Source organism: Shinella sp. (assembly GCF_052438155.1).
Classification (GTDB): Bacteria; Pseudomonadota; Alphaproteobacteria; order Rhizobiales; family Rhizobiaceae; genus Shinella.
Window position 1 is genome coordinate 686432 of the sequence record NZ_JBQVPI010000001.1, and the last position, 223984, is coordinate 910415.

Annotated in this window: 224 protein-coding genes, 1 tRNA gene, 1 pseudogene and 2 riboswitches (1 of these 228 only partly in view); of the genes and pseudogenes, 118 read left to right on the forward strand and 108 right to left on the reverse strand. The window is 61.1% G+C overall.

The window, feature by feature from the left end; translation table 11 throughout:
- Positions 1-79 precede the first annotated feature (79 nt).
- A complete protein-coding gene (locus ACT6VE_RS03155) occupies positions 80-1207 on the forward strand; it encodes an ATP-dependent DNA helicase (RefSeq protein WP_444797152.1) in 1128 nt (375 codons plus the stop codon).
- 78 nt (positions 1208-1285) lie between these two features.
- On the opposite strand, the gene ACT6VE_RS03160 is transcribed toward ACT6VE_RS03155, so the two are convergent.
- Together ACT6VE_RS03160 and ACT6VE_RS03165 are read right to left on the reverse strand one after the other, a co-directional pair.
- Positions 1286-1963 (reverse strand): MerR family transcriptional regulator, encoded by a 678-nt coding sequence (locus tag ACT6VE_RS03160; protein ID WP_444797447.1) that lies wholly within the window; start codon positions 1961-1963, stop codon positions 1286-1288.
- Between the two features lie 320 nt (positions 1964-2283).
- The gene (locus ACT6VE_RS03165) at positions 2284-3372 is read right to left on the reverse strand and encodes a hypothetical protein (RefSeq protein WP_444797153.1); all 1089 of its coding nucleotides are present in this window, start codon (positions 3370-3372) and stop codon (positions 2284-2286) included.
- Between the two features lie 234 nt (positions 3373-3606).
- Between ACT6VE_RS03165 and ACT6VE_RS03170 the strand changes: the two genes are divergently transcribed.
- A complete protein-coding gene (locus tag ACT6VE_RS03170; protein ID WP_444797154.1) occupies positions 3607-4359 on the forward strand; it encodes a pyridoxine 5'-phosphate synthase in 753 nt (250 codons plus the stop codon).
- Positions 4360-4397: 38 nt separating this feature from the next.
- On the opposite strand, the gene ACT6VE_RS03175 is transcribed toward ACT6VE_RS03170, so the two are convergent.
- Positions 4398-5285: an SDR family oxidoreductase gene (locus tag ACT6VE_RS03175; protein ID WP_444797155.1), complete on the reverse strand. Its 888-nt coding sequence runs from the start codon at positions 5283-5285 to the stop codon at positions 4398-4400.
- 173 nt (positions 5286-5458) lie between these two features.
- Between ACT6VE_RS03175 and ACT6VE_RS03180 the strand changes: the two genes are divergently transcribed.
- Together ACT6VE_RS03180 and ACT6VE_RS03185 are read left to right on the forward strand one after the other, a co-directional pair.
- Entirely contained in the window at positions 5459-5866 is a 408-nt protein-coding gene (locus ACT6VE_RS03180) for a winged helix-turn-helix transcriptional regulator (protein WP_444797156.1), read from the forward strand.
- 33 nt (positions 5867-5899) lie between these two features.
- Positions 5900-7144: an FAD-dependent oxidoreductase gene (locus ACT6VE_RS03185; RefSeq protein ID WP_444797157.1), complete on the forward strand. Its 1245-nt coding sequence runs from the start codon at positions 5900-5902 to the stop codon at positions 7142-7144.
- On the opposite strand, the gene ACT6VE_RS03190 is transcribed toward ACT6VE_RS03185, so the two are convergent.
- The gene (locus ACT6VE_RS03190) at positions 7086-8099 is read right to left on the reverse strand and encodes a bifunctional helix-turn-helix transcriptional regulator/GNAT family N-acetyltransferase (RefSeq protein WP_444797158.1); all 1014 of its coding nucleotides are present in this window, start codon (positions 8097-8099) and stop codon (positions 7086-7088) included. The genes ACT6VE_RS03185 and ACT6VE_RS03190 overlap by 59 nt on opposite strands.
- 53 nt (positions 8100-8152) lie before the next feature.
- Positions 8153-8866: an aspartate/glutamate racemase family protein gene (locus tag ACT6VE_RS03195; protein WP_444797159.1), complete on the reverse strand. Its 714-nt coding sequence runs from the start codon at positions 8864-8866 to the stop codon at positions 8153-8155.
- Between the two features lie 169 nt (positions 8867-9035).
- Between ACT6VE_RS03195 and ACT6VE_RS03200 the strand changes: the two genes are divergently transcribed.
- On the forward strand, positions 9036-9500 hold the full coding sequence (locus ACT6VE_RS03200; protein ID WP_444797160.1) for an Lrp/AsnC family transcriptional regulator: 465 nt from the start codon (positions 9036-9038) through the stop codon (positions 9498-9500).
- A gap of 76 nt (positions 9501-9576) precedes the next feature.
- On the opposite strand, the gene ACT6VE_RS03205 is transcribed toward ACT6VE_RS03200, so the two are convergent.
- The 5 genes from ACT6VE_RS03205 to ACT6VE_RS03225 form a co-directional block, all read right to left on the reverse strand.
- Positions 9577-9786, reverse strand: coding sequence for a cold-shock protein (locus tag ACT6VE_RS03205; protein ID WP_444797161.1), 210 nt, complete (start codon positions 9784-9786; stop codon positions 9577-9579).
- A 198-nt stretch (positions 9787-9984) separates the two neighbouring features.
- Entirely contained in the window at positions 9985-10341 is a 357-nt protein-coding gene (locus ACT6VE_RS03210) for a DUF4087 domain-containing protein (RefSeq protein WP_444797162.1), read from the reverse strand.
- 10 nt (positions 10342-10351) lie between these two features.
- Positions 10352-10648 (reverse strand): hypothetical protein, encoded by a 297-nt coding sequence (locus ACT6VE_RS03215; protein ID WP_444797163.1) that lies wholly within the window; start codon positions 10646-10648, stop codon positions 10352-10354.
- Between the two features lie 139 nt (positions 10649-10787).
- Positions 10788-11090: a hypothetical protein gene (locus ACT6VE_RS03220; RefSeq protein WP_444797164.1), complete on the reverse strand. Its 303-nt coding sequence runs from the start codon at positions 11088-11090 to the stop codon at positions 10788-10790.
- Between the two features lie 136 nt (positions 11091-11226).
- Entirely contained in the window at positions 11227-11607 is a 381-nt protein-coding gene (locus ACT6VE_RS03225) for a hypothetical protein (protein ID WP_444797165.1), read from the reverse strand.
- A gap of 402 nt (positions 11608-12009) precedes the next feature.
- On the opposite strand from ACT6VE_RS03225, the gene ACT6VE_RS03230 reads away from it, so the two are divergent.
- The 3 genes from ACT6VE_RS03230 to ACT6VE_RS03240 all read left to right on the forward strand — a co-directional run bounded on the left by ACT6VE_RS03230 (position 12010) and on the right by ACT6VE_RS03240 (position 15422).
- Positions 12010-12654 carry a TetR/AcrR family transcriptional regulator C-terminal domain-containing protein gene (locus ACT6VE_RS03230; protein WP_444797166.1) on the forward strand — a complete coding sequence of 215 codons (645 nt, stop codon included), beginning with the start codon at positions 12010-12012 and terminating at the stop codon, positions 12652-12654.
- Positions 12655-12711: 57 nt separating this feature from the next.
- Positions 12712-13731: a ketol-acid reductoisomerase gene (gene ilvC / locus ACT6VE_RS03235; RefSeq protein ID WP_444797167.1), complete on the forward strand. Its 1020-nt coding sequence runs from the start codon at positions 12712-12714 to the stop codon at positions 13729-13731.
- A 467-nt stretch (positions 13732-14198) separates the two neighbouring features.
- Entirely contained in the window at positions 14199-15422 is a 1224-nt protein-coding gene (locus tag ACT6VE_RS03240; protein ID WP_444797168.1) for an aminotransferase-like domain-containing protein, read from the forward strand.
- 158 nt (positions 15423-15580) lie between these two features.
- Here the strand turns inward: ACT6VE_RS03240 and ACT6VE_RS03245 are convergent, their stop codons facing one another.
- Positions 15581-17224: a M20/M25/M40 family metallo-hydrolase gene (locus tag ACT6VE_RS03245; protein WP_444797169.1), complete on the reverse strand. Its 1644-nt coding sequence runs from the start codon at positions 17222-17224 to the stop codon at positions 15581-15583.
- Between the two features lie 139 nt (positions 17225-17363).
- On the opposite strand from ACT6VE_RS03245, the gene ACT6VE_RS03250 reads away from it, so the two are divergent.
- Positions 17364-17780 carry an Lrp/AsnC family transcriptional regulator gene (locus ACT6VE_RS03250; protein ID WP_444797170.1) on the forward strand — a complete coding sequence of 139 codons (417 nt, stop codon included), beginning with the start codon at positions 17364-17366 and terminating at the stop codon, positions 17778-17780.
- 1 nt (position 17781) lies between these two features.
- Here ACT6VE_RS03250 and ACT6VE_RS03255 read toward each other — a convergent pair whose 3' ends face one another.
- Positions 17782-19395 (reverse strand): hypothetical protein, encoded by a 1614-nt coding sequence (locus ACT6VE_RS03255; RefSeq protein ID WP_444797171.1) that lies wholly within the window; start codon positions 19393-19395, stop codon positions 17782-17784.
- A gap of 158 nt (positions 19396-19553) precedes the next feature.
- Between ACT6VE_RS03255 and ACT6VE_RS03260 the strand changes: the two genes are divergently transcribed.
- The 8 genes from ACT6VE_RS03260 (at position 19554) to ACT6VE_RS03295 (ending at position 28025) form a co-directional block, all read left to right on the forward strand.
- A complete protein-coding gene (locus ACT6VE_RS03260; RefSeq protein ID WP_444797172.1) occupies positions 19554-20660 on the forward strand; it encodes an endonuclease/exonuclease/phosphatase family protein in 1107 nt (368 codons plus the stop codon).
- Between the two features lie 93 nt (positions 20661-20753).
- The gene (locus ACT6VE_RS03265; RefSeq protein WP_444797173.1) at positions 20754-21671 is read left to right on the forward strand and encodes a PhzF family phenazine biosynthesis protein; all 918 of its coding nucleotides are present in this window, start codon (positions 20754-20756) and stop codon (positions 21669-21671) included.
- A 119-nt stretch (positions 21672-21790) separates the two neighbouring features.
- Positions 21791-21866, forward strand: a tRNA-Lys gene (locus ACT6VE_RS03270).
- Between the two features lie 142 nt (positions 21867-22008).
- Positions 22009-22566 (forward strand): DUF924 family protein, encoded by a 558-nt coding sequence (locus ACT6VE_RS03275; RefSeq protein WP_444797174.1) that lies wholly within the window; start codon positions 22009-22011, stop codon positions 22564-22566.
- Between the two features lie 110 nt (positions 22567-22676).
- Complete coding sequence (locus ACT6VE_RS03280) at positions 22677-25163, forward strand: mechanosensitive ion channel domain-containing protein (RefSeq protein ID WP_444797448.1); 2487 nt, start codon at positions 22677-22679, stop codon at positions 25161-25163.
- Between the two features lie 132 nt (positions 25164-25295).
- A complete protein-coding gene (locus ACT6VE_RS03285) occupies positions 25296-25559 on the forward strand; it encodes a hypothetical protein (protein ID WP_069058423.1) in 264 nt (87 codons plus the stop codon).
- Between the two features lie 173 nt (positions 25560-25732).
- The gene (locus tag ACT6VE_RS03290) at positions 25733-26560 is read left to right on the forward strand and encodes a response regulator (protein ID WP_444797449.1); all 828 of its coding nucleotides are present in this window, start codon (positions 25733-25735) and stop codon (positions 26558-26560) included.
- A 220-nt stretch (positions 26561-26780) separates the two neighbouring features.
- Positions 26781-28025 carry a GGDEF domain-containing response regulator gene (locus ACT6VE_RS03295; RefSeq protein ID WP_444797175.1) on the forward strand — a complete coding sequence of 415 codons (1245 nt, stop codon included), beginning with the start codon at positions 26781-26783 and terminating at the stop codon, positions 28023-28025.
- 46 nt (positions 28026-28071) lie between these two features.
- Here the strand turns inward: ACT6VE_RS03295 and ACT6VE_RS03300 are convergent, their stop codons facing one another.
- Entirely contained in the window at positions 28072-29079 is a 1008-nt protein-coding gene (locus ACT6VE_RS03300; RefSeq protein WP_160856768.1) for a GlxA family transcriptional regulator, read from the reverse strand.
- Positions 29080-29376: 297 nt separating this feature from the next.
- Here ACT6VE_RS03300 and ACT6VE_RS03305 point away from each other — a divergent pair, with 297 nt between their 5' ends.
- Positions 29377-29985: a GNAT family N-acetyltransferase gene (locus tag ACT6VE_RS03305; RefSeq protein ID WP_444797176.1), complete on the forward strand. Its 609-nt coding sequence runs from the start codon at positions 29377-29379 to the stop codon at positions 29983-29985.
- An 88-nt stretch (positions 29986-30073) separates the two neighbouring features.
- Here ACT6VE_RS03305 and ACT6VE_RS03310 read toward each other — a convergent pair whose 3' ends face one another.
- Positions 30074-30277, reverse strand: a complete 204-nt coding sequence (locus ACT6VE_RS03310; RefSeq protein ID WP_444797177.1) for a hypothetical protein — start codon at positions 30275-30277, stop codon at positions 30074-30076.
- Positions 30278-30384: 107 nt separating this feature from the next.
- Entirely contained in the window at positions 30385-30603 is a 219-nt protein-coding gene (locus tag ACT6VE_RS03315) for a hypothetical protein (RefSeq protein WP_444797178.1), read from the reverse strand.
- A 116-nt stretch (positions 30604-30719) separates the two neighbouring features.
- Between ACT6VE_RS03315 and ACT6VE_RS03320 the strand changes: the two genes are divergently transcribed.
- A complete protein-coding gene (locus tag ACT6VE_RS03320) occupies positions 30720-31637 on the forward strand; it encodes a LysR family transcriptional regulator (protein WP_444797179.1) in 918 nt (305 codons plus the stop codon).
- A 103-nt stretch (positions 31638-31740) separates the two neighbouring features.
- Here ACT6VE_RS03320 and ACT6VE_RS03325 read toward each other — a convergent pair whose 3' ends face one another.
- The 10 genes from ACT6VE_RS03325 to ACT6VE_RS03370 all read right to left on the reverse strand — a co-directional run bounded on the left by ACT6VE_RS03325 (position 31741) and on the right by ACT6VE_RS03370 (position 39837).
- Complete coding sequence (locus ACT6VE_RS03325) at positions 31741-32139, reverse strand: hypothetical protein (RefSeq protein WP_444797180.1); 399 nt, start codon at positions 32137-32139, stop codon at positions 31741-31743.
- A gap of 28 nt (positions 32140-32167) precedes the next feature.
- The gene (locus tag ACT6VE_RS03330) at positions 32168-32476 is read right to left on the reverse strand and encodes a hypothetical protein (protein ID WP_444797181.1); all 309 of its coding nucleotides are present in this window, start codon (positions 32474-32476) and stop codon (positions 32168-32170) included.
- 168 nt (positions 32477-32644) lie between these two features.
- Positions 32645-34717: an ASKHA domain-containing protein gene (locus ACT6VE_RS03335; RefSeq protein WP_444797182.1), complete on the reverse strand. Its 2073-nt coding sequence runs from the start codon at positions 34715-34717 to the stop codon at positions 32645-32647.
- 34 nt (positions 34718-34751) lie between these two features.
- Complete coding sequence (locus ACT6VE_RS03340) at positions 34752-34985, reverse strand: hypothetical protein (protein ID WP_444797183.1); 234 nt, start codon at positions 34983-34985, stop codon at positions 34752-34754.
- Between the two features lie 91 nt (positions 34986-35076).
- Positions 35077-36045: a methyltetrahydrofolate cobalamin methyltransferase gene (locus tag ACT6VE_RS03345; RefSeq protein ID WP_444797184.1), complete on the reverse strand. Its 969-nt coding sequence runs from the start codon at positions 36043-36045 to the stop codon at positions 35077-35079.
- Positions 36046-36135: 90 nt separating this feature from the next.
- Positions 36136-37230 carry a methylenetetrahydrofolate reductase gene (locus ACT6VE_RS03350; RefSeq protein WP_444797185.1) on the reverse strand — a complete coding sequence of 365 codons (1095 nt, stop codon included), beginning with the start codon at positions 37228-37230 and terminating at the stop codon, positions 36136-36138.
- A gap of 3 nt (positions 37231-37233) precedes the next feature.
- Entirely contained in the window at positions 37234-37809 is a 576-nt protein-coding gene (locus ACT6VE_RS03355) for a methylenetetrahydrofolate reductase C-terminal domain-containing protein (RefSeq protein ID WP_444797186.1), read from the reverse strand.
- Complete coding sequence (locus tag ACT6VE_RS03360; RefSeq protein WP_444797187.1) at positions 37802-38104, reverse strand: virulence factor; 303 nt, start codon at positions 38102-38104, stop codon at positions 37802-37804. Before ACT6VE_RS03360 ends, ACT6VE_RS03355 begins: the two co-directional genes overlap by 8 nt.
- Positions 38105-38313: 209 nt before the next feature.
- Positions 38314-39096, reverse strand: a complete 783-nt coding sequence (locus tag ACT6VE_RS03365; RefSeq protein WP_444797188.1) for a formyl transferase — start codon at positions 39094-39096, stop codon at positions 38314-38316.
- A gap of 99 nt (positions 39097-39195) precedes the next feature.
- On the reverse strand, positions 39196-39837 hold the full coding sequence (locus ACT6VE_RS03370; RefSeq protein ID WP_444797189.1) for a DUF1638 domain-containing protein: 642 nt from the start codon (positions 39835-39837) through the stop codon (positions 39196-39198).
- Between the two features lie 17 nt (positions 39838-39854).
- On the opposite strand from ACT6VE_RS03370, the gene ACT6VE_RS03375 reads away from it, so the two are divergent.
- Positions 39855-40013 carry an entericidin gene (locus ACT6VE_RS03375; protein WP_444797190.1) on the forward strand — a complete coding sequence of 53 codons (159 nt, stop codon included), beginning with the start codon at positions 39855-39857 and terminating at the stop codon, positions 40011-40013.
- A 54-nt stretch (positions 40014-40067) separates the two neighbouring features.
- Here the strand turns inward: ACT6VE_RS03375 and ACT6VE_RS03380 are convergent, their stop codons facing one another.
- The gene (locus tag ACT6VE_RS03380; RefSeq protein WP_444797191.1) at positions 40068-40763 is read right to left on the reverse strand and encodes a corrinoid protein; all 696 of its coding nucleotides are present in this window, start codon (positions 40761-40763) and stop codon (positions 40068-40070) included.
- A 268-nt stretch (positions 40764-41031) separates the two neighbouring features.
- On the opposite strand from ACT6VE_RS03380, the gene ACT6VE_RS03385 reads away from it, so the two are divergent.
- The 7 genes from ACT6VE_RS03385 (at position 41032) to ACT6VE_RS03415 (ending at position 49542) form a co-directional block, all read left to right on the forward strand.
- On the forward strand, positions 41032-41508 hold the full coding sequence (locus ACT6VE_RS03385; RefSeq protein WP_444797192.1) for a hypothetical protein: 477 nt from the start codon (positions 41032-41034) through the stop codon (positions 41506-41508).
- A complete protein-coding gene (locus ACT6VE_RS03390; protein WP_444797193.1) occupies positions 41505-43487 on the forward strand; it encodes a putative bifunctional diguanylate cyclase/phosphodiesterase in 1983 nt (660 codons plus the stop codon). The genes ACT6VE_RS03385 and ACT6VE_RS03390 overlap by 4 nt, the downstream gene beginning before the upstream one ends.
- 177 nt (positions 43488-43664) lie before the next feature.
- A complete protein-coding gene (locus ACT6VE_RS03395) occupies positions 43665-45245 on the forward strand; it encodes a trimethylamine methyltransferase family protein (RefSeq protein ID WP_444797194.1) in 1581 nt (526 codons plus the stop codon).
- Positions 45246-45352: 107 nt separating this feature from the next.
- Positions 45353-46042 carry a ferredoxin gene (locus ACT6VE_RS03400; protein WP_444797195.1) on the forward strand — a complete coding sequence of 230 codons (690 nt, stop codon included), beginning with the start codon at positions 45353-45355 and terminating at the stop codon, positions 46040-46042.
- A 115-nt stretch (positions 46043-46157) separates the two neighbouring features.
- A complete protein-coding gene (locus tag ACT6VE_RS03405; protein ID WP_444797196.1) occupies positions 46158-46850 on the forward strand; it encodes a phosphodiester glycosidase family protein in 693 nt (230 codons plus the stop codon).
- An 80-nt stretch (positions 46851-46930) separates the two neighbouring features.
- Positions 46931-47452 (forward strand): RNA polymerase sigma factor, encoded by a 522-nt coding sequence (locus ACT6VE_RS03410; protein ID WP_444797197.1) that lies wholly within the window; start codon positions 46931-46933, stop codon positions 47450-47452.
- 14 nt (positions 47453-47466) lie between these two features.
- Entirely contained in the window at positions 47467-49542 is a 2076-nt protein-coding gene (locus ACT6VE_RS03415; RefSeq protein ID WP_444797198.1) for a vWA domain-containing protein, read from the forward strand.
- 13 nt (positions 49543-49555) lie between these two features.
- Here ACT6VE_RS03415 and ACT6VE_RS03420 read toward each other — a convergent pair whose 3' ends face one another.
- A complete protein-coding gene (locus ACT6VE_RS03420; protein ID WP_444797199.1) occupies positions 49556-49903 on the reverse strand; it encodes a hypothetical protein in 348 nt (115 codons plus the stop codon).
- A 99-nt stretch (positions 49904-50002) separates the two neighbouring features.
- Here ACT6VE_RS03420 and ACT6VE_RS03425 point away from each other — a divergent pair, with 99 nt between their 5' ends.
- Positions 50003-50887 carry a LysR family transcriptional regulator gene (locus ACT6VE_RS03425; RefSeq protein WP_444797450.1) on the forward strand — a complete coding sequence of 295 codons (885 nt, stop codon included), beginning with the start codon at positions 50003-50005 and terminating at the stop codon, positions 50885-50887.
- Here ACT6VE_RS03425 and ACT6VE_RS03430 read toward each other — a convergent pair.
- A complete protein-coding gene (locus tag ACT6VE_RS03430) occupies positions 50872-51219 on the reverse strand; it encodes a hypothetical protein (RefSeq protein WP_444797200.1) in 348 nt (115 codons plus the stop codon). The two genes, ACT6VE_RS03425 and ACT6VE_RS03430, sit on opposite strands and share 16 nt — an antisense overlap.
- Before the next feature lie 127 nt (positions 51220-51346).
- Between ACT6VE_RS03430 and ACT6VE_RS03435 the strand changes: the two genes are divergently transcribed.
- The 3 genes from ACT6VE_RS03435 (at position 51347) to ACT6VE_RS03445 (ending at position 53621) form a co-directional block, all read left to right on the forward strand.
- Positions 51347-51994, forward strand: a complete 648-nt coding sequence (locus ACT6VE_RS03435; protein WP_444797201.1) for a helix-turn-helix transcriptional regulator — start codon at positions 51347-51349, stop codon at positions 51992-51994.
- On the forward strand, positions 51991-53118 hold the full coding sequence (locus ACT6VE_RS03440; RefSeq protein WP_444797202.1) for an aminotransferase class I/II-fold pyridoxal phosphate-dependent enzyme: 1128 nt from the start codon (positions 51991-51993) through the stop codon (positions 53116-53118). Before ACT6VE_RS03435 ends, ACT6VE_RS03440 begins: the two co-directional genes overlap by 4 nt.
- 74 nt (positions 53119-53192) lie before the next feature.
- Complete coding sequence (locus ACT6VE_RS03445) at positions 53193-53621, forward strand: DUF1801 domain-containing protein (RefSeq protein ID WP_444797203.1); 429 nt, start codon at positions 53193-53195, stop codon at positions 53619-53621.
- A gap of 50 nt (positions 53622-53671) precedes the next feature.
- Here the strand turns inward: ACT6VE_RS03445 and bmt are convergent, their stop codons facing one another.
- The 5 genes from bmt to ACT6VE_RS03470 form a co-directional block, all read right to left on the reverse strand.
- The gene (gene bmt, locus ACT6VE_RS03450) at positions 53672-54688 is read right to left on the reverse strand and encodes a betaine--homocysteine S-methyltransferase (protein ID WP_444797204.1); all 1017 of its coding nucleotides are present in this window, start codon (positions 54686-54688) and stop codon (positions 53672-53674) included.
- Between the two features lie 121 nt (positions 54689-54809).
- Positions 54810-55853 (reverse strand): quaternary amine ABC transporter ATP-binding protein, encoded by a 1044-nt coding sequence (locus tag ACT6VE_RS03455; protein ID WP_444797205.1) that lies wholly within the window; start codon positions 55851-55853, stop codon positions 54810-54812.
- Entirely contained in the window at positions 55846-56757 is a 912-nt protein-coding gene (locus ACT6VE_RS03460) for an ABC transporter permease (protein ID WP_444797206.1), read from the reverse strand. Before ACT6VE_RS03460 ends, ACT6VE_RS03455 begins: the two co-directional genes overlap by 8 nt.
- Positions 56758-57017: 260 nt before the next feature.
- A complete protein-coding gene (locus ACT6VE_RS03465) occupies positions 57018-58016 on the reverse strand; it encodes an ABC transporter substrate-binding protein (protein ID WP_444797207.1) in 999 nt (332 codons plus the stop codon).
- Between the two features lie 760 nt (positions 58017-58776).
- A complete protein-coding gene (locus ACT6VE_RS03470) occupies positions 58777-58920 on the reverse strand; it encodes a hypothetical protein (protein ID WP_150129871.1) in 144 nt (47 codons plus the stop codon).
- Here ACT6VE_RS03470 and ACT6VE_RS03475 point away from each other — a divergent pair.
- The 9 genes from ACT6VE_RS03475 to cobO all read left to right on the forward strand — a co-directional run bounded on the left by ACT6VE_RS03475 (position 58910) and on the right by cobO (position 70612).
- A complete protein-coding gene (locus ACT6VE_RS03475) occupies positions 58910-59122 on the forward strand; it encodes a hypothetical protein (protein ID WP_444797208.1) in 213 nt (70 codons plus the stop codon). The genes ACT6VE_RS03470 and ACT6VE_RS03475 overlap by 11 nt on opposite strands.
- A 43-nt stretch (positions 59123-59165) precedes the next feature.
- Positions 59166-60629: a cobyric acid synthase gene (locus ACT6VE_RS03480; RefSeq protein WP_444797209.1), complete on the forward strand. Its 1464-nt coding sequence runs from the start codon at positions 59166-59168 to the stop codon at positions 60627-60629.
- Between the two features lie 147 nt (positions 60630-60776).
- The gene (locus ACT6VE_RS03485; RefSeq protein ID WP_444797210.1) at positions 60777-62915 is read left to right on the forward strand and encodes a peptidoglycan-binding domain-containing protein; all 2139 of its coding nucleotides are present in this window, start codon (positions 60777-60779) and stop codon (positions 62913-62915) included.
- 79 nt (positions 62916-62994) lie between these two features.
- Positions 62995-63359, forward strand: a riboswitch (cobalamin riboswitch).
- Positions 63360-63406: 47 nt separating this feature from the next.
- Complete coding sequence (locus ACT6VE_RS03490; RefSeq protein ID WP_444797211.1) at positions 63407-63583, forward strand: CbtB domain-containing protein; 177 nt, start codon at positions 63407-63409, stop codon at positions 63581-63583.
- Between the two features lie 12 nt (positions 63584-63595).
- The gene (locus ACT6VE_RS03495; RefSeq protein ID WP_444797212.1) at positions 63596-64387 is read left to right on the forward strand and encodes a CbtA family protein; all 792 of its coding nucleotides are present in this window, start codon (positions 63596-63598) and stop codon (positions 64385-64387) included.
- 1 nt (position 64388) lies between these two features.
- The gene (gene cobU, locus ACT6VE_RS03500; protein ID WP_444797213.1) at positions 64389-64913 is read left to right on the forward strand and encodes a bifunctional adenosylcobinamide kinase/adenosylcobinamide-phosphate guanylyltransferase; all 525 of its coding nucleotides are present in this window, start codon (positions 64389-64391) and stop codon (positions 64911-64913) included.
- 4 nt (positions 64914-64917) lie between these two features.
- Complete coding sequence (gene cobW / locus ACT6VE_RS03505) at positions 64918-65967, forward strand: cobalamin biosynthesis protein CobW (RefSeq protein WP_444797214.1); 1050 nt, start codon at positions 64918-64920, stop codon at positions 65965-65967.
- Positions 65968-66189: 222 nt separating this feature from the next.
- A complete protein-coding gene (cobN, locus tag ACT6VE_RS03510) occupies positions 66190-69951 on the forward strand; it encodes a cobaltochelatase subunit CobN (RefSeq protein ID WP_444797215.1) in 3762 nt (1253 codons plus the stop codon).
- Between the two features lie 19 nt (positions 69952-69970).
- Positions 69971-70612, forward strand: coding sequence for a cob(I)yrinic acid a,c-diamide adenosyltransferase (gene cobO, locus ACT6VE_RS03515; RefSeq protein WP_069058466.1), 642 nt, complete (start codon positions 69971-69973; stop codon positions 70610-70612).
- Positions 70613-70615: 3 nt separating this feature from the next.
- Here the strand turns inward: cobO and ACT6VE_RS03520 are convergent, their stop codons facing one another.
- Positions 70616-71401, reverse strand: coding sequence for a TSUP family transporter (locus ACT6VE_RS03520; RefSeq protein ID WP_444797216.1), 786 nt, complete (start codon positions 71399-71401; stop codon positions 70616-70618).
- A 170-nt stretch (positions 71402-71571) separates the two neighbouring features.
- Between ACT6VE_RS03520 and ACT6VE_RS03525 the strand changes: the two genes are divergently transcribed.
- From ACT6VE_RS03525 to ACT6VE_RS03555, 7 genes are all read left to right on the forward strand, one after another.
- A complete protein-coding gene (locus ACT6VE_RS03525; RefSeq protein WP_444797217.1) occupies positions 71572-72618 on the forward strand; it encodes a serine hydrolase domain-containing protein in 1047 nt (348 codons plus the stop codon).
- Positions 72619-72814: 196 nt separating this feature from the next.
- A complete protein-coding gene (locus tag ACT6VE_RS03530; protein ID WP_444797218.1) occupies positions 72815-73291 on the forward strand; it encodes a cobalamin biosynthesis protein in 477 nt (158 codons plus the stop codon).
- The gene (gene cobA / locus ACT6VE_RS03535) at positions 73291-74133 is read left to right on the forward strand and encodes a uroporphyrinogen-III C-methyltransferase (RefSeq protein ID WP_444797219.1); all 843 of its coding nucleotides are present in this window, start codon (positions 73291-73293) and stop codon (positions 74131-74133) included. Before ACT6VE_RS03530 ends, cobA begins: the two co-directional genes overlap by 1 nt.
- On the forward strand, positions 74130-75437 hold the full coding sequence (locus ACT6VE_RS03540; RefSeq protein ID WP_444797220.1) for a cobyrinate a,c-diamide synthase: 1308 nt from the start codon (positions 74130-74132) through the stop codon (positions 75435-75437). The genes cobA and ACT6VE_RS03540 overlap by 4 nt, the downstream gene beginning before the upstream one ends.
- A complete protein-coding gene (gene cobD, locus ACT6VE_RS03545; RefSeq protein ID WP_444797221.1) occupies positions 75434-76441 on the forward strand; it encodes a threonine-phosphate decarboxylase CobD in 1008 nt (335 codons plus the stop codon). Before ACT6VE_RS03540 ends, cobD begins: the two co-directional genes overlap by 4 nt.
- A gap of 3 nt (positions 76442-76444) precedes the next feature.
- Positions 76445-77425: an adenosylcobinamide-phosphate synthase CbiB gene (gene cbiB, locus ACT6VE_RS03550; protein WP_444797222.1), complete on the forward strand. Its 981-nt coding sequence runs from the start codon at positions 76445-76447 to the stop codon at positions 77423-77425.
- Positions 77426-77578: 153 nt separating this feature from the next.
- Entirely contained in the window at positions 77579-78007 is a 429-nt protein-coding gene (locus tag ACT6VE_RS03555) for a L,D-transpeptidase (RefSeq protein WP_444797223.1), read from the forward strand.
- 9 nt (positions 78008-78016) lie between these two features.
- On the opposite strand, the gene ACT6VE_RS03560 is transcribed toward ACT6VE_RS03555, so the two are convergent.
- On the reverse strand, positions 78017-78742 hold the full coding sequence (locus ACT6VE_RS03560; protein ID WP_069058473.1) for a Crp/Fnr family transcriptional regulator: 726 nt from the start codon (positions 78740-78742) through the stop codon (positions 78017-78019).
- Between the two features lie 211 nt (positions 78743-78953).
- On the opposite strand from ACT6VE_RS03560, the gene hemN reads away from it, so the two are divergent.
- The 8 genes from hemN (at position 78954) to ACT6VE_RS03600 (ending at position 86743) form a co-directional block, all read left to right on the forward strand.
- Complete coding sequence (hemN, locus tag ACT6VE_RS03565; protein WP_444797224.1) at positions 78954-80303, forward strand: oxygen-independent coproporphyrinogen III oxidase; 1350 nt, start codon at positions 78954-78956, stop codon at positions 80301-80303.
- Between the two features lie 124 nt (positions 80304-80427).
- Positions 80428-80712, forward strand: coding sequence for an acyl carrier protein (locus ACT6VE_RS03570; protein WP_444797225.1), 285 nt, complete (start codon positions 80428-80430; stop codon positions 80710-80712).
- Positions 80713-80829: 117 nt separating this feature from the next.
- Complete coding sequence (locus tag ACT6VE_RS03575; protein ID WP_444797226.1) at positions 80830-81312, forward strand: 3-hydroxyacyl-ACP dehydratase FabZ family protein; 483 nt, start codon at positions 80830-80832, stop codon at positions 81310-81312.
- 2 nt (positions 81313-81314) lie between these two features.
- Positions 81315-82514, forward strand: coding sequence for a beta-ketoacyl-ACP synthase (locus ACT6VE_RS03580; RefSeq protein WP_444797227.1), 1200 nt, complete (start codon positions 81315-81317; stop codon positions 82512-82514).
- A 10-nt stretch (positions 82515-82524) separates the two neighbouring features.
- On the forward strand, positions 82525-83811 hold the full coding sequence (locus ACT6VE_RS03585) for a beta-ketoacyl-ACP synthase (protein WP_444797228.1): 1287 nt from the start codon (positions 82525-82527) through the stop codon (positions 83809-83811).
- Between the two features lie 13 nt (positions 83812-83824).
- Positions 83825-84853 (forward strand): zinc-binding dehydrogenase, encoded by a 1029-nt coding sequence (locus ACT6VE_RS03590; RefSeq protein ID WP_444797229.1) that lies wholly within the window; start codon positions 83825-83827, stop codon positions 84851-84853.
- 11 nt (positions 84854-84864) lie between these two features.
- A complete protein-coding gene (locus ACT6VE_RS03595; RefSeq protein ID WP_444797451.1) occupies positions 84865-85794 on the forward strand; it encodes a lipid A biosynthesis lauroyl acyltransferase in 930 nt (309 codons plus the stop codon).
- A 238-nt stretch (positions 85795-86032) separates the two neighbouring features.
- The gene (locus ACT6VE_RS03600; RefSeq protein WP_444797230.1) at positions 86033-86743 is read left to right on the forward strand and encodes a PAS domain-containing protein; all 711 of its coding nucleotides are present in this window, start codon (positions 86033-86035) and stop codon (positions 86741-86743) included.
- Between the two features lie 4 nt (positions 86744-86747).
- On the opposite strand, the gene ACT6VE_RS03605 is transcribed toward ACT6VE_RS03600, so the two are convergent.
- Positions 86748-87230 carry a hemerythrin domain-containing protein gene (locus ACT6VE_RS03605; protein WP_444797231.1) on the reverse strand — a complete coding sequence of 161 codons (483 nt, stop codon included), beginning with the start codon at positions 87228-87230 and terminating at the stop codon, positions 86748-86750.
- 209 nt (positions 87231-87439) lie between these two features.
- Between ACT6VE_RS03605 and ccoN the strand changes: the two genes are divergently transcribed.
- From ccoN to ccoP, 4 genes are read left to right on the forward strand one after another with little or no spacing between them, the layout of a single operon-like run.
- A complete protein-coding gene (gene ccoN / locus ACT6VE_RS03610; protein ID WP_444797232.1) occupies positions 87440-89062 on the forward strand; it encodes a cytochrome-c oxidase, cbb3-type subunit I in 1623 nt (540 codons plus the stop codon).
- A gap of 11 nt (positions 89063-89073) precedes the next feature.
- Positions 89074-89805, forward strand: coding sequence for a cytochrome-c oxidase, cbb3-type subunit II (ccoO, locus tag ACT6VE_RS03615; protein ID WP_444797233.1), 732 nt, complete (start codon positions 89074-89076; stop codon positions 89803-89805).
- 10 nt (positions 89806-89815) lie between these two features.
- Positions 89816-89968 (forward strand): CcoQ/FixQ family Cbb3-type cytochrome c oxidase assembly chaperone, encoded by a 153-nt coding sequence (locus ACT6VE_RS03620; RefSeq protein WP_069058482.1) that lies wholly within the window; start codon positions 89816-89818, stop codon positions 89966-89968.
- Between the two features lie 2 nt (positions 89969-89970).
- Positions 89971-90834, forward strand: coding sequence for a cytochrome-c oxidase, cbb3-type subunit III (gene ccoP / locus ACT6VE_RS03625; RefSeq protein WP_444797234.1), 864 nt, complete (start codon positions 89971-89973; stop codon positions 90832-90834).
- Positions 90835-90881: 47 nt separating this feature from the next.
- On the opposite strand, the gene ACT6VE_RS03630 is transcribed toward ccoP, so the two are convergent.
- From ACT6VE_RS03630 to ACT6VE_RS03640, 3 genes are all read right to left on the reverse strand, one after another.
- Complete coding sequence (locus tag ACT6VE_RS03630) at positions 90882-91619, reverse strand: GGDEF domain-containing protein (protein ID WP_444797235.1); 738 nt, start codon at positions 91617-91619, stop codon at positions 90882-90884.
- A 116-nt stretch (positions 91620-91735) separates the two neighbouring features.
- Entirely contained in the window at positions 91736-92092 is a 357-nt protein-coding gene (locus ACT6VE_RS03635) for a VOC family protein (protein WP_444797236.1), read from the reverse strand.
- Positions 92089-92505, reverse strand: coding sequence for an SRPBCC family protein (locus ACT6VE_RS03640; protein WP_444797237.1), 417 nt, complete (start codon positions 92503-92505; stop codon positions 92089-92091). Before ACT6VE_RS03640 ends, ACT6VE_RS03635 begins: the two co-directional genes overlap by 4 nt.
- A gap of 215 nt (positions 92506-92720) precedes the next feature.
- On the opposite strand from ACT6VE_RS03640, the gene ccoG reads away from it, so the two are divergent.
- The 5 genes from ccoG (at position 92721) to gndA (ending at position 98867) form a co-directional block, all read left to right on the forward strand.
- Entirely contained in the window at positions 92721-94292 is a 1572-nt protein-coding gene (gene ccoG, locus ACT6VE_RS03645; protein ID WP_444797238.1) for a cytochrome c oxidase accessory protein CcoG, read from the forward strand.
- Positions 94289-94789 carry a FixH family protein gene (locus tag ACT6VE_RS03650; RefSeq protein ID WP_444797239.1) on the forward strand — a complete coding sequence of 167 codons (501 nt, stop codon included), beginning with the start codon at positions 94289-94291 and terminating at the stop codon, positions 94787-94789. The genes ccoG and ACT6VE_RS03650 overlap by 4 nt, the downstream gene beginning before the upstream one ends.
- Positions 94786-97080: a heavy metal translocating P-type ATPase gene (locus tag ACT6VE_RS03655; protein WP_444797240.1), complete on the forward strand. Its 2295-nt coding sequence runs from the start codon at positions 94786-94788 to the stop codon at positions 97078-97080. Before ACT6VE_RS03650 ends, ACT6VE_RS03655 begins: the two co-directional genes overlap by 4 nt.
- Positions 97077-97232 (forward strand): cbb3-type cytochrome oxidase assembly protein CcoS, encoded by a 156-nt coding sequence (gene ccoS, locus ACT6VE_RS03660; RefSeq protein ID WP_444797241.1) that lies wholly within the window; start codon positions 97077-97079, stop codon positions 97230-97232. Before ACT6VE_RS03655 ends, ccoS begins: the two co-directional genes overlap by 4 nt.
- 204 nt (positions 97233-97436) lie before the next feature.
- A complete protein-coding gene (gene gndA, locus ACT6VE_RS03665) occupies positions 97437-98867 on the forward strand; it encodes an NADP-dependent phosphogluconate dehydrogenase (protein ID WP_444797242.1) in 1431 nt (476 codons plus the stop codon).
- Positions 98868-98926: 59 nt separating this feature from the next.
- Here the strand turns inward: gndA and ACT6VE_RS03670 are convergent, their stop codons facing one another.
- Together ACT6VE_RS03670 and ACT6VE_RS03675 are read right to left on the reverse strand one after the other, a co-directional pair.
- Complete coding sequence (locus ACT6VE_RS03670) at positions 98927-100180, reverse strand: MFS transporter (protein ID WP_444797243.1); 1254 nt, start codon at positions 100178-100180, stop codon at positions 98927-98929.
- Between the two features lie 119 nt (positions 100181-100299).
- The gene (locus ACT6VE_RS03675) at positions 100300-101343 is read right to left on the reverse strand and encodes a LacI family transcriptional regulator (protein WP_444797244.1); all 1044 of its coding nucleotides are present in this window, start codon (positions 101341-101343) and stop codon (positions 100300-100302) included.
- A 414-nt stretch (positions 101344-101757) separates the two neighbouring features.
- Here ACT6VE_RS03675 and ACT6VE_RS03680 point away from each other — a divergent pair, with 414 nt between their 5' ends.
- The 8 genes from ACT6VE_RS03680 to mgrA all read left to right on the forward strand — a co-directional run bounded on the left by ACT6VE_RS03680 (position 101758) and on the right by mgrA (position 111706).
- A complete protein-coding gene (locus ACT6VE_RS03680) occupies positions 101758-102993 on the forward strand; it encodes an ABC transporter substrate-binding protein (protein WP_444797245.1) in 1236 nt (411 codons plus the stop codon).
- Positions 102994-103101: 108 nt separating this feature from the next.
- Positions 103102-104004 (forward strand): carbohydrate ABC transporter permease, encoded by a 903-nt coding sequence (locus ACT6VE_RS03685; RefSeq protein ID WP_444797246.1) that lies wholly within the window; start codon positions 103102-103104, stop codon positions 104002-104004.
- A 103-nt stretch (positions 104005-104107) separates the two neighbouring features.
- Positions 104108-104935, forward strand: coding sequence for a carbohydrate ABC transporter permease (locus tag ACT6VE_RS03690; RefSeq protein ID WP_444797452.1), 828 nt, complete (start codon positions 104108-104110; stop codon positions 104933-104935).
- Positions 104936-104938: 3 nt separating this feature from the next.
- Positions 104939-106027: an ABC transporter ATP-binding protein gene (locus ACT6VE_RS03695; protein ID WP_444797247.1), complete on the forward strand. Its 1089-nt coding sequence runs from the start codon at positions 104939-104941 to the stop codon at positions 106025-106027.
- Positions 106028-106176: 149 nt separating this feature from the next.
- The gene (locus ACT6VE_RS03700; RefSeq protein ID WP_444797248.1) at positions 106177-108636 is read left to right on the forward strand and encodes a beta-mannosidase; all 2460 of its coding nucleotides are present in this window, start codon (positions 106177-106179) and stop codon (positions 108634-108636) included.
- A gap of 15 nt (positions 108637-108651) precedes the next feature.
- A complete protein-coding gene (locus tag ACT6VE_RS03705; RefSeq protein WP_444797249.1) occupies positions 108652-109413 on the forward strand; it encodes a sugar phosphate isomerase/epimerase family protein in 762 nt (253 codons plus the stop codon).
- A 12-nt stretch (positions 109414-109425) separates the two neighbouring features.
- Positions 109426-110559, forward strand: coding sequence for a Gfo/Idh/MocA family protein (locus tag ACT6VE_RS03710; protein WP_444797250.1), 1134 nt, complete (start codon positions 109426-109428; stop codon positions 110557-110559).
- A 115-nt stretch (positions 110560-110674) separates the two neighbouring features.
- Positions 110675-111706: an L-glyceraldehyde 3-phosphate reductase gene (gene mgrA, locus ACT6VE_RS03715; RefSeq protein ID WP_444797251.1), complete on the forward strand. Its 1032-nt coding sequence runs from the start codon at positions 110675-110677 to the stop codon at positions 111704-111706.
- 135 nt (positions 111707-111841) lie between these two features.
- Here mgrA and ACT6VE_RS03720 read toward each other — a convergent pair whose 3' ends face one another.
- A complete protein-coding gene (locus tag ACT6VE_RS03720) occupies positions 111842-113047 on the reverse strand; it encodes a GTP-binding protein (protein WP_444797252.1) in 1206 nt (401 codons plus the stop codon).
- A 112-nt stretch (positions 113048-113159) separates the two neighbouring features.
- A complete protein-coding gene (gene znuA, locus ACT6VE_RS03725) occupies positions 113160-114161 on the reverse strand; it encodes a zinc ABC transporter substrate-binding protein ZnuA (protein ID WP_444797253.1) in 1002 nt (333 codons plus the stop codon).
- A 100-nt stretch (positions 114162-114261) separates the two neighbouring features.
- On the opposite strand from znuA, the gene ACT6VE_RS03730 reads away from it, so the two are divergent.
- The 3 genes from ACT6VE_RS03730 to ACT6VE_RS03740 are packed head-to-tail and all read left to right on the forward strand — an operon-like array spanning position 114262 to position 116412.
- Complete coding sequence (locus ACT6VE_RS03730; RefSeq protein WP_444797254.1) at positions 114262-115197, forward strand: ATP-binding cassette domain-containing protein; 936 nt, start codon at positions 114262-114264, stop codon at positions 115195-115197.
- Entirely contained in the window at positions 115190-116020 is an 831-nt protein-coding gene (gene znuB, locus ACT6VE_RS03735; RefSeq protein ID WP_444797255.1) for a zinc ABC transporter permease subunit ZnuB, read from the forward strand. Before ACT6VE_RS03730 ends, znuB begins: the two co-directional genes overlap by 8 nt.
- Entirely contained in the window at positions 116017-116412 is a 396-nt protein-coding gene (locus tag ACT6VE_RS03740; protein ID WP_444797256.1) for a Fur family transcriptional regulator, read from the forward strand. Before znuB ends, ACT6VE_RS03740 begins: the two co-directional genes overlap by 4 nt.
- 24 nt (positions 116413-116436) lie before the next feature.
- On the opposite strand, the gene ACT6VE_RS03745 is transcribed toward ACT6VE_RS03740, so the two are convergent.
- Positions 116437-116967: a gamma carbonic anhydrase family protein gene (locus ACT6VE_RS03745; protein ID WP_444797257.1), complete on the reverse strand. Its 531-nt coding sequence runs from the start codon at positions 116965-116967 to the stop codon at positions 116437-116439.
- A 109-nt stretch (positions 116968-117076) separates the two neighbouring features.
- On the opposite strand from ACT6VE_RS03745, the gene dusA reads away from it, so the two are divergent.
- Positions 117077-118159, forward strand: coding sequence for a tRNA dihydrouridine(20/20a) synthase DusA (dusA, locus tag ACT6VE_RS03750; RefSeq protein WP_444797258.1), 1083 nt, complete (start codon positions 117077-117079; stop codon positions 118157-118159).
- A gap of 192 nt (positions 118160-118351) precedes the next feature.
- Positions 118352-118945, forward strand: a complete 594-nt coding sequence (locus tag ACT6VE_RS03755) for a J domain-containing protein (protein ID WP_444797259.1) — start codon at positions 118352-118354, stop codon at positions 118943-118945.
- A 6-nt stretch (positions 118946-118951) separates the two neighbouring features.
- On the opposite strand, the gene ACT6VE_RS03760 is transcribed toward ACT6VE_RS03755, so the two are convergent.
- From ACT6VE_RS03760 to ACT6VE_RS03770, 3 genes are read right to left on the reverse strand one after another with little or no spacing between them, the layout of a single operon-like run.
- A complete protein-coding gene (locus ACT6VE_RS03760; RefSeq protein ID WP_444797260.1) occupies positions 118952-119650 on the reverse strand; it encodes a retropepsin-like aspartic protease family protein in 699 nt (232 codons plus the stop codon).
- Positions 119647-119868, reverse strand: coding sequence for a DUF1289 domain-containing protein (locus ACT6VE_RS03765; protein WP_444797261.1), 222 nt, complete (start codon positions 119866-119868; stop codon positions 119647-119649). Before ACT6VE_RS03765 ends, ACT6VE_RS03760 begins: the two co-directional genes overlap by 4 nt.
- 37 nt (positions 119869-119905) lie before the next feature.
- Positions 119906-120688, reverse strand: a complete 783-nt coding sequence (locus ACT6VE_RS03770) for an adenosylcobinamide-GDP ribazoletransferase (protein WP_444797262.1) — start codon at positions 120686-120688, stop codon at positions 119906-119908.
- Between the two features lie 135 nt (positions 120689-120823).
- Between ACT6VE_RS03770 and cobT the strand changes: the two genes are divergently transcribed.
- From cobT to ACT6VE_RS03790, 4 genes are all read left to right on the forward strand, one after another.
- Complete coding sequence (cobT, locus tag ACT6VE_RS03775) at positions 120824-121840, forward strand: nicotinate-nucleotide--dimethylbenzimidazole phosphoribosyltransferase (protein ID WP_444797263.1); 1017 nt, start codon at positions 120824-120826, stop codon at positions 121838-121840.
- 101 nt (positions 121841-121941) lie between these two features.
- The gene (locus ACT6VE_RS03780) at positions 121942-122319 is read left to right on the forward strand and encodes a diacylglycerol kinase (protein WP_069058511.1); all 378 of its coding nucleotides are present in this window, start codon (positions 121942-121944) and stop codon (positions 122317-122319) included.
- Positions 122320-122432: 113 nt separating this feature from the next.
- The gene (locus tag ACT6VE_RS03785; protein WP_444797453.1) at positions 122433-123323 is read left to right on the forward strand and encodes an NAD(P)-dependent oxidoreductase; all 891 of its coding nucleotides are present in this window, start codon (positions 122433-122435) and stop codon (positions 123321-123323) included.
- Complete coding sequence (locus tag ACT6VE_RS03790; protein WP_444797264.1) at positions 123320-124006, forward strand: DNA alkylation repair protein; 687 nt, start codon at positions 123320-123322, stop codon at positions 124004-124006. The genes ACT6VE_RS03785 and ACT6VE_RS03790 overlap by 4 nt, the downstream gene beginning before the upstream one ends.
- Here ACT6VE_RS03790 and ACT6VE_RS03795 read toward each other — a convergent pair whose 3' ends face one another.
- From ACT6VE_RS03795 to ACT6VE_RS03805, 3 genes are all read right to left on the reverse strand, one after another.
- Positions 124007-124495, reverse strand: coding sequence for an Lrp/AsnC family transcriptional regulator (locus ACT6VE_RS03795; RefSeq protein WP_444797265.1), 489 nt, complete (start codon positions 124493-124495; stop codon positions 124007-124009). It lies immediately after the preceding gene.
- Between the two features lie 66 nt (positions 124496-124561).
- The gene (locus tag ACT6VE_RS03800; RefSeq protein WP_444797266.1) at positions 124562-125200 is read right to left on the reverse strand and encodes a uracil-DNA glycosylase family protein; all 639 of its coding nucleotides are present in this window, start codon (positions 125198-125200) and stop codon (positions 124562-124564) included.
- A 12-nt stretch (positions 125201-125212) separates the two neighbouring features.
- Positions 125213-125779 (reverse strand): thermonuclease family protein, encoded by a 567-nt coding sequence (locus ACT6VE_RS03805; protein WP_444797267.1) that lies wholly within the window; start codon positions 125777-125779, stop codon positions 125213-125215.
- 169 nt (positions 125780-125948) lie between these two features.
- Between ACT6VE_RS03805 and ACT6VE_RS03810 the strand changes: the two genes are divergently transcribed.
- Positions 125949-127484 carry a sensor histidine kinase gene (locus ACT6VE_RS03810; protein ID WP_444797268.1) on the forward strand — a complete coding sequence of 512 codons (1536 nt, stop codon included), beginning with the start codon at positions 125949-125951 and terminating at the stop codon, positions 127482-127484.
- Between the two features lie 18 nt (positions 127485-127502).
- Here ACT6VE_RS03810 and ACT6VE_RS03815 read toward each other — a convergent pair whose 3' ends face one another.
- A complete protein-coding gene (locus ACT6VE_RS03815; RefSeq protein ID WP_444797269.1) occupies positions 127503-128318 on the reverse strand; it encodes a methyltransferase in 816 nt (271 codons plus the stop codon).
- A 94-nt stretch (positions 128319-128412) separates the two neighbouring features.
- Between ACT6VE_RS03815 and ACT6VE_RS03820 the strand changes: the two genes are divergently transcribed.
- Positions 128413-129141 carry a DUF2270 domain-containing protein gene (locus ACT6VE_RS03820; protein ID WP_444797270.1) on the forward strand — a complete coding sequence of 243 codons (729 nt, stop codon included), beginning with the start codon at positions 128413-128415 and terminating at the stop codon, positions 129139-129141.
- A 57-nt stretch (positions 129142-129198) separates the two neighbouring features.
- Positions 129199-129987, forward strand: coding sequence for a hypothetical protein (locus ACT6VE_RS03825; protein WP_444797271.1), 789 nt, complete (start codon positions 129199-129201; stop codon positions 129985-129987).
- A 105-nt stretch (positions 129988-130092) separates the two neighbouring features.
- On the opposite strand, the gene ACT6VE_RS03830 is transcribed toward ACT6VE_RS03825, so the two are convergent.
- The 4 genes from ACT6VE_RS03830 to ACT6VE_RS03845 form a co-directional block, all read right to left on the reverse strand.
- Positions 130093-130359 (reverse strand): usg protein, encoded by a 267-nt coding sequence (locus tag ACT6VE_RS03830; RefSeq protein ID WP_444797272.1) that lies wholly within the window; start codon positions 130357-130359, stop codon positions 130093-130095.
- A 144-nt stretch (positions 130360-130503) separates the two neighbouring features.
- Positions 130504-131334: an ABC transporter permease gene (locus ACT6VE_RS03835; protein WP_444797273.1), complete on the reverse strand. Its 831-nt coding sequence runs from the start codon at positions 131332-131334 to the stop codon at positions 130504-130506.
- Entirely contained in the window at positions 131331-132134 is an 804-nt protein-coding gene (locus ACT6VE_RS03840) for an ABC transporter permease (RefSeq protein WP_444797274.1), read from the reverse strand. Before ACT6VE_RS03840 ends, ACT6VE_RS03835 begins: the two co-directional genes overlap by 4 nt.
- Before the next feature lie 170 nt (positions 132135-132304).
- Positions 132305-133087: an ABC transporter substrate-binding protein gene (locus ACT6VE_RS03845; RefSeq protein WP_444797275.1), complete on the reverse strand. Its 783-nt coding sequence runs from the start codon at positions 133085-133087 to the stop codon at positions 132305-132307.
- A gap of 337 nt (positions 133088-133424) precedes the next feature.
- Here ACT6VE_RS03845 and ACT6VE_RS03850 point away from each other — a divergent pair, with 337 nt between their 5' ends.
- Positions 133425-135695 (forward strand): OmpA family protein, encoded by a 2271-nt coding sequence (locus ACT6VE_RS03850; RefSeq protein WP_444797276.1) that lies wholly within the window; start codon positions 133425-133427, stop codon positions 135693-135695.
- A 156-nt stretch (positions 135696-135851) separates the two neighbouring features.
- Positions 135852-138068: an OmpA family protein gene (locus tag ACT6VE_RS03855; protein WP_444797277.1), complete on the forward strand. Its 2217-nt coding sequence runs from the start codon at positions 135852-135854 to the stop codon at positions 138066-138068.
- 93 nt (positions 138069-138161) lie between these two features.
- On the opposite strand, the gene mobB is transcribed toward ACT6VE_RS03855, so the two are convergent.
- The 3 genes from mobB to ACT6VE_RS03870 all read right to left on the reverse strand — a co-directional run bounded on the left by mobB (position 138162) and on the right by ACT6VE_RS03870 (position 140295).
- A complete protein-coding gene (gene mobB, locus ACT6VE_RS03860) occupies positions 138162-138683 on the reverse strand; it encodes a molybdopterin-guanine dinucleotide biosynthesis protein B (protein ID WP_444797278.1) in 522 nt (173 codons plus the stop codon).
- The gene (mobA, locus tag ACT6VE_RS03865; RefSeq protein WP_444797279.1) at positions 138680-139315 is read right to left on the reverse strand and encodes a molybdenum cofactor guanylyltransferase MobA; all 636 of its coding nucleotides are present in this window, start codon (positions 139313-139315) and stop codon (positions 138680-138682) included. Before mobA ends, mobB begins: the two co-directional genes overlap by 4 nt.
- Before the next feature lie 74 nt (positions 139316-139389).
- Complete coding sequence (locus ACT6VE_RS03870; RefSeq protein WP_444797280.1) at positions 139390-140295, reverse strand: DMT family transporter; 906 nt, start codon at positions 140293-140295, stop codon at positions 139390-139392.
- A gap of 376 nt (positions 140296-140671) precedes the next feature.
- Between ACT6VE_RS03870 and ACT6VE_RS03875 the strand changes: the two genes are divergently transcribed.
- Positions 140672-143215: a methyl-accepting chemotaxis protein gene (locus tag ACT6VE_RS03875; RefSeq protein WP_444797281.1), complete on the forward strand. Its 2544-nt coding sequence runs from the start codon at positions 140672-140674 to the stop codon at positions 143213-143215.
- Positions 143216-143307: 92 nt separating this feature from the next.
- On the opposite strand, the gene ACT6VE_RS03880 is transcribed toward ACT6VE_RS03875, so the two are convergent.
- On the reverse strand, positions 143308-143646 hold the full coding sequence (locus tag ACT6VE_RS03880; RefSeq protein ID WP_444797282.1) for a hypothetical protein: 339 nt from the start codon (positions 143644-143646) through the stop codon (positions 143308-143310).
- Positions 143647-143840: 194 nt separating this feature from the next.
- Positions 143841-144164, reverse strand: a complete 324-nt coding sequence (locus tag ACT6VE_RS03885; RefSeq protein WP_444797283.1) for a hypothetical protein — start codon at positions 144162-144164, stop codon at positions 143841-143843.
- A gap of 181 nt (positions 144165-144345) precedes the next feature.
- Here ACT6VE_RS03885 and ACT6VE_RS03890 point away from each other — a divergent pair, with 181 nt between their 5' ends.
- Both ACT6VE_RS03890 and ACT6VE_RS03895 read left to right on the forward strand, forming a co-directional pair.
- Complete coding sequence (locus tag ACT6VE_RS03890; RefSeq protein WP_444797284.1) at positions 144346-144861, forward strand: hypothetical protein; 516 nt, start codon at positions 144346-144348, stop codon at positions 144859-144861.
- Positions 144862-145037: 176 nt separating this feature from the next.
- Positions 145038-145676, forward strand: a complete 639-nt coding sequence (locus tag ACT6VE_RS03895) for a hypothetical protein (protein WP_444797285.1) — start codon at positions 145038-145040, stop codon at positions 145674-145676.
- A gap of 121 nt (positions 145677-145797) precedes the next feature.
- Here ACT6VE_RS03895 and ACT6VE_RS03900 read toward each other — a convergent pair whose 3' ends face one another.
- The 21 genes from ACT6VE_RS03900 to ACT6VE_RS04000 form a co-directional block, all read right to left on the reverse strand.
- Positions 145798-146070, reverse strand: coding sequence for a hypothetical protein (locus tag ACT6VE_RS03900; protein ID WP_444797286.1), 273 nt, complete (start codon positions 146068-146070; stop codon positions 145798-145800).
- Between the two features lie 164 nt (positions 146071-146234).
- Positions 146235-146732: a hypothetical protein gene (locus tag ACT6VE_RS03905; RefSeq protein ID WP_444797287.1), complete on the reverse strand. Its 498-nt coding sequence runs from the start codon at positions 146730-146732 to the stop codon at positions 146235-146237.
- Positions 146732-149092 carry a beta strand repeat-containing protein gene (locus tag ACT6VE_RS03910; protein WP_444797288.1) on the reverse strand — a complete coding sequence of 787 codons (2361 nt, stop codon included), beginning with the start codon at positions 149090-149092 and terminating at the stop codon, positions 146732-146734. Before ACT6VE_RS03910 ends, ACT6VE_RS03905 begins: the two co-directional genes overlap by 1 nt.
- A 38-nt stretch (positions 149093-149130) precedes the next feature.
- Positions 149131-151245, reverse strand: coding sequence for a hypothetical protein (locus tag ACT6VE_RS03915; protein ID WP_444797289.1), 2115 nt, complete (start codon positions 151243-151245; stop codon positions 149131-149133).
- Positions 151245-152114 (reverse strand): hypothetical protein, encoded by an 870-nt coding sequence (locus ACT6VE_RS03920; protein WP_444797290.1) that lies wholly within the window; start codon positions 152112-152114, stop codon positions 151245-151247. The genes ACT6VE_RS03915 and ACT6VE_RS03920 overlap by 1 nt, the downstream gene beginning before the upstream one ends.
- Positions 152114-153505: a hypothetical protein gene (locus ACT6VE_RS03925; RefSeq protein WP_444797291.1), complete on the reverse strand. Its 1392-nt coding sequence runs from the start codon at positions 153503-153505 to the stop codon at positions 152114-152116. The genes ACT6VE_RS03920 and ACT6VE_RS03925 overlap by 1 nt, the downstream gene beginning before the upstream one ends.
- A complete protein-coding gene (locus ACT6VE_RS03930; RefSeq protein WP_444797292.1) occupies positions 153505-155901 on the reverse strand; it encodes a hypothetical protein in 2397 nt (798 codons plus the stop codon). The genes ACT6VE_RS03925 and ACT6VE_RS03930 overlap by 1 nt, the downstream gene beginning before the upstream one ends.
- Before the next feature lie 3 nt (positions 155902-155904).
- A complete protein-coding gene (locus ACT6VE_RS03935; RefSeq protein ID WP_444797293.1) occupies positions 155905-156291 on the reverse strand; it encodes a hypothetical protein in 387 nt (128 codons plus the stop codon).
- A complete protein-coding gene (locus tag ACT6VE_RS03940) occupies positions 156288-156581 on the reverse strand; it encodes a hypothetical protein (RefSeq protein WP_444797294.1) in 294 nt (97 codons plus the stop codon). The genes ACT6VE_RS03935 and ACT6VE_RS03940 overlap by 4 nt, the downstream gene beginning before the upstream one ends.
- 11 nt (positions 156582-156592) lie before the next feature.
- Positions 156593-158104: a hypothetical protein gene (locus ACT6VE_RS03945; protein ID WP_444797295.1), complete on the reverse strand. Its 1512-nt coding sequence runs from the start codon at positions 158102-158104 to the stop codon at positions 156593-156595.
- On the reverse strand, positions 158095-158655 hold the full coding sequence (locus tag ACT6VE_RS03950) for a phage adaptor protein (RefSeq protein WP_444797296.1): 561 nt from the start codon (positions 158653-158655) through the stop codon (positions 158095-158097). The genes ACT6VE_RS03945 and ACT6VE_RS03950 overlap by 10 nt, the downstream gene beginning before the upstream one ends.
- 3 nt (positions 158656-158658) lie before the next feature.
- Entirely contained in the window at positions 158659-158991 is a 333-nt protein-coding gene (locus ACT6VE_RS03955; protein ID WP_444797297.1) for a hypothetical protein, read from the reverse strand.
- A gap of 127 nt (positions 158992-159118) precedes the next feature.
- Complete coding sequence (locus ACT6VE_RS03960) at positions 159119-160045, reverse strand: SU10 major capsid protein (protein ID WP_444797298.1); 927 nt, start codon at positions 160043-160045, stop codon at positions 159119-159121.
- Between the two features lie 20 nt (positions 160046-160065).
- Complete coding sequence (locus ACT6VE_RS03965) at positions 160066-160965, reverse strand: hypothetical protein (protein ID WP_444797299.1); 900 nt, start codon at positions 160963-160965, stop codon at positions 160066-160068.
- 37 nt (positions 160966-161002) lie between these two features.
- Positions 161003-161242, reverse strand: a complete 240-nt coding sequence (locus ACT6VE_RS03970) for a hypothetical protein (protein ID WP_444797300.1) — start codon at positions 161240-161242, stop codon at positions 161003-161005.
- On the reverse strand, positions 161239-163389 hold the full coding sequence (locus tag ACT6VE_RS03975) for a portal protein (protein ID WP_444797301.1): 2151 nt from the start codon (positions 163387-163389) through the stop codon (positions 161239-161241). Before ACT6VE_RS03975 ends, ACT6VE_RS03970 begins: the two co-directional genes overlap by 4 nt.
- Positions 163390-163435: 46 nt before the next feature.
- Positions 163436-164860: a terminase large subunit domain-containing protein gene (locus ACT6VE_RS03980; protein WP_444797302.1), complete on the reverse strand. Its 1425-nt coding sequence runs from the start codon at positions 164858-164860 to the stop codon at positions 163436-163438.
- A gap of 7 nt (positions 164861-164867) precedes the next feature.
- Positions 164868-165542, reverse strand: coding sequence for a GIY-YIG nuclease family protein (locus ACT6VE_RS03985; protein WP_444797303.1), 675 nt, complete (start codon positions 165540-165542; stop codon positions 164868-164870).
- A 50-nt stretch (positions 165543-165592) separates the two neighbouring features.
- Positions 165593-165985 (reverse strand): hypothetical protein, encoded by a 393-nt coding sequence (locus ACT6VE_RS03990; RefSeq protein ID WP_444797304.1) that lies wholly within the window; start codon positions 165983-165985, stop codon positions 165593-165595.
- Positions 165982-166494, reverse strand: a complete 513-nt coding sequence (locus ACT6VE_RS03995; protein ID WP_444797305.1) for a hypothetical protein — start codon at positions 166492-166494, stop codon at positions 165982-165984. Before ACT6VE_RS03995 ends, ACT6VE_RS03990 begins: the two co-directional genes overlap by 4 nt.
- A complete protein-coding gene (locus ACT6VE_RS04000) occupies positions 166487-166717 on the reverse strand; it encodes a hypothetical protein (RefSeq protein WP_444797306.1) in 231 nt (76 codons plus the stop codon). Before ACT6VE_RS04000 ends, ACT6VE_RS03995 begins: the two co-directional genes overlap by 8 nt.
- A gap of 75 nt (positions 166718-166792) precedes the next feature.
- On the opposite strand from ACT6VE_RS04000, the gene ACT6VE_RS04005 reads away from it, so the two are divergent.
- Complete coding sequence (locus ACT6VE_RS04005; RefSeq protein WP_444797307.1) at positions 166793-167131, forward strand: hypothetical protein; 339 nt, start codon at positions 166793-166795, stop codon at positions 167129-167131.
- Between the two features lie 57 nt (positions 167132-167188).
- Here ACT6VE_RS04005 and ACT6VE_RS04010 read toward each other — a convergent pair whose 3' ends face one another.
- Complete coding sequence (locus ACT6VE_RS04010) at positions 167189-168232, reverse strand: DUF2806 domain-containing protein (protein ID WP_444797308.1); 1044 nt, start codon at positions 168230-168232, stop codon at positions 167189-167191.
- A complete protein-coding gene (locus tag ACT6VE_RS04015; RefSeq protein WP_444797309.1) occupies positions 168189-168896 on the reverse strand; it encodes a GIY-YIG nuclease family protein in 708 nt (235 codons plus the stop codon). Before ACT6VE_RS04015 ends, ACT6VE_RS04010 begins: the two co-directional genes overlap by 44 nt.
- A 39-nt stretch (positions 168897-168935) precedes the next feature.
- Here ACT6VE_RS04015 and ACT6VE_RS04020 point away from each other — a divergent pair, with 39 nt between their 5' ends.
- On the forward strand, positions 168936-169283 hold the full coding sequence (locus ACT6VE_RS04020) for a hypothetical protein (RefSeq protein ID WP_444797310.1): 348 nt from the start codon (positions 168936-168938) through the stop codon (positions 169281-169283).
- A gap of 244 nt (positions 169284-169527) precedes the next feature.
- Here ACT6VE_RS04020 and ACT6VE_RS04025 read toward each other — a convergent pair whose 3' ends face one another.
- Together ACT6VE_RS04025 and ACT6VE_RS04030 are read right to left on the reverse strand one after the other, a co-directional pair.
- On the reverse strand, positions 169528-170181 hold the full coding sequence (locus ACT6VE_RS04025; protein ID WP_444797311.1) for a recombinase family protein: 654 nt from the start codon (positions 170179-170181) through the stop codon (positions 169528-169530).
- Positions 170182-170419: 238 nt separating this feature from the next.
- A complete protein-coding gene (locus ACT6VE_RS04030; RefSeq protein WP_444797312.1) occupies positions 170420-170773 on the reverse strand; it encodes a hypothetical protein in 354 nt (117 codons plus the stop codon).
- Between the two features lie 720 nt (positions 170774-171493).
- On the opposite strand from ACT6VE_RS04030, the gene ACT6VE_RS04035 reads away from it, so the two are divergent.
- Complete coding sequence (locus ACT6VE_RS04035) at positions 171494-173911, forward strand: hypothetical protein (RefSeq protein ID WP_444797313.1); 2418 nt, start codon at positions 171494-171496, stop codon at positions 173909-173911.
- Between the two features lie 259 nt (positions 173912-174170).
- On the opposite strand, the gene ACT6VE_RS04040 is transcribed toward ACT6VE_RS04035, so the two are convergent.
- From ACT6VE_RS04040 to ACT6VE_RS04050, 3 genes are read right to left on the reverse strand one after another with little or no spacing between them, the layout of a single operon-like run.
- The gene (locus ACT6VE_RS04040) at positions 174171-174512 is read right to left on the reverse strand and encodes a hypothetical protein (protein ID WP_444797314.1); all 342 of its coding nucleotides are present in this window, start codon (positions 174510-174512) and stop codon (positions 174171-174173) included.
- Between the two features lie 16 nt (positions 174513-174528).
- The gene (locus tag ACT6VE_RS04045; protein ID WP_444797315.1) at positions 174529-174795 is read right to left on the reverse strand and encodes a hypothetical protein; all 267 of its coding nucleotides are present in this window, start codon (positions 174793-174795) and stop codon (positions 174529-174531) included.
- A 57-nt stretch (positions 174796-174852) separates the two neighbouring features.
- Positions 174853-174999 (reverse strand): hypothetical protein, encoded by a 147-nt coding sequence (locus tag ACT6VE_RS04050; RefSeq protein ID WP_444797316.1) that lies wholly within the window; start codon positions 174997-174999, stop codon positions 174853-174855.
- Between the two features lie 643 nt (positions 175000-175642).
- On the opposite strand from ACT6VE_RS04050, the gene ACT6VE_RS04055 reads away from it, so the two are divergent.
- On the forward strand, positions 175643-175879 hold the full coding sequence (locus ACT6VE_RS04055; protein ID WP_444797317.1) for a hypothetical protein: 237 nt from the start codon (positions 175643-175645) through the stop codon (positions 175877-175879).
- A gap of 593 nt (positions 175880-176472) precedes the next feature.
- Here ACT6VE_RS04055 and ACT6VE_RS04060 read toward each other — a convergent pair.
- From ACT6VE_RS04060 to moaA, 4 genes are all read right to left on the reverse strand, one after another.
- Entirely contained in the window at positions 176473-176643 is a 171-nt protein-coding gene (locus tag ACT6VE_RS04060) for a hypothetical protein (RefSeq protein WP_444797318.1), read from the reverse strand.
- 258 nt (positions 176644-176901) lie between these two features.
- Positions 176902-178287, reverse strand: a complete 1386-nt coding sequence (locus ACT6VE_RS04065) for a DUF6538 domain-containing protein (RefSeq protein WP_444797319.1) — start codon at positions 178285-178287, stop codon at positions 176902-176904.
- Positions 178288-178596: 309 nt separating this feature from the next.
- Positions 178597-178890, reverse strand: coding sequence for a hypothetical protein (locus tag ACT6VE_RS04070; RefSeq protein ID WP_444797320.1), 294 nt, complete (start codon positions 178888-178890; stop codon positions 178597-178599).
- Positions 178891-178912: 22 nt separating this feature from the next.
- Complete coding sequence (moaA, locus tag ACT6VE_RS04075) at positions 178913-179899, reverse strand: GTP 3',8-cyclase MoaA (RefSeq protein WP_444797454.1); 987 nt, start codon at positions 179897-179899, stop codon at positions 178913-178915.
- Between the two features lie 200 nt (positions 179900-180099).
- Here moaA and ACT6VE_RS04080 point away from each other — a divergent pair, with 200 nt between their 5' ends.
- The 3 genes from ACT6VE_RS04080 (at position 180100) to ACT6VE_RS04090 (ending at position 183738) form a co-directional block, all read left to right on the forward strand.
- Complete coding sequence (locus tag ACT6VE_RS04080) at positions 180100-180474, forward strand: gamma-butyrobetaine hydroxylase-like domain-containing protein (protein ID WP_444797321.1); 375 nt, start codon at positions 180100-180102, stop codon at positions 180472-180474.
- Positions 180475-180530: 56 nt separating this feature from the next.
- Positions 180531-182354, forward strand: a complete 1824-nt coding sequence (locus tag ACT6VE_RS04085) for a monovalent cation:proton antiporter-2 (CPA2) family protein (protein ID WP_444797322.1) — start codon at positions 180531-180533, stop codon at positions 182352-182354.
- A 172-nt stretch (positions 182355-182526) separates the two neighbouring features.
- Positions 182527-183738 carry a low temperature requirement protein A gene (locus tag ACT6VE_RS04090; protein ID WP_444797323.1) on the forward strand — a complete coding sequence of 404 codons (1212 nt, stop codon included), beginning with the start codon at positions 182527-182529 and terminating at the stop codon, positions 183736-183738.
- Here ACT6VE_RS04090 and ACT6VE_RS04095 read toward each other — a convergent pair.
- Positions 183735-184214 carry a MarR family winged helix-turn-helix transcriptional regulator gene (locus ACT6VE_RS04095; protein WP_444797324.1) on the reverse strand — a complete coding sequence of 160 codons (480 nt, stop codon included), beginning with the start codon at positions 184212-184214 and terminating at the stop codon, positions 183735-183737. The genes ACT6VE_RS04090 and ACT6VE_RS04095 overlap by 4 nt on opposite strands.
- Before the next feature lie 48 nt (positions 184215-184262).
- On the opposite strand from ACT6VE_RS04095, the gene ACT6VE_RS04100 reads away from it, so the two are divergent.
- From ACT6VE_RS04100 to ACT6VE_RS04115, 4 genes are all read left to right on the forward strand, one after another.
- Complete coding sequence (locus tag ACT6VE_RS04100; protein WP_444797325.1) at positions 184263-185171, forward strand: alpha/beta hydrolase; 909 nt, start codon at positions 184263-184265, stop codon at positions 185169-185171.
- Positions 185172-185242: 71 nt separating this feature from the next.
- On the forward strand, positions 185243-185851 hold the full coding sequence (locus ACT6VE_RS04105; RefSeq protein WP_444797326.1) for a pyridoxamine 5'-phosphate oxidase family protein: 609 nt from the start codon (positions 185243-185245) through the stop codon (positions 185849-185851).
- A gap of 77 nt (positions 185852-185928) precedes the next feature.
- Positions 185929-186315: a hypothetical protein gene (locus ACT6VE_RS04110; protein ID WP_444797327.1), complete on the forward strand. Its 387-nt coding sequence runs from the start codon at positions 185929-185931 to the stop codon at positions 186313-186315.
- A 4-nt stretch (positions 186316-186319) separates the two neighbouring features.
- Positions 186320-187099, forward strand: a complete 780-nt coding sequence (locus ACT6VE_RS04115) for a M15 family metallopeptidase (RefSeq protein ID WP_444797328.1) — start codon at positions 186320-186322, stop codon at positions 187097-187099.
- Positions 187100-187106: 7 nt separating this feature from the next.
- Here the strand turns inward: ACT6VE_RS04115 and ACT6VE_RS04120 are convergent, their stop codons facing one another.
- The 3 genes from ACT6VE_RS04120 to fumC form a co-directional block, all read right to left on the reverse strand.
- Complete coding sequence (locus tag ACT6VE_RS04120; protein ID WP_444797329.1) at positions 187107-187754, reverse strand: L,D-transpeptidase; 648 nt, start codon at positions 187752-187754, stop codon at positions 187107-187109.
- Between the two features lie 317 nt (positions 187755-188071).
- Positions 188072-189142: a GGDEF domain-containing protein gene (locus tag ACT6VE_RS04125; protein ID WP_444797330.1), complete on the reverse strand. Its 1071-nt coding sequence runs from the start codon at positions 189140-189142 to the stop codon at positions 188072-188074.
- Between the two features lie 167 nt (positions 189143-189309).
- A complete protein-coding gene (fumC, locus tag ACT6VE_RS04130) occupies positions 189310-190701 on the reverse strand; it encodes a class II fumarate hydratase (protein WP_444797331.1) in 1392 nt (463 codons plus the stop codon).
- Between the two features lie 528 nt (positions 190702-191229).
- On the opposite strand from fumC, the gene ACT6VE_RS04135 reads away from it, so the two are divergent.
- The gene (locus ACT6VE_RS04135) at positions 191230-193110 is read left to right on the forward strand and encodes a L,D-transpeptidase family protein (protein WP_444797332.1); all 1881 of its coding nucleotides are present in this window, start codon (positions 191230-191232) and stop codon (positions 193108-193110) included.
- Positions 193111-193114: 4 nt separating this feature from the next.
- On the opposite strand, the pseudogene ACT6VE_RS04140 reads toward ACT6VE_RS04135, so the two are convergent.
- Together ACT6VE_RS04140 and ACT6VE_RS04145 are read right to left on the reverse strand one after the other, a co-directional pair.
- Positions 193115-193235 (reverse strand): annotated as a pseudogene (locus tag ACT6VE_RS04140) (APH(3'') family aminoglycoside O-phosphotransferase); the annotation flags it as partial.
- Positions 193236-193253: 18 nt separating this feature from the next.
- Positions 193254-193928, reverse strand: coding sequence for an HAD family hydrolase (locus ACT6VE_RS04145; RefSeq protein WP_444797333.1), 675 nt, complete (start codon positions 193926-193928; stop codon positions 193254-193256).
- A 195-nt stretch (positions 193929-194123) separates the two neighbouring features.
- On the opposite strand from ACT6VE_RS04145, the gene rpiA reads away from it, so the two are divergent.
- Entirely contained in the window at positions 194124-194822 is a 699-nt protein-coding gene (gene rpiA, locus ACT6VE_RS04150) for a ribose-5-phosphate isomerase RpiA (protein ID WP_444797334.1), read from the forward strand.
- Between the two features lie 18 nt (positions 194823-194840).
- Positions 194841-195389 carry a DUF2059 domain-containing protein gene (locus ACT6VE_RS04155; protein WP_444797335.1) on the forward strand — a complete coding sequence of 183 codons (549 nt, stop codon included), beginning with the start codon at positions 194841-194843 and terminating at the stop codon, positions 195387-195389.
- 102 nt (positions 195390-195491) lie between these two features.
- Here the strand turns inward: ACT6VE_RS04155 and ACT6VE_RS04160 are convergent, their stop codons facing one another.
- Positions 195492-195827: a hypothetical protein gene (locus ACT6VE_RS04160; protein WP_444797336.1), complete on the reverse strand. Its 336-nt coding sequence runs from the start codon at positions 195825-195827 to the stop codon at positions 195492-195494.
- Positions 195828-196097: 270 nt separating this feature from the next.
- Between ACT6VE_RS04160 and gor the strand changes: the two genes are divergently transcribed.
- Positions 196098-197486 carry a glutathione-disulfide reductase gene (gor, locus tag ACT6VE_RS04165; RefSeq protein ID WP_444797337.1) on the forward strand — a complete coding sequence of 463 codons (1389 nt, stop codon included), beginning with the start codon at positions 196098-196100 and terminating at the stop codon, positions 197484-197486.
- Here gor and ACT6VE_RS04170 read toward each other — a convergent pair.
- A complete protein-coding gene (locus tag ACT6VE_RS04170) occupies positions 197464-198366 on the reverse strand; it encodes a LysR family transcriptional regulator (protein ID WP_444797338.1) in 903 nt (300 codons plus the stop codon). The two genes, gor and ACT6VE_RS04170, sit on opposite strands and share 23 nt — an antisense overlap.
- Positions 198367-198516: 150 nt before the next feature.
- On the opposite strand from ACT6VE_RS04170, the gene ACT6VE_RS04175 reads away from it, so the two are divergent.
- The 3 genes from ACT6VE_RS04175 (at position 198517) to ACT6VE_RS04185 (ending at position 200823) form a co-directional block, all read left to right on the forward strand.
- Entirely contained in the window at positions 198517-198747 is a 231-nt protein-coding gene (locus ACT6VE_RS04175; protein ID WP_444797339.1) for a hypothetical protein, read from the forward strand.
- Between the two features lie 184 nt (positions 198748-198931).
- On the forward strand, positions 198932-200305 hold the full coding sequence (locus ACT6VE_RS04180) for a class II 3-deoxy-7-phosphoheptulonate synthase (RefSeq protein ID WP_444797340.1): 1374 nt from the start codon (positions 198932-198934) through the stop codon (positions 200303-200305).
- 122 nt (positions 200306-200427) lie between these two features.
- Positions 200428-200823: a GFA family protein gene (locus tag ACT6VE_RS04185; RefSeq protein ID WP_444797341.1), complete on the forward strand. Its 396-nt coding sequence runs from the start codon at positions 200428-200430 to the stop codon at positions 200821-200823.
- Between the two features lie 15 nt (positions 200824-200838).
- Here ACT6VE_RS04185 and ACT6VE_RS04190 read toward each other — a convergent pair whose 3' ends face one another.
- The 4 genes from ACT6VE_RS04190 to ACT6VE_RS04205 all read right to left on the reverse strand — a co-directional run bounded on the left by ACT6VE_RS04190 (position 200839) and on the right by ACT6VE_RS04205 (position 205634).
- The gene (locus ACT6VE_RS04190) at positions 200839-202554 is read right to left on the reverse strand and encodes a pilus assembly protein TadG-related protein (RefSeq protein ID WP_444797342.1); all 1716 of its coding nucleotides are present in this window, start codon (positions 202552-202554) and stop codon (positions 200839-200841) included.
- Positions 202555-202556: 2 nt separating this feature from the next.
- A complete protein-coding gene (locus tag ACT6VE_RS04195) occupies positions 202557-202979 on the reverse strand; it encodes a TadE/TadG family type IV pilus assembly protein (RefSeq protein ID WP_444797343.1) in 423 nt (140 codons plus the stop codon).
- A 148-nt stretch (positions 202980-203127) separates the two neighbouring features.
- Positions 203128-203655, reverse strand: a complete 528-nt coding sequence (locus ACT6VE_RS04200) for a DUF1003 domain-containing protein (RefSeq protein ID WP_444797344.1) — start codon at positions 203653-203655, stop codon at positions 203128-203130.
- Between the two features lie 56 nt (positions 203656-203711).
- A complete protein-coding gene (locus ACT6VE_RS04205; RefSeq protein ID WP_444797455.1) occupies positions 203712-205634 on the reverse strand; it encodes an LTA synthase family protein in 1923 nt (640 codons plus the stop codon).
- Between the two features lie 402 nt (positions 205635-206036).
- On the opposite strand from ACT6VE_RS04205, the gene ACT6VE_RS04210 reads away from it, so the two are divergent.
- The 4 genes from ACT6VE_RS04210 (at position 206037) to bluB (ending at position 211204) form a co-directional block, all read left to right on the forward strand.
- Positions 206037-207716: an NAD+ synthase gene (locus ACT6VE_RS04210; protein WP_444797345.1), complete on the forward strand. Its 1680-nt coding sequence runs from the start codon at positions 206037-206039 to the stop codon at positions 207714-207716.
- 3 nt (positions 207717-207719) lie between these two features.
- On the forward strand, positions 207720-208547 hold the full coding sequence (locus ACT6VE_RS04215) for a TolB family protein (protein WP_444797346.1): 828 nt from the start codon (positions 207720-207722) through the stop codon (positions 208545-208547).
- Positions 208548-208670: 123 nt separating this feature from the next.
- Positions 208671-210182, forward strand: coding sequence for a diguanylate cyclase domain-containing protein (locus tag ACT6VE_RS04220; RefSeq protein WP_444797347.1), 1512 nt, complete (start codon positions 208671-208673; stop codon positions 210180-210182).
- Positions 210183-210243: 61 nt separating this feature from the next.
- Positions 210244-210466: riboswitch (cobalamin riboswitch) on the forward strand.
- A 45-nt stretch (positions 210467-210511) separates the two neighbouring features.
- Positions 210512-211204, forward strand: coding sequence for a 5,6-dimethylbenzimidazole synthase (gene bluB, locus ACT6VE_RS04225; protein WP_444797348.1), 693 nt, complete (start codon positions 210512-210514; stop codon positions 211202-211204).
- On the opposite strand, the gene ACT6VE_RS04230 is transcribed toward bluB, so the two are convergent.
- Entirely contained in the window at positions 211197-212291 is a 1095-nt protein-coding gene (locus tag ACT6VE_RS04230) for a DUF2865 domain-containing protein (RefSeq protein ID WP_444797349.1), read from the reverse strand. The two genes, bluB and ACT6VE_RS04230, sit on opposite strands and share 8 nt — an antisense overlap.
- 274 nt (positions 212292-212565) lie before the next feature.
- On the opposite strand from ACT6VE_RS04230, the gene ACT6VE_RS04235 reads away from it, so the two are divergent.
- Positions 212566-213630, forward strand: coding sequence for a phytanoyl-CoA dioxygenase family protein (locus ACT6VE_RS04235; protein ID WP_444797350.1), 1065 nt, complete (start codon positions 212566-212568; stop codon positions 213628-213630).
- A gap of 145 nt (positions 213631-213775) precedes the next feature.
- On the forward strand, positions 213776-215362 hold the full coding sequence (locus ACT6VE_RS04240; protein WP_444797351.1) for an ABC-F family ATP-binding cassette domain-containing protein: 1587 nt from the start codon (positions 213776-213778) through the stop codon (positions 215360-215362).
- Between the two features lie 34 nt (positions 215363-215396).
- Here ACT6VE_RS04240 and ACT6VE_RS04245 read toward each other — a convergent pair whose 3' ends face one another.
- Positions 215397-216104 (reverse strand): glutathione S-transferase family protein, encoded by a 708-nt coding sequence (locus ACT6VE_RS04245; protein WP_444797352.1) that lies wholly within the window; start codon positions 216102-216104, stop codon positions 215397-215399.
- A gap of 110 nt (positions 216105-216214) precedes the next feature.
- Here ACT6VE_RS04245 and ACT6VE_RS04250 point away from each other — a divergent pair, with 110 nt between their 5' ends.
- Positions 216215-216577: a winged helix-turn-helix transcriptional regulator gene (locus ACT6VE_RS04250; protein WP_444797353.1), complete on the forward strand. Its 363-nt coding sequence runs from the start codon at positions 216215-216217 to the stop codon at positions 216575-216577.
- Positions 216578-216592: 15 nt separating this feature from the next.
- Here the strand turns inward: ACT6VE_RS04250 and ACT6VE_RS04255 are convergent, their stop codons facing one another.
- Positions 216593-218914, reverse strand: coding sequence for an NADP-dependent malic enzyme (locus tag ACT6VE_RS04255; protein ID WP_444797354.1), 2322 nt, complete (start codon positions 218912-218914; stop codon positions 216593-216595).
- A 235-nt stretch (positions 218915-219149) separates the two neighbouring features.
- On the opposite strand from ACT6VE_RS04255, the gene ACT6VE_RS04260 reads away from it, so the two are divergent.
- Together ACT6VE_RS04260 and ACT6VE_RS04265 are read left to right on the forward strand one after the other, a co-directional pair.
- On the forward strand, positions 219150-219986 hold the full coding sequence (locus tag ACT6VE_RS04260) for a UDP-2,3-diacylglucosamine diphosphatase (protein WP_444797355.1): 837 nt from the start codon (positions 219150-219152) through the stop codon (positions 219984-219986).
- A 106-nt stretch (positions 219987-220092) separates the two neighbouring features.
- Positions 220093-221316, forward strand: coding sequence for an MFS transporter (locus ACT6VE_RS04265; protein ID WP_444797356.1), 1224 nt, complete (start codon positions 220093-220095; stop codon positions 221314-221316).
- Here ACT6VE_RS04265 and dgcA read toward each other — a convergent pair.
- Positions 221286-222269, reverse strand: a complete 984-nt coding sequence (dgcA, locus tag ACT6VE_RS04270) for an N-acetyl-D-Glu racemase DgcA (RefSeq protein ID WP_444797357.1) — start codon at positions 222267-222269, stop codon at positions 221286-221288. The genes ACT6VE_RS04265 and dgcA overlap by 31 nt on opposite strands.
- Positions 222270-222365: 96 nt before the next feature.
- Here dgcA and ACT6VE_RS04275 point away from each other — a divergent pair, with 96 nt between their 5' ends.
- Together ACT6VE_RS04275 and ACT6VE_RS04280 are read left to right on the forward strand one after the other, a co-directional pair.
- Complete coding sequence (locus tag ACT6VE_RS04275; protein ID WP_444797358.1) at positions 222366-223547, forward strand: MlaE family lipid ABC transporter permease subunit; 1182 nt, start codon at positions 222366-222368, stop codon at positions 223545-223547.
- A gap of 8 nt (positions 223548-223555) precedes the next feature.
- On the forward strand, positions 223556-223984 hold the 5' portion of the coding sequence (locus tag ACT6VE_RS04280; protein WP_444797359.1) for an ABC transporter ATP-binding protein. 357 nt of this gene lie beyond the right edge of the window; 429 of the gene's 786 nt are visible here — the first part of the coding sequence; the start codon lies at positions 223556-223558; its stop codon lies off the right edge, out of view.

Here is a 223984-nt window from a genome sequence, read left to right on the forward strand (position 1 = left end):
GAGGGCTGGTTCCGCGTCCGCCTGTGTACTCCTCACGCTGCCCCTTGCCTCTGCCGGGCGAATCCTGCCAAGTCCGGTCATGGAATTCGCACCCCAACAGGATGAAGCGCTGAAAGCCGTTTCAAAGTGGCTGAAGGCCGGGCGGGACCCGTTGTTCCGGCTGTTCGGTTATGCCGGCACCGGCAAGACGACGCTTGCGCGCCATTTCGCCGAGAATGTCGATGGCGATGTTCTCTTCGCGGCCTTCACCGGCAAGGCGGCACAGGTGCTGCGCTCGAAGGGGGCCTCGAACGCAAGAACCATCCATTCGCTGATCTATCGCCCGCGCGGCGAAGAGGAAGTGTCGGACGAGGAGACGGGGAAAACCTCGATCTCGCCGATGTTCTCCATCAACCGCCAGAGCCCGGTCGCCAAGGCGGCGCTCGTCGTCGTCGATGAATGCTCGATGGTGGACGAGGCGCTCGGCAAGGATCTGATGAGTTTCGGCACGCCCATCCTCGTGCTCGGCGATCCCGGTCAGCTCCCCCCGGTTTCCGGTGGCGGCTATTTTACAAACCAGGACCCGGATTACCTTCTGACGGACATCCACCGGCAGGCGCGCGACAACCCGATCATTCATCTTGCCATGCAGGTGCGCGAAGGCAAGGATATCGGCTATGGCGAGTACGGTGCGGCACGTGTCATCGGGCGCAACGAGGTGGATCAGACGCTCGTGCTCGAGGCCGACCAGGTGCTGGTCGGCACCAACCGTACGCGCCGGCGCTACAACCAGCGTCTGCGCGAACTGAAGGGTTTTTCCACCGATTATCCGCAATCCGGCGACAAGCTGGTGTGCCTGCGCAACGACCCCGCCAAGGGCCTGCTCAACGGTTCGCTCTGGCAGGTGATGAGTTCGTCCAAGGAAACGGTGAAGCCCGGCATCAACTTGATGATCCGGCCGGAAGACGACGACATGGACCGCGGCGCGGCCAAGATCAAACTGCTCAAGGCCGCCTTCGAGAATCTCGAAGAAGAGATCCCGTGGTCGACGCGCAAGCGTTATGACGAGTTCGATTTCGGCTATGCGCTGACCGTGCACAAGGCGCAGGGTTCGCAGTGGAACAATGTCGTGCTGTTCGATGAAAGTTTTGCTTTCCGCGACACGCGTGAACGCTGGCTTTACACTGCCATTACGCGCGCCGCGGAAACGCTCACCATCGTACGATAATCAGGACCCGTACGACGGACCGCTTCTCAGGAAGCGGATAGAAGGGCCGGTCATCATGTCCGGCCACTTACGACGGTCTTAATGACCGACGATCCCGAGCATGACCGCCTTTGCGACGGCCTGGAAACGGTTGTTGCTGTTGAACTTGGCGATGATGGTCTTTTCCATCACCTGCACTTCACCCGGCTCGACTTCGAGCGCGCGCGCGATGCGGCTTGTCGGGTAGCCTTCCGCCATCAAGGTGAGGCAGCGCAGTTCGACCTGCGAGAAGCTGGAATGCGGCGTGTTGTCGTTCGTTTCGATCTCGTGTGCGGCACTGAAATCCAAAAGTTCGTTGATCTGCTGCATCTGGCGGCGGATCGTTGATTGCTGGGCGGCGAGTTCCCGCTTGCGTGCGGTCATGGCGGTGCGGAAGATGATGTCGGCTTCATCCTGGCTGTCTGCAGCGGAAAGCTGATCCAGCAGTTCCTGGATCACCGCAACGGGCATGCCGGTCTCGCGGCAGGTGTTCACCACCGCCATCTGCTGGATCTCTTCCGGTCCATAGACGCGCATGGGGCCAACGCGGGCCGCCCGCAGCAGGCCTTTTTCCTCGTAGAAATGCAGGGTGCGGTGGGTCACGCCGAAAGCGTTCGCCATGTCCGCAATGGCAAGGCGCCCTTCGGGCAGGTTTTCCGGCAGCGGCGCCACGGGCAGGAACCGAATGGTCTTGCGTGCGCCGGTCCGGCCGTCTGCTTTCTTGGACTCATTGGTCATCATGAAAGTGGCCCGCAAAAAAGAAGAATGATCATGTGAATACCCCCAGTCACCGACGCAAAACCAGCTTCACCTCGAAGGCAGGAATTCGAATCGGTGGATAGTGCCCTGTCACCGTTTCGCCGGCTGTGCAGACCGAAGAAACTGTATGCAATCGTGCGAAGATTCTCGATCAAATTCTTGATGAAAATGTTCCGGATTTCGAACCGGGGCGGCACACACTACCGATCCGCCCAGGTTCATAAAGTAAACCGAAGGGGGGAGCGTGCCTATCGTTATATCTAGGGATGTATTTTCTGTGCTCGCCCGGCGTGCAGGGTTTAGCGTGTGGCCACCGCGCCGGCCTCGCCAAGCGCGGCCGCTTCGGCAAGGGCGGCGGATGAATGCACATTGCAGGTCACGCGCTGTCCAGTCCGGGGCGCGACCTGGTGCGGCTCGGTCTGCGTGAGGCAGTGCATGATGCGGCTTGCCGTGCCGATCTGCATCGCGTGGCGATAGAGCGGTCCACTGGCCGAAAGCGTACGGGCGGCAAAATTGACGGCTTCAAAGGCGATGCCGGCCTCGCTGCGAAGCTGTTCGCGGGAGAAGTGCCGCACATAGATCGTCGCGCCAGACTGTTCATGGATCAGCCGGGCGTAGATGCCGCGCCTGTCGGCGCGGTTCTCGATGCGGATTGCATAGGAGAGCGGATGCAGCGCGCGCGGCTTGCCAGAATCGGTGAGATGCACCGTCCTGTGATAGCCGGCGGAGTTGGTGACGGCGCGAGCGAATGCATTGCATTCACCGCCGGCCGGCCAGCATTGCTGGACATACAAGCTCGGCAAGGCTTGGGTCTGGGCTGCGAACCTGTTCTGTACCGTGAGGACGAGCTGGGCCTTGGCAATCGCCGCATTGGTCGTGTCCGGATAGACCGAGGGCGCCAGGAAGAACAGCGGCAGCAGCGAGAAGAGCGCGAGCGGCGAGGAGATCGGTGCAGGCAGCCATGAGCGGCGCGGTACAGGCGGTTCCCGAGCCTGATCGGGGGGCGGAGGCGGCCCCGCGTCGACGGTCGCTGCCGGTTGGGCTGCGGTGAACGAATATTCCGGAACATAGCTGCCCAGCGGAACGCGGATGCGCAGAGGATCCGATGCACCCTCCGTCTCGTAATATAGATCCAGCAGCTTTCTCAGCTTGCCGGCCTGCACGCGGACGAGCGGATCGTTGCCGCCATCAAAACCCGGCGGCCGGCCGAAAACATCGATGCCGATGCTATAGCCCTTCAGATGCGCCGCCTTGCCGGAAAGGTCACACTCGACGACATAGGAAAGAAATGAACGCAAGCGCTCGGAGCGGGCGAAGGCCTCGCTGGCGATGACAGCATGAAGGGCACGCCGCACGAGATCGCACGCCGGCCTGTCGGTCCTGCTCATGGTGTTGCCACAGAGGGGGCCATCGTCGCTGCCTGATTTCCTTCCGTTCCCGCAAGAAGTGCCGCATTCCAAAAATCAGGGGGAGTTTACCGGTGATTCTTGATCCTGAGCAAGGGGCGGGACGGGCGCGGCGGAGAAATAGCGAGCAGGCGTCGGGAGACGCGGCCGCACAGTGATTGCCCTTGTGGAAACAACAGGCTAGACCTGTATATAGCAAGAGGAGTGAGCTGCGTCATGCCTGCGAAACTGTCGGTCAATCTCAACGCCATCGCCATGTTGCGCAACCGTCGGGACCTGCCCTGGCCGAGCGTCACCGACCTTGGTCGGATCGCGCTCGAGGCCGGTGCCAGCGGGTTGACCGTGCATCCGCGGCCGGATCAGCGTCATGTGCGTTTCAGCGATCTGGCACCGATCCGCATGCTGATCGACACAGAGTTTTCCAGCACCGAATTCAATATTGAAGGTTTCCCGGAAGAAAGCTTCATGCGCCTCGTCGAGGAGCATCGCCCCGAACAGGTGACGCTCGTGCCGGACGATCCGGCGCAGGCGACCTCCGATCATGGCTGGGATTTCCGCAAGAGCCACAACCTGCTCGGAAACGTCGTCGGCCGGCTGAAGAAGCTCGGCCTGCGTGTCTCGGTCTTCGCCGACGGCGAGCCGGACCGCGCGGCGCTGGCCATCGCGAAGGACATCGGTGCGGACCGGATCGAGCTCTATACAGGCCCCTATGGCGGTTGTTACGACAATCCTGCGGAGGCTGCGCGCCTTGCCGATCTATTGGGCGAGACAGCGGACATCGCCCACGATCTCGGCCTTGAGGTGAATGCCGGCCATGACCTGACGGTTGCCAACCTGCCGGCACTCGTCGCGCGCATCCCGCGGCTTGCAGAAGTTTCGATCGGCCATGGCTTGACGTCGGATGCGCTGCAATACGGCATGGCGGAGACGGTGCGTCGCTTCTGCCGCGCCTGCGGCCAGGACGTTTGACGGTACGGCGCCGCGAAAGGAGCGCCGCGCCTTTTTCTTCAGCCCAGAAAGGCTGCCTTGTTGGCGGCAACGAAATCCTCGAACGCCGTCAGCGGGCGACCGGAGAGCGTTTCGGCGTCGCCGGTGACCATGGCGATCTTGCCGTCACGCGTGTTGGCGTCGAAGGAGACGATGGTCGGCACAAAGCCTTCCGGCAGGCCGGCCGCCTTCAGGCCCTCGGTCAACTGGGCATCCGTGACATGGACGACGGCGAGCGGCTTGCCGGTTGCGGCGGAAACGATCGCGGCGATCTCTTCGGCCGTGCGGCTGTTCGTGCCGGTCAGCGTGTAGGTCCTGCTCTCATTGCCGGCCTTCAGGACGGCGCCGGCAAGGGCGGCGGCTGTGTCGGCGCGCGTGATGTGGGCGATCTTGCCTTCGCCGGTCGAGGTGTACCATGAGCCGGTTGCAAGCGCGTGCGGCAGCGACATGAAGAGGTTTTCCGCATACCAGCCATCGCGCAGGATCGTATAGGGGATGCCGGTCGCCTTGATGGCTTCCTCGGTGCCGAGATGATCCGGCGCGAAGGTGACGCGCGAATCGTCCGGCTGCGGCATGGATGTGTAGAGGATGTGCTTAGCGCTGGCTTTTTCCGCGGCGGCTACGGCCGCCTTGTGCTGGGCGAGGCGTTTTCCGGGCGCATCGAGTGCGTCGGTTGAGATGATCAGCACCTTGCCGGCGCCGGCAAAGGCGGCATCGAGCGAGGCCGGGTCGTCGAAGTCGGCGGTGCGCACGGAGACGCCCTTGGCGGCATAGTCAGCGAGTTTGGCGGTATCGCGCGTGGTGGCGATGAGGTTTTCCGGTGCAACTTTGCCGGAGGCGAGAAGCGTATCGAGGACGAGGCGGCCAAGCTGGCCGGAGGCGCCGGTAACGAGAACTGTGTCGGTCATGTCTTTACCTTTGTGTGGGGCCGTTCTGAAGGGCCTTTCGGGCAGGCGTGGCGGGGAGGCGTCGTCCATCCTGCTGGTTGGTCTCTTATCGAGACTTGCTCTTATCTGGTAATCTGGTAGAGCCTGTAAAGGAGGCAGTTTTTTCTGCGGTGGTTACCTGGAGGGAACCGGCTATGAACAAGATGGTCGATCGGGCCGAAGGCGAGCGGGTGTTGATGATCGACGGCGTTGCCATGTCGATGGACGATTGTCCCGTGCGTGACGTGCTGAACAGCGTCGGCGGGAAGTGGACTTCGCTGATGATCCTCGGCCTTGCCGATGGACCGCGCCGTTTCTCGCAGCTGCGCCGCTTCATCCCGGATATTTCGCAGCGCATGCTGACACAGACCCTACGCGACCTGCAGCGCGATGGCTATATCACGCGCACCGTCTATCCGACCCAGCCGCCGAGCGTGGAGTACCGACTGACGCCGCTTGGCCAATCCTTCCTTGCGCTCCTGCGCTCCCTGGTGCACTGGTCTACCGAAAACCACGCTGCGATCCGGGCCGCCCGGTTGGTCTACGACGCAGAAGCGCACTGACAATCCGGCCTTCTGGCCGTTTCGGGGAAGGGCATGAAGCCACTGGATATCGGCATTGCCGGCGCGGGGCCTGCGGGGCTTGCTGCAGCATTGTTTCTTGCACGCGCCGGTCATCGGGTGGAGCTCATTGAGCGTTTCGACTGTCCATCGCCGGTCGGCTCTGGCCTGCTGATGCAGCCGACGGGGCTCACGGTGCTTGATGCGCTCGGTCTTTCCCCCACGATCCACGCCCTCGGCAACCGCATCGACCGGCTGCATGGTGCGGACGCGCGCAGTGGCCGCACCGTTCTCGATGTGCGCTACGACGCACTGGCCGGCGGTCGCTATGGGCTTGCGGTGCATCGCGCGGCGCTGTTTTCCACGCTGCATGATGCGGTGGTGGCGGAGGGATTGCCCATCCGCACCGGAATCACTTTGGCAAAAGCCGAAACCCGGCAGGCCCGCACGGCGCTGCATGACCCGGACGGCGAGATCGTCGGCGACTATGATCTTGTGATCGACGCGACCGGCGCGCGCTCACAACTCGTCGCGGCCTCCGTCGTCGCACCGAAGGTGACGGAGCTTCCCTGGGGCGCCTTCTGGGCGACACTGGATTGCGACGGCATTGCGCATGACGACCGGGCGCTCGCCCAGCGGTATGATGCCGCGAAAGTCATGATCGGCATCTTGCCGGTCGGCCGGGCGCATCCGGGCGAGGGCCGCAAGGCCGCCTTCTTCTGGAGCCTCAAGACGGCGGATGCCGACGCCGTGAAGCGCGCCGGGCTTGCGCAGTGGAAGGCCGGCATCACCAACCATTGGCCGGAGACGGCGCCCTTCCTCGCGCAGATTTCGGATTGGGACCAGCTGACGCTCGCCCGCTATGCCCACCGCACCACGCTTCCGCCCTTTGCGGATGGCATTGCCTTCATCGGTGACAGCGCCCATTCCACCAGCCCGCAGCTTGGGCAGGGGGCGAACATGGCGTTGCTTGATGCGGCGACGCTGGCGCATGCGCTTTCGTCGGCGGCCACCGTGGAGGAGGCGCTTGCCGCCTACGCCGCGGCGCGCCGCCGTCACGTACAGCTGTTCCAGCTGCTGTCCTATGTCTTCACGCCGTATTACCAGTCCGATTCCCGAGCGATCGCCTGGCTGCGCGACCGGCTGGTGGCGACCGTTGCGAAAATCCCGCCAGCCCCGCAGGTCCTCGCCGCCATCGTTTCCGGCACGCTTGCCGATCCCTTCACGCCGGCTGGGCTTCAGGAATGCCGCTGGCTGGAGACTGCGCTTCGGGAGGCCTGACCGGCGTCTGCCAGCCGTCAAGGTCCAGTGCCCAGATCTGGCCGACGAGATCCTGGCCGAAGCTGTGATGCGCTTCCTCTTTCTCCAGCCTGAAGCCAGCGGTCTGGTAGATACGGCGCGCGGCTGTCAGGATGTCGTTCGTCCAGAGTTCCAGCCGCTTGTAGCCCGCCTTTTGCGCGAAGCGAATGCACTCCGTCACAAGCCGCGTGCCGAGACCGTGGCCCCGAGCGGCGGCATCGACATGCAGCAGGCGCAGCTTCGCGGTGCTTTCGCCGCCCTTGACCAGAAAGATGCTGCCGACGAGGTCGCCGTTCTGTTCGGCGATCCAGCAGCGTTCGCGGGAGGCATCGAAGTTGCGCAGGAAGTTTGCACAGATTTCGGCGACGAGGGCCTCGTACTCTGTATTCCAGCCGTAGGTTTCGACATAGCTTTTCGCCTGGCTGGCGATCACCCGGCCCATGTCGCCGGCGCGGTGGTCGCGAAGAACGATCGGATCGCCGCTCTGGCCGCCGCCGAGCAGTCTGGTGGCCTTGCAGAGAGATGCGCCGAGGGCAACGCGTTCCGCTTCGTCGAGCGGCGCGATGAGGGTGGAAATGCTATCCCGGGAGCGGATAGCAAGATCCGCGGCGACGGAGCGACCGCTTTCAGTGAGGCTGAGAAGCCGCCCGCGACCATCCGCCGGATCTTTTCGGGCATCGACCATGCCCTTGCCGGCAAAGGCTTTCAGCATGCGGCTAAGATAGGCCGGATCCAGCGACAGTTCTTCGGTGAGCAGCGATGCGGAGGTGGAGCCGCGGACCGCCAGTTCGTAGATGACGCGCGCTTCGGTCAGCGTGTAGGGCGTGTCGAGATAGGCGCGGTCGAGCACGCCGATGCGATTGGTGTAGAAGCGGTTGAAGGCGCGGATGGTTTCGATCGTGTCCGCGCCACCATTTCCGGGAGGCGTTGCAATCATGGTGATCTCCTTCGATCACCATGATTGCAATTTATTGGACTGAGTCAACTATTTTAAGCAGCTTCGCTCACGACCATCGGGCCGAGGGCGAAATCGACGGCGGCCTTGGCGTGAATGGCGGTCGAATCGAAGCCGGGCAACGACAGTGCATCGGGATCGAGCAGCAGGCAGATTTCCGTGCAGCCGAGGATGACGCAGTCGGCACCGTCAGCGCGGGCAGAATCGATAAGGGCGAGAACGCGTTCGCGCGAGCTTTCCAGCACCTTGCCCTGGCAGAGTTCGTTGAAGATGACGTCGTGGATCAGCGTGCGGCCGTCTTCATCCGGCACCATGACGTCGAGGCCGGCCGTCTTCATGCGATCGGCGTAGAAGCCGTGCTCCATCGTGTAGCGCGTGGCGAGGAGGAGGGGCCGGCGTTTGCCAGCCGCGAAAATTTCGCGCGCGGTCTCGTCGATGATGTTGAGCAACGGTGCCTTGACGGCAGCCTGGACGTCGTCGGCAACGAGATGCATGGTGTTGGTGCAGATCAGAACGCATTCGGCGCCGCTCTTTTCGAGGCCTGCAGCAACGGCGCCGAGGCGCTCGCCGGCGGTATCCCAGCGGCCGGCCTTCTGAAGGTCGACGATGGACTGGAAATCGACCGAATGCACCAGAATCTCCGCCGAATGCAGGCCACCGAGCCGCGCACGCACCGCTTCGTTGATCATGCGGTAATAGACCGCCGTGCTTTCGAAGCTCATGCCGCCGATAAGGCCAATCGTCTTCATGGTTGTTTCCCCGTGGATTGTTTCGATGGCAATCAGAATGCCGCAAGAACGACGGTGATTGTTCGCAAAGTTTCGAGCATTTTTCCGATGTTGAGAGGATTACTCTTGCCTATCGACGAATGTGCGCGCTTTTCTTGCGTGTATACAAGAATGGAAGGGGAATCTCGGCGTGCTGGATGAACGGGACAGGAAATTGCTGGCGCTGCTCCAGGAGGACGCGGGTGCGCCCGTGGCCACGCTGGCGGACAAAGTGAATCTGTCGCTGTCTGCCTGCGCGCGACGTATCCAGAGGCTGGAGGAAAGCGGGTACATCGCCGGAAAGGTCGCGCTGCTCGACAGCAAGAAGATGGGCGTACCGACGACAGTCTTCGCGCTCATCAAGACGGCGCATCACAGCGACGACTGGATTGAACTGTTTGCGCGCGCCATTGCCGACATTCCCGAGGTCGTCGAGGCGCATAGACTGACTGGCAACTATGACTATATCCTGAAGATCGTCCTGCCGAGGGTCGAGCACTACGACGTGGTCTACAAGCGCATCGTGCGCAAGGTCGAGCTTTTCGACGTGTCCGCGTCCATCTCGATGGAGGTGTTGAAAAGCGGATCACGCCTGCCGGTCGAGCACGCGGAATAAGAAAATTCCCGCGTAAGCAGGCACAAAAAAGGCCGGTCGAAACCGGCCTTTCTCGTTCTTTGCCGAAAGCGGCGGATCAGGCTGCGACGAGCTGATCGGCCGACATCTTGCCGGACTTGCGGTCGTGGACCAGCTCGAAGCTGACCTTCTGACCTTCGTCCAGACCGGTGAGGCCGGCGCGCTGAACGGCGGAGACGTGGACGAATACGTCCGGCTCACCGCTGTCCTGCTGAATGAAGCCGTAGCCCTTGGTGGAGTTGAACCATTTTACGGTACCAGTTGCCATGACGAAACCTTTCCTAAGCCGTCAAATCAATCTTCGGCTGCCAACAGCGGCAACCATGGGAGGTCGAATTTGAAGGGTAGGTTCGTAACCACAGGCGTAGCCTGCAATTACGGAAGTCAACGTTCAAATCTCGATGCGGGAGAAATAATTGGTTCGTCATCTTCGGTCAAGATGGGGTCCCAGGGCGATCAAAGGACTTTATTCAGGGGCAGAGAGTGCCGGGTCGTTCTCGCACTGAGAGATTGGCAACTGGCGGAATGAGTGGATCGCGAGGATGCGTTCCTCGTCGGCATCGGTGTCCACCTTCATGCAAGCGCAGGCATAACCGTAGTTGCCGTTGGTGCGCACATAGTCACCTTCGGAGATGTCGGGGATGCTCTCGATGCCGTCCGGCTCATAGTCACCGCCCTGGGTCATGATCGTCCAGGTACCTTCGCTGTCGTCCAGCCACCAGTTGGCGGGCGTCGGATTCTGCAGCCAGCCGCAACGGGTTTCGGCAGCTTCGGCGCTCGTGGCCGCGAGGGCGAGAAGGGCACATACCAGCAGTTTTTTCATGGTCTTGCCCTCACATGCCGGTTTTCTTGCAGTGGAATGTGTCGCCGCTTGTTTCGGAGGCCCAGTCCATGTCCGTGTCGGTAATGTTGGCGAGGCCGATGCGGTAGTCGTCGGCAAAGGTCAGGATGTAAGCGCCGCCGTCCTTCTCGCTCTTGAGGATCGGCATCGGTCCTTCACCGGAATCGTATGCGTCGGCGGTGAAGGTGAAGGTCGCAACCTCGCAATCCCAGGTGCCGACATAGGGCGGTTCTTCGCTGGCGTGCGCGGGCAGGGTGGAGACGACGAGAGCGGCGAGGAGACGAAGCATGGCGGCGGATGTCCCGTGCTGGAGCGCGTAGATGACATGGAAATGTACCAGCAAAGAACGGTTGAGGGCGACGGCTTATTCTCGCGCAATGGTAAAAGGCCCGGCAAAGCGGCCGGGCCTTGTCTTGATCCTGGGCAGGCTATCTGACGTCGATCGGCAGGCGATCGTCGCAATGGCGGACCTTCGTCCGGTGGCCGCTCTTGTCGAAGAGCACGGCCCAGTTCGTCGAACAATAGGCGCCGCTATTCGCAAGGATGACCCTGTGCTTCTTGCGGACATGGGTGATCGGTTCGCGCTCGACAGTGCGGAAATACTCGCCGCGACCGTTCGAGCCTCTGTCACCTCCATTGTCGCCGCGGCCCGATTTCTGGGCCAGCGACGGAGTGGCGAAGGAAGCGACGGCCGTGGCGAGGGCAATGGAAACGAGAACAAACCTGCGCATGGACTTCTCCTTGAGTTGGCAGAGCGCCTGTTTCGCTCTTGGGAGGAGAGTCTCATGTCAGTTGGCGGGCCGCTGTCTCCGGGGAAACAGGGCACAAAAAAGGCCCCGGAAACCGGGGCCTTCTTATTATGAAGTGTCAGGCGGGGCGCCGTTTGTCCACACGGTGGTGGTCAAGGAAGGTCGCGATGGCCGATTCGCCGTAGAGGCGTCGTTGTTCAACAAGGGCCGTGGCAAGGCGGGCGGCATCACCGAAGGTGGCGATTTGCGCGGCCGCGGCTGCCGGATTGCGGGAAAGCGCATCGGCAACGAGATCCGCCATGGTGCGTGGCAGGAGATCGGTGCAGTCTCGCATGCTTTCGAAGACGATGCCGATGGGAACGATCTTGTCGTCGTAAATCACCATCGGTTCGGCGCGTTCGTCTTCCCAGGCATCAAAAGCTTCCAGGGCATCACCGAACGCTTGCTGCAGAGTGATGGGAGCATGTCCTTCGTGAAGGTCTGGCAGGAAATTCAACATTTTCTGTCTCCTTGGCGTAAGGGCGTTTCTCTTTCGTACTCCTGTACTCAGGCCTCGATGCCGGCTGCCGTTCGCAATGTGAGCGGCCCGCTGCACCGCAGGTCTCACAAATCTTAACAACAGGAAACGTCTTGGGAAGCGAAAAATTTTGTTCAGACCGCGCTGACTTGCGTGTTTCAAGCGACTTCTGTTTCAAATCAGCGAGATAGCGGAAAGAAATTTTCTTCAACGTTGTGCGTTGCGGTCATAATTGTGTGGCGCAGCAGGCTGCCGGGTCGAGATCTGACTGGGCAAATCACTTGATTTCACTGCTTTGCAAGAAGGGTGTTGACCCGAAAGCCATACATCGCTAGAAACTGCCGAACCGTACGGTACGGTACGCAAATTCAACAGGTGAACATCTTGCAGATCGTGGAGCAAGGCAGGGCAGGCGCAGCAGGCGGACTGACAGAACGTCAGGGCGCGGTGCTGGAGCGTGCGCTCGGCTTGCTCGTCGAGGGCGGCGAACGGGCGCTGACGACGGCCGGTGTGGCGCGCGCGGCGAACTGTTCGAAGGAAAGCCTCTATAAGTGGTTCGGCGATCGCGACGGGCTGATTTCGGCGATGATCACCTACCAGGCCGGCAAGGTGCGCACGGTCGAGGTTGCCGCCGGCGCGCTGACCACCGAGACGCTGCGCAAGCACCTTCTGGCTTTTGCGCGCGACTTGATCGACGTGCTTTCCGGCGACGTGTCGCTGGCGCTGAACCGTCTCGCCATCGGCCAGGCGAGCCGCGAGGGCGCAGGCCTTGGTCGCCTGTTGCAGGAGCGCGGCCGCCGACAGATCGGCAAGCGCGCTGCCGCACTGCTCGAAGCCGGCCGCAAGGCGAAGCTGCTTGCATTCGATAGTGCCGACGAGGCATACGGCACGCTCTACGGCCTGATCGTCTCCGACATGCATCTGCGGATGCTGCTTGGGGAAGATGCCGCAGCGCTGAAAAAGGAATTCTCGCCACGCGCGGAGAAGGCAGTGGATGCCTTCCTGACGCTTCACGGCGTGAAAGGGTAAGACCGGCGGGCAAACCGCCGGTTCAGGTTAAACAGACAGCAAGGGAAGGAACCATCGATGCGCGTCTATTACGATCGTGATGCCGATCTCAACCTCATCAAGGCGAAGAATGTCGCCATCGTCGGCTATGGCTCGCAGGGCCGTGCCCACGCCCTCAACCTCAAGGATTCCGGCGCCAAGGGCGTCGTGATCGCGCTCAAGGCCGGTTCGCCGACGGTCAAGAAGGCCGAAGCCGATGGCTTCAAGGTCATGACGGTTGCCGAAGCCGCCAAGTGGGCCGACCTCCTGATGATGGCGGCGCCGGACGAACTCCAGGCCGACATCTACAAGGCCGACATCGCCGGCAATATCCGCGACGGCGCTGCCATCGCGTTTGCCCACGGCCTCAACGTGCATTTCGGCCTCATCGAGCCGAAGGCTTCGCTCGACGTCGTCATGATCGCGCCGAAGGGCCCGGGCCACACGGTTCGCGGCGAATACCAGAAGGGCGGCGGCGTTCCCTGCCTCGTTGCTGTTCACCAGAACGCTTCGGGCAACGCCCTTGACCTCGCGCTCTCCTACGCCTGTGGCGTTGGCGGCGGCCGTTCGGGCATCATCGAGACCAATTTCAGGGAAGAGTGCGAAACCGACCTCTTCGGTGAGCAGGTCGTTCTGTGCGGCGGTCTCGTCGAGTTGATCCGCGCTGGCTTCGAAACGCTGGTCGAAGGCGGTTATGCGCCGGAAATGGCCTATTTCGAGTGCCTGCACGAAGTGAAGCTGATCGTCGACCTGATCTATGAAGGCGGCATCGCCAACATGAACTACTCGATCTCCAACACGGCCGAGTGGGGCGAATACGTCACGGGCCCGCGCATCATCACTGCCGAGACCAAGGCTGAAATGAAGCGCGTCCTCGCCGACATCCAAACCGGCAAGTTCACCTCCGAGTGGATGCAGGAATGGAAGGCCGGCGGCGCACGCTTCAAGGGCATCCGCCGCAACAACGACTCGCACCAGATCGAAGAAGTCGGTGCAAAGCTGCGTGGCATGATGCCGTGGATCGGCAAGAACAAGCTGGTCGACAAGGCCGTCAACTAAGCGCTTCTGCATTCCGTGCAGAGCGGCCGGCCGGGCGGTTTTCCGCCCGGCCTTTTATTTCAGAAAACCTGAAATAATGCAGTGCATCCTTCCGCGTCACTGCGGTGCAGCAAGTAATAAGCTTGCCTGAAGCGCCGAATGAGAACAAAATACGCAAGTGTTTCGTTCAGTTGTCGGGAGGATCGTGCAATGACCACCATTGTCCAATACTTCGCCTGGTTCGATCTTTTAATCCTGGGCAGTATCGCCATGCTTGTGCTGCTCAGCCTCTACGGCGACCGCACCACCTGAGTGTGAGTGCTGCCTGAAATGGCCGCCGGAGTGCACCCGCTCCGGCGAGAATAAAGCCGCGCGAAATCTTGGGTCGCGCGCTGTTTCTCTTGGTGCGAATATTTAGGTCAGCATTATTGACATAAAAACAGCGCCGTGATGAGGTGCGTTCAAACAACAAGCCCGAGGAAACCTCTATGTTCAAATGGGAACAGGCCTTCGCGACGCGTGCGTCGCGTATGAAGGCGTCCGAAATCCGTGAATTGCTGAAACTGCTGGAACGGCCCGACATCATCTCGTTCGCAGGCGGCATTCCCGATCCGGCGCTGTTCCCGAAGGAGGATTTTGCCGCCGCCTATGCCGATATCCTCGCCGGCGAGGGCGCTGCTGCCGGTCTGCAATATTCTGTCAGCGAGGGCTACAAGCCGCTGCGCGAATGGCTCGCCGGCGAAATGGCCAAGCTCGACATTCCCTGTTCGGCCGACAATGTCTTCATCGTCTCCGGCTCGCAGCAGGGCCTCGACTATCTCGGCAAGCTCTTCCTCTCGCCGAAGGATACGGCGCTCGTCACCTGGCCGACCTATCTCGGCGCGCTCCAGGCCTTCAATGCCTATGAGCCGACCTATGACCGGCTGAACCTTTCCGGCAACCGCACGCCGGACGCCTATCGCGCAACGGCGACGGAAGCCGGTGGCCGCGTCAAGTTCGCCTATCTCTCTGCCGATTTCGCCAACCCGACCGGTGAAACGGTTGATCGCGCCGGCCGCGAAAAGCTGCTTGAACTGGCGGAGGAGCTGGATATCCCGATCATCGAGGATGCCGCCTATCAGTCCCTGCGCTATGACGGCGAGGCCGTGCCGCCGATCCTGGCACTGGAAATCGCCGAGAAGGGCAGTATCGACGCCGCACGGACCATCTATTGCGGCAGCTTCTCCAAGACGCTCGCACCGGGCCTGCGCGTCGGCTATATCGTCGCGGCAGCCCCCGTCATCCGCAAGCTCGTACTGATGAAGCAGGCGGCGGACCTGCATTCCTCGACCATCAACCAGATGGTCATCGCCCACGTTGCCGAACGCGGCTTCGAGGCGCAGGTCGCAAAGATCCGCGCCGCCTACAGCGCCCGCCGCAACGCCATGCTGGCGGCGCTCCAGAAGTACATGCCGGACGGCGTTAGCTGGACGAAGCCGGAGGGCGGCATGTTCGTCTGGGTCACGCTGCCGGCCGGCATGGACGGTGCGACGCTGCTTGCCCGCTCCATCGAGACGGAAAAGGTCGCCTTCGTGCCCGGCCAGGCTTTTCACGCCGATGGCAGCGGCGCCAACACGCTGCGCCTCAGCTTCTCCTGCGCCGACGCGACAACGATCGAGGAGGGCATCTCCCGCCTCGGCCGGTTGCTCTCCAACGAGCGCCTTGCTGCCTGATCTGACGGGCGGCTAGTGCGCTTAATCCTCTCTCTCCCTGTAAGCAGGGAGAGAGACTTGCCCAGCGAAATGGCTGAGATACCAGGAAACGGAGCGGCCTGTCGCCTTCGCCCCGCTTGCGGAAAAGCTGGCCGGCAGGCCGGATGAGCGGCAAGCCCTTAGTGTGAGAGGCAGGCCATCGCCGACTCGAACACCAGATCCGGCAGGACTTCAAACGTATAAGGCGCGTGTACGCGCTCCCATTTCTGGTGATAGTCACGCCCCCACGGGCCGATATTGACCGTCGGGAAGGAGAACAATCCTTGCCCTGCGTCGTCGGTGAAGGCCGCTGAGGGCGTGTTGGCGGCGAGAAGGCCGGTTTCGCCGGCATCCGGACGGTGGCCGAAGAAGCTCATGTCGGAAATGCCGGCAAAGATCTGCTTGAACTTGATCGACGTGCCATGCCACGTTGCGGCGTCCTCCATTACCGCCTGAAGCCGGTCGCGCATCATGCGCCCCGTTTCGCCGGCGCGTTCCAGATGCACCAGCGGATAATGCAGGCTGCCGAAGCCGATGATGACGGCTGGGCCTTCGATGCCCGCTTCCGTCGCTGCGGCCGCGACGATCTCGCGGCTCACCTTCAAGGGATCGGTGCCGCCGGAGAGGGACCGGTCGAGCGCCGAGAGACGATCGAGCGCTTCGCCGCCTCGCGCTTTCAGCCGCTCCAGAAGTTCGGCATAGGTCAACACGCTGCCTTCCGTCCTTGCTGCCGGACGACCCCGGTAGCGGGCCTGGTGCGCGTCCTGCGTTTCGAGTGCAGTGTTCAGCGCGCCGGTCACCAGCGTGCGGAAGTCACCAAAAATGTCGGCGGCGCTGCGGCGGTGTGTCAGCCAGTTGAAGGAGAGCCAGACGCGATCGGGCGTCGTCACGTCGTAGCCGTCGCGGATGTCGCGCGCTTCCAGGCATACCGGCGGCGGGGAGCGCTCGCCAAAGGCCTCGTCGCTGAGTTCCGGCATGGTGTCCATGGCGCGGATGATTTCGGCGCTGATACGGTGGGCGCTCGTGCCATTGAACGGATAGCCGGCATGGGTCGGGCGGCCGATGACGAAGGCGAAGGGGGCGAACTTGCCGATCGAACCCAGATAGACTGCGCGGCCTTCTTCGCCATCGCGCTCGCAGCTCGATGCATCGAGGTTGATGCCGGCGACGATGTCGAGGTCGAAGCTGCGGGCGATCTCCGGCAATGCATTGCGCAGACTGCGCATGCCGCGTGAGCGGTTTTCCTCGTCGGGTGTCGCGACGAACAGGATATTGCCCTCCGGCGCCTCCAGTCCGGCGAAACGCTCCAGCGCCGCGATGCCGGCGGCAAGGCCGCTCTTCATGTCGAGCAGGCCGCGCCCGGCGATGAAATCGCCACTCTCGAAATCCTTGAGTGCCTTCGCTTCCGCGCCGTTCAGCGGGCGGCTTCGGAGTTCCTTGAGAAGGGCTTCCGTCAACGGCTCGGGATCGCAGGCGAGCGGCGCAAGCGTGCCGTAATTGGCAATGGAAACGGTATCGAAATGGCCGGCCAGCACCACCGTGCGTCGCCCGCTACCGCGCACCAGGGCCACGACGTTCTGCGTCATCGGCTCGCCGTGGCTGTCCACGGTAATAAGCTGCTGGGGATGGCGCTGGAAATAGGGTGTTTCGGCGAGATGCGCCCGCAGCTTTTCGGAGAAACCGGCCTCGTCCGGTGAACCGGTCACGCTCGGCCAGCGGGTCATCATCAGCGAGAGGTCTTTGGCGCGTGAGGCTGCGGCGTGGAGCGTGGTTTCGTCGGTCATGGGGATCGGCCTGTCGGAAGCGGTTGCGTCGAGAAGGTGCATAAGCTAGCCAAGGAGGCCGGCAAGCGAAATGGCAATATTTTGAGAAAATTGCTACGTGGATTGCCGTTTCGTCATCTTAAACTGGCATTTCGGTAGCATGGACACGATCGACCGGAAACTTCTCGCTTTCCTTCGCAAGGATGGCCGTGCCTCGCTCTCTGCGCTGGCCGCTGAACTAAATGTCTCGCGCGGCACGGTGCAGAACCGCATCGAGCGGCTGACGCGCGATGGCGTCATTGCCGGTTTTACCGTGCGGGTGACGGCGGCAGACGATCCGCATGCCGTTCGCGCCGTCATGATGATAGAGATCACCGGCCAGAAGACGCTCTCCGCCATAAAGGCCCTGCGCGGCATTCCCGAAATCCGCGCGCTGCACACGACGAACGGCGCCTGGGATCTCATCGCCGAAATTCAGACGGACAACCTTGTCGAGTTCGAGCGAGTGTTGCGCGGAATTCGTGCCATGGATGGGGTGTCGAAATCCGAAACCAGCCTGCTTCTGACGACGCTGTAGATTATGGCATCACGATATCTATTTCCTCGCCCGTCGAGGAATAGGTAACGCGGCCGCCCTTCCAGCCGTCCGGGCTTTCTAGACGAATTTCCAGCGTCACCTTGCCATCCGGCGAGGGCACCATGAAGCTGCCGTCCGGGGTCATCAACTGGCCGACCGAGAAGGTGTAGCGCGACAACGCCATCTCCGAACCGACCTGCAGTCGGGAAAATGTCCGCGCGGTCAGTTCGTTGAGTTTTTCGGCGGAGAAGAAGGCGAGATCGCTCATCCGGTAGAGCCGCTCCGGGCGGAACTCAGAATCCCAGGGCATCATCATCGTCATGGCGGTGATGCCGCGGTCGTTGGCGGTGTAGCTGCGCATCTTGCCGGGTGCATCCGGCACTTCGGCGAGGATCTGCATCGAATCGTGGCTGATGCTGAGTTCGGCGAAACGCGCGTTCTTGCCGAATTGCTCGTTGATCACGGCGAGCGTGTCGTGCGTCGTCTTCGGATCGAGCCAGTTGCGCCTCGGCTGGCGTGCAGCCGGTAGATTGGCGGCGCGCACCGTGCCGTCGGTCGTCAGCTCGATGGTTCCGCTGTTGGAAAACAACGCTATCTCCCCGGATTGCGTCCAGTCGGTGAAGTGGACGGTCCAGCGCAGCTCCGGTTTGCCGGGGCCGCCGGAGAAAAGCCGAAGCATCATGTAGTTCATCGTCGACTTGTCGTTGCCCCAGGCCTTTTTCGCGGCATCCCGGATTTTCCCCAATTGCCAGAGATCGACATCGGCAAGCGAAAAGCCCGGCTCCGCCGCCGTGCCGGGGAACATGGGCGAGGCGATCGGCGAGCGCGTCACGCCGGATATGTCCCACGAGTAGCCGACGGTGGTCTCCTTGAGCGACGGATGGTCGGCCTTCACCTGCACCGACTTCGGGTAGATCGTGATGTCCCGAATGATCGGCTTGCCGCTGATGACGCCGATCAGGCTTTCGATCGCCGCTTCCTTTGGCCAATCCTCGTCGTTGATGAAATGCATGGTCCGGGCGCGCGCGGTATTGGATAGGTCGCCGCCGATGATCGTGCCCTGCGCATCCGCATAGACCGTGGCACTTTCCCGCGGTGAGGCGACATAGATCGACCAGCGGATATCGCCGTAGGACGCCGTCGGCAGCAGGCTTACGCGCCTGGCGATTTCGATCGACTGAACGGTCCCGCCCCCCTCCAGCTTGGCATAGGCCACCGCGCGGCTTGCAACATCATCGGTCTTGCCAAGTGTGATCGCGTCGAGAGAGAACAGACCGCTGGCAACGTCGTCCACCATGGCCGGTGCCGGGCGTGCGGCGGGGCCGGCCACGACCTCGGTTTCGAAGAAGATGAGGCGAGACGCCTGCCGGACCTGCCATTCCTCCACGTCGCCCGGCCGCGACCCGCCGAGCAGCACCGTGACCGCCTTGTCGGTGATTCGAATCGTGTGCAGTTGCGGCGCCCGGCCGAGTTTTTCGACAATGCGCCCGACCGCCCGGGCGGCTTCGCCCGGCACGGTGATATAGCTCTCGGCAGCGCGGGCGGGCACGGCGAGGAGAAGAAGGGCCAGCCAGGCCGCCAGCAGTACCCGTACCGTGCTGGATAGACGTTCCATGAGCGTTGCCTCCGTCTGCCACCGGAATGCGCATCATCCGTGCTGGGTAACGGCGTTGCAAGTCGGTTTATTCCGGCAGGGCGGGTGTCACCGCGAAAAGGCGCTTTCCATTGCCGGGCAGCCGGTTACACTTCGGCCAGCATACCCGGAAGGACCTCATGTCGCTACGCCTCGCCACATTCAACATCGAAAACCTCATGACCCGTTTCGATTTCACGGGTTTCCGCAACCAGGTTCGCCAGGATCGTGTGCTTCGCCTGTTCGATATCCGCAGCGAGGCGGAATACCAGCGGCTGGAGGAGGCGCGCGCCATCGCCTATACCGACGATGCACGCCAGCATTCGGCGCTCGCCATTGCGGATGCGGATGCAGACATCCTCTGCCTGCAGGAAACCGACAACATGGCGGCGCTGCAGGCCTTCGAATACGGCTATCTCTTCCGCATGGTCGGCAACGGCTATCGCCAGAAATACCTGATCGAAGGCAATGACAGCCGCGGCATCGACGTCTCGGTGCTGATGCGCGAGGAGACGCGCGACGGCCAGCGAATCGAATGTGTCGATATCCGCAGCCATGCCGCCGTCACCTATCGCGACCTTGATCTCTACACACCGGACCTGGGGCAGGGGCTCAAGCCGGACGACAGGATTTTCAAACGCGATTGCCTGGAGATGGACCTGCGCATCGGCGGCCGGCCTCTGACGCTTTATGTCGTGCATTTCAAATCGATGGGGCCGGGACGGGAGGGCATGGATGGCCGCCAGTCCACCATGCCGGTGCGCATGGCGGAAGCCCGCGCGGTGCGGCGGATCATCGAGAACCGGTTTGGCGTTGGAAAGACGGCGGACAAGGCTTTCGCGATCTGTGGCGATATGAACGACTATCAGGCGAAGCTGGCGGTCGAAGGCGACCGGCGCACCGGCTACCGTTTCGTGCCGAAGGACGAGGCGGGCAGCGCGCTCGATGTCTTCAGCGCCGATGGGTTCGCGATCAATCCCGTGCTGCGCCGGCCGGTCGAGGATCGCTGGACGCTCTATCACAGCCGCGGGCCGGAGGAGCGCCATCTTTGCCAGCTCGACTATATCTGGCTGTCGCCGTCGCTGGCCGAACACAATGCGCAGCACGTTCCCGAAATCATTCGCGCCGGCCAACCCTTCCGCACGATCTTTCCACCGGGGCAGGAGGTGGACCGCTATCCGCGTGTCGGCTGGGACCGGCCGAAGGCGTCCGACCACTGCCCGGTGGTCATGACGCTCGATCTCTAGGCTTTCAGCGTGTCATTTCTACTTGCCCACGGAGGAGGGCTCGGGCACGTTTAGAAAAATGCCCGCGCGGCAAAACGGAATACGGAGAATGCCTTGTCCCGTCGCTACGCCATCTACGACGTCTTCACCGACACGCGGCTTGCCGGCAATCCGCTGGCCGTCGTCTTCGATGCCGACGATCTCGACGATAGCGCGATGCAGCGCATTGCCGGCGAGTTCAATCTCTCCGAAACCGTTTTCGTGAAGACGCCGGAGAACCGCGCACACAGCGCCCGCCTGCGCATCTTCACGCCTTGCCGCGAATTGCCCTTTGCCGGCCATCCGACAGTGGGCGCGGCGATCGCTATCGCCGAAGCGGCGGAGAGCGACAGGGCAGGGCCGCGCGACCTGGTGAGCGTGTTGGAGGAAAATGTCGGTCCGGTGCGCTGTGCCGTGAGGCTTGGCGACCGCGAAGCGGCCTTTGCTGAATTCGACGTGCCGCGGAAGTCCACCCGCCTCGATGGAGCCTTCGACAGGCAAGCGCTCGCCGATGCCTTCAGCCTGAAGCCGGGCCAGATCGGTTTCGAGAACCACGTGCCTTCGCTGTGGAGCGCCGGCGTCGCTTTCGTGATGGTCCCGGTGCATGACCTTGCGGCCGCAATCGCCGTGGAGTTCGATCCGACACTCTGGGAGCGCTGCGCACCCTTTGCCGAGGGGCGGCTTGCCTCTGCCTATCTCTATTGCCGCGGCGGCGTGAACCACAATGCCCGTTTCCACACCCGCATGTTCGCGCCCGACATGGGCATAGTCGAAGACCCGGCGACGGGTGCTGCGGTTGCCGCCCTTTCGGGTGCCATCCATTTTTTCGACAAGCTGGTGGATGGCCACCATCCGTATCTCATTGAACAGGGTGTCGAAATGGGCCGCCCGTCTCATATTCATCTGCATCTCGATGTGTCCGGGGGCGCGATCACCAGCGCGCGCATCGGCGGCGAGGCCGTGCGCATCGCCTCCGGAATGCTGGATTTGTGACACTTGTTTTGCGCTGCAAAAGAAAATCATGCGTCTGCGCATTTTTTTCCGGGTGCGGTATGGACAAGGTCTGCGAAGGCCTTTATACGCCCCTTCATACCGCTGAAACGGTTGTGTGTGGGTGATTAGCTCAGTTGGTAGAGCAGCTGACTCTTAATCAGCGGGTCCACGGTTCGAGCCCGTGATCACCCACCAAAACTTTCCTATTCCGCTGATTAAACAAAGATTTGCTCCCGGCCGGGGCAGCGCTGGTGCGTTGCCGGCCTCGATGCTTTTGGCCTCTTGTCATGGGCTTGCGCGCTTCCATATTGCCACTGGTGCACAAGGAGCGATCCACATGAACGACAATGCGGTCGAAACGCCGGACGAGGTGGTTGCCTATTGGTGCGAGACGCTGACGGCGAATGATTGGTGGCAATCGGCGCCCGATCTTGATGCACACGTCACCGAACGATTTGCCGCAACGCACCTGGCGCTTTCGCGCTACGTGACGGCGCCTTGGCGCGCAGGCCCCGAGGCGCGGCTGGCGGCCATTATCGTGCTCGACCAGTTTCCCCGCAACATGTACCGCGCGTCGCCCATGGCGTTTGCGACGGACTGGATCGCCCGGCGCGAGGCGCGGCTGGCGCTGGAGGCGGGTGCGGACAGGCTTGTGGGCTATGACCGCCGGCATTTCTTCTATATGCCGTTCGAGCACTCGGAGACGCTTGCCGATCAGGAACTCTCCGTCGAGCTTTTCAAGGCGCATGGCGACGAGATGTATCTCGGCTATGCGCTGCGCCACCACGAGGTGATTGCCCAATACGGCCGCTTCCCGCATCGTAACGCGTATCTGGGTCGTGTTTCGACACCGGAAGAAGAAGCCTATCTCGCCAAACCGGGCGCAGGATTCTAGCCGCGCAGGCGGCATGGTTTAAATTGGCCGCAATCATGGCTAGAAGGGTGCGGAATCGCATGGTTTCGCTGCGTCGTCTGTTTCTGTCCAACGAGGATGGCCTTTTGCCAATTTCCCGCCTTCTCTTCGTCCTGCTGACGGTTCTCTCGTTTACCGTAGCGCCCGTCGCCGCGCAGACCGCGGCGGCGCCTGCTGCCGATACGACGGCGACGCAGCTCCAGCAGGCGAGTGCCGATCTCGACCGCGCGGGCGGGCAGCTCAACGCCATTCGCGAGCGGGTCGAGCGGTACAAGGACGACGATGCGCACCTCGTCGAACTCAAGGTCGAGGCGGAAGCGCTCAACCGGTCTATTCTCGCAATGTCAGTCGCGACACGTCCCCGGCTGGAGGCGATCAAGGCCCGCCAGGCTGAACTCGGCGATCCGCCGGGCGCGGGGGCTCCGGCGGAAGCCGACGTCGTCGTCGAGGAGCGCAAGAAGCTTGCCGCTGAACGCAACGAAATCAATGCGCTGACGGGCGAGGCGGAAAATCTTTCGATCGAAGCCACGAAGCTTTCCAACCGCATTACGGAAATGCGCCGGCAGCTGTTCAGCGAGGCGATCCTCAAACGTACCGACGTGAACGCGGACCTGTTCACGGAGGCCTCCGGCGCGATTGCCGAGGAAACGCAGACATTCGGCCGCACCGTGACGGCGTGGATGCAGTTCGTCTGGAAGTTCAAGCGGATGCAGCTTTTTGGCGCTGTCGCGCTGTCGCTGCTGGCCGCACTCGTCCTGCTCTCCGGCAGCTATCGGCTGTTTGCGCCGCTCATCACCCGCGGGGTGCGGCAAGATAAGCCGCACTATATTACACGCCTGTCCGTCGCCTTCTGGTCGACGGTCCTGCCGACTATGGCTGCGGCCGCCTTTGCGGGGGCCAGTTACTTCTTCCTGGACGCGTTCAAGGTATTGCGCACCGACATCGCGCCGATCATTTCGATCGGGCTCGGTGTGGTCGTCGCTGTCTATTTCATGGCGCAGCTTGCCAATGCTGTGCTTTCGCCCAGGGATGGTCATTGGCGTCTGGTGCGGGTTTCCGATCGTGGCGCGCAGCTTCTGTGGCTGCTGATCTGCAGCATGGCGATCGTCAACGGTGCCGATTACTTCCTCGGCACGATCAGCGAAGTCCTCGGCTCGCCGGTGGTGCTGACCGTCGTGAAGAGCTTCTTTGCTTCGCTCATCATCGGCGCGCTGCTCCTCGTCACGGCCTTCATCAAGCCGGTATTGTCGAAGGGGGAAGCGCCGGATTCACAGGGTCGACCCTGGCCACGGTCGATTTTCGTCCTTCTGATCCTGACGGGTCTCGTTCTCATCTTCGCGCCCTTGCTAGGCTATGTCGGCATGGCGCGGTTTATCGCAACGCAGATCATCGTGACGGGCGCGGTGATCGTAACGATGTATATCGGCTTCCTTTCCGGGCGCGCCGTTTCGGCCCCAAGTGCCTTTGCCGAGACGGCGGTGGGCAAGCGGCTCGAGGAGCGCTTCGGGCTCGGCCAGGTCGCGCTCGATCAGGTGGGGCTTGCAGCGGGGCTCAGCATTTATCTGCTGGTCTTCGTGCTGTTCATTCCGCTGATCCTGCTGCAATGGGGCTTCCAGGTCGCCGACATCGAATCCTGGACCTATCGCTTCTTCACGGAAATCCGCATCGGCAGCATCACCATCTCCCTGATCGGCATCCTGGTCGGCATACTGCTCTTTGTCGTCGGCCTTGTCGTCACGCGCTGGTTTCAGAAGTGGGTGGACGGTAATGTGCTCGCCCGCAGCCAGGTGGATGTCGGTGTGCGCAACTCCGTGCGCACGGCGGTCAGCTATGCGGGCGTGGCGCTCGCGGGCCTTATCGGCCTGTCGGCGGCCGGCATCAATCTTTCCAGCCTTGCGGTCGTCGCCGGTGCCCTCTCGCTCGGTATCGGTTTCGGCCTGCAGAACATCGTGTCGAACTTCGTCTCCGGCCTCATCCTGCTCGCCGAGCGCCCGTTCAAGGTGGGCGACTGGGTGGTGGCTGGTACGACCGAGGGCTTCGTGCGCCGCATATCCGTGCGCGCAACGGAGATCGAGACGTTCCAGCGCCAGACCGTGATCGTGCCAAACTCCGTGCTGATCAACGGCCAGGTCGGCAACTGGACGCATCGCAACAAGCTCGGCCGCATCGAAGTGGCGCTCAGCGTTCACGCCGGCAATGATCCGCGCCGCGTGCAGGACATTCTGACGGAGGTTGTTCGGGCACAGCAGGGGCTTCTGCGCAATCCGGAACCCGTGGTGGTCTTCCAGGCGTTTTCATCGAGCACGCTGGACTTTGAGGTTCGTGCCTTCCTCGCGGACATCCTCAACGGCACCAGTGTGAAATCGGAACTGCGCGCAGCCATTCTGGAGCGGTTCCGCGCAGAGGAAATCCCCCTTAGCGGACCAGCGGCGGCGGAAGTGCCGATCAAAATATCGCCGGAGGGTGCTGAGCTTATTACGGCTCTCCTCGACCAGGCGGCGGAGAAACTGCGCGCGCCCGCCACCGGCCGGCGCCGCAAGCTGGCGAACGAGGATCCGGACGCCGAGCCCTCTGCCTGACTTCCGGCACATGAACGCCGCATTCACGCTGCATTCAGCCGTCCCCACATAAAACGTGATGCAAATCCGATTGAGGAGCGATAGTGTTCCTTCGGGCTTGTGAACAGGGGCGGCGCTTGGCGCCGGGCGAAAATGAAGCGAATGATCATGATGCTGGTGGTGTCGGCCGTTCTGTCCGCTCCGGCCGTTGCTGCCTCGGTAACCAACAAGGATGGCGATACGCAGGTTCTCGTCATCGTCGAGGACGGCAGCCGCGTGGAAGTCGCGCTGGAACCCGGCGCCACGGAGACCATCTGCCCATCCGGCTGTTTTGTTACGCTGCCGAATGGTGACCGCATCGCGCTGAATGGCGGCGAAGAGGTCGAAATCCAGGGCGGCTCCGCTTCGGTCAAGTAATTTTCCCATGATATTTGCAACGGCGCGGAAAGAAAACCGCGCCGTTTTTCATTCTTGACGCAACGTGGCAGCGTGCGCCCTATCGCGTTTTCATGCCTTCTAAATTTAACGTTTTCGCAAAGGGTTGCCGGTACCCATTACGCTGGGGAACATTTATTTTACGAAGGCATATCATGGCGTTTATCGGCATATCCGGGATGCAATATACCGGCGCGTCTCTCTCGCATCACCGTATTCTTGTTGCTGAGGACTCGAACGTCTTCACGTCCATGATCTCAAAGCGCCTGAAGGAGCTTTTCGACATCGATGTCGAGATCTGCCGCAGCTTCGAGGAGCTGGAGCTTGCCTATGACAAGTCCAGTGAAAAAGTCACACTTGCGATCTCGAATATTAATCTTCCAGGCGCCGAGAATGGCGAGGCCCTGAACTATCTGGTCGATCTCAGTATTCCAACGATCGTCTTCACGGGCACATTCCAGCAGAAGACGCGCGACCAGCTGCTCTCGAAGGAAATCGTCGATTACATCCTCAAGGATAATATCTTTGCCGTCGACATGCTGGCAGAGTCAGTCTGCCGCTTCCTGACCAATCATCAGCACCATGTGCTGATCGTCGATGACAGCGCGACGGCGAGGGCACTTCTTTCCACGCGCCTCAAGCGCTTCAATTTCCGTGTCAGCATCGCCGATAATGGCGCCAGCGCGTTGACGCTCCTGAAGGCCAATCCGGATATCGGCCTGATGATCACGGACTACAACATGCCGGATATCGATGGTTTCGAACTGACGCGGCGCATTCGCGGGTCCATCGGATCACACCAGTTGCGCATCATCGGCGTGTCCTCCTCTACGGATCGCCTGCTGTCCGCGCGCTTCCTCAAGGCCGGCGGCAACGACTTTATCATGCGGCCGTTCATCGACGAGGAATTCTACTGCCGCGTGAATCAGAATCTTGACACGCTGACCCAGATCAAGACGGCGCAGAAACGGCTATCAGCCTGAAATTCCTGGGCGTTGAGTGACTGGCCGACCATGTTCCTTACGTAGCGTGAGATATTTGTCCGCGTGTTAACCACTTGGTAAAACCAGTGGTTTGTAATGCTTGCAAGACGAAACTTCATCTAAGGTACTGGACGACGTGGGAGTGGATTTAAATCCGCAGCGAGGACCTGCATTTCTGCGCCATTCGGGGCAGCAGGTACTGCTTGTGGAAGATTCGCGCATGTTCTCCACGGCGCTCAAGTACCGGCTGGAGAAGGAGCTCGGCCTCTGCGTCACGCATTGCTCCAGTATGGCTGCATTGCGGGGGATCCTTCAAGGGGAGGCGCCTGAATTCGCGCTTGCCGTTCTCGATCTGAACCTGCCAGACGCGCCGAACTGCGAGGCGCTGGACTATGTGATTTCCAAGGGTATCGCACCGCTGGTCTTCACCGGCTCCTTCAGCGACGCCACCCGTGACCAGATCCTCGCCAAGAATGTGCTCGACTATGTCGTCAAGGACAATCCGGCCGCGATCCAGCAACTGGTTCTCGCCGTCGATCGCATCCTGACAAGCGGCAAGACCCAGGTGCTTGTCGTCGATTCCGATCCAGAGAGCTTGCAGCGGCAGGTGAGCCTGATCGCCAAGCAGCGCTTTCAGATCATCGCTGTCGAAAGTGGTGCTGCCGCCCTCGACGTGCTCGATACCCGCGGCGGCATCGATATGGTCATCACGGACCTCGACCTTGCCGACATGGATGGCTTTGTCCTGCTCGACGCGATCCGCCAGAGGCACGGCGACGATGCCGTCCGGGTGGTCGGCCTGTGCAAATCGGAAGACCGCATGGTTGCGGCGCGCTTCCTGCGGGCCGGCGGCGACGAATATATCCAGAAACCCTTCCTCGTCGAAGAGTTCAACAGCCGCGTCTTCCACGTTGCCGCCATCCAGAAACGCGTTCAGTCGCTGCATCGCATTGCTGCGCGGGACTACCTCACCGACATCTATAACCGCCGCTACTTCTTCGAGGCCGGCCCACGGCTTGTCGATCAGGCGCTTCGTCGCGGCGAGCCTGCGTCTATCGCGATCCTCGACATCGATCATTTCAAGCGGCTTAACGACACCTACGGCCATGAGGTTGGCGACATCGTCCTGAAGGCTGTCTCGCGCCGGCTCAAGCACCGGATCAACGACCGGCACCTGCTCGCCCGCCTTGGTGGCGAAGAATTTGGCATCATCTTCAGCGGCCTGGGGCTGGAAGAGGCGCTGGACTATTGCGAGCAACTGCGTCTGGAACTCGCAGCCCAGCCGATCGATGCGGACGGCGAGGCTGTGACGATCACGGTTTCGGCGGGGCTCGCAGCCATTTCCGGCCGTGAAACCTTCGACAACTACCTGAACGCCGCGGACCAGTTCCTCTACATGGCCAAGCATGCCGGCCGGAACCGGGTGTTTTCAGAGCTTTCGCTGATGAGCGCGCTCGCAAGCTAAAATCCCCGCCACAGGGACGGGGATTTCTCATCTTCTTTCTCTTCGATCAGCGGGCGATGGCCGAAAGCGTCAGCTTGCGCTCGGCACGCTCCTGCTGGGGCGAGCGGTTGTAGAGTTCGCGGTAACACTTGGAGAAGTGCGAGGCGGAGACGAAGCCGCAGGCGACGGCCACTTCCACCACCGGCATGGAGGACTGCACGAGCAGGTGGCGCGCGCGGTCGAGCCGGATTTCAAGATAGTAGCGTGCGGGTGAGCGGCCCATTTCCTGGCGGAACAGGCGCTCGATCTGGCGGCGCGAAAGATCGGCGTCGTCGGCTATTTCCAGCAGGGAAAGCGGCTCGGAGAGGTTTTTTTCCATCAGTTCGATAATCGACAGCACCTTGGCATTCTGCACGCCGAGGCGCGCGCGCAGCGGCAGGCGCTGGCGGTCATGCGGGCCGCGCACGCGGTCCGTCAAAGCTTGCTCGCAGACGCGGTTGACGAGGTTCTCGCCAAAATCCTGGTCGATCAGGTTCAGCATCATGTCGAGCGAGGCGGTGCCGCCGGCGCAGGTATAGATGTTGCCGTCGATCTCGTAGAGATCGGCGTAGACGTCGGCCTGCGGGAAGGCTTCGGCAAAGCCCGGCAGGTTTTCCCAGTGGATGGCGCAGCGTTTGCCCGAGAGCAGGCCCGCCTGGGCGAGCACATGGGCGCCGGTACAGAGCGAGCCGACCGCGAGGCCGCGATTGTACACCTCGCGCAGCCAGGCATTGACCGACTTGTTGGAGAAATCCTCGACATAGATGCCGGAACAGACCAGCACCATGGAGGGGCGGTTCTCGCCGCCGAGATATTTGCGCTCGTCGGCAAGCGACGAGTTCACTTCGATGCCGATGCCGCTGGAGGAGAGCACCTGCTGGCCGTCCGTCGACGAGAGGCGCCAAGTATAAGCCTCATAACCGAGCATGCGGTTGGCGATGCGCAAGGTCTCGATCGCCGCTGAGAAGGGCAGCATGGAGAAGTTGGGCACGAGGAAAAAAACGAGGGAGCGCTTCTTGACGTTCTGCTTGTTCATCGGAGTGTCCATGCTGGAGGCGCGATGTCGCAATGGTCGCAGGGAGAACGGCGGCAGTGCTAGCATTTTTGCGACACAGAAGAGGATGGTTACGACTGCATCGCGTCGTCTATCGTTGAAATGTCAGGGCGTTCCGGCGGAATTATGACATTTTGTTCGCACTTGCACATTTGCGACCCCATCATGATGCGTTGTCCGATTGCGACAGGTCAAATCCGGGTGCCGCCGCCGCCCGTTCCCGTTTGACAATGCGGAGCGCTCCGGCCAAATACGGGACGGATTTCATGGGGTGAAAAGATGCTACCAGACGGATATTCGGACGTGCCTGCGGGAAAGCTTGCCGCCGTGGTGACCTGCCTCGAAATGTGGGCGCCGCCGACCGGGCGCAGCGACACCGTGCAGCCCGGAATCACCCTGGATCGTGTCGAGCGGCCGGATGTCGCGTGGTATCGCGACCTCTACAGCCGTATCGGCACCGAATGGCTTTGGGCTTCGCGCCTTGCCATGGCCGAAGGCGATCTCGCCGCGATCCTCCATCATCCTGATGTCGAGGTCTATGCCGTGATGAAGGATGGGCGCAGCGAAGGGCTGCTGGAACTCGATTTCCGGGAGGAGGGGGCCTGCGAACTCGCCTTCTTCGGCCTGACGGCCGCGACGATCGGGAATGGCACGGGGCGGTGGCTGATGAACCGGGCAATCGCACGCGCCTGGTCGCGGGACGGACATGCGCCCATTCAGCGCTTCCTGGTGCATACCTGTACGCTCGATTCGACGCAGGCTTTGGGTTTCTATATCCGCTCGGGTTTCACGCCGGTGAAGCGCCAGATCGAAGTGTTCGATGATCCGCGGCTGACGGGCGTCCTGCCGGAAACCGCAGCACAGACCGTGCCGCTCATTCGCCCTTAAACGAAAACCGCCGGAGAGACTTTTGAGGGTCAGCTCCGGCGGTGTTTGGCGTCGTCTTCTTTCGGCGGGTTGCCGCAACAGTCATCCATCATCGTGTGGTCTTGTCCCACGAACGGTAGCCGATGTCCTTGCGAAGATCGTAGGGCATGCTTTCCTGCTCGCGCTCGACGCGACGACGCTGCCAGGCGGATACGATCCGCTCGATGAATTCACGCAGGAGATGTGACAGGCTGCCGGCATCGCGGGTGCTGGGTGCACGCCGTACCGGACGATGTTCCAATGCTATTGCCATTTTCAGGGTTTCTTTCGAGCTTGGGAGGTTTCGAAAGGTCGCGACCTTGATGGTGACTATGTCGCAACCTCATGCATCAATCAAACGAATATATTTGATTGGATAGATCAGCGTTCTTCATGGTTTGTAATGGCGGGCCAGTTGATATCCTGCTTCAGATAGTCTGGCAGCAGCGCCAGTTCCTCGGCGGTATGGCGTATCGCATTGCGTCTGCGGCGCGCCTCGACGACGTCGCCCACGAAGCGCCGTATTGCGTAATAGAATCCGTTTCCGCGGGCACGAACGGCGAGATCGGCGCCGTCTGCGTACGATTTTTGCGTTTTCATGGCGTTTTTCCTTTCCTTCGTTGTCTCTGTAGGTTGACTATCCGCCCATCTCGGTTTTCAATCAAACGAAATGAAGTGACGTTATGCTTCAGAAATTCTGATCCATGGAGGCAAGCATGAACCTGCTGATGCGCCAGACGCTCCCCCTGCTGGAGCTCGATATCCTGAAAACATTCGTGGCGATTGCCGAGACCGGCAATTTCACCACGGCTGCCGAGACGGTGCATCGCACGCCGTCCGCGGTCTCCATGCAGATCAAGAAGCTGGAAGAGCTGCTCGGCTGCTCGCTGTTCCGCCGGGATGCCCGCTCCGTCGTGCTGACCCATCACGGCGAGGTGCTGCTTTCCTATGCGCGCCGGCTGATCGCGCTGAGCAACGAGGCGGTGTCGCGCTTCATGATGCCGGAGATGAATGGCGTCGTGCGGCTCGGTGCACCGGATGATGTCGGTGAACTCATCCTACCGGAAGTGTTGCGGCGGTTTGCCGACACCTATCCGTCGATCGCGGTCAATGTGTCCATCGAGACGAGTAGTAGCCTGCGCCGCGCGGTTGCCGAACGCCGGCTCGACCTCGCCATCTTCAATGCAACCGACGGCACGATCCCGATTCCAGGCGAAATCCTATTAAAGGAACAGCTCGTCTGGGCCGGCAAGAATTGCGGTAACGCCCACCTCAAGAATCCATTGCCAGTGTCCGTCTGGGAAGAGGGCTGCATCTGGCGGGCACGGGCTCTCGAACAATTGGCCCGTTCCGGCCGTGACTTCCGTGTGGCTTACTTCTGCGCCCATCACATGGGCCAGCGTGCTGCCATTCGCGCCGACCTTGCCGTCGCGCCGCTTGCGCGCTTTCTTGTCGGCGACGACATGGTGGCGCTCGGCGAGAAGGATGGTTTGCCCGATCTTGGCCACTATCTGATCGGCCTCGTCGTCAACGAGGAGGCCGATACCCCGGCGCTGGCCGTTGCCGACTATATCCGCGCCGCCTTCGCCCGCATCGAGCGCCGGCCGATGGAAATGCTGCAGGTCGCCTGCTGAAATCGCTAGAGCATTTCCAGTCGAAGCGGCATCGTTTCGGCGTCGGATAATGCGGGAAAAACAAGAATTGCTTTGGGCCGGGCGTAAGCCCGGCCTTCGCACTTTATTCGTAGGAGTAGGACGCGCACATTTCAGCGTCGCTTTTGGGCACATCGTCCGTCGAAAACACGGCGACGGTCGTGGTGTCGGCGTCACCCCATGAGGCGACATAGGTCACAGGCGCGCCGCACAGCCGATTGCCGTTGAGAAGAACCGGGTCTTTCGGCTCGGCAATGCTGTAGACCGAGCCATTCACCCTTTCGCCACCCACCATGAAACTATTGCCGAGAAGTTCGTCGAAGGTGATCTGCTCGCCGTTTTCGAAGGTGATGCCGAAATCGTCGAACTCGATGTCGCCGGTGATCGACATCGCCGTGTTGCTGATCGCGGCATAGGTGTCGGCGAGGGCGGGGGAAGTGATGGCTAGGGAGAGAGCGAGGGCAAGCAGGCGGGCTTTCGTCATGGAAAAGTCTTTCGTTGTTTTCTGCGCTTCAATATCTGCGGCAGCTCATGGTCCGGTTGCTTTCGGACGAGGAAAAATCCAGCGTGTCCGGCGTGATCTCCGAAAGGGTGATGTAGACCTCGTCCGACAGGAACAAACTATAGGAGCCGTCCGACCCTTCCTGGACTTCCTGGATGTCGTAGCTGTCGTCCCCGATGCTGTAAACCGTCGAGGTGAAGACGAAGGGCGCGCCGTCGCATTCCCATTCGCCGGTGAAGGGATAGTCCTCCTGAGCCCTGACGCCACCGCTGGCGACAAGGAGAAAGAGGCCGGCTGCGGCAAGGCGGGCAAGGGACATGGGGCAGGCTTTCGTGCGCTGGAGGGATGGCGAGGGACATCATGTCAACGCGTGAGCGCCTCGCCTTATTCGCCTACCATGCCGGTAAACTGCCGAAAACAAAACGGAATTCGCTGGGTTGGTTTATGGGTATGGTAACCGCGACCGGGGCCGCGGCTCCGATCCGCGCTACTCGCGGCTGCGGCGCCTGCGACGCCCGCCGCCTTCTCCGCCACCATCGTCAGACGGCCCCTTGCGCGCTGGCAAGGTCACGACCTTTGCCAGTTCTGGGAAGGCGTCCACCTTGTTCGGCAATGCCATGGCATTGACGAAGAGCTGCTGGAAATTCGGCTCCAGCGCAGTCTCGATCTTTTCGATGTGATTAACCGCGGTTTCGATCTCGCGACGGTGATCGCGGTTGAGCAGCGCCATCAGCGCACCCGTGCCGGCGGCATTGCCGACAGCCTTCACCTCATTGAGATCGCAATCCGGGATGAGTCCGAGCACCATGGCGTATTTCGGATCGATGAACGAGCCGAAGGCGCCGGCGAAGCGGATCGTATCAACATGATCGACGCCCTGCTTTTCCATGAGCAGCTTGATGCCGGCATAGAGTGCGGATTTGGCGAGCTGGATGGCGCGGATGTCGTTCTGCGTCACGGTGATGCGCTGCTCGCCGTCGTGCAGCAGGTAGGAGAAGGTGCGGCCGTTCTGCAGGATGCGCGGGCTCTTCTCCGCCATCGCCCCATCGACCACGCCGTCCTCGGATATAATGCCGGAAAGGTACATTTCCGCGACGACCTCGATGATCGCCGAGCCGCAGATGCCGGTGACGCCGAAACTCGCCGCAGCTTCTGCAAAGCCCTCTTCGTCCGACCATTTTTCCACGCCGATGATGCGGAACTTAGGTTCAAGCGTCTCCGGATCAATGCGCACGCGCTCGATAGCACCGGGAGCGGCGCGCTGGCCGGAGGAGATCTCCGCACCCTCGAAGGCCGGACCGGTGGGTGAGGAGGCGGCGACGACGCGTTGGCGGTTGCCGAGCACGATTTCCGCATTGGTGCCGACATCGACGAGCAGCATCATGCGATCCTGCCGGTAGGGGCCTTCGGCGAGTGTTGCACCCGCCGCATCCGCGCCGACATGGCCGGCAATGCAGGGCAGCGTGTAGAGCCGCGCGCCGCGATTGACGTCGATCTCCAGCTCATGCGCCCAGTATTGCAGCGCACCGGAGACGGCGAGCGCGAAGGGCGCCTGGCCGAGTTCCGTCGGGTCGATGCCGAGGAACAGATGATGCATGATGGGGTTGGCGACAAACACCATGTCGAGAATGTCGTGCCGATCGACTTCGCCTTCGGCACAGACCTTGCCGATCAGGCCGTTGACGGCCTCGCGCACGGCTTTGGTCATGGCCTCGCGGCCATCCGGGTTCATCATGACGTAGGAGACGCGGCTCATCAGGTCTTCGCCGAAGCGGATCTGCGGGTTCGACGTGCCGGAGGAGGCGACGATACGGCCGGAGAGCAGCGAGACGAGATGCATGGCGATCGTCGTCGAGCCGATGTCGCAGGCGACGCCATAGGCCTCATTCTTCAGGCCCGGCCACAGGCCGACGATGAAGGGACGCGAACTATCCATGTCGCGGTGGATGGCAGCGGTGACGCCCCAGTTGCCCTTGCGGAGAACCGACTGCACCTGCGGGATGAGGTGCGGCGCGATCAGCAGGTTCTTCCAGCCCCAGTCCTTTTCGAGCATGACCTTCAGGCGATCGAGATCGCCGAGCGGCTTGTGCATGTCGGGCTCGTCTACCTCGACATAGCAGAGCTGGATCGCGGCGTTGCGCTCGATGACGCGGTCCGTCGCGGCCTTGCGCACGACCTGCGCGTTGATGACCGTATCCTGCGGCACATCCACGACGAGGTCGCCGAGGATGAGGGCGGAACAGGAGAGGCGGCGACCGTCAGGAAGGCCGCGGATTTTTTCGTAGCGCTCTTCCTTCGGACCCTTTTCCGATATGTGGTCTAGCGAGGAGACGATCTTGTGCTTGGCGAAATTGCCTTCCTGCACCTCGATCTGACAGCGCCCGCAAGTGGCGCGCCCGCCGCAGACGCTCTCGACATAGACGCCGAGTTTGCGCGCAGCCTCGAGAATGGGGGTGCCTAGCGGGAAGCGACCGCGCTTGCCCGAGGGCATGAAGAGGACCAGCGGTTCTTTTGCCGAAGCTTCGGTCATGTTGGTCTCGTTCTCACCTTCGTAGCGCATCGATCGTACTTTCCTGTGGGGCGTAAACCGCCCGTCAGCCCTTCTTGGCGGCGAGCCGCCGCACGTTCCGGCGCACGCGCTTGCCATAGGGTTTGATTGCGGCTTCTGACACGGCACGGGCCGTGGCGGAAGGCGATGCCGCCGTCATCACGGCCTTCGCGACAGCAAAATTGGCTGCCACGACACTCTCCGTCGCGGCAGCCATCTTTTCGGTGACCATTTTGGTCATCTCGGCGGTGTTTTGGGTCGAGCCGGTCAGCGCCGCCATCTGCATCTCATGGCAACGCATGGCGATGACAAGCGGCGCCTCCAGCCAGAGGCTGAAGGCATCGCGACGAAACTGCCGCCCGCCCGCCATCTTATTCTGGTGCCGCGCTGCTGCCCGTGCGCCCTGCACGGCCGCCGCGACGACCACCACCTGCTGCACCCGTGGACGGCGCCGCAACCGCAACATGGCCGCCTTCGGCCGGCTTGTGGTCGCGGTAGGTCATGATCCAGTTCGAGCAATTCGCGTCCGTGCCGTTCAAAACGTTAGCGGCGCGCACGGCTTCCATTTCCTGCGGGCGGCAGGGGTTCATGATGGCGGACGTCATGCCGGCGCCGATGACCATCGGGATGAAGCCGGCATTGATGCCATGGCGGTGCGGCAGGCCGAAGGAGATGTTGGAAAGGCCGCAGGTCGTGTTGACCTTCAGTTCGTTGCGCAGGCGATAGAGCAGGGCAAAGACCTGGCGGCCGGCATCTCCAAGCGCGCCGATCGGCATGACGAGTGGGTCGACGATGATGTCGTGCGGCTTGATGCCGTAATCCATCGCGCGCTCGACGATCTTCTTGGCGACGGCGAAGCGCACGTCTGGATCCATCGAGATGCCGGTCTCGTCGTTGGAGATCGCAACGACCGGAACATCGTATTTCTTGCAGAGCGGCAGGATGGCTTCGAGCTTTTCTTCCTCGCCGGTCACCGAGTTGACCAGCGGCCGGCCCTTGGCGACCTTCAGCGCAGCCTCGATGGCGGCGGTGACGGAGCTGTCGATCGACAGCGGTACATCAACGAGACCCTGCACGATTTCCATCGTCTTGACGAGCAGGCCCGGCTCGGTTTCGTTCGGGTTGACCGATGTAACGCCTGCGTTGACATCGAGCATGGTGGCGCCGGCGGCGACCTGTTCCAGCGCGTCCTTGATGACCGTATCGAAATTGCCCTCGATCATCTCGGCGGCCAGCTTCTTGCGGCCGGTCGGGTTGATGCGTTCGCCGATGACGCAGAAGGGCTGGTCGAAACCGATGATGATTTCGCGGGTGGCCGAGGCGACGATGGTGCGTGTCATTTAGGGTCCTCTAGGGCGGGGCGCTGGATCAGGTCTAGCGCGCGATTTCCGGTGTTACAAGCGGCGTGCCGGCTTGCAGCCGGCGCGCTATCAATGGGGTTGATGGGCGGCTTTTTCCGCCATCTGCTGCTGGTTCTGTTCGACGCCTTCGCGGGTTCTCTCGATGCGCTCGGCCACAAGCTGGTCGACAGGATTGGCCTCGCGCTTCCAGGGCTGACGGCCCTTCAGCACGCCGGAATCATGCACGATCTCCGCGACATATTCTTCCTGCCGGTAGGCCATGACATGCACGCCGGAAACGCCCTCGATCTCCTTCACCTCATTGATGATGTCGATGCAGAGCTGTTTGCCTTCCTTCTTCTGGTCCTGCGCGCCTTCGAGACGCGCAACGATGGAATCGGGGATATGGATGCCCGGCACGTTGGAGCGGATCCACTTGGCCGTCTTGGCGGAGGCCATCGGGCCGACGCCGACAAGGATAAAGCACTTTTCATGCAGGCCGAGGTCGCGCACCTTCTTCATGTATTCGCGGAACATCGGCACGTCGAAGCAATACTGGCTCTGCACGAACTGTGCGCCGGCCTCGATCTTCTTGCCAAGGCGGTAGGGGCGGAAATCGTAGGGCGGAGCGAAGGGGTTGATCGCGGCACCAAGGAAAACCTTCGGCGGCGTCGTCAGTTTGCGGCCCGACAGGAATTTTCCGTTGTCGCGCATGATGCGCACGGTCTCGAGCAGCGACATGCAGTCGAGGTCGAAGACGGGTTTTGCGCCCGGCTGGTCGCCGGCCTGCACGCCGTCGCCGGTCAGGCACATCATGTTCGTGACGCCCATGGCGGCACCACCGAGAACATCGCCCTGGATGGCGATGCGGTTCTTGTCGCGGCAGGCGATCTGCATGATCGGCGCATAGCCCATGCGGGTCAGCAGCGCGCAGATGCCGACGGAGGACATGTGGCAGTTGGCGCCTGATGCATCGACCGCGTTGATGCCGTCCACCCAGCCGTCGAAGATCGCGGCGCGCTCGTAGACGTCTTCGGGATTGGCGCTGTCCGGCGGGTTGAGCTCGGTCGTCACCGCGAATTCGCCACGGCGCAGCACGCGTTCAAGCCGGCCGAGCGAGGAATGGCCGGGCAGGGGATCGAGCGGCAGGTGGGGCCCAAGCGGGTTTTCGTCGATATGCGCCATGGATCAGGCGTCCTTTCCAGCTGCGGCTTCACGGGCCGCGGCGGCTTCGGCCGTCACGCGCAGCCAGGAAGACGTTTCGCGCAGCGACTGGTTCACCGGCTTCTGCACGTTCATGATGGCATTCCCCTCGGCCATGTTCTGCGAGCCCTTCCAGGCCTGGACCCAGACGCAGGGCATATCCGGCTCCACTTCGCAATTGCCATTGGCGCGAACACCGCCGCAGGGGCCGTTGCGAAGCTGCTTGGGACAGTTCATCGGGCAGGACATGCCCGTGGACGACAGTGCGCACTGTCCGCACATGCGACAGTCGAAGAGGAAACCCTTCACATGCTTCTCGACGAAGGTGATCGGACGCTCAACGCGCTGGTAGCCGAAGAGTTTCCAGACCGGGTGCAGCAGCAGGAAAACGTCGGCGAAGCGATGGTAGAACCATTCCAGGAAGCGGGAATTGCGCACAGCCCAGAGCCGGACCGTGTATTTGCGGCGCGCGCGGCGGCTCGGCGACACGCCAGCCGGCGTGAAGGCGCCGGTGGCGGCCTTCGTGGCAGGCGCGGCATTGCCGGGTTTCGGATCAGCCATTCTCGCGGCCTCCGGATTTGACCAGACTGACGAGGCGCTCGCGGTCATAGGCTTCCTCGAATTCGGCGGCCGCCTTGTCGGCTTCGGCCTCGAGGTCGTCGGAAACGGGCACCGGATCGGCCTTGCGCCATTCGGCGAGGTAATCGTCCGTCTCGGCGGCACCCGTGCGCATGGCGCACATGTCGATCGCCTCGGTGAAGCGCAGCGACAGTTCGCGCTTGGCGGCCGTGCGGCCCTTCTTGATGATGACCTGGGCGGGGATGTCGCGCCAGTAGACGATGATGCGGTCTGCCATGTCAAAATTCTCCCAGAGCGTTTCGGCGTTTCTCTCAATCGCGAAAGCGCTCTTCCTCTTATTTTTCGCAAGTCCTGACGGAAAACCGTTTCACACGTTTCCTGGAATTTCTCTAGCACTGACAATGCGGTCTGGCCGCGTCGCGGGCTTCACTCGCCACGACTGCCCCATGCTCAAAAACGACGCGGGATTTCCCTGTCCCCGAGGATTTACCAGATGCCGCGGGTCACGCCGTTCCAGAGCCAGGTCCAGATCGGCGGATGATACCATTGCCGCGACGGCGCGGCTATTTTCAAAGGCTTGAGGTTGCCGGTCACCGCATCGTGCAGCGCGTCGAGAATGATGCTGGTCGAGGCTGCCGTCTGCAGAGCCGGATAGGTGTGCATCGTGTCGCGTTTGGAAGGTTTCATCCGCTGCTGGTAGAGCACGCTGCCGGTGTCCACACCCGCATCGACAAGGTGCACCGTGGCACCGAAATTCGCCTCGTCCGACAAGATGCGCGACCAGTAGCCGCCCTGCAGGCCGCGATATTGTGGGTTGATGCCAGCATGGAAATTGAGCACGGGGCAGGCGATGGCGGCAAGGGTTTCGGCCTTCAGCATGCGGGTGCTGACCAGCAGCAGCGCTGCCGGCCGGATATCGTTGAGAGCCTCCAGAAATTCTGGGCTATTGGCGGAGGGAACGGCCACACGGCGGATTCGTGAATCCATGGCTGTGCTTGCGCCGAATTCTTCAAGGATTTCCGCAGCACGTGCGGTGGTAAAGCGCTTGCCGTATTTTGATACCACCATGGTGGCGAGTTGGCCGAGCGCCCGTATCCAGCCCAGCTTTTTAGCCCGTCGCGTGATGAAGCGTTTTTTGGATTCCGGCTGCTCTTCGATGACGACGAGGTTCTGGAAAACGGCCTTCACGGCATTGACGACGATTTCCGGGTTCGGGCCGGGCTGGATGAGCATCGCCACCGTTTCCGTCCTTGTGTCGCGTTCCGTCATACCCTGCCTCGCCCTGTCTTTTGGCGTGCATCATCGTCGCGAGGGCTTAGGAAGCGGTAACTGCCACGGGGGATTTTGCGGGGCAGGGCTAAGGATTGGTTAGCGGGCGCGCAGCAGTTCGTCCGTCAGGTCGCCATAGCCGGTGAAGCGGTATTCATAGGCAAGCCCGAGATAGTCCGCGGCCTCCTTTGCCTTCCGTTGCAAGGCCTCGTCCTCGATCTGCGAGAGATAGACGACCTTGGTGTAGTTGCCGAAATACATGTCTTTCAGTTGCGGATAACGATCGAGGCCGAGCGGCTCGATGACGAAGGCGCGGAACTGGCGGGCGAGAAAATCGGTGAGGAAGAACGCGGTGACGTCGTCCTCCGTCGCCGCAAAGGCCTCGTTGCCGGCGAAGAAGGAATAACAGTGCGGGCCGGCGATGCGCTCGACGCCGAGCCGTTCGCAGACCTTGTCTAGGAGACCGCCCGTGCCGCAATCGGCATAGCCGACGAAGACGCGGTCAAAACCTTCGGCGCGTGCCTCTTCGATGGCCTTTTCGACGCCGGGCGCGATCTTTTCCGGATGGGCATGCCAGATGGCGGGAAGACAGAGGAGATCGATATGATCGAGCCCGTTGGCATCGCAAATGGCCAAAATCTCGCGCGCGATCGCACCGCACGCGATCACGCGAACTTTTTCCGCGTTCGTGCGTTTCTGCGTCGGACTTCCGAGGTGAAGTTCTGCGTCAACCACATCCATCTAGAGGGACCCCGACCATGACTGGGACAAATCTGACCCGTATCAGCATCGTTCTCGCCGCACTTCTCGCACTCAGCGCCTGCGGTAACACCATTCGCGGCATGGGACGGGATACGGCCAATGCCGTGGATGCGACGCAGGATGCCGGCCGAAGCGTGGAAAGAGCCGCAAACTAAAGGTCGTCAGCGAACGGCGCCGTTTCAAGGGCGGCGCCGTCCGAATTTCAAAGCTTAGCCGGCAAGCATGTTGTGCTTGCGCTTCATGAATTCCTTGGCCGTTTCCACGGCCACGGCCGCGTCGCGGCAGTAGGCGTCGGCACCGACGGCCTTGCCGAACTCCTCATTCAGCGGCGCGCCGCCGACGAGAACGACGTAATCGTCGCGCAGGCCCTTTTCCTTCATCGTGTCGATGACGACCTTCATGTAGGGCATCGTCGTCGTGAGCAGGGCGGACATGCCGATGATGTCCGGCTGTTCGCGCTCGATGGCTTCAAGGTAATTCTCGACCGGGTTGTTGATACCGAGGTCGATGACGTCGAAGCCGGCACCTTCCATCATCATGCCGACGAGGTTCTTGCCGATGTCGTGGATGTCGCCCTTGACGGTGCCGATGACCATCTTGCCCTGCTTCGGCGCGCCGGTGGCAGCGAGCAGTGGACGCAGGATGAACATGCCGGCCTTCATGGCGTTCGCCGAAAGCAGGACCTCCGGCACGAACAGAATGCCGTCGCGGAAGTCGACGCCGACGATGCGCATGCCTTCGACGAGTGCCTGGGTGAGGACGTCGTAGGGGACCCATCCGCGCCCGAGAAGGATATTCGTGCCCTCTTCGATTTCCTCCTTCAGTCCGTCGTAGAGGTCGTCGTGCATCTGCTGCACAAGCTCTTCGTCGGAGAGGTCGGCGAGAATGATTTCGTCGTCAGACATGGCAGTCCTCACATGTTGAAAGCGACGCGCGTGCTTTCGGGGTTCTATCGCTGAATACAGTTAGCGTCATTGCATTGCAAAGCGTTTTCGATTGCGACGCCGTGCTGGGCGAATTGCGACGATGTCGCATTTTCGTCAGTCGGACAGGCGGTCGATTCAGGGGCTACCAACCCGGGACGCACACAGGCTTATGCCGCACTAGCAATTGTAATAACCGCTTTTTAAGGCTTCATGAATACTTGATGGGATGACACCGAGGGATCATCCTATGCGCTCCATCCTGAAACGCCTGTTCGTTCTTGCCACACTCCTCGTGAGCGCGACGTTCGCCCACGCGGACGATGTCCTGTTTACCGTTCGAAGCGCCAAAGGCGACTTTCAGGTGACCGAGGCGGTGGTCGAGAAACTTGGCACCGTCACCTACAAGGCGCTGGCGCCTGGCATGGACGATGCGTTGCATGAGGTGCGCGGGCCGCTGATGCGGGACGTCCTGAAGGCGGCGGGCGTTGAGGGAACGACCGCGGCCGCCGTGGCGCTCGACAAATATGAAGTCGAAATCCCGATGGCCGATTTCGCCACGCTCGACGTGATCGCCGCGATCGAGATCGATGGGGAGCGGCTCACCGTGCGCAGCAAAGGCCCCGCCTGGATCATCTATCCGACCGGCGAGCATACCGAGCTCCAGAAGGATCCGGTCTACGAGGCACGCAGCATCTGGCAGCTCAAGGATCTTGTCGTAAAATGAAAATTCCGCGGCTCAACACATCGAGCCTTCTCTGGATCCGCTTTCCGGCCATGCTTGGCCTCCTCGCCGTGATGCTCGTCGTTGGGCAGGACGGCGTGAAGAAGGTCGCGGACGGGATCAATCTCCGGCTTTTCAACTCGGCGCGCTTTGAAGAGGCGACGCGGTCGGAGATGGAGTTCAACGACCTCGTCAACAAGGCCTACCGCCTCGCCCAGGGCGATAGTACCGTCAGCCGTGAGGACGTGCGGTTCGCACTCGACATCTTCTGGTCGCGGATGGATACGCTGCGAACCGCGAGCTACACGGATGCGCTGGCCAGTGGTGAGGTGGTCGAGACCTCGGTGGTGTCGCGCATTTTCGCCAGCCTTCCCAGGCTGGAGGCGGCGGTTCTTGCCTTGAAAGCCGGCGATCCGGCGAGCTTCAAGCAGGTCGGCGACTTCGCCATGGAGTTTCAGGCACCGCTTCTGGAATACAGCGACCGTTCGTATACCGCGCGGCGCAACCAGCTTCGGGAACTGGTGGAAAAGGAAAGGCAAAGCCTGGACGACCTGCGGTCGATACAGATCGAGTTTGTCGGCCTTTCCTGTCTCGTCCTGATCTACGTTCTGGTGGAACTCTCGCTGTCCCGGCGTTTCAATCGCCGCCTGAAGGTGGCCCTTGAAGACAAGCGGCGCCTGCTGGCGTCCGATCACCTGACCGGCATCGCAAACCGCCGTCGTTTCGAGGCTGCGCTTGCCGAGCAATCCATGACGGAAAGCTTTGCCGTCGTGCTCGTCGATCTCGACGGCTTCAAGGGCGTCAATGATACGCTCGGCCATGCGGCTGGCGACCATGTGCTGAAGGCGGTCGCAGAGATACTTGATAGCTTGCGCCTGGAGGCGGATATCGTATCTCGCCTCGGCGGCGACGAGTTCGCCATTCTGCTCGACGGATCGCGGGAGCGGGCACGGGACTATGCGGAGGCAGCCGTGGCGCGCATCTCCGCCGGCTGTTTCTTCGACGGCAAACCCGTGCGTATTTCCGCCAGTCTCGGCATTGCCCATATCGATGATGCGCGTATCGGCGCCACGCCCCAGCAGATGATGAAGGACGCGGATGCCGCGCTCTATGTCGCCAAGGCGGCGGGTCGCAATTGCATCCGTTTTACCACGCCCGACATCATGGCGATGAGCCACCGCAAGCAGGCCCTTCAGGCGGATATCCGGTCCGCCATCGAGACGGGGCAAATCGATGTCGCATTCCAGCCGATCGTTTCGCTGGCCGATGGACGCCCCACGAGCCTCGAAGCGCTCGTTCGGTGGGAGCATCCGGATCTCGGCCTGATCGATCCCCAGGACGTCGTCGCCGCAGCGGAGCAGGCGGGCGAAATCCTGCCGCTGACATTGTTCGTCCTCGAGCGCGCCTGCAATATCCGCAGCACGCTCGCCGCCTGTGGCCGCAATCTGCAGGTTGCCGTCAACATTTCACCGCGCCTGCTCAATCTCGAACGGTTTTCTGACGCGGTGATCGAGGTCATGCGCCGGCAGGCCGTTGCCAGGGGTGGCCTGCTCCTGGAACTGACCGAAGATGCGATGATGGACGAAAGCGAGACGGTTCTGCGCAACATCGAACATTTGCGAGACAGCGGTACCGATTTTGCCGTGGACGATTTCGGCCGTGGCTACTCCAATCTCGGGCGCTTGGCTGGCCTGGAGTTCCGGCGCGTCAAACTCGACAAATCGTTGATCGACAACATTACGAGCTCGGCGCGTAGCGTCGACATCGTTCGCGGCATCGGCCGCATGGCCACGGATCTCGGCATGGACGTGGTTGCGGAGGGGGTGGAAACGGCAGAGCAGTTTACCGCTCTTCGCAGTCTCGGCATTCCGTTCGCGCAGGGTTATCATTTTGCCCGACCGATGAAGCCGCTCGTGCTGCTGCCGTTCTTGCTTGGCAAGCCGGTGCCGGCCGAGCAGCGCACATTGCGGGTCGCCGGCTGAACGCCACCGCCTATTCAGGACTGTTTTTGAACGTGCAGGCCTTTGGCCATTCCGCACCGAGCTGCTTTTCGTTATCAGGGACGCCCGTGGCGCTTTTAGGAATGTCCCTTTTGCGGCATTGTTTAGGATCGAAGCGGTTACAGGGCTGCCAGGGTGGCGCGCTTGAGAGGAAATGACATGGACGACACATCTGAACTGGCGGCCGGGCAGGCAGAAGGCGGCGGTCGCCGCTCGCGCGGCGAGGGTCGTGGTGCTGCTGCACGGCGTGCGTCGCGCACGGGCGGCGGTCCAGGCCCGTCGCTGCCTTACATCACCCGCAAGATCAAGGAATACGAGGTCCTCGACGAGGAAGGCCTGGCGCTGATCGAGGCGAATGCCGACCTTATTCTTGAAGAGATCGGTATCGAATTCCGCGAAGACCCGGAAGCGCTTCAGCTCTGGAAGGAAGCCGGCGCCGACGTGCGCGGCGAGCGCGTGCACTTCCCGAAGGGCCTCTGCCGCGAACTCCTGAAGACCGCGCCGTCCAGCTTTACCTGGCATGCGCGCAATCCCGAGCGTAGCGTGCAGATCGGCGGCAAGGCCACCGTCTTCGCGCCGGTCTACGGCCCTCCGTTCGTACGCGACCTCGAAGGCAACCGCCGCTATGCGACGATCGAGGATTTCCGCAATTTCGTGAAGCTCGCCTACATGGCGCCGTCGATGCATTCGTCCGGCGGCACTGTCTGCGAGCCGGTCGACGTTCCGGTGAACAAGCGTCACCTCGACATGGTCTACAGCCATATCAAATATTCCGACAAGCCGTTCATGGGCTCGGTCACGGCACCTGAGCGCGCCGAAGACACGATCGCCATGGCAAAGCTTGTTTTCGGCGATGAATTCGTCGAAAACAATTGCGTGACGCTGAACCTCATCAATGCCAACTCGCCGATGGTTTTCGACGAGACCATGGTGGGCGCGCTGAAGGTCTATGCCCGTCATAACCAGGCCTGTGTCGTCTCGCCGTTCATCCTGTCCGGTGCCATGAGCCCGGTCACTGTCGCCGGCACGCTGACGCAGATCCTCGCCGAGGTTTTGGCCGGTGCCGCCTTTACCCAGCTCATCCGCAAGGGTGCGCCGGTATTGTTCGGCACATTCGCGGCATCGATCTCGATGCAGTCGGGCGCGCCGACCTTCGGTTCGCCGGAGCCGTCGCTGGTCTCCTATGGCGCGGCGCAGCTTGCCCGCCGTCTCGGCATTCCGTTCCGCACTGGCGGCTCGCTCTGCGGCTCCAAGGTTCCGGATGCGCAGGCCGCCCACGAATCGGCCAACACGATCAACATGACGCTGCTGGCCGGCACGAATTTCGTGCTGCATGCCGCCGGCTGGCTCGAAGGCGGTCTCGTTTCGTCCTACGAAAAGTTCATGATCGACCAGGATCAGCTCGGCATGATGCAGAAGCTGGCCGAGGGCGTGGACCTTTCCGAAAACGCGCAGGCACTCGACGCCATTCGCGAAGTCGGCCCGGGCAGCCACTATCTCGGCTGTGCCCACACCCAGGCCAACTTCCAGACCGCCTTCTACCGCTCGCCACTCGCCGACAACAACTCGTTCGAGCAGTGGGAAATCGAAGGCCAGAAGCGCATCGAGGACCGCGCCAACGCGCTCTGCCGTTCGTGGCTGGAAAGCTACGAGGCGCCTTATCTCGATCCGGCAATCGACGACGCGCTGCTCGCCTATGTGGCGAGCCGCAAGGACTCGATGCCCGACGCCTTCACCTGAAAGGGTCCCGATCGCGCCAGGGAGCAAGGCGGAGCAACGCGGGTTGCCGACATGATCCAGAAGGACGTCTGGCGCCCGCACTATGAACTCAAGGGAGATGTGCCCAAGTGACACGTCGCCCCGATCTCGACACCATCCGTGCGGCTCTCGAGCCGCACGGTCTTTTTTTGCGCGGCACCGTCAATTTCTCCGAAAGTGAGCCCGCGCCAAAGCTTGCGGATGGCAGCCGTGCCGCAAGTATTGTGCTCATCGGCAATATCGGCAGTTCCCTCTGGCCCGCCTTTTCGCGCTGGCGGGGAGAGAGACCGGATCACGGCGGCCGCGACTCGCTCGACACATGGTCGACGGAGGTTATCCGGACCATCGCCGCATCGGCAGAGGCCACGGCCTGGTTCCCGTCCGATCCGCCCTGGCAACCCTTCCAGCAATGGGCCATGCGTGCGGAAGGCCTGAAAGCCTCGCCGCTTGGCATCCTCATTCATCCGGTCTACGGCCTCTGGCATGGCTATCGTGGTGCGCTCGGTTTTGCAGAACCGGTCGAGGATGTTCCGGCAGTCGCAGCACCGCATCCCTGTGACCACTGTCCGGACAAGCCATGCCTCACCACCTGTCCCGCTGGCGCGGTGCGTCCGGCCATTTTTGATGTATCCGCCTGTCGCGGACATTTGCGCTCGCCGGAAGGACAGGGGGGCTGCATGGGCTCCGGCTGCCTCGCCCGGGCCGCCTGTCCGGTCGGCGCTGCCTATCGCTACAATGACAGCCAGCTTCGTTTCCACATGGCGGCGCTTTCGCTTTGATCCTTCGTTGAGCGCCGTCGCTAAATTCGCCGCATTGGCAGTCAAGCCAAGGGACATGCGTTTTCTTCTGTTTTTCGCAATTCTGTTTGTCCCTTTAGCCTTGCGGAGCGCTGCCATGGCCGAACCGCCGAAATGTGCCGCGATCGAACACCTTTCCGGCCGCTACACTGTCTGCATTTTCGATCCAGCCACAGAGACGATCCGCCTTTACGGTGCGGCGACGTTGGGTGTGGGTGGCGCGAGCTATGACCAGCTCAACACGCATCTCCTGCGCAACCGGCAGCATATGAGCTTTGCCATGAACGCTGGCATGTATCATGCGGACTACGGGCCGGTTGGGCTGCTGGTGGAGCATGGCCGGGAAACGGGCGCGCTTAACAAGGGCGATGCGTTCGGCAACTTCTTCCTGAAACCGAACGGCGTGTTCTGGGTGGGTGACGGAAAAGCCGGCGTGATGGAGACGGAGGCTTTCGCGACAGCGGGGCTTTCGCCGCGCGAGGCGACGCAATCCGGGCCGATGCTGGTTATCGACGGCGAGATCCATCCGAGATTCCTGGCCGACGGCACGAGCCTGCAGATCCGCAACGGCGTCGGCATCCTGCCGGATGGCCGCGTCGCCTTTGTCATTTCGAACGATCCGGTGCGGTTCCACGATTTTGCGACGCTCTTCCGCGACCGGCTGCAATGCAAAAATGCACTGTTTCTCGATGGCAGCATTTCCAGCCTCTACTCCCCGGAAATCCGGCGTCATGACCGCGATGCGGTGATGGGCACGATCATCGCCGTCGTAAAAAATCTGCCCGGCTGAGAAAAAATCGGCGCCGCCACCCAAGGATTGCCGCCTGACGGACGTCGTAGAGGTTAGTGCACTGCAATCGGGATGGACCCGTGGAAACAGAACTCGTCGAAAAGGCGGCATTGGGAGATCGGCAGGCCTTCGCCGCGCTGATCGAAAGCCGCTATGATTTCATCCATGCCGTCGCCTGGCGATGGTGCGGCGACCGGCAGGATGCCGAGGATGTGGCGCAGGAGGTATGCATACGCCTCGCCAGTGCCATCCGCGGTTTCAAGGGTGCCAGTCGCTTCGGCACCTGGCTCTATACCGTCACGCTAAACGCCGCGCGCGACCAGATGCGCAAACGCCGCCGGGCCGAATGGCGCGATGCGGCTTATCTGCGCGAACAGGCGGTGCTGGACGGTGGCCCCGGCGAGGATGGCAGCGAGGAACTGTGGCAGGCCGTGCGACAGCTTCCCGACAAGCAGCGTGACGCCGTGCTGCTCATCTACGGCGAAGGCTTGAACCACGCCGCTGCGGCAGAAGTGCTGGGCTGCGCCGAAACGACGATTTCCTGGCATGTGCACGAGGCCCGCAAGCGCCTGAAGGTGCTTTTGCGCGATGCCGCCGCGTGACGGAAGGATAGACGATGACCGATCTCGACCTCGACAAACTCGCTCGCCGCACCCCGCCTGCCGCCGATTCCTCCGCGCGTGCCCAGGCGCTGGCCGCCGCCATGCAGGCTTTTGACGACGCGGAAAAAAATGCGACCGCCCCCCAAGGATCGACCGACGGCGGGCGTCGAAGCTCCATGTTCAACTGGATATGGAGCCCCATCATGAACCGCAAACTTCTCGCCGGCTCGGCCCTTGCCACGCTTCTCGTCGTGCCCGTCGCCGGCCTCGTGACCTATGAACTGGTGCGCAACGGCACCGTGCCGCTGACCGCCGAGACAGAGATTGCGGCGAAGCCGGTCGATCAGGATCTGCGTGGCCGTGTTCAAAAGCTTGAGGATACCGAATTCGACGCCAAGGAAGTCGCCACCGCCTTGGCCAACGGACAGGGTGGAGCGGCGAAGAGATCGGCCGATGCGGCGGTAGTTGCCACCGATAGCAGGAAGAATGCAGGTGCGGCTGAACCTGCACCGCTTGCAGAAACTCAGGACGAGGAAGCGGCTGTCATGTCGGAATCGCTTGCCGTCGGCGGCGCTGCCAATATGGACATGCTGAACCGATCGATCGTGCAGCCCTCCGCCGTGGCGGATGCAATTGCGATGCCTACACCGGAGGAGGACCGCGAACGTTTCGCCTCCGCCGATCCAAACCCGGTGAAGAATGTCGCGACCGACCCGGTCTCGACCTTCTCCGCCGATGTCGACACGGCGTCCTACTCTTATGTGCGCGGTTCGCTGCTCGGCGGTAGCCTGCCGGATGCCGAAGCCGTGCGTGTCGAGGAACTGGTCAACTACTTCCCCTATTACTGGAAGGGTCCGGAGACGGCTGAGAAGCCGTTCAATGCCACCGTCACCGTCATGCCGACGCCTTGGAACAATGATACGGAATTGCTCCATATCGGCATCAAGGGTTTCGAGACGGTGGCGACGGAGCAGCCATCGGCCAACCTCGTCTTCCTCATCGATGTCTCCGGCTCGATGGACGAGCCGGCCAAGCTGCCGCTGCTGAAAAGTGCCTTCCGCCTGCTGGTCGGCAAGCTGAAGGATACCGACACGGTGTCGATCGTCACCTATGCCGGCAATGCTGGCGTGGTGCTGGAACCGACGGAAGCGAAGGATCGGACCAAAATCCTTGCGGCCATCGACAATCTCCAGCCGGGCGGCTCGACGGCCGGCGCGGAAGGCATCGAGGCGGCGTATGCTTTGGCGCAGAAGGCCTTCAAGAAGGATGGCGTCAACCGCGTCATGCTGGCGACGGATGGCGATTTCAACGTCGGTCCGGCGAGCGACGAGGATCTGAAGCGCGTCATCGAGGAGCGGCGCAAGAGCGGCATCTTCCTTTCCGTGCTCGGCTTCGGCCGCGGCAACTACAATGACGGCATGATGCAGACGCTGGCGCAGAACGGCAACGGCACCGCCGCCTATATCGATACGCTGGCCGAAGCGCAGAAGACGCTGGTGGAGGAGGCGGGATCCTCGCTTTTTCCGATCGCCAAGGACGTCAAGTTCCAGATCGAGTTCAATCCGGATCGTATCGCCGAATACCGCCTGGTCGGCTACGAAACCCGCGTGCTCAACCGCGAGGATTTCAACAATGACAAGGTGGATGCCGGCGACATCGGCTCCGGCCACCGTGTCACCGCCATCTACGAGGTGACGCCGAAGGGCAGCCCGGCCGTGCTGAACGATCCCCTGCGTTACGGCAAGGAGCAGGCGGCGGCAACTCCCGCCACAGGCAGTTCCGAACTCGCCTTCCTGAAGATGCGCTGGAAGAAGCCGAATAGCGACACGAGCGAACTTGTCACCCTGCCGGTGACGGACGCCAATGCGGTCGCCGATGTGAATGCAGCCTCGGCGGACGTCCGTTTCTCCGTCGCGGTCGCCGCCTTCGGGCAGAAGCTAAAGGGTGTTTCCGCCCTTCAGGACTATGCCTACGGCTCGATCCTGGGCCTCGCGGAAGCTGCCAGGGGCAACGATCCTTTCGGCTACCGGGCGGAGTTCATCAAGCTCGTCCAGCTTGCCGGCGGTCTTTCCGGTGAGAAGGCGGAGTAAAGCACGCGGCCTCTCATCCGGCCTGCCGGTCCCTTTCTCCCCGCCTGCGGGGAGAAGGAAACAAGCCGAGATGTCTTCCGTGCTTGAGTGGCTTCTGGTTTGAGGAGGCCGGCGTAGCATCCCCTTCACCCCGGTTGCGGGGAGACGGGGACGGCAGCCGGAAGAGAGGCGCCGTCCAGCGCCTCTCCTTCGTTTGTGGCAGCGGCGTGCAGCGGGGCTCGCCGTCTTCGGGTAGCGCCAGCCCGGCATCGCGCAGCAAGCGTCCATCCTTGCGCGCGACGAGCAGCCGCAAAGCCTGCCGTTCCGCCCGCGCCTGACGGTAGCGTTCCACCATTTCCATCAGTTTTCCGAAAATTCCCATGGCCTATGCCTTCCTTTGCTGCGGAAGAGCCAAGCAAAGCCGTAGACATTTCACAAACGAATAGCGATTATGGCAGGCATCAGAAAAAGCGATGGCGCCATGTATCCCCCTCTCGAAAGCGATCTGCTCAGAATTTTCGTCACCGTCTCTGACGCCGGTAATGTCACGCATGCGGCCGACAGGCTCGGGCGCACCCAGTCCGCCGTCAGCATGCAGGTGCGCAAGCTCGAGGAATCGGTCGGCGTGATGCTGTTCGAGCGTGGTCCGCGTGGGGTCGCGCTGACCGTGGAGGGCAGGCGGCTGCTGCCCTATGCCAAGCGCATCGTCGGGCTGGTCGACGAGACGACGGCGGCGATGCGCACCTTGCCGCTGGACGGGCCGGTGCGGGTCGGCATTCCGGAGGAATACAACCAGACGGTCCTGCCGAACGCGCTTGCCGCCTTTGCGGAGACCCATCCGGGCGCCGACGTGACGGTGTTTTGCGGTTACACGGCCCAGCAGATGGAAGCACTGGAGGCGGACGAACTCGACCTTGCCGTCATCTTCGAGTGGGACGGCGGGATTTCCGGTGAGCTTCTGGCAATCGACCCGACCGTCTGGGTGGCCTCCATTGCGCACAACCTGCATCTGGAGCGTCCGGTGCCGGTCGCCTTTTACCGGCGGTCGGTCTGGTGTCGGGAATTCGCTCAACGCTCGCTGGAGCGGCATGCGATCCCGTACCGCGTCGCCTATACCAGTGATACGAGCAGCGGCCTGCGCTCGGCGGTTGCGAGCGGGCTTGCCATTGCGCCGCTGGCCCGCAGCAACATCCCGCCGGGCGCGCGAGAACTCACCCTTGCGGACGGATTTCCAACGGTCGATTCTTCGCGGGTCGTGCTGAAGCGCAGTCCGCGGCGCGGCGGGCCGGCGATCGACGGGATGGCGGACCTCATCCGCAAATCCTTCGGGCCGCTGGCGGCGATGACGGATCAGGCTTTCGGATAGGCGCGTTCGAGGCCGCCGGACCGCGTCAACCCGGCGCGGAAAGCGGCGAAGGCGGCGTGCTGGCTGGAGCGAGCGGTTTCGACAAGCCGCATCTGCAGGCGGGCGGGCGCCGTGTTGCCCAACCATTCGCCGAGCTTTTCCAGTTTCAGCGAATTGAGGAACTGGGCCGCCGCGGCCCGGTTGAGATAGAGGTCGAGACCTTCCAGCAGGTTCTCGTCCTGCTTGGCATTTTCCATCAGCAGGCGGAGATAGGCCTGCTCGGCCTCGCCAAGCGCGGCGAGTTTGTCGGACACGGTGTCCCGGTCCGGAAAGGCTGCAAGATCGGCACTCATAATCGTTCCCCACAGAATCGTCGTGCCTTTGGATAGGGCGCGGGAAATGACCTCGCAAGCCCGCGAGGAATGTTTGGACTGAAAATCCAATATTGACAAAAAGTCTATTATTGGATTGTGTGCCGCCATGTTCGACTCATCAAACGCCGATCTGCTGCTTCGCCAGCATGCCGCGACGGCCGCGGCCATCTCCACCCTGTTCTATCCCCATGCCGAGGTCGTGCTGCACGATCTCGAAACGGGGCTGATTGCCGGCATCTGGAATGCTTTTTCCGGCCGCAAGGCGGGCATGGACTCGCTCGTCGAAAACGCACTGGAGGCGGCGGGGGAGGCAGGCATTTACGGCCCCTATGAAAAGACCGGCGAGGACGGTCGGCGGCTGAAATCGGTGACTGCCGTGCTGAAGGACGACCACGACCAGGCGCTCGGCCTGCTCTGCATCAACATGGATGTCTCGCATTTCGAGGCGGCGGCCAGGCTGCTCGCCGCCTTCACCGGTGTTGCGGCACCACGGCCGCCATCGCTTTTTGCCGGTGACTGGCGGGAGGAAATCAACACTGCGCTGCACGATTGGCTGCGTACCCGTGGCCTGGCGCTGACGGCTCTCAGGAAAGGTGATCGGGTGGCGCTCGTTGCCGCCCTCGACGAACGCGGTCTGTTCCAGACGCGCAACGCCGTCGACCACCTGGCTTCCCTCATCGGCGCCTCGCGCGCCTCGATCTACAATTATCTCGCCGATGCCCGGCGCCAGAACCAGAAGGACAGGCCATCGTGAGCACGCTTCCGGATTTCCGTCTCGAAACCCATTTTTCGCGCTGGGAGTTCAAGGCGCGGCACCACATGACGGCGAGCGATGCCGAGACCATGACCATGTCCGATCTTCTGGCCCTTGCCGGCCCGGAGGATCGCGAAGCCTGGGAGCGCGTCTCGCTCGGTTACACGGAGACCTGGGGCGCGCCGGCGCTGCGCGAAACCATCGCCTCGACCTATGACACGCTCTCCGGCGCCGATATCCTGACCTTTGCCGGCGCGGAGGAGGGGCTGTATTGCGCTATGCTGGCTTTGCTTGCGCCGGGCGATCATGCCATCGTCACCGTGCCGAACTATCAGTCGATGGAAACCATGCCGGTCACCATCACCGGCAATGTCACGGGGATCGCGCTTCGCCCGGAGAATCGCTGGCAACTCGATCTCGATGATGTGCGAGCAGCCCTTCGGCCGGAAACCAAGCTCATCGCCGTCAATTTCCCGAACAACCCGACCGGTGCTATCGCCGATAAGGAGACCTTCCGCGGCCTCGTCGATCTCTGCGCCGAACGCGGCATCCATCTGTTCTCCGACGAAGTCTATCGCGGGCTGGAGATCGACGGCGCCAAACGCCTGCCGCAGGCGGCCGACCTGTTTGACAGAGGCATCTCCCTCAACGTGATGTCCAAGGCCTACGGCCTGCCGGGCCTGCGCATCGGCTGGATCGCCAGCCGCGACCACGCGCTGCTCGAACGCATGGAGAAGATGAAGCACTATCTCTCCATCTGCAACGCACGCCCTTCGGAGGTGCTGGCAGGCATCGCGTTCAAGGCGCGCGAGACAATTTTTGTCCGCAATCGTGCACTTTGCGCGGAGAACCTGGCAAAGTTGGGTGCATTCTTCGCCGCCTATCCGCTTCTCTATGAATGGGTCGAGCCGGACGGCGGCTGCGTCGCTTTCCCACGTTATCTGGGCAGGGACGGCGTGGAAGAACATTGCCGCCGGCTGGTGGAGGAGAGGGGCGTTCTCCTGCTGCCCTCCAGCCTTTACGTTTCAGATCTGCTACCGGTACCGAAAGATCGGTTCCGCGTGGGTTTCGGCCGCCGTAACATCGATGCCGGGCTCGCGGCATGGCGAGGCTATCTCTCCTGAACGGCTCTCGACGATCCTGACGAGATGCCGCAAAGTGGGCTGCACCGGTTGCTATCTGGTGCGGAGGGGGAGCGATGACGACGCCTGCGATACCGGTCCTGGTGGCCGAGGCGTTTGCGCGTTATCCGGAGCCTGTCCGAGCGCGGCTGTTCGTCATCCGCGCCATGATCTTTGCGGTTGCGGTGGAGACGGACGGTGTCGGCCCGCTCACCGAGACGCTTAAGTGGGGCGAGCCTGCCTATCTCACCGAGCAAAGCCGGTCGGGCACGACTATCCGGCTCGGCATGTCGCGGCTGGCACCAAATTGCGGCGCGGTGTTCTTCAACTGCCAGACCACGCTCGTCGCGACCTTTCGCGAACATTTTGACGGCGCGTTCGATTTCGAGGGCAGCCGGGCGATCCTGATCCCGACCGATGCCCCGCTGGCGGAAGAGCCGTTGGCTTTCTGCCTGCATGCGGCACTGACCTATCACCGGCGGAAAAACCCGCCTTACGGCATATGAAAAGGGCGCCCATCGGGCGCCCTGAACAGTCGATATGTGTTGGTGGGCAATCAGCCGCGGCGGCGGCTGCTGCGTTCGCGGGTCGGCTGGGCAGCGCTTTCGTCGGCGGTCTTGTTGCGCAGCGGGCCGATCTTTTCGATGATTTCGGCAAGGGCCGGGCGTTCGCGCGGCTCGTGTGCATCGAGTGCCACGCGCATGGCGGCAAGGTGCTCGCAGGACGTGCCGCAGCAGCCGCCGATGATGCGGGCGCCGGCATCGCGGGCAAGGCGGGCATATTCGGCCATCAGCGGCGGCGTGCCGGAATAGTAGATTTCCGAGCCGCGAAATTCCGGAATGCCGCAATTGCCCTTGACGACGACGGTGGCGGACGGGTCGGCGCCGGTGATGTCGAGCAGCGAGGAGAGAATGTCGGACGCGCCGACGCCGCAGTTTGCGCCCACCGCGAGCGGGCCGGCGCCGATATCGCCGGCGACAGCGTGCATGTCCCGCGGATGCAGGCCCATCATGGTCTTGCCGGCCGTATCGAACGAGCCGGTATAGACGAAGGGCATGCCGACCTTGGTGGCGGCTTCCGCAGCCGCACGGATTTCCTCCGGCGACGACATGGTTTCGATCCAGGCGACGTCCGCGCCGCCGGCCTTGAGGCCCTCGATCTGCTCGGCGAAGGCGGCGACGGCTTCGTCATAGGTCAGTGCGCCGAGCGGGATGAGCAACTCGCCCGTCGGGCCGACGGAGCCGGCGACGATGACCTTGCGTTCGGCCTTGTCGGCGACAGCGCGGGCGATCTCGGCGGCCACCTTGTTCAGCTCGTGAACGCGGTCCTGGGCGTGATGCAGCTTCAGGCGATGACGGGTGCCGCCGAAGGTGTTGGTGAGGATGATGTCCGCGCCGGCATCGACGAAATCCTGGTGCAGCTTGGTGATGTTTTCGGGCTTGGCTTCGTTCCACAATTCCGGCGCTTCGCCTGCCTCCAGGCCCATGGCGAAGAGCGAGGTCCCGGTTGCACCATCGGCAAGCAGGAAGGGCTTTTCGGCAAGAAGCTCGGCAAGCGGGTTCGTCGCGGTCATGGAGGTATCCTTCTGTTTGTCACATCATATAAAGATTTCTTTATGTGATTGCAACGCTGCTTTGGCGGCAAATGAAAAGGGCGCCCCAAAGGGCGCCCTCGTTACATGGTCTGGGCGGCTGTCAGGCAGCCTTTGCCTCGTGGCTTGTCGGCGTCACCATGCTGGAGATGATGGCGCTCAAGCTGATCGCGCCGACCGGCTTGCCCGTCTCGTCCACGACATGGGCGAGCGTCTGGTTCACCGAGGTCATGGCGCGAGCGGCCACTTCCAGCACGGTGCCCTTGACGATCGGCATGCCTTCCGGATTGCCGGAGAGCGGCGCCATGATCGTCTCGACATTGACGACGCGGCCGCGGTTCACTTCCTTGACGAAGGCCGTGATGTATTCGTCCGCCGGGTTCAGCACGATTTCCTGGCCGGTGCCCTGCTGCACGACCATGCCGTCGCGCAGGATGGCGATCTTGTCGCCGAGGCGGAGCGCCTCGTCGAGATCGTGCGTGATGAAGACGACGGTCTTCTTGAGTTCCTTCTGGAGATCGAGAAGCACGGTCTGCATGTCGACGCGGATCAGCGGATCGAGCGCCGAATAGGCTTCGTCCATCAGCAGGATGTCGGCATCGTTGGTCAGCGCCCGGGCGAGGCCGACGCGCTGCTGCATGCCGCCCGAAAGCTGGTTCGGATAGTGGTTCTCGAAGCCGGAAAGGCCGACGCGGGCGATCCACTGCCTTGCGCGCTTTTCCCGATCTTCTTGGCCAACGCCCTGGATTTCCAGGCCGTAGACGGTGTTTTCCAGAACCGTGCGGTGCGGCAGCAGCGCGAATTTCTGAAACACCATCGCCGTCTTGTGGCGGCGGAATTCCCGCAGGTCGTTCTCGTTCATCTTGCAGACGTCGACGCCGTCATAGAGCACTTCGCCCGCAGTCGGGTCGATCAGCCGGTTGATATGGCGGATCAGCGTCGATTTGCCTGAACCGGAGAGGCCCATCACCACCATGATGCCGCCGGCTGGCATCGAGATGTTGATATCGCGAAGGCCGAGAACGTGGCCGTATTTCTCGTTCAGCTCCGCCTTGCCGAGGCCCTTCTTGACTGCATCGACATAGTCGCCGCCGCGGGGTCCGAAGATCTTGTAGAGATTGCGGACCTCGATTGCATGACTAACCATGAATTACCTCCGAATGCTTCTGCAGCCGTCTGCCGTAGGCCTGGCTTGTACGGTCGAAAATGATGGCGATGGCCACGAGCGCGAACCCGTTAAGGAACCCGACCGTGAAGAACTGGTTGTTGATGGCCTGCAGCACGTTTTTGCCGAGACCACCGACGCCGACCATCGAGGCGACGACGACCATGGCGAGTGACATCATGATGGTCTGGTTGATACCGGCCATGATGGTGGGCAGCGCCAACGGCATCTGCACGTTCTTGAGCTTCTGCCAGCCGGAGGAACCGAAGGCGTCGGCTGCTTCCAGCACTTCCTTGTCGACGAGCCGGATACCGAGATTGGTGAGGCGGATCATCGGCGGCACGGCGTAGATGACGACTGCGATAAGCCCCGGCACCTTGCCGATACCGAAGATCATGACGACGGGGATGAGATAGACGAAGCTCGGCATCGTCTGCATCACGTCGAGGATCGGGTTGATGATGCCCTGGACGCGATCAGAGCGTGCCATCACAATGCCAATCGGGATGCCGACGATGATCGCGATCATGGTACAGACCGTCACCATGGCCAGCGTCACCATCGTGTCGGTCCACAGGCCCAGAAGGCCGATGGCGAACATGGAGAGCGCAGTGCCGATGGTGATCTTGATGTTGCGGCTGCCGTAGTAGACGATCGCCACCATGATGATCAGGATGATCGGCCAAGGTGAACTGACGAACAGCCGCTCGAGATAGTTCAGGAACCACTGCAATGGCTGCACCATTGCATCGATAATGTTCACATACTCTCTGACGAGGCCCTTGAAACCATCGTCGATGACTTTTCGTGCGCCGCGGACGCTGGCGTCACTGAAGGCCGGAAACTTGCATAGAAAGCCTGGCAACAATTCGCATATGCCTGCCATCCTTTTCCCCTCTTTCTACCGGAAGTTATTGTTCCGCATCGCAATGAAACGAGTTTGCAATTGCGAACGGAACGGCGCGCACAGGGATATTCTTGTTCTGGTTCCCGGCTTGCAGCCCGTATTCGCACGAACTGCTGCTTGATACTGTGCTGTTTGCGACCTCTGCCGTTTCTTGATGCGCGTCAGGCCTGTGCCTGCGTGCTTTGTATGAGGTCGCCATAAGGGCCGGCAGCCGGGGAAGGCTGCCGGCGATCGGTGTGTCAGAGGGCGGCCTTGACCTTCTCTGCGACATCCGGGGCGACCCACTTGGTCCACATGTCCGGATAGTTTTCCAGGAAGTACTTTGCTGCGTCCTCGTTGGTGCCCTGGTTGTCGGTCATCCAGGCGAGAACCTTGCCGACCGTGCCGTTGTCCCACTGGCGGGTCTTCATGTAGTCCATGGCGACGCCGGCCTTTTCGGAGAAAGACTTGGTCACGACGGTGAAGACGTCCGAGGTCGGATAGGAGTTGACCTTCGGATCCGGGCAGTCCGGCACGGCGGTGCAGGCATCCCAGTCGGCCTTGTTGTGCTCGACGCCGAAGGACAGGCGCGTCATCTCGTACTTGCCGAGGATGGCGGTCGGTGCCCAGTAGTAGCCGAGCCAGCCGGCCTTCTTCTCGAAGGCGTTGGCGATCGAGCCATCGAGGCCCGCGGCCGATCCCGTGTCGACGAGCGTGAAGTTCATGTCGTCGGCCTTGAGCGCCTTGTAGAGGTTGGCGGTCGAGACCTGGCAGTTCCAGCCCGACGGGCAATTGTGCACAGCGCCCTTGGAGGCGTCTTCCGGTGCGGGGAAGAGGTCCGGATGTTTCAGTGCATCCTGCACTGTCTTGATGTCCGGATGTGCGTCGGCGAAGAATTTTGGAACCCACCAGCCTTCGACGCCGCCTTCCGAGAGGAGGGGGGCGAGCTGGATCAGGCGGCCTTCGCCAATGGCCGCGTCAAGCGGCGTGCGCACGGCGTTCACCCACATTTCGGGCGCGACGTCCGGCTCGCCCTTTTCGTTCATGGAGGTGAAGGTCGGCATGGTGTCGCCGGTCACCAGCGTGACGGTGCAGCCATAGCCGTTTTCGAGGATGAGTTTGTCGACATACGCGGCAACGCCGGCAGAGGCCCAGTTCATTTCGGCAATCGAGACTTCACCGCAGTCTGCCGCCTGGGCAGAACCGGCAAAGCCATAAAGGCCGGCAGCGAGGATAGTGGAAGCAAGGAGCTTCTTCATGGATTAAGACCTCCCAGTCTTAGATGCAGCGATCAACCCGGAAGGCAGCGCAGGTTACTGCGTTGTCCCGTCTGCCCGAAAGTTTACGGCAGCCATGAGGATTCGATGCCAGGTGAGGCGAGCCAATCCCCCTGCTGCAACGACGCCGAGCCTTTTTCTGATCCGCCGGCGGAACCCTGTCACCGGCGATGTGTCTTCGTGCGTCACAGGAAGCAGCCTACGGGTTCTCATTGAGAAATCAACCTCCTGCGCGGCAATAGGCGGCAAGTGGCCCTTCGATGGACGGGCGAAATGCTGGAAACCCGGCAACCATACGGTGGAAATTTTGGGCGTTTGCTCGCTTGAGGGCAAATGTCCGTGCGGCCGGTTGAGCGAGGAGAGGGGATGGTCGCTGAAAGCGGACACATCCTGTTTTGAATGCGCCGCTTTTGCCGCCAAAAGTTTTTTCTGAAATTTTTCAAAAAAAATCGCGATTCATCTTTGTTTAAGGTCCCGATAACGGTCCGGTAAGGATGTGCCGCTATTGGTTTTGTCACGGCGGGGGACACCGCCGCCCGCTCCGGAAAGGTATTGCGTACCGGAGTGCCTGGGTTCCGATGTGTATTGTCGGAAACCGCCATGCGTATTTTGGCAAGCCGTGTATCACCGAAAGGGATGCACGGCTTTCGCCGTTTCAGGCCCATGGAACAGCAATAAAAAACGCCGCCTCCCGGAGAGAGGCGACGCTGCATGCGAGCGGACCTGACGTCGCGCTCGAAAGTCAGCCGACGGAGCGCGTACGGATGAAGCCCAGCGGGCCGAGCGGCGCGTCCATGACGACGTTGCGCACGCGGGACTGGTTCTGCGGGGCTACGCCGTTCCAGGCGATCTGTACGAAGTTCGGCTTGCTGAAGATGAACAGCATTGTCTTTGTCCTTGAAACCCGAAGCCACATGCCCCGGCTGTTTGATGAGGTGGATATAGGCGTGCCCGAGGGGAAAGTCACGATCGTTCACGGCGCAGAATGTCGCAAAATGAATAGCAAATCTGCCATGCCTGCATTGCATGGCGCGCTGTTGCGAAAATGCACCTGCCGGCAGCGTCAGATTGGGGCGGAATTGCGGTAAATCAGGGCTTTTCGGCGGCAACCGGGAATGCTAGTTGGGGCACATGACAAGAACGATCATGCTCCAGGGCACCGGCTCGGATGTCGGAAAAACGGTATTGGTGGCAGGGCTCTGCCGTATCGCCGCAAATCGCGGATTGAAGGTCCGTCCCTTCAAGCCGCAGAACATGTCGAACAACGCTGCCGTCTCGGCCGATGGCGGCGAAATCGGCCGGGCGCAGTGGCTGCAATCGCTCGCCGCCCGTGTGCCATCCTCCGTGCACATGAATCCCGTGCTGCTGAAGCCGCAATCCGATGTCGGTAGCCAGATTATCGTGCAGGGCAAGGTGTTCGGGCAGGCGAAGGGGCGGGACTACCAGGCACTGAAACCCAAGCTGATGAGCGCCGTGCTGGAAAGTTTCGAGACGATCTCGGCGGGTGCCGATCTCGTCGTCGTCGAGGGCGCGGGCTCGCCGGCGGAAATCAATCTCCGCGCAGGGGACATCGCCAATATGGGGTTTGCGACGCGCGCCGACGTGCCCGTCGTGCTCGTTGGCGACATCGATCGTGGCGGCGTGATTGCCTCGCTCGTCGGCACCCATGCCATCCTGCCGGACGAAGACTGCCGCATGGTCACCGGCTACATCATCAACAAGTTTCGCGGTGACGTCTCGCTGTTCGACAGCGGGATCACGGAGATTGGCCGCTTTACCGGCTGGCCATGTTTCGGTGTCGTGCCCTGGCTGAAACAGGCGGCGCGCCTGCCGGCGGAAGATTCCGTCGTGCTGGAGCGGCTTGCCAAGGGGGGCGAGGGCGCGCTGAAAGTGGCGGTGCCTGTCCTGCCGCGCATCGCCAATTTCGATGATCTGGATCCGCTCGAGGCCGAGCCGCAGGTGGACCTTGTCTTCGTGCGCCCCGGGGAGCGCATTCCAAACGATGCCGGTTTGGTCGTCCTGCCGGGATCGAAATCCACCATCGCGGATCTGCGCGATTTCCGGGCAGCGGGCTGGGACAAGGATCTCGCCCAGCATATGCGCCGCGGCGGCCGCGTCATCGGCATTTGCGGCGGCTATCAGATGCTGGGCCACCGCGTCACGGACCCGCTCGGCATCGAGGGGAACGAGCGGGAGGTTGAAGGCCTTGGCCTGCTCGCGGTCGAAACGGAGATGGCGCCGGAAAAGACCGTGCGCAACAGCACGGCGCACTCCCTGCAATATGATGTGCCGTTGGATGGCTACGAAATTCATCTCGGCAAGACCACGGGGCCGGATACGATGCGTCCCTCCGTCAGCATCGACGGGCGTGCTGATGGTGCCGTTTCGGCCGATGGCCGGGTGATGGGCACCTACCTGCACGGCCTTCTGTCCAGTGACGCCTACCGGGCAAAGCTGCTTGCCGATTTCGGCATCGAGGGCGGCGGTTTCGATTATCGAAAGAGCGTCGACGAGGCGCTGGATGGTGTCGCGGCGGAACTGGAGGCTGTTCTCGATCCGGTCTGGCTCGATGGCCTTTTGGGCGTCGCTGATTAAACTGCCCTTCTGAAACGTACAGCCATCGGGTTCCTTCGCCACCGGTCTGCCGCACCAAAGTTGCGCCAGAATTCGGTGCGAGGAGTGACGGAAATCCGCCCGGTCATCGGGCTTTAAGCCTTTGCGCGCTCCGAAAGGGTGAGACATATGGGTTCTGGACCTCTCGCACGATCCGTTCTGGTGAGATGCGGCCTTGCAAGCCTCGTCGGGCTGTCGCTTTGCGGCCTGCCGGTGGTCGCCTTTGCCCAGACGACGGGCAAGGAAGCGACGAGTGCGGGAAAACGCTGGGAGGAGGAATTCGCCCTCTGGCAGAAGGTTTCCGGCGGCAGCGACGTCACGCAGTACGAAGGCTACCTGAAGACATATCCGAACGGCACCTTCGCCTCGATGGCGCGCCTGCGCATTGCCGAATTGCAGGCCAGCACCAAGGCCAAGCCGGTAACCGGGAGCTCCGAGCAGGCCGGTGCCAAGGCGAAGGCGGACGAGGCTGCGGCTGCCGAAAAGGCGAAGGCCGAGGAAGCCGAACGTGCAGCCGCCGACGCCAAAAAGGCTGAAGAGGATGCCCAGAAAGCTGCGGAAGCGGAAAAGGCCAAGGTCGATGCGGAAGCGGCACGCCTGAAGGCCGAGGCCGAGGCGAAGCAGGCCGAAGAGGAAGCCCGGAAGGTCGCCGAAGCGGAAAAGGCGAAAGCCGATGCGGAAGCAGCACGCCTGAAGGCGGAGGCCGAGGCGAAGCAGGCCGAAGAGGAAGCCCGCAAGGTTGCCGAAGCGGAGAAGGCGAAAGCCGATGCGGAAGCGGCACGCCTGAAGGCCGAGGCTGAAGCGAAACAGGCCGAAGAGGAAGCGCGTAAGGTCGCCGAAGCGGAGAAAGCAAAGGCTGATGCGGAAGCGGCACGCCTGAAGGCCGAGGCCGAAGCGAAGCAGGCCGAAGAGGAAGCGCGCAAGGTCGCCGAGGCGGAAAAGGCCAAGGCCGAGGCGGAAGCAGCGCGCTTGCAGGCGGAAGCTGAGGCGAAGAAGGCGGAAGAAGAAGCCGTTGCCCGCCAGCTCGCCGAGGAAAAGGCGGCTGCGGAGGAGAAGGCACGGGTGGAGGCTGCCGCTGCTGAGAAGGCACGCGCCGAAGAGGCTGCCCGCCTGAAGGCCGAAGCGGATGAGAGGGAAGCCGCCGCCCGCAAACTCGCCGATGAAAAGTCTGCCGAGGCCGAGCGTCTGAAGGCAGAGGCGGAGGCTGCGGCTGACAAGGCCAAGACGGAAGAGGCTGCCCGGCTGAAGGCTGAGGCTGCGCGTGCGAAAGCCGAAGAGGCTGCCGCTGCGGAAAAGGCGCGTGCCGAAGAGGAGGCCGCCGCCCGTCGCGAGGCCGATGCCAAGCGTGTCGAGGTTGAGAAGGTGGCTGCTGCCGAAAAGGCGCGGATCGAAGAAGAGGCCGCTGCTGCCCGCAAGCTTGCGGAAGAGAAGGCGGCCGAAGTGGAGAAACTGAAGGCCGAAGCCGCCAAGGCTGCGGCGGATGCCGAGGCGAAGGCCACCGAAGCAGCCCGCCTTGCCGACGAGGCGGAAAAACGCGCCGAAGAGGCTGCGGCCGCAAAGAAGCAGGTTGAGGCTGAAGACGCCGTAGCTGCGGCCCGCAAAAATGAAGCGCAGGGTGCCGAGACGAAGGACCGGGGCCTCGCCGTGGAACAGGCCGATGCGGCGAAGCGCGAGGAGGAAACCTTCCGGAAAGCCGTGCTCGACGGTTCGGCAGATGCTTTCCGCGACTATCTCAGGGCATATCCGAATGGCCGGTTCCTCGCGGATGCCCGCGAACGGCTTTCGACGCTTGCCGATGCCGCGCGCCAGGAAACACAGGAAACCAAGCCGAAGCAGGAGACGGCGACCACGGAAACCGAGCGCAAGATTGTCGAGGAGCCGGTCATCGATTCGCGCGAAGCCTATATGGAGCGCTCGACCCGTGTGCAGGCGCAGCGCTGGTTGAGCGTTCTGGGCTTCAATACCTATGGCGCGGACGGCGTGTTCGGTCCGCGTACCCGCTCGGCGATCGCGTCATGGCAGGGCACGTCCGGCTATCGCGCTGACGGCTACCTGTCGCGTGCGCAGTTTCGTGAACTCCGGCAGGCCGCGCAATATGCTCAGGCTCGTCAGAATCGCCAGCGCCAGCAGCGCCAATATCAGCAGCGTCAGTATCAGCAGGACTATGACGTGCTGGAAGGCCCGGTCGATGGCTACTATGAGCGCTATAATGGCGACGACGGCTATTACAACAATGGCGGTGGCATGGTGATCATCCCCGGCTATTGAGTTTGCGACGACCGGACGGCGGTTTCAGCACAGGTGATGCCGCTGCCGGTCGATTGACTTCACGGGACGGGAAGCATAATCATCCGCAGTATTGGATGGTTCCCGGATCCGGAAACGGATCGGGGAGTAAATGGGAATGTGACGCGGTGGACCCAATTAGGGCGCTGCAATCACGGCCGACCCCGCGACTGTAGAGTGGCGAGGAACGTTCATCCGGTGGGAGGGATTTGTGTGGAATGAGGCAATCGTGCTTCGCGCCACACCGAGAAAACCAACCGGAAAAGCCACTGGGTGGCATTGCGATAAGCAAAGGCTCGGACGCCTCTTTTTCTACGAATCGTCCACCTTTCGTGATGCTGATACCCGGGAAGGTGAGAGCGATCCGCAGGCGTGAAAACGCCGGACGCCACGAGCCAGGAGACCTGCCAGCCGATGAGGGCATATCGCCCGACCTGGGGAGGGGCTTCCCCAACGCCTGCACGGAGGTTGTCATGGCTGTTTCCGCTACGTCTACTGTTACCCTTTCCGCAAACGACCGCCTTGTCGCGGGCGTTTTCGCATTGCTGCTCGGTGCCTTCCTCGTTTTCAGCGCCGGCCTGGCCAATTCGGCCGTGCTGCACGATACGGCGCACGACACCCGTCACTCCTACGGCTTTCCCTGCCACTAAGGAGTTTTTGACATGATCGTTCGTTATCTCCTGGCCGCCCTGGTGGCCGGGCTGTTCTCTGGCGTGCTGATGACAGCCGCCCAGGAGGCGCGAGTCGTGCCGCTCATTCTTCACGCAGAAGAATTCGAAGGCGGCGCCGAAGAAACCGCACCGGCAACCGACGGCACGACACCCACCACGGGTGGTGCCGCCACGACGCAGGAGCATTCCTCGCTCGGCGCTGCCATTCTGGACGTCGCGTCGTACCTGTCGCCGGTTTCCGTCGCCTATGCCCATGAGGGCGAGGAGCACGAGGAAGGCGGCATCATGTTCGGCATGAGCCGTTTCTCCGGCACACTTTTGGCCAACCTCGTCACCGGCACCGGTTTTGCGCTTCTGCTGGCGGGCTTCAGCCTGGTTTCAGGACACCCGATCACCGTTGCGAATGGTGCGCTTTGGGGTGCCGCCGGCTGGCTTGCGGTGCATATGCTGCCCGCCATTGGCCTGCCGCCGGAACTTCCGGGTTTCCCGGCCGCGGATCTCGGTCAGCGCCAGACCTGGTGGATTGCGACCGTCCTGCTCTCGGCCGGGGGGCTCTATCTCCTGTTCCTGAAGCAGGGCATCGTCGCCAAGATCGCCGGTATCGTGCTTATCGCGGCGCCGCAGGTCTACGGCGCGCCGCAGCCGAGCGACATTTCCAGCAACGTTCCGGCTGTTCTCGGTGCCGAGTTCGCGGTTGCGGCACTCGCCACGACGCTGTTCTTCTGGATCGTGCTCGGTCTCGCGTTGGGCTTTGCCAACGAGAAAGTCGCCAAGGCTGCCTGATATGACGCAAAAATCGCCCGGGGCCGTCCTGGTTCTGGGCGGTGCGCGTTCCGGAAAATCCGCTTTTGCCGAAAGGCTGGTCGCCGAGACCGGCCTTTCGCGTCACTATATCGCCACCGGCCGCGCCTGGGATGATGAGATGCGGGAGCGCATCGCCAGACACCGGGAAGATCGCGGAAAGGGGTGGGAAACCCACGAAGAGCCGCTTGCACTCGCCGCGCGCATAAAAGATGTGGCGCGTGAGGATCGGGCGGTGCTCATCGATTGCCTGACGCTTTGGGTCACCAACCTGATGCTGGAGGAACGCGACATCGCCGCCGAATTTGCCGGCCTCATCGAGGCCATCGCGGCGGCGCCGGGTCAACTGGTCTTCGTGTCGAATGAGGTCGGTCTCGGCATCGTACCGGAAAACCGCATGGCGCGTGACTTCCGCGACCATGCCGGGCGGCTGCACCAGCTGGTCGCCGCCCTCGTGCCAAATGTTTATTTCGTTGCGGCCGGACTGCCGCTGAAAATGAAGGGTTGAGCCTATGCTGCAACAGAAAATCCCCGCCACCGTCATCACCGGCTTCCTTGGTGCCGGCAAGACGACGCTGATCCGCAACCTGCTGCAGAATGCCGGCGGAAAACGCATCGCGCTGATCATCAACGAGTTCGGCGATCTCGGCGTCGATGGCGACGTGCTGAAGGGCTGCGGCGCGGAAGCCTGCACCGAGGACGACATCATCGAACTCACCAATGGCTGCATCTGCTGCACCGTCGCCGATGATTTCATCCCGACCATGACGAAGCTGCTGGAGCGCGAAAACCGCCCGGACCATATCGTCATCGAGACGTCTGGCCTCGCTTTGCCGCAGCCGCTCATCGCCGCCTTCAACTGGCCGGAAATCAAGACGCAGGTGACGGTCGATGGCGTCATCACAGTGGTCGACAGCGCTGCCGTCGCCGCCGGCCGCTTTGCCGATGACCATGACAAGGTCGATGCGCTGCGTGTCGAGGACGACAACCTCGACCACGAAAGCCCGCTGGAAGAGCTGTTCGAAGACCAGTTGACCGCCGCCGACCTGATCATCCTCAACAAGACGGACCTGATCGATGCCGCCGGCCTTCAGGCCGTGCGTGACGAGGTCACCTCCCGTATCGCCCGCAAACCCACGATGATCGAGGCGAAGAACGGTGAAGTCGCCGCCGCCGTGCTGCTCGGCCTCGGCGTCGGCACGGAAGACGATATCGCCAACCGCAAGTCGCACCACGAACTGGAACATGAGAACGGCGAGGAGCACGACCACGACGAATTCGATAGTTTCGTCGTGGAACTCGGCGCCATCGCCGATCCGGCCGCCTTCACCGAGCGCCTCAAGGGCGTGATCGGCGAACACGACGTGCTACGCGTCAAGGGTTTTGCCGACGTGCCCGGCAAGCCGCTACGCCTGCTCATCCAGGCCGTCGGCAGCCGCATCGATACCTATTTCGAGCGCGCCTGGAGCCCGAGCGAAACCCGCGGCACGCGCCTCGTCGTCATCGGCCTGCACGACATGGACGAGCAAGCCGTGCGCGCCGCCATCGCTGCGGCGGTGTGATTTCGGCATGAGCATGCGTCGATACCCCCCTCTGGCCTGCCGGCCATCTCCCCCACAAGGAGGGAGATCGGCGAAGGGCGAGGCCTGTGCTCGATCAGCATCGTCAGGAATGGGTAAGGCTTCGCGCCATCTGATCTCCCCCCTTGTGGGGGAGATGTCACGAAGTGACAGAGGGGGGTATTCCCTTGTCGCCGCGGTACGCCAGCAAACAGGAGGCGCCGCATGCATCTCCTGCTAGCCCAGAAAGGCACCATCGCCGACGGTAAGGAAGCAATCGACCTAGGCCAGACACCGGGCGATATCCTTTTTCTCTCCGCCGCCGATACCGAACTCGCCTCCATCGCCGCCGCCCACCGGGCGCGTAGTACCGAGACGCGGTTGCGCCTTGCCAGCCTCGCGGCGCTCTCGCATCCGATGTCGGTCGATACCTATATCGAGCGCACGGCCCGTCACGCCAAGCTCATCGTTATCCGTGCCCTCGGCGGCGCCAGCTATTTCCGTTATGTGCTGGAAGCGTTGCTGGCGACGGCGGTTGCCAATGGCATCAAGCTCGTAGCGCTGCCCGGCGACGATCGGCCGGATGAGGGGCTGGCTCCCTTCAATCGCATCGATGACGGGGATCGTCAGAGCCTCTGGACCTATCTGAACGAGGGCGGAGCCGACAATGCGGAGCGCTTCCTCGCCTATGCGGATGCACTGGTCTTCGGCAGAGAGACGCCGGAACCGGCGATGCCGCTGGAAAAGGCTGGCATCTGGTGGCCGGGGAAGGGTGTCGTTGATCTGAAAACGTGGCGAGCGCTGTCCGGAAATGTTGCGATCCCTGCAGGGCTCGAACCCCCGACCGCAGCCATCAGCTTCTACCGCGCGTATGTCCAAAGTGGCGAAACCCGCCCCGTGGAAATGCTGATCGAAGCGCTTGCCGCCGAGGGCGTTCGCGCTTTGCCGATCTTCGTCTCCAGCCTGAAAGAGCCCGTTTCCATGGAAACGGTGCGTGCGGCCTTTGCCGACATTCGGCCCGAGGTCGTGCTGAATGCCACGAGCTTTGCAGTCTCTGCGCCGGGCGCAGGCCGGAAACCCACCGTGCTTGACGAGACGGGCGCGCCTGTCCTGCAAGCGATTTTTTCCGGCTCGTCGCGCGAGGCGTGGGAGGCATCGGGGCAGGGGCTGACGGCGCGGGATCTCGGCATGAACGTTTCGCTGCCGGAGGTGGATGGCCGGGTGCTGTCCCGCGCCGTCTCCTTCAAGGCGGCGGCGCGCTACGACGAGCGCGTCGAGACGAACATCGTCAGCCTCGATCCGGTCGAGGACCGCATCCGCTTCGTCGCAAAACTTGCCGCCGGCTGGGCGCGGCTGCGGCGCGCGATGCCGGCTGACCGCCGCATCGCGATCGTCATGGCGAATTACCCGAACCGTGACGGTCGTCTCGGCAACGGCGTTGGCCTCGACACGCCGGCCGGCACGATTGAAGTGCTGCGTGCCATGGCAGCGGAGGGCTACGCGGTGGCCGACCTGCCGGCCGATGGTGATGCGCTGATCGCGCATCTAATGGCCGGGCCGACCAATGCGGCAAACGACGGTCGTGAAATCCGCGAAACACTTTCCCTGAATCATTACAAAGTGTTCTTCGCCGGGCTTCCCAAGTCGATTCAAGCCGAGATGACAGCCCGCTGGGGTGCGCCGGAAGAAGATCCGTTCGTCACGGGCGACGTATTCGCGCTGCCGCTTGCCCGCTTCGGCGAGACGCTCGTCGGCATCCAGCCGGCGCGTGGCTACAATATCGATCCGAAGGACACCTACCATTCGTCGGATCTCGTGCCGCCGCACGGTTATCTCGCCTTCTACGCCTTCGTGAGGCAGCATTACGGTGCCCATGCCATCGTTCACATGGGCAAACACGGCAATCTCGAATGGCTGCCGGGCAAGGCGCTGGCGCTTTCCGAAGCGTGTTATCCCGAAGCCGTGCTAGGCCCCGTGCCGCATCTCTACCCCTTCATCGTCAATGATCCGGGCGAAGGCACGCAGGCGAAACGCCGCTCTGCCGCCGTCATCATCGACCACCTGACGCCGCCGCTGACGCGGGCCGATACCTATGGGCCGCTGAAGGACCTGGAAGCGCTGGTCGACGAATATTACGAGGCTTCCGGCGGCGACCCGCGGCGCATCAAGCTGCTCACGAGACAAATCCTCGAACTGGTGCGCGACATCGGTCTCGATCGCGATGCCGGCATTGCCAAATCCGATGGCGAGGAGGCGGCGCTGCAGAAGCTCGACGCCTATCTCTGCGATCTTAAGGAAATGCAGATCCGCGACGGCCTGCACGTCTTCGGCGTGTCGCCGGAGGGACGGCTGCTGACCGATCTGACGGTCGCGCTCGCTCGTGTGCCGCGCGGCCTTGGCGAGGGCGGCGAGGCGAGCTTGCAGCGGGCGATTGCGGCGGATGCGTTGGCCGGGACGATGTTCGACCCGCTCGATTGTGTCGCCTCCGATCCATGGAACGGTCCGCGCCCGGAAATCCTTGCCCACCAAACCGACGCCCCGTGGCGCAGCAACGGCGATACGGTGGAGCGCATCGAACTTCTCGCAGCCCGTTTGGTGGACGGCACGCTTGCTTGTCCAGACGTCTGGCATGCCACAAGCACCGTGCTCGACGTGATCGACAGCACCATCCGTCCCGCCATTGCCGCCTGTGGTCCGGCAGAGATTGCAGCCTTGATGCGCGGCCTTGACGGGCGCTTCATCGAGCCCGGCCCTTCCGGCGCACCGACGCGTGGCCGGCCGGACGTGCTGCCGACGGGGCGTAATTTCTACTCCGTCGACAGCCGTGCCGTGCCGACGCCGGCCGCCTGGGAACTGGGCAAAAAATCCGCCGAACTGCTCGTCACCCGGTACGCGCAGGATCACGGCGAATGGCCGACATCCTTCGGCATCACGGCCTGGGGCACATCCAACATGCGCACCGGTGGCGACGACATCGCGCAGGCAATGGCGCTGATCGGCGTCAAGCCGACCTGGGACATGGCATCACGCCGTGTCACCGGCTTTGAGATCATTCCGCCGGCGGTTCTTCGCCATCCGCGCGTCGACGTGACGCTGCGCATCTCCGGCTTCTTCCGCGATGCCTTCCCCGAACAGATTGCGCTCTTCGACCGCGCCGTGCGCGCCGTCGGGGCGCTTGAGGAGGACGATTCGGACAACCCGATCGCCGCCCGTATGCGGGCCGAGGCTGCGGCGCTGGCTGCTGAAGGCGTATCCGAGGGGGATGCGATGAAGCAGGCCGGTTTCCGCATCTTCGGCGCGAAATCCGGTGGCTATGGCGCTGGTCTGCAAACCATGATGGACGAAGGCCTCTGGACCGAGCGCGGCGACCTTGCCGAAGCCTGGCTTGCCTGGGGCGCGCACGCCTATGACGGCAATGGCGACAGCGTGCCGATGCGCGAGCGGCTCGAGGCACGCATGAAGAGCCTGCAAGCCGTGGTCCAGAACCAGGACAGCCGCGAGCATGACCTGCTCGACAGCGACGAATATTACCAGTTCGAAGGCGGCATGGCCGCGGCGGTGGAGCATCTTTCCGGCCAGCAGCCCGTCATCTACCACAACGACCTGTCGCGCCCGGAAAAACCGGTGGTGCGCACGCTGGAGGACGAGATCGGCCGCGTCGTGCGTGCCCGTGTGGTCAATCCGAAATGGATCGACGGCGTCATGCGTCACGGCTACAAGGGCGCCTTCGAGATCGCCGCGACGGTGGATTTCATGTTCGCCTTCGCCGCGACCACCGGGGCCGTGAAGGATCATCACTTCGAGGCCGCCTATCAGGCCTATGTGCTGGACGAACGCGTGCGCGATTTCCTGATGCAGAAGAATCCGGCGGCACTCGCCGAAATGGCGGCGCGCTTTGCCGAGGCGATCGACCGGAAGCTCTGGACGCCCCGCTCGAATTCGGCGCGCTTTGAACTCGATATGCTAGGCGCCCGCAAGGCGTCCTGAGACGGAAGGGAAGACTGACATGACCGAGAACCACGACGAAACCGCCGGCATGACCGAAGCCGAGCTTGCCCGCCACTCGGAGAAGATGGCGAAGAAGAAGCAAGCGCGTGAGAAGATCATGGCGACGAAGACCGACGAGAAGGGCCTCGTCATCGTCCATACCGGCAAGGGCAAGGGCAAGTCGACCGCTGGCTTCGGCATGATCTTCCGCCATATCGCGCACAAGAAGCCGTGCGCCGTCGTGCAGTTCATCAAGGGCGCGATGGTGACGGGTGAGCGCGAGCTGATCGAGGCCCACTTCTCCGATATCTGCCAGTTCTACACGCTCGGCGAAGGCTTTACCTGGGAAACACAGGACCGCGCCCGGGACGTGGCGATGGCTGAAAAGGCCTGGGAGAAGGCGAAAGAACTGATCCGCGACGAGCGCAATTCCATGGTGCTGCTCGATGAGATCAACATCGCGCTGCGCTATGACTATCTCGACGTCAACGAGGTGATCGCGTTCCTGCAGGCAGAGAAGCCGCACATGACCCATGTCGTGCTGACGGGCCGCAACGCCAAGGAAGAGCTGATCGAGATTGCCGACCTTGCGACCGAGATGGAGCTTTTGAAGCACCCGTTCCGCTCGGGCATCAAGGCGCAGCAGGGCGTCGAGTACTGAACCTTACCAGCCGAGCCAGACGCGGATCGGATGGCTCGGATCGGCCATCAGCCGGATGGCAAGCGCAACAGAAGTGACGACGAGGAGCGGCTTGATGATCTTTGCGCCGCTCTTCATCGCCACGCGCGAGCCTGCCTGTGCGCCGAGGAACTGGCCGGCTCCCATGACGAGGCCAACCTTCCACAGCACGACGCCGTAGAGAATGAAGACGACGAAGGCACCAAGATTGGAGCCGAAGTTCAATAGCTTCGTATGCGCCGTCGCCTTCAGGATGCCGAAGCCTGCGAGCATGACGAAGGCGAGCATGAAGAACGAGCCGGTGCCCGGGCCGAACACGCCGTCATAAAAGCCGATCAGCGGCACGATGGTGACGGTGAACAGGAAGACGCTCATGCGGCGGTGCTTGTCGATATCGCCGATATTCGGCTTCAGCCCGAAATAGACGGCGATCGCCACCAGCAGGAAGGGCAGCACAATCTTCAGCACATCGCCGGGCACCACGGTCGCCAGCAGGGCACCGAACACCGAGCCGAACGCCGCGACTGCGGCCATCGGCAATTGTTCGCTGAGTTTAACATGGCCGGCGCGGGCATAGGCGAGTGTCGCAGAACCCGAACCGAACAACGATTGCAGTTTGTTGGTGCCCAGCGTTTCCAGTGGAGGAATGCCGGCGAGCAGCATGGCTGGAATGGTGATCATGCCGCCGCCGCCGGCGATGGAATCGATGAAGCCGGCTAGGAAGGCGGCAAGGAACAGGAAGAAAAGAACGTGAAGGGCGATGTCGGCCAAGGCGGGACTCGGAGATCGATGAGGAGATTTGGCTGACCTTCTGTCAGACTGCAGGGTGAAAAGCAAAGCCCGCGACGGCAGCGCGCGGAAAGCTCTTGTGTGATGTACGCAACGCGGATCAAACAGCAAGGCAGACGGCGTGTAGGCTGCGGCGGCGAAAGAGGTGGGCGATGACGGCAATGGGTGACGAAAAGCGATCGGCGGATATGGGCTTTGACCCTGGAATGAAGCGCAAGCTTCTCGCCGGCATCGAAGCGGGCCTCTTACGCGACCTGCATGCGGTGCTTGTCAGCCGCGGCGGAAAGCTGGTGCTGGAGCATTATCATGACGCGCCCGATGAGAGCTGGGGCATGCCGCTCGGCACCGTCGCCTTCGATGCCGGAACGCTGCACGATCTGCGCTCCGTGACGAAAAGTGTCGTCAGCCTGCTCTACGGCATCGCGCTCGATCGTGGTCTCGTCCCGCCGCCGGAGGCGCCGCTGCTGGCGCAGTTTCCGGAATATCCGGACCTTCTCGCCGACCCGGCGCGGGCGGGCATGACCATTGGCCATGCGCTGACCATGACGCTGGGTCTCGAATGGGACGAGTACCGCTCCTATGCCGATCCGCTGAACAGCGAGATCGCCATGGAGAACGCGCCGGATCGCTATCGTTTCGTGCTGGAGCAGAAGGTCGTTCACCAACCCGGCACCCGCTGGGTGTATTCCGGCGGTGCGACGGCGCTCGTCGGCGCGATCATCGAGCGCGGCACCGGCCGCCGCATCGAGGACTTTGCCCGCGAGGCCTTGTTCGAGCCGCTCGGGATCACACATTTCGAGTGGATGAGCGGTCGGGATGGAGTTGCCTCGCCTGCGTCCGGCCTCCGGCTCAGTTCGCGGGATCTCCTGCGGATCGGCCACCTCGTGCTGGATGGCGGCCTCGTGGGTGACCGGCCTATCGTTTCGCAGCGCTGGATCGAGACGTCGCTCAAGCCGTTGGTCACGACGGGCGAAGGGCTCAGCTACGGCTATTTCTGGTTTCTCGACGAAGCGCCGGTCCTTGGTACGCCGAAGCCTTGGGTTGCCGGCTTCGGCAATGGCGGCCAGCGGCTCTGGCTGATGCCGGAGCTGGGGATTGCCTGTGTCATCTATTCCGGCAGTTACAATGCATCCGATGCCTGGGTGTCGCCGACACGCATCTGGCGGGAGATCGTGCTGGCCAATCTGCGTTCGGCCTGACGCATGCCGCATCCGGCGTGCTCGGTGCCGCAAACCGGTTTGACCGGCTTGCCGCCCTCCGGTACTAAGGAGGGGCGACGGTGCCCGCAAGCGGGCCGAGCGGTGTCCGGTGCGGCTGACCCAGAGGGGCCTCATCCGGAACTGTCGGATGACGGCAATGCCGGGCCTTTCGCGTGGAATTTTGCGAGAGACTGTCATGCGCCCTGAGGCCTCACCACCGGATACTGGACGACGATCGCTCGTCCTCGGCCTTGGCTGTGAACGCGGGACACCGCCCGCCGAACTTGTCGATCTCGTCGTATCCGTCGTTCGTTGCCCGGAGCACATCACTGCCGTCGCCACCTTGGACGTGCGCGCCGAAGAACCGGCCATGCTCGCGGTCGCCCGGCATTTTTCCGTGCCGCTCGTGACCTTTCCGGCGGTGCGCCTTGAAGCCGAGACGCCGCGCCTTGCCAATCCTTCCGATCTCGTTTTCGCCCATACGGGTTGCCACGGCGTTGCCGAGGCTGCCGCGCTGGCGCAGGCAGGGCCGGATGGGCGACTTGTCGTGGAGAAGACGAAATCCGCCCATGCCACTGTCGCTGTCGCCGAATCGTTTCAAGGCTTTGCGGCGGCTTTTTCAGAGACCGAATCCGCTCCCTCGCATTTTGATTCCAACCGGGAGTTTGCGTGATGCACGCCCTGTTCTCAGCTCTCCCAACGATGGAGAAAGGCAGCGTCTGGCTCGTCGGTGCTGGTCCCGGCGATCCGGGTCTTTTGACCCTACATGCTGCCAATGCGCTCCAGCAGGCCGATGTCATCGTGCATGATGCGCTGGTTAACGCCGACTGCCTCTCGCTCGCGCATCCTGGAGCGCAATTGGAGTTTGCCGGAAAACGCGGTGGAAAGCCGTCGCACAAGCAGCGGGACATTTCGCTCAGGCTCGTCGAACTCGCTCGCGCAGGCCACCGCGTGCTGCGGCTGAAAGGCGGCGATCCCTTCGTCTTCGGCCGTGGGGGCGAGGAGGCGCTGACGCTGATCGAGCACGGCATTCCCTTCCGCATCGTGCCGGGAATCACGGCGGGTATCGGTGGGCTTGCCTATGCTGGCATTCCGGTGACGCATCGCGAGGTCAATCACGCGGTGACGTTCCTCACCGGCCACGACTCCTCCGGCCTCGTGCCGGACCGCATCAATTGGGATGGCATCGCCAAGGGGTCGCCGGTCATCGTCATGTACATGGCGATGAAACATATCGGCCAGATAGCCGCCAACCTCATCGCCGGCGGCCGCTCGCCGGATGAGCCGGTCGCCTTCGTCTGCAATGCCGCGACCGCCGAACAGCAGGTGCTGGAAACGTCGCTTGCCCGCGCCGAAGCCGATGTCTTGGCCGCCGGCATCGAGCCGCCTGCGATCGTCGTCGTCGGTGAAGTCGTGCGCTTGCGCGCCTCGCTCGATTGGCTCGGCGCGTTGACGCAGGGCCGCAAGCTTTCGTCCGATCCGTTCGGCTCCCGCGGGCTCAAGGATCCGGCATGAGCGGCTTGCTCATCGCCGCGCCCGCCTCCGGATCCGGCAAGACGACGGTGACACTCGGTCTGGCGCGCGCGCTCGCCGATGCCGGCGTGCGTCTCGTTTCCGGCAAGGCGGGGCCGGACTATATCGACCCGGCCTTCCACGCCGCCGCCAGCCGAAAACCCTGCCTTAACTACGACCCCTGGGCCATGCGCCCCGACCTCATCCGCGCCAATGCCGCCCTTCAGGCCGGCGAGGGTGATTTCCTGCTCGTCGAGGCGATGATGGGCCTCTTCGATGGCGCCGCCGACGGCACGGGTGCGCCGGCCGACCTGGCAGCGACGCTCGACCTGCCCGTCGTGCTCGTCGCCGATTGCAGCCGCATGTCGCAGTCCGTTGCCGCCATGGTGAAGGGCTACCAGGATTTTCGCAGCGACATCCACGTAGCGGGCGTCATTCTCAACAAGGTCGGCAGTGCCCGGCATGAAGCGATGCTGCGCGGTGCTCTCGAGGCGAGCGGTGTCGATATCTTCGGCGTGCTTGAACGTGACTCGGCACTCGCTTTGCCGGAACGCCATCTCGGCCTCGTGCAGGCGGGCGAACACGGCACACTGGAAACCTTCATCGCCCATGCGGCGGAGGTCGTCTCACGGTGCTGCGATCTCGACCGTCTCGTCGCGCTCGCGGCGACGCGGGCCGCCCGGCCATCAGCGCTGTCCGTCTCGCACTTGCCGCCCTTCGGTCAGCGCATCGCCATTGCCCGCGACACCGCCTTCGCCTTCACCTACGAGCACCTCATGTTGGGTTGGCGGCAGGCGGGGGCGAGCCTTTCGTTCTTCTCGCCGTTGGCGGATGAGGCGCCGGCCGACGATGCCGATGCCGTCTATCTGCCCGGCGGCTATCCCGAACTCCATGCCGCGACCCTTGCCAATGCCGGGCGTTTCCGCCTAGGCATGCAGGATGCAGCGCGCCGGGGGGCGCGCATCTATGGTGAATGCGGGGGCTACATGACTCTGGGGGAGGCACTGGTTGCGGCGGATGGCTCACGCCACGGCATGCTGGGCCTGTTACCGCTCGTCACCAGCTTTGCCGAACGTCGACGCCATCTCGGCTATCGCCGTGTCACGCCGCTTGCGGGGTCGGGCTTCGACGCAGTGATGACCGCCCATGAATTCCACTATTCGACCGTGCAGCAGGAGGGGGAGGCGGATCGTCTCTTCGCCGTTACGGATGCGATGGGCGAGGATCTCGGGCAGGCCGGTCTGCGCCGCGGCAATGTGAGCGGTTCCTACATGCATCTCGTCGATCTGGCGCCGGAGGCTTCATGACCGTGCCGCGCATCATTCATGGCGGCGGCATTGCCGCGGCTGCCGCGCGCTTCGGTGGCCGGCCAGAGGACTGGCTCGACCTCTCGACTGGAATCAACCCCATCCCCGCCGTCCTGCCGGATGTGGACATTGCGGCTTGGCACCGCCTGCCGGACCGGCAACGGCAGGATGCGGCACGCACTGCTGCTGCCCGATACTATGCCACGCCGAACGCGCTGCCATTGCCCGTGCCCGGCACGCAGTCCGTCATCCAGTTGCTTCCTCGATTCGTCGTGGCCGGGCGCCGGGCCGCCGTGCTCTCGCCGACCTATGGCGAATATGCGCGCGTCCTGGAAAATGCCGGCCTGCCGGTGGACCGTATCGCCGGCCTCGATGCCGTTTCCGACGCGCATGGCCTCGTTGTCGTCGTCAACCCGAACAATCCGGACGGCCGCCTGTTTTCGCGCGGGGTTCTGCTTGATCTCCATGCCCGTATTGCGCGTGCAGGTGGGCTGCTGGTCGTCGATGAGGCCTTCGGGGACATGGGGCCGGAGACCTGCCTCGCGCCGCTGGCGGGCGACGGCATGCCCGGTCTGCTCGTCTTCCGCTCCTTCGGAAAATTCTTCGGTCTGGCGGGCCTGCGTCTCGGTTTCGTCATTGGCGAGACGGCGGTCCTCGACCGCATCGAGGATGGGCTCGGGCCCTGGGCCGTGTCGGGGCCGGCCCTGACGATTGCGACAAAACTCATGGTCTCCGACACATCCGCCATCCACCGCAGCATCGATGCGCGCAAAGCCGCACTTGACGCAACGCTCTCTGGTGCCGGCCTCAATATCGTCGGCGGCACGGGTCTTTTTTCCCTGGTGGACCATGCGGATGCCGGAGCGCTCCACGAGGGGCTTTGCCGGCATCATATCCTTGTTCGTCCGTTCGACTACAATCCGCGCTGGCTTCGCTTCGGTTTGACACCGGACGGCGTGGCGGATGCCCGCCTTGCCGCGGCGCTGGCAGATGTGGTCGGCTGAACGATGACGGAGACCCTGCTCATCCTGCTCCTCGCGCTCGTGCTGGACCGCCTCGTCGGCGATCCGGACCGGATCTGGCGCCGCGTGCCGCACCCGGTCGTGCTCTTCGGCCGTGCGATCGGCGTGGTGGACAAGCTTTTCAACGGCAAGCGCCTTTCCGCCGAGACGAAGCGTTTCAATGGCGCGGCCGGGATCGCCGCCCTGCTTGCCGCCAGCCTTTTCCTTGGTTTCCTGATGCATCGGCTGCTGGCACCGCTTGGCGTTTTTGGTGTCGCCATCGAGATCGTCATCGTCGCGATCTTCCTTGCCCAGAAAAGCCTGCACGACCATGTCCGCGCCGTTTCGACCGGTCTCAAGCGCGGCGGCCTCGAAGGGGGCCGGCACGCGGTGTCGATGATTGTCGGGCGTGATCCGGCAACGCTCGACGAGCCAGCGGTTTGTCGTGCCGGCATCGAGAGCCTGGCGGAGAATTTTTCCGACGGCGTCGTAGCACCAGCCCTGTGGTACGCGCTTCTCGGCCTGCCGGGCCTGTTCGCCTACAAGATGCTGAACACGGCCGATTCGATGATCGGTCACAAGAATGCGAAATATCTCGATTTCGGCTGGGCCTCCGCGCGGCTGGACGACCTCGCCAACTGGCCGGCTGCGCGGCTCTCGATCTTTTTCATCGCCGCCGGGGCCTTCGTGGCGAAGGGCAGGCGCGCCGCGCGCGCGGCAATCGGAACGGCACTGCGGGACGCCGGACTGCACCGTTCGCCCAACTCCGGTTGGCCGGAAGCGGCAATGGCAGGTGCACTCGGCATTGGCCTCGCCGGACCGCGTATCTATGGCGGCACGCGCGTTGACGAGCCGATGATGAATGCCAGTGGCCGCACCGTGGCGACGGTTGCGGATATTGATCTTTCCTTGCGGATTTTCTCCCTGGCCTGCGCTGCACTTGCCGGGGCCGTCGCGCTTGCACTGTTTCTGTCTATTTTGATTTGAGCGCAGCGACCTGCGTTCGGTAAAATTTTACGCCTTAACTTCGTTTTCTTTTCGTTACCCCTGTCAATATTGCGGAAGGCTGAAACGTCTATATTCTGTCTCGCTGTGAGACATGGCGTTGAAGCCGTGCCCAAATCGTGTAGAGGGGAAGTCATGCGTACCTTGTCTGCGATTGCCGTCGCATTCTGTCTTGTACTGTTTCAAACCCAAGCTGCTCTTTCCGCCAATCTTGTCGCCCAGGTCAGCCTTGCTTCGCAGACCATGGTTGTTACTCAAAACGGTGTCGTAAAATATCGCTGGCGGGTGTCGACCGGCCGCAAGGGCTTTGGCACGCCGACGGGCGCCTGGTCGGCGAAGTGGACATCGCGAAACCACCGCTCGCGCAAGTACAACAACGCGCCGATGCCCTATGCCGTGTTCTTCAAGGGTGGCTATGCGGTGCATGCGACCTACGAGACGAAGCGTCTCGGACGCCCTGCCTCGCATGGCTGCGTGCGCCTGCATCCGAACAATGCCGCGACATTCTTCCAGATGGCGAAGAGCAACGGGCTGTCCAAAACCCGCATCGTGATCACGCGCTAACGGTTGAGCTCAGTCGGCGCTGGCGTAGCGCATCAGGCGGTCCATGTCGGGAACGATCACGTGCCGGTTGTTCTCGATGCGGATGACGTTTTCCTTGCGCAGCTTGGTGAACTGCCGGCTCACCGTCTCGATGGTCAGCCCGAGGAAGTCGGCGATGTCGGCGCGCGACAGCGGCAGGTCGAAGGTCGACATATCGACGCTTTCGGGATCGATATGGGTGGCGATGAGATAGAGGAAGCTCGCGACCTTCTCCTGCGCCGTCTTGCGACCGAGCGTCAGCATCCAGTCGCGTGCCTCGTCCAGTTCCTTCAAGGCCTGCCGGTGCAGCTTGTGCTCCAGCTCCGGCGTCTTCTTCATCAGCCGGTCGAGCACGGGGCGCGGGAAGTTGCAGACTTCGCTTTCGGTCGCCGCCTCCGCGGTGATCGCGCTTTCCTCCAGGAAGGGGCGGCCGAGGAAATCGGGCGCGAACTGCAGGCCGACGATCTGCTGGCGGCCGTCGGCCATCACCTTGGTCAGCTTCACCACGCCGCGCATGATGTTGGAATAGTTCACGATGGTCTCGCCCTGACCGATAACCTCGGCGCCCGTGTCGAGGCGATGGCGGGTGGAGTGCTTGTTGAGTTCGGTCAGCTGTTCAGGGGTAAGCGTGCCGCAGACGCCGCCGTGGCGTGCCTCGCAGGCGCGGCACACAATGGGGATATCGGAATTATGGATATCTCGGCGGCGAACTTCCATTTCGGTTTTTCCTTTCGCCCGGCGGTCGAGCGGCACAACGCTGCCGTGCTACCGCACACAGACCCGAACATAAAGCGTGCCGCCCAGCGGCAAAAGAGCGCTTCCTGACTATTGTCAAATCCTAGCCCAGTCCTTCCGGCTTTCACTTGATCAAAATCAAATGGCGGCAGCTCTTTCCGGTTTATTTCCTTCGCGAGCAAGGAGATTGACCATGCAAGACGCCCTCGTGGAACGCCTTTCGGCGCCGGTGCCGCGCTATACGAGCTATCCGACCGCACCGCATTTCAACGAATGCATCGATGCGGACGTCTATGCGCGCTGGCTTCGCACGCTGGATGCGAAAAATCGCCTCTCGCTCTACGCGCATATTCCCTATTGCGACCGGCTCTGCTGGTTCTGTGCCTGTCATACGAAGCAGACGCTGCGCTACGAGCCTGTCGAAGCCTATTTGAAAGGCCTCCATGCGGAGATCGCGACCATCGGCGGTCGTGTGTCTCGGGACGTGCCGGTGACGGCCCTGCATTTCGGAGGCGGTTCGCCGACCCTGCTGCGACCTGATGACATGGTTGCCCTGAAAGCCTGTCTTGCCGAAAATTTTTCCTTCTCCGCCGATGCTGAAATCTCCGTCGAGATGGACCCCAACGACCTCGACGAGGCCAGGCACGATGCTCTTGCCGAGATCGGCATGACGCGCGCCAGCCTCGGCATCCAGGATTTTGATCCGACGGTGCAGAAGGCCATCAACCGCATCCAGACATTCGAGCAGACCCGCGGCGTGGTGGAAGCGGCTCGGGCAAGGGGCGTGCGTTCCGTCAACTGCGATATCCTCTATGGCCTGCCGCACCAGACGATCGAAACGCTTGCCGAGACCGTCCGCGCCGTCATCTCGCTTGCACCGGATCGTATCGCGCTTTTTGGCTATGCCCATGTGCCGTGGATGAAGAAGCACCAGACGATGATCGACGAAGCGGCTTTGCCCGGCGTCGTCGCGCGCTTCGGCCAGATGCAGATGGCGGCGGAAATGCTGGTCGCTGCCGGCTACGAGGCGATCGGCATCGATCATTTCGCCCTGCCGGCCGACCGGCTGGCGATCGCGGCCCGGAACGGCACGCTACGCCGCAATTTCCAGGGTTATACCGACGACGCGGCGGATGCGCTGATCGGGCTGGGGGCATCGTCCATCGGACAGTTGCCGCAGGGCTACATCCAGAACATGCCCGCGACGGGCGACTATCTGCGGCGGGTGGGTGAGGGCGGCCTGGCCGTGGTTCGCGGCTATTCCTTTACGGCGGAGGACCGTGCCCGCGCCTGGGTCATCGAGCGGGTCATGTGTGATTTCGGCTTTTCCTTTGCCGCTCTCGCCGCGCGGTATCCGGATCTGGCGGGCGCTATCCGTTCGGAGGCCCTCCGGTTTGTAGCCTCGGACAAGGATGGCCTTTGCCGCATCGAAGGGGATCGTTTCGTGCTGACGGTCACAGGTCGACCCTTCGCCCGCATGGTCGCCGCCGTCTTCGACGCGCATCTTTCCAGCGGTCGCGGCCGGCATTCCATCGCGGTCTGACCGGCCATTTTGGGCATGTCGTTTGCGCAACACAGCTTTGCCGGCTATGCAGGGCCCTCATCAAGCCCATTGGCAATTGCCTTCGATTTCCATATAGGATCGCCCAACTATAGATTCATGAGGTATGGGCGTGACTGCTACATTCGACAAGGTTGCCGACATCATTGCTGAGACGAGCGAAATCGATCGCGAGACGATCACGCCGGACAGCCACACTATCGACGATCTCGGGATCGACAGCCTGGACTTCCTCGACATCGTGTTTGCGATCGACAAGGAATTCGGCATCAAGATCCCGCTGGAAAAGTGGACGCAGGACGTCAACGAGGGCAAGGCTGCGACGGAAGAGTATTTCGTCCTGAAGAACCTCTGCGCCAAGATCGACGAATTGCGGGCTGCCAAGGCCTGAGGCCGCGGCGACCGGCTGCGTTTAGCGGCTTTGCGCCGGATCCCCGGCGCCTTTGGCTTGCGGCCTGCCGTCCTCGGCAGGCCTTTCGATTTCCGGAACCTGCCGGAGGCATAAGCGATGTTGTTAGAATATTTTCAGATGATTGACCGGGTAGAGGCCGTTGACGGTGCGCGTCGCGTGCTGAAGGCCCGTTCGGTCGTGCCGTCGAAGAGCCCGGTTTTCGAGGGCCATTTCCCCGGCATGCCGCTCGTTCCGGGTGTACTGCTGATCGAGACCATGGCGCAGGCGTCCGGCTTTCTCGTGCTGGCAGCGACGGATTTTGCCGCCATGCCTTTCCTGATGACCGTCGATGGCGCCAAGATGCGCACCTTCGTCGCGCCCGATGCGGTGCTCGACATCGAGGCGGTGCTGGAGCATGACGGGTCGGGTTATGCCGTAACCAAGGCGAAGATCTCATCCGCCGGCAAGAAGGTTTGTGATGCGCAGCTCAAGCTGCGCACCATGCCGTTTGCCGAAGTGCCGCTCGCGGATATTGTGCGCAAGCGTGCGGAAGAGGTGGGTTTGTTCGAGGCGCTCGCGGCGTCTGCGGAAGGGAAGTGAGCATGGCCAAGGCGAACAACGATGTGGTGATCACCGGCGTCGGCATCGTCACCTGTCACGGTGTCGGGGCTGAGGCCCATGTGGAAATCCTCGGCGGTACGACGGCGCCGGAGCTGAAGATCGAGACGGAGCGCTTTGCGCCCTATCCGGTCCATCCGATGCCGGAGATCGACTGGAACCAGCAGATCGCCAAGCGCGGCGACCAGCGCCAGATGGAAAACTGGCAGCGCCTCGGCGTTTTCACCGCCGGTCTCGCGCTGGATGATGCCGGACTGAAGGACAATGCGGAAGCCTGCGGCACGATGGACATGATCGTGGCGGCCGGTGGCGGCGAGCGCGACATCACGGTGGATTCGCTGATCGTCGACGAGGGCCTGAAGCGCAACGACCGCGAACAGCTTTTGAACGAGAAACTGACGACGGAACTGCGCCCGACGCTCTTCCTCGCCCAGCTTTCCAACCTGCTCGCCGGCAACATCTCCATCGTGCACAAGGTCACCGGTTCCTCCCGCACCTTCATGGGCGAGGAAGCCGCGGGCATCAGCGCCGTCGAAACGGCGTTCCACCGCATTCGCGCCGGCCAGTCGACGCATACGCTGGTTGGCAGTGCGCTGGTTGCGGAGCGTCAGGACGTCATCCTGCTTTACGAGGCCATCGGCGCGCATGCGACCGGCGGCTGGACGCCGTTGTGGTCGCGTGACGAAGACGCCGGTGGCGGTATCATCACCGGTTCGGCTGCTGCGTTCCTCATCCTCGAATCCCGTGCGCATGCGGAAGCCCGTGGCGCGCGCATCTATGCAACGATCGACGCGATCGGCGGCGACCGCGGTTCACGCGACGAGGGCCGGCTGGAAGCCCGGCTTGAGCGCCTCGCTGAAGGCGCGCTCTCAGGTGGCGAGACCGTGGTCTTTTCTGGCGCATCCGGTGCGCATGATGCGACGGCACGCGAGAAGAGCTGGCTCGACAAGCGTTTTTCCGGCAGTGCTCTGCGCGGCTACAGTGCCGTGATCGGCCAGTCGCTCGAAGCGCAGTTCCCGCTCGGCCTGGCGCTTGCCGCGCTGACGCTCGGCGGCGGCGTTACGGTCGCCCCGTTCGACACGGCGGTGGAAACAGCCATGACCGCGCCTGCCGCGACCGCCGTCGTGACGACGGTTGGCCATTCGCGCGGCGAAGGTGTCGCAATCCTTTCGGCAGAGAAGTGAGGTTCCGGCCATGACGAACGCCGCTTACAGGGATCATCTCGGTCGCCCGATCGTCGCCGTTACCGGCATGGGTGTCATCACCTCGCTGGGGCAGGGGCTCAAGGACAACTGGACCGCGCTCACCGGCGGCGTGTCCGGCATTCATGATATTACCCGCTTTCCGGTCGATGGCCTGAATACCCGTATTTCCGGCACGGTCGACTTCATCGACCTGCCGGTCGAAAATCCGGTCGAGCGCTCCTACGCCTATGCGCGCGCGACGACGGACGAGGCACTGGCGCAGGCCGGCCTTTCCGGCGAGTTCGGCGGACCGCTCTTCCTTGCTGCCCCGCCGATAGAGCCCGACTGGCGCGACCGGTTTGCGCTCGCCGACCGCGCGCCGCCATCGCAACGTCCGGGCGATGCCTATGACCGTTTCCTTGCCGTGCTGCGGGGCAAGCCCGAGCCGGCGTTGCATGAGGCCTGGGCGTTCGGCGCGATCTCCGAGCGTCTTGCCGACCGCTACGGCACGCGTGGTCTGCCGGTAACGCTGTCGACCGCCTGCGCTTCGGGCGCCACGGCGATCCAGCTCGGCGTTGAGGCGATCCGCCAGGGCCGCACCGACCGGGCGCTCACTGTCGGGACCGATGGCTCGGTGACGGCTGAGGCTTTGATCCGCTTCGCGCTGCTCTCGGCGCTCTCGACCCAGAACGATCCGCCGACCAAGGCATCAAAACCGTTCAGCAAGGACCGCGACGGTTTCGTCATCGCCGAAGGTGCTGCGACGCTCGTGCTGGAATCGCTCGAATCCGCCATCGCTCGCGGTGCGAAGGTACTCGGCATCCTCAAGGGCTGCGGCGAGAAGGCGGACCATTTCCACCGCACGCGGTCTTCGCCGGATGGTGCCCCGGCTATTGCAACGATCCGCGCAGCACTGGAAGATGCCGGCATCGACGAGAGCGGCATTGGCTATATCAACGCCCATGGCACCTCGACGCCGGAAAACGACAAAATGGAATATCTTTCCATGTCGACCGTCTTCGGAGAAAAGCTGGCGGGCATCCCGGTTTCGTCGAACAAGTCGATGATCGGCCACACGCTGACGGCCGCCGGTGCGGTCGAGGCGGTGTTCTCGATCCAGACCATGCTGACCGGCACCCTGCCGCCCACCATCAACTACCAGAATCCCGACCCGGCAATCGTGCTCGACGTCGTGCCGAACGTGAAGCGCGACAAGCAGGTGACTGCCGTGCTTTCGAACTCCTTCGGTTTCGGCGGCCAGAACGCCAGCCTCGTCATGACGGCCGAACCGGCCTGATAGGAACAAGACCATGCGCGCCCTCCAGCTTCTCGACGACCGCAAGCTCGAACTGACCGACATCCCGGAACCGGACGCTCCCGGCCCGGGCGAGGTGACGTTGCGCGTGAAGGCCGTAGCTCTCAACCATATCGACGTCTGGGGCTGGCGCGGCATGGCGTTCGCCAAGCGCAAGATGCCACTCGTCATCGGCGCGGAAGCGGCCGGCGTCGTCGAGACGCTCGGCCCGGGCGTTTCCAATGTTCTGCCCGGACAGCTCGTCTCCATCTACGGCGCGCGCACCTGCGGCCTCTGCAAGCCCTGCCGTGAAGGCCGCGACAATCTCTGCGAACATGTCGGCGGCGTGCATGGCTTCCATCTCGACGGCTTTGCGCAGGAGAAGGTAAACCTTCCCGCCCGTCTGCTTGTGCCGGCACCGCCCGGTATCGACGCGGTTGCCGCCGCGCTCGCACCCGTCACCTTCGGCACGGTCGAGCACATGCTGTTCGACAATGCCAAGCTTGAGCCCGGCGAGACGATCCTCGTTCACGCCGGCGGTTCCGGCATTGGTTCGGCGGCCATCCAGCTCGCCAAGAAGACCGGCTGCACCGTCATCACCACCGTCGGCTCGAACGACAAGATCGAGAAGGCCAAGGCGCTCGGTGCCGATCATGTCATCAACTATCGCGAAGACCGCTTCGAAGGCGTGGTCCGCAAGCTGACCAAGAAGAAGGGCGTCGACGTCGTCTTCGAACATGTCGGCAAGGACACATGGGCGGGCTCGATGCTGTGCATGAAGCGCGGCGGCCGTCTCGTCACCTGCGGCTCGACATCCGGTGTGTCGACCGACCTGAACCTGATGATGCTCTTCCAGCAGCAGTTGAAGCTGCTCGGCTCGTTTGGCTGCCGCATGGAGAACATGGCGAATGCCATGCAGAAGATGGCGCGCGGCGTCGTCCAGCCGGTCATCGATACGGAAGTCACCTTCGACGGTATCGCAACGGCACTTGAACGCATGGAATCGCGCCAGATCTTCGGCAAGATCGTCCTGAGACTGGACTGACACGCGTGAAGATGATCGTCACACGCCTTGTCCTGGCGCTCCGGAACACACAGCAATGGCTGGTGGCGCAGTTCGCCTTCGGCCTGCTCAATCTCCTGAAGCTGCTGCCGGCCGACCGGGCGATCCATTTTGCCGACCGCGTGGCGCGCTGGATTGGCCCCAAGACGAGCCGGCACAAGCTGACGCTGACAAATCTGCGCAACGCTTTTCCGGAAAAGCCTGAGGCGGAGATCGAGGCGATCGCGCTCGACGCCTGGGGCAATATGGGCCGGCTTGCCGCCGAATACGTCTTTCTCGACCGGTTGTTCGATTTCGATCCTGAGCGTTCAACACCGGGCCGGATCGAGGTGTCGGGCATACCGCTGTTCCTCGATCTGCGCGAAAATCCGCGGCCCTTCATCGTCTTTACGGCGCATACCGGCAATTTCGAACTGCTGCCGGTGGCCGGCGCGTCCTTCGGGCTTGATGTGACCGTGCTTTTCCGGCCACCGAACAATCCCTACGTTGCCGACAAGGTGTTCGAATTCCGGCGCGCCCGCATGGGCAATCTGGTGCCGTCCCATGCCGGCTCCTCCTTCACGCTTGCCCGCAAGCTGGAGGCTGGCGGTCCGGTCGGTGTTCTGGTCGATCAGAAGTTCAACAGGGGACTGCACACGAAATTCTTCGGGCGCGACGTGCAGACCAATCCGCTGCTCGCCAAGCTCGTGCGCCAGTTCGACTGCGAGGTCTATCCGGCCCGTTGCATTCGCCTGCCCGGCAATCGCTACCGGCTGGAGCTGGAGCCGGCAATGCAGGTTCCCCGCAAGGAGAACGGCGCCGTCGATGTCGATGCGACCGCCCAGATGCTCAACGACAAGGTGGAGCAATGGGCGCGGGAATATCCCGGCCAATGGCTTTGGTACCACGATCGGTGGAATATCAAGCGCGGCCTTATTACTTGAGTGCTCACTATTTTTTCTTTTCATTTCAATTTTGAATACGTTCAGTTTTCCGAATTATGCGACTTTTGGCTAATTCGGGTTTGACATCCTCCCGTTCGCTGTTACCATTTTGCTAATGTAAGCGCTTTGGATAGCATATTTGGGGAGTAAGGATCAAAGCTGCATATCGCTTCCGGACAGTTTAAATAATGTAGTGATGCAATTGCTGTAGATTTCTCAGCAATTCAGGGAGCATGAATTGAAAGCTCTTGTAGAGTTGTTCTGGTTTAAGTATTCGCAACTCCAGCACGCGGTGAAGACGGGAAATGAACGTCTCGTTTCCATGCTGGACAAGGAAATCGAACCCGCTCTGGCGGCTGTGCTGAACAGGGAAGCCAACGACGCCTTCGAGCTGCGGTCCCAGTTCCAGTTCGTGGTGGATCTTCTCAGGGAAGAATCGGATGACCGGGCCTGCGTGCTCCGGCAGGCGCATAATCTCAAGATTTTGCTGGATCGACATTTTGGCACCGAGGAAACCGCAACGCCGTTCGCGTTGAAGCTGCCGGAGGTCGTGCGCCCTGTCACAGCGCCGCGTCTGGTGGAGGACGGGCTGCTAAACGAGGCTATCCTCGACAGTCTGCCGGACCGCGTTGCCGTCATCGCGACGGACTATCGCTATATCTATTCCAACCCGCTCAATGCCGAACGCCTTCGCGAAAAGCCCATCGACCTCGTGGGGCGCCATGTCGTGGAGTTTCTCGGCAAGAAGCGCTTCGAGAGCCGCGCGAAGCGGCAACTGGATCGCTGCTTTGCCGGCGAGGTGATCGAATACGATTACATTTCTGCACGCCGCGGCAATGCGCTCACGCGCTGCCGTATGACGCCCTGCCTGTCGGCGGCTGGAAACGTGCTCGGCGCCATCCTCGTGCTGCAGGACGTGGTGGAGACGCGCGGGCCGATCGCGGCCTGAGTGTTCAGGACGCCAGACCGGCGCCGCGCAGCATGAACTGCTGTTCGAAGGCGATATGGCGCCGGATCGATTCGAAGAAGCCGCGGAGCATGTAGCCCGCGGCTTCTGCGTTTACGGTGTCATCGCCACTGCCGAGGCGCGTCAGTGTGTCGGTCAGTTCCTCCGCGAAGCATTCGTCCTCGACATGCTCGAATTTCAGCCGGGCGATGGACACTGTCAGTTCGAGGTCGCCGGCGCCCTTGCTTTCCAGCAGCGGGAACAGCGCTTCCTCCTCATAGCGATGCACGCCGTTGACCAGCGGAATCAGCGATTTGGCAGCATAGATGCATTTTTGGCGATTGACGCTCGCCGGCAGGCTGTCGGCGATTTCCTCCAGTGCCGTGCAGAGCGTCAGCTGCGTGTCGTGGGCTTTTTTCAGCCAGTCGAGTGAAACGGCATCTGTCGGACGATCCGAAAGCAGCCGGGCGATATCTGCATAGTCTGTCATGTCATGCTTCCTCGTTTGGAGGGGCCGCGGGTGTCACGACGCGCGGCTGCGTCAACCTGTCCCTTTGATGCCGTCCGCTTCCGCTCCCTGCCTTGATCCATGTCAAGGATGCTTCCGTGCGCATCTGCGAAGCGTCAATCGAGCGCAAAGGCCGATTCCGTGCGGGAGCCGGCCGGAGCGAGAAATTGACCAGTTGGGGGATGCCAACGATGAAATATGTAACGGAAACGATCGTCCTGGCCGTCGGCGCGTTCATCGCGCTGCTCGGTGCGGCATTCGCCCAGGACAGGCTCTTCGAGGCCCATATGTGGGTCCTCTTCTTCGTGCTGCTTGCCAGCACGCTCTTCATGATCCGGCGCATCTCCTTTGCGCCGGCCACCGCCGCCAAGTCGTCCCAGGATGACGACGGCTATTTCGACGAGGTGATCCGCTACGGCGTCATCGCGACGGTGTTCTGGGGCGTCGTCGGCTTCCTGGTCGGCGTCGTCGTCGCTGCGCAGCTTGCCTTCCCCGACCTCAATATCGAGCCGTGGTTCAATTTCGGCCGCGTGCGCCCGCTGCACACTTCGGCGGTCATCTTCGCCTTCTGCGGCAACGCGTTGATCGCGACTTCGTTCTATGTCGTGCAGCGCACCTCGCGCGCCCGCCTTTTCGGCGGCAATCTCGGCTGGTTCGTGTTCTGGGGCTATCAGCTCTTCATCATCATGGCCGCCACCGGCTATCTGCTCGGCATCACGCAGGGCAGGGAATATGCCGAGCCGGAATGGTATGTCGACATCTGGCTGACCATCGTCTGGGTCGCCTATCTGATCGTCTTCCTCGGCACGATCATGACCCGCAAGGAACCCCACATCTATGTGGCTAACTGGTTCTTTCTCGCCTTCATCGTCACCGTCGCGATGCTGCATATCGTCAACAACCTGGCCGTCCCGGTCTCGTTCCTTGGCGTGAAGAGCTACTCGGCTTTTTCCGGCGTGCAGGACGCGCTGACCCAGTGGTGGTACGGCCACAATGCCGTCGGCTTCTTCCTGACGGCTGGCTTCCTCGGCATGATGTACTATTTCGTGCCCAAGCAGGTGAACCGGCCGGTCTATTCCTACCGCCTGTCGATCATCCACTTCTGGGCCCTGATCTTCATGTACATCTGGGCCGGCCCGCACCACCTGCACTATACGGCGCTGCCGGACTGGGCGCAGACGCTCGGCATGGTCTTCTCGATTATGCTCTGGATGCCCTCGTGGGGCGGTATGATCAACGGCCTGATGACGCTCCAGGGCGCCTGGGACAAGATCCGTACCGACCCGATCGTGCGCATGATGGTCATGGCGATCGCCTTCTACGGCATGGCGACCTTCGAAGGCCCGATGATGTCGATCAAGTCGGTCAATTCGCTCAGCCACTACACGGACTGGACGATCGGCCACGTACATTCGGGCGCGCTCGGATGGAACGGCCTCATCACCTTCGGCGCGATCTATTTCCTCGTGCCAAAACTGTGGAAGCGTGAGCGGCTCTACTCGATCCGCATGGTCAACTGGCACTTCTGGCTCGCCACCCTCGGTATCGTCGTCTACGCGGCCGTCATGTGGGTTGCCGGCATCCAGCAGGGCCTGATGTGGCGCGAATACGACGAGCAGGGCTTCCTGGTCTACTCGTTCGCCGAAACGATCGCCGCCATGTTCCCCTACTACGTGCTGCGTGCCGTCGGCGGTGGGCTGTTCCTGCTGGGTGCGCTCATCATGGCCTACAACGTGACCATGACAATCCTCGGCTACCAGCGTGACGAGGCCCCGATCCCGGGTGCCACGCCCGCGCTCCAGCCGGCCGAATAGGAGGGGACGCGATGTCCATTCTTGATAAACACGCCATCCTTGAACGCAACGCGACGCTTCTCCTCGTCGGCTCGCTGCTCGTCGTCTCCATCGGCGGCATCGTCGAGATCGCCCCGCTGTTCTACCTCGAAAACACGATCGAGAAGGTGGAGGGCATGCGGCCTTACTCGCCGCTGGAGCTTGCCGGTCGCGACATCTACGTCCGCGAGGGCTGCTACACCTGTCATAGCCAGATGATCCGGCCGTTCCGCGACGAGGTGGAGCGCTACGGGCACTACTCACTGGCGGCGGAGTCGATGTACGACCATCCGTTTCAATGGGGCTCGAAGCGCACGGGGCCGGATCTCGCCCGCGTCGGCGACCGCTACTCGAACGAGTGGCACGTCCAGCACCTGATCGAGCCGCGCTCGGTCGTGCCGGAATCGGTGATGCCGAGCTACTCCTTCCTCAAGGAGACGCCGGTCGATGTGAAGGCCATCACGATGCACCTGTCGGCCAACCGCGCCGTCGGCGTGCCCTATACGGACGAGATGCTGGAAAACGCCGCAGCCGACATGAAAGCACAGGCCGATCCGAACGCCGACACATCCGGCATCGAGGCGCGCTATCCGAAGGCCAAGCTCGGCGACTTCGACGGCGACCCAGCAAAGCTGACCGAAATGGACGCGCTCGTCGCCTATCTGCAGATGCTCGGCACGCTGGTGGACTTCTCCACCTATGACGACGCCGCCGGTTACCGCTGAGGAGGGACCCATGGAAACCTATACCGCCATGCGCCACTTCGCCGACAGCTGGGCGCTTCTCGCCATGACGCTGTTCTTCCTGGCCGTCGTCGCCTTCGTCTTCCGCCCCGGCGCCCGCAAGGCCGCCGAACGGGCCGCTGAAATCCCTCTCAAGGAGGACTGATCATGGCCGAGAAACATATTGACGAAATCTCGGGCGTCGAAACCACCGGCCACGAATGGGACGGTATCCGGGAACTCAACAACCCGATGCCGCGCTGGTGGGTCTGGACGTTCTACGCCACGATCCTCTGGGCGATCGGTTACACGATCGCGTTTCCGGCCTGGCCGCTGATCTCCGATGCGACGACCGGCATGCTTGGATGGTCGAGCCGCGCCAACATCGCAACCGAGCTTGCCAGCGCCAAGCAAGCGCAGGCCATCATGGTCGATCGCATCGCCAAGTCCTCCCTGCAGGAGATCATGGCCGATCCGCAGCTTTCGCAATTCGCGATCGCCGGTGGCGCCTCGGCCTTCAAGGTCAACTGTGCGCAGTGCCATGGCTCGGGTGCTGCGGGCTTCGTCGGCTTCCCGAACCTCAACGACGACGACTGGGTCTGGGGCGGCACGGTGGACAACATCTACCAGACGATCGCCCATGGCATCCGTCATCCGGGTGACGACGAGACCCGCGTCTCCGAGATGCCCGCCTATGGCGATATTCTCCAGCCCGAGGAAATCAAGCAGGTCGCGGCTTTCGTCGTCAACCTGACGGGCACGCCTGCGGATGCCGGCATGGTCGAACCCGGCAAGCAGATCTTTGTTGACAACTGCGCCGCCTGCCACGGCGAGGACGCCAGGGGCAACCACGAGATGGGCGCCCCGAACCTTGCCGATGCGATCTGGCTGAAGGGCGAGGGGGAGGCTGCCATCGCCGCGCAGATCAAGTCGCCGAAGCATGGTGTCATGCCCGCCTGGCTGCCGCGTCTCGGAGACCCGGCGGTCAAGCAGCTCGCCGTCTTCGTGCATTCGCTGGGCGGCGGCGAGTAAGCACTGGACACTTTCAAGCAAGAAGGCCGCGGTTTCCGCGGCCTTTTTCATGCCACGACGGTGTTGCGGCCCGCCGATTTTGCCCGGTAGAGATTGCGGTCGGAGGCCGCAAGCGCCTCCGCCGGGTCGAAGCGCGGCGCGCAGTGGAAGGCGCCGATGCTGATGCCGAGCGGGATACGTTGGCCGGAGGGTGCAATGAGGTCGATCGCCTCCACGGCCTCACGTATGGTCTGGGCGTGGTCGAGCATGCGCTCGGTCGAGGCTGCATGCAGGAAGATCGCAAACTCCTCGCCGCCCAGCCGGCCAACGAGATCGTCCTCCAGCGGGAGTTCGGAAAGCAGGCCACCGACACGCGCGAGTGCTTCATCGCCTGCCGCATGACCAAAGCGGTCGTTGACCGACTTGAAATGATCGAGATCGAGGAACAGCAGGCCGCCATGTATGCCAGCGTCGCTCCGGGCCGCCAACTCGGCCATGAAGGTCGCGCGATTGAGGAGGCCGGTGAGTGCATCGCGCTGCGCCTGGTGCTGGAGGCGGGCATAGGCGACCGAAAGCTCGTCCTTTGCCGCAGCGAGCGCGGTATTGGCCGAGCGCAGCTTCTCGGCCAGATAGAAATGCACGAACGAGGCGGGGATGGAGATGACGATGGGACAGACGATCGTCATGACGAGACCTGCGCCGGCAACCTCGCCGCCCATCAGCGGCACGAAGGCGAAGCTGATGAGAAGGGATGCCAGCGTGGAGAGCACGGCGACCAACAGTGTCTTGCCGAGGATTTTGTACATAAACGGGCCCGCGTTCGTTTGATCGCAGGCCCTGCCTAGGAGCGTCTGATTGAAAAAGCCTGAATTCCTTCGCTAAAAATCGCCAGGGCAATCATATTGACGCTGCGAAAGGCCGATTACCGGTCGGACCAGACCGCAAGCTCGTAGCCGTCGGGGTCCGCGAACTGGAAACGCCGCCCGCCGGGGAAGGCGAAGATGGGTTTCACGATCGTTCCGCCCGCCTTTTCCACCCGGCCGAGCGCGTCTTCGAGATCGTCGGCAAAGAGGATGACGAGCGGTCCGCCCTTGGTGGAGACCGGTGCGAGCGTCGTGAAGCCGCCGGTGAGACGGCCGTCCTGAAATTCACAGTATTGAGGGCCGAAGTCCGTGAACGTCCAGCCGAAGGCGCCGCCGTAGAAGGCCTTGCTCCGGGCAATGTCGGTGACGTTGAATTCGATATAGTCGATCTTGCGATCGGCACCCTTGCCACTCATCGCGGGTTCTCCTTGTCTTCCATCAATCTTTTCAGTGTCTCGAGGTCGCGGGCGATGTGCGCCGCATCCGACTCGAAGGCTGCATCGTCCATACCCGGTTGGCGCAGCAGCGTGAACATCACCTCCGCACCATCGCCATTCGGCACGACGCGCAGCGCATTGTCGACGACGACGCCGTTTGGCAGCGTTACCCTATGGTCGATGACACCAAACGCGTTCGGCGGCGCAAAGCGCACGCGCACATCACCGATCGGCCCGCCATCGGCGATCCAGTCCTCGCCGTCGCGTGTCAGGCCCGCGGCAAGGCCTGAGGCCCAGAGCGGCATGTTTTCCGGCTGGGCGGCAAAGGCATAAACCGCGCGCCAGTCGCGCGCGATGGATCGGTGGACGATGCGGGCGGGAACGGTGGTCATCGCTGTCTCCTCTTTCCGGAGAATAGAGGAAATGGTGGGCAAATGTCGAACGAAAAGTGAACATCTTGTCGCGCGTGCGTGCGAAGCTGACTTGCGTGGGACCCTGATGCGGCAACCCGCCACGTCCGCCTATGTCCGAAACTTGACGTAGATCAACGATGGCGGGGCTTGTTGTCGTCATTGTGGTGGCACAACGACAGGTGCGGCCGAGTCCCATGCAACAGAATACCACCACGATCTACAATTCCATCGAGCGACACGAGGCGGAGCCGGTCAATTCGGCGAAGGTTCGCAAACCGCTCTACGAAAAGCGCAAGAAGATCTTTCCAAAGCGCGCGGAGGGGCGTTTCCGCCAGTTCAAATGGCTGGTCATGCTGGTGACGCTCGGCATCTACTACCTGACGCCGTGGATCCGCTGGGACCGGGGCCCGCATGCGCCGGACCAGGCGGTTCTCGTCGATCTCGCCGGCCGTCGCTTTTATTTCTTCTTCATCGAGATCTGGCCGCAGGAATTCTTCTTCGTCGCGGGCCTGCTCGTCATGGCGGGTTTCGGGCTGTTTCTCGTGACTTCGGCGGTCGGCCGGGCCTGGTGCGGCTATGCCTGTCCGCAGACCGTCTGGGTCGATCTCTTCCTCGTCGTGGAACGGGCGATCGAGGGCGACCGCAATGCGCGCATCAAGCTCGATACCGGCCCGTGGACGCTCGACAAGGTCTGGAAGCGCGTCAGCAAACATGCCGTCTGGCTGGTGATCGCGGTTGCGACCGGCGGTGCGTGGATCTTCTATTTCGCCGATGCGCCGACGCTGCTCGTCAATTTCGCGACTTTGCAGGCCCCGCCTGTCGCCTACATCACCGTCGCGATCCTGACGACGACGACCTACATCTTCGGCGGGCTGATGCGCGAGCAGGTCTGCACCTATATGTGCCCGTGGCCGCGCATCCAGGCGGCGATGCTCGATGAAAGCTCGCTTGTCGTCACCTACAACGACTGGCGCGGCGAGCCGCGCTCGCGCCATGCCAAGAAGGTGGCCGCTGCCGGCGAGAGCGTTGGCGATTGCGTCGATTGCAACGCCTGCGTCGTCGTCTGTCCCATGGGCATCGATATCCGCGATGGCCAGCAGATGGAGTGCATCACCTGCGCGCTGTGCATCGACGCCTGCGACAACGTGATGGACAAGATCGGCAAGGAGCGAGGCCTCATCGCCTATGCCACCCTATCGGACTATGCGGCCAACATGGCGCTCGCCACGGCAGGTGGCGCGGTGCCGGTCGATCCCAAGCGCGTGCGTGATGCCGATGGCCGCTTCGACGAGAAGGTCCGTCACTTCAACTGGCGCATCATTTTTCGCCCGCGCACGCTGCTCTATTTCGGTATCTGGTCGCTGGCCGGGCTGGCGCTGCTTTATGCACTCCTGTCGCGCGACCGGCTGGACATGAATGTCATCCATGACCGTAACCCCCAGTTCGTGGTCGAATCCGACGGGTCGATCCGCAATGGCTATGCCGTAAAACTGCTCAACATGATCCCGGAACCGCGCGTCATCACGGTGTCGATCGAGGGCATGCCTGGCGCCACCATGAAGATTGCCGGCCATGCCGGCGCGGTCGGCCGTAGCGTCGATGTGCCGGTCGACCCGGACAAGGTGACGGCGCTGCGCGTCTTCGTCACCCTGCCGAAGGATCGCCTTACCGAAGCGGCCGAAGGCTTCCAGATCATCGCCGAAGACCGCCAGGGCCACGAGCGCGACGTCTACTCCGCCAACTTCAACACGCCGGGAGCAAAATGATGGCTATGCAAAACAAGGAGCAGGGTTTCGTCTTCACCGGCTGGCACATGCTCGGCATCATGGTGCTGTTTTTCGGCACCATCATCACCGTCAACATGATCATGGCCTGGAATGCCTCCAACAGCTGGAGCGGCCTTGTCGTGCAGAACACCTACGTCGCCAGCCAGCAATTCAACGGCAAGGTGGCCGAGGCCAAGGCGCATGCTGCGAGCGGCATCGAGGGCAGTCTGGTGATCGAGAACGGACGCATCGCCTATCGTGTCGTCGACGCCAAAGGTGCGCCGGTTGTCGCCAACGAGGTTGCCGCCACCTTCAAGCGCCCGGTCGATGAGCGCGAAGATTTCACGCTCGCGTTGGAGCCGGCCGGGTCGGGGCTGTTCGTTGCGGAAAGAGACGTTCCCGTCGGCCAGTGGATCGTTGATATCAGCACGAAACAGGACGGCGCAAAGGTGTTCCACCAGACCCTCCGGACCATTGTCGCGGGAGGGGCGAAATGAGCTGCTGCGCACCCGGCACGGAAGGCGCCGCCGAGGTGGCGCGTCTATCGCACGCCTTGCCGTCGTCGGAAGAGTTGCTGCTTGCGAGCCGTCCGGTGGGCGAGGGGCTGCGACAGAGCGAGCTGAGCGTGCCGGGCGTGCATTGCGGCACCTGCATCACCACCATCGAGGCTGCATTGAACGCCTTGCCGGCAGTGGTTCGTGCGCGCGTCAACCTTTCCACCCGCCGGGTCTCGGTGGTCTGGATGGAGGATATGGACGGTCTGCGCACCGATCCGCAGGCCTTTGCTGCCGCCATCCGGGATACCGGCTACGACACGCATCTCTTTTCGTTCGCAGCAGAGGGTGATGATGCGCTGCGCAACCAGTTGATCCGCGCCGTCGCCGTCGCAGGCTTTGCCGCGACGAACATCATGCTGCTCTCGGTTTCGGTGTGGTCCGGGGCCGAGGCCGCGACGCGTGACCTGTTCCACTGGATCTCCGCCTTCATCGCCGGTCCGACGCTGATCTATGCCGGCCGCTTTTTCTACCAGTCGGCCTGGAATGCGTTGCGTCACGGCCGCACCAACATGGACGTGCCGATCGCGCTCGCCATCACGCTGTCCTACACGGTCTCGCTCTGGGAAACCGTGCACAGCGCCGAACATGTGTGGTTCGATGCGACGGTGAGCCTGCTGTTCTTCCTGCTCATCGGGCGCACGCTGGACCATGTCATGCGTGACCGTGCGCGCTCCGCAATAACCGGTCTTGCGCGCCTTTCGCCGCGTGGCGCCATGGTGGTGCGGCCGGACGGTACACGCGACTACCGTCCGGTGGAGGAGATCGCGGTCGGAGAGCATCTCTCCATTTCCGCCGGCGAACGCATCCCCGTCGATTGCCGTGTGCTGTCAGGTGCCAGCGATGTCGATCGCTCGATTGTCAACGGCGAGAGCGATCCGCTGGCTGCTGCACCCGGCACGCAACTGGAAGCAGGGGCGATGAACCTCACCGGTTCGCTGCTGGTGGAAGCCGTCGCGACCGCGCGCAATTCGTTCCTTTCGGAGGTCATCGGCCTCATGGAAGCCGCCGAAGGTGGCCGGGCGCGCTATCGCCGCATCGCCGACCGCGCCGCGCAGATCTATTCGCCGGCCGTGCATCTCCTGGCGCTCGTCTCCTTTCTCGGCTGGGGTTTTTATGATGGTGACTGGAAGCATGCCATGCTCGTCGCCATCGCGGTCCTGATCATCACCTGCCCCTGCGCGCTCGGCCTTGCCGTCCCGGTCGTGCAGGTCGTGGCGGCGGGCCGGCTTTTTGCCGGTGGCGTCATGGTCAAGGACGGATCCGCCATGGAGCGCCTTGCCGAAATCGACACAGCTGTCTTCGACAAGACCGGTACGCTGACGCTCGGCAAGCCGCGCCTTGTCGACAGGGAGACGGCGAACCGTTCCCATCTTGCCCTCGCGGCGGCGCTGGCTTCCCATTCGCGACATCCACTCTCGTTGGCGCTGGCGGCAGCCAATGCCGGCCCCATGCCGGTCATCGAAGCGGTGAGCGAGATTGCCGGGGGTGGTCTGGAGGCCGTGACCTCGCAAGGCGTGCTTCGTCTTGGCAGCCGTGCCTTCGCCTGCGGCAAGTCCTTGGTGGGTGAGGAGGCGCATGGGCTTTCCGAGGTGGTGCTGTCGCGTGACGGCTCGGTGCTGGAAACCTTCCGTTTCGAAGATGCGGTGCGCACCGGCGCGGCGGAGGCCATAAGGGCTCTCAAGCGCGAGCGGGTCGAGATGGCGATCCTCTCCGGCGACCGTGCGCCGGCCGTTTCGCGCGTTGCCGGCATGCTCGGTATCGGCCATTGGCGCGCTGCCCTGTCGCCGCGCGAAAAGACGGAAGCGGTTGCCGAGCGTGCCGCGGCCGGGCGCCATGTGCTGATGGTCGGCGACGGCATCAACGATGCGCCGGCGCTTGCGGCAGCCCACGTCTCGATCGCTCCAGCGACGGCGGCGGATGTCGGCCGGCAGGCGGCGGATTTCGTGTTCCTGCATGAAAGCCTCGAAGCCATACCCTTCGCTTTCGAGACCGTGCGGCGTGCCGACCGGCTGATCCGGCAGAATTTCGCGCTTGCCGTCGGCTACAACGTCATCGCCGTGCCCGTCGCAATTCTCGGCCACGCGACGCCGCTGATCGCCGCCATTGCCATGTCCACGTCATCGATCATCGTGGTGGTGAACTCGCTCCGCCTGCGCGGAAAATTGCCGGCCTTCGCAGCGCGTGCGACGGACGACGCCCGCCCGGCAGCATCTGTGGTGCAAGCCGCATGAACACGCTGATCTTCCTCATTCCCATCGCGCTCTTCCTCGGCGGACTGGGGCTTGCCGCCTTCGTCTGGTCGCTGAAGAGTGGCCAATATGACGATGTCGAAGGGGCGGCCTGGCGCGTGCTCGATGACGGCGATGACAAGCCCGGGCGGTAGAGTACGGTGCTCATTTATGGGGCCATGGAAAGCATGCAAGCGGCGGCTAAAATCCTCCCAAAGCCAAACAATCCCTTGTCGTAAATCGATTTGAATGCCAAAACACCACGGCTGGAGCCAAGGCTCCAAACTCTCTTTTTGCGCGGCGTTTCCGGCATGAGTCCGGACAAATCCCACGCCGCGCCATCCTACGGAGGTATGAACGTGGCACAGGCGGAAATCGGGCTTATCGGTCTCGGTGTTATGGGGTCGAATCTCGCGCTCAACATTGCCGAGAAGGGTAACAAGATCGCGGTCTTCAACCGCACGGTAGCGCGCACGAAGGAATTCTACGAGGAAGCTGGCGACCTCAAGAGCCAGATCGTGCCATGCGATACCATTGAGGAATTTGTTGCCGCCATCCGGCCGCCACGGCCGATCATCATCATGATCCAGGCGGGGGCTGCGGTCGACCAGCAGATGGAATTGCTGCGTCCGTACCTCGAGAAAAACGACATCATGATCGATGCCGGCAACGCGAACTTCCGTGACACGATGCGTCGCTTCGATGCGCTGAAGGATTCCGGCCTGACCTTCATCGGCATGGGCGTTTCCGGCGGTGAAGAGGGCGCGCGCCACGGCCCGTCCATCATGGTCGGCGGCAAGGAAGACTCCTGGAAGCGCGTCGAGACCGTGCTGACCTCGATTGCCGCCAAGTACAATGACGATCCGTGTGTCGCGTGGCTCGGCGAAAACGGTGCCGGTCACTTCGTCAAGACCATCCACAACGGCATCGAATATGCCGACATGCAGATGATCGCCGAAATCTACGGCATCCTGCGCGATGGCCTGAAGATGAGCGCCTCCGAGATTGCCGACGTCTTCGCCGAGTGGAACAAGGGCCGCCTCGAATCCTACCTGATCGAGATTTCGGCAACGGTGCTCGCCGCCAAGGACCCGATCGGTGGTGGCCCGATGGTCGACATGATCCTCGACAAAGCCGGCCAGAAGGGCACGGGCAAATGGTCCGCCATCGAGGCGCAGAACATGGGCGTGCCCGCGACCGGCATCGAAGCCGCCGTTGCCGCCCGTTCCATCTCTTCGTTCAAGACCGAGCGTGAGGCCGCTGAAAAGATTCTCGGCCTGCCGGATGTTCCGGCCCTTCAGGTGTCCGACAAGGCTGCCTTCATCAAGGACCTCGAAAGCGCGCTGCTCGCCGGCAAGATCGGCGCCTATGCACAGGGTTTCGCGGTGATGTCCGCCGCCTCCAAGGAGTATAACTGGAACCTGCCGATGCCGACGATCGCCAAGATCTGGCGCGCTGGCTGCATCATCCGCTCGCAGTTCCTCGACGAGATCACAAGCGCGTTTACCAAGGCGCCGGATGCCGCAAACCTCATCGTCACCCCGGCCTTCGCCACGATGGTGAAGGGCACCGATGGCGCCCTGCGTCGTGTCGTCTCCGCAGCAGCGCTTCATGGCCTGCCGGTTCCGGCACTCGCCTCGGCGCTCGGCTACTTCGACAGCTACCGTCGCGCGCGCGGCACGGCCAACGTCATCCAGGCGCAGCGCGACTTCTTCGGCGCGCATGGCTTTGACCGCGTCGATGGTGCCGACAGCCACCATGGCCCGTGGGGCTCCGGCCTTAACGGCTGAGAATAACAAAGGCCCGGTCGAGAGACCGGGCCTTTTGCTTATGGGCGTTTGCGGCGACGTTAGGCGTAGAGGCCACGAAGATGCGGGCCGGCCACACCTTCCGATGCGGCAGCCGGGATAAGTTCGACCGATGCCCTGGGTGGCGGCATTCTCGTGCCGATGGCAAAAAGGATTGCGCTGCCGACGGCAAAGGCGGCAAAGAGCAGGAACATGCCGGGGCCGCCGAATGCACCCAGCATGAGGCCGCCGAAGGTAGGGCCGACAAAGTTGCCGACGGTCGAGAAGGAGTGGGCGCCGAAATAACTGCCCCGGTTGCGGTCGTTCGCGATGCCATCGACCAGCATGTATTCCGACGGCACGACGAGGATTTCCCCGATCGTGAAAATCACCATCGAGATCGCGAGGCTCCAGAAGCCGCTGGAGGCCAGGAAACCGAGTTCGCCCGCCAGAAACAGCAGGCAGCCGATCACCAGCGCGTTGAGGGCGTCGGCGCGCTCGATGAAGCGGCGGGCAAACGGGTTCCCCAGCAGGACGACGGCACCATTGATGGAGACGATGTAAGCAAAGATTTCCACGCCACCGGAGATGTTGCCGGCGAGATAGGGAGCGAGCGTTGCCGACCATTGGCCATAGACGGCGACCAGCAAGGTGCCGCCACCGACGAAGAAGGCCAGGCGTGGGTCTCGGATCGCGGTTTTGATGCTCTGAAGTATCGAGATTTTGGGCGCGGCGGCGGTTTCCCCACTATCCTGATACGCCGGGACTTTCAGCAGGTGCAGGGCAAGCGCAAACAGCGCATAGACGATGCCCGCGATGACGAAAAGCATGGTGGATGCAGCACCCGCGGCGATGCCGATCAGCGGACCGACGGCAAAGCCGAAATTGATCGCCGTATAGCGCCAGGAGAAATATTTGAGGCGCATCGGCTCGGGGCAAACGTCGCTCATCAGGGCGCGCGAAATCGGCTCGTTGATCGCGATGGCAACGGCCGCGACGATCTGGGCAAGGCAGAAGGCGAGAACCGTTTTGGCAATCCCCATCCCGGCCATAGCGATCGCCATGGAAAGGAGGGTAAGCGTCAGGACACTCTTGCGCCCGACCTTGTCGGACAGGGAGCCTGCAAACGGCGCCGCGACCGCCCCGACCAGAGGGCCGATCCCCAAGAGCACGCCGATCATGGCTGGGCCGAGCCCGAATGATTGCTGCAGCTTGATGGCGAGGAACGACAGCGTCATCGCCCTCGCGACATTCACGAAGCCTGCCCCGGCGACGAGGAACAGCACATAGTTCAATCTCTGCTTTTCGTGTCCCACTACTGGCCGCTCCGTCGCATTTCGCTTGCTCGTCGCGAACCACTTGATTCACGCGATCGCACTGCGATGCCGCAAAAATGGGCAGCCTGCAACAGCCACAAATCGCCACGCCGGATGCGTCAGCTCTCGTCCGTCGGAATCGGGTAGCTCAGCGTTTGCAGTTCTTCCGGCGGCTTGCCCTCGATGCGGGCGATCACGGCTTTCGCCAGTTCCCGGCCGGCAAGGCGAATGTCTTCCCGCATGATCACGACTTCCGGGCGAAGCCACTGCAGGAGCATGTGCGATTCCTTGGAGGCCAGGTCGATATCCTGCCCGAGCTTGCGGCCGGCCGCTTCAAGGGCGGCAATCAGTGCCACGGCACCGGAGCCGCTGCCGCAGACAATCCCGTCTGGCGCATCGGCGGCCGTGAGCATGGCTTCCCCGGCTCTACGGATATCGACGAGACTGGAATCAAGGTTGACCTGGCTGAACGGAACCGCCGTTGCGCCAAAATCGCGGATACCTTTTTCGAAACCGGCCTGCATGTGCAGGTGGAAGGTCAGGTAAGGCGGCGGCTGGAGCAGTGCTATACGCTTGCGGCCGCGCTCGACGAGCTTGCGCACACCCTCATAAGCGAAGCGTTCGTTGTCGAAATCGTGGTAGGGGTGAGTGAGCCCCATTTCCGTCCGCCCGTGGGTGGAGAAGGGGAAATTGCGCTCCATCATCAGCGCGACACGCGGATCCTTGGGCTCCGTGCGCGAAATGATCACGCCATCGGCTGCCCCGGTTTCCAGAACGTAGCGCACGGGGTCGAGCGCGTTGCCCTGCGTGCGGTAGGGCGTCACCACCAGGTGATACTGCGTCGAGGCAAGGATTTCGGATATGCCGACGACCATCGGGCTCGTCAGGCCCATGATCTCTTCCTCGAGGCTGAGGATCAGGCAGATGACATTCGTCTTGCCGGTGCGCAGGCGCACGCCGGCGCGATTGGGCTGGTAGCCGATCTGCCGGGCGACGAGGCGCACGCGCTCCTTCGTCTCGCTGCTGATGTCAGGCGCATCCTTCAGCGCGCGTGACACCGTGGTAATGCCAAGACCGGTCATGAAGGCGATCGTCTTCAGCGTCGGCCGTTCGCTGTTCGGCGAAAGCGTCGCTGTCTGGCCCTCGCTTGTCTTCTTGCTCATCCCCTGCCTGCCACCTCTCCGTATTAGCGCCCGGTTATACATTTTTTAACCTCGGCCGCTACTCCCCGCTGAAATTCCGATAAATCTGTAACGATGCAGCTCCTTTGTCGAGAGGAAAACAAGAGGATTTTCGTTCTCTGGCGCGAGAAATCCGGCATTGCACCGCAAAGTCATAAATTATGCGCTTGCGAAGTTTCACTCGCAGTTTGGGCTGATGATTTCGTGAAATAGTAAATTAAAACAATATGTTGCCCGCTATGTCGCGCTGCGTTGTGCCGTGCGCGATGTGGCCCTTCCCGGTAGCTGGCAACGCGTTCTTGGGTCGGAAGCCGATATTTGTGCGCCGAGCCTGTTGCGCGATTAAATCGATTGGGCTAGCTTTTTACTGCAACGTTTCAGTGAGGGAGGAAACTCATGAAAAATCGCTCTATGGCTGCTATCTTGGCAGCGACAGTGGTTCTGCCGTTCGCCGCAGCCAATGCGACCGATCTGGAAGTAACCCATTGGTGGACGTCCGGCGGGGAGGCCGCGGCGGTCGCTGAACTGGCAAAGGCTTTCGACGCGACGGGCAACAAGTGGGTCGACGGCGCCATCGCCGGCGCTGGCGGCACGGCGCGGCCGATCATGGTCAGCCGCATCACCGGCGGCGATCCGATGGCCGCCACGCAGTTCAACCACGGCCGCCAGGCCGAGGAACTGGTCGAGGCCGGGCTGATGCGCGACCTGACGGATGTCGCGACGCGCGAAAACTGGAAGGACATCATCAAGCCGGCAAGCCTGCTCGACGGCTGCACGATCGACGGCAAGATCTATTGCGCGCCGGTCAATATCCATTCCTGGCAGTGGTTGTGGCTCTCCAACGAAGCTTTTGAAAAGGCCGGCGTCGCCGTTCCGAAGAACTGGGACGAATTCGTCGCCGCAGCTCCGGCACTCGAAAAAGTCGGCATCGTTCCGCTCGCCGTCGGCGGTCAGCCGTGGCAGGCATCCGGTGCCTTCGACGTGCTGTTGCTGGCAATCGGCGGGAAGGACACCTTCTACAAGGTCTACAAGGACAAGGACGCCGACGTGGCTGCCGGTCCTGATATCGCCAAGATATTCAAGGCTGCCGAAGATGCCCGGCGCATGTCCAAGGGCACGAACGTGCAGGATTGGAATCAGGCGACCAACATGGTCATCACGGGCAAGGCCGGTGGCCAGATCATGGGCGACTGGGCACAGGGTGAATTCGCGCTCGCCGGCAAGGTTGCGGGCAAGGATTATACCTGCCTTCCGGGCCTTGGCGTGACCGACATGATTGCGACGGGTGGAGACGCCTTCTATTTCCCGATGCTTCAGGACGAGGAGAAGTCGAAGGCGCAGGAAGTGCTCGCCTCTACGCTGGTAAGTCCGGCAGCGCAGGTCGCTTTCAATCTGAAGAAGGGCTCGCTGCCGGTGCGTGGTGATGTCGATCTCGCCGCCGCCAACGACTGCATGAAAAAGGGTCTCGACATCCTCGCCAAGGGGAACGTGGTCGAATGGACGGACCAACTGCTTTCTGCCGACAGCCAGAAGCAGAAGGAGGATCTGTTCTCCGAGTTCTTCGCCAACGCATCGATGACGGCGGAGGACGCCCAGAAGCGTTTTGCCGACATCATCGCCTCGGCGGACTGACCAGCGATATGAGATCGCGGCCGGCGGCGTCCTGCTGTCGGCCGGTTCCGGCGACTGCTTCATGTAGGCGTCGTCCCATCGCTGACCAAGACCAAGGAGGAGTGACCCATGACGGGCCAGGCACACACCGGTCGCCCCAGTAAATTGCTGCGCAATCTCAGTTCCAAGATTGCCTCCATTCCCATGATGCTCACCGCCGTCGTCATCTTTCTCGGCGGCACGGTCTGGACGGTCGTCTATTCGTTCACCAATTCGAAACTGCTGCCGCGGGCGAACTTCGTCGGCTTCGACCAGTACGAGCGCCTCTGGGACGCGCCGCGCTGGATCATGTCGATCCAGAACCTTGCGATCTACGGCATCTTCACGCTCGTCTTCAGCCTGGTGGTCGGTTTCCTGCTGGCCGCGCTGATGGACCAGAAGATCCGTTTCGAGAATACGTTTCGCACGATCTTTCTCTATCCTTTCGCACTGTCGTTCATCGTTACCGGCCTCGTCTGGCAGTGGATTCTCAATCCGGAATTCGGCGTCCAGTCGGTGGTGCGCTCGCTCGGCTGGACGAGTTTCACCTTCGATCCGCTCTACAATGCCGACATCGTCATCTACGGCGTGCTGATCGCCGGGCTCTGGCAGGGCACGGGTCTTGTCATGTGCCTGTTGCTCGCGGGGCTGCGCGGTATCGACGAGGACATCTGGAAGGCGTCGCGTGTCGACGGCATCCCGATGTGGAAGACCTATCTCTTCATCGTCATCCCCATGATGCGGCCGGTCTTCATCACGACGCTCGTCATCATCGCGAGCGGCATCGTCAAGGTCTACGACCTCGTGGTGGCGCAGACCAGCGGCGGGCCGGGCATCGCGTCCGAGGTGCCGGCAAAATACGTCTACGACTACATGTTCCAGGCGCAGAACCTGGGGCAGGGCTTTGCCGCCTCCACCATGATGCTCGTCACCGTCGCCATCATCATCGTGCCATGGGCCTATCTCGAGTTTGGAGGGCGCAAGCGTGTCTGACAGCATTACTCTCAAAGCCGGCCCCGCACTTGCCGCAGCCACCAAAGCCGGTGTCGAACCGCGCGGCGCAAAACCGCGCCGTGCGCTCTCCGGCCGCAACATCATGCTCTACGGTACGCTCACCGTCGCGGCGCTCTATTACCTGCTGCCGCTCTACGTGATGGTCGTCACGTCCATGAAGGGCATGCCGGAAATCCGCCTCGGCAACATTTTTTCGCCGCCGCTGGAAGTGACCTTTGAACCTTGGGTGAAAGCTTGGGCGCAGGCCTGCACGGGGCTGAACTGCGATGGTCTTTCGCGCGGCTTCTGGAATTCCGTGCGGATCACCGTTCCCTCGACGCTGATCTCGATCCTCGTGGCATCGGTCAACGGCTATGCGCTGGCCAACTGGAAGTTCAAGGGTGCCGACCTGTTCTTCACCATCCTCATCGTCGGCGCCTTCATTCCCTATCAGGTGATGATCTACCCGATCGTCATCGTGCTGCGCGAAATGGGCATCTACGGCACGCTGACCGGCCTTGTCATCGTGCACACCATCTTCGGCATGCCGATCCTGACGCTGCTCTTCCGCAACTACTTCTCGTCGCTGCCGGAAGAGCTGTTCAAGGCGGCGCGCATCGATGGCGCCGGCTTCTGGCAGATCTATTTCCGCATCATGCTGCCCATGTCGCTGCCGATCTTCGTCGTCGCGATGATCCTTCAGATCACCGGCATCTGGAACGACTTCCTGTTCGGCGTCGTGTTCACGCGGCCGGAATATTACCCCATGACGGTGCAGCTCAACAACATCGTCAACTCTGTCCAGGGGGTGAAGGAATACAACGTCAACATGGCCGCGACCCTGCTCACCGGCGCGGTCCCGCTCATCGTCTATTTCGTGTCGGGACGGCTGTTCGTCCGCGGCATCGCCGCCGGCGCAGTCAAGGGTTAAGCCATGCAGAACTCTGTATCCATCAAGGACCTGTCTTTGAGTTTCGGCGCGGTTAACGTGCTGGAAAACCTCAATCTCGATATCGGTAATGGCGAGTTCCTCGTGCTGCTCGGCTCGTCCGGCTGCGGGAAGTCGACGCTGCTCAACTGCATCGCCGGCCTCTTGGAGCCAACCGGTGGGCAGATCTTCATCAAGGACAAGAACGTCACCTGGGAAGAGCCCAAGGATCGCGGCATCGGCATGGTGTTCCAGTCCTACGCGCTCTATCCGCAGATGACGGTGGAGAAGAACCTCTCCTTCGGCCTCCAGGTCGCCAAGATGCCGAAGCCGGAGATCGAGAAGCGCATCGCCCGCGCCGCCGAGATCTTGCAGATCGGTCCGCTGCTAAAGCGTAAGCCTTCTGAACTTTCCGGCGGTCAGCGCCAGCGTGTGGCGATCGGCCGGGCGCTGGTGCGCGACGTGGATGTCTTCCTGTTCGACGAGCCGCTCTCCAACCTCGACGCGAAACTGCGCTCGGAACTGCGCGTGGAAATCAAGCGGCTGCATCAGTCGCTGAAGAACACGATGATCTACGTCACCCACGACCAGATCGAGGCGCTGACGCTCGCCGACCGCATCGCCATCATGAAGAGCGGCGTCATCCAACAGCTTGCCGATCCGAATACGATCTACAACGCGCCGCGCAACATGTTCGTCGCAGGCTTCATCGGCTCGCCGTCGATGACCTTTTTGCGCGGCGAAATCGTGGAGAAGGGTGGAAAGCCGGCTTTCCATACGAACGGCGTGGATTTTTCGCTCGACGGCTACAATGCTATCGAACCGCTGCAGGCCGGCCGGAAGGTCGTGCTGGGTGTTCGGCCGGAGCATGTGAAAGTCAACGAGGATGGTGCCGGGTCGGAGATCCATCAGGCGACGGTCGACATCGAGGAACCGATGGGGGCCGACAATCTGCTTTGGTTGAAACACGCCGGCCATACCATGTCCGTTCGCGTCGCGGGCGCGCGGCGTTTCGCGCCGGGCACGGCGGTGCGGCTTTCCTTCGACATGGGGCTCGCCTCGCTATTCGATGCGGGGACGGAGGAGCGGATCTAGAGGGCCGTTCCTCTCTCCGCTAACACCGTCTCCCCGCAGGCGGAAGGACGGCCGTTCGGCCGAGACTTTGCTATTCCCTCTCCCTGCTTACGGGGCGAGGGCCAGGGTGAGGGGCAGATGCCCCAAACACGAAGTTCAGAGATAATATTATGACCAAAACATCCGACATCACCGCCATAGACCTTTCGGGCATCTGGACCGTCACAAGCACCGACGCGGAAAAGACCGCTCCCATGCGTGTTCCCGGCGACGTGCACAGCGCGTTGCTTGCCGCCGGCCTCATCCCCGATCCCTATGCCGGCCGCAACGAGCGTGACGTACAATGGGTTGCACAGAAGGACTGGGCGATCAAGCGCACCTTCACGGTGACGCCGGAAATGCTGGAGGGCGACTGGTATCTCGATATCGGCAGCGTCGACACCATCGCCTCCGTCTATGTCAACGGCGTGCTTGTTCTCGACACGGACAATTGCTTCCGCCGCTATCGGCCCGATGTCACGGATGCTCTGAAGGCTGGTGAGAACACGCTGAAGGTGCTGATCCACTCGAGTATCGCTGCCGGTGCCGCGCGTCAGGCGGACCAGCCGTTCTTCATTCCCTGGTCCACGGGCAATTCGCCGATCCCGAACGGCAACATGCTGCGCAAGCCGCAATGCCATTTCGGCTGGGACTGGAACATCGCCATCGCGCCGCTTGGCATCTACGGCGAGATCGCCCTGCGCAAGCTGGAGGCCGCGCGCATCGAGCATGTCACGACCCGGCAGTTTCATCACGCGAACGGTGCCGTCGATCTCTACGTCACCGTCACCTTCCACGCCGAGGCGCCGGGCATCCTGCCGGTGCATTTCGCGCTTGACGACGAACGGGTGCGGCTCGATATCGGCGTCAGTGCCGGCGAGACCCAACTGACGCACATGTTCCGCATCGAGAAGCCGGCGTTGTGGTGGCCGGCGGGGCATGGCGAGCAGGCGATCTATGTCGTGCGCGTGGAGACACCGACCGAGACCGTCGTACGTCGCGTCGGGCTCCGGCAAGTCGAGCTGGTGACGGACAAGGACGAGGCCGGGAGCCGTTTCGCGCTGAAGGTCAACGGCCGGGAAATCTTCTGCCGCGGCGCCAACTGGATCCCCGCCGACGCATTGCCGTCCCGCATCAATCCCGCCGGCGTGCGCGACCTGCTGCAATCTGCTGCCGACGCCAACATGAACATGATCCGCGTCTGGGGCGGCGGTTTCTACGAGCCGGACTGGTTCTACGATCTCTGTGACGAACTCGGCCTGATGGTCTGGCAGGACTTCATGTTCGCCTGCAACCTTTATCCCTCGACCGTCGATTTCCTCGACAATGTCGCCGCCGAGGTGGATTACCAGGTCAAGCGTCTCGCCTCGCATCCCTCCATCGTGCTGTGGTGCGGCGACAACGAGCTTGTCGGCGCTCTGACGTGGTTCGAGGCGAGCCGCGAGAACCGCGACCGCTACCTCGTCTCCTACGACCGCCTCAACCGCACCATCGAAGTCGCGATGAAGAGGGCGGCGCCGGGCGCGATCTGGTGGCCGTCGAGCCCGGCCTCCGGCTATCTCGACTTCGGCGATGCGTGGCATGCCGACGGCTCCGGCGACATGCACTACTGGTCCGTCTGGCACGAGAACAAGTCCTTCGACAATTACCGCACCGTGCGTCCGCGCTTCTGCTCGGAATTCGGCTTCCAGTCCTACACGTCCATGCCGGTCATGAAGACCTTTGCGGGCCTGAAGGACATGAACATCGCGTCGCCCGTGATGGAGAGCCACCAGAAGAATGCCGGTGGCAACGAGCGGATCGCGGGCACGATGTTCCGCTATTTCCGCTTCCCGAAGGATTTCGCGAGCTTCGTCTATCTGAGCCAGATCCAGCAGGGGCTCGCCATCCGCACCGCCGTCGAATACTGGCGCTCGCTGAAGCCCCATTGCATGGGCACGCTCTACTGGCAGCTCAACGACACCTGGCCGGTCGCCTCCTGGTCAAGCCTCGACTATGGCGGCAGCTGGAAGGCCATGCACTACATGGTGCGCCGCTTCTTCCAACCCGTGGCCGTCGCGGCGATCCCGTCCAAGGACGGCGAGGCCATCGGCTTCTCTGTCGTCAACGACACGGCCGAACCGGTGACGGTAAAGCTCGAAACCTGGCTCGTCTCGCTCGCCGGCGAGCGCCGACCCTATCGCAGCGCGGAAGGGCGGTGCGGGCCGGACAAGGCCGAAATGCTGTTCTCCGTCCTCGCCGCTGAGCTGCCGGAAGACACGCTGCTCTTCTGGTCCTTCGAGGCCTCGAACGGCATGACGGGCGAGGGGCATCATGTCTCCGGCACCTACAAGGCACTCGATCTCGAAGCGTCCGGCCTGACACTCGACGTTGAACCGCGCGAGGATGGTCGTTTCGCTGTCACCGCCACGGCAAGCAGCCTTGCGCTGCATGTCATGCTGGAGGCCGATGTCGCCGGCCGCTGGTCCGACAATGCCTTCGACCTCACCGCCGGAGAGCGAAAGACCGTGATCTTCACACCTGCCGAAAGCGGCACGGTACCCCAATTCCATTGGCTCGATCTTCATTCCTGCCAGACTTCCCAAGACTGATACGAGGAGACTTCCATGCAGACCGTCAGCTTCCAGCTTTACAGCGCCCGCAACTTCCAGCCCTTCGCCGAAATCTTTCGCATCCTCGCTGATGCCGGCTACAAGCAGGTCGAAGGTTACGGCGCGCTCCACGCCGCGCTCGACGATGCCGCCATCCAGCAGGTGAAGGCCGATCTCGACCGAAACGGCCTTGCCATGCCGACCGCCCATTTCGGCCTCGATATGCTGGAGGCGGAGCCGGAGCGCGTGCTCGAGATTTGCCGCACGCTCGGCATCGAGGCGGTTTACTGCCCCTACCTGTTGCCGGAGCACCGCCCGGCTGATGCTGCCGGCTGGCGCGCCTTCGGCGAACGCCTGCAGAAGGCCGGCGCGCCGCTCCGCAAGGCAGGCCTTACCTTCGGATGGCACAACCATGATTTCGAGTTCTTCACGCTTGAGGACGGCTCCGTGCCGCAGGATCACATCTTTGCCGGCGGGCCGGATCTCGCCTGGGAAGCGGATATCGCCTGGATCATCCGTGGCGGGGCCGATCCTTTCGCCTGGATCCAGAAATACGGCAACCGCATCACCGCCGTGCACATCAAGGACATCGCCCCGAAGGGCGAGAATGCCGACGAGGACGGCTGGGCGGATGTCGGCCACGGCACGGTTGCCTGGGGCGATCTTGCCAAGGTGCTCGCCGGCACGCCGGTCAAGCATTTCATCGTCGAGCACGACAATCCGAAGGACATCACCCGGCTCGCCACCCGCTCGATCGAAACCATCAAGGCATTCTGAGGACGGACCATCATGACAAAGGAATACGGAGTCGGCATCATTGGCTGCGGCAACATTTCGGGCGCTTACTTCAAGCTGATCCCGATGTTCAGGAACCTGAAGCTTGTCTCTTGCGCCGATATCAACCCCGCCGCGTCCAAGGCCCGTTCGGAAGAATTTGGTGTCCCGGCGCAGGATATCGACGCGTTGCTCGCCAATCCGGCGGTCGACGTGGTCGTCAACCTGACGGTACCTGAAGCGCATTATCCGGTCTCCAGGAAGGCGCTGGAAGCCGGAAAGCATGTCTATTCGGAAAAGCCGTTCGTGCTCTCGCTCGAACAGGGCGAGGATCTTCGCCGCATCGCCGACGCGAGCGGCCTCAAGGTGGGGTCGGCGCCGGATACCTATCTTGGCGGCTCCCATCAATTTGTCCGCCATCTGATCGATAGCGGTAAGGTGGGAACGATCATGTCCGGCACGGCCCATGTGCTCGGGCCGGGCATGGAGAGCTGGCATCCCAACCCGGATTTCTTCTTCGCACCGGGCGGCGGGCCCATCCTCGATATGGGGCCGTACTACGTCAACAACCTCGTCAACCTTGTCGGCCCGGTGAGGCGCGTGGTGGCGCTTGCCAACAAGGCGCATGAGGAACGCACCATCGGCAATGGCCCGCGTCTGGGTGAAAAAGTACCGGTGGCCGTGGCAACCAACATCCATGCCATTCTGGAATTCGCCAGCGGCGCGCAGGTCTCACTCATGTCGAGCTGGGACGTCTGGGCGCACCGCCATCAGAACATGGAGCTATATGGCACCGACGGCGCAGTCTTCGTGCCCGATCCGAATTTCTTCGGTGGCAAGGTGGAAGTCGCCGGTAGTGACCGCGAGCCGAAGGAAGTGGAGGTCTGGGATCATCCGCTGAGCGCCCACAACTACGAGTTCGAATGGGGCACGCAGGCCAACTATCGCGGCATCGGCCTCGCCGACATGATGGACGCCGTCACGACCGGCCGCGACTATCGCTGCTCGCTCGACCGTTCGCTGCACACGATCGACGTTTTGACGGCGATCCTGCGCTCGGCGGATGAGGGGCGGGCGATCGACATCGTGACGACCTGCACCCAGCCCGAGGCGCTCGGCATCGAGGAGGCGCGGGGGCTGCTGCGCTAAGTGTGCCGCTTTGCGAAAATGCGAACAAGCCGCCGGCAAAGGACGGATGTCCCTTGCCGGCTGGCGCGAGAGGGCTGTACGAAACAGTCCTCGATTCAAGCAAAGGAATTTGACCATGGCCTGGCAGCCGGCGGAAAACCGCTACGACACGATGACCTACAACCGCGTGGGACGCTCCGGCCTGAAGCTGCCGGCGATCTCGCTCGGGCTGTGGCACAATTTCGGCGACGACACGCCGCATGACCGCAAGGTCGACATGTGCCGCACCGCCTTCGACCTCGGCATCACGCATTTCGATCTCGCCAACAATTACGGCCCACCGGCGGGCACGGCGGAAACCGCCTTTGGCGAGATTCTCCGCACCGATTTTGCGCATCTGCGCGACGAGCTGATCATTTCCTCCAAGGCCGGCTACGACATGTGGCCGGGTCCCTACGGCGAGTGGGGCAGCCGCAAATACCTCATCGCCTCCTGCGACCAGAGCCTGAAGCGCATGGGTCTCGACTATGTCGACATCTTCTATTCGCACCGCTTCGATCCGGATACGCCACTGGAGGAAACCTGCGGCGCGCTCGATCATATCGTGCGCTCTGGCCGCGCGCTCTATGTCGGCATCTCCTCCTACAATTCGCAGCGCACCCGCGAGGCGGCGGCGATCTTGAAGGCGCTCGGCACGCCCTGCATCATCCACCAGCCGAGCTATTCCATGCTCAACCGCTGGATCGAGGACGACGGCCTCGTCGATACGCTGGAAGACCTTGGGATCGGCTCGATCGTCTTCTCGCCGCTGGCGCAGGGCATGCTTACCACGAAATATCTCGGCGGCATTCCGGGCGACAGCCGTGCGGCGCTGAACCACTTCCTCAAGACGGATTTCATCCGTCCCGAAATCCTCGACAATATCCGCAAGCTGAATGGCATCGCCGAGCAGCGCGGCCAGACATTGGCGCAGATGGCGCTTTCCTGGGTTCTGCGCGGCGGGCGCATCACCTCGGCACTGATCGGCGCCAGCCGTTCCTCGCAGATCGTCGATTGCGTCAAGGCGCTGGAAAATCGCGACTTCACGGCAGAAGAACTGGCCGAGATCGATATCTATGCCAAGGAGGCCGACATCAACCTGTGGACCAGCTCCGCCGAACTCGATTGAGCTGGAGGCCGCCCGGGCGAAGGTTCGGGCGGCTTTTTTCGAGAGTGAGATGACGTTCGAGCGTCAAGAAGGCTGGAGGCGAGAACTCCGGTGCCGGCGGATTTCGAGCGGTTCACCCACAAGGCTCAGTCCTGATCAGCTTGCCTCGCGGATCCAGAGCGGGAAGGGGTCCGGCAGGTTCGCCCAGCGCGCCGGCTCGAATATCTCGGCATCGACGAGACAGGCGTCGAGCCGGCGGCGGATATCGGCTTCATCCATAGGGTCCGCACCGATGAAGACGAGTTCCTGCCGCCGGTCACCCCAGACGGGATCGGAATAGCGGGCGATGGCGTCGAGCGCCGCCTTGTCCTGCGGCCAGTGCTGGCGTGGCACGGAGGCCCACCAGAGGCCGAGCCGGCCGCTCCTGACCAGGGCGCCCGCCTGGCTCATCTCGCCGACATGGTGGGGGCGGGTGGCCAGCCAGAAAAAGCCCTTGGCCCGGATGACGCCCGGCCAGCTCTCATTGAAAAAGGCCTTGAGGCGGACGGGGTGGAACGGTTTTTGCGCCCGATAGACAAAGGAGCGGATGCCGTATTCCTCCGTCTCCGGCACATGGTCCTTGAAGCCGTAAAGTTCCTTGAACCACAGCGGGTGCTCGCTCGCCTTCTCGAAATCGAAACGGCCGGTGCCGAGGATGTCGGTAAGTGCGACGCGGCCGAAGTCGGTTTCGATGATCTGCGCCGAGGCATTGAGGCTGCCGACGATCTGGCGGGCGGCGATGAGGTTTTCGAGCGGCGTCATGCCCGTCTTGTTGAGCACGACCACGTCGGCGAACTCGATCTGCTCGACCAGCAATTCCACCAGCGTGCGCGTATCGCCTTCACCGGCCGTCGTGCCGCGTTCGGCCAGAAAATCCTGGGAGCCGTAGTCTTTCAGGAGATTGGCGGCGTCGACCACCGTCACCATCGTGTCGAGCCGGGCAACGTCCGACAGGCTCCAGCCGGCCTCGTCGCGGAAGTCGAACGTCGTGGCGACGGGAAGCGGTTCTGAAATGCCACTCGATTCGATCAGCAGATAGTCGAAACGGTCCATCTCCGCGAGGCGGCGCACTTCGGCGAGCAGGTCGTCGCGCAACGTGCAACAGATGCAGCCGTTCGTCATCTCGACGAGCTGTTCGTCCGTGCGCGACAGGTCCGCACCGCCATCGCGAATGAGGGCGGCATCAATGTTGACCTCGCTCATGTCGTTGACGATGACGGCGACGCGCAGGCCGCTGCGGTTGTTCAAGATGTGATTGAGCAGCGTCGTCTTGCCGGCGCCGAGGAACCCGGAAAGCACGGTGACGGGGAGGCGGTTGTCCATGCGAATTGCCTTTTATGTTATACCATTACATAAGCTGTGCCGAAAAAGGCGGGACTGTCCCGCCTCGTTCTTTGCGATGTCGTTCGGCCTCAAGCCGGAATGCCGTCGCTGGTCAGCTTGGCTGGCCAAGGCAATCGCGCAGCGACGTGGCGATGCTCTTCATTAGGGTGAAGTAGAGGCCCGGACCTGGCTCCAGCGTGGCGGCTTCCGGATCGAGCGTGCCGGATTTGGCCGAGGTGCCCTCGATCACCACATTCACCAGCTTTGGTTCAAACTGCGGTTCGGCGAAGACGCAGGTTGCGCCCAGCGTCTTCACCTTGTCGCGGATCTGCGTCAGGCGCTCGGCACCGGGCAGGGTTTCCGGGCTGACGGTGATGGAACCGGCAGCGTGCACGCCGTAGTGATGTTCAAAATACTGGTAGGCGTCGTGGAAGACGATGAAGGGCTTTTCCTTCACTGGTGCAATGGTGTCGGCGACTTCCTTGTCGAGAGCGGTAATCTTGTCGTTCAGTGCGGCGAGGTTCTTGTTGTAGGTCTGCGCATTGGCCGGGTCCTTTTCCGCGAGCACCTTCGCCGCTTCCGCGGCAATGGCGCGCGCATTGTCCGGGCTCAGCCAGAGATGCATGTCGAATTCGCCGTGCTCGTGGCCCTCATGACCGTCTTCGGCCTTCTTAGCATGATTGTGACCGTCCTCGTCGTGGGAGTGGCCTTCGTGAGCCTCTTCGCCCTCGTCGCTATGCGCCTCGAACGGACCGCCCTCGCGGAACTGCAGTTTTTCGAGGCCGGGCGCGTCGTCAAGTTCGACGACGGTTGCGTTGCTGCTCAACGATTCCAGCGGTTTTTCCAGGAATGCCTCCAGCCCGTGGCCGACCCAGAAGACGACGTCGGCATCCTGCAGGGCTGCGGCATTCGACGGCTTGAGGGAATAGGTATGCGGCGAGGCGGCGCCCTCCACGATCAGGCTGGGTTCACCGATCCCCTGCATGATCGCGGAAACGAGCGAGTGGATCGGCTTGATCGATACGACCACGCTCGGGGTTTCAGCCCGCGCGGCAGAGGCGCCAACGGCAAGGAGAGCGGTGGAGAGGAGGAGGGCGTGTACGGCCTTTTGCATGGAAAACTCCGTCTTGAATTCAAGTGTAATGTTATTACATCAATTGCGTTATGCTATAACGTGTGCCATATCCGGTGGCAACAGGCTTTTTGGAAAAATGATGCTGCAAACCCCGACCAAGACCGTACAGCCGCTCGTCTCGCTTGCGGGGGTCGGCGTGCGCCGCCAGGGCCGCTGGCTCGTGCGCGGCGTGGAGTTTTCCATCGCGCCGGGCGAGATCGTCACGCTGATCGGCCCGAACGGCTCAGGCAAATCGACGACCGCCAAGGCGGCGATCGGCGTGCTGAAGGCGGATGAGGGCAGGGTGGAGCGCAAGGCTGGCCTGAAGGTCGGCTATGTCCCACAGAAACTCGCCGTCGACTGGACCATGCCGCTCACCGTCGACCGACTGATGACGCTGACCTCGCCGCTCAAAGGTGCGGAGATCGACGCGGCATTGGAGGCGACGGGCATTCGTCATCTCGCGCGTGCGGAGGTGCAGCATCTTTCCGGCGGTGAATTCCAGCGCGCGCTTCTCGCCCGCGCGATTGCCCGCAAGCCCGACCTGCTGGTGCTCGACGAGCCGGTGCAGGGCGTCGATTTTTCCGGGGAGATCGCGCTCTACGATCTCATCAAGACCATCCGCAACACGACGGGCTGCGGCATCCTGCTGATCTCGCACGACCTGCATGTCGTGATGGCCGAGACGGATACCGTGATCTGCCTCAACGGCCACGTCTGTTGCCGCGGCACGCCGGAAATCGTCAGCCAGAGCCCGGAATATCTCAAGCTTTTTGGCGCACGGGCCGGCCAGACGCTCGCCTTCTACAACCACAATCACGACCATACGCATCTGCCGGATGGCCGTGTGCAGCATTCCGACGGCTCGATCACCGACGATTGCCGGCCGGACGACGGCCATCACGTCGAAATCCTGCCGACCGGCGGAAAAGCCGGACCGATGCGCATCGTGCACACGCACGGGCCGAACTGCGGCTGCGGCCATGATCACAGCCCGGCACCGGCCGGCAGCAGAGGGGCGCGGCGCGATGCTTGACGATTTCTTCATGCGCGCGCTCGTCGCCGGCGTGGGGCTCGCCATCACCGCCGGGCCGCTCGGCTGCTTCGTCGTCTGGCGGCGCATGGCCTATTTCGGCGATACGATGGCCCATTCCGCGCTGCTTGGCGTCGCGCTGTCGCTGCTGATGGATTTCAACCTGCTGATCAGCGTCTTCATCGTCGCTGCGGCCATTTCCATGCTGCTTCTACTGCTGCAGAAGCGCGGCACGCTGTCCACGGATGCGCTGCTCGGCATTCTCTCGCATGCCACACTGGCGATCGGGCTCGTCATGGTGTCGTTCATGACCTGGGTGCGCATCGACCTCGTCGGCTTCCTGTTCGGCGACATTCTCGCGGTTTCGCGTGCCGATGTGGATCTCGTCTGGGGCGGCGGTATTCTCGTCACCTTCGCCATCGTTTGGATGTGGCGCCCGCTCATCGCCTCGACGGTGAACCCGGAACTGGCGGAGGCCGAAGGCCTGCAGCCTGAAAGGGCACGGCTTGTCTTCATGCTGCTGATGGCGCTGGTCATTGCCATTGCCATGAAGATCGTCGGTATCCTGTTGATCACCTCGTTGCTGATCATCCCGGCGGCGACCGCACGGCGCTTTTCCACCAGCCCGGAGGTCATGGCCGTGCTCGCCTCGGTCATTGGAGCACTGGCCGTTGTGGGCGGGCTTTTCGGTTCCTTGAAATTCGATACACCCTCCGGTCCTTCGATCGTCGTGGCAGCACTTGGCCTGTTCGTTCTGAGCCTGCTGACGAAGCAGAGGACGGGCGAAGTGGATCATTCGGCGACAAGCCAGGGAGGTCAGGCATGACCACGCAACAACTGACGCGCAACCAGGGCCTCGTCTTTGGCGTGCTATCGCATTCCGGCAGCCCGCTCAGCGCCTATTCCATCCTCGATAAGCTGCGCGACGATGGTTTTCGCGCGCCTTTGCAGGTCTATCGGGCGCTCGACAAGCTTTTGGAATTCGGCCTCGTGCACCGGCTCGAAAGCATCAATGCCTTCGTCGCCTGCGCGCATCCGGATGAGGGCTGTCACGCCCATGGCCTCACGGCCTTCACGATCTGCGAGACCTGCGGCCAGGTGACGGAGTTCCACGATCACATGATCGAGGACCGGCTGAAAGGTTTTGCCAAGGACCGCAACTTCAAGACCGGCAAGACGACGATCGAAATCCGCGGCACCTGTGCGGGCTGCGCGTAAGCGATTCCAGCGTAGAACCAACGCTCAACCGATCAGCTTTAGCCCCTTCTTGAAGCGCTGCCAGTTGCGCACGTAGCTTTCGGCCGAACGTTTCAGGCCTTCGATGGCAGCGTCGTCCAGCGTGCGGGCAACCTTGGCGGGGGAGCCGACGATCAGCGAATTGTCCGGAAACACTTTGCCTTCCGTCACCAGCGCATTGGCGCCGACGAGGCAGTTATTGCCGATCACGGCGCCATTCAGCACGGTCGCGCCCATGCCGATCAGGGAATTGTTGCCGATGGTGCAGCCATGGATGATGGCGCCGTGGCCGATCGTGCAGCCTTCGCCGATGACGACCGGCTTCGCGGGGTCCGTGTGCACGACGACACCTTCCTGGATATTCGTGCGCGCGCCGACGATGATCGGTTCGTTGTCGCCGCGCAGTGTCGCGCCGAACCAGATGCCCACATCCTCGCCGAGGATCACCTTGCCGATGACGTTCGCATCCGGTGCCACCCAGTAGCGATCCGCGGCGGGTAGCGTGGGCGTCCGGTCGTCAAGGGAATAGAGCGGCATGGGGTCCTCCGGCGGTTTGATTCCTCGGCGCCACTCTAGCATCGGCCCGCCGGGTCGCGAAAAGGCCGAAGGGTGGTTTTTCTGCCGTGCATGGAGTATGAGGCCGATCATGACGAATACAGGCACATTCTACCAGCAGGCCGTGCGCTCGGGGACGAAGATTTTCGCAACCGCCCCCATGATCGACTGGTCGGACCGTCACTACCGCGCGTTCGCGCGGCAGATGACGAAGAACGCGCTGCTCTTCACGGAAATGATCGTTGCGGACGCGATCCTGCGCGGCAACCGGGAGCGACTGCTCGATTTCGATGCGGCGGAACATCCAGTCGCCCTTCAGCTTGGCGGCAATGATCCGCACAAGCTCGCGGAGGCGGCGCGGATCGGCGAGGGGTTCGGCTATGCCGAAATCAACCTCAATGTCGGCTGTCCGTCGGACCGCGTGCAATCCGGTACGTTCGGCGCCTGCCTGATGCGCGAGCCGCAGCTTGTGGCGGATTGCGTGGCGGCGATGAAGGCGGCGGTTGCCATTCCCGTGACCGTCAAGTGCCGCATCGGTGTCGATGACCAGGATCCCGAGGTGGCTTTGCGCGACCTCGTCGCGCGCATCAAGGCCGCCGGCACGGATGCCGTCTGGGTCCATGCGCGCAAGGCCTGGCTGCAGGGCCTGTCGCCGAAGGAGAACCGCGATATCCCGCCGCTCGATTACGGGTTGGTGCGCCGGCTGAAGGTGGAAAACCCGAATCTTTTCATTGGTCTGAACGGCGGGCTTCACACATTGAGTCAGGCCGTGGAGGAAATCGACGGTCTCGATGGCGCCATGCTTGGACGGGCGGCGTATCAGGATAGCGGTGTCCTGACGGGCGTGGACGATCGTTTCCCGCATCCGTTTTCGCAGGAGGCCTGGCTTTCCTCTGGAGCGGCTATTCCCCCGCAGGATCTTCCCGTGGACTATTGGGAAACCGTCCGGGACGCGATGATGGAGTATGCCGCCGGCGTTGTGGCGCGCGGCGGACGGGTGGCGCATGTGACGCGCCACATGGTCGGGCTGTTCCAGGGCTTTCCGGGCGTGCGACGCTACCGCCAGATTCTGTCGACGGATGCGACGAAGCCGGGGGCGGGGCCGGAGGTGATCGAGGGGGCCTTTGCGGCAGTGCTTTCCGTCCGGGCGCAAGCGGGCGCGGCGGCGGAATAGAGCTTTCTGTGCATCGCCGCGCGGCGACCACAATTTCGTCCTCTCGGAGTTGGAAACTTCGCTTGCTTCGCCCTTGATGGCAAGGCGCCACGGGGCTAGGTGTGAACGCGACATGGCAATACCGACAACAGTGCGCAGCGGTTTTGCTTGCCGAGAATTGCGTAAAAAAGACAGAGACGAACAGGTGGCCGCGTGATCGATCCATACGCCATGCTCGGAATAGAGCGCGATGCCGACGACAACGCGGTGAAGGCTGCCTATCGCAAGGCCGCCAAGGGCATGCACCCCGATTCGGGTGGCGACGCGGACCAATTTTCCCGCCTTCAGACCTGCTACGACCTTCTGCGCAACCCCATTCGCCGCAAGGTCTTTGACGATACCGGCTTCGATCCGCAGCTTGCCGATCCACGCGACCTCAAGGGCCTGATGCTGCTGGAGCCGCTGGTCAACGACGTCATTCTCGACGAGCGCGAGCCCGGCAGCTTCGATCCGCTGGCGGCGATGCGGCGAAAACTTTCCGACGACATCGTCAAAAGCCGCTTCCACATCCTCGAACTGGAGCGCCACCGCAATCGCGTGCGCCAGCACATCGACCGGCTGGGCCGCAAGGCCGGTACGGATTTTCTCGGCTCCATGCTGCGCGCCCGTTCGCAGTCAATCGCAGAGGCGATCCGCAATGCGGAGAGCCAGATCGCGGTCATCGAGCAGGCCTATGCCATGCTGGAAGGCTACTCGTATGAGCTTGCCGCGGCTGTGGAAGTGATCAAGGGCGAGGCGGCGGAGTAGGGAGGATTAATCCTTCAGCCGCAGTTCGTCCCGCGTGATCTCGATCGAGCCGAGCGTTTCCAGAAAACTCATGCCGAGCAGGCTCTGGTCGAGGCGTCCCTCTTCGGTGACCATGCCGCGGATCGCGCCGCGCAGGATGGGGCCGATCACGACTTCCCTGAGCGTTACGGGGGCTGCGCGCGCACGGCCGTTGGCGGTGGAGACGTCGATGGAGAAGACAAGGTTGTCCGGGTTGATACCGAGACGCATGGCGTCTTCGTAGGAAAGCACGACGGAGCTTGCCCCGGTATCGACCAGCATGCGCAGCGGCGTGCCGTCGATCGTCACATCCGCTTCGAAATGGCCGGAAATGCCCTTGTTGATCACCAGAATCTGTTCGCCGCTGGCGCTGGTCGTCACGACCGCGCGGCCGGGAATGAGGCCGGCGGTCAGGCGATTGCCGAAATCCTGCAGGTCGAAACGATAGAGATAACCGGTGACCAGCACGAGGATGAGCAGCAGCCAGATGCCGGCCTGGCGCACGCTTTCGCCGAACTGCCGTCTGCCGGCCAGTACACCGGCCGCCATCATCGTGGCGATGGCCGAGAGCGTGACGAGACGGCCGAAGTCGTTGTTGTCCATGCCCATCGTGCGGCCGCTGTCGTGGTTGAGGATCAGGAAGGCAAGGCCGACGGCGAGGATGCCGAGAAGAATGTAGAGCCTCATGCTTCACCGCGCTCCCGCGCCATGCGCGTGCGGCGGGTCTCGCGCCGCGGCTTGTGTTCGACGGTATCAAGGCGGGCCGGCAGATCGGCCATGATCGCGCGGCGCTGGTCGGATGTGTAGAGCGTCCAGGCGCCGATTTCATCGCGGGTGCGGCCGCAGCCGAAACAGTAGCCGGTCACCATGTCGATCGAACAGACGAGAATACAGGGCGATTCCATCGCGGCTCCAGCGTACTTTTCCTCCTATATCGTCAGCTCAGAGCGCCAAGGCAAGGGCGAACAGCACTGACATTTCCGAGAGCTGCTGTGTTGCGCCGATCGTGTCGCCGGTATGCCCGCCGATCTTGTGCATCGCGGTTCGATTGAAGGCGAGGACGGAGAGGGCCGCCGCCGCAAACATCAGGACGAGTGAAAGCACGCTGCCGTGCGGGAGGAGCAGCAGCGCGGTGATGAGCACGCCGCTCACCAGCGCGAAGATGGTGGCGCTGCTGTCCGGCTCACCGACCGAGGCGGCGACACCATCACGCCGGGCCGGTGGCAGCAGCGACCAGTGCCAGACCATGGCCGTCCGGCTGGCGGCGGCGACGGCAAGCAGGACCATGCCGAGGCCGGAGGGTGTGAGGGCCGTGGCAAGGGCCGCGATCGCCGCGGTGCGCAACCCGAAGGACAGGATGAGCGCCACCGCACCGTAGGAGCCGATCCGGCTGTCCTTCATGATGGCGAGCGCGCTTTCCCGGTCCTTTCCACCGCCGATGCCGTCGGCGCTGTCGGAAAGGCCGTCCTCGTGCAGCGCGCCGGTAACCAGAACCTGCAAGGCAAGCGTGGCGAAGGCGTTGAGAAGCGGCGGGGCGCCTAGGGCGGAAAGGACGGCGGCGAGGGCTGCGGCGGGAAGCACGATCAGCACGCCGGCGACCGGAAAGGCGCGGACGGCGCGCGAAAGCCGCCCGTCATGGCCGATGAAGTGGCGCTGCGGTACGGGCACGCGCGACAGGAAGGCGACCGAGCGGGCGATGTCGTCGATATAGTCCTGGATGGTCACGAAGGAGCCCCTGCTGTTAAGGCCGCAAAAGGAAACGACGGTTGCTGCAAATGCGGTTGTCGGATTCGCGCCCGGCCTCTATTAGGAGACACCAAACACCTGCCTTTGAAAGCCCCAAGCAAGGAATTCCCCAAGATGAGTGCCAGCGGCCTGCCGTTCGATGATTTTCGTGAATTGCTGCGCAATCTGCCCGGCCCGGATTCGGCAGCGCTCGTGGCTGCGCGCGAACGCGATGCGCAGCTGACCAAGCCGCCTGGCGCGCTCGGCCGGCTGGAGGAAATCGCCTTCTGGCTCGCCGCCTGGACCGGCCGTCCGCCGGCCGTGACGCGCCCGCTCGTCGCCATCTTCGCCGGCAACCACGGCGTCACCAAGCAGGGGATCACGCCTTACCCGTCCTCGGTCACGGCGCAGATGGTGGAGAATTTCGCGGCCGGCGGCGCGGCGATCAACCAGATCTGCGTAACGCATGATCTCGGCCTGAAGGTCTTCGACCTCGCGCTCGACTATCCGACCGCCGACATCACGGAGGAAGCCGCCCTTTCCGAGCGCGACTGCGCGGCCACCATGGCCTTCGGCATGGAGGCGGTCGCTGGTGGCACGGACCTGCTGTGCGTCGGCGAAATGGGCATCGGCAACACGACGATCGCCGCCGCCATTAACCTCGCGCTCTATGGCGGCACGGCGGAAGAGTGGGTCGGTCCGGGCACTGGCTCGGAGGGTGAGGTCCTGCAGCGCAAGATCGCCGCCGTGAAGAAGGCGGTCGACCTGCACCGTCCGCATCTGTCCGATCCGCTCGAGGTGCTGCGCCGCCTTGGCGGCCGTGAGGTCGCCGCGATGGCCGGCGCGATCCTCGCCGCACGCATGCAGAAGATTCCGGTCATCCTCGATGGTTATGTCGCAACGGTCGCGGGTGCGGTCCTTCGCGCCGCCAACCCGGCGGCACTCGACCATTGCCTCATCGGGCACGTCTCTGCGGAGCCGGCGCATATGAAGGCGATCGAGAAGCTTGGCAAGACGCCGCTTCTCGCGCTCGGGATGCGGCTCGGTGAGGGTACTGGCGCGGCGCTGGCCGCCGGCATCGTCAAGGCGGCCGCGGCCTGCCATTCCGGCATGGCGACCTTCGTTCAGGCGGGTGTCAGCAACCGCACCTAACTCGGCGGTCGGCAAAAAGCCCCAAATGGTGTGAATTGAGACCCAAGGCATTCCCGTCATGCGGGCATGCTTTATGGGCGCGGCAGAATCAGGATTTTGGAATGGGTCAGGCACCAATCGAGAAAAAGACAGGCTTCAGCCACCTGATTGCGGCAGCAACCTATTCGGCTGCCGGCGCGCGCCGGCTGCTCGGCGAATCGGCCTTTCGGCACGAGTTGATCGCCTTCGGCGTCGCGATGGTGTTGTTCACCGTCGTCGGTGCGTCCTTCTTCCAATACGTGGCGATGGCGATCCTGTTCCTGCTGATGGTCGCCTTCGAGGCGCTCAATACGGCGATCGAGGAGATCGTCGACCGGGTCTCGCCGGAAATCTCCGAAATGGGCAAGCACTCGAAGGACCTCGGCTCGTTCGCCGTGTTCTGCCTGATCATCTCGAATGCCGTCTATGCCGGTTACGTGGTGATTTCCCAGTTCGTTTGATGCGGTCGGGTCCTGTCGCTGCGGTCGCGCGTGACGGATCTCTCCGCCTTTCTATCCCCTGAGCGAGAAACACTTTCACCAAAACCGATCATCCGCTAAACCTCCTGCCAAAGATTGCAGGAGGTTACGGCATGGCAAAGGTTGCGTTCATCGGTCTCGGCGTCATGGGCTATCCCATGGCAGGCCACCTGAAGGTCAAGGGCGGCCATGAGGTGTCGGTGTACAACCGCACCTTCGCCAAGGCGGAAAAGTGGGCTGCTGAATTCGGCGGCACGGCGTTTCGCACGCCCGCGGAAGCGGTAAAGGACGTCGATCTCGTCTTCACCTGCGTCGGTAACGATGACGACCTGCGCTCCGTCACGATCGCCACGGACGGCGTGCTGGACGGTATGAAGCCAGGCGCAATCCTCGTTGATCACACCACGGCCTCGGCCGAGGTCGCCCGCGAACTCGACATTGCCGCCAGAAACAAGGGTTTTGGCTTCATCGACGCACCCGTTTCCGGCGGCCAGGCGGGCGCAGAGAATGGTGTACTCACCATCATGTGTGGCGGCGATGCGGCGAGCTTCGAGAAGGCGAAGCCTGTCATGGAGGCCTATGCAAGGATGGTCGGCCTGATGGGATCGACCGGCGCGGGCCAATTGGCCAAGATGGTCAACCAGATCTGCGTTGCCGGCGTCGTGCAGGGCCTGGCCGAAGCCATTCATTTCGGCACCAAGGCCGGCCTCGACATGGAGGCGGTCATCGAGGTCATCTCGAAGGGTGCTGCCGGCTCCTGGCAGATGGACAATCGGCACAAGACGATGATCGCCGGCAAATACGATTTCGGTTTCGCCGTCGACTGGATGCGCAAGGACCTCGACATCGTCCTGTCGGAAGCCCGCCGCAACGGCGCAAAACTCCCCGTCACCGCCCTCATCGACCAGTTCTACGGCGATGTTCAGGAGATGGGCGGCAACCGTTGGGACACCTCCGCGCTGCTCGCCCGGCTCGAGAAAAAATGATCGGCAAAACCGCCTCGGCCGCTGATCTGTTGGAGCACCTCCACACGCTGCGATCCGAGGAAAACCTTGCCGGGATTGCCCGCTACGGCATCGTCACCGATGCGGCGCTCGGCATTTCCAATCCCGATCTCAGGAAAATTGCGCGGGCGTCCGGAAAGGACCACGCCCGCGCTTTTGCCCTGTGGGAAAGCGGCATCCGGGAAGCCCGTTTGCTCGCGCTCTTCACGATGGAGCCGAAGACGCTGACGGTGGCGGAGGCTCGCCGCCTGGCCGAGGATTTCGCATCCTGGGAAATCGTCGATGCCGCAGCCGATCTCTTTGTCGAGGCTGGGCTTCTTGCGCTCATCGAGGAATTTGCCGACGAGGAGCGGGAATTCGTGCGCCGCGCCGCCTTTGCCATGATTGCCGGCGCGGCTGTTCATCTGAAGCGAGAGCCGGACGCGACGGTCATCGCCTGGCTCGGCCTCATTGAAAACCACGCAGCCGACCCGCGCAATTTCGTGAAGAAGGCGGTCAATTGGGCATTGCGCAACATCGGCAAGCGAAGCCATGCCTGCCATGGGCCGGCGCTTACACTTGCGCAAAAACTCGCGGCAAGTGCCGATCGCACGGAACGTTGGAACGGCAAGGATTGCGTGCGCGAACTGACAGCGGAAAAAACGCTCGCCCGGATCAAGCGCTGATCAATCGTCGCCATTTTTCTGGTTGTCGACCGTCATGTAGTCGAGCGGCATCTCGGTCGTGTACTTGATCTGCTCCATCGCGAAGGCGGAGGAAACGTCGCGAATCTCGATGCGGGCGATCATGCGCTTGTAGAAGGCATCGTAGGCGGCGATGTCCGGCACGACGACGCGCAGGAGATAATCCACGTCACCGCTCATGCGATAGAACTCGACGACTTCCGGGAACTCTACGATCACTTCGGAGAAACGCTTCAGCCATTCCGTGGAATGCGAATTGGTGCGGATCGAGACGAAGACGGTGACCTTGGTGTTGATCTTGACGGGATCGAGCAGCGCAACGCGCTTGCGGATCACGCCGTCCTCTTCCATCTTCTGGATGCGCCGCCAGCAAGGGGTGGTGGAGAGCCCGACCTTCTTGGCGAGGTCGGCCACTGCGAGCGTGGAATCTTCCTGCAAGAGGCGCAGAATTTTGCGGTCCAGACGATCCATTGTATTCTCCTGCGAAATTTAATTCCCTCATATACCGGGATATCGGTAAATTGAAAGAATGTCATTTCATTCCGTAAGGGTTTTCACCCGCTTTCGCAATTCCGGCAAAATGTCTGCCTCGAACCAGGGATTGCGCTTCAGCCAGCCAGTATTGCGCCAGCTGGGATGGGGCAGCGGTAACACGGCGGGCTTTTCGTTGCGGCCCAGATGCCGGCGCCAGTCGCGGACCGTTTCCGTCATGCTCGAAGCCTTTGCTGCACCGAGATGCCAGGCCTGTGCATATTGCCCGATCGCCAGCACGAGTTCGACCTGCGGCATGGCCGCAATCACGTCGGCGCGCCAGAGCGGTGCGCATTCCCGCCGTGGCGGCAAGTCGCTGCCATGGGCATCGTAGCCGGGAAAGCAGAACCCCATTGGCACGATCGCGAATTTTGCGGGATCGTAGAACGCATCGCGCGTCACGCCGAGCCAGTCCCGCAACCGGTCGCCGGAGGCATCATTGAACGGCAGGCCGCTTTCATGCACACGCAGCCCGGGTGCCTGCCCGGCGATGAGGATGCGGGCGCTATCGGAAATGACGGCGACGGGACGCGGCACGTGCGGTAGGGGATTATCCACCTTTGCCGGGGTGTCGCGGCAGAGCCGACAGGCCGCGATCGCCGCGCGGAGCGCAGCTATGTCGCCGGCAGGTCTTTCGTCAGCCATCGCGCCGTCCGTTCAGTTCAAGCCGAATGTTGCCAGAATGCCGCCGAGCATACCGGGTTCCGCGTCGTGCGCCTCCTCCTGCGGCCGGCCATTCATCCGGCGCCATTGCTGCGGCATGTCGAACTCTGTTCCCCACAGCCCCTTGCGCTCGGCCTTGGCGAACTGCTCCTCGTCCTCATAGTTGCCATAGGCGACCGCCAGGCCCTCCCGGACCATGCGTGCGCCGAGGTCACCATCGGCGGTTTCGCAGCGCGCGAGCCAGCGGGCGTATTTGTCCGTACCCTGGGTGTGGCAGGTGACGGCGCCCGCCCGCAAAAATTCGGCAAGCCGCGAACGCGCGGCCACGCCGCAGCGCCAATCCTCGCCGTCGCGCTTGCAGATCTGCATCATCTCCGGCGTATCCATGCCGACAAGACGAATGCGGTGCCCGTCGAGCGTCAGCGTGTCGCCGTCCGCGGCCCGCGCCGTGCCGATGATCGTCTCGCCGCTTTCGCCGCTGATGCGCGCCACGACCAGCGCCGTCAGCGCCAGGATCGCCACCGCAACGCCGAGATCGCGCACCCGCCTGGAAAGCCCCATGCAACCCGTTCCTTAAACCAGAGTCTTGATGTGCCGTCATATGCCGGAATGCCGTCGAATTCACGTTACGGAAAATGTCGGAATGGTTCGCAAATGGTTTATGCGCGGCAGCATCTTCTTAAGGATTCCACCCTAGAATTCAACGCTGTCCGCAACAGTTGCATTTGTGATGAGTACCGGCGTCAGCACATCGACCGACAAGATTATCGTCGACAAGTCGCGCAGCCACCGAAACAAGGCTGTTTCGCGGGCCGTCCGCACGACTCGCGAACGGTTGCAGACGGCGACGGGCCTCTCTCCGGGCTTCGAGCGCGAAATGCTGCAGCTCCACATCGCTTCGACCGTGCAGAGCGCACTCGCTGTACCCATGGTCATCGTGCTGATTGCAGCCGGCGGGATCTATCTGACCGAGGAAATCGGCCTCATCGCCTGGGCGGTGCTGGCCTTGAGCATGCATGCGCTGGGCATGATCGTCGCGCGGCGTGCGCGTGGGCGAGAAATCACTGCCGACACCGTTCGACGCTGGCAACGCCGGTTTCTCATCGCGCAGGTTTGTATGGGATTTGCCTGGGCGGCCTTTGCCTTGCAGACCTGTGGTCAGTGCAGCGGCGCGACATTCGACTTTTACAAGGGATCGGCGCTGCTCGTGGCCCTCGCGGTGACGGCGATGAGCACGCTCATGCTGCGCCATGCGGTTCTCTATGCTTTCACGCCGACAGTTGTCGCCCTGGCTATCTCTGCGACCCTGCGTCCGGATTCGGCAACTATCGGCACGGCTGCGATCATCGCGGCGGCCCTGGTTTTCCTGGTGTTCATGACGCATCGTCTGCGCCACACCAGCGCACAATTGCTTTCCTCCCAGTCGGAAAAGGATGACCTGATCGCCGAGCTGGAAGTGGCAAAATCCATGTCGGACGAAGCGCGCCGCCGGGCGGAAGAGGCCAACCTCGCCAAATCCCGCTTCCTGGCCTCTATGTCGCATGAACTGCGCACGCCGCTGAACGCCATTCTCGGCTTTTCCGAGGTCATGTCGACGGAGGTGCTGGGGCCGCTCAACAACCCCGTCTACAAGGAATACACCTCCGACATCCATCGCTCCGGGCAGCACCTGCTGAACCTCATCAACGAGATTCTCGACCTGTCACGCATCGAGGCGGGCAAATACGACCTCTCCGAGGATTCCGTGCATCTGGTCGACATCGCGGAAGACTGCATCGGCATGGTGCAGTTGCGTGCGCGCGCCAAGAACATCACCATTGCCGAACAGGTCGAAGGCGGCATGCCGGCGGTCTGGGCGGATGAAAAGGCGCTGCGCCAAGTCATCCTGAACCTGCTGTCGAACGCGGTGAAGTTCACGCCGCAGGGCGGAGAGGTCATCGTCAAGGCCGGGTGGACCGCCGGCGGCGGCCAGTATGTCTCGATCAAGGATAACGGTCCCGGCATTCCCGAAGAGGAAATCCCGATCGTGCTCTCCGCCTTCGGCCAGGGCTCCATCGCCATCAAGAGCGCCGAGCAGGGCACCGGTCTCGGCCTGCCGATCGTTCAGGCCATCCTCGCCAAGCACAATGGCGAATTCATCCTGAAATCCAAGCTGCGCGAAGGCACCGAGGCGATTGCCATCCTGCCGGCCAAGCGCGTGCTCCAGAGCCTGCCTGCCGTCACCGGCACGCAGGCCGTCGCCCCTCGCAAGAAAAGTTTCGCCTGAGCGAGGTAGAGCTGCCCGTCAGCCGCGATATTTCGCGAGCACCAGATGGCCGGCGATCGGCTCGCCTTCTTCCATGCGCACGGTGATGTCGGTGATCTCGACGATGTCGAAGCCCGTTTCATCGAGGCGCTGGCGGACGTAATCCGCAGCATGGGCGAAGCGCTGGTGCGGGCCGACCATGAAAGGCCGGCCGGCGAAGGTTTCTTCCAGCAAGGTTTCGGAGGAGAAGATGAAGTGCCCGCCGGCCACGAGATTTTCCGCAGCGCCGAAGAACAGCGGTTCGAGCGCGCCGAGATAGGGTAGCACGTCCGTTGCGGTGATGAGGTCGAAGGACTCGTCGTCGTTGTCATCGAGGAAATCGACGGCTTCGGCGACGTAGAGGGTCTCGTAAAGATCCTTCTCGTGGGCGATCTCGACCATGTTTTCCGAAAGGTCGATGCCGGTGATGTCTTCTGCCATGTCGCGCAGCGCGCCGCCGGTCAGCCCGGTGCCGCAGCCCAGATCGAGCACGCGCTTGAACGGACCCATGTCGAGCGCCTGGAACCGCTGGCGCACCAGCAGCGGCACGCAATAGCCGAGTTGCTCGACGAGCACGTTGTCAAAAACCTCGGCGTGCTGGTCGAAGAGGGTGGTGACATAGGCGTCCGGCGCCTTTTCCGGCGTCTCGCCGCGGCCCATCGAGGCGAGGCGCACGGCAGCGCCGCCGTGGTCTTCGGGATCGAGCGCCAGCACTTCGGCATAGGCCTTGGCGGCAGCATCGAAATCGCCGGACTTTTCCAGCGAAAGGGCGCGGTTATAGGCTTCCGCGAGCGCATCTTCGTCGATCTTGGTCATGGGGGCGTCTCATAGGCCGCAAATAGCCGTTTATCAATCGCCGAAAGAGGCGCATGATCCTCCCAAGAGCAAAAAGACCATTCGGAGGAATGACATGCCTGGCGATATGGCTCCCTTGTCGCTTTCGGCGGAAGCCAAGCAGACCGGCAGTCCCGCCCTGCCAGTGACGTCGATGGAGACGATCAACACGGTGGTGCACTACTATCGCGGCGAGCTCGGGCGCATGGCCGGCTGGCGCAACCGGATCGACCAGACGTCGAACTGGGCGATCACCGTGGTGGCGGCGCTGCTCTCCGTCTCGCTGTCGACGCCGACGTCGCACCACGGCGTGCTGCTTTTCGCCATGCTGCTGGTGACGTTGATGTTGATGATCGAGGCGCGGCGCTACCGCTTCTTCGATGTCTACCGGGCACGTGTGCGGCAGCTAGAGCGGTTCTATTTTGCCGAAATCCTCAATCCCCGCGGGCAGCTCGCCTTCGATTGGGCGGCTCCGATCGCCAAAAGCCTGCGAAAGCCGGAATTCCTGATCAGCTATCGCGACGCGGCCTGTCGGCGGCTGCGGCGGAACTATTGCTGGATGTATCTCATCCTGCTTCTCGCCTGGGCGCTGAAGATTTCATCCTCCATGATGCAGAAGCCCGCGACGGCCGGCCGCGACATGGCGCTCGCGATCGAGCATGTCGTGGCGAATGCTGCACTTGGGCCGGTTCCGGGTCTGGCGGTCATCGGCCTCGTCGCGGTGTTCTACGTCGTCATCGCCTATTTTTCACTGAAGGTGGATATGTCCGATACCGAACTGGCGCATGGCTCTGTGCACGTGTAAGCTGCATCGATAAGGCGGCGGCCTATTCTCCATACAGAAATTTCAGAGCTTCTGATCATGCGTTTTTCTGACTATCGACCACGTCACGTCCTATGCATCTTGGGTAAAAAGGGTGATTTTTTAGAACTCGTTCGTTCGATGGAGTTGGCAATCGATGATTTCGCTGACGGCTTCGAGGTTGATACGGAATTCTCTCAGGACGTACCCGATGAACGCATGGCCGATGCCTTCAACGCCTCGTGGGATCGTGTTCACGAAAATGCATGGAACGATGCCGATCGCATTGCGGTGCGTGGCCATGGTTGCGTGATCTATGTGCTTGGTCCGCATATGGATCCGGAAGATGCCGTTAGAATATCCGCAGTAGCTCTCCGATTGGTCATTCATGCTCTCAATCATGGGGCTACGGCTGTGAAGGGAGAAAGTGCCGGTGTCGCACACGGTGTCACGCGATGGAAGCAAATCGGCCGCGATGCGGAATCCCTTTCGGAAGGGCGTGTTCTGGCCCGCCTTTGTCGTCAGGCTTTCAGCCGGCGGCCGTTGTGCGACGATGATTCATTTCTCAGCGTCGGGTTTCATCTGATAGGGCTACCTGAGGTCTTCGTGTCGAGAGCTCTAGCTGAGGACGAGTTGGAGCTCACAACAATAATCGACGATATTGCGGAGGAGCTTTATATCCATGGCGTCGATAAGACGCTGGCGATTCATGGCGCGATCTTGCTACCAATCGATGGTTATGACGAAGACGAACTAAAACATAATCCCTATGGAGCTGTTCACGTTAAATCCTTTGATAAAGTTGCACTGCAAGATTGGTCGAGCGAGCACCCAACATTCCATTCTTAGGTTTTGGGACACAGCGATGCACTTGATGTGATCCCGCCGCACGTCGAAGCTTCGATAGCTGGCGCACTCTCGGTTGTTTCGAGTCCGACGGTGATTGAGCGTTGTTCAGTTGAGGATGAACTCACCCTTGAGTGCTCGCCATTCCGTCGCAGAGATCAGTCGGCGGTGGACGTAGCTCACCGAGTGGATCGGGCCGTCCAGCTTCTCCTGCCAGAATTTCAGAAAACTCTTCATCTCGGGGAAGTCGGGGGCGAGATCGTAGTGCTGCCAGATATAGGCTTGCAGGAATTGCTGATGATCCGGCATGCGGTAGAGGATCTGGGCCGTGGTCACGCCGTAGCCCTTGAGCTGCATTGCCATGTCGTTCGTCATAGCGACCTCATTGCGTGGTGAATGATGGTCCCTATAATTGAGCGCTTGCAGGGTTAATGAAACGTTAATTTCTGATCCACGATGAGAATATTTCTGTGAAATCAGGTATTTGGCAGCACCCATGTATGAGTGCTGCCAGGGAGTTCAGCGCTTCAGGTGGCGCGTCAGGCGGGTTTCCAGCCAGGCCCAGAGATTGCGCAGCAGTTCTACCATGAGCAGATACATCAGCGCGGCCCACAGATAGGCCTGCGGGTCGAAGGTGCGCGAGAAGGCGAGGCGGGTTTGACCCATCAAGTCGAGGACCGTGACGATGGCGACGATGGCGGAGCCCTTGATCATCAGGATGATCTCGTTGCCGTAAGGGCGCAACGCCACGATCAGCGCCTGCGGCAGAATAACCTTGAAGAAGGCGACCTTCTTCGGCAGGCCGAGAGCAGCCGCACCCTCATGCTGGCCGCGCCCAACGCTCTCGATCGCGCCGCGCAGGATTTCGGCCTGGTAGGCGGCGGTGTTGAGCGTGAAGGTCAAAAGCGCGCAATTCCATGCATCGCGGAAAAACCACCACAGGCCCCAGGCCTTGAGTTCGGCGGAGAAACTGCCGAGGCCGTAATAGATGAGAAACAACTGCATCAGCAGCGGCGTGCCGCGGAAGAAATAGACATAGCCGTAGGAAAACCAGGAGAGGACCGGGTTCTTCGACATGCGCGCGAAGGCGAGCGGCAACGAGATGAGGCCGCCGAGCACGACCGAGAGGCTCACCAAAAGCAGCGTGACGCCAAGGCCGGACAGGTAGTTCGGCCCGTATTTCGCGAACTTTTCAGTGTCCCAGCCGCCGGTGATCATCAGGAAGATGCCGACGGCGAGCGCCAGCCACACACCCATGAAGATATTGCCGAAGAAACGGCTGGCGGTGAAGCGCTTCAGCGGAGCCGGCGGCGGGGCTTGCGGCGGGATGAGGGTGGTGACGTAGCTCATCGCGCGACCTCCGAGCGCTTGGCCCAGCTCTCGATGCTGGAGAAGACCAGCGACGAGAGGAAAGCAAGGATGAGGAAGAGCGCGCAGGCGACGGTGTAGAACTCGAAGGCTTCTTTGGTGACGCGCGCCGCGATGCCCGTCTGGCGCAGGATGTCCGGCAGGCCGATCACGGAGACGAGCGCGGTGTCCTTCAGGAGCGCCATCCACAGGTTTCCGAGGCCGGGCAGGGCAACGCGGATCAACTGCGGCAGTACGATGAGCTGCATGGTGCGGCCCTCGTGGAGGCCGAGCGCGTAACCCGCCTCGTACTGGCCGCGCGGAATGGCCTTGAACGCGGAAAGCAGAACTTCCGAACAATAGGCGGAGAAGACCAGGCCGAGTGCGAACATGCCGGCGAAGAAGGCATTGATCTCGATCGTGCCGTCATACCCCATCGCGGCAACGAGGTTCTGCACGAGGATCTGCAGGCCGTAATAGACGATGAAGAGCGTCAGCAGTTCCGGCAGGCCGCGGAACAGCGTGGTGTAGATATTGGCCGAAAGCCTCAGCGACTTTTCTTCCGACTGCTTTGCCAGCGCGATGAAGAAGCCCATCAGCAAGCCGACGGGAAGGGTCGCGATGGCGAGGCTTGCCGTTACCAGGAAACCGAAGGCGATCTCGTCGCCCCAGCCGGCGGCGCCACACGCCAGGAGCGTATTGCCCAGGAAAAGATTGAAGATGCCGATCGGCCCGCAAAAGGGATCGATGATCCCGATAAATGCGGTTACCGCCTCGACGATGGCGGTGAAAAACCCGCTCATGCCAGAAGAACCCCCGATGCGCTTTGCGCTTGTTGTTCAAGCGCTTCGTGCGCCTGTCTTTTCTTATATGCAAGTTCTCAAACAAAAGGAGCGGGAGAGCAAGCCCTCCCGCCCGTGCATTCTGGTGATGGGGTCAGAAAAAACCCGCATGACGCAGATACGGCCGTGTATCAGTCGCCATAGACGTCGAACGGGAAGTACTTGGCGTTGATTTCCTGGTACTTGCCGCTGGCGCGGATAGCTGCGATCGCCGCCGTGAACTTGTCGGCGAGCGCGGTTTCGCCCTTGCGGACCGCGATGCCGGCGCCTTCGCCGTTGATGACCGGGTCGATCGGCAGCGTGCCGAGCAGCTTGCAGCAGGCGCCGGCATCGGTCTTCAGCCATTCGGACAGCACCACCACGTCGTCGATGGCGGCGTCAATGCGGCCGTTGGCGATGTCGAGCTTGTACTCGTCAGCCGTCGGATACATCTTGACGTCGGCGTCCTTCATATGCGCCTGCGCATAGTTGGAGTGGGTCGTTGAGCCCTGTGCGCCGAGTGCCTTGCCGGCGAGCGCTTCGGGGGTTGCTTCCTTGATCTCGGAATCCTTCGGCACGATGATGGCCGGCGGCGTGTTGTAATACTTCTTGGAGAAGTCGACCTTCTCCTTGCGCTCCGCGGTGATCGACATGGAGGCGACGATCGCGTCGAACTTCTTGGCGATGAGCGCCGGGATGATGCCGTCCCAATCCTGCGTGACGAAAGTGCACTCTGCCTTCATTTCCTCGCAGAGCGCCTTGGCGATGTCGACGTCGAAGCCGGTCAGCGTGCCGTCGGATTCGAGGTTGTTGAAGGGCGGGTACGCGCCTTCCGTGCCAATCACGATCTTCTCGCCTTCAGCCATCGCGGACGACGCGAAGAGGGCGATGACCGCAGCCGAGGCTGCGAGCGTGAAACGTTTGGAAATACGCATTGTGATCCTCTCTGTTAAAGGCTCTCCGGTTTTTCTTATTGTCCGGGCCTTGATGTGAAGCGGGCAGGCCTGCCCGCTTGGGCCGGATAATCGACCGTTTTTTGCCAAAAAATCAACTGGTTTCGCGCCGCTTTTCCGCCCGGTTTCCCCGACAATTTCAAGCCCCGCCTCTGGCCGGGCTGAGGAAGAGGCCTATCTGGTGCCTCATCCAAGGTCATTCAGGTGAGGTTAATATGCTCCTGGCTAGGCCTTGAGTGGATTGTGACGGGTTCGCGCACCGGCCGGAAGAGCCGCGTGGGCCGCAAATGAAAAGACGGGACACCGTGAGGATAAAACGATGACTTTCCGCTCCAGACTTTTTGCAACCGTTGCGCTGCCTGTCCTGTCGACGGTGCTGATCGCGACGCCGACGCTCGCAGACGCCCTGATGAAACCGTTAGAGGTTGCGCAGGAGAACACCGGCGAAGGGCAGCCGAGCGAGGAAGAATTGCTCCTGCAACAGCAGCAGCAACAACAGGATGATGCTCAGCCCGCCGCCGAGGAAGAGCAGCAGCGCCAGGCTGACGAACAGAAAGCCGTGGAAGACGCTGAGAAAGCCGCCGCCGAGCAGAAGGCTGCCGAAGAGGAAGCCCAGCGTGCTGCCGGTGAAGAGCAACAACGTCAGGCCGACGAACAGAAGGCTGCGGAGGACGCGGAAAAAGCTGCTTCCGAGCAGAAGGCTGCCGAAGAGGAAGCCCAACGTGCTGCCGGTGAAGAGCAGCAGCGTCAGGCCGAAGAACAGAAGGCCGCTGAAGACGCTGAGAAAGCCGCGGCCGAACAGAGGGCTGCCGAAGAGGAAGCCCAACGTGCTGCCGGTGAAGAGCAGCAGCGTCAGGCCGACGAACAGAAGGCCGCTGAAGACGCCGAGAAAGCCGCGGCCGAGCAGAAGGCTGCGGAAGAGGAAGCCCAGCGCGCTGCCGGTGAAGAGCAGCAGCGTCAGGCTGACGAACAGAAAGCCGCCGAGGACGCCGAGAAAGCCGCTTCCGAGCAGAAAGCTGCGGAAGACGAGGCGAAGCGCGCTGCTGAGGGCGAACAGCAGCGACAGGCCGACGAGCAGAAGGCTGCCGAAGAACAGAAGCCGGCTGAGGATCAGCAGGCCGAGCAGCCTGTAAAGCAGCAGGACGGTAGTGCTGAGGAGACCACGACCGGCGAACAACCACCGACCGAAGAGCGTGAGAAGCCGGCCGTTGCCGGTGAGGAAACGCCGACTGAAACAGGTACGGATCAGCCTGCGACCGCCGAGACCGGCGAAACGGCCATCGATGCGCCGGTGCCGGAGGTCGTGGAGACGCTGACGGAAGAGCAGAAGCAGGAAATCGCCGAAGACCCGTCAAAGACGGATGAGACGGTCGTGCTGCCGGTTGAAAACGGTGCCGCGGTGCTAGACAGCGACAAGGATGCCGACAAGACCGGTGGCCGGAAGGGCCGCGAGGACCGCCGCAAGCAGCGCGAGGAATTGCGTGCGCAGGACGAGGCAATGCCGGTGCCGGAATCGGATGATTCCGCCCAGGCCGAAATCTCCGAGGAGGTTCGCGAGGCCGTTCCCGGCAAGATCGAGGCGGCCATCAACGAGGAGGGCGAGCGGGTCGAGAAGGCACCGGATTTCGCCGTGCCCGAGACGACGAACATCATCAACAACACGGTGATCAACAATACGATCGTCAACAACAACACCGTCAACAACACGACGATCGACAACAGCGCCACCGAGGTCAATGTGATCGAGCGGATCGAAAACCGCACGGTCCTTGAGGTCGGCGACCAGTTGATTGTGCGCGGCGACGACCGGCCGCGCCTGCGCCGCGATTCGGAAGAGGTTTTCTACGATAACCTTGCCCGCGGACGCATGCGCGAAACGATCACGCGTCCCGGCGGCGTGCGGATCGTGACGATCTACAATCGCTACGGCGACATCATCCAGCGCTCGCGCGTCGGCCGGGACGGCAGGGAGTATATCCTCGTCTATGCGCCGGAACTTGAAGGCGATGCGCCGCGCCCCGGTCTCGTCGATGTGGGATACGAGTTGCCGCCGATGCGTCTGCGCATACCGGTCAGCGACTACATTATCGACACGTCGAGCGAGCCGGATCGCGACTACTACGAATTCCTCTCCGAGCCGCCGGTCGAGCGCGTTGAGCGTGTCTATTCGATCGATGAGGTGAAACACTCGGCCCGTCTGCGCGACAAGGTGCGCCGTATCGACCTCGATACGATCACCTTCGCCACCGGCAGCGCCGAAGTGCCGATGTCGCAGGCGCGCACACTGCGCAGCGTGGCGGAGGCGATGCAGAAGGTGCTCGACAAGGATCCGGGTGAGACCTTCCTTATCGAGGGCCATACTGACGCGGTCGGCGCCGACAAGCCGAACCTCGTGCTGTCCGACGAGCGCGCCGAATCGGTCGCGAGCCTGCTGACCGAGGTTTACGGCGTCCCGCCAGAAAACCTCCAGACGCAGGGTTACGGCGAGCGCTTCCTGAAAGTGCGCACCGACGTGGCCGAACAGCAGAACCGCCGCGTCACCATTCGCCGCGTCACGACGCTGGTGCGTCCGATGGCGAAAGCGAACTGATCGCGTCTTCGTGCGTTTCACCATGGCCGTCGGCACGACCGGCGGCCATGTCCTGTTCAGCGCGGATTCATCTGCGATGGATTAGCGTCGCAACAACACAAATTCGCCTGCAAATCTTGATTCAACGCCGGCATAACCGGCAACGAGGAAACGCCAATGGGTAAGAGAACAACACTTCTGGCAACGGTGGCTTTGCCGCTCGTGTCGCTGGTTTGGCAACCGGTGAACGCGGCGGTGATGCGCCCCGCGTTCGTTTCCGAGGGCGTGCCGCACGTCATTACCGTTCAAAGCGAGGGCGATCTTTCCGAGGAAGAACTGCGCCGTCAGCGCCGCGAACGCAAGCAGGCGCGTGAGCAGCAGCAGGGCGACGAGGGGCAACAGCAGGATCGTCAGAAGGCGCGCGAGGAGCGCCGCCAGAAGCAGAGTGAGGCTGAGGGCGAACAACAACAACAGGGCGATCGCCAGAAGGCGCGCGAGGAACGTCGCCAGAAGCAGCGTGAGGCTGAGGGCGAACAACAACAACAGGGCGATCGCCAGAAGGCCCGCGAGGAACGTCGCCAGAAGCAGCGTGAGGCTGAGGCCGAACAGCAGCAGCAGGGCGACCAGCAGAAGGCCCGTGAAGAACGCCGCCAGAAGCAGCGTGAGGCTGAGGCCGAACAGCAGCAGCAGGGCGACAAGCAGAAGGCGCGGGAAGAACGCCGCCAGAAGCAGCGTGAGGCTGAGGCCGAACAGCAGCAGCAGGGCGACCAGCAGAAGGCCCGTGAAGAACGACGCAAGAAGCAGCGTGAAGCTGAGGGCGAACAGCAGCAGGGTGACCAGCAGAAGGCCCGCGAGGAACGCCGCAAGAAGCAGCGCGAAGCGGAGGCCGAACAGCAGCAGCAGGGCGACCAGCAGAAGGCCCGTGAAGAACGACGCAAGAAGCAGCGTGAGGCTGAAGCCGACCAGCAACAGCAGGGCGACCAGCAGAAGGCCCGTGAAGAACGACGCAAGAAACAGCGTGAGGCGGAGGCCGAACAGCAACAGCAAGGCGACCAGCAGAAGGCCCGCGAAGAACGCCGCAAGAAGCAGCGCGAGGCGGAAGGCGAGGAACAGCAACAGGAAGAGCGGCTGAAGGCGCGGGAAGAACGCCGCAAGAAGCAGGGTGATGCCGAGGTCGATCAGCAACAGCAGGAGGCGCGGGAGAAGGTCCGCGAAGAACGGCGCCGCAAGCGCGACGAGGGCCGTGAACGGATTGCCAGGGATCCCTCCAAGACGACTGAAACGATCGAGCTGCCGTTCATCGATGGTGCGGCTGTGCTCGATAGCGACAAGGAATCGGACAATCGTCGGGATTCGTCGCGCGAAGAACGCCGCCGCAAGCGCGCGGAAGAACGACGCAATGCTGATGTCCGCGTTCCTGAATCCGACCGGGATGCGCAGATCGGCTGGAAGGACCGCGATCGCGTCGAATACGAGCCGGCCGAGCGCGAGCGGGGCGAACGCCGTGACCGTCGTCCGCGTTATGCCGATCGTGATGGCTGGCGCGTCGAGCGCGAAGTGGAAGACCGCTTCGTGATCAACTTCGGCGACCGTGTCATCGTGCGTTCGGACGATGGCGGTCGTCTGTCACGCCGTGCGGCGGAAACCTATTTCGAGGACCTGCCGAACGGCCGCGTTCGCGAAGTCATCATACGGCCGAACGGCGACCGGGTCGTTACGATCCGCAACCGCTACGGTGAGGTCATCCAGCGCTCGCGCATCAACAGTGCCGGCCGTGAATATGTGATGTTCTATGCGCCGGAAATCGATCGTGACAGCCGGCCGACCTTCGTCGATCCCGGCGAGCGGCTGCCGCCGATGCGCCTGACCATTCCCGTCGACGACTATATCATCGATACGTCGGCCGAGGATCGTCACGATTATCGCGAGTTCCTCGACCGGCCGCCGGTGGAACCGGTTGAAAGGGTCTACACGCTGGATGAAGTCAAGTATTCCGCGCGTATCCGCGACAAGGTGCGCCGTATCGACCTCGATACGATCACGTTTGCGACCGGCTCTTCGGAAATTTCGATGAACCAGGCGTCGTCGCTGCGCAAGGTGGCGGATGCGATCAACGAGATCCTCGATAAGGATCCCGGCGAGACCTTCCTCATCGAGGGGCATACGGATGCCGTCGGTTCGGACGAATCGAACCTCGTGCTCTCCGACGAGCGCGCCGAGGCAGTCGCCAACGTCCTGACGGATGTCTACGACATCGCGCCGGAGAACCTTGCGACGCAGGGCTATGGCGAACGCTACCTGAAGATCGAGACGGAGAGTGCGGAACAGCTCAACCGCCGCGTCACCATTCGCCGCGTTACCCCGTTGGTAAAGCCGGTCGCAATGGCCGAGTGAGGAACGACGTTTTCGACAAACGAGGCCGCGGGAGAAATCCCGCGGCCCTTTTTTATGACTGGCAATGCCGTCACACGCGCCCGTGCGGAACGCTCAGCCTTGCCTCATCTCGAGACCCGTGACCGTGACGACGAAGTCGGCGATGGTTTTTGTATCGTCGAGATCGAAGACGGGGAGCGTCGTGTCCGTCACCGGGTGATCGGCGGCGATGGCGGCGATATGCGGGTCTTCGGGGGCGAGCGGCGTGCGGTTGGCGGCTTCTAGGCGCCGGGCCTCGATCTTCGGGATCGGTTCGCGCTTGTAGCCTTCGATCAGCACGAGGTCGCAGGGTGCGATGCGGGCGAGGATTTCCTCGAAGGAGGGTTCGGCAGCACCGCGCAGTTCGTGCATGATGGCATAGCGGGTGCCGGAGACGATGGTCACTTCATAGGCGCCGGCCTGGCGATGGCGGTAGCTGTCGGCGCCGACCTTGTCGATGTCGAAGTCGTGATGGGCGTGCTTGATGGTGGAGACGCGGTAGCCGCGGGCGACCAGTTCCGTCACGAGGCGGACGGCAAGGCCGGTCTTGCCAGAATTCTTCCATCCGGCAATGCCGAAAATTTTCGGTCGCGTCATCGTTCCAGCACCCAGAGCCAGTTTTCCGCCTCGTCGAGATCGTCCGGCGTGTTGATGTTGAAGAAGGGGTCGAAATCGCCGCGCGCCGTCTCGATCAGCGGGAAGGTGACTTCACGCGCCTGGTGGCGTTCGAGATAGCTGCGCACGCGCAGGGCGCCGCCGCTGGAGAGCCAGTCGGCAAGATCGGCGGCAAGCGCCACCGGCCACAAGGCGAAGACGGGATGCAGCCCGCTTGCCGAGCGCGCGACGGCGATGCGGTCCGGTGCGTCGATGACGCGGGAAAACCGGGCGACCAGATCGGACGGGAAGAAGGGGCTGTCCGTTGGAACGGTCGCGACGTGGCTGGCATCCGGGTGATCGCGGCGTGCGTAGTCAAGTGCGGCGAGCACGCCGCCGAGTGGTCCGGCGCGGGCTGCATCGAGGTCGGCGAAGACCGGAAGTTCCCCGCCGCGCTCGAAGAGCACGGGGCCATTGGCATTGACGGCGACGGCGGAGACCTGCGGGCGCAGCCGCCGGGCGGCGCGGTCGATGAGTGCTGCGCCGCCGAGGCGGATGCGTGACTTGTCCTGCCCCATGCGGGAGGAGAGGCCTCCGGCAAGAATTACGCCCGGTATCGCATGCGCCAGTGCCATCTCATTCCTATTGGCCGGTATCCCTCGCCATCCGGTCTAGTCGGTGAAGGCCCCGGTCGCAACCCTTTCCGATGTCAGGGCGATTCCGGCTTGGACTCCTGGGCGACTGCCGCCGCGCTGCGGCGGTTTTCGCGGTAGAAGGTGTAGAGACCCGAAGCGACGATGATCGCGACCCCGACGGTCATCCAGAGGTCCGGCAACTCGCCGAAGAACAGGAACCCGATGGCGATCGCCCAGAGGAGGCTCGTATAGCGGAAGGGGGCGATGAAGGAGATTTCGCCGGAGCGCATGGCGCTGACGATTCCCTGATAGCCGACGAGAAGCAATGCGCTCGCCACGGCGAGCCGGCCGAATGTCTCGGCAGACATAGGCTGCCAGCCACCCAGCGGCTCGATCAGGACGGCGCCGGTGAGCGTGATGGTGGCGGAAGTAACGGCGCTGACGAAAAGCGAGGGCACGTCGCTGCTGATCTGCCGCGTCGCAAGATCCCGCGCCGCCGCACCGACAACGGACGCGATCACATAGGTGGCCGCCAGCGAAAACCCTTCCGGCCCCGGGCGAATGACGATGAGCACGCCGGCGAAACCCGCAGTAATGGCGAGCCAGCGCCGCCAGCCGACTTTTTCGCCGAGAAACAGCGCAGCACCCAGCGTGACGGCGAGCGGCAGGGCCTGGAGGATCGCCGCGGTGTTGGCGAGCGGCATGGCTCCCAGCGCGGAAACATAGGCGATCGACGCGAAGATTTCGGCCACAAGCCGCAGCATCACCGCCGGTTGCAGGATCACCCGCCAGGAGCGCAGCGCGCCCATCCAATGGGCAATGACGACGACGAGCACCGTCGTCATCAGCCCGCGCACGAAGAGGATCTGGCCGGTATTCATCGTCGCGGTGACGGATTTGACGAGGGCATCGTTGCAGGTGAAGCCCGCCATGGCGACGGCCATGAAGAGCGCGCCTCTGGCGTTTCCGGTGAGATTCATGCGGGTGATTCCAAGCTTGTATGCACTCTAATAGGCTGATTGTGTGCCGTATGCCATTGGAACAAACAGGGTCGTTGCCGAAGGAAGCAGCGGATGGGCGAATATTGGGCAGGAAGCCCTGCCAGCTGGGCGCAACACGCTGAGTTTCTGCCGTTTTCCCGAAGGACTTCCTTAAGTTTCCCCACCTATCGTTGCGGCATCCCAATGAACGATCGCATGATGCGACGGGTGAGGGCAGGCCGCCCGGTGTGGGATCGGCCGAAGCCCCGACATGCTACCTGCCGGCCGCGCTCGCCTTGGCGAGCCTCAGCGGCCGCTTCGGCTTTGAGGAACACCCGCAGGGATCTTGGTCGTTAAAAAAAACGTCGGGGAACCCATGTCCTTCATTGATCGCCTGCTCCAGCAGCGCCGCATCGTCACCAAGGTGCTGCTGTTCGTCATCCCTCTCGTCGTGCTGATTGCCGGCATCGGCCTTGTCGGCTATTTCACCGCGAGTACGCTGAATGGCCACATGACGGTCACCCGCGAGACGATCAACAGCCTGTCGCACTTCCAAAACCTGCGCACCGGATTGCAGGATTTTGCCGACCGGCCGGGCCAGGACACCCGCGATGCGCTGGGCGCCCGGATCGACGAGCAGGAGGCGGGGATCCAGGATCTCGACGCGCTGCTGCCGGATGCCGGCGAAAAGGCCAAGATCGCTTCGGTCGTGGCACTTGCCGGCACGATGCGCAGCCAGGCCGAAACGCTCTGGGCGATCGACCAGGAACGCAATGCCGTGACGGCAGCGCTGGAAGGCGCGCTGGCGGCGATGGCCAAGGACGGCGCGTTTGCCGAAAAGCAGATCGGTGTCATCCGCAGTGAATCGGGCGAGAAGGAAGCCTTTGCCAAGGCGTTGCTTTTCGATGCCGCCGCCTATCAGGGCCTTGCCGAACGCATCGGCAAGTTCCGCAAGCCGGTCGCGCTGGCGATGAAGTCGGAGGACAAGGTGAAGGCGGCCGAAACCTATCTGCCGCAGCTTCTGAAGCAACTCGATGAATCCAAGGCGATCGCCTCGACGAAGGCCCTGGGGCAGATCAAGCCGTTCGAGGTGGAAGTCGCCAAGATCAAGGAGATCCTTGCCGGCACCGACGATGCGGAAAGCAAGAAGACGAAATTCATGTCGGTACTCTCCAAGCTCACGAAGTTCGATGCCGACTTCCTGAAGGAAGCGGGCAAGAACTCCGATACCGCCGCCAAGCGCTTTGTCGGCATGGATGCAGAGATTGGTCTCCTGAAGACGCTGATCACCCTGATGGGCGATACGTTCAAGGGCATCGATGAGACCCGCCTGCATATCAGCGAACTGCACCGCAAGCTCGACCAGGGCAGCCGCGATGCGGTGCTGGCTGACGTCAAGGCCGTTGCGACCAGCGCTGCCGAACTTGCCAAGCTCGGCACAAAGAATGCTGCGCTGCGCGACCTTTCGGAAAAGCTCGCGCCATCGCTTGCCAGCATCGAGAAGGGCACGCAGGACCTCATCACCGTCGGAGAGAAATGGCAGGCCGCGCGCGCTGCCGCCTATGTCTCGGTCGCGGATGCCAGCACCACGCTCGAACAGTTCGTTTCCACGGCGCAGGAGGCCGGTAAGGCGGACAGCCAGCGGTCGGCAAACGTCTCGCTCATCGCCATGGTTGCCGGCACGCTGCTTGCCATCATCGGTGGCCTGATGCTGGTCGAGACGCTGCGCGGTCCGCTGAAACGCGTGACCGAGGCGATGTCGCGGCTTGCCAGCGGTGACCTCGACATCAGCATCGACGGCCGCAACCGTGGTGACGAAATCGGCGACATGGTGCGCTCGGTTGCCGTCTTCCGCGACGCCGCTCGGGAAAACGTGCGGCTGGAGCACGAGGCAGAGGCCCAGCGCCAACTGACGGCAGAAGAGCAGGCCCGCCGCACCAGCGAACGCGCCCGCATCGAGGCGGAGCAGACCGAGGCGCTCACTGCGCTCTCCGACGTGCTCGGACAACTCGCGGCCGGCAATCTCGAAGAAAGCATGACGGAGGCACTCGCCGCCGAATATGTCGCCATGGCCCGTACCTACAACAATGCCGTCGAAGCGCTGCGCCTGACCCTTTCGGACGTCCGCGCCACGACGATGGAGATCAACGGCGGCACGGACAATCTGGCCGCATCGGCTGACGACCTAGCCCGTCGCACGGAGCAGCAGGCGGCGGCGCTGGAGGAAAGCTCCCGGGCGCTCCGCCAACTGACCGATATCGTCCGCTCGACGGCCGAGAGCGCGCAAAAGACGGCGGTTTCCGTCGATGAGACGCACAGCTATGCCAAGCGGTCCAGCGAGGTCGTGGCGAAGGCGGTTGATGCCATGGGCGAGATCAACCGCTCGTCGGAAAAGATCAGCACGATCATCGGCGTCATCGACGAGATCGCCTTCCAGACCAACCTGCTCGCACTGAATGCCGGTGTCGAGGCAGCGCGTGCCGGTGAGGCGGGTCGCGGTTTCGCGGTTGTTGCGCAGGAAGTCCGCGAGCTTGCCCAGCGCTGCGCAGGTGCCGCCCGTGAGATCAAGGGCCTGATCTCCGCCAGCTCGACGCAGGTGCGCAACGGCGTGGCGCTCGTCACCGAGACCGGCGAGGCGCTTTCGGTGATCAACGAGCACATTTCGTCGATCCATGGGCTGGTTGGCAAGATCGAGGCCGCCGCCGCCGCCCAGTACGAGGGCATCAACGAGGTGAACCAGGCGGTGCACCAGGTCGAACTCATCACGCAGCAGAATGCCGCGATGGTGGAGGAGAACACCGCCGAAATCCACGGCCTGCGTCGTCGGGTGCAAAGCCTCAACCAGAAGATCGACCACTTCAAGACCCGCGATCTCGATATGCGGCAGAGCGGCTCCTACGGTCAGCACTACGCGGCTTAGGTTGGAAGGTTCCTCTGACAACAAAAAGGCCGGGTTTTTACCCGGCCTTTTTTCTTGTTCGCTGCCGCTTTTCCGTCATTCCGGAGACACCGCTATTTGGCGACCTCGTAGACGACGTAACTTTCCGCCGCCGGATCCGGGTCACCATAGGTTGGATCGACCTCGAAGCGGGTCAGGATGAAGTCGCCGTTGCGAAAAAGCCATTCGCCGCTGTCCCAGGCATCGCCGATGCCGCGCCAGGCGGTGTGGCTGGTGATCGTGCGTTTTTCCAGGTCGAAAGTGGCGTTCACCAGCAGGCCGGTGGCGCGAAAGCCACGCACCTTCGGATCGGCCTTGAGCTTGCTCATTTCCTCGTCGCCGTAGCTGTAGTCGAGGTCGGGCGTGGCGAAGGCGGTGAGTTTTGGGGATTCGTCGTCGCTCTTCTTCAGCACGAAGGCGTGGCGGATGTTGTATCCACCCCCGGGAAAAAATCACTGTTATTACTCTTGTAAAACCAATGACTTAGGGAGTCAAGGATTTTTCAAAAGATACCCGTGTGCAGCAATATGTGCGCATTTTGTGCAGCACTTTGGGTCTGTCCGCGACCGCTAAAACGGAAAAAACCCCGGGCAATGCCGGGGCGGTTCTATTGGTCTCGTTGTCGGGCGATCTGCATCCGAACAAGCTCGCTCAGCGGATGTCCGAACCATCCTTTGATGAAGCCCGGGACACAGTCCGGTTCTTCCTTCACCTTCTCGCTCATACCCATCGGCGCGACGTGCACGACGTTGCCTTCATCGTCCTTCATGCGAACAACCTTCTTCCATAGGCCTTCGACTTCAGCGGGCGTGAAGACGCGCGGTTCGGCGTCGTAATAGCAGCCCTTCAGGTCATGTTTGATCATTACGCGCACGCATTCAAGCAACGTGGCGTCGGGCTGGTCCTCATTCAATATTACAAACTCAATCATAGCGGTGTCTCCTTTTCCGTTATGTAGAGAAATCCGCTCTTTCGAAAAATAAATTAACAGAAATGCATTTTTTATTCGAATATCGCTCGTTTAAGCGAATTCAGAAATTCATAAAATACTAGATAGGTATGAGACGATAAAAGAAAGGCGTCTCACTTGTTTTAAAAAGGAGATTTCAACCATGCAGGCTAACACTAACTATTTTTCCATCACCACTTCCGTTGCCAAGCTCGACAAGACCACGACCAAGCTTGAAAAGGCGACAAACGAACTTGCCGACACGCTGGCGAATTCGGCGTACCGCGCTGAACTTCAGCAAAAGCTTATCGATGAGGTGAATGACATCTTTGACGAGATGCATGCTCGAAACGGCGTCTACCACAAGTTTTCCAGCAACAAGGATGCGCGCAAGCGGTCGCTGTTCGTCGCCTACGCCAATATCAAGGCCCGCTGCACGAACCCGGATCATCCAGCCTACAAGAACTACGGCAAGCGCGGGATTACCTGTGCGTTCGCTGATTTCGAGGCCTTCTCTCGCCACGTCGGCTTCCGACCGCATCCGAGCTATACGATTGACAGAATTGATAACTCACGCGGATATGAGCCGGGAAATTTGAGGTGGGCAAGCTGGACTGAACAAGCTGCAAACCGCCGTCCTTGCGGGAAGCGTGGGCCTTATAAGAAGACGCTCCACTAAAACCATTCGAAGGGCGGGATCATCCTGAAGTACGGTCTGATCACCATGATTTCCATCACGACGGCGAATATCCCGAAGACAAGCAGCCCCGCGAACACCAACCAACCCTTTTCGCGCTCGCTTATTTTCAACGGCTTCTCCTCATAAGATCGGTCATCCGGTTCGATAAATATCGGATGACCACTATCTCTCTACCGACATTTTACAACCATGTCCGCGCGTCCCTTTTCGACGGCAAGCTTTCCGCCGATCAGGTGCGCGGTATGGACGCAATCATTTACGGCACTGAACAGATTGATAGCCGCGGGCTGGCTTACGCGCTTGCCACGGCTCATCACGAGACCGGGCGTAAGTTCGTCCCGGTAGTTGAAAACCTGAATTACAGCGCATCGGGCCTTCTCAACACCTTCTCCAAATACTTCAGCAAGGCGGATGCCGCCAAGTACGCCCGCAATCCAGTCGCTATCGCAAACCGTGCCTATGCAAACCGTATGGGCAATGGCGATGAAGCTTCGGGCGATGGTTGGCTCTATCGGAGCAGGGGCGCTGTTATGATCACGGGGCGCGCGAACTATGCGAAGTTCGGGCTCGTAAAGAAGCCGGAAGCCGCCCTTGAGCTAGACCGGTCAGTGACCATCCTGCTTGACGGCATGATCAAGGGCAAATTCACCGGACTGAAGCTGTCCGACTATTTCAACGAAAAGACGACGGACTGGCGGAATGCGCGGCGCATCATCAACGGATTGGACCGTGCCGACGATGTCGCGGATTACGCCAAGAAATTTCACGCGGCTCTTGAAGCTGCATGCACTTAAAGAGGAATTCCCATGAAATATAAGAAGAATGAGCGCGGCTCTTACGAAATCGAGCCGCACACTTCAGACGAAGCAGCATTTCTTGAGAAGCTGTTTGAAAAGCTTGTCGGAAGAAACGAAGTTACGAGGGTATATGCTGATCAAGCCAACTATTCACGTCCACCGGACCCGATCCACTGTAGGGCCTGCTCAGTGAAATGATATAGAGTTGGTCGTTGTCGTCCAGATACTTTTCGAGGCGCTTATAAAGCTGGTCAGGCGTTTCATCGGTCGAAACCGCATATGAGGATTCCGAAAGCTTGGCGTACCCATCCGACTTCTTAATTTCGGTCAAAATGTCGGGGCGCGCCGTCTCTTTGTTCAGGTCGTATGTGACAACGTAGGCTACAGCCATATTTTTCTCCAAAGTTGTATTTCTGTAATCGAAGCACAATTTATGATGTTGATCTAGCGCATTTGCCAATTTTACCCAAGAAAAAAAGCCGCTAACTCACTGAAGAGATGGCGGCTTTCTAGCGTCGAAAAAGGAGATTAAACGACGCTTCTATTTAGCGGTCTTCAAGCCGCCAATGCTTCATTCCACATCGTATCGACCGTTTCCGGCGACAATTCGAGCGCGGAAGCAATGGTCAACAGCGTCGGATTAAGACGGTCAAACGTGGTTGCGTCGTCCCATTCGATTTGCGCTTCGTCCTTGGCTTGACCGTTCGGAAGACCGGCAATGATGCCGACAATCGAATCCAGCGAGAAGCCATTTCGTACCAGCGTCAAACGCAATTGACGGCGCGTAATCGGCTGCAATCCAGCGCGAATTTGTTCGGCGGTTGGCGGTACATACGGCAGAACTTCATACTCGCCTTCGTTGTCAGTTAGCCATTGGCGAATGGTCGGATTGAGCCCGAATGTGTCGTCTGGGCGGCTATTGTAGATGCACCGGTAACGTTCATTGTTCAGATCGGTGATGTCGATATCCAAAACATAAACGTCGGGCTCTGGCGTATTTCCAACCGAAAAAACTTCATGAAGGACAATGCTGATTGAGTTTTCTATAGTCATTATGCGGTTCTCTGCATGAGGGTGTAGTCGTTCATACGACCGCGAGCACGCCAAGTTCCTCCCAAGGCAGTTCCGGTAGCGGTCATAGTGTATGTATTGGTTGCCGCCGAAAGATAGACACTAGCCGTATCGTTACGATCAGTCGCAATACCAAGCGCTGAAACGGTATGACCAACACCGAAAGTCAGTGCGCCCGCTGAAGTGCCGGTATAGACTTCAGCCGCCGTGAAGCCGAGCGCGTGCGTGTGTGTCGTGGTCGTAACCGAGTTCGTAGTGCTGTTCGTGATGCTCGACGGCGTACCGAGCGAGATATTGCGGTCGGCGGACAGATCGCCGCCACCAAGCAGACCAAGGTTCGCATTGATCGAACGAGAAGTCGGAACAGCACCAACATCGGCAGCGCTGAGATTGATCGCGTGCGTATGCGAAGTAGTCGTTACCGAATTCGTCGTGCTGTTCGTGAGCGTACCCGGCGTGCCAAGCGTCACGGTACGGTCGGCGGTCAATGTGCCACCACCACTCAAACCGTTACCAGCCGTGATCGTGCGCGACCGGTCAGCCGGTGTGTAACCAAGCGCGTTTGTGATGTCTGCGATTATCAGTTGCAGTTCATGCGTGTGGGATGTGGTCGTTACCGCGTTGGTTGAGGTGCCGGAAATGGCACCGGGCGTACCGAGCGTGAGCGTGCGAGTTGCCGCAAGAGTGCCGCCACCAGTCAAGCCGTTGCCGGGGCTGATGCTGATCGCATTGCTGGCTGGCGTGTATCCGATAATCCCGTTGATTTTGGCAGTGGTCGCATATGCATCAGTCCAGAGTCGCGAACCATTCGCATAACCTGCTTTCGTATCCAGTTCGAAACGGAAAACCTCGCCGAACGTGATGTCATCCGTGGAACTGTCAAAAGACACGTTGTTGCTGTTGACGCGAATGCGACCCGAATACGAACCCGCCGTGGTATCGATCAGTTTGATTTCAGGCGCGGCGTTCGTGATGGTGAATACGCCAGACATCCCCAAAGTCGTGATGCCGTCGTAAGCACCGGAAATACGGGCGTTAGGCAATGTACCGGTCGAGTTAGTCAGATCGCGGTAATAAGCGCCGTGTTGACCATCCAGCAAGTCAGCATCAAGCGTAGAGCCCGAACCATCGTTACCAGCCGTCCAAACAATATCGCCATTGAAGCCGATGTTGCCAGAACCCGACAAAGGAACTGTCAAGATATTAGCTTCATACGAACCATCCGCGCCCGGGTCACTAAGGACGCGCCAAACGTTCGCGGAAACGCCTGTAAGCGCGCCGATTTGACCAGCCGTTGTTGGTCGATACCAAATGTTAGGTGCCGCACCTTCGACTTTCAAACCAGTTGCCGGATTTGTGGTTGACCAGTTCGAACCGGTGATATCCACGCTAGTGGTTGAGAGTGTAAAGCCGCTATACGCGCCACTCAGGCGAGCGTTAGGGACCGTACCGGCGTTCAGGTTGGATGCGCTGCGATAGAATGCGCTGTCCTGCCCATCCAGCAAATCGGCATCCAAGCCAGAGCCCGCACCGTCGTTCGCAGCCGTCCAAACAGGACTACCGGCAACGGTCAGCGCATTAGCGTTCCATACATGGCTGTTTTCGCCGATGATGTTGATGACGTTGTTGTTCGCGAAACCGAGGTATCCGGCACGAACGCCGTCGCCATTACGAAATTCGAGCAAGCCAGAGCGATCAACGGTGCCAGCGCGAAGCGACGAATAGCCAGTGTTTGCGGCTGTTGCCCGGACAAGCACGGTATCCGTTGTCGTCGTTGGTGTGGTGAACGTGGCGATGCTGGCGGCATTGGCGGTCAGCGTCGTAAACGTCCCGGTGTTCGCGGTCAGTGCGCCTGAAATGTTGGCGGAGTTTGCGGAGATTGAGCCGTTAACGGACAGATTGCCGATGAATTTCGGGTCCTGAACGTCGGCGGACAGAAGTTCGAAGCTCGTGCCGTTGTAGACGAGTTCCACGACCTTGTTCGCACGGATTTGACCAGCGGTAAGTGCCGTGCCGTGCGTGCTCAGAATGGACTTTGCGCCAAGGGAATTGGCGTTCAGCGTGCATGCGCCCGTGTTGTTGATGTGCGACCAGAAGCGAAGGACCATGCCTTTGTAATAGGCGGTCGGTGCCTGAACGAAGGTTAGGACATAGGCTGCACCCGTGCCGGTGGTCGTGAAAATCGGGTTCGTGCGGACGAATTCACGTTTGATCGCGCCGCGAATGTTTCGGATGATAGGTCCGATGGTCGAAGGCGCATATCCGCCCTGCACGCCGTTCGGCGAGGGGTTGGTGTTGTTTGCGTCCTGTTCGGTCCAGTCGGCGGCGTTAATGTCTGTCATGGAAGCTTAGCGCCCCTCTTGTTTGTGCCTTTCGATATTTATTGGTTTTCGTCGTAGCCAAGGTCGATCAGGAATTCATCGATTGCTACAGCAAGAGCCTGATTGCCGCTGCGATTGCGAAGCGTTACCAAGTTCTTCATGTGCTGTTTGATGCCGCCCTTACGCATTTCCGCCTGACCGATATTCGCCAGCCAGTTCACGGTTGCCGGATCGGTCAACAGCTTCACGCGAGATGCCCGCGCAATGCCACGAGACGCGCTCTTGGCAGCACCGGTTGCCGCACCTACCGCCAAACCACCAACCGCTGTACCGCCCGAAGCCATTATTGTAGCCGTGCCAAGAGCCGTGCCGAGCACATTGTCCTTGCTCAATGGATCAACGGAATCGAGGGAAGAGCGGTGTGCTTGCGTGTTCGAATGGTTGGCGTTCTTGCGATACTTGGTGAAGTTTTCTGCAATGCCGCTAAGTCGGTCTAGGTCAGCCCGGTATTGAGCGTTCGCGGTGCCCTTGAACATCGCGTCCTTGGCTTCCTTGGAAGTCTTGTTCCAGTTCCGCATAAATGTGCCGGGATCGAAATCGTCGGCGCTGTTCCTGCCGAGCCTATCGACATAACCGCCGATAACGCCGTTCCACGCCTCTTTGCCGCCCTCAGATTTTTCGACAAGGCGGCGAGACTGCGCAATGCGATTGCCGCCGTTTTTGGCGTTTGCCGTCGCCCAATTGAAAATTTTATCGGTATCGGCGGCGGATACAATCTTGTCCGCGACCGAGCCTTTGCCAAAGCCGGTTTCTTCATCGACAAGGCGGCGATAGTGGTTGTTCGCTTTGTTAAAGGCCTGTCGAGCGTCGGGACCGCTGGCAAGCGCCGTATTCTGCATGTCGTCGGAAAGCGAGCGATACAAACCGTCCAGATGACGTTTCATAACCGCGTCGGTTTCGCCAGCGGCACGCTTGCCAATATCGGTTCGGAATCCTTTGATGGTGTCGAACGAAACGCCGTTTTGCGCGTCGGCAACGATGGCTTTTGCTTGCTCGATGATCTGATCTGTCTGCGATCCGCGCGTAAGTTTGTCGAATTCGCCGAAACCGGCGCGGTCGGCTTCCAACTTCTGAAGGAAACCAGTGGTGCTATCCACAACGGCAGGCGATGCGATCTTTTCACCAGCTTTGGCATACAGGTCATTCGAGCGAGCGAAACCAGCCTTCTTCGCCAGTTCGGCTTGGTCTCGAAGAGCTTCACCAGCTTCAGCAATTGATTTCGGCTGATCGGTAAGACCGCCGATGATGCGCGAGAATTCGTTATCCTGCGCTTGAAAGGCCTGCTGAATCCGGTCTTCGATTACGTGACCGCTACGGGTCGGAATAAGCGCATGTTCAAGTTTGGCTGCACGATCTGAGCCGGTAGCCATACCAACGGTCGGCTCGACGCCAATCGCACGGTAATCGGCAGCACGAGCCGCAATTTCTGGCGTTTCATCCATTTCGCCGATGATACGACGGTTCCATGCGTTCTTACCGGCTTTGAGACCATGACCAATTAGACGACCAGCGCCTTCGCCAGCCGCGCCCATGGCAATGTTCGTACCGGTATCGCGGAGATATTCGCCGTTCGTGCGGGTGTCTTCGTTGCCGAACCACCAATTCAAGCCGCGTTGCGTGAGGTCACGCGCACCAGCCGCACCAACACCAGCACCGGCAACCGCGCCACCGACGCCGCCCGTAGCCGTACCGACGACGGGGACAGCCGAACCGGCAATTGCACCGCCAACACCACCAACGGCAGCGCCGCCGATACCGCCAACGGTCTCAGCCGCTTCGGGAACAATGCTGGCGAAATCGGAGAAGGACGGAATCCAGCCCTCTTGGTTGTACTTGTTCGTGCGCCCGGTTTCGGGATTGGTGTAAATGAAGTTCTGATCGCCGTTCGGTACGGCATCGGGGAAGAACTTGCGCAGTGCGTTCAGGCGGTCTTCGTCCTTGTCGAGCGCACCAACCGCCATGCGGACCATGGCAGGGGCTTCGGCAGAATCGTCAATGTTCGTGGCGTCTGGACCTGTTACCGTGCCGAAAATGTCGCTGCCTTCGATAGCGCGGCGCTTCCAATCCGGCAGAACGGTTGAACCTGCAATGGCTCGCTGTTTCCAATCTGACATTAAAGCAGAAAACCCCCAATTCCGCCGAGTCCGCCCCGGCGCTTACGTTTATTCAGCCCCGGCACTTCGGTGCCCATGAGCGAAATTTCAATCGGCGAAGCGACACGACTACGCGCGGCATTCGCCTGTATTTGGCTATTTAGCTGATTGTCCTGCGCTGACATGGCTTGTGCCAGACCGCCAAGGCCTGAGAATGCGCCCATGACTTTGTCTGTACCGACGCCGCCGATGGTGGACGGAACCTGTACGTTCTTGCCCGTGATCTTATTGAAAGCCTGTACGAGCGGACCATTCAGCGATTTCGGCTTTTCGGCTTCGGCAACGGGCATGGTGGTAGCGCTGGCTTTTGCTGCCATTACATCGGCAATCGGGTCGTACGTCTTGTTCTTTACGGACTCGGCGATAACCGTCGAGGAAACGACCGGATCGGCGGAACCCTTGGAACCGTTGTAGGCATCGCGCAGCCAACCGGGAGCATTGTCGCCCTTTCCGGCAGCGCCCCATACCCCGGGCTTGCCCATACCGACATGCATGGTGCCTTCGCCCATATAGCCGGGACCAGCGCCGAAACCGGTAATACCAGCCTCTTTGCCCTTGCGGACGATGTCTTCGAATATAGGGCGGTCTTCAGGATTTGCCCAATTGAGGCGTCGGTCTCCTTGGTAAAACCGCATGTCGCCAGCGCCACCGTGGTCATGGCGGACTGAGCCGGTACGCTGAGAACCTTCGCCAATGCCGTCCTGCCCGCCCGAAAAGACTTCGGCGGTGATGCCCATCTGTTCAAGGTAGGCGAGCCGCTTCAGAAGATCGTCCGAAAGCGGCTTGTTACGGGTTGCGCCTTGGTTGGCGTACCGAATGTAGTTCGCCATTAGCGCTTCACCCGCTTTGTGCCCGGTGGATCGTCGTCAAAGCTGAAGGTGGTGCCAGATGGCAGGGCTTCGAACTGCTCTTGTGTCGAGACAACGACGCCAGCCGGATTGGCGGACGAACCGCCATCACCGATAGATGAGGTGAATTCCTTGAAGCCCGAATAAGGGTTCGGGAGGTTACGGATTTCCGCTTCGGCTTCCTGCCATGTGATTTCATTGCGCTGCGCTTTGGATGCGATTTCGGCAGCGGAAATCTTGTTCTCGGCAATGCCCTTCATCGTTTGCGCGATGATCGCGTTACCCTGCGGATTTCGACTCAGCGACGGGATAGAAGCCAAATATTGCTTTGCGTCGAAATCTGAGGTTGCACCGGCGCCGGCAGGGCGCAAGTTTGGCGCGATACGCGATGTGATCGATTGAAACGCCTGCGCTTCCGCCATGCCGTCGATATTGATGCCGAGCGCTTCCGCATACGGACCAGCGGACAGCTTGAATTCGGCAACCTTACCCGTGCCGATCTTGCTGCCAAGGTCCATGAGCATTTCCATGTCGCTGACCATTTGCGGTGCTGCACTGCCAGCTTCGACAATGGTCGCGAGGCGTTTCGCGGCTTCTTCGTCGGACTTCTCAGCGAACTTGTTTGAGTTCTGACCAACCGTGACCGTCGTCGCACCGGCTTTTTTGCCCGCACGCATCCATGTTGTGAAATCTTCCGGCTGTCCGCCCGCTGCGGTTGTCTGCTCGACATACAGGTTGTATTCGCGGATATCGTCGGTCTGGCGGAAGGCTTCTTCACCAGATACGCGACCGCCAGCTTTGAAGCGTTCGGTTGCGCCAAGACCCTCGTTATAGCCGGGTGCGGCTTCGAAACCATCAGCACCAACGGTGAGACCGGCTTTCGCGCCTGTCTGCTGAAGCTGCTGGATCATACCGAGAGTGTCACGGGCACCAGCATCGTCGCCAACGGAAACCTGATACTGAAGGTACTGCTTAAGCTGGTCGATGGAATAGCCCATGTCGCCATTGTCACCACCGGCAAACAGGCCTTCGCGAAGCTTTGCAGCTTGTTCGGCTTGCTGAAGTTTCTGTTCCGATTCCTGTGCGGCGGCGCGCTGTTTGGCGAATGTGGCGTCTGCAACAAGGCTTTCGTCATATCCAGCAACACCAGTGCCAACGCCCGCACCGAGCGCGGACAGGAAGTTGGTAGGCTTCATCGAAGGACCACCAGCAATCATCATGCCAGCACCGCCTTGCATAAGAGCACGGGCGAGGGCGCGTTTCTTGTCCTCATCTTCGGGCAAAAATTGCGAAAGGAAGTTCTGGCGGTCAGGCGAAACGACCTGCTTTAGATCGTTTCCGCCGCTCTTTTTGAAGAAATCAAATACGCCCATTATGCTGCCCTCGCCATGAACGAAGCAACGTCAATGTGCTTCCTACCGTCAATCTCAACGACCGCTTCCGGGTGCTCTTCTTCAAGCTCTTCGGCAATCGGACCAATCCAGATTTTCTGTTCTGGATCGTCTATGTATGAGAACGAATAGATTGGCAGTTCCAAGCCATTCGTGAGCGGCATGTGACCAACAACCGAGTGCACAATTTTTGCAGCACGCGTGCACAAAGCGAACAGACCGGCAAGCGATGATAAGCCGCCAAGAACCTGCGCACCAGTGTTCGAATAGACTGGCGTAGTTTGGTTCTGATATCCACCGCCTTGCAGCATGTTAAGGAAGTTCTGCACGTTCTGAACCGGCAACTGTTCTTTCCTATCCCACTTGTTGATATCAGCCTGAAGTTCAAGCGTCGAACGGTCGTCCCTCTGCTGACCAACACCGGCAAGTTGCTGATACGGAAGGAACTGGTTGTTGTACGCATCAGCCGACTGACCAGCCGCCTGAAGACGCTGGTTGTTCAGGTTCGATTGATAGCTATTCTGTGCGTTAGCCGCGTTCATGCGCTGGTCATTCGACGCAAGCATGTTCTGGATATTCGACTGATAGTTGTTGTTCATCATGTTCAAACCTTGCATCTGATATGCACGGTCTTGATTGAACTGATCGTTCATCGAATTGGCTGCATTCATGCGCTGAGTCTGCTGAGAATCGTTCAGGTTCCCATAAAGCTGTGCGCCCTGCATGCGTGTGTTTTGCTGCTGATTGAGCAAGTCGCCGTATGCGGTCGTGGCATTCAAACGCTGTTGATTCTGATCACTCGAAAGCTGCCCATACTGCTGATTTCCGGCAAGGCGCTGGCTCTGCTGGCTGTCATTGACGTTTGCCCAATTCTGGTTGCCAGCGAGGCGTTGAGCTTGCTGTTGGCTATGCGCATCAGTGAGCGCATTCGCTGAATTCAAACGCTGTTGATTTTGGTCGGATGCAAGCTGTCCGTACTGCTGGTTGGCGTTCAGACGCGCGTTCTGCTGGCTATCATTGAGCGCACCGAGCGAGTTCGCGGCATTCAACTGTTGCTGTTGCTGCTGACCATACATGTCGCCGTACATTTGCGTTCCGGCGTTGCGCATCTGCTGTTGCGAGTTCTGAAGGTCGCCGTACATTTGCGTACCCTGCATACGGTTCTGCTGTTGAGCATTGCTCGTCTGCGAGAGGGCTTGGTTCGCCTGCATTTGGTTTTGCTGATCGGCGTTGTAGAGGCTACCGTATTGGTTCGCCGCTGACATCTGGCGATCTTTATCGGTGTTGAACTGGTTGCCGTACATGGAAGTGGCGACATCAGCCATAGCGGTAGCAGCGCCGGTTTCGGCGTTGTTGCGCTGAGTGGCAAAAGCACCGCTGCCGAGCCTGCCCATTGCGGCTGCTTGGCTGTCAATGCCCGGATTGGTGACGTTCTTCAGCTTTTCTGCGATCTTGTCTTGCTGGTTTCCAACCATCTGATCGAGATACGGGTTGTTGCCGATTTCCGCGCCGGATGCCGTCTTTTGCAACATATCCATGGCAGGGTTGTTGCCGTTGGCGAGGTTGCTCGCCTGTGCATTCTGAAGACCGGAAGCCGCATTTGTGTACTGGTTATAGCCCGCTGCCTGACCAACTGCGCTGTTCTGAAAATTGCCAGCTTTTGCAGCCTGTGCGAGGGCAGGATTCTGCGCACCAAGCATCTGCTGAATGTTGCTGATGGCGGAATTCTGGTAGCCGGTCATGCCCTGCGCATTGTGAAGCGCGGGGTTAGAGAAATCTTGCAGGTTGTTCAGCCGGTCGATACCGCCGTTCGTGAAGTTCGAAAGCTGTTGGGCCTGCTCACCAGCGCCATTGGTGTAATTCGCTGATTTACCGGCGTTGTCCAAGGCGGGGTTGTTAAAGTTCTGAAGGTTCTTCAGATCGTTGGCAGCACCATTTTGGAAATTGCCGAAGTTCGCCGCTTGCTCAGTCGCTTTATTGGTATAGTTTTGATCGAACTTCCCGGGCGAATTCGCTGTCTTACCGTTGGCGATATTGCTAACGAGCTTGTCTGTCGGGTTCTTGCCGAGTTCAACGCCTTTTTGCAAATCAGTCAGCGTCTTGTTCGACGGCGATTGCATCGTCTGATTCATGATCGAATTGACGGTCTTGTTCGCGTTCGTGAGCGCCGATTGATCGCCGTTACGAGCAAGATTTTCGATACCCTTCATCGCATCGGTAGTCGCCTTCGACTGGTCCGCAATGTTCTTGCCTTCCCACGGCTTCGGTGAACCGTTCTTGAAAAGCTGATCGGCAAGTTTGTACTGATCAAGGATGTACGGTTTTGCGCCATCCCAAGGTTCAGTTTTGGTAGTCGTTTCTTTGGGTGTTGACGGCATGTCTTATAGCTCCTTGAAGAGTTCTTCTTGTCCTTTCTGGAACCCGTTACGCTGCAAGACAGCGTTGAATTCCTTTCGTGGTTGTCCTACGATTTTCGTGTATCCTAACGCTTTTAGGTAGTGTCCGACGACCACATGGGCCTTCATGATTTCGCGTATGGACTTGTTCCTTTCGCCGCCAATAAGCAGCACATTCGCAATCTTTTCGCCGTCAACGGCGCATAGCTGAAGCACGGATGCGGCACGTTCAGTTGTGATCAATTTCCACTCATCCGAGCGCAGATTTTCGAGCAACGTTTCTTCGGTGATCTTCGTCGGATCGTGCGCAATAGCTGCGATCAACCATTCACGAACGCGCTGATATTCGTCCTCTGTGAAGCCAATCCTCATACGCCGAACACCGCGAAATCGAACGGTCGCGCGGTCGTCGCTGATGTGTGACCGACAACGAAGCTGCCATTACCGATAGACGACACAAATGCAGATGCAGACGCCGCATTTGCATTGCGCGCCTGAATGAATATCTTGCTCTGTGATGTGACTTTTGGATCGGTGACAGTGGTCGTTGTTGCCGTGTTGGCAAGCGAAAACGAGCCGGTGTTCTCGCTGATGGCGGCGACGACTGAGTTCAAAACTGTAGTGACTTGCCGGGAGTCGGCATGGTTAAATACGCGTTCCATGCGCTATTTAGCTACCGACGCCCCGCTGCCTTCGCGTCTACCTGCAATCCGTACGCGCGCTTCCACTCACCATCGATAGTGACGCGGAACCGCTGGTAACGGCTCTTCTCACGGAAATAGGCGAAACCGGTTTCCGCGTTGGATTCCTTCTGGTCGGACCAGTCGAGGTCTTTGTTCTGTAGCGACTTGGTGCCAACCGTTACACGAGCGGTGCCTTCACCTTCGAAGAGTGGACGGGCGGCGCTGACAATGGCGATATCCGCGCCGGTCTGGCTTACCTGTCGCGAAAGCTGATATTCGGGCGTTTCGATTTCCAGCGGCATCGTAGGACCACCAAAGCTGTAAACAGCGCCGGTAGAGTTCATCGCCCAAAGCATAGCTTTACCGCCTGCCCAAATGGGATCATCAAAGGAGCTTGGGACGGCGTTGATGGTGACAAACTCGTCAAGCTGATCGAGGGTCCACGGCAGGCTCATGCTGTTGAAGATGAAATGCGTGGTTGCCGTCGCGGTTGTCCATTCGCCTGTGTTGTAGTTGAAAATTAGCATCATGTCGGGAACGCCCGGGGTGGCGTCCTCGCTGCAATATTGCCAATAGACGAGCGTTTCGCGGGGATCGGCGGCTACGGTGATGAAGTTGGATTGGGTCAGGTCGGCGGTATCGAGGAACCATTTGTCGATCTTGCCAGCGCCGATGGGCGTAAGCTGACCGCCCTGAAGCATGTAGAAGCCATCGTCTGACAGGAAGAAGTGCTTACCTTCGACCGTGATCACGGACTCGGGAACTGAACAGCCTTTACCAACCACGCGATCTGTGAATTGGAAGACGTATGGCGCACCAACGAACTGCATCTGGACGATACCGCGTTGCAGTAGAAGGTAGCAGGAGTCATCCGCGACGATTCCGGTGATTGCGCCGAAACCGACGACATCCTGAAAGTCAGCCATAGTCGAAGGGCTGAACGTCCAATCAGAAGGAGCTTCAAGCCCTGACCAGCGCACACGATACGGGACAGCGCCATCAAGAGCGTCATATGTGTTGCCAAGGATGACGAAGCCCTTGTGGGTGTTGATATGCCTGCCTTTCGTGAGCGTCGTAAGGTTGGCGAACTGCACGTCGGCGTTCATGTCGATGAACTGCGGCTCATCAAGATAGTTCGTCGCGATCTGTAGCGAGCCGTACTCTACGAATTTCCAGCGCTCGTCGCCTGTGGTGTTGTATCCAGCCGTTCGCCCGATGGATGTCCACTTCCGGTCAACGGCGGACAGTTTGTAGAGCTTCCCGGCATCGCCTGAGTACACACGAGCATTGCCAAGCCGGTCTTGCCCTACGGCGGAACCGAGCGGCATCGATGTCATAGAGGTGTTTGAATAGAGCGTTGCCGACTTCAGCGGGAAGAACGTGACGTTACCCTGTCCACCGCCGCGACCGGGCGTGCAGTTATGAGCGCGTACAAGGCCCGGGCTGTTCAGCGCCGGGACATCGGGCATAAAGCTGGTGAAGCCGACATCGATCAAAGCCATGTGCCGGTATCCATGATGATAACGCCACCGACACGCCCGCGACGGTCGTCTTCGGCAACCACACCAAGCGCTTCCTGAAGGGCCTGATTTTCGATCTGGACACCTTCAGGGTCCTTCTCGAATTGGTAGAAGGCCTTCATGACACTGGCGAGGTACACGCCGACATGGCGGTCAAACAGCCAATTCGATTGCGTTTCGGTCAGGTCAGGAAAGGCTGAATGGTAGACGACATCAACGGTGCTATCCGGTTCGCCAACAAAGACCAGATCGTCGGCAACGCGGAAATAGCCGACTTGTCCTTCAAGCAGCGTGGCGCTGGTCGGCGATACGGGCTTGTATGTTAGTGTGCCGGTGATTGAACGGATTTCGATGAAGTCGGCGGGTAGGGTGGTCGTACCGTCCGTTACCGTGAGCGTCACGCTTTTCTCAGCCAGATAATGCTTCACGAGCGGTCGAAGGTAGGCTTCGGCGCGACGAATGAACGTAACGATTGGTGCGTCATCACGGATGCAAAGCGCGTTAATGTGGGAAATGAACTCGTCGTAAGTCAACGCTCAAAGCCTCCACTTGTTGGTGCGGAACTTCGCGTTGTCGCTGTCATTCAGAATGCGGCGCATGGCTTCCGGGTCTTCGGTGATGCCTTGGCGCTGTAGGTCGAAATACATGCTGGTTGGCAGGCTTGCGACCTTGACCAAATCGGAATGACGACCGGTGTAATTGAAGTCGGATTCCTCGTTCGCATTGGCGGCGAGAATTGCGTCTACCTTCTGATGTGTCGTGATGCGAAGGTTGTCGCCATCGCGCGTGAGATAGACGGTATGAGTAGGGGTATCTTCCCATACGATTGTGCCTGATGTGACCAAGTCACCGGCTGTAAAATGATCCATTCAATGTTCCGCTTGGTTACTCTTTTTGAGTATTTAGCGGCGGAACCGATTTGCTATTTTCAGACGAAGCGCAAAAAAAGAGCGCCCCGAAGAGCGCCCTTAGTCAGTCCTGAAGTTGTTGTTTTTATCAGCCGTTCAGGTCGGAAATCTTCGCGTTACCGGCTTCGTTAAGGCACTCAAGTGTGAGTTCGGTAACGAGCATGAATTTCGAACTGTCGCCTGTCTTGGCGAGTTCTTCCTTCTTGAGGTTACGGACAATGGCTTGGTTCCAAAGTTCCGGGTCAAACGCAATAACAACGTCCGTGTCCATGAAACGATGCGGAAGGATATCAACCGTACCGAAGTCGGACTTGTAGATGTCAACAGCCTGATAAACCGTTGCGTCCTTGGCGTTCTGCTGCTTGGTGCCGCCAGCGGCGAAGGTCGAAATCTTCGACTTCAGCGTGCCGGGAGCAATGACCTTCTTCGGGTCGCCGCCTTCATTCCAGATGCCCTGAAGGGCGGTAATGAACATGGCTTCCGTGAGAGGACGCTTGGTGCCGTCCGTGACCGCGCCAACAGCACCGGCAGAGTAACCAGCGGTTACGCCGTTCGCGCCATGAAGGGCATTCGTCTTGATGAACGCTTCAGCGCCGCCGAGCTTACGCGTACCGACTCCTACTGAAGGGTTGGCAGAAACCAGAGCGGATTCGATATCGCGCTTGATTTCCTTACCGGCTTTCGCGATTTGGCGTGCGAGTTCATCGGACGTGCCAGCGGTCGAAACAGCGGACAGCGTGCCTGCGATACGCACATCTTTCGTGAAAATCTGAGCCTGATTGGAAATGCGGACAGGGGCAACAAGCGTCGAGTCGGATGCATCAGCACCTTCAGCGGCGGCGTTGTCCTTGTTGGCAGCGGCAAGCGTATCCTGAAGCCATTCGTGCTTCGTGGCGGTTGCCTTGGTCTTGCCGATAGAAGTGACGAAAGGGGTTTCTTCCGGCGAAATCATGGAGATGATGTTGGACAGGTCTTCCTTGACGTGCGTTACATCTGAAGTCTTCAAAGTGGGCATTTATTTAACCTTCTTATTTGTTAGAGCAAGCCTTTAATGAGCGCTGCGGCATCATTAACATTGCGGCTTTTGTTGAATTTTTCGTACTGAGCGCGATTAAAATCGGTGGTGTTACGCGAACCATTCTTCTGCGAAATGACTGGCTTTTGGTTCATCTTTTCGACGGCTGGTGCAACGGCTTTGTGCTTTTCGCGAAGGCGTTGGTAGTCGTAGACAAGTGAGATAATCCGGTGATCATTCAGACCTTGCAGTTCCTCGCCGCTGAAATCATATTCGCCCAAGAGCGAAGCCATGCTTTCAAGTGCGGCATTGGACGTGGCAGTGTCCTTCAGTTCGGGATAGCGTTCCAACAGCTTAGCGCCGGATTCTCGAAGTGCGTACTCGTGCTGTTCGCGTTCGTATTCGGCTTGCTTGGCACGAACGTGCTGCTCTGCTTCAACGAGTTGGCGTACAGTCGCTTCGCGCTTTTGCCATGCATTTTGCTGGCGCAAATATTCGCCCGGGTCGTTTTCGATCAGGAAATCCCAATCGGGTTGCTCCATCGTACGGAACTGAACAGCAAGCTCTTGCTTGATCGATTCAATTCCCTGAAGGGCCTGTACACGGACTTCGTTTACGTCGCGCTGGTTCTGCTGATACGTACGGCGTTCTTCGGCAAGTGCCTGAGTTTTCCGCGTGTAATCAGCCTGTTTCATGAAGCCGTTCTTGAGGTCGGTAAGCGAAACCTGTTCGCCGTCGATGTCAATAAACGTGTCTTCAATCGGCTCGACAACGTCTTCGGTTGTCGGTACTTCAACATGCTCTTCCGGTTGCTCTACTGAGTCTTCAGGCACGTCCAATGATTGACTAATGAGGTTAGCCGCTTCGTTAATGTCGAGGCTTGCAGTTCCCGTATCTTCGGGATTATTGCTTTCGTCCATTTATCGTTTTTAATTCCTATTCTGAAATTTGATCTATTTAGCGTTCTTCGTCCTTTGCGGATTCGAATTTGCCTTGTTCGATGTATTTAGCGATGCGATCTGTTACGAGTTTGAAACCGTGTGACAGCGCATGAACGTTGCTCAGTTCCTCGCTGTTACCGATTTTTGTGCTCTTAAATGCCGCGAAGATATCCGCTTCAATCCAGCCAGTGACGGCTTTGAAATCTTCGTTTTCCTGTAGACGCTTTGCCGCGTTGGCTTTGTCATAGATATTCATTGCGGCATCCCCATTGGGTTAGCGGGCGGCATTGGCGGCTGCATGGGCGATTGTTCTGGCGGCATCGGCATTGGTGGTTGCTCGGGCGTTGGCGACTGTTGTGGTGCCGGTACTGGCTGCTGATCTGGTGAATTTGGCAGAGGCACCGGAATGCGCGGCGAATCCTGTTGTGACTTGATCCACTGGATATCGACCTTGGCGCGATACTCAGATTCGATCCTTGCGCGTTCGATTTCGAGTTCTTGCGCCAACTTGTCTCGGTCGAAATCAAGGGTTGCCTGAAGCTTCGCCATCTCGAATTGGCGTTGGCGTTCGTCCGCCTGTGCCTTCAGTTCGGCTTGAAGCTTGTAAGAATTTGCGGTGATTTCGGCTTCGGTCGGTGCTGGCGGTTGCGGTTGTGCTGGCGGAATCGACGAAGGATCGACAAAGAATGCGCTCGTGTTCTTGAAGCCCTGCACTTCGGCGAGCTTCGACAAGGTGGCGTAAACGTTCTGTGGCGTGACAATCGGCGATTGGCTCGACATAAGCTGTTGCTGCTGACCAAGGATGTTCATCAGCGATTGCGTTGACTGGTCGCGCGTGAGGACGCCAAACGCAACAGAGGTCGTTACGTCGAGTTCTGGCGTGAAAGCGTCGAGCGACGGCACAAACCCATTGGTGAGGCGCGAAACAAGCTGCTGAGCCTCTTCAGGCTTCTGCATGAGAAGGTCCACGACGATGCGGGTGAGATACGCATATCCGCCTTCCGCGAAGAACCGTGACACCATCTCGACAAGCAACTGACTGGCGTTGGAACGCTGGTTGGTCGCAGCGGCAGTCGTGCGCTGTAGGTCGGTGGCATCGAGCGACATCAGGTTCGCGCCGACACCAACTGAGTAATCGAGCGACTGGCTAAGGCTCTGAATGATAGGCAAGGCCTGCTGACCGGCAAACGGCGGCGCATTGTAGCTGATGCCGCCTGTCGGGTCCGTCGAGCGGACAACGCTGCCGGGTGCTACGTTCAGGAGGTCGTCAAGGTTTGTGCTGTCTGGATTGGCGATCTTCAGCGGGTGAACAGCCATATGGAGCGAATCCAGCATGGCGCGCTGCATCTTAGTAATCAGCACATGGTCATCGCCGATCTTGTCAGGGATGCCGAGGCTGAAGAGCGTGTCCGCCAACGGGAACGGCACGAACGGCGCATACGGGAAGTATGGGCTGGTTTCGTCGTAATCGAGCAAAATCGGGCGATCTAGATCACCAGCGAGGGTCAGGCGGTACGGGCGTGTCTTCTTGTCGAGTTTCAGGCGGGTGAAGATCGTGTAGACTTCCACGTCATCGCCTGAGATGCCTTGCTCGCTGTCGATATCGCGGGTGCGTTCAAGCGCAATGCCGTCTGTTTTATCGCTGGCGAGCGGAATGGCTTCGACCTTCTTCGCGTCGAAACCCATTTCAAGAAGCGCTTGCTTCGATACGATCTTGCGATGTCCCTGGACTTTTGCTGCGATACCGCCCGTTTCTGGGTCAATATTGGCGTCCTTAGAAACGATGAAATCTTCCGCCGCGACATTCAGAACGCTGAATACGGGTGTCTTGCGGATGGTGCGGATTTTCAGGTCGCGGACCATGCCCATTTGACCGGGATAGGGTTTGCCAGCCTGTTCAATGACGATCTGACCAGCTTCTTCTTGCTGATCAAAATTCACCAGTTGTTCGTCGGGAATGCCCTTGATCGTCTGTGGAAGGGATTCTTGCGTTACCGTCTCGAATTCAACGGTTGCGATGCCCAAACCCGTCAAAAGGCCTGTTTGAATCCATGGCTGAAGGTACGAAAGGTGCCTGTTCTTGGTCTTGAGAATCCAATTGACTGTTTGTGTCTGCTGTCGGGCAATCGCTTCGTCTTCAGGACCAAATGGCAGGAATTCGCAGACATTTTCTGGTGCGTCAAAGATTCGGATAAGCTGAGCGGTCATCCAATCGACGCGCTGCTGAACTTCAGGCGATACCCATTTTGAGCGCCCGCGAAGTTTGTCGTCACCCGGAAGGGCGGCACGCTTGTAATATTTGAGAGCCTGTTCTTGCTTGTTCGCAATGTTCGAATTGGAGAAGTTGACGGCGTCTTTCAGTCGCGTTCCAACCATCTTCAGGATATCGTCTTCGGTCGTCATTTACCTTTCTCGAAAGAGTAATCTTTCGCGTATTTAGCGGCGGCATTCATTCGAAGGATTGCAGGTTGTCGTAGACGATTGGCTTCGACCAATTCCACTTCGATGCAAAGCGTGTTTTGGATACGGCAAACGAAATGGCGAGCGCGTCCGCATAGTCAGGGGAGCGACCGCCAAGGCGCTTCTTGATGGCTTTCTTGTCTTCCAGTTTGATCTTGCCGGAACCGTCTTCATACGTCGGCGTGGCAAGCTCTTCGATCAATCGTTGATGGTTTGGAATGCTGACATTCTCAGAGTGAATCCATTCGCGCATTTCCCACCAAAGCTGGTCACGGATGCGGGAATAGCGGTCTGGCGATCTTGTCGGCGTCCCGGCGAAGATGCAAGCATGAACGGGAAGTCCCCAATCCTTGAGGATGGAATAGACGCCGTTACCGAGACCGGTTGCGTCGATGGAGATGACCGCTGGTCGCTCCTTCTTCGGTGCCTTTTCGTACAGTTCGCGGATTTTGTAGGCGAGGGGAGTCGGCTCCAAACCTTGCCATTCGTGAAAGCCCACCAGCGTATTGTCGTGGCGCACGCAAAGAACGGACGCATCCTTACCAGCACCAGCCGGGTCCAAGCCCCATACGACCGGAACGTTGTCAGCCGGGACGCAATCTTCGTTGAGAACGGCGGCGTCGATGAATTCCCGGTTGATCAGCCCGTCAACGTCGGAAAGCGGGAATTCACCCATCACCATGCAGCGATACTGCCGGGAGGTTGGACCGCCGTAGTTTTTGGCAAGCTGCTCGAATGTCTCAGGATTGTAATTTGGGCTATCGTATAGGGTGCCGTGAACCTGTGTCCAAGACGCTGAAATGTCCGGGTCTAGATGAGTTCGAAAAAAGAAACCGGACGCCTTCGACGGGTTCGATACAAGGCAGAGTTTACCATCCGGGTCTGACAAAACGTTGAGCAACGCACCGGTAAAGACTTCATCGTCAATACCGGTCGCTTCGTCTACGATTACGTAGTTCGAATATGCATGAATACCACGGGCATTGTCAGGACGATCACCCGATGCGAGGCGATATTCACCAAAGCAGTTTGACGGATTGATCTTTCGGGTTGCGCGTCTTGATCCGACTTCAAATGCATCCTTGAACATTGGGTGCATCTTGTCATGAAGCTGTTGTATCTGCTTCCACACGCCGCCTTGTAACTGCGGTTCGCTAGGTCCAAAAATCGAAACCTGAACGTGATCGAGACAGACGAGAGAATGCCAGAAGACGACAGCTTCAATGAAACTTTTCCCCAGACTCGTCCCCCCACGGAAGGTGATGGTTCGTTTGGTGCGCCATGCTTCGCAGAATTCAATCTGTTTGGGAGAAAGGGTCGCGCCGAACACAAACTGCGCGAAGAGAGGAATATCTTCGCGCAGCGTGTCGAGTATCTTTCGAAGCTCTTGAATTTGCTGTTCTTTGTCTGCCATCCGCTATTTAGGGATGAGCACTTTCAGCGGGTCGGAAGGAGAAGCCTAATTCGCGGTAGGTCTTACCGATGATCGAACGAGGATGCGCACTCTTGAAGTAGGGCGATTTGCTATATGCAGTCGCACTGACAACCCGATCCGCATTGAGGCAGGAAGCACAAACCGTGGGGCGAGTCATTATGCCGTTGGAAGCCGCCGCTGCTTGGGAAGCTGAAGGAAATTCGCCCCACGGCGTGATGTAATAGCCAGTGAAACGATAGTTCTTTTCACCAAGTTTGGATTGGCGAACACGTTCGCATGTCGCCGGAGATGCCTTGCGTCCAATACCTTGACCAACTTTCGAGGCGCGAATGTTCGCCCGGATTTCATCCATTTTTGGATGCCTGCTTAGGTCGTACGCGCCGCCTTGTGCAAACTTGCCCAAATTGAAGGTGAAGTCGCCGCTATCAATGAAGGTCTGTTCACGGGAATGCCTCTCTGCATCTTCGCATTCCTCAAGGACTGCAAACTCAAATGCTTCTTCGCCGTATTGATCGTATGACGCTTGCACGAGGCAATTTTCGTGGCGGTTACGGCGCATATTTGAAAAATGCTCGCCGCGCCTACGCTTTGCGCTCTTAGTTGATCCGACGTACCGTTCCTGTGTGATCGTGTTTTTTAATTCGTAAATGTATGCTTTCATCTTCTTAGCTCGTTTGGAAATACGAGCTATTTAGACGGGCCTACGGAGCGTTATTTCTTGGGAGCTATCAGCCGCAAGAGGATGTCTTTGACCGCGTCTTTCAACGCGCCCGGATCGCGGGCATAGGCCTTAGCAATGGTGATGATTGCTTCCGCCAAATACATGCTGATGAGGCCCACGATGAAGGCGACACCACTAAGGATTTGCGGGTCTGGAATGCCCAATGCCAAAGCGAAAATAGGCGTGAGATAGTAGCTCGAAACGGCACCGGTAAAACCGCCAATAATCCGTTCGGTCAGTGTTCCCGATTTGGCGAGAAATGCACGCACGAGACCGCCAAGAAAACCGGCGATCAGATAGGACGATTGACCACCATCAGCGAAGCCGTTGGCAGATGCGAAGAGAAGTAGGGCGGTAAAGCCGGTAACAATCCAATCGATCACTTGTCTTCACCCGGCACCGGCACAAAAACGGCGTCTTCTACCGATTTAGCCGTTAGGTCGATTGTCTTTGAATTGTCGGTCAAGCGCATCGAATTAATCTCAGCGAGCATATCCGCAATGGTGTGCGAATGAGACACTTTCACTTCCGATTGGGTCGGTGCCTTCGCGATGGACATCTCTGCGACCCACATGGCGGCTTTGATACGATCCTTGGCGGCAACCGTGTCATCAAACGCGATGTCGTAAAGCAGTTTGGCGACATCAAGTGACTTTCCAGACAGCCATTCCTTTGTTTCCTTTGGGGTAGCCTTTCGACCGGAACCCGGTACTTTCGGGTCGCCTTTCTTACGACCGATTCTGCGCATGTGTTCGTCCCATTCAGGCGAGCCTTTCTTCATGCGCTCATGTTCAGGCACAACGCGCTTGCGCCGCCCTTTCTTGCGCGGCAAATCGGGCAACGGTCCAAGATCGATATTCGGCTTTTCGTCGTCTGGTGTTTCATCACTCAATTGCGCGTCCTCCAAATGTCTTGAGAAACGCGTATGCATCGTCCTCGTATGTGAAATCGGCAACGAAGTCTTTTGCGGTAATCGCCAGCGTAAAATCGTTTGAAATCAGATCACGAATGCGCTCACCGAATTTGCGATCAACCCACCCGTCGAAGTCGTTTTCTTCCCGGGCTTGTGTCATTTCTGCGAGATAGCCGCGTGGGAAATCAAAACGAACTTTCAAATTTTCTGTTGCCTTCTTTTGCGATTTAGGTTTGACGTATTTAGCGGCGAAACGAATTGCAAAAGGAGTCGAATAATGAGTGATATTCTCAGCATGCTTGAGCGCTACAAGGTGCAGAAAAGCGCCAATGTCGAAGCGTTTTTGAAGACGCTGAATGCGCAGATTGAAGCTCTGAAGAAGGGAAGCTTGAATCGTCGTTCGTGGTTGAAGCCGGAAGGCAACGGCTACATGATCAAGCTTGGTAAGCTCGAAGACGAATATCAGGTGACGAGCAAGCAGGATGCGATTGATGTTCTATCACTCATCGCTGACAACGCGCGTTCGGATGAAGAATTCAAAGCCCTGATCGAAAAGGCCTATGGCGGCGCTGAACCGGTGAAGACGCGTAAGCCCCGGAAAAAAGCAGGCGAGTGAGTGCCTGACTTAGTGCTGAAAACACGAAAGCCGCCTTCACCGGGCGGCTTTTCCGTATTAGCCAAGCATTGACGAAAGTCTCAACCACTTCGCTCTGCTGCCGATGGGGCATGACAGTAAATGCCCCATGGAGAGCCAGTTTTTTAGGACTGCCTCCGCGTACCCCGCATTTGAGTTCGAGCTTGATATTACAGCAAGTTCTTTTCCAGCCTGCGTCAACGAGATGTGACCTCTGCTAAGCCTATTAGGGTTGCTGTCTGTCGGAGAGAATTCAAGGTTCAGCGGCGTCCCGTAGTAGTGTATTGGTATAGATTCACTTGGTGTGGTGATGACGTAGTCGATTCCCGTGTTGAATTTTATAAGACCGATTGAATCCATGTTTAGTAGTTGGGAGAATGTAACACCGATAGCCGAATAAGGATTGTTGTCCATCGAATGCCAATAAACGATGTCGAGCATGGTGCCGAACATCCATGCGCCTGTGCACAGCTTAGAGAATTGTTCAGCTTCTCCCTTCGATATAGTGGAAACTATGTCTACCGTTCTCTTTGCGAATGACGCCGGGTTATTGGCTTCACCTGCCAAAATTCGAGACCAAAGCTGCTGCATGTCTGAATCGGTTACAATTCGCGCTTTTGCGAAAAAGTGGGCGATCCAATCATCATCTAATTCGTCTGTTTTTGCGGTTTCCTTAAGGTGCGGGATTGCACCGGCAGTGATCGACTCGATGTTCCCTTGTTGAATGCCTTCTTCGCGGACCATGCGCACAAGCGCCCGCTGTTGGATGTCCGTAATTTCGATCTGCGCTAGAGCCTTGATTTTCTCCGCCTCAGCTTCCGCATTTGCCACGCGTTTTATTTGCCAAGGCTTGGCTATGCCGCCAACGGCGTCGGATATCTTCTCGATAAGGACTGTGGCGGGTTTTGAAAGCTCGCCGAGATTTATGAGACTGCCATCTGCCATAGTGAATATACCTTGAGGCGTTGCACCGGCATTGTATGGACGGCTTGGTTGAGCAGCAAGTGTCGCGCTTTCTAATCCCCAAGCAAAGGTTGCATTAGTTTTCCGACTTCCTCTCGAAACCAAACCCCAATTCGCCATAGGTTTTGCCGATATCCGACCGGTCATGGTGCGCGTTGAGGTATTTCGACTTGCGGAACGACCGTTCGTTGATTTCGCGGTCGGGTTCGGCGCACAGACGGCGCAAATTGGCTTGGGTTATGAGACCCCCAGACGCTTCGGCAGCGGCGGCACCGGTCGGAAAACGTCCCCACGGCGTGATGAACGTGCCAATGCACCGGACATCGCCTTCCAATACCTTCGTGCCGAGCCGAATTTCACGGTGCTTCTGCCGTCGCTCTTCGGATATCGGTTGACCGAACGACGGGTTTGCCCGAATTCCCGCGCTCATCTTGCGCCGTGTCTCTTCAGACATGCGGGTGCCGAAGCGAGGGTGTGATTTGCCCTTGCGTCCCTTCAGCGGTGCCTTGGCGTCCAGTGAGATGTTGTAGGCGGGGATGGTGTCGAGGTAGCGTTGCTCGACATCGCGGATATCGGCGTTTTCGACGGTTTCAAGGATGTCGAATGAGAAGGCATCCTTGCCGTACTGGTCGAACGCTGCCTGAAGCTTCCGATTGACGTGCTGTCCGCGCTTAAGATTGGAAAAGTGATGCGATTTGCGTGCACTGAGGTTCTTGGTAGAGCCGATGTAGCGTTCACCGGTATGCGAATTCGTGATGGCGTAAATGACGGGTAGGGCGTTCAATGTGGGCTATTTGCCTCCTTTCGGTAAGGGACGAGAATCTTGAAAAAAATAGCGGTGCTGGTCGGACTGACGCTCTTTGGTCCCGCGCTGGTTTTCAAGGGCACTCAATGGGCACTGAATGGCGAGATTCCACGCGCAGGCGGTGGAGTTTTCATCCAAGCAGAAAACCCCGTCAGTTTCGCTCTAGTGATGCTGGTATGGTTCGCGGTGACGATACCGATGGCTTTGGCAGGCATCGGCGTGGCAATGGGGTATGCACTGTCCAGAATGGACCCCAACGACCAAAGACACTACAGAGCACGTAAGCTTCTAATCTCCGCAAACAATTGCATTTGGTCGTTCTTGAAATGGCTGAACAGCATCACCGATTTCAGGCGTGGAAAGTAAGCGCCGGATCAGAAGTCTGTAAAAAATAAAAAATCGTGCGACCCACGTAATAGAGAAATTTGCGCAGCGTTTCGGGGGCAAGCGCCTGTGTGCACCAGCCAATTTTCGGCGATTTTTCGGGAGATTTTCGGCGGGTCGGCAGTGATAGCCGTGGTCCCGCGATGATGGCGCAATTGTAGGCGAAATCGGTAGGCGAGTCAATGGCTATGTGATTGATTGGACTCGATTAATTTCCCTTCGGCGACTATGCCCGTGCGAGTACGCGCTTAACTGTTGTCGAGGTCCATTTGCCGCCGCGTGGTGACGGCTTGTCGGCTGCATTCAGAGCGTCGGCTATAGCCTGAAGCGTCTCGCCACTGTCCCTAAGCTTCTGCACCAATGGCAGCACGGTAGATGCGAACTTGTCTGCCTTCGCTTTGCTCGCCTTGTTGCGTGCGTTCGTCTTATCCCTGAGACCGCCAAGCTTGACGCCACGACCCTTTGCCGATTGTAGGGCTGCTTTCGTACGGGCGCTGATAAACTCGCGTTCTTGCTCTGCCAAAGCAGCATAGATGTGCAATTGGAAGGGCGTACCGTACGGCATAGAGGCAACCCGCAGCGTTACCTTCTTATCCTCCATAAGAGCAGCGATGAAGCTGACCTTGCGGGACAGGCGATCCAGCTTCGATATGAGCAGTTCAGCGCCGGTCTTACGCACGAGCTTCAGCGCGGCTTCCAATTCAGGGCGTTCGTCGTCGGCACCGGAAAGGATGTCTTGAAATCGACCGATCACTTCGAACGGCTGGTCGCTGAACTGGTTAAGGTAGATGTCGATATCGCGTTCCTGTGCTGCCAGACCGAGACCGGATTTGCCTTGTTCCTGAGTTGAGACGCGGGTGTAAATGACGTACTTCTTCAATGGCTTATTCTCCTTTGCTGTCGTGGTATATATCAACCACAACACCTTCAGTCAAATAACCACGTTCGTTGTGCTTGATATAAGCGACATTGCCGTGACTCTACCGTGACAGGCGCATGTAATGTTATTACATTGCTGAATTAGGTAGTGTGCTAACGATCTAGCGGGATTTCTAGCTACGACCAGAGGCGAGGGCGGGAAACGTCATCAATATCAGATGTCCGGTATATTGGACGCTCTACTGCTTCATCCGCTCGACTTCTTCGACCATGACGATAGTCGCTTGCGCAAGCTTATGCAGAGGATTTGCGCGGCAATAGTTGTCGAGCCAAAGTGTCATTGCGTCGATGTCGGCACCATCCATCACGTCAACACTTATGTCGTCGCTTACCTCGTCTGAACGAATGGCGTTCATGCCGGTAACGAAGCCTGCCACCCAATGTTTTGCCATTTCATGAGACACGCGGTTCTCTATGTACTCACCACATGAGATGGTTCCGTAACCCCGGTTTTTGAATGGCGCGCCGAACGACGGCGATGCTACCGACACGATGACCGCCATGACGATTGCCGCCGTTATCCGTTTGACCATATCGTTTTTTCCCGACCCCGCGTTTACGCATTCCCCTGCGACTGGTATAATCGACCACGTTCTGATTGACGAGCTATCCGCCGTCTCGATTGTTTTCAGCCAGTAGCTATGATGAACATGAGCGCTTCGCGCATCGCGCCTTGCGGCGCTCATCTAACAGGTCTTTGGATGGCTGATCAATTTCAGGCGGACATGTGATTATTGATCCCTTCGGGATACAGGAGGAAAAAGAATATGCCTTCGGCTATTCAATGGAATCCATTGTCTTCTGGTTTTCAAATCTAAAGTGTCACGTTTTGCTAAGAAAGGAATAGTCTTATAGAAATTCGTGACACATTAGATTCAAGAATCCATCAAGGTCTATCTCTTTCTTCCTCCTGTAGACCGAAGGTCTAACCAATCACAGATGCGCCTAAACCACATTTCCACATCCCTGTTCCACGACGCGACGAAGGAGCGGCGACGGGCGTAGCCCGTTCATAGCGTATCCATAAGATTTTGATTGACATTTTCAGTTCTTATCTGTATAATTCATCCCAACAGATCAGCCGATAGCGCTCATCTGTAAATCTCCAAGACACTATATACTTCATCTGGAACGAAACCACTCGGAAAGCGGCTTCTATTCAGAGGTCATTTTCGTCGGTTTGGTTCCGCACTACCTGTACTGCTCATCAAGAAAAGAGTCTGAAGGGTCATAGCGCGTTCCGAGTGGTCGCTATGACCCTTTTCTTATTTGAGCAACACGAACACCAACAGGTAGAAAGGATGCAAATTCAGCACGTAGACAGTCACACCGGTTCAGGCAAAAGCTTTGCGCTCCGGTTTGTGATCAATCCCAATTCCAAAGCCATTATCGGTACGCCGCGCACTCAGGTCAGCAACGAGATTGCTAAAGAGCTTCGCGAGCTTGGCATTCCCGTCAAGGTGATCAGCGGCAGGACCCATGCGAACTGCACCAAAGCGTTCCGCGCAGCGGTTAAGGAAGGCAAATGGGCAGCGATCATTGCGCACCATTCAATCGTGATGCGCAAGCACCCGGGCGCAACAGAAGACGAGCCGTGCATCACCGCCGACTATGATCTGTACATTGATGAAGCGCCCAAGGTCGATGAGACCATTACCCTTGCTGAAGATTTCGACCATCTTCGCGACACGTTCGCATCGATCCTTGATGCAAAGATCGGCGTTGATGTCGAGTTTGTCGAGCTTGGATACACGACGGCTGTTGCCGACATTCTCGCCAAGCATAAGGACCGGAGTGAAGCGGCTGTCACGAGCTATAGCCCGGACTATATTCGCTTCTGCTATGCCCGCAAAGACGCCGATTACACGGTAGCTGTCAAAGCCGATGAACTACGCCGATACAAGAACCGTGAGGATGAAGGCGATGAGGCGGGCAACCTGCATTTCCATCTGGTCAAGCAACCGTCGATGCTGTCTGGCTACAAGTCCGTGACCATCATGTCAGCGAAGTTTTTCACGACGGAAGTCTACGGCGCATGGCGTAACAAGGTCGATTTCGTCTCTCACCCGGTGATGTCTGAGAAGCTGCGCTATTCGGACTTCTCGCACAAGAAAGACGAAGCGGGTAGCGGCTTGGTCTACATTCATTATTTTTCTGAGGAAGATATGTCGTGGTATGCCATGCAACAGATTGGCTACCAGCACTTCCTTGATAAGGCGGCTGATGCCTTTGAGGCGCGTTTCGGTAACGTCGAGCACATCTTTTGCCGCAAGAAGAACAAGGCGAAGCGCGGCGAAGAGCCGTTCATCTGGCGATTGGATAGCGAGCACAACCCGGCTGCGAATGGCATCCGTCTGGACCCAAGCGCGCAGGGTGAAAACGGCTATCAGCATATCAACATCGCACTTCATCTCGTGCCGATGAATCCGCCAACAGGCACGTTCAAGTTTAAGAAAAAATACTTCGGCATGGAAAGCGAGGATGTGAAGGCGGCGATTGCCTACAACTCGCAGTATCAGTTCGTTTCACGTACCGGCATCCGCAACTTCGATAGCCGGGATGAACTGCATTTCTTCGTACTCGACAAGGCTGGTGCCGATGAACTTGCCAAGTCGTTCGGTCCCGCTTGTGCTGGCGAACCGCAATTTTTTGATATCGGCATTCCGGAGCTTCGCGACGAAAAGCAGGAAGCGAAGACGGCAAAAGAACGGAAGGCACATCAACGAAAGAGAGAGAAAATGGAACAGAACGACCACGAAAACACGATTCAGTACGACGACTTCCTGTTTCGCCAGTGGGCAAACAAGGCTGATGTAGTGCCAACTCAGGTGCCGCTCCGGTGGTCTGAAGTGGTCGCGTATCTCACGCACAGTGTCACTAACAACACCCTCAAGTCGAAATCCAATTCGGCAGAATTTAGGGAAGGCTTCTTCAAAGACCTTCAGGTTCATACCCTGAAGGGAAACATCATGTCGGCAAAACTGATGCTGATGGATGTCGACAAGGCAACGCGCGATCCTGCCGAACTGGTTGCGTTTTTCAAGCGAAACGGCATTTCCGTGCTGCTCATTCATAGCTTCAGTAGCACGCCGCTTGATCCGCGTTTCCATCTCATCATTCCGATGTCGGAAGCCGTGAACCAAGAGAACTACGCCCGCATTTTCAACCTGCTTAAGGCTGACATTGAAGCTGCATTTGGTGATGCCTTTGAGGTCGAGGAAAAGTACTTTTCATTTAACCAGCGGATGTCCATTCCGTACGCTTCCAATTTCAAGGCTGATCTGATCATCGACGGCACGGTGTGGAAGGACGTGATGACCTACACGCATTCGTTTCTTGACGTGCGGTTCTTTCTGAGCGAGCGCAATCAGATTACCAGTTTCAAGCGCACGACGCCTGTCGAGACCGCCAACACCAGTAAGGCAACTGACAAGAGCAGGGATACGCTTGCTCGCGACATCATCGACCATTGGGCAGTAACGCCCGGGCAGGGGCTTGGGCGGAAGCACTTCTATAATGCGGGGGTGGACCTGAAGAAGGCGGGCTTCACGTATGCAGAATGCTTGATGATCCTCGCACAGAACCGGCAGTTCTTCGGTCATGGGCAGGATCGAGACGCCAAGGCGGTTGCCGATCACGTCTATTCAAACTCGTGGCAAAAGGCGGCGTGATAGCTCGAAAGGCGTAGTGCGGTGCGGGAGTTCGCGAAATGGACCCAAATCGTTCCGGTTTGCGCGTTTTAGTTTAGTAGTGCGTAATGTACGCAATCTCGCCTGTCTTCAAAATGGGACACACTGGTGTCATTCTATCGCCATGAGCAGCGAGCTTGAGTTAGCCGTGATGTTTCTACTGGTCGGTGCGATCTGGTTCACCGCCGTGGTCGTCGGCTGGTGGTTGATCAGCCGCTATTAGACAGTTGGACGGACCCCGTCATTTCTGAGCGTGTTGTTGAAGCTGCTTCTTCCGCCATACTTCTTCAAGCTCGCTGATCAATTTGTCCTGACAACCGATCAGGAAGCTATGTCCAACGTGGAAGACTTCGACCACACGGCTCAGCGCTTTCACCTTGAAGGTCAGTATGCCGGTGACGAGGAGGATCACAATAAATGCGCCTCCTGCCTCCTTTGCACCGCCGTTCTTCGCGATCCAAAGAGCGGCATAAGCAGCCGGAAACACATAGAGCGCAACACCGAACAGCCCCCAAGCTATGGCAAGCAACAAAAGGGATACGCGGATGTAGGCGTTCAGCAGTGCGAAAAAGAATTTGTCCACTCTGTTCGCCCTCTTCTCAGGGGACTTGTCTGGCGACGTAGTGAGGGTTGTCACCGCAGCTAATCACGCCGTTTTCCTCACTCCACTTCAGATGACCCGTCTGAGTTGATGGGTCTATGCTGTCTATAGCTTCTTCGCTCGTGAGATCGGTACAGGCTAACATCCTGATTACGTAGCACATCTGATTCCGAGTAAAATCGCGCCCTTTTAGCTCGCGCTCCCATTTCTTCTCAGTGCCATCGTACTTCGTCACGATCCAAACGGCGCTTCTCGTGGTTGCCATGTTTTTCTCCTCGACCCGTACGGGAATCCATATCCTGTAATCGGGCGCATCGCCATATCAGTTCAGGTACATGTACGCGCCGATGGCGAACGGCGACATGATCAGGAGCGCCAACCCGGCTACGACAAATACGCCAAGGGCACCTTCGCCTGTGACTTCGAACAGGTCGCGAAATTTGAAATGGATTTTGCCGGGGTTTTTCATAGCAGCGGTCCTTTCACCAAAAGAAAATTGGTGGTGGTGCTGCTTGCTGCTTCGCAGAGTGACGTTGTTCGCGCGTTCGCGCAACCACGATTTTTACGCAAAATTAAGGGCGAGGCGTTGACTCGATCTACCGCGCCTGCATGCGGAAGACCCATGTATTCCCGCCCTTCGAACCGCAAGCCATACAGCGCAGCGCAGGTCGCAAATCCGCGACGTAACGGTTCTTGCCGAGCCGGGACGCAATTTCCCACCTATCGACGCCAGCGGTGCGCTCACACGACGAACAGTGCCCACCGAGTTCGATAGCTTGTAGAAGATCGCCAAGCGTCGGTTTTGCGCCGTTCAGGTACGATTCAAGGTCTAGCCATTTCGGATCGCGGTACGCCATGTTCTCATTATGTTCTGCTTGTGGATCGAGTCAACGACCATGAACACATTGGGGTCGTTCGCATTGCTGTCTTGTAGCAACGCAAGCCCGTGCTAATGTTTTTCGGTCGCAAGGCTTCTCCAACCCCTGAAGAGGTCTCGGGATATCTGCCCCAGAAGAGCCGGGGCGATTGTCAGCGTGGTTGCCCCGGCTTCTTGCTTGCCTTGATGCATCGCTTTCGATAGCTCCACGCCACCACCATGGAGCTTCTATCGCTTGGCACACACCAATTCTGAAGACGATGATCTGAGTTCCATGGAAGCGGTGTTCGATGACATTGCAGGACAGCCATGGTTTGATCCTGAAGCGCGGTATGCGTTCTCAGTGTATTTTTTCGAGGCATTCCCGGGCGCGTCTTTCAACGCTGCTCTACACCGCGAACTGGTTGAGAGTGTCGCACGCACGAAGTATGCGAAGAAGCTTGAACCGCACCGACGATCAGATAACATCTGAGTCGAAAGCTCCCATAAGGACAGCCAGCCTGAACCCGGTCCGATTGAGCCGGGTTCTTTTTTGCCCTGTGCTTGACGCGGGGCGAGGGCATCCTATCTTCGCTTTTGGAAGCCCCCTCTGTTGGCAACCGGGTGTAAATGGGGCGCGATTTCTGAAGAGGTCGCGCCCCTTTTTCTTGCTGCACCTTGGACAAATCTGGGTTGTTCTCTCATGGAGTGCATTTTAGTATTGCTCTAATTTAAGCGTGTGCTAATCATTGCGCAGGACTACCCAATGGTCCTTCGACGAAATGTGCCTCACTAATGTGAGAAAGCCGGAACAGTGGAGCGCGAACACTGTTCCGGCTTTTTCGTTTCGTTGAGATAGACGCTGTTATAAGTGTCGCCGACCCTCACAACGGTGCATCCCATACACAATTGCGAAAACGCCTAGAATCGGCTGAATCGTCCTTGCAAGAATGCTGGTTTCTCAGGCGTTTCGAGGGTATTTCAAGCGTGATTTTCGTGAATTCGTCGTTTCCTGCATCTGAGCAAAGAAAACCCCGACTGCCTGTGCGGTAGCCGGGTCTTCGTCTTGGTGGGCATATGCGTCCCTTACTTAAGCGGCTCTTGCCCATCCGAAATCAGCGCGTGATTGACCGCCCTTTGGTATGCGGCGTATTCGCGTTCCATTTTCCGTAACTCACTGCCGTTGCCGATGCGATAGCCGATGTAGAGCGCAACCGCGACCAGAGCGGCGACACCCAAGCTGATGGTGATGGTCATTCTGATTTCCTTTCCTGTTTAGTCGAGCAAACACAGGTCCGCTCTAAGTTCGTTACGTATCTTCGCGTGCACAGTCGCCGCTTCGATGCGTCCCATCTTCTTCAGGCGCTTAATGAACTTGTCATACCATTCGAAGAATTCAGCGCGCCGTTTGTCGTCGTTGATTAGTTTTTCGTGTGAAAAATATCCTTGCAATTTGCATATCCCATTTTAGGGATATGACCGTTTCCATATCAAATATTGGCTTTCGCCTTCACATTAAGTCATATCGTGTTGTAGTTCAGTTTGGTTGATATTCTCGGTTTCTATATTCGGTTCTAGTGCTTTCTTCATTGCCTCCAATTTTGATTCAAGTGTGTAACCTTTTCCATAGTGGGTGGACTGCCCAAGGTTCTTTGTGGTGTGACCCATGATTGCATTCTTGAGCGTGTCTTGGCATTTTGAGTTGAACATCAAGTACGAAAAACGATGTCGATAGCCAGCGGATGTTTTGCCGGGTGCCGCGCGCTTGATGACCTTGTTCATCGCATAGCTGGCTGAATCGTTGCCGCCGTCTCGCCGATATCTCGTAAAGCCACGCGGGTTCCTGCGCATCGCTGCTTCAGCATCAGGCAAAAGCGGGATGTCGCGGTGTCTTGCCCCGCCAGATTTGACTTGTTTACGGTGCTCGTTATCCGCAATCCTGATGTACGGTATGGGCACGTCGAGATGGATATCGTTCTCGCTCATCAGTGTGAGTTCTTGGACAGACGTGCCGGTCTGTTCCATCACAATGCACATATCAACAAGTTGCTTGTCTAGCCGTGATGCAGCCAGTTCCTTGCGCACCGGAAGAAGGTCTTCTTCTTCGAACTGGTCTCGGGGCTTGCACTTTGCGGCGTTCTTGATGTTGGTGCCGGTGAACGGGTTCTGGTGGTCAGGGTGGTCAGCCGGTAGCACGATCTTGAAAATCTGCTTGAGACCCTGAACTTTCTTGCTGGCGGTGTTCGGCTCCATCTCACCTTTCGCAACGCACATTTCGAGCGCGGCGGCGTAGTCGTAAGCGTGCTTCGGCTTGAGCTTTAGAACATCGGCAGGCGCATCCGGCAAGGTCGTGCGGAAGTTCTTTATATACGCCTTGAAAGGGTTGGCTTTCTTGTAATAGGTACGGCGTGGGAGATGCACGAATTCGTGCTTTTTAAGCTCCATAAACCGCTCAAGTAGCGCCTCCCAAGACAGTGCTGGTGTGTCGATATCGCCCGCGATCACGCGAAGTTCGGTGTCGTTCATTCCCGGGACGTTTTTGAATGCGGTTATGATGGCGTCTAGATGAGCGATTTTTTCGCTGACCGAAGGCGTTTGACGGATTGATCCGACAGACTGAAATGCGCGCCCTGTCAGGGTGAGGGCGATGTCGTCGGCACGCCTCCTGTCCATGTTGTCAGCATCGTCATGGGCTTCGGCGAACTTCGCTGTCCATTCAACGTATTTCGCCGCGCCCAAGACAAAGGCTTCGTTATCAGAACTTGTATTGAGCGCTTCCCAGATGTGAGTGCGAAATCCCGTTCCAGCTTCGTTGGGATATCGGTGACGCGCCGCCTTCGGTATTCTGATCCGGAACCCGTATTTTTTTCCTCGCAGGACTACGTATGGCGGCATTTTCATCGTTTTGTTCGCTCTTGACAAAGCGCAAGGATGCCACACAGGTCTTCGACTTCCGAAGACGGGCGGTCTTTCCTGCGCGAGGATTTTTGGGATTGGCTTGGCGTAGATTAACCAAGACTTACTGTCAACAACTATTTTCTGTTGATGCGATGATATTTCCGAAACTTGTTTTCATTTCAAGTTTTGCTTGGTGTCAGCAGAAGTGGAATGGCGAATTCCTGAAAATCGCCTAACGTTACATGCCGTGTGCAGCAACGTGTAAGCGTTTTGTGCAGCAAAAACTGGTTAAGTTGTTGATTTTGCTTAAAATTATCCGCGCCTGTTGTAGGCGCCGGAGCCGCAGAAGAGCTGGTAGACCTCGACCTGAACGTCGGGGCCATTGGGGTCGTAGTCGGGCTTGTAGGAGAAGCTGTAGACTGAATGGCCATATCCTTTTCCATCGGGCTCGGCCATCGGCACTTCCGGCATGCCGTTCATGTCGCAGTCCGTGCCGAAGGCGGCCTTGGCGACGGCCTCGGCTGCGGCAATGCCTTCGGGACGCTCGGCGGCCATCGTGACGGCGGGCAGGGTGGCGCAAAGCAATGCAGCGAGAAGAAACTTCACCCGAACCCTCGCTTTTGGCGGGTCAGCCGCCGGTGACGCTCATATGCCGGGCGACGGCCGGGCGGTTGCGGCGGTCGATGATGAAATCGTGGCCCTTCGGCTTGCGGCCGATCGCCTCGTCGATCGCCTGCGAGAGCAAGGCATCGTCCTCGGCGGCACGAAGCGGCAGGCGGAGGTCCGCCGCGTCGTTCTGGCCAAGGCACATATAGAGCGTGCCGGTGCAGGTAAGGCGGACGCGGTTACAGCTTTCGCAGAAATTATGTGTCATCGGCGTGATGAGGCCGAGGCGGCCGCCGGTCTCTTCGACCGTGACGTACCGAGCCGGGCCGCCGGTGCGGTAGGCGTTTTCGGTGAGGGTGAATTCTTCCGCGAGGCGGTCGCGCATTTCCGACAGCGGCATGTAGCGGTCGGTGCGGTCTTCCTCGATCTCACCCATCGGCATGGTTTCGATAAGGGTGAGGTCCATGCCGCGGCCATGCGCCCAGCGCATCAGGTCCGGAATTTCGCCGTCGTTGAAGTCCTTGAGGGCGACCGCGTTGATCTTGATCTTCAGGCCGGCCGCCTGCGCGGCGTCGATGCCTTCGATCACCTTGGAAAGCTCGCCCCAGCGGGTGATCGACTTGAATTTTTGCGGGTCGAGCGTGTCAAGCGAGACATTGATGCGGCGCACGCCGCAATCGGCAAGTTCGGCTGCATGTTTAGCGAGCTGGGAGCCGTTCGTCGTCAGCGTCAGCTCATCGAGCCGGCCGTCATGCACATGGCGGCCGAGTTCGCGCACCAGATACATGATGTTCTTGCGCACCAGCGGCTCGCCGCCGGTCAGCCTCAGCTTGCGCACGCCCTTGGCGATGAAGGTGGAACAGAGCCGGTTGAGCTCCTCCAGCGTCAGAAGATCCTTCTTCGGCAGGAATGTCATGTTTTCCGCCATGCAATAGGTGCAGCGGAAATCGCAGCGGTCCGTGACCGACACGCGCAGATAGGTGACCGCCCGCCCGAAGGGATCGATCATCGGTGCGTCGGATTGCGCGATGGCGTTCGCGCCGTTCCAGGGGCCAGCATACGAGTTCAAACCACGTCCTCCTCATCAACATGTCGTGCGCGTGGGGCGCAACGTCAAGCCGATGCAGCGATTATGACAGCATTTTCAGCCTTGCACATCCCCGACTTGCGGCATAGTCCTTCGCGAATTCTTATGGGAAAGGGCACGGCATGAGCGATCTTTGGCCAACCGAACTGCGCGTCTCGAAGGATCGCCAGCGCCTCGTCGTGACCTTCAACGACGGCGCGAGCTTCGACCTTTCTGCCGAAATGCTGCGTGTGATGTCGCCGTCGGCGGAAGTGCAGGGCCACGGGCCGGGACAGAAGCTGACCGTGCCGGGCAAGCGCAATGTCGCGATCATCTCCATGATACCGACGGGCAACTACGCCGTGCGCATAGGCTTCGATGATTTTCATGATACCGGCATCTTCACATGGTCCTATCTCCGGGAACTCGGGGAAAAGGGCGCTGACCTCTTCGCAGACTACGAGCGCGAGCTTGCGGAGAAGGGCATGAGCCGCGATATGTCAGAAAAGCCGCGATAAAAGATTGGCCTGCCTGCCGAGGTAGCGTCCACCCAGAACCGAACGGGAGATGTCCTTTGGCAGCAGAAGCGAATGCAAACGATCTGACGCAGGTTGTCGTGCTGCTGGCGGCGGGTGTCGCTGCAGTGCCGATTTTCAAGAAGATCGGGCTGGGTTCCGTACTCGGCTATCTCGCGGCCGGGCTTGCGATCGGCCCCTTCGGGCTCGGTTTCTTTGCCGATTCGCAAGCGATCATCCATGTTGCCGAGCTTGGCGTGGTGATGTTCCTGTTCATCATCGGCCTTGAAATGCAGCCGTCGCGGCTCTGGGGCATGCGCAAGGATATTTTCGGGCTCGGGGCGATCCAGGTCATGGGGGCCATGGCAGCGTTGACCGGCATTGGCCTTTCCTTCGGGTTTCCGCTCATCCCGTCCTTCGTTGCCGGCACCGGCTTCGTGCTGACCTCCACCGCCATCGTCATGCAGATGCTGCAGGAGAAGGGCACGATGTCCACGCTGAAGGGCCAGCGCATCGTGGCGATCCTGCTCTTCGAGGACCTTGCCATCGTGCCGCTGCTTGCCATCGTGGCGTTGCTCGGCACCGGCGCAGGGGCGACGGATGCGTCCGATCGCTGGCTTTCGATCGGCATCGCCATCGGGGCGATCGTGGCGCTGGTGCTGGCGGGGCGGTATCTGCTGAACCCGCTCTTCCGCATCCTTGCCGCCTCTGGCGCGCGCGAGGTGATGACGGCGGCGGCGCTGCTCGTCGTGCTCGGTTCGGCGCTCGCCATGCAGGTCTCGGGCCTGTCGATGGCCATGGGCGCCTTCCTCGCCGGCGTGCTGCTGTCCGAATCGTCCTTCCGCCACCAGCTGGAAGCGGATATCGAACCGTTTCGCGGCATCCTGCTCGGTTTGTTCTTCCTCGGCGTCGGCATGGCGATCGACCTGACGGTCATTGCCGCGAACTGGCAGCTCGTGGTGGCGAGCGTCATCGGCTACATGGTCGCCAAGACGCTGCTCATCTATGTCGTTGCCCGCCTGCTCGGCACCTGCCATGCGGAAAGCCTGGAGCGCGCCGTGCTGATGGCGCAGGGCGGCGAATTCGCGTTCGTGCTCTATGCGGCGGCGGTTGCCGCCGGCATTCTCAATGGCGAGGAAAACGCCATCCTGACGGCGACGATCATCATTTCGATGGTCCTGACGCCGCTGATGGTTATCCTGCACGATCGCATCGTGCCGAAGCACCAACCTTCGACGGAAGGATTGACGCTGCCGGAAAATGTCGAGGGCACGGTGCTGATGATCGGCTTCGGCCGTTTCGGCCAGATCGTCAGCCAGCCGCTGCTGGCACGGGGCTACACGCTGTCGCTGATCGACAAGGATGCGGAATTCGTGCGCGACGCTGCGGATTTCGGTTTCAAGGTCTATTACGGCGACGGCTCGCGCATCGACATCCTGCATGCCGCAGGTGCTGCGACCGCCAAGGCGATCCTCATCTGCCTCGACGACAAGGCGGCCGCGGTGAAGATCGCGGAGGTGGTCAAGGATGAGTTCCCGCTCGTTCCCCTGCTTGCCCGCGCCTATGACCGTGGCCATGCCATCGACCTCGTGCATGCCGGCGTCGATTTCCAGATTCGCGAAACCTTCGAATCGGCAATGGTGTTCAGCCGCGAAACGCTGAAAGCGTTGGGAGAGGACGAGGATCTTGCCGCCGAAGTGGTGGAGGAATTCCGCGATGTCGATCGCGAACGGCTGGAGCTCGAGACGATCGGCGGCATCTATGCCGGCCGCCAGCTGATTCGCGGCAATGCCCAACCGGCCGACTTGGTTGCCGCCCGCACGGCCCGGGAGCGGGCAGAGGCGGAAGAACGGCAACGTCTCACGCAGGAAGAGGCCAGCTGAGGGCACGCACTTCGCTGTAGCCACGTCGTTCGGCATGCGTCATTTCTAATAAGCCGACTTCCAGCTATGACATGGTCGTGTTCTTCTCGCGCCTATGTGCCGCGGTCGCAATGCTCTGGAATGATTCGACCGGCGGTTTGAACGCCGTTGGCTTAATGCGAAAGGAGCCGCGATGACGGCGACGAATGATGGACGCTTCGCCGAATCCGCTTGCCTGCGCGCCCGCGGCACGGCGAAGGAAGGCAAGGTGGCTTTTGCCGAACTCTTCTTCGACCTCGTCTTCGTGCTGACGATCATCCAGCTTTCGCATTCGCTGGCGGTGCACTACTCGCCGACCGGCCTTGTCGAGGCGGCAGTGCTGATGCTGGCGGTCTGGTGGGTCTGGATCTACACGACCTGGGCGACGAACTGGCTCGATCCCGACAAGGCGCCGGTGCGCATCCTGCTCTTCGTGCTGATGTTCTTCGGCCTGATGCTGTCGATCGCCATTCCGACGGCCTTCGGCGAGGGCGGTCTTCTTTTCGCGCTGACCTTCGTCGCCATGCAGGTCGGCCGCTCGGCCTTCACCGCCTATGTGATGCGGCGCGACTGGCCGGAAAACAGCCTCAACTTCACCCGCATCACCGCATGGACCCTGTTTTCCGCGGTGTTCTGGCTTGCCGGTGCTTTCGTCGAGCACGAGGCGCGGCTGGTGCTTTGGCTCATCGCGCTCGGCATCGATTATCTTTCGCCGGCGCTCGGTTTCGCCGTGCCGGGCCTCGGGCGTTCGACAGTCAGCGACTGGGAGGTCTCGGGCGAACACATGGCGGAACGCTGCGCGCTCTTCGTCATTATCTGCCTTGGCGAAACCATTCTGGTGACCGGGCGCACCGTCGCCAGCATGGAACTGCTCGACGGTTTTACGATCATCCTGCTCGCAGTGGCTTTTCTGTCGACCGCGACGATGTGGTGGATCTATTTCCGTTTCGGCCATGGCGAGGCAGCACATCTGATCGAACATTCGGCAACGCCCGGCCGTATCGCGCGCATGGCCTTCACCTATGCCCATATCCCCATCGTTGCCGGGATCGTTTTGTCGGCGGTGGCGGAGGAGTTCGCGCTGGCGCATCCGCATGGTCCTGTCGATTTCAAGACGGCGAGCGCCATCATCGGCGGGCCGGTGGTCTTTCTTGCCGGCAACATCTGGTTCAAAGCGGCGATCCGTGGGCGCTCGCCGCTGTCGCATCTCGTCGGCATTGCCGTGCTGCTCTGCCTCTCCATAGTTGTGCCCGTCGTCGAACCCTACCAGCTCTTCATGGCCGCCGCCGCCGTGCTCTTCGGCGTTGCGCTATGGGAGTTCCTGTCGCTGAAGTCGACGCGGGCGGACGATCTCGCCCAGGTCTAGAGGTCGTCCGGTTCGCTGTCCGTCTCCATCGTCTGAAGGATATGGATCAGGTCCTCCATGGCCTCGGCGACCTGGAGGCATCGATCGGCCGGCGTCTGGGAGAGGATACGGTCGATTATGCTGGTCTGGATGGTCATCGCATCCTCGGTGAGGTCGCGGCCGGTCTCAGTCAGGGAGAGGCGCAGCACGCGCTTGTCCTTTGCATCAGGTTTGCGTTCGATCAGCCCGCGCTTTTCCAGCTGCGGCAGCAGCATGCTCATGTTCGAGCGGCCGACGAGCAGCTTCCTGGCAAGCTCCTGCTGGGAAATGCCGTCAAATCGATAGAGGTTGATCAGGATGTCGAGATGCGGCGTCTTGATGTCGAGGTCCGCGATCGCCTTGGTCATCGTCTGCTGCATGAGCTGGCAGGCGCGCGCCACGCCGATCCAGCTGCGAAAGCGCGGATGATCCCAGGGAAAGGCTTGCTTTTTGTTCATCGTTGTACTTTATTGTTCAGCATTGAACATTTTTGATGGATTCCCACTATGGCATCCTTTGGCTTGAAGGTCATCCGGCTCGCGCTTTCGAGCGTCGCTGCCGTCTCTCCCGCAGCGGCCGGCCGCGCTGCTTTCCGCCTCTTCGCGACGACGCCCGGCCGTAGGCCGCGCACCGCAAAGGAGAGGGAGCTGTTCGCCCGCTCCGAAGGGTGGATGCGGCAGGCGCAGCGCGTCGAACTCACTTTTGCCGGCGGCACGGCCGTTGCTCATCGTTTCGCGGCTCGCCCTTGCGAGGCTTTTGCGGGGCGGGTCCTCGTCGTGCACGGCTGGGGCTCGCAGGCGGCCTATCTTTCCGCGTTGACGGAAGGCCTGGTTGCGGCGGGGCATGAGGTCGTGGCGCTCGATCTGCCGGGCCACGGCGCGTCTCGGGGGCGCACGCTGACACTGCCGATGGCGGTTCGGGCGATCGATGCCGCCTGGCAGCGATTCGGCGGTTTCGACTATTTCTGCGGCCATTCCTTCGGCGGCGCGTCGCTGGCCTGTGCCGCGAGCGGCCTTGTTCCTTCGGTGCCTGCGCACCGGCCGCGCCGGCTGGTGACGATCGGGTCGCCGAGCGAAATGCAATGGCTGTTCAAGGATCTTGGCCGCTACCTGAAACTCGGCGCGAAGGCCCAGGTTGCGTTGGAAGATCACGTCGAGCGCATAGCCGGCGCGCCGCTTTCGGCCTTCGATGCGGCAAACGGGGCAGGGCGTCTCAACACGCCGATGCTGGTCATCCATGCGGAGGACGACAAGGAGGTGCCGGCCATGCATGCACGGCGCTATGCCGCCGCCGGCTCGAATGTCACGCTGGAATGGGCGAACGGTTTTGGGCATCGCCGCATCGTTTCTGCCGAGCCCGTGATCGACCGCATTGTCGATTTCTTTTCGGAGGACGGGCGGCGCATCGCGGCCTGACGGGCTTTTCGTCATGAACCTGTCATGCGAGGGTGCGATGCGCCGCAAGGAGCAGAGCACAGGAGAAACGCATGACCATCGTCACCTCGGTCGACCAGTTGAACGCGCTTTACGGCGAACCGGGTGAAGCCTCGCTCGTCAAGGTGACGAATTTCCTGCTGCCAGAATACCGCGCGATGATCGAGGCCTCGCCCTTCATGGCGCTCGCCACCGTGGGACCGGAGGGGCTCGATTGCTCGCCGCGCGGCGATGCCGGTTCCATCATCCACATCGAGGACGAGCGCACGCTGATGCTGCCCGACTGGCGCGGCAACAATCGAATCGATTCCCTCTCCAACATCGTGCGCGATCCGCGTGTCGCCCTGATGTTCCTCATTCCCGGCTCCAACACCACCATGCGTCTCAACGGTCGCGCCGTGGTGCGCATCGACGAGGCTATCACCGAGCGCTTCGAGATGGACGGCCGGCATCCGCGCTCCGTCGTGGTGATTACGATCGAGGAAGTCTATTCGCAATGCGCCCGCGCGGTGCTTCGCGCCGACCTCTGGAACCCGGAGAAGTTTCGCGATACCTCCTGCCTGCCGACCGTCGGGCAGATGCTCGCTTTGGCCAAGAAGGGGTTTGACGGTGTTGCCTATGACCGGGAATGGCCGGGGCGTGCTGCCAAGAGCATGTGGTAGGTGGATCTGAATATTCCGCCGCCTCGGCCCGTCTTGTCATTGATTGTAAACGGCGAAAGCCGAGAGCGGAGTAAGGAATGCGGACAGGACTTTTTGCGGCGGCTGTTGCCTTAGGGCTTGCAATTTCGGGCGGCGTTGCCAGGGCGGACGAGCTGATCGAGAGCTATGGCGCCTATATCGGCCAGGACGACCTCTACAATTCCAGTAACGAGCGTCTGACGCAGCCCTGGCAGGTGATCCGGCAGGATCGCGCCAATGTCCACCGCTTCGGTGTGCGCCAGCCCGGCGATGACATCGACGGTTTCTTCGCTTCGGCACGCAACCGGGAGCTTGCCGAACGCATGCTTCGCAGTGGTCGCATCGAGGGCGCGGCCGCGCGCCGGCTGCTGGATGGCGACGTGCGCATCCACGTCGAAATCTGGCGCGGCGTGGGAGGCGACTATATCAGTATCTCAGTCGACTAACGGCTTGCTCGCAGCGATTGCCGCTTGCCTCCTGGCTGTCTCCGCCGCCGGTGCGGCGGAGCCTGATCCTGCCAGCCGTCTCAAGCTGCTGGTCGAGGCCTATCCGGAAAGCCTCGCCGGCATCGAAGGCAATAGGCTTGTCTTCAAGGACGGCGGTCCGCCGCTCGACATCGATGACGGCCGGACGAAGGACCACCAGACGGCGCTCGCCAACGGTGACGTCGAGGACAGTCTTCAGCAAATCTATCCGCTGGGCGCTTGCGAGGCCAAGCCGGAGGTCGATTTCGACCCCGGTCGCATCCGCAGCGATCCTTTGATGATGCGTCTCTACGGCCAATCAGCGAAGGCGGTTCAGGCCGACCTCGTTCCGGTCAAATGGTTTGGCGAAACGCTGCGCGTGACGAAACGGCAGGGGGCTGCCGTGGCGCTGGAGACAGTGCGCGATGAGCTTGCGGCAAAGCCGGAGCTGAAGCGTTACCTGACGCCCTCGGCCGGGACATTCAACTGGCGCAAGGTTTCCGGCGCGCAGAACATGTCGGTGCACAGTTTTGGCGCGGCTCTCGATCTCAACACGAAATTTGCGGATTATTGGGTCTGGTCCGGCGGCAAGCCGGGCAAGGTACCGAAATACGCCAACAAGTACCCGCTGGAGATCATCGCGATCTTCGAGAAACACGGCTTCGTCTGGGGTGGGCGCTGGTATCACTACGATACGATGCATTTCGAGTACCGGCCCGAACTGATCGCCATAGCAAAAGCGGCAGGCGCTTCCGCCTGCCGCTGATTGTGGGTTAGTCGCGAACGATCACCGTCGCGCCCTTCGTGACCTGGGTATAGAGGTGCTCCACGTCTTCGTTGGCCATGCGGATGCAGCCCGAGGATTGCGCCTTGCCGAGCGATGACGGCTGGTTGGTGCCGTGGATGCGGTAGATGGTCGAGCCGAGATAGATGGCGCGCGAGCCGAGCGGGTTGTCGAGGCCGCCCTTCATCGAGACCGGCAGGATCTTGCCCTTCTTGGCTTCGCGGGCGCGCATGTCTTCCGGCGGCGTCCATGTCGGCCACTCGGTCTTGCGCGTGACCTTTTCCGAACCCGTCCAGATGAAGCCGTCCCGGCCGACGCTGACGGCGTATTTCATGGCGATGCCGTCACCGAGCACGTGGTAGAGGCGGCGTTCGGAATTGTCGACGATGATCGTGCCCGGTGCGACCTTCTCATTGAAGGCAACGAGTTCGCGGGCGATCGGCGCGCGGGAAACGGCAGCGATCTTCTTTTCCGATGCGACCGGCTTGCCGCCAGAGAGCACCTGCAGCCAACCCGTCTTCTGTGCGGAAGACGAGAGCGAGGCGACCTCGATCGGATCGATGGCGTTGTCGGCGGCATAAGCGCTGCCTGCGGTGGAAAGAAGGCCTGCGAGGAGGGCGATGGCGAGCGTTTTCATTGTCCTGGTCCCTGTCTGGAGTGGCCGGTGCATTCATGCCCGGCTCGGTTTTCTCTGATGGGGACTTTCTAGGACATCGCCGTCTGGCGGGATGTTCCGGCGGGAACAGGCCCCCGCCGGGTGTCTGACGATCGTCAGAAGGGTTGAATCCAGACCAAGCTGCTCAACATCAGGGCGGCGATGACAGTCATTTCAAGAAATCCGGTTTGCATGGCACGTTCCTCCCGTGCGCCAGAAACGCACGACGGTCGCCACGGTTCCGCCGCAAACGAAAACGGCGCCCGAGGGCGCCGTTTTGGAAAAAGTGGGGCAGCCGCTTACTTGCGGTAGATCAGCCAGCTCTTGGCAAAATCCTTCTTCATGCCGTCTTCGAACGCCATGGTGCGGTTGCGCCCGCCGTTCTTCGCGCAATAGAGCGCAATGTCGGCCTTCGAATAGAGCTCGCCCGGACCTTCCGCCCAGGACGCCATGCAGAAGCCGAGCGAAATGGTGATCGGGCCGTAGTTGACGCCGGTCTTGGAGTTCTTGAACGGCGTGTGCTCGAGCGCGATGCGGATGCGCTCGGCGATCGCCATCGCCTCTTCCTCGGTGTTGCCCTCGACGATCATCGCGAACTCTTCGCCGCCGGTGCGGGCGACGAGAATATCCTTGCGCACATGGGCACGGATGAGGCTTCCGACGGAGGCGAGGATCTTATCGCCGACCGGATGGCCATAGGTGTCGTTGATCTTCTTGAAATGGTCGATGTCGGCAAGGATCAGCGCGGTGACATTGTGCGACATCGACGAATTGTAGATGGCGGAAAGCTTGTCGTCGAAGGCGCGGCGGTTGGAGAGCTGCGTCAGCGAATCCGTGTTGGCGATGCGCTTGTACTCGTCGAGTTCCTTGCGCACATTGTCCATCTCGATCGACTTCTGCGCGACGTTCTCCACCATCTCCTTGCCCTGGCTGATGGTGTCGCCTGTCGCCTGTGTCAGCACGCCGATGACGTTCTTGATAATGTCGACGCTGGCGGCGTTCTTGCCGGTGATGCGGCCGTAAGTTTCGTCGAGCAGCCTGTTATAGCTTTCGAGCGACGTCTGCTCCTGCTTGAGCAGGCGAAGCAGACCTTCCAGCTCGCCGACGATCTTCGAATGCACGCCGTCGATCGCGGTCGCGCCGTGATGATGGCCGAAATACTGCGTGCCGATCTCGTCAAGCTCCTCCTGCGAGGCCTTGCTGCCAAGCGCTGCAAGTTCGCGGGTCAGCTTGGGGTTCGAGCCGATATAGGCCTCGTAGAACAGCTCGTAGTTCCGCGGAATTGGAGAGATACCCATTATACGCATGGCATAGGTCACCTGCGCGGCGATATCCGGCACCTGGACCTTTTGCGCAACGGCCGTGTTCATTTCGGCTGCTCCTGATTTCATCCTGTTGGCTCTCGACCCGCAAAATAATGCTAAAATGCTTTGGGAATGATTAACGGTTGTACATTCCGTAGCGGCAGCCGAGAATCAAAAAGGCCGCAAATCCAACGATCTGCGGCCTTTCGGGCTGAATATTCGAAAACTCTACCTCAACCCGGCATAATCATTTTTTCCGGACGTACAACCGCGTCGAATTCTTCGTTGGTGACATAGCCACCGCCGACGGCCTCTTCGCGCAGGGTCGTGCCGTTCTTGTGCGCGGTCTTGGCGATCTTGGCGGCGTTGTCATAACCGATCTTGGGAGCGAGCGCCGTGACGAGCATCAGCGAACGGTCGAGCGCCGCCTTGATGTTGTCCTCGCGCGCCTCGATGCCGACAACGCAGTTGTCGGTGAACGAGACGGCGGCATCGGACAGGAGCTGGACGGACTGCAGGAAATTGTAGGCCATCAGCGGGTTGAAGACGTTGAGTTCGAAATGCCCCTGGCTGCCGGCAAAGGTGAGCGAGGCATGGTTGCCGAAGACCTGGGCGCAGACCTGGGTGAGGGCCTCGCACTGGGTCGGGTTGACCTTGCCCGGCATGATGGACGAGCCCGGCTCGTTTTCCGGCAGCGCCAATTCGCCGAGACCGGAGCGCGGGCCGGAACCCAGGAAACGGATGTCGTTGGCGATCTTGAAGAGCGCTGCTGCGGCGGCGTTGATGGCGCCATGCGAGAACACCATCGAGTCGTGGGCGGCAAGCGCCTCGAACTTGTTCGGTGCGGTCTTGAAGTCGATGCCGGTAATTTTTGCGATATGGTCGGCGACCTTTTCGGCAAAGCCGACCGGGGCGTTGAGGCCGGTGCCGACGGCGGTGCCGCCCTGGGCGAGTTCGCACAGGCCCGGCAGCGTCAGTTCGATGCGCTTGATCGCCGAGGCGACCTGTGCGGCATAACCCGAGAATTCCTGACCGAGGGTGAGGGGCGTCGCATCCTGGGTGTGCGTGCGGCCGATCTTGATGATGTGATCGAAGGCCTTCACCTTGGCCTCAAGTGCGGCATGCAGGTGCTTCAGCGCCGGCAGCAGGTCGTGCAAGATGCGCTCGGCGCAAGCAATATGCATGGCCGTCGGATAGGTGTCGTTCGACGACTGGCTCATGTTGACGTGGTCGTTCGGGTGCACCGGCTTCTTGGAGCCCATGACGCCGCCGAGCATTTCGATCGCCCGGTTGGAGATGACTTCATTGGCATTCATGTTCGACTGGGTGCCCGAACCCGTCTGCCAGACGACGAGCGGAAAGTGGTCGTTGAGCTTGCCGTCGATGACTTCCTGCGCGGCTTCGGTGATGGTCTTGGCCAGCGCCGGGTCGAGGCGGCCAAGTTCTGCATTGGCGAGGGCAGCAGCCTGCTTGACGATGCCAAGCGCACGCACGACTGAAAGCGGCTGCTTTTCCCAGCCGATCTTGAAATTGCCGAGCGAGCGCTGGGCCTGCGCGCCCCAATAGCGGCTATTGTCCACTTCGATGGGGCCGAATGTATCCGTTTCCGTGCGCGTCGATGTCATTGTGCTTCCCGCTTAAAGCCCATGCGCTACGTCCTGCCGCCGGCGATGCCGCCGCATGGGGCGCGGCAGGCCGGGCGAGCGCGGGCTATCCAGGGAGGCCCGCGCTGGCGCGAAATCGCGCAATTCTCTGGCCCATCTGCGACCGGGTTGCAAGGGGCGGAATGCCCGCAGGGACAAGACTTTCGGTTAAAATCGATTAGGCCGCGACGGGTGGCAGGGAGAGCTGGGAGGCGTCGTTTGCGCTGTGCTTTTTCCATCACAAGCTCGCATTCGTTTTTTTGCGCATTTTTATTGCCGGAGGTGCGTTTCCCAAGAAATTTGGGAAATTTCGACGCCAATTCAAATTTTTACGCAGGCTGATCCGTCTCGCTTGCCGGGTGTGGACTAACGGATTCGTGAGGTTCGGGAGGGCTGGCGGGAAGGGGCGTTTCCTTTTCATTCACCATCCTTTCCTATAACTTACCGGCCTGCTGGTTCGGGCGCCGCCAGAGACCGCGACGTGCGGTTCATTCGGGGAATGGAATACAGATGAAGCTTACAAAGACTGCCCTGCTGGCTGCCGCGCTGGCGCTTTCCTGTGCCACCGTCACGCTCAATGCCGCGCCCGCAAACGCCCTGACACTGATGGACATCATCCGTGGCGGCAAGAAGAAGGAGCCGAAGCACGAGGAGCTTCCCGGTGTGAGCACCGGCGTCGCGCTGCCTGGCGCCGAGGTGAAGCGGGAGGCAAAGCCACTGCCGCGTGTCACCGGGCCGCGCTACTACACCTACAAGGCCGACGCCCTGACGCGTGTCGCCGTCGACAGGCTGGCTGACCCGGTCGTTACCAGCTCTATTTCCACAGAGGTTCTGCCGGCAGGCGATGCTGGTATTCGCGCTGCCTTCTCCACGGTGAACGTGCGCACGACGCCGGATGCGGCCAAGGCGGTCGAGACCTTCTATGGTTCGCAGAAGAAATTCGTCTGGATCGATGGAGCCGGCATCAACGACAAGGCGAAAGCGGCCATCGCGGTGCTGGCCGATGCGGCGGCCGTCGGTCTCGCCCCCTGGGACTATGCGGTGAAAATTCCGTCGGACAGCTTCGACAGCGCCGACATGAACGCCCGCTACAGCGAACTTGCCACCTTCGAGATCGCCTTGTCGTCTGCCGTTGCGACCTACGTACAGGACGCCGTGCGCGGCCGCATCGATCCGAACCGCATTTCCGGCTACCACGATTTCAAGCGCAAGGATGTCAATCTCGTCGCGGCGTTGAAGAATGTGGCGATGAGCAGCAACGTCAAGGGCTTCCTGGAGAGCCGCTCGCCCGCAAGCGCCGATTTCCAGACGCTGAAGGCGGAGCTTGCCAAGCTCAGGGCGGAGACCGAAGGCGAGGACCGTGTTGTCGTCGCCGAAGGCACGCTTTTGAAGCCGGGCCAGAGCAATCCGGAACTCGCCAACATCGTCAAGGGCATTGTCAAGCACGGCTCGGATGCACTGAAGACCGATCATTCCGTGACGATCGCCACCTATTCCGGCACGCCGGACTACACGCCCGAACTGGTCGCCCTCGTCGAAGCCTTCCAGAAGGAAAACGGCCTGAAGCCGGACGGCGTCGTCGGCAAGGCCTCGATCCGCAAGATGACAGGCGGCGATTCCGTAGCCGACAAGGTCGGCAAGCTCGAAGTGGCACTGGAACAGGTGCGCTGGCTGCCGGTCGATCTTGGCGCCCGCCACGTCTTCATCAACCAGCCCGCCTTCCAGGTCTATTACTTCGAGGACGGTGCGGAAAAGTTCTCGATGCGCACGGTCGTCGGTTCCAAGGCGAACCAGACCTATTTCTTCCAGGATCAGGTGCAGACCGTTGAGGTCAATCCGTACTGGGGCGTACCGCAGTCGATCATCGTCAACGAGATGCTGCCGAAGCTCCGGAATGACCCGTCCTATCTCGACCGCATGGGTTACGAGGTCGCCGTGGGCGGCCGGGCCGTCCCGTCGTCCTCGGTCAACTGGTACGGTTCGACGGCAGGCGTTTCCGTGCGCCAGCCGCCGAGCGGCGATAACGCGCTGGGTGAGCTGAAGATCCTCTTCCCGAACAGCCACGCCATCTACATGCATGACACACCGTCGAAGAGCTTCTTCAAGAAGGACATGCGCGCCCTCAGCCACGGCTGCGTGCGCCTTGTCGAGCCGCGCAAGATGGCGGCCGCCGTTTTGGGCGTTAGCGAGGAAGAGGTGGGCAAGGAGATCGCGGCCGGCCGCAATAAGGCGCTCAGCGTCAAGGCCGATATCCCGATCTACGTCGCCTATTTCACCGCCTGGCCAAACAAGGACGGCAAGGTCGAGTTTTTCGACGACGTCTATGGCCGTGATGATTATGTGCGCAAGGCGTTTGCCGCCACGCAGAAGGCACGCGAGATAGAGGGCTGATCGCTCAGCCCCAGGTCAGCGGATCCAGTCTGAGATAGAAGGAGAGGCGCCCCCTGTCGGGCGCCTTTTCTTTTTAAGGTGGAGAAGAGGATGACGATGGTCTTTTCGGCGTCTGCCTTCGTCCACAGCCACTCCAAGGAATATCAGCGGGCGAGCAGGCGCTCGACAAGATCGGGCGTCAGTTCGTCGAAATGGGCGATGACAAGCGTCGGTTCAAGCTCGGCGACCGGCACATCGGAATACCCGAAGGGAACCCCGATGGACGGTACGCCAGCGTTGCGCGCGACGAGAATGTCGTTGAGGCTGTCGCCGATCATCACGGTTCGCAAGGGATCGGCTCCCGCGAGGCGAATCGTACCGAGCAGGTGTTCGGCATCCGGCTTGCGCACCGCGAACGTGTCGCCTCCGGTAATCGCTGCAAACCGTGCGGTGAGGCCGAGGCCGTCGACCAGGCGACGCGCGAGACCCTCCATCTTGTTGGTGCAGACTGCGAGCCGATGGCCGGCGTCGGAAAGGCGGTCCATTGCCTCGACGAGGCCGGGATAGGGCACGGAGACGCCTGGCATCGCATCGGCATAGTGCTCGACAAAGATGCCGAGCATGCGCTGCAGTTCTTCCTCGGAAATCTCGCGCCCGCGCAGCGAGAAGGCACGTTTGATCATCACCTGGCCGCCGTGGCCGACGAGATAGGTCAGGTCATCATAACCGACGGGATCAAGGCCTTCGAGACCGATCGCGTGGTTGAGGCTTGCGACGAGGTCGTGCGCCGTATCGATGAGCGTACCGTCGAGATCGAAGACAACGAGAGAAGCGGACATGGGGGAAACCTTGCGGGAGGTGGGGAGGGACGGTCTTTCCGGTATGCGATGGCGCGGGTATTTGCAATCGCCTTATCGGCCGCAGGCTTGCGGCGATTTTGGCTTTCGTTTGCCATTCAGGGCGTGTAAGTGTCTCACCGGAATTCCGGCCGCCTGGGGCGTGCCGGCTCATGATTGTTTATGGAGTTTTGGGGCATGGACGCCCGGGAAATGAAGATCAAGGCCGCTGCGGTCGCGCTCTCCCATGTCGAAGACGGTATGCGCCTCGGGATCGGCACAGGATCGACTGCGGAAGAATTCGTACGCCTTCTGGCGGAGAAGGTGGCTGGTGGCCTCAGGGTTGAAGGCGTGCCCACGTCCGAGCGGACGGCGCGGCTTTGCGTCGAACTCGGCGTTCCGCTGAAATCCCTCGACGAGCTGCCGGAACTCGACCTCACCATCGACGGTGCTGACGAAGTCGATGGCCGGCTGCGGCTCATCAAGGGCGGCGGCGGCGCATTGCTGCGTGAAAAAATCGTCGCCAGCGCCTCCGAGCGCATGATCGTCATCGCCGACGAAAGCAAGGTCGTCGAGACGCTCGGCGCCTTCAAGCTGCCCATCGAGGTCAATCCGTTCGGCCTCGTCTCGACGCGCATAGCCATCGAAAAGACGGCCGCCCGCCTTGGACTTTCCGGCAGCATTGCGCTGCGCGCGTCCGGCGACGGCACCTTCATGACGGATGGTGGACACTACATTCTCGACGCATCTTTTGGCCGCATTCCTGATGCAGATGCGCTCGCAAGCAGCCTCAATGACATACCGGGTGTCGTCGAACACGGCCTCTTCATCAACATGGCGTCGCTTGCCATCATTGCGGGACCCGCGGGTGCGCGCACGCTGACGGCGCAAGAATAGACAGGAGCACAGACCGACATGATCAAATTCGCTGGTTTCGGCCGGACCCTCGCGGTGAGCCTCATCCTTTCGGCGAGCCTTGCAGGCGCCGTCAAGGCGCAGGATGTGACGGAAGATCAGATCAAGGCCGCGCGTGCGGCTATCGACGCAATCGGTGCGACGGCCAACTTCGACAATATTCTTCCGACCCTCGCCGTTCGCACCAAGGGCGTACTCGTGCAGTCGTCGCCGAACCATGAGGCGGATATCAACAAGGTCGTCGATGAGCAGGCGCTCGCACTTGCCCCGCGTCGTGCTGACCTGGAGCGCGAAGCCGCGACGATCTACGCAAAGACCTTCACGCAGGAAGAGCTGAAGTCCATTGCGGATTTCTATAATTCTCCGGTCGGCAAGAAGCTGCTTTCCGACGGACCTATCGCGATGCGGGAGGTCGCGAAGGCCGCGCAAATCTGGGCCGTCGGCGTAGACCGCGACCTGAAAACGGAAAGCGGCAAGAAGCTCGATCCGATCTTCGAGGCTGCGCCGCCAGTCACGCTGGAAAATGGATCGCTACAACCGCAGCAGTAATCATCTCCGAAAAGGGCGGCGCGAGCCGCCCTTTTCACATTCCGGCAGGCTCCTTTGGAGTGCCGGCAGGCTGCCACCCCCGGAAGCAGCCGCGCCAAACGCCTATTCGTGGATCGTATAGGTGCCGAGTTCGCAGAGATTCTGCGTGTCAGTGGTCGTGTCGAGGTCGGATTCCTCGGAAAACTCGAAGCGCATGTCATAGTTGCAGACGCTGCGGCCATCGCCGATGGTGATTTCGATCGTCTCGTCCGGGTTCAGGACTTGCTCACCGAAAACGTCGTCCTCCCATTGATCCACGCCGACCGGCGAGGTGTAGAAACGTGTCAGCACCGAACCGGTGCCGTTCTTGAGCTGGAAGACGAGGTCTTCCGCTAAGGCCGGGCCTGCAAGCAGAACGAGTGCCGCTGCGCTGGTCGCGAAGAAATTCAATTTGTGCATATCGATCATCCATTTAGCCCACAATCGGGCGGCGGATTAATAGGGTCGTTGCCGGCTTTGGTAAATGGGGTTTGATGCTCCCGGCTTACCAATTTTGGGAGGGACTGCATAAAAACGTGGAAGGAAGCGGGGAGCGCTCCGGCGCGGGCGGCAAAGCGGGCTTTTCCTTTTGCCTGTGCTGTTCCTATATGTGTTGCGCCCGGCGGCGGATTCGCATGCCGGAAACCCGTCAGACGGCCATCCGGCCAGGCTTGCCCGCAGGAGATCACCATGCCGACATTCGACTACGACCTCTTCGTCATCGGCGGGGGCTCCGGCGGCGTGCGCAGCGCGCGCCTTGCCGCCAGCATGGGCAAGAAAGTGGCGATCGCGGAAGAATTTCGCTTCGGCGGCACCTGCGTCATCCGCGGCTGCGTACCGAAGAAGCTTTATGTCTATGCCTCTCAGTTCCCTGAGCATTTCGAGGACGCCGCCGGGTTCGGCTGGCAGGTCGGCGAAACGCGGTTCGACTGGTCGGCGCTCGTGGCAGCCAAGGAGAAGGAGATCACCCGTCTGGAGGGTCTCTATCGCAAGGGGCTGGAGAATGCGGCTGCCGCGATCCTGGCAACCCGCGCCGTCCTGGTCGGCCCGAACACGCTCCGCCTCACGGCGACCGACGAACTGGTGACCGCCGAGCGCATCCTGATTGCCGTCGGCGGCCATCCGACGCCGCATGTCGACCTTCCCGGTCACGAGTTTTGCATCAGCTCGAATGAAGCGTTCGACCTGCCGGAACTGCCGAAATCCATCGTGATCTCCGGCGGCGGCTACATTGCAGTCGAGTTCGCCAACATCTTCCACGGGCTCGGTGTCGAGACGACCCTGATCTATCGCGGTAAGCAGATATTGTCCCGCTTCGATCAGGACATGCGCCACGGGCTGCAGGCCGCGATGATCGCCAAGGGCATCCGCGTGATCTGCGAGGACATCATCATCAGCGTGGCCGAAGGCGAAGATGGGCGTCGCATGGTGACGACCAAGGCGGGCGAGACGCTCACCGTCGACCAGGTGATGCTGGCGCTCGGCCGCGTGCCGAATACGGGTAGTCTGGGGTTGGAAACAGCGGGCGTCGCTGTGGATGCAAGGGGTGCGATCATCGTCGATGACTATTCGCGCACCAACGTGCCCGGCATTTTCGCGCTCGGCGACGTGACGGATCGCGTGCAGCTCACGCCTGTCGCGATCCATGAGGCCATGTGCTTCATCGAGACGGAGTTCCGCGGCAATCCGGTCTCGCCGGACCATGACCTGATCGCCACGGCCGTCTTTTCGCAGCCGGAGATCGGCACCGTGGGCATGAGTGAAGAGGAGGCCGCCAAGGCTTTTGACGATCTCGAAGTCTACCGTGCCGAATTCCGCCCGATGAAGGCGACGCTGTCCGGCCGGCAGGAAAAGACGATCATGAAGCTCGTCGTCAACGCCGCCGACCGCAAGGTTGTCGGTGCGCATATCCTCGGCCACGAGGCGGGCGAGATGGCGCAGCTTCTCGGCATTTCGCTGAAGGCCGGCGTAACCAAGGACGATTTCGATCGCACCATGGCGGTGCATCCGACGGCGTCGGAAGAACTGGTGACCATGTACCAGCCGAGCTACCGCGTCAGGAACGGGCAGCGGATCTGACGGTTGCCCGGCTTTCCGTCGGCAGACGCCCGGCGAAGCGGTCTTCGCTCCGCTTGAACAGGGCCGAAAGGCGGTCGATCACCACCCGCATTTCCGGGCGGTGACGATCGTCATCATTGGCTGCGATCCACAGCGAATGGGCAAGTTCCGGGATGGGCTCGCCTTCGCGCGCCAGCGACGGCATGCCATCGCCGACGAAAACCGGCAGGACCCCGCGTCCTGCACCGCCGGCGATCAGCCGCGCGAGGACGTCGGGAGCGTTCGTCCATGTGTGGATGTGCTTTTCATGGTTGTGGAACACCCATTTTTCCGCGTCGGACATGGCGACCTCCGTGCCAATCGACACCCAGGGGAAATTTTCCTCGAAGGCGAGGTCCGCCGCGCGATAGATCGCGTAGGCAATGTCCACCGATTTGCGAACCGCGACATTGCCGGTCTTCGGCGCGCTGGGGAACAGGGCGATCATGCCGTGGCGATAGGTCAAGTCCTCGCCGGGCAGGAGTTGCTTGCAGCACAGGCGAAAACCGTCGGCCTGACCCCGCAGGTCGCTTGTGTTTTCCGCAATAAAACCGGTTATCCAGATGTCGCCGGCAATCGAGACGATCGGCAACGTGAAGGCATCGCCGTGCCAGCGGGTGATATCGGCCGTGGTGCGCCGGATGGTCTGAACATGCTCGTACAGCACCATGCCGTCGGCGGCGAGCCGATAGCCCTGCTGGCTGCGGAGGAAGAGTGTCCTGCCCATGCTGCGCTCCAGCGCCAGCATACGACGACCGATCGTCGGTGCACTGATGCCGGTGATGGACGAAGCGCCGGCGAGCCCTCCCTCTGAGGCCACATGGAAGAAAAGCTGCAGATCGCTCCAGTCGACTTCCGGCATCACAGTTCCTCGTTCAATCCCCTTTCCATAGCGCAAAACCGGACTGCCGGCATCATTCAACTGTGAAACGGGCGTTTCATTTGCGCCTCTACGATCGAATGGGCGCACGCGCTACTTCATGCCGGACACCGGAAAACAAGGAGTTCCGTCATGAGCCCGGAATGGATGATTGCCATCGACGAGATGAAGCGGGCGGCGCGCGGGCGTGGAGCTAAGCCGCTGTCCGACCCGTTGGAACGAGACGAATGGCGCGGGCTGGAATGGGCCGGCAACCTCGTTGCGTGGTTTTTGAACCGACGCACAAAAAGGCGGGCAGTGCGGCCCCGCCAGATGGTTGCCGATTGGAGCTGCGCGCAGCGTACGGTCCCGCGCCGCTTCTAGGCCAGAACGGGCGGCCAAGGCATGCTTTACAGTCTGTCAGGAGCTTGGGCGCAACTGTGGCAAATGCGTCGCTGCCGCTGGAAGTTCGGCTATGCAAGAACCATCTAACGGTTTATAAGCCCGCATCTTCAAAACGGAGGGGCGTTCGCAGGCTTTCGCGGGCGCGTCAGGACAGGTGAGTATCATGGCACAGAATTGGACCCCGACCAGCTGGCGGCACAAGCCCATCCAGCAGGTTCCGGATTATCCGGATCTCGCCGCATTGGCGGCGACTGAAGAGCGCCTCGCGAAGTTTCCGCCGCTCGTCTTCGCCGGTGAAGCACGTCGGCTGAAGTCGGCGCTCGCCAACGTGGCCGAAGGCAAGGGCTTCCTGCTGCAGGGCGGCGATTGTGCCGAGAGCTTCGCCGAACACGGTGCCGATACGATCCGCGACTTCTTCCGCGCCTTCCTCCAGATGGCCGTGGTGCTGACCTTTGGCGCCCAGCAGCCTGTCGTGAAGGTCGGCCGTATTGCCGGCCAGTTCGCCAAGCCGCGCTCCTCGAATATCGAGAAGCAGGGTGAAGTGTCGCTGCCGTCCTACCGCGGCGACATCATCAACGGCATCGAATTCAACGAAGACGCCCGCATTCCGAACCCGGAACGCCAGATCGAGGCTTACCGCCAGTCGGCTGCGACGCTGAACCTGCTGCGCGCTTTCGCGATGGGCGGCTACGCCAATCTCGACAACGTGCATCAGTGGATGCTCGGCTTCATCAAGGATTCGCCGCAGGCCGAGCGCTACCGCAAGCTCGCCGACCGGATTTCCGAGACCATGGACTTCATGAAGGCCATCGGCATCACCTCGGAAAACCATCCGAACCTGCGTGAGACCGATTTCTTCACCAGCCATGAGGCGCTGCTGCTCGGCTACGAGCAGGCGCTGACCCGCGTCGATTCGACCTCCGGCGACTGGTACGCGACCTCCGGCCATATGATCTGGGTCGGCGACCGTACGCGCCAGCCCGACCATGCGCATATCGAGTACTGCCGCGGCATCAAGAACCCGCTCGGTCTCAAGTGCGGCCCGTCACTCACTGGTGATGGCCTGCTCGAGCTGATCGATTTGCTGAACCCGCAGAACGAAGCCGGTCGCCTGACGCTGATCTGCCGCTTCGGCCACGACAAGGTTGCGGAAAACCTGCCGCGTCTGATCCGTGCCGTTGAACGGGAAGGCAAGAAGGTCGTCTGGTCCTGCGATCCGATGCATGGCAACACGATTACGCTCAACAACTACAAGACCCGTCCGTTCGAGCGGATCCTGTCGGAAGTCGAAAGCTTCTTCCAGATCCACCGTTCGGAAGGCACACATCCGGGCGGCATCCATGTCGAGATGACCGGCAACGATGTAACGGAATGCACGGGTGGCGCGCGGGCGCTTTCCGGCGCCGACCTCGCCGACCGCTACCACACGCATTGCGATCCGCGCCTCAATGCCGACCAGGCACTTGAGCTTGCCTTCCTTCTTGCCGAGCGCATGAAGGGCGGCCGCGACGAAAAGCGGATGGTTGTGAACGGTTGATCTCTTTCCGTTCATGCTTTGTCTCCGTAAATTAGCGGGGCTGATGCAAGCATTCAGGAATGTGAATTTGACAGGACCGGGCCAGCTGGCAAAGCTGGCCCGGTTTTTCTTTGGGAGGAAGTATGAGCGAAGAACATACGGGGCATTGCCTCTGCGGCGCGGTGCGGTTTCGCACGTCCGGTCGATTGCGCGAGGTGGTGGCCTGTCATTGCAGTCAGTGCCGCCGGCAGACCGGGCACTTCTATGCCGCGACCAATGTGCTGACCGAGGGGCTGACCGTAGAGGGCGGGGAGAACATCACCTGGTACCGGGCGAGCGAGACGGCAGGCCGTGCCTTCTGCCGCACCTGCGGCTCCGCGCTGTTCTGGAAGGGTGATGGTTCGGACCATACGTCGATCATGGCCGGCACGTTCGACCAGCCGACCGGGCTCAGGATCGGCGTGCACATCTTTTGCGCCGACAAGGGCGACTACTACGAGATCGAGGACGGTGCGCCGCAGTTCGCTCAGAACAGGTGAAGCGCACCGATCTTATCATTGCACGAGGGCAGGACGCTGACAGCGCACGCCCGTGACACGGATATCGGCCTCGCCGATCCTGACGCCGACGACCAGCAGCAGGTTGTAGAGCAGCTCGTCGATGGCCGGCGTCACCGCGCCGAGCGTCGAGGCAAGGGCTGCGGTAATTACCTTCGGCGTGCCGAGGGTGAGGAAGAGAATCTGGATGTCGACATCGAGATTTTCCAGCAGCGTCTTGGTGGTCGAGGTCAGCGTGTCGCGGGTCGATACGGTTTTCACCGTGCGTGCGGCGATTTCCGTCGGGGTGAAGGCGAGGCGGGTTTTGCTGAGGTTCTTCGCCTCGACATGGGCGATCGCATCGACACGCAGCAGCGCGGAATCGATGATACGGGCCTTTTCGACGCGCGCCTCATCGGAAAAGTCGGAGAGCACGGCGGGGTTGACCTTGCCGACTGCAATTTCCGCGACACCCGGAACGGCGTCGACCGAGACATTGGCGTTGACGGCCGTGCCGCCGAGGCAGCGGATATCGGCAAGCTTCGCCTCGGAAGCGGCGACCTCGACATAGAGCGGCAGTTTTATTCGCAGGCCGGCAAGGGCAGCGAGGCCGTCAATGCTCACTTCGACGGCAAGCCGCGTCTGGGCGCTTCGCACGGCACTGCCTGGTGCTCCGAGACGGTGGGCGGGTGTTTCGACCGGCGGTTCGCCGATTGCAAGGTTTACGGTCACCGTCCCGAGGCCCGGAATGGCCGCACCGACATTGAGTGCGACCTGGTTCTTGCCGTTGGCGAGTGCCGCGGCTGCCGAGATCATCTGCATGGCGTTGATCGACATTTCCCAATCGCCGCCGGTCGCGACCGTTAGCCCCTTCTTTGGATCGAGATTGAGGATGCGCGAGAGCGGCAGCTTCACCTTACTGCCGGCCGTTGCCTGTTCGATCGCCCGCAGTGCGGAGTTGACCGTACCGGAGAGGCCATGCACGGCGCGCATGGAGGCGAGAAGTTGTGGCATGGTGACGCCGGCGTTCAATACATCCTCATAGGTCGCTGCCGTGAGGTTGAGCTCGGTCGCAATGGCCTTGAGGAACGGCTGGACGGAAATGTCGGCATCGACCAGCGCCCGGTAGTCCATCACCTTGAGCGACAGGGTGGTGCCGAGAAGTTTTCCGAGCAGCGCGTTCAGGATGCCTTCATTCAGGCTGGCGAGCCGTGTGCCGACCGAGAAGGCGGCGATTTTCGTGCGCGAGGCGGACCCGGTCGCCGTCAGCAGGGGCGATTTCGGCATGAACATCGATGCGAGAAAGAGATCGCCGGGACGGGTCAGGACCACGCGGGCGGCGTCCGCCTCGATGATGGTGGGCTTGAAGCGATCCTCGGGGGCGATATCGGGGTCGGCCGTGTAGCGGCCGCGCTCGATCTTGGCTGTGGCCTTCGTGGATTTCGTCGTCACAGATGTTCCAGGTAGAATGACGAGGCCGTCCTTGCCGGTGACGGCAACGGAGAGGTTGTTGAGTGCGAAATAGGTCGCGGCGGCCTTTTCCGCTTCGACAATGTTGGCGGCGGAGGCGATGGCTGCGAGATCGGCCGTCGCCTGCAATTGGCGCTGCTGCACCGTGAGGTAGCCGTAGTCGACGCCAAGGGCCGTCGAGAAGATGATCAATGGCAGGCTGAGGGCCGCGAGCGTGCCGATATTGCCGGAGCGGTTGGCGATAAGATCGTGCGGGCGCTTCATGATCAGTACCCTCCCACGCGCACGGTGGCGTAACGCTCGATCTTCTCCTGCGGCAACGCGAAGGTGAAAAGCTTCCAGATCGGCAGGTCGCTGGAATCATAGGAGATCGCGACGGTGAACTGGTCCGGATTGTTGGGGTCGTCGGTGACCAGTACCTTCATCTTCGTGCGGTTGATGAAAGAATAGTCGAATCGGGAGGCGGCGAGGTAGCGGTTGACGAGCGTGACGCGCTCGTTCGAGTTAAGACCCGCGACCGCCGTGCGGGCCGCGTCGGCGGCAATCTGCTGTACCGAGTGGGTGACACTCAGATAGACGCCATAGGCGATCAGCGTGAAAAGCGCGAGGAAGAACAGGGGCGCGATGATCGCGAATTCCAATGCCGAGGTTCCGGTGCGATCCTTCGACAGGCGAGACAGGACGTGCATGACATCTCCTCCTTGGGATTGTCTGACGGCAAGGCTTTCCCGCATCCAAGATACGGATGCACTTTTATCGTGCGCCCAGAATCTTAATTTCTTCTATAAATTGCTCAGCCTAAAGTAGCGTATAACGCTGGTTGTATCGACGTGTTTTTCACTTTTGACGAAGTGCATCATGCAGCCGCAACACTTCCAGCTTCAACGCGGCGATCTCGTCGAGGAAATGCGTGTCGATCTTGTGATGCAGCGCCATCAGCTCGATCTCCGCCTTCAGGTTGACCTCGTAGTCCTTGGAGGCCTCGAAACGGTCGCGGGCGGCCTGCCGGTTCTGCGACATCATGATGATTGGCGCCTGAATTGCTGCGAGCATGGAAAGTACAAGGTTCAGGAAGATGAAGGGGTAGGGGTCGAAGGCGTCGCGTGCGAGCAGGATCGTGTTGGCGACCGTCCAGATGATCAGGAAGACGAAAAAACCGATGATGAAGCCCCACGAGCCGCCGACGCGGGCAATGCCGTCGGCCACTCGGTCGCCGAACGATTGTTTGGCTTCGAAGGCAATGTTCCTGTCTTGCGACAGGATTCGACCCTCGCGGGAGTGGAGAAGGACCTCGCGCTCGGTTTCGTCAAGGTCGTCGGTGGCTTTGCCGAAGAGGATTTGGGCAGCGTCGTCGAAGGGTCTCATGGCCGGGGCTCCGGAAAAGGAATCGGAGCCCTAGCCTAGCGCGGATCGGTTGCTTGTCAGAAGCCCGCGGCCATCAGCTCCGCATGGGAGTTGAAGAAACGTTCCAGGCCATACTGCTTGCCGAACATGATGTCGTGCTGCAGGAAACGGAAGTCGCGCACCAGCGGGTCGATCGTCTTCTTGCGTGCCCAGCCGGCAGTGCCCTTGCCCTTGGTGTCGATCAGCATGTAGCGGTCGATGACGCGCAGCTTGTCGTGCACCGCACCCAGGAAGCCAGTGTAGTAGGGATGCTCGAAGCCGGCTTCCTTGAGGATGAAGTAGGAGAGGAAGGCCGGGCTGATCGTGCCGACGTCCTTTTCCACGCCGGTCTTGTTCGACCAGATGACGAGGGGCGTTTCATGCTCCTTCTGCATCTGCTCGGGCGTGCCCTTGCGCGAGGCGGTGATGCCCTGCATGTAGCCGGAATTCTGGTAGACCGTGTTGAGCGGCGGCAGGTGGTCGCCGAAGACGACGATGATCGTCTCGCGGTCGCGGTTCTTCGCCCAGTCCATCAGCATCTTCAGGCTGCCGTCCGCTTCCTTCACGCCCTGGGCATAGCTTGCGAGCATGCGGGTGTCTCGCGCGTCCAGCTTGCTTTCGACGTCGATGTCGGTCTTCGCGTAGCGGCCGTCGTCATAGGGGCCGTGGCCCTGCAGCGTGACGGTGAAGAAGAAGAACGGATCTTCCTGCATGTCCGCCTGGCGGATGATCTCCTTGGTCAGCGCCTCGTCCGAGGTGAAGTTGCCGCGTTTTGCGAGCGGCGGCATCTTGTCGACATCCTTGAATGTCTGGAAACCGAAGGCCTTGTAGACGCTCGAACGGTTCCAGAACCAGCCGGAGAACGGATGGATGGCGCGCGCGGTATAGCCTTCAGCCCGGAAGAAGGTGGCGAGCGACGGGATCGGCTTGCGCACATACTGCTGGTAGGGAATGCTGCCCGTCGGCAGGAAAGCGTTGGAAAAGCCGGTCAGCGCCTCGAACTCGACATTGGCGGTCAGGCCGCCGAACTCCGGCGAGAAGACGCCGCCGCTCTGGTTTTCGCGGATCACCGGCATCGGATCGGCCGAGAGCTTTACGCCCTCAAGGCGCGTCGGGTCCCACAACGATTCGCTCATGACGACGATGACGTCTGGCTTGGAGCGGTGCGTGGTGCCGACCGGCAGGGGCTTTGACGGAATCTTGTCGATCGCGTCGATCATGTAGCCGGAGGGCGCCTGTACGTTGGCCATCGGCAGGTTGATGGCAAACGCCATCATGAAGCCGTTGTGGCGATAGTTTTCCGCCTGGTCCCACATGATCGGGAACACTTTTAGCCGGTCACGGACCCAGGAGAATTCGTTGTAGTCCATGATCGAGGCGAAGCCGGCCAGCAGCGGCAGCGCAATGGCAAGCCGCGTCAGGCGTTCCTTTCTGGTCAGCGGCCGGAAACGGCGCCAGGCGAAGACCCAGAGGCTGATGAGGCCGACGACCGAGGCGAGAACGGCCAGCGCCAGGCCCACGGCGGTCCACGGCCGGTCCTGCACCAGCACCGGCATCAATTCCATGATCTGGCGGCCGAAAAGCAGGTCGGTCGGGTAGAGTGGGTCGGTCAGGAAAACCTGCTTCTGCTGCGAAATCACACCCATCAGCATGACGAGCGGCGATACCAGAAGCACGGCCTTGTGCTGTCGGCCGATCAGCCCGTCGATGGCGAGATAGAGCAGGAAGAACACGCCCGCGGTGGTCCAGGCGGGCTGCTCGGGATTGGTGAAATAGATCCACGTCTGCTCGACCGAGCCACGCGTGATCAATTCGATGACGGTGACGGTCAGGAGTGCAAGAAGCCCGGAAACGGCCAGCGAACGTAGTACGGCGAGCGCCTTGGCATGGCGCGCGAAAAAGCCTGCCTCGACGGCAAGGCCTTCTGTGCTATTGATCGCCACGGCTGTGGAATTGAACAGGGCCAAGGCCGTCTCCAGATTTCATAAAAGTTTTGTGTATCTGTCATACGGACGTCATCTTGAACAGGAGATGAACGATTTCTGCAACGTTCTCCCCGTGCTTTGGTTCCCTCTGTTGCACCGCCGCAATGGCCGGCGGAACTCCTGAAAACGAGGGTTTTGCGCCGAAGCCGACGCGAAACGGCATCACGGTTCATTCCCAAAGCGCTTGTGATGTTCTAAAGAGCTTCTCGACCGTTCGAGAGAGCGATAGCCGCACGCGGCAGCAGGATCGGACACCAGGGCATTTTCCGCTTTCCCTGAAACGCGAAAACGCTCTGTCCCTATGTTTTTTACAGTTCCGGACGCAAAAGCGCTGCACGTTTTTGTTGGAATTGTTCTGAAGGAAACGGGTCCGCAGACATGACTTCCCAGGCTGATAAGACGACGCTGCGCATCGCCGTCGCGCAATTGAACCCGACGGTTGGTGATGTCGTCGCCAATCTCGCCAAGGCGCGCGCCGCCCGAGAGGATGCCGCCCGGCAAGGCGCCGACCTTCTGCTTCTCACGGAACTCTTCATCTCCGGCTACCCGCCGGAAGATCTCGTGCTGAAGCCCGCTTTCCTGAACACCTGCCGTCGCGCCATCGACGATCTCGCTGCCGACACGGCAGACGGCGGCCCCGGCGTCATCATCGGCTTCCCGCGGCAGGACGAGACGGGCCGCTACAATGCCGTCGCCGTGCTCGATGGCGGCAAGGTGATCGCCGTGCGCGACAAGGTGGACCTGCCGAACTACGGCGAGTTCGACGAAAAGCGCGTCTTCGACCAGGGCGCCATGCCCGGACCGGTGAATTTCCGCGGCGTGCGCCTCGGCATTCCGATCTGCGAGGACATCTGGGGCGATCTCGGCGTCTGCGAGACGCTGGCGGAAAGCGGTGCGGAAATCCTGCTCTCGCCGAACGGTTCGCCCTACTATCGCGGCAAGGTCGACATCCGCCATCAGGTGGCGCTGAAGCAGGTCATCGAGACCGGCCTGCCGCTGCTCTATGCCAACCAGCTCGGCGGCCAGGATGAACTCGTCTTCGACGGCGCGAGCTTCGCCTTCAATACCGACAAGACGCTCGCTTTCCAGATGAGCCAGTTCGAGGAGACGATCGCGCTCACCACCTGGAAGAAGCATGGCGAGGGCTGGGTCTGCGACGGCGGGCCGATGTCGCGCATTCCGGAAAAGGAGGAGGCGGATTACCGCGCCTGCCTGCTCGGCTTCCGCGACTACGTCAACAAGAACGGTTTCAAGAATGTCGTGCTCGGCCTGTCCGGCGGCATCGATTCGGCGATCTGCGCGGCGATCGCCGTCGATGCGCTGGGCGAGGAGCGGGTGCGCTGCGTGATGCTGCCCTACCGCTATACCTCGAAGGACTCTTTCAAGGACGCGGCCGATTGCGCCAAGCTGCTTGGCTGCCGTTATGACATCGTGCCGATCGAGGCGCCGGTGACGGGCTTCCTCTCCGCGCTGTCGGAAACCTTCGAAGGCACGGAAGAGGGCATCACGGAGGAAAACCTGCAGAGCCGTACGCGCGGCACGATCCTCATGGCGATCTCCAACAAGTTCGGCTCGATGGTCGTCACCACCGGCAACAAGTCGGAAATGTCGGTCGGTTACGCCACGCTCTACGGCGACATGAACGGTGGCTTCAATCCCATCAAGGACCTCTACAAGATGCAGGTCTACGCGCTGTCGCGCTGGCGCAACGGGCATGTGCCGCCAGGTGCCCTCGGCCCGACGGGCGAGGTGATCCCCAACAATATCATCGACAAGGCGCCGTCTGCGGAACTGCGTCCCAACCAGACCGATCAGGATTCGCTGCCGCCCTATCCGGTGCTCGACGACATCCTCGAATGCCTGGTCGAACTGGAAATGAGCACGGAGGAAATCGTTGCGCGTGGCCATGATGCGGCAACCGTGCACCGCATCGAGCACCTGCTCTACATCGCCGAATACAAGCGCCGGCAATCGGCACCGGGCGTCAAAATCACCAAGAAGAATTTTGGCCGAGATCGACGCTACCCGATTACCAACCGGTTCCGGGATCGGGGATAGGCTATGCGCAGCTCCGTCGAGATCCACAACATCGTCACCGGCAAGACGCGTGTCGTGTGGCAGACGGAGCAACTGGTCGAGGCGCCGAATTTTTCGCGGGACGGCCGTTCCCTGATCATCAACGGGGATGGTTTGCTCTATCGGCTGCCGCTCGATGGCGGCAAGCCGGTGCGGATCGATACGGGCTTTGCGACCCTTTGCAACAACGACCACGGGCTTTCCCGGGATGGACGCCTGCTCGCCATCAGCGACAAGGTCGAGTTCGGTAAGTCGGCGATCTATGTGCTGCCGGCCGGGGGCGGAACGCCGCGGCTGGTGACGCAGAACCTGCCGTCCTATTGGCACAGCTGGTCGCCGGATGGCGAAACATTCGCCTATTGCGGCATCCGGGGCGATGTCTTCGACATCTACACCATTCCGGTCGCAGGCGGTGAGGAGCGGCGTCTGACCTTCGGCGAAGGCCGCAATGACGGGCCGGATTACTCTTCGGATGGAGAATGGATCTATTTCAACTCCAGCCGCACCGGCCGCATGCAGATCTGGCGCGTGCGCCCGGACGGCAGCGAGCCGACGCGCATCACCGACAGCCCCTATGGCGACTGGTTCCCGCATCCTTCGCCGGACGGCAGGAACCTGCTGGTGCTCTCCTATGATGGCGACGTTTTTGATCATCCGCGTGATCTCGACGTGCGCCTGCGCCTCATGGACATGGATGGCAGCAACGCACGGATTCTGTTCGAGCTTTTCGGTGGGCAGGGCACGATGAACGTGCCGAACTGGTCGCCGGACGGTACGGAATTCGCCTTCGTGCGCTACGCGCCGGTCGCCTGATTCCAATTTCGGGTGGGGGCACGTTAAGTTTTCGCTCACCAGCCCGTTTAAGCGAATTTTGCCGTCTGTCAGTTAGCCTCCTCTCAACAATGCCTGGAAAGGGCGGGGGAAGGCAGGGAAACGATGACGGGCAAGGCTGAAGTGGGCCGCACGATGCGGCGACGCGGTGTAGGTTGGGCGATCCGGGCGGCAGCCTTGGTGATCGTCCTGCTGTTTGGAGCCGCCAACTATCTCGTGCTGGACTATGCGATTGAGCGGGCCGACAGTTTCGTCGCCGAGACCGAGCGCACGCTGGTGCGCAATGAATTCAGCCACCAGATCGATCAGGTCGTGCAATACCAGAGCCAGCTCTCCTTCTGGGACAAGACGTTCAACGAACTGGCGGACGGCATGCCGGACGACACTTTCGTGCGCGATCAGATGCGGGACTGGATGTGGTCTGATTTTGGCTTTTCCTGGATGATCTTCACCTCGCCGGATGGCGAGAAAGTGCTCGGCGTACAGCGCGGCGAAAAGGTTTCCGAACGCAAGGCCCGTGAAAAGTTGCACTGGGTAAGCGATCTAACCCGTAAGGCGGAGCGCGCCTATCGCGAGGCGCTGTCGCCCGATCGCGGCGGCTGGCAGGTCGCCGGTGGCAAGGCGGACCCGGACCTGCTGACACCGGCGTTACCTGAAATCCACGTTTCCGGCATGCGCTTGATCGACCGGGTGATGAGCATCGTCGTGGTGCAGGCGGTTGTTCCCAAGACGCTTTACATTCCTGCAAGCCGGCTCGAGCCGACGCTGCTGATCACCGTAAAACCCGTCTCGCAGAAGATGCTTGCGAGTACCGAGCGGCGCCTCGGCCTACGCGATCTTGGTTTCACGCCGATCGTGACGCAGGAGCAGGGGCTCCTTATGACGCCGGTTGGCGGCGATGCCTACAACCCGATGGTCACCTCCTGGCGGCCCAACATGCCAGGGTCCTTCGTGTGGCGCTCGGCGTTGCCGCAGATCGCGTTGTTCGTGCTGGTCTTTGCCGGCGTTATGCTCTTCGTCACCTTGCGCTTTTCCGCGCTTGTCAGGGCGCTCCAGCGCAGCGAGACGAAGAACGCCTTCCTGGCGCGGCACGATCCGTTGACCGGGCTCAAGAACCGTAGCGGCTTTGACGAGGAAGTGTCGCGCGCCATCAGGAAGGGCGAAAACAGGCCCTTCACGATCCTCGCGCTCGACCTCGACCGGTTCAAGGCGGTCAACGACCGACATGGACATGCGGCGGGGGATGCGGTGCTCCAGGCGGTCGCTCGACGTTTCTCTGATCGTGTCGGCCAGTACGGTTGCGTCGCCCGTCTGGGGGGTGACGAATTTTCCGTTCTGCTGACGGGCGAGCATAGCCGCGAGCACCTCGTGGAGCTTGCCGCCAGTCTCGTGCTGGATACGCAGATCCCGATCGCCTATGACGGACAGCTTCTCCTGATCGGCGGTAGCGCCGGCATCGCCCAGTTCCCGCACCATGGCAAGACTGTGCACGACGTCATGGTCATGGCCGATGCCGCACTTTATGCAGCCAAGAACGGTGGCCGCAACCGTGCGGTCCATGCTGGAGATATCGACAGCGTGGAGATTGCGGATGTCGGCGAGGCCCGCGCCGCCTGACGCTTGCCGCATACGGGCAGGTCTGCGGCGCAGGAAGACTTGATCGCATCGCCAGGTCATGCGCATATCGTTCCCGTCAGGTGCCCGCTTTTGCGGGAGAATCGGGAATCCGGTGCGGGCTTGAAAAGCCCAGGCCCGGAACGTGCCCAACGCTATGACGGGGATGGCGCGCACCGTAAAAGCTTGAATCGATTCAGGCTTTTGCCACTGGTTGTTCAACCGGGAAGGCAGGTGCTTGCCGCGCGACCCGAAGTCAGAAGACCGGCCTGGCAAGATAGACCGAACCGCGTGGACGGCGGCAGGTTGTACGCATTGTTGGGGAGAAAACGATGCGAACAGAACCGTGGGACCCTCTGGTCCAGGCGGGCGCCTTTTCTTGCAAGGACAGGCAAGCCGTCTATCGTGCCATCGAAACGCGCCGCGACGTGCGCGACCAGTTCCTGCCCGATCCACTGCCGGACGATCTCGTCGGCCGTCTGCTGCATGCCGCGCACAGCGCGCCGTCCGTCGGCTTCATGCAGCCGTGGAATTTTCTCAAGGTGCGCAGCGAGACGACCCGGCGGCGGGTACATGCCGCATTTCAAAAAGCCAATGCCGAGGCGGCGGCGATGTTCGAAGGCGAGCGGCAGGGACAGTATCGCGCCCTGAAGCTCGAAGGCATTCTCAAGGCGCCGCTCTCGATTTGCGTGACCTGTGATCCGACGCGCGGCGGAACGGTGGTGCTGGGGCGCACCCACAATCCGCGCATGGATGTCTATTCCACGGTCTGCGCCGTGCAGAACCTCTGGCTCGCAGCGCGGGCGGAGGGGGTGGGCGTCGGCTGGGTCAGCATCTTTCACGATAGCGACGTCCGGGACATCCTCGGCATCCCAGAGCATATCGAGATCGTCGCCTGGCTTTGCGTCGGTTTTGTCGATCGACTCTATGCCGAGCCGGAGCTTGCGGTGAAGGGGTGGCGGCAGCGCCTGCCGCTGGAAGAACTGGTGTTCGAGGAGCGTTGGCCGGAAACCGGCGTCAGTTGACGCCAGCATCGGCCGGACGGCCGAGGTCGATGGCGGATTGGTTTGCCGGCAGGAAGACCGGGCCGACCGTGCGCACCTTGCTGGTCGCCGGATCGTAGTCGCGTTCCTCGATCGTCACCGGCGTCTTGATCGCTGTTTCCGCCTTTTTCGGCAGGGTGTCGATCCTGGTGATCGAGCCACCGTCGTCGCCGTTCGATGCCTGTGCGGGGTCGCCCTTCAGCGCCTTCTCGCGCTTGATCATCTCCTGGTAATAGGCCGAGAGATTGCAGCCGCAGGCGCCGGGCTTGGAAAGGTCACGCGTGCGGTAGGAGAAGGCGTTCTGCAGCTCGTAATAGGGACGGCCGGTGACCGTCGAGGTCATCTGGTCGGTTTCCTGCCCGTTCGTCATTGACTGGTAGAAGAGTTCGGTCTCCGTCTGCGGGCACATCATGCTGCAGACTTGCTGGTCACGCCGAAAATCGAGCGGCGTGGCGCCTGAGGAAATCGGGAAGAAGCCGCCGTCGCAGGTGCGCACGCAGACGGTGCGCAGGTTGCCGTGGCCAGTGCTGCCGCCAAGCGAGCGCAATTCCAGCCGCCCGCTGCCATCCGGCATGGTGCCGAGCGGCAGGCTGTGTGTTTCATCGGGCGTGCGCAGCGTTTCGGTCGCCGCGACGGGCATCACTTTTGCTTCGTCGTTGCAGCCGTTCGTCTCAAACGAGGCGAGCAGACGTTTGCGCTTGCCGTCGTTGGACGTGCCACCGGAGAATTCGCGGCGCTTCCTGTCGAGAATCTGGAGATTGCGCTCCATCTTGCCGATGACCGATTCCAGCGTGTCGCACGCCTCTGCGTTCGGTCCACCGACGACGATGATGCTGCCGCCAGAGCAGCCGAGGCGGCGCTGGTCGCCCTTGGCCTTGCGAAGCTGGATGTTCTGGCGCGCGATGGCGCCGGCATATTTGCGGGCGCTCGACGTATCGACCAACACGCGTGGCAGGTTGGCAAGCTCGGCCTGGATGCGCTCGCACACGTTCGCGGCCGCCGTGCCGCCGAAGAATAACAACGGCAGGCCGGTAGCAACGGCAAAAAGAAGACTGGCGCGTCTTTTCAAGTCGTCGATCCCATGAATGTGCGTTTGAGCGGCAATCCCACCGCATATGCAGGCCTTATCATAGGCTACCGGGGGGGAAGCGCAACGCGCTCCCGCATTTGTGATTAACGCGCAAGGGAAACATGATTTTAAAACTCAGCTTCTAGGCCGGGCCGCGTAATTGATCTCCCCCGAGGCTTGGTGTAGCACTCTCGGCACATACAACAGCCGGTTTGCGCGTTTCTCGCGCAGTCGCCCTCAAGGCGCGAAGCCGGCCCCTTGCAGGCAGGTGCACATGCGGATTTCGTCAGTTTTGCTCAGTCCTCTCTACGCGCTTCAGGTCGCGTCCGGCGCCAAATCCTTTGCCGACAACCCCATCATCGGCAGCAAATGGCTGAACAGGAAGGGCCTGCACGAAAAGCGCGTCTCGCTCGCCATGCGCATGGCCGCCTGGCGCCGGACCAAGCTGGAAACAACGGTCGCGTCGGAATATCGCCGGCAATATGCCGAGAACGGCTTCGTGAAGATCGAGAACTTCCTGTCCCCCGAGGATTTCGCCGCGGCCACCCGCGAACTCGCCGAGCGTGATTTCGAGCGCTACGACATGAAGCAGGGCGCCACGGTGACCCGCCGCGCGATCATCGACGACAGCGATCTGGAAAGCCTGCCGGGCTTCAAGGCGGCGCGCAATGACCCGCGGCTCACCAATCTGCTGCGCTATGTGTCCTCCCATGCTGGCCAGCCGCTGCTCGTCGTCCAGGTGGTGATGGCCCTGCCGTCGGTCATAGCCAAGGGCTCCACCGATCCGCAGACCGCCCTGCACAGCGATACGTTCCAGCCGACGGCCAAGGCCTGGCTCTTCCTGCGCGACGTCAACGAGGAGGACGGCCCCTTTGCCTACGTGCCTGGCTCGCACGAGATGACGCCGCAGCGCACCGCCTGGGAGCGTCGCATCAGCGAAAATCCCGATGCTATCGAAAACATCTATTCCGCCCGTGGCTCGCTGCGCATCATGCCCGATGAGCTTGGAGCGCTCGGCTATGGCCAGCCGGTCAAGATGACCGTCAAGGCCAATACGCTGATCGTCGCCGACACGCATGGTTTTCATGCGCGCAGCCCGAGCTACAAGACGACGACGCGCATCGAGATCTATGGCTCGCTGCGCCGCAATCCCTTCCTGCCGTTCACCGGCCTGCACCTCGCGTCGCTACCGTTCATCGCCTCCGGCATGAACCGGCTGATCATTTCGGCGATGGGCCTGCGCGGCAAGCTCGGGCTCAAGGGATCGCCCTGGCATCCCGCCGGCAATGGCAAGGCGGACGAGTGGTCGAAGCGGCTGGATCAGCCGCCGGCGGCCTGAGCCTTTCGAACTGCCGAACCGGCCTCGGGCTTGCAAGCCGGTCGGTTCGGCCCTAAATCTCCGGCATCGTCAATGCTGACCGGCTGGTGCACCATGGAATTCAACCCGAACACAAATCGACTTCGTTTTGTTCTCGGGGATTACCATGCCTGCTTCCATCACACTTTCCAAAATCACGTGGTCCACGCCTGACGGCCACATCCTCCTTTCCAATCTCGACCTGAGCTTCGGTGCCGAGCGCGCCGGCCTTGTCGGCCGCAATGGCGCCGGCAAGACGACGTTGCTGAAGCTCGTGACCGGCGATCTTGCGCCACAGGCCGGCACCGTCACGGTGGACGGCACGCTCGGCCTGTTGCGCCAGAGCGTGCAGGTTGCGGCGGATGAGACGGTCGCAAGCCTCTTCGGCATCGTCGAGGCCCTCGATCTGCTTGACCGTGCAGAGCGCGGCGAGGCGGACGCCGATGCCCTTGCCGATGCGGACTGGACGCTGGAGACGCGGCTTGCCGCAGCTCTTGCCCGTGTCGGTCTGTCTGCCGAACCGGGCACGCGGTTGACGGCGCTTTCCGGCGGGCAGCGCACACGCGCGGCGCTTGCGGCCCTCATCTTCAGCGAACCGGATTTCCTGCTGCTCGACGAGCCGACCAACAATCTCGACCGGGAAGGGCGCCGGGCGGTCATCGACCTGCTTGCGAGTTGGCGGGCAGGCGCGATCGTCGTCAGCCACGACAGGGAGCTGCTCGAAACGATGGACGCCATCGTCGAACTGACAACGCTAGGCGCCGCGCGCTATGGCGGCAACTGGAGCGCCTATCGCGCCCGCAAGGCGCTGGAGCTTTCGGCCGCGCACCGCGACCTCGCTGGTGCCGAAAAACAGGCCACGGAGGTGGCGCGGAACATGCAGGCCATCGCCGAGCGCAAGGCGCGCAAGGACAGCGCCGGACGCCGGAAGAAGGCGCGGGGCGATATTCCCCGCATCATGCTGGGCGCCATGAAGGAGCGCAGCGAGTTGACGAGCGGAGCCAATGCCCGCCTTGCCGAAAGCCGGCAGGGGCAGGCCGCCGAGGCGGTGACGGCGGCGCGCGAGCGCATCGAAATCCTCCAGCCGCTGACCGTTGCCGTTCCGTCGACCCATCTGGCCACTGGCAAGACGGTGTTGAAGATCGAGAATGTCACGGTCGGGTATGCGCCAGATCAGCCGGTGCTGCGCGATCTTTCCCTGGTGATCACCGGGCCCGAGCGGATCGCGGTGACGGGGTCGAGCGGTTCCGGGAAGACGACGCTGCTTGCCCTCGTCACCGGCCAGTTGCAGCCCTGGCAGGGGAGCGTGCGGGGCTTTACCGACGTCGCCATGCTTGATCAGAGTGTGAGCCTGCTCGATCCATCGCTGTCGATCCGCGACAATTTCCGGCAGCTCAATCCCGGCGCGGATGAAAATACCTGCCGCGCGGCACTGGCGCGTTTCATGTTCCGCGCAGATGCCGCCTTGCAGATTGTCGGCAGTCTCAGCGGCGGGCAATTGCTGCGCGCGGGCCTCGCCTGTGTGCTTGGCGGTGGCACACCGCCGGCGCTGCTGATCCTCGATGAGCCGACGAACCATCTGGACATCGATTCGATCGAAGCGGTGGAGGCGGGGCTGCGCGCCTATGACGGCGCGCTCCTTGTCGTCAGTCACGATGAGCCGTTTCTGGCGGCGATCGGCATCACGCGTCGGGTGGAGCTCGTGGCTGCATGAGCGGAAGGCCGGGCTTTGGCCCGGCCTTCCGCGATCAACTGCGGCCGAAACGCTCGATCACCTCGGCGAGCGGGATATGGCCTTTGAAAGCGCCAGAGCCAGCTGGCGTTTCACCGGCTTCCAGCGCCGTAGCGAAGTTGACCGCCGGGTTTGCTTCCAACAAGCGACGAACCTTTTCGATGCGCGGCCAGCGGCTTGCCGGTGCCACCTCGTGATAGTCTAGCCAGCGGGCGACGCCGATGAGCACCCCGTCCGCCAGCGTGGGATGCTCGCCCACGAGGTAGGGTGTGTCGCCGAGCATGGCCTCCAGCTTGTCGTGCCGCTCGATGACGCCTTTACGTCCATATGTCTGCAGCGACTGCTGCAGCACAGGGTCCGGCGTCTCCATCTCCAGCGCCGACCAGAGCGGGCTGAAGGCACCGGTAAAGCCGGTGTTGAGGTAGGCCATCAGCTGGATCATGCGATCGGCTTCGGGCGCGGTGGGGGCGAAGCTGATGCGCCGTTCCGTGTCGCGCGCGGCGAGCCATTGGGCGATCGCCATGGTTTCGGTGATGACGCGGCCGTCATCGGTGACGAGGGCCGGCGTCTCGTGCCGGGCGTTGAGACGGGCATAGGCGGGGTCGCGCATTTCGCCCAGCATGTCGACGCGGCAGAGCCTGTAGGGCTTGCCGAGCCATTCCAGCGCGGCGACGAGGCCCATGGAGCTTCCGGCGGGGAAGCCGTAGATGAGGATCGGTTCCAATGTTGTTCTCCGTGATTTCTGTTGACCACGCTGCGCAGCGACACTGGACCTAAGCCTTGCCCGCCCCCATGTAAATTACGCACATTTTTGTCACCACGCCGGAGCCCGCGATGAAAGATCTCGTTTCCCGTTGCCCGATCGAGGAGGTCATGCAGGTGCTGGGCGGCCGGTGGCCGACGCTGCTGATCTACTATCTGAAGGATGGCACCAAGCGTTTCAGCGATCTGCGACGCGACAATCCGACGGTCTCGCATCGCATCCTCACGCTGGAATTGCGTAAGCTGGAAAAGGCCGGCTTGGTCGAGCGCACGGTCTTTGACGGTTATCCGCTGCGCGTCGAATATGATCTGACGCCTGCCGGCCTCACCCTGATGCCGCTGATCGATGCGCTGGGCGACTGGTGGGAGGGGCATGACGGCGCCCGCCCGGCGCCAAAAACGAAAACGGCCGCCGAAGCGGCGGCCGTTTCGTAAGGCAGGCCTTTCCGATCAGATCGAACCGTCCGGATAGGAGGCTTCGACGACGGCAAGGGCGGCCATGTTGACGACGCCGCGCGAGGTGGCGGACGGCGACAGGATGTGGGCGGGCAGGGCGGCGCCAAGCAGGATCGGGCCGACATGCAGGCTGTCCGTCATCGTCTTGACCACGCCGAGCGTGATGTTGGCGGCGTCAAGGTTCGGGAAAACGAGCAGGTTTGCTTCGCCCGTCAGCGTCGAATTCGGCATGACGCGCTGGCGTAGCGCCTCGGAAATGGCGGCATCGCCGTGCATTTCACCGTCAGCCTCGAGGTCCGGATCCGTCTCCCGCACAAGCTCCATGGCCCGTCGCATCTTGAAGGCGCTTTCGGAATCGCGTGAACCGAAATTCGAGTGCGAGACGAGGGCGGCGCGCGGCGTGATGCCGAATCGGCGGATTTCCTGCGCCGCCATCACCGTCATCTGGGCGACCGCTTCGGCGGTCGGCTCGCAGGTGACGTAGGTATCGGTGAAGAAGGTGGCACCGCGCTGCGAGATGAGCAGGCTGAGTGCCGAGAAATCGAGCACGCCGTCCCTCTTGCCGATGATCTGGCGCACATCGCGCAGATGCCGGGCATAGCGGCCTTCGACGCCGCAGATCAGCGCGTCGGCTTCGCCACGCTTGACGGCGAGCGCCCCAATGACCGTCTGGTTCGTGCGCACGATGGTGCGGGCAGCTTCCGGGTTCACGCCCTTGCGGCCGACGATGCGGAAATAGTCGTCGACATAGTCACGGTAGCGCGGATCGTCCTCCGGGTTCACCACCTCGAAATCGACGGTCGGGCGCACACGCAGGCCATACCGCTTGAGGCGCGCTTCGATGATGTGCGGGCGGCCGATGAGGATCGGCTTGGCGATATCCTCTTCCAGCAGCACCTGGGCGGCGCGCAGCACGCGCTCGTCCTCGCCTTCGGCGAAGATCACGCGTTTCTTTTCTGCCTTCTTCGCGGCGGCGAAGATCGGCTTCATGATGAAGCCCGAGCGCCAGACGAAGCGGTTCAACTGATCGAGATAGGCGTCGAAATCGGTTATCGGGCGCGTGGCAACGCCGGTTTCCGCCGCCGCACGGGCAACGGCCGGCGCGATGCGCAGGATGAGGCGCTGGTCGAAGGGCGAGGGGATCAGGTAGTTCGGGCCAAAGCTCGGCGTGTCGCCGGAATAGGCGCGGGCGGCAACGTCCGACACTTCCTCGCGGGCAAGCGCTGCGATCGCCCGGACCGCCGCCATCTTCATCTCCTCGTTGATCGTGCGCGCACCGCAATCGAGCGCGCCGCGGAAGATGTAGGGGAAGCAGAGGACGTTGTTGACCTGGTTGGGGAAGTCCGAGCGGCCGGTGCAGATCATCGCGTCAGGGCGGGCGGCGCGCGCTTCTTCCGGCATGATTTCCGGCGTCGGGTTGGCGAGCGCCATGATCAACGGCCGTTCGGCCATGCGGGCGAGCAGTTCCGGCTTCAGGACACCGGCGGCCGAAAGGCCGAGGAAGACGTCGGCGCCGTCGATGCTTTCGGAAAGCTGGCGCTTGTCCGTCTCCTGTGCATAAACGTCCTTCCATCGGTCCATCAGCACTTCGCGGCCCTTGTAGACGAGGCCTTCGAGATCGTGCACCCAGATGTTCTCGACCTTGGCGCCGAGCACGACGAGCTGGTTGAGGCAGGCGAGTGCCGCGGCGCCGGCCCCGGAGGCGACGATCTTGGCGTCAGCCAGGGCTTTTCCAGCCAGTTCCAGACCGTTCAGCACTGCGGCGGCGACGATGATCGCCGTGCCATGCTGGTCGTCGTGGAAGACGGGGATGTCCATCTTTTCGCGCAGCTGGCGTTCGACTTCAAAACATTCCGGCGCCTTGATGTCTTCCAGGTTGATGCCGCCGAAGGTCGGCTCCAGCGCCGAGACAACGCTGACCATCTCGTCGACGGTCGGTGCGTCGATCTCGATGTCGAACACGTCGATGCCGGCGAATTTCTTGAAGAGGACCGCTTTGCCTTCCATCACCGGCTTGGAAGCGAGGGGGCCGATATTGCCGAGGCCGAGAACAGCCGTGCCGTTCGATACGACGGCGACGAGGTTGGCGCGCGCCGTATAGTCGGCGGCCGTGCTCGGATCGTCGCGGATGGCAAGACACGGGGCAGCCACGCCGGGTGAATAGGCGAGCGCCAGGTCGCGCTGGTTGCCGAGCGGCTTGGTGGCAGTGATCTCGAGCTTGCCGGGGCGGGGGTAACGGTGGAAGAAGAGGGCCTGTTGGTCGATGTCGCCGCTTGCCGGACCGTCCTGCGTCCTCGATTTATCACCCGTGCTCATAGTGCTCCCTGCCATATGCTGTTTTCGTTGCGGCCATTCCTGACACGAAACCGCCGCGACGTGAAGTTTTCGGAACATTCCATAAAGCCGCATTCATCGACCTGTGCAATGCCTATTTGCGGATCGAAAATGCATAGGTGTGTCATCAATCTGAAACAGGAGTCTGGTTTTCAACGGTATGAAAGCCGCCCTTCATGACGATGTTCGCGGCGGCCGGCCACCCGGAGAACCACGCATGACTGTGACCCCCGCTGACCCGAACATTCGCTACTTCCGTACGCTGTTCATCTCGGACGTGCATCTGGGATCGAAGGCAGCCAAGGCGGACTTTCTGATCGACTTCCTGCGGCATCATGAAGCGGAGACGATCGTGCTCGTCGGCGACATCGTCGACGGCTGGCGCCTGAAGCGCAACTGGTACTGGCCGCAGGCCTTCAATGATGTGACCCAAAAACTCCTGCGCAAGGCGCGCAAGGGCACGCGCATCATCTACATCCCCGGCAACCATGACGAATTCCTGCGCGAGTTCCCAGGCACCCATTTCGGCGGCGTCGAGGTGGCGGAGCGCATCATTCATGAAGCGGCCGATGGCAAGCGCTACCTCGTGCTGCATGGCGACGAATTCGACGTCGTCGTGCGCCATGCCCGCGTCGTCGCCTATCTCGGCGACTGGGCCTATGATGCAGCCATCGCCATCAACGTCGTATTCGCCGCCGTCCGCCGCCGGCTCGGCCTGCCAGACTGGTCCTTCTCGTCCTGGGCCAAGCAGCAGGTGAAATCGGCGGTGAATTTCATCGGCGAGTTCCAGAAGGTCGTCGTCGAAGAGGCGCGACGCAACGACGCCGACGGTGTCATCTGCGGGCACATCCACCACGCCGTCATCACCGAGATCGACGGCATCCGCTACATCAACAGCGGCGATTGGGTGGAGAGCTGCACGGCGATCGCCGAGCATCATGATGGCGAGATGGAGCTGATCACCTGGCAGAAGCTCGCAACGACGCCTGCGGAAGTGATTCCGGTGTCGCGCCAGATGCTGGCGATGGAGGCCCGCGAGCCGGAGGCCGCATAGTCGGCTTTCACAAACTGGGCATTGTCGGCAAAGGGCAGAAATAGCGGATTGGCGTACGTACATCGGCGTGATAGAGCCGAGGCGTTCCAACGCAGGTTCCCCGCCAATGACCGCCCCTTCCGGGTTTTCCGTGACCGCCGGCGCGCCGCCGTATTTCGCCGCGCGCATCGCCCTTGTTTTCTGCGCGCCGATGATGGTCAACGGCATTGCGCTGCCGTTTTTTCCGGTCTGGCTGGAAACGCTGAAGATGAGCGATTTCCAGATCGGCATCGTGCTTGCCGTGCCGATGTTCGTGCGCGTCTTCACCGCGCCCATTGCCGGCGTGGTGGCCGACCGGCTCGGCGAGCGCTCGATCGTGCTCATCTGGTCGGGCGTGCTGTCGCTGGTGACGGCGGTCGCGCTGTTTGCGACCGGGTCTTTCTGGCCGATATTGCTGCTCTATACGCTCCAGGGCGCGGTCTACTCCCCCTATGTGCCGATTACCGAGGCGATCATGCTTTCCGGCGTGCGGCGCTGGAATTTCGATTACGGCAAGATGCGGCTCTGGGGCTCGCTCGCCTTTGTCGTGGCGACGATGGTCGGCGGCTGGCTCGCCGGGCTGTTCGGCGGTGCCATGGTGCTTCCCGCGATGGCCGTTGCCTTCGTCCTGACTGTGCTCGCCGCGTTGATTGCGCCGAAAACCGGCAAGCCGCGCCGCCCGTCACCCATTGCGGCCGTGGCGACGATGCCGACGAAAAGCACATTGCGCCTATGGGATGTGCAGCTCCTGATGATTGGCGGCTCGCTTGTCAGTGCAAGTCACGCGATGCTTTTCGCGTTTTCGGCAATCTATTGGCAGAAAATGGGGTTCAGCGGCACCGATGTGGGCATTCTTTGGAGTGCCGGCGTTCTCGCCGAAGTGGTCATGTTTGTCTTTTCCGTGCAACTGCGCCGGCGGTTTAATCTGTGGTCCATGATGACGCTCGGCTGTGCCGTCGCCGTCGTCCGGTGGGCGCTCTTTCCTATCGAAATGTCATTTACCGGTTATCTCGTGCTGCAGTGCCTGCATGCCTTTACCTATGCGATCATCCACATGAGCCTGCAAAGCCGGCTCGTGGAGCGTGTCGCAGAGGAGCAGGAGGGTGCCGCGCAAGGGCTCTACTTCTTCTACAACGGCATCTTCATGGCCATCGCCACGTTCGCCTCCGGCTATGTCTTCAGCTGGTATGGCGTGAGCGGCTTCTATTTGATGTCGGCGGTCGCTGCGGCTGGCCTTGTCTGCGTCGTGGCCGGCCGGTTTGTTGCTCCGCGCCCGGACATTCAGCCCCAGAGTGTGGCTTCCGGCGGATAGACGTCCGAGCCCTCGTAGTGGAGGCCGGGCTCCCGGTCCCGGGCAAGCAGCAGAGGGCCGTCGAGATCGACGAAATCGGCGCCCTGCGCGAGTAGCATGGCCGGCGCCATGCCAAGCGAGGTGCCGACCATGCAGCCCACCATGATCTTCAGGCCGTGCTCCTTGGCCGCCTCGCGCAGCATCAGTGCCTCCGTCAGCCCGCCGGCCTTGTCGAGCTTGATGTTGATCGCATCATAGCGGTCGGCGAGCTTTGCCACATCCGCCGTCCGGTGCACGCTCTCGTCGGCGCAGACGAGGATGGGGCGGGCATGGTCGCGGAGCGCCGAATCATTATCGGCGGCAAGCGGTTGTTCCACCAGCGCAATGCGCGCCTCGGCGCAGATCGAAAAATGATAGGCGAGATTTTCCGGCGTCCAGCCTTCGTTGGCATCGAGGATGATGGCGCTTTCCGGCGCCCCGGCGCGGACCGCACGGATGCGTTCGGCATCGTCGGCGGTGCCGACCTTGACCTTCAGCAGCGGACGCCACGCATGTTCCGCTGCCTGGCGCTGCATCGCCTCCGGTTCACCGAGCGAAAGCGTATAGGCGGTGACGAGTTTTTGCGGGGCGGCGGTGTTGATCACCTGCCAGGTCGGCACGCCGGAGAGTTTGGCTTCCAGATCCCAGAGCGCGCAATCGAGCGCATTGCGCGCCGCGCCCGCCGGCATCAGGCTGGCAAGGTCCTCACGGCCAATGCCGTCTTCGATGGCGCCGCGCATCTCCTCGATTGCGGCCAGCACGCTGGCGACCGATTCGCCGTAGCGGCCGTAGGGCACGCATTCGCCGCGTCCTGTCAGTCCCGAAGCGCCGATCGCGCAGGTTACCACCTCGGCCGTTGTCTTCGCGCCGCGCGAAATGGTGAAGGCCCCGGCAATCGGAAAGCTTTCGCTGGCGGCAAGAAGGGTTCGGTGCATCATGTCGATCATGGGGGCCTGAAAAAATCGAGGCGGGACGGGGCTTTTACCGGTTCGTTCGGTGACAGATGGCCGGCGAGCCGATAAGACAGGCGCATGTTGTCCCAAGCACGGGAAGATGCAAGAGATTTGACCGCCAGCCCCTCAGCCGAAATTGTGACCGAAAGCCTGTCGGGCAAGGACGGGGAGATCTGGCGTGTCTCCGGCCGCTGGGTGAACGTGACCGCGGTGGCCGCCAGCAAGCGGCTGGCCGGAATCTCTGGCGAAAAGGGCTCCACCCTCGAAATCGATCTCAGCGGCGTTGCCGAAATGGATACCGCCGGCGCCTGGCTGCTGCGCCGGGCGATCACCGAGCGGCAGGCCGGCGGTGGCGCGGTGAGCGTTACCGACCGTCAGGGTGCGCACTACGCAGACCTGATTGCGGCGCTTCCCGAAAAACTTGCCGAACCACGGATTGAGAAGGGGCCACGGGCCTCGCGCTTCGAGCGGACCTTCGCGCCGATTGGCCGTGCCATGGTCGAAGTCTGGGATGATGCGGTCGCCGCCATGTTCATTCTCGGCTCGGCCGTGCGCGGTGCGCAGCTGAAGCTCGGGCGCCAGAGTGGCCTGTCACCTGCCGCCATCGTGCACCAGATCGACCGCATGGGCGTACGCGCCGTTCCGATCATTCTCCTGATGTCTTTCCTGATTGGCGCGATCATCGCCCAGCAGGGAGCCTTCCAGCTCCGTTACTTCGGCGCCGAAGTCTTCGTCGTCGATCTCGTCAGCATTCTCCAGCTCCGCGAAATCGGCGTGTTGCTGACCGCCATCATGATCGCCGGTCGATCGGGTAGCGCGATTACGGCCGAAATCGGCTCGATGAAGATGCGCGAAGAGATCGATGCGCTGAAGGTCATGGGGTTGAGCCCGATCGGCGTGCTGGTGTTTCCGCGCCTGGTTGCGCTCACCGTGGCATTGCCGCTGCTCACGATCATTGCCAACTTTGCAGCATTGTTCGGCGCGGCCGTTGTCGCCTGGTCCTATTCCGGCATCACGTTCGACACATTCCTGTCGCGGCTTCGCGAGGCGATCGACCTTTCGACGATCGTCTCGGGCATGATCAAGGCGCCGTTCATGGCGCTGATCATCGGCATTGTCGCTTCCGTGGAGGGACTGAAGGTCGGCGGCAGCGCCGAATCACTCGGCCGCCACGTTACTGCCTCCGTCGTGAAGTCGATCTTCGTCGTCATCCTCGTCGACGGACTCTTCGCCATATTCTATGCCGCAATCGACTTCTAAGGGTACTCATGGATTCGGCTTCGGCAAAACAGGATAATGTGGTGCTCTCGGTCAAGGATCTGACCGTCGGATTCGGCAGCAATATCGTCCTCGACAAGCTCAACCTCGATATCTACCGCGGCGAAATCCTCGGCTTCGTCGGCGCGTCCGGCACCGGCAAGTCGGTGCTGATGCGCACGGTGCTGCGGCTTCTGTCGCGCCGCTCCGGTGCGATCCGCATTTTCGATACGGATTTCGACAAGGCGAGCGAGACGGAACGCCTGGCGCTCGACATGAAGCTCGGTGTGCTCTTCCAGCATGGCGCGCTGTTTTCCGCGCTGACGGTCAAGGAGAACATCCAGGTGCCGATGCGCGAATATCTCGACCTGCCACAGGCGATGATGGACGAGCTGGCGCGCCTGAAGATCGAGCTGGTTGGCCTTGCGCCCGAAGCAGCG

Coding starts and splice junctions, on each gene's coding strand:
- ACT6VE_RS03155 (WP_444797152.1), top strand. CDS start 80: ATGGAATTCGCACCCCAACAGGATGAAGCGCTGAAAGCCGTTTCAAAG.
- ACT6VE_RS03160 (WP_444797447.1), bottom strand. CDS start 1,963: ATGACCAATGAGTCCAAGAAAGCAGACGGCCGGACCGGCGCACGCAAG.
- ACT6VE_RS03165 (WP_444797153.1), bottom strand. CDS start 3,372: ATGAGCAGGACCGACAGGCCGGCGTGCGATCTCGTGCGGCGTGCCCTT.
- ACT6VE_RS03170 (WP_444797154.1), top strand. CDS start 3,607: ATGCCTGCGAAACTGTCGGTCAATCTCAACGCCATCGCCATGTTGCGC.
- ACT6VE_RS03175 (WP_444797155.1), bottom strand. CDS start 5,285: ATGACCGACACAGTTCTCGTTACCGGCGCCTCCGGCCAGCTTGGCCGC.
- ACT6VE_RS03180 (WP_444797156.1), top strand. CDS start 5,459: ATGAACAAGATGGTCGATCGGGCCGAAGGCGAGCGGGTGTTGATGATC.
- ACT6VE_RS03185 (WP_444797157.1), top strand. CDS start 5,900: ATGAAGCCACTGGATATCGGCATTGCCGGCGCGGGGCCTGCGGGGCTT.
- ACT6VE_RS03190 (WP_444797158.1), bottom strand. CDS start 8,099: ATGATTGCAACGCCTCCCGGAAATGGTGGCGCGGACACGATCGAAACC.
- ACT6VE_RS03195 (WP_444797159.1), bottom strand. CDS start 8,866: ATGAAGACGATTGGCCTTATCGGCGGCATGAGCTTCGAAAGCACGGCG.
- ACT6VE_RS03205 (WP_444797161.1), bottom strand. CDS start 9,786: ATGGCAACTGGTACCGTAAAATGGTTCAACTCCACCAAGGGCTACGGC.
- ACT6VE_RS03210 (WP_444797162.1), bottom strand. CDS start 10,341: ATGAAAAAACTGCTGGTATGTGCCCTTCTCGCCCTCGCGGCCACGAGC.
- ACT6VE_RS03215 (WP_444797163.1), bottom strand. CDS start 10,648: ATGCTTCGTCTCCTCGCCGCTCTCGTCGTCTCCACCCTGCCCGCGCAC.
- ACT6VE_RS03220 (WP_444797164.1), bottom strand. CDS start 11,090: ATGCGCAGGTTTGTTCTCGTTTCCATTGCCCTCGCCACGGCCGTCGCT.
- ACT6VE_RS03225 (WP_444797165.1), bottom strand. CDS start 11,607: ATGTTGAATTTCCTGCCAGACCTTCACGAAGGACATGCTCCCATCACT.
- ilvC (WP_444797167.1), top strand. CDS start 12,712: ATGCGCGTCTATTACGATCGTGATGCCGATCTCAACCTCATCAAGGCG.
- ACT6VE_RS03240 (WP_444797168.1), top strand. CDS start 14,199: ATGTTCAAATGGGAACAGGCCTTCGCGACGCGTGCGTCGCGTATGAAG.
- ACT6VE_RS03245 (WP_444797169.1), bottom strand. CDS start 17,224: ATGACCGACGAAACCACGCTCCACGCCGCAGCCTCACGCGCCAAAGAC.
- ACT6VE_RS03250 (WP_444797170.1), top strand. CDS start 17,364: ATGGACACGATCGACCGGAAACTTCTCGCTTTCCTTCGCAAGGATGGC.
- ACT6VE_RS03255 (WP_444797171.1), bottom strand. CDS start 19,395: ATGGAACGTCTATCCAGCACGGTACGGGTACTGCTGGCGGCCTGGCTG.
- ACT6VE_RS03260 (WP_444797172.1), top strand. CDS start 19,554: ATGTCGCTACGCCTCGCCACATTCAACATCGAAAACCTCATGACCCGT.
- ACT6VE_RS03275 (WP_444797174.1), top strand. CDS start 22,009: ATGAACGACAATGCGGTCGAAACGCCGGACGAGGTGGTTGCCTATTGG.
- ACT6VE_RS03285 (WP_069058423.1), top strand. CDS start 25,296: ATGAAGCGAATGATCATGATGCTGGTGGTGTCGGCCGTTCTGTCCGCT.
- ACT6VE_RS03290 (WP_444797449.1), top strand. CDS start 25,733: ATGGCGTTTATCGGCATATCCGGGATGCAATATACCGGCGCGTCTCTC.
- ACT6VE_RS03295 (WP_444797175.1), top strand. CDS start 26,781: ATGTTCTCCACGGCGCTCAAGTACCGGCTGGAGAAGGAGCTCGGCCTC.
- ACT6VE_RS03300 (WP_160856768.1), bottom strand. CDS start 29,079: ATGAACAAGCAGAACGTCAAGAAGCGCTCCCTCGTTTTTTTCCTCGTG.
- ACT6VE_RS03305 (WP_444797176.1), top strand. CDS start 29,377: ATGCTACCAGACGGATATTCGGACGTGCCTGCGGGAAAGCTTGCCGCC.
- ACT6VE_RS03310 (WP_444797177.1), bottom strand. CDS start 30,277: ATGGCAATAGCATTGGAACATCGTCCGGTACGGCGTGCACCCAGCACC.
- ACT6VE_RS03315 (WP_444797178.1), bottom strand. CDS start 30,603: ATGAAAACGCAAAAATCGTACGCAGACGGCGCCGATCTCGCCGTTCGT.
- ACT6VE_RS03320 (WP_444797179.1), top strand. CDS start 30,720: ATGAACCTGCTGATGCGCCAGACGCTCCCCCTGCTGGAGCTCGATATC.
- ACT6VE_RS03325 (WP_444797180.1), bottom strand. CDS start 32,139: ATGACGAAAGCCCGCCTGCTTGCCCTCGCTCTCTCCCTAGCCATCACT.
- ACT6VE_RS03330 (WP_444797181.1), bottom strand. CDS start 32,476: ATGTCCCTTGCCCGCCTTGCCGCAGCCGGCCTCTTTCTCCTTGTCGCC.
- ACT6VE_RS03335 (WP_444797182.1), bottom strand. CDS start 34,717: ATGCGCTACGAAGGTGAGAACGAGACCAACATGACCGAAGCTTCGGCA.
- ACT6VE_RS03340 (WP_444797183.1), bottom strand. CDS start 34,985: ATGGCGGCGCTGACCGGCTCGACCCAAAACACCGCCGAGATGACCAAA.
- ACT6VE_RS03345 (WP_444797184.1), bottom strand. CDS start 36,045: ATGACACGCACCATCGTCGCCTCGGCCACCCGCGAAATCATCATCGGT.
- ACT6VE_RS03350 (WP_444797185.1), bottom strand. CDS start 37,230: ATGGCGCATATCGACGAAAACCCGCTTGGGCCCCACCTGCCGCTCGAT.
- ACT6VE_RS03355 (WP_444797186.1), bottom strand. CDS start 37,809: ATGGCTGATCCGAAACCCGGCAATGCCGCGCCTGCCACGAAGGCCGCC.
- ACT6VE_RS03360 (WP_444797187.1), bottom strand. CDS start 38,104: ATGGCAGACCGCATCATCGTCTACTGGCGCGACATCCCCGCCCAGGTC.
- ACT6VE_RS03365 (WP_444797188.1), bottom strand. CDS start 39,096: ATGACGGAACGCGACACAAGGACGGAAACGGTGGCGATGCTCATCCAG.
- ACT6VE_RS03370 (WP_444797189.1), bottom strand. CDS start 39,837: ATGGATGTGGTTGACGCAGAACTTCACCTCGGAAGTCCGACGCAGAAA.
- ACT6VE_RS03375 (WP_444797190.1), top strand. CDS start 39,855: ATGACTGGGACAAATCTGACCCGTATCAGCATCGTTCTCGCCGCACTT.
- ACT6VE_RS03380 (WP_444797191.1), bottom strand. CDS start 40,763: ATGTCTGACGACGAAATCATTCTCGCCGACCTCTCCGACGAAGAGCTT.
- ACT6VE_RS03385 (WP_444797192.1), top strand. CDS start 41,032: ATGCGCTCCATCCTGAAACGCCTGTTCGTTCTTGCCACACTCCTCGTG.
- ACT6VE_RS03390 (WP_444797193.1), top strand. CDS start 41,505: ATGAAAATTCCGCGGCTCAACACATCGAGCCTTCTCTGGATCCGCTTT.
- ACT6VE_RS03395 (WP_444797194.1), top strand. CDS start 43,665: ATGGACGACACATCTGAACTGGCGGCCGGGCAGGCAGAAGGCGGCGGT.
- ACT6VE_RS03405 (WP_444797196.1), top strand. CDS start 46,158: ATGGCCGAACCGCCGAAATGTGCCGCGATCGAACACCTTTCCGGCCGC.
- ACT6VE_RS03415 (WP_444797198.1), top strand. CDS start 47,467: ATGACCGATCTCGACCTCGACAAACTCGCTCGCCGCACCCCGCCTGCC.
- ACT6VE_RS03420 (WP_444797199.1), bottom strand. CDS start 49,903: ATGGGAATTTTCGGAAAACTGATGGAAATGGTGGAACGCTACCGTCAG.
- ACT6VE_RS03425 (WP_444797450.1), top strand. CDS start 50,003: ATGTATCCCCCTCTCGAAAGCGATCTGCTCAGAATTTTCGTCACCGTC.
- ACT6VE_RS03430 (WP_444797200.1), bottom strand. CDS start 51,219: ATGAGTGCCGATCTTGCAGCCTTTCCGGACCGGGACACCGTGTCCGAC.
- ACT6VE_RS03435 (WP_444797201.1), top strand. CDS start 51,347: ATGTTCGACTCATCAAACGCCGATCTGCTGCTTCGCCAGCATGCCGCG.
- ACT6VE_RS03445 (WP_444797203.1), top strand. CDS start 53,193: ATGACGACGCCTGCGATACCGGTCCTGGTGGCCGAGGCGTTTGCGCGT.
- bmt (WP_444797204.1), bottom strand. CDS start 54,688: ATGACCGCGACGAACCCGCTTGCCGAGCTTCTTGCCGAAAAGCCCTTC.
- ACT6VE_RS03455 (WP_444797205.1), bottom strand. CDS start 55,853: ATGGTTAGTCATGCAATCGAGGTCCGCAATCTCTACAAGATCTTCGGA.
- ACT6VE_RS03460 (WP_444797206.1), bottom strand. CDS start 56,757: ATGGCAGGCATATGCGAATTGTTGCCAGGCTTTCTATGCAAGTTTCCG.
- ACT6VE_RS03465 (WP_444797207.1), bottom strand. CDS start 58,016: ATGAAGAAGCTCCTTGCTTCCACTATCCTCGCTGCCGGCCTTTATGGC.
- ACT6VE_RS03475 (WP_444797208.1), top strand. CDS start 58,910: ATGAACAGCATTGTCTTTGTCCTTGAAACCCGAAGCCACATGCCCCGG.
- ACT6VE_RS03470 (WP_150129871.1), bottom strand. CDS start 58,920: ATGCTGTTCATCTTCAGCAAGCCGAACTTCGTACAGATCGCCTGGAAC.
- ACT6VE_RS03480 (WP_444797209.1), top strand. CDS start 59,166: ATGACAAGAACGATCATGCTCCAGGGCACCGGCTCGGATGTCGGAAAA.
- ACT6VE_RS03485 (WP_444797210.1), top strand. CDS start 60,777: ATGGGTTCTGGACCTCTCGCACGATCCGTTCTGGTGAGATGCGGCCTT.
- ACT6VE_RS03490 (WP_444797211.1), top strand. CDS start 63,407: ATGGCTGTTTCCGCTACGTCTACTGTTACCCTTTCCGCAAACGACCGC.
- ACT6VE_RS03495 (WP_444797212.1), top strand. CDS start 63,596: ATGATCGTTCGTTATCTCCTGGCCGCCCTGGTGGCCGGGCTGTTCTCT.
- cobU (WP_444797213.1), top strand. CDS start 64,389: ATGACGCAAAAATCGCCCGGGGCCGTCCTGGTTCTGGGCGGTGCGCGT.
- cobW (WP_444797214.1), top strand. CDS start 64,918: ATGCTGCAACAGAAAATCCCCGCCACCGTCATCACCGGCTTCCTTGGT.
- cobN (WP_444797215.1), top strand. CDS start 66,190: ATGCATCTCCTGCTAGCCCAGAAAGGCACCATCGCCGACGGTAAGGAA.
- cobO (WP_069058466.1), top strand. CDS start 69,971: ATGACCGAGAACCACGACGAAACCGCCGGCATGACCGAAGCCGAGCTT.
- ACT6VE_RS03525 (WP_444797217.1), top strand. CDS start 71,572: ATGACGGCAATGGGTGACGAAAAGCGATCGGCGGATATGGGCTTTGAC.
- ACT6VE_RS03530 (WP_444797218.1), top strand. CDS start 72,815: ATGCGCCCTGAGGCCTCACCACCGGATACTGGACGACGATCGCTCGTC.
- cobA (WP_444797219.1), top strand. CDS start 73,291: ATGCACGCCCTGTTCTCAGCTCTCCCAACGATGGAGAAAGGCAGCGTC.
- ACT6VE_RS03540 (WP_444797220.1), top strand. CDS start 74,130: ATGAGCGGCTTGCTCATCGCCGCGCCCGCCTCCGGATCCGGCAAGACG.
- cobD (WP_444797221.1), top strand. CDS start 75,434: ATGACCGTGCCGCGCATCATTCATGGCGGCGGCATTGCCGCGGCTGCC.
- cbiB (WP_444797222.1), top strand. CDS start 76,445: ATGACGGAGACCCTGCTCATCCTGCTCCTCGCGCTCGTGCTGGACCGC.
- ACT6VE_RS03555 (WP_444797223.1), top strand. CDS start 77,579: ATGCGTACCTTGTCTGCGATTGCCGTCGCATTCTGTCTTGTACTGTTT.
- ACT6VE_RS03560 (WP_069058473.1), bottom strand. CDS start 78,742: ATGGAAGTTCGCCGCCGAGATATCCATAATTCCGATATCCCCATTGTG.
- hemN (WP_444797224.1), top strand. CDS start 78,954: ATGCAAGACGCCCTCGTGGAACGCCTTTCGGCGCCGGTGCCGCGCTAT.
- ACT6VE_RS03570 (WP_444797225.1), top strand. CDS start 80,428: ATGGGCGTGACTGCTACATTCGACAAGGTTGCCGACATCATTGCTGAG.
- ACT6VE_RS03575 (WP_444797226.1), top strand. CDS start 80,830: ATGTTGTTAGAATATTTTCAGATGATTGACCGGGTAGAGGCCGTTGAC.
- ACT6VE_RS03580 (WP_444797227.1), top strand. CDS start 81,315: ATGGCCAAGGCGAACAACGATGTGGTGATCACCGGCGTCGGCATCGTC.
- ACT6VE_RS03585 (WP_444797228.1), top strand. CDS start 82,525: ATGACGAACGCCGCTTACAGGGATCATCTCGGTCGCCCGATCGTCGCC.
- ACT6VE_RS03590 (WP_444797229.1), top strand. CDS start 83,825: ATGCGCGCCCTCCAGCTTCTCGACGACCGCAAGCTCGAACTGACCGAC.
- ACT6VE_RS03595 (WP_444797451.1), top strand. CDS start 84,865: ATGATCGTCACACGCCTTGTCCTGGCGCTCCGGAACACACAGCAATGG.
- ACT6VE_RS03605 (WP_444797231.1), bottom strand. CDS start 87,230: ATGACAGACTATGCAGATATCGCCCGGCTGCTTTCGGATCGTCCGACA.
- ccoN (WP_444797232.1), top strand. CDS start 87,440: ATGAAATATGTAACGGAAACGATCGTCCTGGCCGTCGGCGCGTTCATC.
- ccoO (WP_444797233.1), top strand. CDS start 89,074: ATGTCCATTCTTGATAAACACGCCATCCTTGAACGCAACGCGACGCTT.
- ACT6VE_RS03620 (WP_069058482.1), top strand. CDS start 89,816: ATGGAAACCTATACCGCCATGCGCCACTTCGCCGACAGCTGGGCGCTT.
- ccoP (WP_444797234.1), top strand. CDS start 89,971: ATGGCCGAGAAACATATTGACGAAATCTCGGGCGTCGAAACCACCGGC.
- ACT6VE_RS03630 (WP_444797235.1), bottom strand. CDS start 91,619: ATGTACAAAATCCTCGGCAAGACACTGTTGGTCGCCGTGCTCTCCACG.
- ACT6VE_RS03635 (WP_444797236.1), bottom strand. CDS start 92,092: ATGAGTGGCAAGGGTGCCGATCGCAAGATCGACTATATCGAATTCAAC.
- ACT6VE_RS03640 (WP_444797237.1), bottom strand. CDS start 92,505: ATGACCACCGTTCCCGCCCGCATCGTCCACCGATCCATCGCGCGCGAC.
- ccoG (WP_444797238.1), top strand. CDS start 92,721: ATGCAACAGAATACCACCACGATCTACAATTCCATCGAGCGACACGAG.
- ACT6VE_RS03650 (WP_444797239.1), top strand. CDS start 94,289: ATGATGGCTATGCAAAACAAGGAGCAGGGTTTCGTCTTCACCGGCTGG.
- ACT6VE_RS03655 (WP_444797240.1), top strand. CDS start 94,786: ATGAGCTGCTGCGCACCCGGCACGGAAGGCGCCGCCGAGGTGGCGCGT.
- ccoS (WP_444797241.1), top strand. CDS start 97,077: ATGAACACGCTGATCTTCCTCATTCCCATCGCGCTCTTCCTCGGCGGA.
- ACT6VE_RS03675 (WP_444797244.1), bottom strand. CDS start 101,343: ATGAGCAAGAAGACAAGCGAGGGCCAGACAGCGACGCTTTCGCCGAAC.
- ACT6VE_RS03680 (WP_444797245.1), top strand. CDS start 101,758: ATGAAAAATCGCTCTATGGCTGCTATCTTGGCAGCGACAGTGGTTCTG.
- ACT6VE_RS03685 (WP_444797246.1), top strand. CDS start 103,102: ATGACGGGCCAGGCACACACCGGTCGCCCCAGTAAATTGCTGCGCAAT.
- ACT6VE_RS03690 (WP_444797452.1), top strand. CDS start 104,108: ATGCTCTACGGTACGCTCACCGTCGCGGCGCTCTATTACCTGCTGCCG.
- ACT6VE_RS03695 (WP_444797247.1), top strand. CDS start 104,939: ATGCAGAACTCTGTATCCATCAAGGACCTGTCTTTGAGTTTCGGCGCG.
- ACT6VE_RS03700 (WP_444797248.1), top strand. CDS start 106,177: ATGACCAAAACATCCGACATCACCGCCATAGACCTTTCGGGCATCTGG.
- ACT6VE_RS03705 (WP_444797249.1), top strand. CDS start 108,652: ATGCAGACCGTCAGCTTCCAGCTTTACAGCGCCCGCAACTTCCAGCCC.
- ACT6VE_RS03710 (WP_444797250.1), top strand. CDS start 109,426: ATGACAAAGGAATACGGAGTCGGCATCATTGGCTGCGGCAACATTTCG.
- mgrA (WP_444797251.1), top strand. CDS start 110,675: ATGGCCTGGCAGCCGGCGGAAAACCGCTACGACACGATGACCTACAAC.
- ACT6VE_RS03720 (WP_444797252.1), bottom strand. CDS start 113,047: ATGGACAACCGCCTCCCCGTCACCGTGCTTTCCGGGTTCCTCGGCGCC.
- znuA (WP_444797253.1), bottom strand. CDS start 114,161: ATGCAAAAGGCCGTACACGCCCTCCTCCTCTCCACCGCTCTCCTTGCC.
- ACT6VE_RS03730 (WP_444797254.1), top strand. CDS start 114,262: ATGCTGCAAACCCCGACCAAGACCGTACAGCCGCTCGTCTCGCTTGCG.
- znuB (WP_444797255.1), top strand. CDS start 115,190: ATGCTTGACGATTTCTTCATGCGCGCGCTCGTCGCCGGCGTGGGGCTC.
- ACT6VE_RS03740 (WP_444797256.1), top strand. CDS start 116,017: ATGACCACGCAACAACTGACGCGCAACCAGGGCCTCGTCTTTGGCGTG.
- ACT6VE_RS03745 (WP_444797257.1), bottom strand. CDS start 116,967: ATGCCGCTCTATTCCCTTGACGACCGGACGCCCACGCTACCCGCCGCG.
- dusA (WP_444797258.1), top strand. CDS start 117,077: ATGACGAATACAGGCACATTCTACCAGCAGGCCGTGCGCTCGGGGACG.
- ACT6VE_RS03760 (WP_444797260.1), bottom strand. CDS start 119,650: ATGAGGCTCTACATTCTTCTCGGCATCCTCGCCGTCGGCCTTGCCTTC.
- ACT6VE_RS03765 (WP_444797261.1), bottom strand. CDS start 119,868: ATGGAATCGCCCTGTATTCTCGTCTGTTCGATCGACATGGTGACCGGC.
- cobT (WP_444797263.1), top strand. CDS start 120,824: ATGAGTGCCAGCGGCCTGCCGTTCGATGATTTTCGTGAATTGCTGCGC.
- ACT6VE_RS03780 (WP_069058511.1), top strand. CDS start 121,942: ATGGGTCAGGCACCAATCGAGAAAAAGACAGGCTTCAGCCACCTGATT.
- ACT6VE_RS03790 (WP_444797264.1), top strand. CDS start 123,320: ATGATCGGCAAAACCGCCTCGGCCGCTGATCTGTTGGAGCACCTCCAC.
- ACT6VE_RS03795 (WP_444797265.1), bottom strand. CDS start 124,495: ATGGATCGTCTGGACCGCAAAATTCTGCGCCTCTTGCAGGAAGATTCC.
- ACT6VE_RS03800 (WP_444797266.1), bottom strand. CDS start 125,200: ATGGCTGACGAAAGACCTGCCGGCGACATAGCTGCGCTCCGCGCGGCG.
- ACT6VE_RS03805 (WP_444797267.1), bottom strand. CDS start 125,779: ATGGGGCTTTCCAGGCGGGTGCGCGATCTCGGCGTTGCGGTGGCGATC.
- ACT6VE_RS03810 (WP_444797268.1), top strand. CDS start 125,949: ATGAGTACCGGCGTCAGCACATCGACCGACAAGATTATCGTCGACAAG.
- ACT6VE_RS03815 (WP_444797269.1), bottom strand. CDS start 128,318: ATGACCAAGATCGACGAAGATGCGCTCGCGGAAGCCTATAACCGCGCC.
- ACT6VE_RS03820 (WP_444797270.1), top strand. CDS start 128,413: ATGCCTGGCGATATGGCTCCCTTGTCGCTTTCGGCGGAAGCCAAGCAG.
- ACT6VE_RS03825 (WP_444797271.1), top strand. CDS start 129,199: ATGCGTTTTTCTGACTATCGACCACGTCACGTCCTATGCATCTTGGGT.
- ACT6VE_RS03830 (WP_444797272.1), bottom strand. CDS start 130,359: ATGACGAACGACATGGCAATGCAGCTCAAGGGCTACGGCGTGACCACG.
- ACT6VE_RS03835 (WP_444797273.1), bottom strand. CDS start 131,334: ATGAGCTACGTCACCACCCTCATCCCGCCGCAAGCCCCGCCGCCGGCT.
- ACT6VE_RS03840 (WP_444797274.1), bottom strand. CDS start 132,134: ATGAGCGGGTTTTTCACCGCCATCGTCGAGGCGGTAACCGCATTTATC.
- ACT6VE_RS03845 (WP_444797275.1), bottom strand. CDS start 133,087: ATGCGTATTTCCAAACGTTTCACGCTCGCAGCCTCGGCTGCGGTCATC.
- ACT6VE_RS03850 (WP_444797276.1), top strand. CDS start 133,425: ATGACTTTCCGCTCCAGACTTTTTGCAACCGTTGCGCTGCCTGTCCTG.
- ACT6VE_RS03855 (WP_444797277.1), top strand. CDS start 135,852: ATGGGTAAGAGAACAACACTTCTGGCAACGGTGGCTTTGCCGCTCGTG.
- mobB (WP_444797278.1), bottom strand. CDS start 138,683: ATGACGCGACCGAAAATTTTCGGCATTGCCGGATGGAAGAATTCTGGC.
- mobA (WP_444797279.1), bottom strand. CDS start 139,315: ATGGCACTGGCGCATGCGATACCGGGCGTAATTCTTGCCGGAGGCCTC.
- ACT6VE_RS03870 (WP_444797280.1), bottom strand. CDS start 140,295: ATGAATCTCACCGGAAACGCCAGAGGCGCGCTCTTCATGGCCGTCGCC.
- ACT6VE_RS03875 (WP_444797281.1), top strand. CDS start 140,672: ATGTCCTTCATTGATCGCCTGCTCCAGCAGCGCCGCATCGTCACCAAG.
- ACT6VE_RS03885 (WP_444797283.1), bottom strand. CDS start 144,164: ATGATTGAGTTTGTAATATTGAATGAGGACCAGCCCGACGCCACGTTG.
- ACT6VE_RS03890 (WP_444797284.1), top strand. CDS start 144,346: ATGCAGGCTAACACTAACTATTTTTCCATCACCACTTCCGTTGCCAAG.
- ACT6VE_RS03895 (WP_444797285.1), top strand. CDS start 145,038: ATGACCACTATCTCTCTACCGACATTTTACAACCATGTCCGCGCGTCC.
- ACT6VE_RS03900 (WP_444797286.1), bottom strand. CDS start 146,070: ATGGCTGTAGCCTACGTTGTCACATACGACCTGAACAAAGAGACGGCG.
- ACT6VE_RS03905 (WP_444797287.1), bottom strand. CDS start 146,732: ATGACTATAGAAAACTCAATCAGCATTGTCCTTCATGAAGTTTTTTCG.
- ACT6VE_RS03910 (WP_444797288.1), bottom strand. CDS start 149,092: ATGACAGACATTAACGCCGCCGACTGGACCGAACAGGACGCAAACAAC.
- ACT6VE_RS03915 (WP_444797289.1), bottom strand. CDS start 151,245: ATGTCAGATTGGAAACAGCGAGCCATTGCAGGTTCAACCGTTCTGCCG.
- ACT6VE_RS03920 (WP_444797290.1), bottom strand. CDS start 152,114: ATGGCGAACTACATTCGGTACGCCAACCAAGGCGCAACCCGTAACAAG.
- ACT6VE_RS03925 (WP_444797291.1), bottom strand. CDS start 153,505: ATGGGCGTATTTGATTTCTTCAAAAAGAGCGGCGGAAACGATCTAAAG.
- ACT6VE_RS03930 (WP_444797292.1), bottom strand. CDS start 155,901: ATGCCGTCAACACCCAAAGAAACGACTACCAAAACTGAACCTTGGGAT.
- ACT6VE_RS03935 (WP_444797293.1), bottom strand. CDS start 156,291: ATGAGGATTGGCTTCACAGAGGACGAATATCAGCGCGTTCGTGAATGG.
- ACT6VE_RS03940 (WP_444797294.1), bottom strand. CDS start 156,581: ATGGAACGCGTATTTAACCATGCCGACTCCCGGCAAGTCACTACAGTT.
- ACT6VE_RS03945 (WP_444797295.1), bottom strand. CDS start 158,104: ATGGCTTTGATCGATGTCGGCTTCACCAGCTTTATGCCCGATGTCCCG.
- ACT6VE_RS03955 (WP_444797297.1), bottom strand. CDS start 158,991: ATGGATCATTTTACAGCCGGTGACTTGGTCACATCAGGCACAATCGTA.
- ACT6VE_RS03960 (WP_444797298.1), bottom strand. CDS start 160,045: ATGCCCACTTTGAAGACTTCAGATGTAACGCACGTCAAGGAAGACCTG.
- ACT6VE_RS03965 (WP_444797299.1), bottom strand. CDS start 160,965: ATGGACGAAAGCAATAATCCCGAAGATACGGGAACTGCAAGCCTCGAC.
- ACT6VE_RS03970 (WP_444797300.1), bottom strand. CDS start 161,242: ATGAATATCTATGACAAAGCCAACGCGGCAAAGCGTCTACAGGAAAAC.
- ACT6VE_RS03975 (WP_444797301.1), bottom strand. CDS start 163,389: ATGACGACCGAAGACGATATCCTGAAGATGGTTGGAACGCGACTGAAA.
- ACT6VE_RS03980 (WP_444797302.1), bottom strand. CDS start 164,860: ATGGCAGACAAAGAACAGCAAATTCAAGAGCTTCGAAAGATACTCGAC.
- ACT6VE_RS03985 (WP_444797303.1), bottom strand. CDS start 165,542: ATGAAAGCATACATTTACGAATTAAAAAACACGATCACACAGGAACGG.
- ACT6VE_RS04005 (WP_444797307.1), top strand. CDS start 166,793: ATGAGTGATATTCTCAGCATGCTTGAGCGCTACAAGGTGCAGAAAAGC.
- ACT6VE_RS04010 (WP_444797308.1), bottom strand. CDS start 168,232: ATGGCGAATTGGGGTTTGGTTTCGAGAGGAAGTCGGAAAACTAATGCA.
- ACT6VE_RS04030 (WP_444797312.1), bottom strand. CDS start 170,773: ATGGTCAAACGGATAACGGCGGCAATCGTCATGGCGGTCATCGTGTCG.
- ACT6VE_RS04035 (WP_444797313.1), top strand. CDS start 171,494: ATGACCCTTTTCTTATTTGAGCAACACGAACACCAACAGGTAGAAAGG.
- ACT6VE_RS04045 (WP_444797315.1), bottom strand. CDS start 174,795: ATGGCAACCACGAGAAGCGCCGTTTGGATCGTGACGAAGTACGATGGC.
- ACT6VE_RS04050 (WP_444797316.1), bottom strand. CDS start 174,999: ATGAAAAACCCCGGCAAAATCCATTTCAAATTTCGCGACCTGTTCGAA.
- ACT6VE_RS04060 (WP_444797318.1), bottom strand. CDS start 176,643: ATGACCATCACCATCAGCTTGGGTGTCGCCGCTCTGGTCGCGGTTGCG.
- ACT6VE_RS04065 (WP_444797319.1), bottom strand. CDS start 178,287: ATGAAAATGCCGCCATACGTAGTCCTGCGAGGAAAAAAATACGGGTTC.
- moaA (WP_444797454.1), bottom strand. CDS start 179,899: ATGATCGATCCCTTCGGGCGGGCGGTCACCTATCTGCGCGTGTCGGTC.
- ACT6VE_RS04080 (WP_444797321.1), top strand. CDS start 180,100: ATGAGCGATCTTTGGCCAACCGAACTGCGCGTCTCGAAGGATCGCCAG.
- ACT6VE_RS04090 (WP_444797323.1), top strand. CDS start 182,527: ATGACGGCGACGAATGATGGACGCTTCGCCGAATCCGCTTGCCTGCGC.
- ACT6VE_RS04095 (WP_444797324.1), bottom strand. CDS start 184,214: ATGAACAAAAAGCAAGCCTTTCCCTGGGATCATCCGCGCTTTCGCAGC.
- ACT6VE_RS04100 (WP_444797325.1), top strand. CDS start 184,263: ATGGCATCCTTTGGCTTGAAGGTCATCCGGCTCGCGCTTTCGAGCGTC.
- ACT6VE_RS04105 (WP_444797326.1), top strand. CDS start 185,243: ATGACCATCGTCACCTCGGTCGACCAGTTGAACGCGCTTTACGGCGAA.
- ACT6VE_RS04110 (WP_444797327.1), top strand. CDS start 185,929: ATGCGGACAGGACTTTTTGCGGCGGCTGTTGCCTTAGGGCTTGCAATT.
- ACT6VE_RS04120 (WP_444797329.1), bottom strand. CDS start 187,754: ATGAAAACGCTCGCCATCGCCCTCCTCGCAGGCCTTCTTTCCACCGCA.
- ACT6VE_RS04125 (WP_444797330.1), bottom strand. CDS start 189,142: ATGAACACGGCCGTTGCGCAAAAGGTCCAGGTGCCGGATATCGCCGCG.
- fumC (WP_444797331.1), bottom strand. CDS start 190,701: ATGACATCGACGCGCACGGAAACGGATACATTCGGCCCCATCGAAGTG.
- ACT6VE_RS04135 (WP_444797332.1), top strand. CDS start 191,230: ATGAAGCTTACAAAGACTGCCCTGCTGGCTGCCGCGCTGGCGCTTTCC.
- ACT6VE_RS04145 (WP_444797333.1), bottom strand. CDS start 193,928: ATGTCCGCTTCTCTCGTTGTCTTCGATCTCGACGGTACGCTCATCGAT.
- rpiA (WP_444797334.1), top strand. CDS start 194,124: ATGGACGCCCGGGAAATGAAGATCAAGGCCGCTGCGGTCGCGCTCTCC.
- ACT6VE_RS04155 (WP_444797335.1), top strand. CDS start 194,841: ATGATCAAATTCGCTGGTTTCGGCCGGACCCTCGCGGTGAGCCTCATC.
- ACT6VE_RS04160 (WP_444797336.1), bottom strand. CDS start 195,827: ATGCACAAATTGAATTTCTTCGCGACCAGCGCAGCGGCACTCGTTCTG.
- gor (WP_444797337.1), top strand. CDS start 196,098: ATGCCGACATTCGACTACGACCTCTTCGTCATCGGCGGGGGCTCCGGC.
- ACT6VE_RS04170 (WP_444797338.1), bottom strand. CDS start 198,366: ATGCCGGAAGTCGACTGGAGCGATCTGCAGCTTTTCTTCCATGTGGCC.
- ACT6VE_RS04175 (WP_444797339.1), top strand. CDS start 198,517: ATGAGCCCGGAATGGATGATTGCCATCGACGAGATGAAGCGGGCGGCG.
- ACT6VE_RS04180 (WP_444797340.1), top strand. CDS start 198,932: ATGGCACAGAATTGGACCCCGACCAGCTGGCGGCACAAGCCCATCCAG.
- ACT6VE_RS04185 (WP_444797341.1), top strand. CDS start 200,428: ATGAGCGAAGAACATACGGGGCATTGCCTCTGCGGCGCGGTGCGGTTT.
- ACT6VE_RS04190 (WP_444797342.1), bottom strand. CDS start 202,554: ATGAAGCGCCCGCACGATCTTATCGCCAACCGCTCCGGCAATATCGGC.
- ACT6VE_RS04195 (WP_444797343.1), bottom strand. CDS start 202,979: ATGCACGTCCTGTCTCGCCTGTCGAAGGATCGCACCGGAACCTCGGCA.
- ACT6VE_RS04200 (WP_444797344.1), bottom strand. CDS start 203,655: ATGAGACCCTTCGACGACGCTGCCCAAATCCTCTTCGGCAAAGCCACC.
- ACT6VE_RS04210 (WP_444797345.1), top strand. CDS start 206,037: ATGACTTCCCAGGCTGATAAGACGACGCTGCGCATCGCCGTCGCGCAA.
- ACT6VE_RS04215 (WP_444797346.1), top strand. CDS start 207,720: ATGCGCAGCTCCGTCGAGATCCACAACATCGTCACCGGCAAGACGCGT.
- ACT6VE_RS04220 (WP_444797347.1), top strand. CDS start 208,671: ATGACGGGCAAGGCTGAAGTGGGCCGCACGATGCGGCGACGCGGTGTA.
- bluB (WP_444797348.1), top strand. CDS start 210,512: ATGCGAACAGAACCGTGGGACCCTCTGGTCCAGGCGGGCGCCTTTTCT.
- ACT6VE_RS04235 (WP_444797350.1), top strand. CDS start 212,566: ATGCGGATTTCGTCAGTTTTGCTCAGTCCTCTCTACGCGCTTCAGGTC.
- ACT6VE_RS04240 (WP_444797351.1), top strand. CDS start 213,776: ATGCCTGCTTCCATCACACTTTCCAAAATCACGTGGTCCACGCCTGAC.
- ACT6VE_RS04250 (WP_444797353.1), top strand. CDS start 216,215: ATGAAAGATCTCGTTTCCCGTTGCCCGATCGAGGAGGTCATGCAGGTG.
- ACT6VE_RS04255 (WP_444797354.1), bottom strand. CDS start 218,914: ATGAGCACGGGTGATAAATCGAGGACGCAGGACGGTCCGGCAAGCGGC.
- ACT6VE_RS04260 (WP_444797355.1), top strand. CDS start 219,150: ATGACTGTGACCCCCGCTGACCCGAACATTCGCTACTTCCGTACGCTG.
- ACT6VE_RS04265 (WP_444797356.1), top strand. CDS start 220,093: ATGACCGCCCCTTCCGGGTTTTCCGTGACCGCCGGCGCGCCGCCGTAT.
- dgcA (WP_444797357.1), bottom strand. CDS start 222,269: ATGCACCGAACCCTTCTTGCCGCCAGCGAAAGCTTTCCGATTGCCGGG.
- ACT6VE_RS04275 (WP_444797358.1), top strand. CDS start 222,366: ATGTTGTCCCAAGCACGGGAAGATGCAAGAGATTTGACCGCCAGCCCC.